Annotated in this window: 198 protein-coding genes and 2 pseudogenes (2 of these 200 running past the window's edge); 87 read left to right on the top strand and 113 right to left on the bottom strand. The window is 70.3% G+C overall.

From position 1 onward, the window contains the following. On the bottom strand, window positions 1–303 hold the 5' end (the start) of the coding sequence (locus J2Z30_RS21865; RefSeq protein ID WP_044566678.1) for a LysR family transcriptional regulator. It extends 633 nt beyond the left edge of the window; 303 of the gene's 936 nt are visible here — the first part of the coding sequence; its start codon is at window positions 301–303; its stop codon lies beyond the left edge, outside the window. Between the two features lie 133 nt (window positions 304–436). On the opposite strand from J2Z30_RS21865, the gene J2Z30_RS21860 reads away from it, so the two are divergent. Next, a complete protein-coding gene (locus tag J2Z30_RS21860) occupies window positions 437–1,789 on the top strand; it encodes an MFS transporter (protein WP_044566680.1) in 1,353 nt (450 codons plus the stop codon). A 30-nt stretch (window positions 1,790–1,819) separates the two neighbouring features. Here the strand turns inward: J2Z30_RS21860 and J2Z30_RS21855 are convergent, their stop codons facing one another. The 3 genes from J2Z30_RS21855 to J2Z30_RS21845 form a co-directional block, all read right to left on the bottom strand. Further along, entirely contained in the window at window positions 1,820–2,596 is a 777-nt protein-coding gene (locus J2Z30_RS21855) for a FadR/GntR family transcriptional regulator (protein ID WP_044566681.1), read from the bottom strand. A gap of 202 nt (window positions 2,597–2,798) precedes the next feature. Beyond that, window positions 2,799–3,701, bottom strand: a complete 903-nt coding sequence (locus J2Z30_RS21850) for a dihydrodipicolinate synthase family protein (protein WP_044566683.1) — start codon at window positions 3,699–3,701, stop codon at window positions 2,799–2,801. A gap of 110 nt (window positions 3,702–3,811) precedes the next feature. Continuing rightward, the gene (locus J2Z30_RS21845) at window positions 3,812–5,290 is read right to left on the bottom strand and encodes an aldehyde dehydrogenase family protein (protein ID WP_044566684.1); all 1,479 of its coding nucleotides are present in this window, start codon (window positions 5,288–5,290) and stop codon (window positions 3,812–3,814) included. 545 nt (window positions 5,291–5,835) lie between these two features. Here J2Z30_RS21845 and J2Z30_RS21840 point away from each other — a divergent pair. From J2Z30_RS21840 to J2Z30_RS51730, 8 genes and pseudogenes are all read left to right on the top strand, one after another. Next, the gene (locus tag J2Z30_RS21840; protein ID WP_044566688.1) at window positions 5,836–7,350 is read left to right on the top strand and encodes a gamma-aminobutyraldehyde dehydrogenase; all 1,515 of its coding nucleotides are present in this window, start codon (window positions 5,836–5,838) and stop codon (window positions 7,348–7,350) included. Further along, window positions 7,347–7,949: a short chain dehydrogenase gene (locus tag J2Z30_RS21835; protein ID WP_044566689.1), complete on the top strand. Its 603-nt coding sequence runs from the start codon at window positions 7,347–7,349 to the stop codon at window positions 7,947–7,949. Before J2Z30_RS21840 ends, J2Z30_RS21835 begins: the two co-directional genes overlap by 4 nt. A 162-nt stretch (window positions 7,950–8,111) precedes the next feature. After that, entirely contained in the window at window positions 8,112–9,758 is a 1,647-nt protein-coding gene (locus tag J2Z30_RS21830) for a GMC family oxidoreductase (RefSeq protein WP_044566691.1), read from the top strand. Then, complete coding sequence (locus J2Z30_RS21825) at window positions 9,755–10,189, top strand: hypothetical protein (protein ID WP_052701104.1); 435 nt, start codon at window positions 9,755–9,757, stop codon at window positions 10,187–10,189. The genes J2Z30_RS21830 and J2Z30_RS21825 overlap by 4 nt, the downstream gene beginning before the upstream one ends. Before the next feature lie 109 nt (window positions 10,190–10,298). Continuing rightward, window positions 10,299–11,060, top strand: coding sequence for an electron transfer flavoprotein subunit beta/FixA family protein (locus J2Z30_RS21820; RefSeq protein WP_044580672.1), 762 nt, complete (start codon window positions 10,299–10,301; stop codon window positions 11,058–11,060). A 33-nt stretch (window positions 11,061–11,093) separates the two neighbouring features. Continuing rightward, window positions 11,094–12,053: an electron transfer flavoprotein subunit alpha/FixB family protein gene (locus J2Z30_RS21815; protein ID WP_044566693.1), complete on the top strand. Its 960-nt coding sequence runs from the start codon at window positions 11,094–11,096 to the stop codon at window positions 12,051–12,053. A gap of 516 nt (window positions 12,054–12,569) precedes the next feature. Then, on the top strand, window positions 12,570–12,878 hold the full coding sequence (locus tag J2Z30_RS49760; RefSeq protein WP_052701105.1) for a TetR family transcriptional regulator C-terminal domain-containing protein: 309 nt from the start codon (window positions 12,570–12,572) through the stop codon (window positions 12,876–12,878). Window positions 12,879–13,022: 144 nt separating this feature from the next. Then, window positions 13,023–13,576 (top strand): annotated as a pseudogene (locus J2Z30_RS51730) (type 1 glutamine amidotransferase domain-containing protein). A 296-nt stretch (window positions 13,577–13,872) separates the two neighbouring features. On the opposite strand, the gene J2Z30_RS21800 reads toward J2Z30_RS51730, so the two are convergent. Further along, entirely contained in the window at window positions 13,873–15,468 is a 1,596-nt protein-coding gene (locus tag J2Z30_RS21800; RefSeq protein WP_044566696.1) for an APC family permease, read from the bottom strand. A gap of 382 nt (window positions 15,469–15,850) precedes the next feature. On the opposite strand from J2Z30_RS21800, the gene J2Z30_RS21795 reads away from it, so the two are divergent. Beyond that, a complete protein-coding gene (locus J2Z30_RS21795; protein ID WP_044566697.1) occupies window positions 15,851–16,615 on the top strand; it encodes a FadR/GntR family transcriptional regulator in 765 nt (254 codons plus the stop codon). Between the two features lie 53 nt (window positions 16,616–16,668). Here J2Z30_RS21795 and J2Z30_RS21790 read toward each other — a convergent pair whose 3' ends face one another. Together J2Z30_RS21790 and J2Z30_RS21785 are read right to left on the bottom strand one after the other, a co-directional pair. Next, window positions 16,669–17,718, bottom strand: coding sequence for a proline racemase family protein (locus J2Z30_RS21790; protein ID WP_044566699.1), 1,050 nt, complete (start codon window positions 17,716–17,718; stop codon window positions 16,669–16,671). A 205-nt stretch (window positions 17,719–17,923) separates the two neighbouring features. Further along, a complete protein-coding gene (locus tag J2Z30_RS21785) occupies window positions 17,924–20,737 on the bottom strand; it encodes a SpoIIE family protein phosphatase (protein WP_245388263.1) in 2,814 nt (937 codons plus the stop codon). A gap of 450 nt (window positions 20,738–21,187) precedes the next feature. Here J2Z30_RS21785 and J2Z30_RS21780 point away from each other — a divergent pair, with 450 nt between their 5' ends. The 3 genes from J2Z30_RS21780 (at window position 21,188) to J2Z30_RS21770 (ending at window position 24,897) form a co-directional block, all read left to right on the top strand. After that, window positions 21,188–22,675, top strand: coding sequence for an APC family permease (locus tag J2Z30_RS21780; protein WP_063790834.1), 1,488 nt, complete (start codon window positions 21,188–21,190; stop codon window positions 22,673–22,675). Between the two features lie 108 nt (window positions 22,676–22,783). Further along, window positions 22,784–24,406, top strand: coding sequence for a GMC family oxidoreductase (locus tag J2Z30_RS21775; protein WP_044566701.1), 1,623 nt, complete (start codon window positions 22,784–22,786; stop codon window positions 24,404–24,406). Then, a complete protein-coding gene (locus J2Z30_RS21770) occupies window positions 24,403–24,897 on the top strand; it encodes a hypothetical protein (protein WP_209468779.1) in 495 nt (164 codons plus the stop codon). The genes J2Z30_RS21775 and J2Z30_RS21770 overlap by 4 nt, the downstream gene beginning before the upstream one ends. A 30-nt stretch (window positions 24,898–24,927) precedes the next feature. Here the strand turns inward: J2Z30_RS21770 and J2Z30_RS21765 are convergent, their stop codons facing one another. Continuing rightward, window positions 24,928–26,538, bottom strand: a complete 1,611-nt coding sequence (locus tag J2Z30_RS21765; RefSeq protein ID WP_044566704.1) for an amidase — start codon at window positions 26,536–26,538, stop codon at window positions 24,928–24,930. A 131-nt stretch (window positions 26,539–26,669) separates the two neighbouring features. Further along, window positions 26,670–27,083 (bottom strand): DUF4345 domain-containing protein, encoded by a 414-nt coding sequence (locus J2Z30_RS21760; RefSeq protein WP_044566705.1) that lies wholly within the window; start codon window positions 27,081–27,083, stop codon window positions 26,670–26,672. A 90-nt stretch (window positions 27,084–27,173) separates the two neighbouring features. Here J2Z30_RS21760 and J2Z30_RS21755 point away from each other — a divergent pair, with 90 nt between their 5' ends. After that, window positions 27,174–27,794 carry a TetR/AcrR family transcriptional regulator gene (locus tag J2Z30_RS21755; protein ID WP_044566707.1) on the top strand — a complete coding sequence of 207 codons (621 nt, stop codon included), beginning with the start codon at window positions 27,174–27,176 and terminating at the stop codon, window positions 27,792–27,794. A gap of 61 nt (window positions 27,795–27,855) precedes the next feature. On the opposite strand, the gene J2Z30_RS21750 is transcribed toward J2Z30_RS21755, so the two are convergent. From J2Z30_RS21750 to J2Z30_RS21710, 9 genes are read right to left on the bottom strand one after another with little or no spacing between them, the layout of a single operon-like run. After that, window positions 27,856–29,325 carry a dihydroorotase gene (locus J2Z30_RS21750; RefSeq protein WP_044566709.1) on the bottom strand — a complete coding sequence of 490 codons (1,470 nt, stop codon included), beginning with the start codon at window positions 29,323–29,325 and terminating at the stop codon, window positions 27,856–27,858. Between the two features lie 31 nt (window positions 29,326–29,356). Further along, window positions 29,357–30,166, bottom strand: coding sequence for an ABC transporter permease (locus J2Z30_RS21745; protein WP_044566711.1), 810 nt, complete (start codon window positions 30,164–30,166; stop codon window positions 29,357–29,359). Further along, window positions 30,163–30,945 (bottom strand): ABC transporter ATP-binding protein, encoded by a 783-nt coding sequence (locus tag J2Z30_RS21740; protein WP_044566713.1) that lies wholly within the window; start codon window positions 30,943–30,945, stop codon window positions 30,163–30,165. Before J2Z30_RS21740 ends, J2Z30_RS21745 begins: the two co-directional genes overlap by 4 nt. A gap of 37 nt (window positions 30,946–30,982) precedes the next feature. Next, complete coding sequence (locus tag J2Z30_RS21735; protein WP_044566714.1) at window positions 30,983–32,089, bottom strand: ABC transporter substrate-binding protein; 1,107 nt, start codon at window positions 32,087–32,089, stop codon at window positions 30,983–30,985. Then, on the bottom strand, window positions 32,086–33,387 hold the full coding sequence (locus tag J2Z30_RS21730; protein ID WP_209468778.1) for a glycosyltransferase: 1,302 nt from the start codon (window positions 33,385–33,387) through the stop codon (window positions 32,086–32,088). The genes J2Z30_RS21735 and J2Z30_RS21730 overlap by 4 nt, the downstream gene beginning before the upstream one ends. Beyond that, entirely contained in the window at window positions 33,384–34,427 is a 1,044-nt protein-coding gene (locus tag J2Z30_RS21725; protein ID WP_044566718.1) for an ABC transporter ATP-binding protein, read from the bottom strand. The genes J2Z30_RS21730 and J2Z30_RS21725 overlap by 4 nt, the downstream gene beginning before the upstream one ends. Beyond that, complete coding sequence (locus J2Z30_RS21720; RefSeq protein WP_044566720.1) at window positions 34,424–35,191, bottom strand: ABC transporter permease; 768 nt, start codon at window positions 35,189–35,191, stop codon at window positions 34,424–34,426. The genes J2Z30_RS21725 and J2Z30_RS21720 overlap by 4 nt, the downstream gene beginning before the upstream one ends. After that, window positions 35,191–36,030 (bottom strand): ABC transporter permease, encoded by an 840-nt coding sequence (locus J2Z30_RS21715; RefSeq protein ID WP_245388262.1) that lies wholly within the window; start codon window positions 36,028–36,030, stop codon window positions 35,191–35,193. Before J2Z30_RS21715 ends, J2Z30_RS21720 begins: the two co-directional genes overlap by 1 nt. 35 nt (window positions 36,031–36,065) lie before the next feature. Next, window positions 36,066–37,154, bottom strand: coding sequence for a polyamine ABC transporter substrate-binding protein (locus tag J2Z30_RS21710; RefSeq protein ID WP_308279999.1), 1,089 nt, complete (start codon window positions 37,152–37,154; stop codon window positions 36,066–36,068). A gap of 674 nt (window positions 37,155–37,828) precedes the next feature. Between J2Z30_RS21710 and J2Z30_RS21705 the strand changes: the two genes are divergently transcribed. Then, the gene (locus J2Z30_RS21705; protein WP_044580677.1) at window positions 37,829–39,910 is read left to right on the top strand and encodes a SpoIIE family protein phosphatase; all 2,082 of its coding nucleotides are present in this window, start codon (window positions 37,829–37,831) and stop codon (window positions 39,908–39,910) included. Between the two features lie 52 nt (window positions 39,911–39,962). Here J2Z30_RS21705 and J2Z30_RS21700 read toward each other — a convergent pair whose 3' ends face one another. Beyond that, window positions 39,963–40,685: a FadR/GntR family transcriptional regulator gene (locus tag J2Z30_RS21700; RefSeq protein WP_052701107.1), complete on the bottom strand. Its 723-nt coding sequence runs from the start codon at window positions 40,683–40,685 to the stop codon at window positions 39,963–39,965. A 211-nt stretch (window positions 40,686–40,896) separates the two neighbouring features. On the opposite strand from J2Z30_RS21700, the gene J2Z30_RS21695 reads away from it, so the two are divergent. The 6 genes from J2Z30_RS21695 to J2Z30_RS21670 all read left to right on the top strand — a co-directional run bounded on the left by J2Z30_RS21695 (window position 40,897) and on the right by J2Z30_RS21670 (window position 46,860). Next, window positions 40,897–41,835 (top strand): ABC transporter substrate-binding protein, encoded by a 939-nt coding sequence (locus tag J2Z30_RS21695; protein ID WP_209468777.1) that lies wholly within the window; start codon window positions 40,897–40,899, stop codon window positions 41,833–41,835. Then, window positions 41,832–42,737 carry an amino acid ABC transporter permease gene (locus J2Z30_RS21690; protein ID WP_078956384.1) on the top strand — a complete coding sequence of 302 codons (906 nt, stop codon included), beginning with the start codon at window positions 41,832–41,834 and terminating at the stop codon, window positions 42,735–42,737. The genes J2Z30_RS21695 and J2Z30_RS21690 overlap by 4 nt, the downstream gene beginning before the upstream one ends. After that, window positions 42,734–43,510 (top strand): amino acid ABC transporter ATP-binding protein, encoded by a 777-nt coding sequence (locus J2Z30_RS21685; RefSeq protein WP_044566726.1) that lies wholly within the window; start codon window positions 42,734–42,736, stop codon window positions 43,508–43,510. Before J2Z30_RS21690 ends, J2Z30_RS21685 begins: the two co-directional genes overlap by 4 nt. Next, entirely contained in the window at window positions 43,507–44,748 is a 1,242-nt protein-coding gene (locus J2Z30_RS21680; RefSeq protein WP_044566727.1) for an amidohydrolase, read from the top strand. Before J2Z30_RS21685 ends, J2Z30_RS21680 begins: the two co-directional genes overlap by 4 nt. Further along, the gene (locus J2Z30_RS21675; RefSeq protein WP_044566729.1) at window positions 44,749–45,879 is read left to right on the top strand and encodes a trans-sulfuration enzyme family protein; all 1,131 of its coding nucleotides are present in this window, start codon (window positions 44,749–44,751) and stop codon (window positions 45,877–45,879) included. 249 nt (window positions 45,880–46,128) lie between these two features. Continuing rightward, window positions 46,129–46,860 carry a dienelactone hydrolase family protein gene (locus J2Z30_RS21670; RefSeq protein ID WP_044566731.1) on the top strand — a complete coding sequence of 244 codons (732 nt, stop codon included), beginning with the start codon at window positions 46,129–46,131 and terminating at the stop codon, window positions 46,858–46,860. Between the two features lie 165 nt (window positions 46,861–47,025). Here J2Z30_RS21670 and J2Z30_RS21665 read toward each other — a convergent pair whose 3' ends face one another. Then, on the bottom strand, window positions 47,026–47,955 hold the full coding sequence (locus J2Z30_RS21665) for a LysR family transcriptional regulator (protein ID WP_078956385.1): 930 nt from the start codon (window positions 47,953–47,955) through the stop codon (window positions 47,026–47,028). A gap of 144 nt (window positions 47,956–48,099) precedes the next feature. Between J2Z30_RS21665 and J2Z30_RS21660 the strand changes: the two genes are divergently transcribed. The 3 genes from J2Z30_RS21660 to J2Z30_RS21650 are packed head-to-tail and all read left to right on the top strand — an operon-like array spanning window position 48,100 to window position 52,306. Continuing rightward, window positions 48,100–49,443: an MFS transporter gene (locus tag J2Z30_RS21660; protein ID WP_044580682.1), complete on the top strand. Its 1,344-nt coding sequence runs from the start codon at window positions 48,100–48,102 to the stop codon at window positions 49,441–49,443. Further along, window positions 49,440–50,996, top strand: coding sequence for an N-acyl-D-amino-acid deacylase family protein (locus tag J2Z30_RS21655; protein ID WP_044566733.1), 1,557 nt, complete (start codon window positions 49,440–49,442; stop codon window positions 50,994–50,996). Before J2Z30_RS21660 ends, J2Z30_RS21655 begins: the two co-directional genes overlap by 4 nt. 59 nt (window positions 50,997–51,055) lie before the next feature. Then, complete coding sequence (locus tag J2Z30_RS21650) at window positions 51,056–52,306, top strand: M20 family metallopeptidase (RefSeq protein WP_044566735.1); 1,251 nt, start codon at window positions 51,056–51,058, stop codon at window positions 52,304–52,306. A gap of 51 nt (window positions 52,307–52,357) precedes the next feature. Here J2Z30_RS21650 and J2Z30_RS21645 read toward each other — a convergent pair whose 3' ends face one another. The 5 genes from J2Z30_RS21645 to J2Z30_RS21625 all read right to left on the bottom strand — a co-directional run bounded on the left by J2Z30_RS21645 (window position 52,358) and on the right by J2Z30_RS21625 (window position 58,141). Then, the gene (locus J2Z30_RS21645; protein ID WP_052701109.1) at window positions 52,358–53,263 is read right to left on the bottom strand and encodes a carbohydrate ABC transporter permease; all 906 of its coding nucleotides are present in this window, start codon (window positions 53,261–53,263) and stop codon (window positions 52,358–52,360) included. Continuing rightward, complete coding sequence (locus J2Z30_RS21640; protein ID WP_209468776.1) at window positions 53,260–54,198, bottom strand: carbohydrate ABC transporter permease; 939 nt, start codon at window positions 54,196–54,198, stop codon at window positions 53,260–53,262. Before J2Z30_RS21640 ends, J2Z30_RS21645 begins: the two co-directional genes overlap by 4 nt. After that, window positions 54,195–55,556 (bottom strand): ABC transporter substrate-binding protein, encoded by a 1,362-nt coding sequence (locus J2Z30_RS21635; protein ID WP_044566737.1) that lies wholly within the window; start codon window positions 55,554–55,556, stop codon window positions 54,195–54,197. The genes J2Z30_RS21640 and J2Z30_RS21635 overlap by 4 nt, the downstream gene beginning before the upstream one ends. Window positions 55,557–55,621: 65 nt before the next feature. Then, complete coding sequence (locus tag J2Z30_RS21630) at window positions 55,622–56,980, bottom strand: ADP-ribosylglycohydrolase family protein (RefSeq protein WP_308279997.1); 1,359 nt, start codon at window positions 56,978–56,980, stop codon at window positions 55,622–55,624. 150 nt (window positions 56,981–57,130) lie between these two features. Continuing rightward, window positions 57,131–58,141: a LacI family DNA-binding transcriptional regulator gene (locus J2Z30_RS21625; protein WP_044566739.1), complete on the bottom strand. Its 1,011-nt coding sequence runs from the start codon at window positions 58,139–58,141 to the stop codon at window positions 57,131–57,133. Window positions 58,142–58,429: 288 nt separating this feature from the next. Here J2Z30_RS21625 and msrA point away from each other — a divergent pair, with 288 nt between their 5' ends. Continuing rightward, window positions 58,430–58,942, top strand: coding sequence for a peptide-methionine (S)-S-oxide reductase MsrA (gene msrA / locus J2Z30_RS21620; protein ID WP_044566741.1), 513 nt, complete (start codon window positions 58,430–58,432; stop codon window positions 58,940–58,942). A gap of 57 nt (window positions 58,943–58,999) precedes the next feature. On the opposite strand, the gene J2Z30_RS21615 is transcribed toward msrA, so the two are convergent. Then, window positions 59,000–59,773, bottom strand: coding sequence for a DUF1963 domain-containing protein (locus tag J2Z30_RS21615; RefSeq protein ID WP_044566743.1), 774 nt, complete (start codon window positions 59,771–59,773; stop codon window positions 59,000–59,002). A gap of 111 nt (window positions 59,774–59,884) precedes the next feature. On the opposite strand from J2Z30_RS21615, the gene J2Z30_RS21610 reads away from it, so the two are divergent. After that, on the top strand, window positions 59,885–60,247 hold the full coding sequence (locus tag J2Z30_RS21610; RefSeq protein ID WP_245388261.1) for a hypothetical protein: 363 nt from the start codon (window positions 59,885–59,887) through the stop codon (window positions 60,245–60,247). A gap of 266 nt (window positions 60,248–60,513) precedes the next feature. After that, window positions 60,514–61,047 (top strand): EF-hand domain-containing protein, encoded by a 534-nt coding sequence (locus tag J2Z30_RS21605; RefSeq protein ID WP_044566745.1) that lies wholly within the window; start codon window positions 60,514–60,516, stop codon window positions 61,045–61,047. A 105-nt stretch (window positions 61,048–61,152) separates the two neighbouring features. On the opposite strand, the gene J2Z30_RS21600 is transcribed toward J2Z30_RS21605, so the two are convergent. Beyond that, complete coding sequence (locus J2Z30_RS21600) at window positions 61,153–61,881, bottom strand: glutamine amidotransferase (RefSeq protein ID WP_044566747.1); 729 nt, start codon at window positions 61,879–61,881, stop codon at window positions 61,153–61,155. Between the two features lie 29 nt (window positions 61,882–61,910). Beyond that, window positions 61,911–62,672, bottom strand: coding sequence for an SDR family NAD(P)-dependent oxidoreductase (locus J2Z30_RS21595; RefSeq protein ID WP_044566749.1), 762 nt, complete (start codon window positions 62,670–62,672; stop codon window positions 61,911–61,913). Between the two features lie 230 nt (window positions 62,673–62,902). Between J2Z30_RS21595 and J2Z30_RS21590 the strand changes: the two genes are divergently transcribed. Next, window positions 62,903–63,574: a GntR family transcriptional regulator gene (locus tag J2Z30_RS21590; protein ID WP_044566751.1), complete on the top strand. Its 672-nt coding sequence runs from the start codon at window positions 62,903–62,905 to the stop codon at window positions 63,572–63,574. A 69-nt stretch (window positions 63,575–63,643) separates the two neighbouring features. Here J2Z30_RS21590 and J2Z30_RS21585 read toward each other — a convergent pair whose 3' ends face one another. After that, window positions 63,644–64,006, bottom strand: a complete 363-nt coding sequence (locus J2Z30_RS21585) for a hypothetical protein (protein ID WP_052701110.1) — start codon at window positions 64,004–64,006, stop codon at window positions 63,644–63,646. A gap of 207 nt (window positions 64,007–64,213) precedes the next feature. Between J2Z30_RS21585 and J2Z30_RS21580 the strand changes: the two genes are divergently transcribed. The 5 genes from J2Z30_RS21580 (at window position 64,214) to J2Z30_RS21560 (ending at window position 71,188) form a co-directional block, all read left to right on the top strand. Then, window positions 64,214–65,284, top strand: a complete 1,071-nt coding sequence (locus J2Z30_RS21580) for a LacI family DNA-binding transcriptional regulator (RefSeq protein ID WP_044566753.1) — start codon at window positions 64,214–64,216, stop codon at window positions 65,282–65,284. A gap of 37 nt (window positions 65,285–65,321) precedes the next feature. Continuing rightward, the gene (locus J2Z30_RS21575) at window positions 65,322–66,326 is read left to right on the top strand and encodes a LacI family DNA-binding transcriptional regulator (RefSeq protein ID WP_044580687.1); all 1,005 of its coding nucleotides are present in this window, start codon (window positions 65,322–65,324) and stop codon (window positions 66,324–66,326) included. Window positions 66,327–66,420: 94 nt separating this feature from the next. Further along, window positions 66,421–67,773 carry an MFS transporter gene (locus tag J2Z30_RS21570; RefSeq protein WP_052701112.1) on the top strand — a complete coding sequence of 451 codons (1,353 nt, stop codon included), beginning with the start codon at window positions 66,421–66,423 and terminating at the stop codon, window positions 67,771–67,773. Beyond that, window positions 67,770–69,308 carry a sulfatase-like hydrolase/transferase gene (locus tag J2Z30_RS21565; protein ID WP_044566755.1) on the top strand — a complete coding sequence of 513 codons (1,539 nt, stop codon included), beginning with the start codon at window positions 67,770–67,772 and terminating at the stop codon, window positions 69,306–69,308. Before J2Z30_RS21570 ends, J2Z30_RS21565 begins: the two co-directional genes overlap by 4 nt. Window positions 69,309–69,436: 128 nt before the next feature. Beyond that, window positions 69,437–71,188 (top strand): 3-keto-alpha-glucoside-1,2-lyase-like domain-containing protein, encoded by a 1,752-nt coding sequence (locus tag J2Z30_RS21560; protein WP_052701113.1) that lies wholly within the window; start codon window positions 69,437–69,439, stop codon window positions 71,186–71,188. A gap of 81 nt (window positions 71,189–71,269) precedes the next feature. Here J2Z30_RS21560 and J2Z30_RS21555 read toward each other — a convergent pair whose 3' ends face one another. Beyond that, window positions 71,270–72,313, bottom strand: coding sequence for a LacI family DNA-binding transcriptional regulator (locus tag J2Z30_RS21555; protein ID WP_044566757.1), 1,044 nt, complete (start codon window positions 72,311–72,313; stop codon window positions 71,270–71,272). Window positions 72,314–72,576: 263 nt separating this feature from the next. Here J2Z30_RS21555 and J2Z30_RS21550 point away from each other — a divergent pair, with 263 nt between their 5' ends. The 10 genes from J2Z30_RS21550 to J2Z30_RS21505 all read left to right on the top strand — a co-directional run bounded on the left by J2Z30_RS21550 (window position 72,577) and on the right by J2Z30_RS21505 (window position 87,246). Beyond that, window positions 72,577–73,725, top strand: a complete 1,149-nt coding sequence (locus tag J2Z30_RS21550) for a Gfo/Idh/MocA family protein (protein WP_044566759.1) — start codon at window positions 72,577–72,579, stop codon at window positions 73,723–73,725. Continuing rightward, window positions 73,722–75,047: an ABC transporter substrate-binding protein gene (locus tag J2Z30_RS21545; protein ID WP_044566761.1), complete on the top strand. Its 1,326-nt coding sequence runs from the start codon at window positions 73,722–73,724 to the stop codon at window positions 75,045–75,047. The genes J2Z30_RS21550 and J2Z30_RS21545 overlap by 4 nt, the downstream gene beginning before the upstream one ends. Further along, the gene (locus J2Z30_RS21540; RefSeq protein ID WP_044566763.1) at window positions 75,044–76,015 is read left to right on the top strand and encodes a carbohydrate ABC transporter permease; all 972 of its coding nucleotides are present in this window, start codon (window positions 75,044–75,046) and stop codon (window positions 76,013–76,015) included. Before J2Z30_RS21545 ends, J2Z30_RS21540 begins: the two co-directional genes overlap by 4 nt. Next, entirely contained in the window at window positions 76,012–76,848 is an 837-nt protein-coding gene (locus tag J2Z30_RS21535) for a carbohydrate ABC transporter permease (protein ID WP_044566765.1), read from the top strand. The genes J2Z30_RS21540 and J2Z30_RS21535 overlap by 4 nt, the downstream gene beginning before the upstream one ends. 8 nt (window positions 76,849–76,856) lie before the next feature. Further along, window positions 76,857–77,471, top strand: a complete 615-nt coding sequence (locus J2Z30_RS21530; RefSeq protein WP_044566767.1) for a hypothetical protein — start codon at window positions 76,857–76,859, stop codon at window positions 77,469–77,471. A gap of 58 nt (window positions 77,472–77,529) precedes the next feature. Beyond that, entirely contained in the window at window positions 77,530–79,326 is a 1,797-nt protein-coding gene (locus J2Z30_RS21525; RefSeq protein WP_044566769.1) for a glycoside hydrolase family 2, read from the top strand. 33 nt (window positions 79,327–79,359) lie between these two features. Then, window positions 79,360–83,013 (top strand): alpha-glucuronidase family glycosyl hydrolase, encoded by a 3,654-nt coding sequence (locus J2Z30_RS21520; RefSeq protein ID WP_052701115.1) that lies wholly within the window; start codon window positions 79,360–79,362, stop codon window positions 83,011–83,013. 115 nt (window positions 83,014–83,128) lie between these two features. Continuing rightward, on the top strand, window positions 83,129–85,405 hold the full coding sequence (locus tag J2Z30_RS21515) for a glycoside hydrolase family 43 protein (RefSeq protein ID WP_044566771.1): 2,277 nt from the start codon (window positions 83,129–83,131) through the stop codon (window positions 85,403–85,405). 114 nt (window positions 85,406–85,519) lie between these two features. Continuing rightward, window positions 85,520–86,092, top strand: coding sequence for a SagB/ThcOx family dehydrogenase (locus J2Z30_RS21510; protein WP_052701116.1), 573 nt, complete (start codon window positions 85,520–85,522; stop codon window positions 86,090–86,092). Between the two features lie 113 nt (window positions 86,093–86,205). Beyond that, complete coding sequence (locus J2Z30_RS21505; protein WP_044566773.1) at window positions 86,206–87,246, top strand: vWA domain-containing protein; 1,041 nt, start codon at window positions 86,206–86,208, stop codon at window positions 87,244–87,246. Window positions 87,247–87,407: 161 nt separating this feature from the next. Here J2Z30_RS21505 and J2Z30_RS21500 read toward each other — a convergent pair whose 3' ends face one another. Next, window positions 87,408–87,881, bottom strand: a complete 474-nt coding sequence (locus tag J2Z30_RS21500; RefSeq protein ID WP_044566775.1) for a nuclear transport factor 2 family protein — start codon at window positions 87,879–87,881, stop codon at window positions 87,408–87,410. Window positions 87,882–88,076: 195 nt separating this feature from the next. Then, window positions 88,077–88,988: an EamA family transporter gene (locus J2Z30_RS21495; protein WP_078956391.1), complete on the bottom strand. Its 912-nt coding sequence runs from the start codon at window positions 88,986–88,988 to the stop codon at window positions 88,077–88,079. A 159-nt stretch (window positions 88,989–89,147) separates the two neighbouring features. Between J2Z30_RS21495 and J2Z30_RS21490 the strand changes: the two genes are divergently transcribed. The 4 genes from J2Z30_RS21490 (at window position 89,148) to J2Z30_RS21475 (ending at window position 93,564) form a co-directional block, all read left to right on the top strand. After that, window positions 89,148–90,047 carry a LysR family transcriptional regulator gene (locus J2Z30_RS21490; protein WP_044566777.1) on the top strand — a complete coding sequence of 300 codons (900 nt, stop codon included), beginning with the start codon at window positions 89,148–89,150 and terminating at the stop codon, window positions 90,045–90,047. 194 nt (window positions 90,048–90,241) lie between these two features. Then, window positions 90,242–90,997, top strand: coding sequence for a (5-formylfuran-3-yl)methyl phosphate synthase (locus tag J2Z30_RS21485; protein ID WP_044580693.1), 756 nt, complete (start codon window positions 90,242–90,244; stop codon window positions 90,995–90,997). Window positions 90,998–91,005: 8 nt separating this feature from the next. After that, a complete protein-coding gene (locus J2Z30_RS21480) occupies window positions 91,006–92,409 on the top strand; it encodes an aldehyde dehydrogenase family protein (protein WP_044566779.1) in 1,404 nt (467 codons plus the stop codon). Window positions 92,410–92,412: 3 nt separating this feature from the next. Next, on the top strand, window positions 92,413–93,564 hold the full coding sequence (locus tag J2Z30_RS21475; RefSeq protein WP_044566781.1) for an NAD(P)-dependent alcohol dehydrogenase: 1,152 nt from the start codon (window positions 92,413–92,415) through the stop codon (window positions 93,562–93,564). 13 nt (window positions 93,565–93,577) lie between these two features. On the opposite strand, the gene J2Z30_RS21470 is transcribed toward J2Z30_RS21475, so the two are convergent. Then, entirely contained in the window at window positions 93,578–94,774 is a 1,197-nt protein-coding gene (locus J2Z30_RS21470) for an RNA-guided endonuclease InsQ/TnpB family protein (RefSeq protein ID WP_044566783.1), read from the bottom strand. A gap of 155 nt (window positions 94,775–94,929) precedes the next feature. Here J2Z30_RS21470 and J2Z30_RS21465 point away from each other — a divergent pair, with 155 nt between their 5' ends. The 4 genes and pseudogenes from J2Z30_RS21465 to J2Z30_RS21450 form a co-directional block, all read left to right on the top strand. Further along, window positions 94,930–95,838, top strand: coding sequence for a class I SAM-dependent methyltransferase (locus J2Z30_RS21465; protein WP_044566784.1), 909 nt, complete (start codon window positions 94,930–94,932; stop codon window positions 95,836–95,838). A gap of 54 nt (window positions 95,839–95,892) precedes the next feature. Then, window positions 95,893–97,008: an AI-2E family transporter gene (locus tag J2Z30_RS21460; RefSeq protein WP_044566786.1), complete on the top strand. Its 1,116-nt coding sequence runs from the start codon at window positions 95,893–95,895 to the stop codon at window positions 97,006–97,008. Window positions 97,009–97,084: 76 nt separating this feature from the next. Beyond that, a complete protein-coding gene (locus J2Z30_RS21455) occupies window positions 97,085–97,324 on the top strand; it encodes a DUF6411 family protein (RefSeq protein WP_020865468.1) in 240 nt (79 codons plus the stop codon). A 36-nt stretch (window positions 97,325–97,360) separates the two neighbouring features. Further along, a pseudogene (locus tag J2Z30_RS21450) lies at window positions 97,361–97,672 on the top strand (transposase); the annotation flags it as partial. A 27-nt stretch (window positions 97,673–97,699) separates the two neighbouring features. Here J2Z30_RS21450 and J2Z30_RS21445 read toward each other — a convergent pair. From J2Z30_RS21445 to J2Z30_RS21425, 5 genes are all read right to left on the bottom strand, one after another. After that, window positions 97,700–98,335, bottom strand: a complete 636-nt coding sequence (locus tag J2Z30_RS21445) for a DUF4352 domain-containing protein (RefSeq protein ID WP_044566805.1) — start codon at window positions 98,333–98,335, stop codon at window positions 97,700–97,702. A gap of 54 nt (window positions 98,336–98,389) precedes the next feature. Continuing rightward, entirely contained in the window at window positions 98,390–98,839 is a 450-nt protein-coding gene (locus J2Z30_RS51725) for a transposase (protein WP_372453290.1), read from the bottom strand. Between the two features lie 36 nt (window positions 98,840–98,875). Next, window positions 98,876–100,126: an MFS transporter gene (locus J2Z30_RS21435; RefSeq protein ID WP_308279994.1), complete on the bottom strand. Its 1,251-nt coding sequence runs from the start codon at window positions 100,124–100,126 to the stop codon at window positions 98,876–98,878. 122 nt (window positions 100,127–100,248) lie between these two features. Further along, window positions 100,249–101,397: a serine hydrolase domain-containing protein gene (locus J2Z30_RS21430; protein ID WP_078956395.1), complete on the bottom strand. Its 1,149-nt coding sequence runs from the start codon at window positions 101,395–101,397 to the stop codon at window positions 100,249–100,251. A gap of 412 nt (window positions 101,398–101,809) precedes the next feature. After that, complete coding sequence (locus J2Z30_RS21425; RefSeq protein ID WP_044566812.1) at window positions 101,810–102,523, bottom strand: GNAT family N-acetyltransferase; 714 nt, start codon at window positions 102,521–102,523, stop codon at window positions 101,810–101,812. Window positions 102,524–102,851: 328 nt separating this feature from the next. Between J2Z30_RS21425 and J2Z30_RS21420 the strand changes: the two genes are divergently transcribed. Further along, window positions 102,852–103,976, top strand: coding sequence for an FAD-dependent oxidoreductase (locus J2Z30_RS21420; RefSeq protein WP_044566815.1), 1,125 nt, complete (start codon window positions 102,852–102,854; stop codon window positions 103,974–103,976). Between the two features lie 332 nt (window positions 103,977–104,308). On the opposite strand, the gene J2Z30_RS21415 is transcribed toward J2Z30_RS21420, so the two are convergent. Then, window positions 104,309–105,160, bottom strand: coding sequence for a class I SAM-dependent methyltransferase (locus J2Z30_RS21415; RefSeq protein WP_107073225.1), 852 nt, complete (start codon window positions 105,158–105,160; stop codon window positions 104,309–104,311). Between the two features lie 236 nt (window positions 105,161–105,396). On the opposite strand from J2Z30_RS21415, the gene J2Z30_RS21410 reads away from it, so the two are divergent. Together J2Z30_RS21410 and J2Z30_RS21405 are read left to right on the top strand one after the other, a co-directional pair. Beyond that, a complete protein-coding gene (locus J2Z30_RS21410) occupies window positions 105,397–105,951 on the top strand; it encodes an ATP-binding protein (RefSeq protein WP_044566819.1) in 555 nt (184 codons plus the stop codon). Window positions 105,952–106,033: 82 nt separating this feature from the next. Next, window positions 106,034–106,927, top strand: a complete 894-nt coding sequence (locus tag J2Z30_RS21405; protein ID WP_245388260.1) for an inositol monophosphatase family protein — start codon at window positions 106,034–106,036, stop codon at window positions 106,925–106,927. Here J2Z30_RS21405 and J2Z30_RS51720 read toward each other — a convergent pair. From J2Z30_RS51720 to J2Z30_RS21385, 4 genes are all read right to left on the bottom strand, one after another. Continuing rightward, window positions 106,888–107,265, bottom strand: coding sequence for a helix-turn-helix transcriptional regulator (locus tag J2Z30_RS51720; protein ID WP_372453289.1), 378 nt, complete (start codon window positions 107,263–107,265; stop codon window positions 106,888–106,890). The genes J2Z30_RS21405 and J2Z30_RS51720 overlap by 40 nt on opposite strands. Window positions 107,266–107,380: 115 nt before the next feature. After that, window positions 107,381–107,818 (bottom strand): glutaredoxin domain-containing protein, encoded by a 438-nt coding sequence (locus J2Z30_RS21395; protein WP_044566820.1) that lies wholly within the window; start codon window positions 107,816–107,818, stop codon window positions 107,381–107,383. A gap of 35 nt (window positions 107,819–107,853) precedes the next feature. Further along, entirely contained in the window at window positions 107,854–109,431 is a 1,578-nt protein-coding gene (locus J2Z30_RS21390) for an amidohydrolase (RefSeq protein WP_044566822.1), read from the bottom strand. Between the two features lie 65 nt (window positions 109,432–109,496). Continuing rightward, window positions 109,497–109,709 (bottom strand): MbtH family protein, encoded by a 213-nt coding sequence (locus J2Z30_RS21385; RefSeq protein ID WP_044566824.1) that lies wholly within the window; start codon window positions 109,707–109,709, stop codon window positions 109,497–109,499. 93 nt (window positions 109,710–109,802) lie between these two features. Here J2Z30_RS21385 and J2Z30_RS21380 point away from each other — a divergent pair, with 93 nt between their 5' ends. Next, window positions 109,803–110,924, top strand: coding sequence for an alpha/beta hydrolase-fold protein (locus tag J2Z30_RS21380; RefSeq protein ID WP_044566826.1), 1,122 nt, complete (start codon window positions 109,803–109,805; stop codon window positions 110,922–110,924). Window positions 110,925–110,933: 9 nt separating this feature from the next. On the opposite strand, the gene J2Z30_RS21375 is transcribed toward J2Z30_RS21380, so the two are convergent. The 8 genes from J2Z30_RS21375 to J2Z30_RS21340 form a co-directional block, all read right to left on the bottom strand. Further along, window positions 110,934–112,634, bottom strand: a complete 1,701-nt coding sequence (locus tag J2Z30_RS21375; RefSeq protein ID WP_044580697.1) for an ABC transporter ATP-binding protein — start codon at window positions 112,632–112,634, stop codon at window positions 110,934–110,936. Further along, window positions 112,621–123,609, bottom strand: a complete 10,989-nt coding sequence (locus J2Z30_RS21370; RefSeq protein WP_044566828.1) for a non-ribosomal peptide synthetase — start codon at window positions 123,607–123,609, stop codon at window positions 112,621–112,623. The genes J2Z30_RS21375 and J2Z30_RS21370 overlap by 14 nt, the downstream gene beginning before the upstream one ends. 54 nt (window positions 123,610–123,663) lie before the next feature. Continuing rightward, window positions 123,664–125,451 carry an ABC transporter ATP-binding protein gene (locus tag J2Z30_RS21365; protein WP_044566830.1) on the bottom strand — a complete coding sequence of 596 codons (1,788 nt, stop codon included), beginning with the start codon at window positions 125,449–125,451 and terminating at the stop codon, window positions 123,664–123,666. Further along, window positions 125,448–126,503 carry an iron-siderophore ABC transporter substrate-binding protein gene (locus J2Z30_RS21360; RefSeq protein WP_044566832.1) on the bottom strand — a complete coding sequence of 352 codons (1,056 nt, stop codon included), beginning with the start codon at window positions 126,501–126,503 and terminating at the stop codon, window positions 125,448–125,450. The genes J2Z30_RS21365 and J2Z30_RS21360 overlap by 4 nt, the downstream gene beginning before the upstream one ends. Window positions 126,504–126,579: 76 nt before the next feature. Beyond that, a complete protein-coding gene (locus tag J2Z30_RS21355; RefSeq protein ID WP_044566834.1) occupies window positions 126,580–127,455 on the bottom strand; it encodes an ABC transporter ATP-binding protein in 876 nt (291 codons plus the stop codon). 41 nt (window positions 127,456–127,496) lie between these two features. After that, window positions 127,497–128,558, bottom strand: coding sequence for a FecCD family ABC transporter permease (locus J2Z30_RS21350; protein WP_044566836.1), 1,062 nt, complete (start codon window positions 128,556–128,558; stop codon window positions 127,497–127,499). Next, entirely contained in the window at window positions 128,555–129,613 is a 1,059-nt protein-coding gene (locus J2Z30_RS21345; RefSeq protein WP_044566838.1) for a FecCD family ABC transporter permease, read from the bottom strand. The genes J2Z30_RS21350 and J2Z30_RS21345 overlap by 4 nt, the downstream gene beginning before the upstream one ends. A 17-nt stretch (window positions 129,614–129,630) precedes the next feature. Beyond that, complete coding sequence (locus J2Z30_RS21340; protein WP_044566840.1) at window positions 129,631–130,986, bottom strand: lysine N(6)-hydroxylase/L-ornithine N(5)-oxygenase family protein; 1,356 nt, start codon at window positions 130,984–130,986, stop codon at window positions 129,631–129,633. Between the two features lie 236 nt (window positions 130,987–131,222). On the opposite strand from J2Z30_RS21340, the gene J2Z30_RS21335 reads away from it, so the two are divergent. Next, a complete protein-coding gene (locus tag J2Z30_RS21335) occupies window positions 131,223–132,170 on the top strand; it encodes a methionyl-tRNA formyltransferase (RefSeq protein WP_044566842.1) in 948 nt (315 codons plus the stop codon). A gap of 319 nt (window positions 132,171–132,489) precedes the next feature. Here the strand turns inward: J2Z30_RS21335 and J2Z30_RS21330 are convergent, their stop codons facing one another. Continuing rightward, window positions 132,490–133,155 carry a GntR family transcriptional regulator gene (locus tag J2Z30_RS21330; RefSeq protein WP_044566844.1) on the bottom strand — a complete coding sequence of 222 codons (666 nt, stop codon included), beginning with the start codon at window positions 133,153–133,155 and terminating at the stop codon, window positions 132,490–132,492. 96 nt (window positions 133,156–133,251) lie between these two features. Between J2Z30_RS21330 and glyA the strand changes: the two genes are divergently transcribed. From glyA to J2Z30_RS21305, 5 genes are all read left to right on the top strand, one after another. Further along, entirely contained in the window at window positions 133,252–134,568 is a 1,317-nt protein-coding gene (glyA, locus tag J2Z30_RS21325; protein ID WP_044566847.1) for a serine hydroxymethyltransferase, read from the top strand. Then, on the top strand, window positions 134,565–135,785 hold the full coding sequence (locus J2Z30_RS21320; protein ID WP_044566849.1) for a sarcosine oxidase subunit beta family protein: 1,221 nt from the start codon (window positions 134,565–134,567) through the stop codon (window positions 135,783–135,785). The genes glyA and J2Z30_RS21320 overlap by 4 nt, the downstream gene beginning before the upstream one ends. A 78-nt stretch (window positions 135,786–135,863) precedes the next feature. Beyond that, window positions 135,864–136,160: a sarcosine oxidase subunit delta gene (locus J2Z30_RS21315; protein ID WP_020865506.1), complete on the top strand. Its 297-nt coding sequence runs from the start codon at window positions 135,864–135,866 to the stop codon at window positions 136,158–136,160. Then, a complete protein-coding gene (locus J2Z30_RS21310; RefSeq protein ID WP_044566852.1) occupies window positions 136,157–139,078 on the top strand; it encodes a sarcosine oxidase subunit alpha family protein in 2,922 nt (973 codons plus the stop codon). The genes J2Z30_RS21315 and J2Z30_RS21310 overlap by 4 nt, the downstream gene beginning before the upstream one ends. Further along, window positions 139,071–139,685 (top strand): sarcosine oxidase subunit gamma, encoded by a 615-nt coding sequence (locus J2Z30_RS21305; protein ID WP_044566854.1) that lies wholly within the window; start codon window positions 139,071–139,073, stop codon window positions 139,683–139,685. Before J2Z30_RS21310 ends, J2Z30_RS21305 begins: the two co-directional genes overlap by 8 nt. Before the next feature lie 257 nt (window positions 139,686–139,942). Here the strand turns inward: J2Z30_RS21305 and J2Z30_RS21300 are convergent, their stop codons facing one another. Further along, on the bottom strand, window positions 139,943–140,746 hold the full coding sequence (locus tag J2Z30_RS21300; RefSeq protein ID WP_044566857.1) for a helix-turn-helix transcriptional regulator: 804 nt from the start codon (window positions 140,744–140,746) through the stop codon (window positions 139,943–139,945). A 219-nt stretch (window positions 140,747–140,965) separates the two neighbouring features. Here J2Z30_RS21300 and folE point away from each other — a divergent pair, with 219 nt between their 5' ends. The 3 genes from folE to J2Z30_RS21285 all read left to right on the top strand — a co-directional run bounded on the left by folE (window position 140,966) and on the right by J2Z30_RS21285 (window position 144,076). Continuing rightward, window positions 140,966–141,622 carry a GTP cyclohydrolase I FolE gene (gene folE, locus J2Z30_RS21295; RefSeq protein ID WP_078956396.1) on the top strand — a complete coding sequence of 219 codons (657 nt, stop codon included), beginning with the start codon at window positions 140,966–140,968 and terminating at the stop codon, window positions 141,620–141,622. Between the two features lie 155 nt (window positions 141,623–141,777). Beyond that, window positions 141,778–142,761 (top strand): pirin family protein, encoded by a 984-nt coding sequence (locus tag J2Z30_RS21290; protein WP_044580699.1) that lies wholly within the window; start codon window positions 141,778–141,780, stop codon window positions 142,759–142,761. A gap of 337 nt (window positions 142,762–143,098) precedes the next feature. Then, a complete protein-coding gene (locus J2Z30_RS21285) occupies window positions 143,099–144,076 on the top strand; it encodes a glycoside hydrolase family 16 protein (protein WP_044566860.1) in 978 nt (325 codons plus the stop codon). A gap of 290 nt (window positions 144,077–144,366) precedes the next feature. Here the strand turns inward: J2Z30_RS21285 and J2Z30_RS21280 are convergent, their stop codons facing one another. From J2Z30_RS21280 to J2Z30_RS21270, 3 genes are all read right to left on the bottom strand, one after another. After that, window positions 144,367–145,284, bottom strand: coding sequence for an AraC family transcriptional regulator (locus J2Z30_RS21280; RefSeq protein WP_044566862.1), 918 nt, complete (start codon window positions 145,282–145,284; stop codon window positions 144,367–144,369). A 23-nt stretch (window positions 145,285–145,307) separates the two neighbouring features. Further along, window positions 145,308–146,225 carry a zinc-binding dehydrogenase gene (locus J2Z30_RS21275; protein ID WP_044566864.1) on the bottom strand — a complete coding sequence of 306 codons (918 nt, stop codon included), beginning with the start codon at window positions 146,223–146,225 and terminating at the stop codon, window positions 145,308–145,310. A 624-nt stretch (window positions 146,226–146,849) separates the two neighbouring features. After that, the gene (locus tag J2Z30_RS21270; RefSeq protein ID WP_052701118.1) at window positions 146,850–147,350 is read right to left on the bottom strand and encodes a nuclear transport factor 2 family protein; all 501 of its coding nucleotides are present in this window, start codon (window positions 147,348–147,350) and stop codon (window positions 146,850–146,852) included. Between the two features lie 406 nt (window positions 147,351–147,756). Between J2Z30_RS21270 and J2Z30_RS21265 the strand changes: the two genes are divergently transcribed. After that, window positions 147,757–149,691, top strand: coding sequence for an NAD-binding protein (locus tag J2Z30_RS21265; protein ID WP_044566866.1), 1,935 nt, complete (start codon window positions 147,757–147,759; stop codon window positions 149,689–149,691). 82 nt (window positions 149,692–149,773) lie between these two features. Here J2Z30_RS21265 and J2Z30_RS21260 read toward each other — a convergent pair whose 3' ends face one another. Continuing rightward, entirely contained in the window at window positions 149,774–150,439 is a 666-nt protein-coding gene (locus J2Z30_RS21260; protein WP_044566868.1) for a DUF4142 domain-containing protein, read from the bottom strand. A gap of 282 nt (window positions 150,440–150,721) precedes the next feature. Here J2Z30_RS21260 and J2Z30_RS21255 point away from each other — a divergent pair, with 282 nt between their 5' ends. Continuing rightward, entirely contained in the window at window positions 150,722–151,237 is a 516-nt protein-coding gene (locus J2Z30_RS21255; protein ID WP_044566870.1) for a nitroreductase family deazaflavin-dependent oxidoreductase, read from the top strand. Window positions 151,238–151,364: 127 nt separating this feature from the next. Here the strand turns inward: J2Z30_RS21255 and J2Z30_RS21250 are convergent, their stop codons facing one another. Further along, window positions 151,365–152,711, bottom strand: coding sequence for a cytochrome P450 (locus J2Z30_RS21250; RefSeq protein WP_107073226.1), 1,347 nt, complete (start codon window positions 152,709–152,711; stop codon window positions 151,365–151,367). A gap of 144 nt (window positions 152,712–152,855) precedes the next feature. On the opposite strand from J2Z30_RS21250, the gene J2Z30_RS21245 reads away from it, so the two are divergent. Beyond that, window positions 152,856–154,142 carry an 8-amino-7-oxononanoate synthase gene (locus tag J2Z30_RS21245; RefSeq protein ID WP_078956397.1) on the top strand — a complete coding sequence of 429 codons (1,287 nt, stop codon included), beginning with the start codon at window positions 152,856–152,858 and terminating at the stop codon, window positions 154,140–154,142. A gap of 224 nt (window positions 154,143–154,366) precedes the next feature. On the opposite strand, the gene J2Z30_RS21240 is transcribed toward J2Z30_RS21245, so the two are convergent. The 11 genes from J2Z30_RS21240 to J2Z30_RS21190 form a co-directional block, all read right to left on the bottom strand. Further along, entirely contained in the window at window positions 154,367–154,858 is a 492-nt protein-coding gene (locus tag J2Z30_RS21240) for a MarR family winged helix-turn-helix transcriptional regulator (protein WP_044566874.1), read from the bottom strand. Window positions 154,859–154,932: 74 nt separating this feature from the next. Then, entirely contained in the window at window positions 154,933–155,445 is a 513-nt protein-coding gene (locus tag J2Z30_RS21235; protein ID WP_044580702.1) for a copper chaperone PCu(A)C, read from the bottom strand. Between the two features lie 83 nt (window positions 155,446–155,528). Next, entirely contained in the window at window positions 155,529–157,814 is a 2,286-nt protein-coding gene (locus J2Z30_RS21230; RefSeq protein WP_044566877.1) for a heavy metal translocating P-type ATPase, read from the bottom strand. Further along, window positions 157,814–158,071, bottom strand: a complete 258-nt coding sequence (locus J2Z30_RS21225; protein WP_044566879.1) for a hypothetical protein — start codon at window positions 158,069–158,071, stop codon at window positions 157,814–157,816. The genes J2Z30_RS21230 and J2Z30_RS21225 overlap by 1 nt, the downstream gene beginning before the upstream one ends. Before the next feature lie 179 nt (window positions 158,072–158,250). Further along, window positions 158,251–159,186, bottom strand: a complete 936-nt coding sequence (locus J2Z30_RS21220) for an L-tyrosine/L-tryptophan isonitrile synthase family protein (RefSeq protein ID WP_044566881.1) — start codon at window positions 159,184–159,186, stop codon at window positions 158,251–158,253. A gap of 188 nt (window positions 159,187–159,374) precedes the next feature. Then, window positions 159,375–160,649 carry a cytochrome P450 family protein gene (locus J2Z30_RS21215; protein ID WP_044566882.1) on the bottom strand — a complete coding sequence of 425 codons (1,275 nt, stop codon included), beginning with the start codon at window positions 160,647–160,649 and terminating at the stop codon, window positions 159,375–159,377. 12 nt (window positions 160,650–160,661) lie between these two features. Beyond that, window positions 160,662–162,488 (bottom strand): asparagine synthase (glutamine-hydrolyzing), encoded by a 1,827-nt coding sequence (gene asnB / locus J2Z30_RS21210; RefSeq protein WP_044566884.1) that lies wholly within the window; start codon window positions 162,486–162,488, stop codon window positions 160,662–160,664. Window positions 162,489–162,527: 39 nt separating this feature from the next. Continuing rightward, the gene (locus tag J2Z30_RS21205; RefSeq protein WP_078956398.1) at window positions 162,528–163,958 is read right to left on the bottom strand and encodes an MFS transporter; all 1,431 of its coding nucleotides are present in this window, start codon (window positions 163,956–163,958) and stop codon (window positions 162,528–162,530) included. Then, window positions 163,955–164,752: an ABC transporter ATP-binding protein gene (locus J2Z30_RS21200; protein WP_044566886.1), complete on the bottom strand. Its 798-nt coding sequence runs from the start codon at window positions 164,750–164,752 to the stop codon at window positions 163,955–163,957. Before J2Z30_RS21200 ends, J2Z30_RS21205 begins: the two co-directional genes overlap by 4 nt. A 74-nt stretch (window positions 164,753–164,826) precedes the next feature. Next, window positions 164,827–165,906, bottom strand: a complete 1,080-nt coding sequence (locus J2Z30_RS21195; RefSeq protein ID WP_044580704.1) for a FecCD family ABC transporter permease — start codon at window positions 165,904–165,906, stop codon at window positions 164,827–164,829. Between the two features lie 17 nt (window positions 165,907–165,923). After that, window positions 165,924–167,000: an ABC transporter substrate-binding protein gene (locus J2Z30_RS21190; RefSeq protein WP_209468774.1), complete on the bottom strand. Its 1,077-nt coding sequence runs from the start codon at window positions 166,998–167,000 to the stop codon at window positions 165,924–165,926. A gap of 243 nt (window positions 167,001–167,243) precedes the next feature. Here J2Z30_RS21190 and J2Z30_RS21185 point away from each other — a divergent pair, with 243 nt between their 5' ends. Further along, a complete protein-coding gene (locus J2Z30_RS21185; RefSeq protein WP_044580706.1) occupies window positions 167,244–167,561 on the top strand; it encodes a GNAT family N-acetyltransferase in 318 nt (105 codons plus the stop codon). A 245-nt stretch (window positions 167,562–167,806) separates the two neighbouring features. Here J2Z30_RS21185 and J2Z30_RS21180 read toward each other — a convergent pair whose 3' ends face one another. Together J2Z30_RS21180 and J2Z30_RS21175 are read right to left on the bottom strand one after the other, a co-directional pair. Next, window positions 167,807–168,643 (bottom strand): DUF8017 domain-containing protein, encoded by an 837-nt coding sequence (locus tag J2Z30_RS21180; protein ID WP_245388258.1) that lies wholly within the window; start codon window positions 168,641–168,643, stop codon window positions 167,807–167,809. Window positions 168,644–168,730: 87 nt separating this feature from the next. Beyond that, on the bottom strand, window positions 168,731–169,423 hold the full coding sequence (locus J2Z30_RS21175; RefSeq protein ID WP_052701119.1) for a TetR/AcrR family transcriptional regulator C-terminal domain-containing protein: 693 nt from the start codon (window positions 169,421–169,423) through the stop codon (window positions 168,731–168,733). Window positions 169,424–169,552: 129 nt separating this feature from the next. Between J2Z30_RS21175 and J2Z30_RS21170 the strand changes: the two genes are divergently transcribed. The 3 genes from J2Z30_RS21170 to J2Z30_RS21160 are packed head-to-tail and all read left to right on the top strand — an operon-like array spanning window position 169,553 to window position 172,001. Then, window positions 169,553–170,656: an MBL fold metallo-hydrolase gene (locus J2Z30_RS21170; RefSeq protein ID WP_052701120.1), complete on the top strand. Its 1,104-nt coding sequence runs from the start codon at window positions 169,553–169,555 to the stop codon at window positions 170,654–170,656. Continuing rightward, window positions 170,653–171,216, top strand: a complete 564-nt coding sequence (locus J2Z30_RS21165) for an ester cyclase (protein ID WP_044566888.1) — start codon at window positions 170,653–170,655, stop codon at window positions 171,214–171,216. Before J2Z30_RS21170 ends, J2Z30_RS21165 begins: the two co-directional genes overlap by 4 nt. Beyond that, window positions 171,213–172,001, top strand: a complete 789-nt coding sequence (locus tag J2Z30_RS21160) for an MBL fold metallo-hydrolase (protein ID WP_044566890.1) — start codon at window positions 171,213–171,215, stop codon at window positions 171,999–172,001. The genes J2Z30_RS21165 and J2Z30_RS21160 overlap by 4 nt, the downstream gene beginning before the upstream one ends. Before the next feature lie 54 nt (window positions 172,002–172,055). On the opposite strand, the gene J2Z30_RS21155 is transcribed toward J2Z30_RS21160, so the two are convergent. Next, window positions 172,056–172,748, bottom strand: coding sequence for an SDR family NAD(P)-dependent oxidoreductase (locus tag J2Z30_RS21155; RefSeq protein ID WP_044566891.1), 693 nt, complete (start codon window positions 172,746–172,748; stop codon window positions 172,056–172,058). Further along, window positions 172,745–173,641 (bottom strand): NAD(P)H-binding protein, encoded by an 897-nt coding sequence (locus tag J2Z30_RS21150; protein WP_044566892.1) that lies wholly within the window; start codon window positions 173,639–173,641, stop codon window positions 172,745–172,747. The genes J2Z30_RS21155 and J2Z30_RS21150 overlap by 4 nt, the downstream gene beginning before the upstream one ends. Window positions 173,642–173,709: 68 nt before the next feature. Between J2Z30_RS21150 and J2Z30_RS21145 the strand changes: the two genes are divergently transcribed. Further along, window positions 173,710–174,522, top strand: a complete 813-nt coding sequence (locus J2Z30_RS21145) for a LysR family transcriptional regulator (RefSeq protein WP_044566893.1) — start codon at window positions 173,710–173,712, stop codon at window positions 174,520–174,522. A gap of 12 nt (window positions 174,523–174,534) precedes the next feature. Here the strand turns inward: J2Z30_RS21145 and larC are convergent, their stop codons facing one another. The 17 genes from larC to J2Z30_RS21060 all read right to left on the bottom strand — a co-directional run bounded on the left by larC (window position 174,535) and on the right by J2Z30_RS21060 (window position 192,784). Next, a complete protein-coding gene (gene larC, locus J2Z30_RS21140) occupies window positions 174,535–175,746 on the bottom strand; it encodes a nickel pincer cofactor biosynthesis protein LarC (RefSeq protein WP_078956399.1) in 1,212 nt (403 codons plus the stop codon). Then, window positions 175,739–176,422 carry a nickel pincer cofactor biosynthesis protein LarB gene (gene larB / locus J2Z30_RS21135; protein ID WP_044566894.1) on the bottom strand — a complete coding sequence of 228 codons (684 nt, stop codon included), beginning with the start codon at window positions 176,420–176,422 and terminating at the stop codon, window positions 175,739–175,741. Before larB ends, larC begins: the two co-directional genes overlap by 8 nt. After that, a complete protein-coding gene (gene larE / locus J2Z30_RS21130) occupies window positions 176,419–177,243 on the bottom strand; it encodes an ATP-dependent sacrificial sulfur transferase LarE (RefSeq protein WP_052701121.1) in 825 nt (274 codons plus the stop codon). Before larE ends, larB begins: the two co-directional genes overlap by 4 nt. Before the next feature lie 2 nt (window positions 177,244–177,245). Then, window positions 177,246–177,527 (bottom strand): hypothetical protein, encoded by a 282-nt coding sequence (locus J2Z30_RS21125; RefSeq protein ID WP_044566895.1) that lies wholly within the window; start codon window positions 177,525–177,527, stop codon window positions 177,246–177,248. After that, window positions 177,524–178,948: a lactate racemase domain-containing protein gene (locus tag J2Z30_RS21120; protein WP_044566896.1), complete on the bottom strand. Its 1,425-nt coding sequence runs from the start codon at window positions 178,946–178,948 to the stop codon at window positions 177,524–177,526. The genes J2Z30_RS21125 and J2Z30_RS21120 overlap by 4 nt, the downstream gene beginning before the upstream one ends. A 125-nt stretch (window positions 178,949–179,073) precedes the next feature. Beyond that, window positions 179,074–180,417: an MFS transporter gene (locus J2Z30_RS21115; RefSeq protein ID WP_044566897.1), complete on the bottom strand. Its 1,344-nt coding sequence runs from the start codon at window positions 180,415–180,417 to the stop codon at window positions 179,074–179,076. A gap of 105 nt (window positions 180,418–180,522) precedes the next feature. Continuing rightward, window positions 180,523–181,785 (bottom strand): 2Fe-2S iron-sulfur cluster-binding protein, encoded by a 1,263-nt coding sequence (locus J2Z30_RS21110; RefSeq protein ID WP_052701122.1) that lies wholly within the window; start codon window positions 181,783–181,785, stop codon window positions 180,523–180,525. Then, window positions 181,782–182,678, bottom strand: coding sequence for an FAD binding domain-containing protein (locus J2Z30_RS21105; protein WP_044566898.1), 897 nt, complete (start codon window positions 182,676–182,678; stop codon window positions 181,782–181,784). The genes J2Z30_RS21110 and J2Z30_RS21105 overlap by 4 nt, the downstream gene beginning before the upstream one ends. A gap of 8 nt (window positions 182,679–182,686) precedes the next feature. Beyond that, window positions 182,687–183,466 carry an enoyl-CoA hydratase/isomerase family protein gene (locus J2Z30_RS21100; protein ID WP_044566899.1) on the bottom strand — a complete coding sequence of 260 codons (780 nt, stop codon included), beginning with the start codon at window positions 183,464–183,466 and terminating at the stop codon, window positions 182,687–182,689. Window position 183,467: 1 nt separating this feature from the next. Further along, window positions 183,468–185,900 (bottom strand): xanthine dehydrogenase family protein molybdopterin-binding subunit, encoded by a 2,433-nt coding sequence (locus J2Z30_RS21095; protein ID WP_044566900.1) that lies wholly within the window; start codon window positions 185,898–185,900, stop codon window positions 183,468–183,470. 5 nt (window positions 185,901–185,905) lie between these two features. Further along, entirely contained in the window at window positions 185,906–187,459 is a 1,554-nt protein-coding gene (locus J2Z30_RS21090) for a class I adenylate-forming enzyme family protein (RefSeq protein WP_044566901.1), read from the bottom strand. A 233-nt stretch (window positions 187,460–187,692) separates the two neighbouring features. After that, window positions 187,693–188,268, bottom strand: coding sequence for a PadR family transcriptional regulator (locus tag J2Z30_RS21085; RefSeq protein WP_044566902.1), 576 nt, complete (start codon window positions 188,266–188,268; stop codon window positions 187,693–187,695). Between the two features lie 95 nt (window positions 188,269–188,363). After that, complete coding sequence (locus J2Z30_RS21080; protein ID WP_044566903.1) at window positions 188,364–189,791, bottom strand: Nramp family divalent metal transporter; 1,428 nt, start codon at window positions 189,789–189,791, stop codon at window positions 188,364–188,366. 98 nt (window positions 189,792–189,889) lie between these two features. Continuing rightward, window positions 189,890–190,843, bottom strand: a complete 954-nt coding sequence (locus J2Z30_RS21075; RefSeq protein WP_044566904.1) for a phosphoglycerate dehydrogenase — start codon at window positions 190,841–190,843, stop codon at window positions 189,890–189,892. Next, window positions 190,843–191,628: an HpcH/HpaI aldolase family protein gene (locus tag J2Z30_RS21070; protein ID WP_044566905.1), complete on the bottom strand. Its 786-nt coding sequence runs from the start codon at window positions 191,626–191,628 to the stop codon at window positions 190,843–190,845. The genes J2Z30_RS21075 and J2Z30_RS21070 overlap by 1 nt, the downstream gene beginning before the upstream one ends. A 41-nt stretch (window positions 191,629–191,669) precedes the next feature. Beyond that, the gene (locus tag J2Z30_RS21065; RefSeq protein WP_209468773.1) at window positions 191,670–192,650 is read right to left on the bottom strand and encodes an aldo/keto reductase; all 981 of its coding nucleotides are present in this window, start codon (window positions 192,648–192,650) and stop codon (window positions 191,670–191,672) included. Next, the gene (locus J2Z30_RS21060; protein WP_209468772.1) at window positions 192,647–192,784 is read right to left on the bottom strand and encodes a hypothetical protein; all 138 of its coding nucleotides are present in this window, start codon (window positions 192,782–192,784) and stop codon (window positions 192,647–192,649) included. Before J2Z30_RS21060 ends, J2Z30_RS21065 begins: the two co-directional genes overlap by 4 nt. Before the next feature lie 377 nt (window positions 192,785–193,161). On the opposite strand from J2Z30_RS21060, the gene pdxA reads away from it, so the two are divergent. After that, entirely contained in the window at window positions 193,162–194,175 is a 1,014-nt protein-coding gene (gene pdxA / locus J2Z30_RS21055; protein WP_044566906.1) for a 4-hydroxythreonine-4-phosphate dehydrogenase PdxA, read from the top strand. A gap of 52 nt (window positions 194,176–194,227) precedes the next feature. Here pdxA and J2Z30_RS21050 read toward each other — a convergent pair whose 3' ends face one another. Then, complete coding sequence (locus J2Z30_RS21050) at window positions 194,228–194,965, bottom strand: SDR family oxidoreductase (RefSeq protein ID WP_044566907.1); 738 nt, start codon at window positions 194,963–194,965, stop codon at window positions 194,228–194,230. A gap of 144 nt (window positions 194,966–195,109) precedes the next feature. On the opposite strand from J2Z30_RS21050, the gene J2Z30_RS21045 reads away from it, so the two are divergent. Beyond that, window positions 195,110–195,682: a TetR/AcrR family transcriptional regulator gene (locus J2Z30_RS21045; RefSeq protein WP_044566909.1), complete on the top strand. Its 573-nt coding sequence runs from the start codon at window positions 195,110–195,112 to the stop codon at window positions 195,680–195,682. Here the strand turns inward: J2Z30_RS21045 and secD are convergent. From secD to J2Z30_RS21030, 3 genes are all read right to left on the bottom strand, one after another. After that, window positions 195,651–197,933: a protein translocase subunit SecD gene (secD, locus tag J2Z30_RS21040; RefSeq protein WP_078956401.1), complete on the bottom strand. Its 2,283-nt coding sequence runs from the start codon at window positions 197,931–197,933 to the stop codon at window positions 195,651–195,653. The genes J2Z30_RS21045 and secD overlap by 32 nt on opposite strands. Window positions 197,934–198,564: 631 nt before the next feature. After that, the gene (locus J2Z30_RS21035) at window positions 198,565–199,272 is read right to left on the bottom strand and encodes a response regulator (protein ID WP_044566913.1); all 708 of its coding nucleotides are present in this window, start codon (window positions 199,270–199,272) and stop codon (window positions 198,565–198,567) included. Between the two features lie 2 nt (window positions 199,273–199,274). Continuing rightward, window positions 199,275–200,231 (bottom strand): HAMP domain-containing sensor histidine kinase, encoded by a 957-nt coding sequence (locus J2Z30_RS21030; RefSeq protein ID WP_044566915.1) that lies wholly within the window; start codon window positions 200,229–200,231, stop codon window positions 199,275–199,277. 376 nt (window positions 200,232–200,607) lie between these two features. Here J2Z30_RS21030 and J2Z30_RS21025 point away from each other — a divergent pair, with 376 nt between their 5' ends. From J2Z30_RS21025 to J2Z30_RS21010, 4 genes are all read left to right on the top strand, one after another. Further along, window positions 200,608–200,937, top strand: coding sequence for a TraR/DksA family transcriptional regulator (locus J2Z30_RS21025; protein ID WP_044580715.1), 330 nt, complete (start codon window positions 200,608–200,610; stop codon window positions 200,935–200,937). Between the two features lie 49 nt (window positions 200,938–200,986). Continuing rightward, window positions 200,987–201,355 (top strand): TraR/DksA family transcriptional regulator, encoded by a 369-nt coding sequence (locus J2Z30_RS21020; protein ID WP_044566916.1) that lies wholly within the window; start codon window positions 200,987–200,989, stop codon window positions 201,353–201,355. Next, on the top strand, window positions 201,352–202,191 hold the full coding sequence (locus J2Z30_RS21015; RefSeq protein WP_044566918.1) for a rod shape-determining protein: 840 nt from the start codon (window positions 201,352–201,354) through the stop codon (window positions 202,189–202,191). The genes J2Z30_RS21020 and J2Z30_RS21015 overlap by 4 nt, the downstream gene beginning before the upstream one ends. A gap of 120 nt (window positions 202,192–202,311) precedes the next feature. After that, window positions 202,312–202,950, top strand: a complete 639-nt coding sequence (locus J2Z30_RS21010; RefSeq protein WP_044566920.1) for an Rv1733c family protein — start codon at window positions 202,312–202,314, stop codon at window positions 202,948–202,950. Between the two features lie 81 nt (window positions 202,951–203,031). Here the strand turns inward: J2Z30_RS21010 and J2Z30_RS21005 are convergent, their stop codons facing one another. After that, entirely contained in the window at window positions 203,032–205,383 is a 2,352-nt protein-coding gene (locus J2Z30_RS21005) for a collagenase (RefSeq protein WP_044566922.1), read from the bottom strand. Window positions 205,384–205,589: 206 nt separating this feature from the next. Between J2Z30_RS21005 and J2Z30_RS21000 the strand changes: the two genes are divergently transcribed. Continuing rightward, window positions 205,590–206,966, top strand: coding sequence for an aminopeptidase P family protein (locus J2Z30_RS21000; protein WP_044566924.1), 1,377 nt, complete (start codon window positions 205,590–205,592; stop codon window positions 206,964–206,966). A 122-nt stretch (window positions 206,967–207,088) separates the two neighbouring features. Then, window positions 207,089–207,775, top strand: a complete 687-nt coding sequence (locus J2Z30_RS20995; protein WP_044566926.1) for a GntR family transcriptional regulator — start codon at window positions 207,089–207,091, stop codon at window positions 207,773–207,775. 66 nt (window positions 207,776–207,841) lie between these two features. On the opposite strand, the gene J2Z30_RS20990 is transcribed toward J2Z30_RS20995, so the two are convergent. Beyond that, complete coding sequence (locus tag J2Z30_RS20990) at window positions 207,842–209,467, bottom strand: DHA2 family efflux MFS transporter permease subunit (protein ID WP_209468771.1); 1,626 nt, start codon at window positions 209,465–209,467, stop codon at window positions 207,842–207,844. 348 nt (window positions 209,468–209,815) lie between these two features. Beyond that, window positions 209,816–210,748 (bottom strand): SDR family oxidoreductase, encoded by a 933-nt coding sequence (locus tag J2Z30_RS20985; RefSeq protein ID WP_044566928.1) that lies wholly within the window; start codon window positions 210,746–210,748, stop codon window positions 209,816–209,818. A gap of 104 nt (window positions 210,749–210,852) precedes the next feature. Between J2Z30_RS20985 and J2Z30_RS20980 the strand changes: the two genes are divergently transcribed. From J2Z30_RS20980 to J2Z30_RS20970, 3 genes are all read left to right on the top strand, one after another. After that, window positions 210,853–211,419: a TetR/AcrR family transcriptional regulator gene (locus J2Z30_RS20980; RefSeq protein ID WP_044566930.1), complete on the top strand. Its 567-nt coding sequence runs from the start codon at window positions 210,853–210,855 to the stop codon at window positions 211,417–211,419. Window positions 211,420–211,585: 166 nt separating this feature from the next. Next, window positions 211,586–212,239: a hypothetical protein gene (locus J2Z30_RS20975; RefSeq protein ID WP_044566931.1), complete on the top strand. Its 654-nt coding sequence runs from the start codon at window positions 211,586–211,588 to the stop codon at window positions 212,237–212,239. A gap of 51 nt (window positions 212,240–212,290) precedes the next feature. After that, window positions 212,291–212,605, top strand: coding sequence for a DUF1330 domain-containing protein (locus J2Z30_RS20970; protein WP_044566933.1), 315 nt, complete (start codon window positions 212,291–212,293; stop codon window positions 212,603–212,605). A gap of 113 nt (window positions 212,606–212,718) precedes the next feature. On the opposite strand, the gene J2Z30_RS20965 is transcribed toward J2Z30_RS20970, so the two are convergent. Further along, window positions 212,719–213,639, bottom strand: a complete 921-nt coding sequence (locus tag J2Z30_RS20965) for a LysR family transcriptional regulator (RefSeq protein ID WP_044566934.1) — start codon at window positions 213,637–213,639, stop codon at window positions 212,719–212,721. A gap of 138 nt (window positions 213,640–213,777) precedes the next feature. Here J2Z30_RS20965 and J2Z30_RS20960 point away from each other — a divergent pair, with 138 nt between their 5' ends. The 3 genes from J2Z30_RS20960 (at window position 213,778) to J2Z30_RS20950 (ending at window position 217,129) form a co-directional block, all read left to right on the top strand. Next, the gene (locus J2Z30_RS20960) at window positions 213,778–215,175 is read left to right on the top strand and encodes a PucR family transcriptional regulator (protein WP_052701124.1); all 1,398 of its coding nucleotides are present in this window, start codon (window positions 213,778–213,780) and stop codon (window positions 215,173–215,175) included. Between the two features lie 205 nt (window positions 215,176–215,380). Next, entirely contained in the window at window positions 215,381–215,875 is a 495-nt protein-coding gene (locus J2Z30_RS20955) for a flavin reductase family protein (RefSeq protein ID WP_044566935.1), read from the top strand. A gap of 39 nt (window positions 215,876–215,914) precedes the next feature. Beyond that, a complete protein-coding gene (locus tag J2Z30_RS20950) occupies window positions 215,915–217,129 on the top strand; it encodes an acyl-CoA dehydrogenase family protein (protein ID WP_078957235.1) in 1,215 nt (404 codons plus the stop codon). Between the two features lie 96 nt (window positions 217,130–217,225). Here J2Z30_RS20950 and J2Z30_RS20945 read toward each other — a convergent pair whose 3' ends face one another. The 5 genes from J2Z30_RS20945 to J2Z30_RS20925 all read right to left on the bottom strand — a co-directional run bounded on the left by J2Z30_RS20945 (window position 217,226) and on the right by J2Z30_RS20925 (window position 221,144). Continuing rightward, window positions 217,226–218,464 carry a DUF3500 domain-containing protein gene (locus J2Z30_RS20945; RefSeq protein ID WP_209468770.1) on the bottom strand — a complete coding sequence of 413 codons (1,239 nt, stop codon included), beginning with the start codon at window positions 218,462–218,464 and terminating at the stop codon, window positions 217,226–217,228. Window positions 218,465–218,472: 8 nt separating this feature from the next. Then, entirely contained in the window at window positions 218,473–218,964 is a 492-nt protein-coding gene (locus J2Z30_RS20940; RefSeq protein ID WP_052701126.1) for a nuclear transport factor 2 family protein, read from the bottom strand. Continuing rightward, entirely contained in the window at window positions 218,961–219,713 is a 753-nt protein-coding gene (locus J2Z30_RS20935) for an HpcH/HpaI aldolase family protein (protein ID WP_052701127.1), read from the bottom strand. Before J2Z30_RS20935 ends, J2Z30_RS20940 begins: the two co-directional genes overlap by 4 nt. Continuing rightward, entirely contained in the window at window positions 219,710–220,558 is an 849-nt protein-coding gene (locus J2Z30_RS20930) for a cupin domain-containing protein (protein ID WP_044566939.1), read from the bottom strand. Before J2Z30_RS20930 ends, J2Z30_RS20935 begins: the two co-directional genes overlap by 4 nt. Before the next feature lie 112 nt (window positions 220,559–220,670). Continuing rightward, a complete protein-coding gene (locus tag J2Z30_RS20925; RefSeq protein WP_044566941.1) occupies window positions 220,671–221,144 on the bottom strand; it encodes a MarR family winged helix-turn-helix transcriptional regulator in 474 nt (157 codons plus the stop codon). A gap of 116 nt (window positions 221,145–221,260) precedes the next feature. Between J2Z30_RS20925 and J2Z30_RS20920 the strand changes: the two genes are divergently transcribed. Beyond that, complete coding sequence (locus tag J2Z30_RS20920; RefSeq protein ID WP_044566943.1) at window positions 221,261–222,196, top strand: NADP-dependent oxidoreductase; 936 nt, start codon at window positions 221,261–221,263, stop codon at window positions 222,194–222,196. Window positions 222,197–222,215: 19 nt separating this feature from the next. Here J2Z30_RS20920 and J2Z30_RS20915 read toward each other — a convergent pair whose 3' ends face one another. The 10 genes from J2Z30_RS20915 to J2Z30_RS20870 form a co-directional block, all read right to left on the bottom strand. Then, complete coding sequence (locus J2Z30_RS20915; RefSeq protein WP_044566945.1) at window positions 222,216–223,169, bottom strand: LysR substrate-binding domain-containing protein; 954 nt, start codon at window positions 223,167–223,169, stop codon at window positions 222,216–222,218. A 196-nt stretch (window positions 223,170–223,365) separates the two neighbouring features. Beyond that, window positions 223,366–224,247, bottom strand: coding sequence for an NAD(P)-dependent oxidoreductase (locus J2Z30_RS20910; protein WP_063790836.1), 882 nt, complete (start codon window positions 224,245–224,247; stop codon window positions 223,366–223,368). Beyond that, on the bottom strand, window positions 224,244–224,921 hold the full coding sequence (locus J2Z30_RS20905) for a 4-carboxy-4-hydroxy-2-oxoadipate aldolase/oxaloacetate decarboxylase (RefSeq protein ID WP_044566949.1): 678 nt from the start codon (window positions 224,919–224,921) through the stop codon (window positions 224,244–224,246). The genes J2Z30_RS20910 and J2Z30_RS20905 overlap by 4 nt, the downstream gene beginning before the upstream one ends. 18 nt (window positions 224,922–224,939) lie before the next feature. Continuing rightward, the gene (locus J2Z30_RS20900; RefSeq protein WP_044566952.1) at window positions 224,940–225,980 is read right to left on the bottom strand and encodes an L-idonate 5-dehydrogenase; all 1,041 of its coding nucleotides are present in this window, start codon (window positions 225,978–225,980) and stop codon (window positions 224,940–224,942) included. A 30-nt stretch (window positions 225,981–226,010) separates the two neighbouring features. Next, window positions 226,011–226,775, bottom strand: coding sequence for an SDR family NAD(P)-dependent oxidoreductase (locus tag J2Z30_RS20895; RefSeq protein WP_044566954.1), 765 nt, complete (start codon window positions 226,773–226,775; stop codon window positions 226,011–226,013). Next, the gene (locus tag J2Z30_RS20890) at window positions 226,772–227,560 is read right to left on the bottom strand and encodes an SDR family NAD(P)-dependent oxidoreductase (RefSeq protein WP_044566955.1); all 789 of its coding nucleotides are present in this window, start codon (window positions 227,558–227,560) and stop codon (window positions 226,772–226,774) included. The genes J2Z30_RS20895 and J2Z30_RS20890 overlap by 4 nt, the downstream gene beginning before the upstream one ends. A gap of 18 nt (window positions 227,561–227,578) precedes the next feature. After that, the gene (locus J2Z30_RS20885) at window positions 227,579–228,586 is read right to left on the bottom strand and encodes a sugar phosphate isomerase/epimerase family protein (protein ID WP_107073227.1); all 1,008 of its coding nucleotides are present in this window, start codon (window positions 228,584–228,586) and stop codon (window positions 227,579–227,581) included. After that, window positions 228,579–229,349, bottom strand: coding sequence for an SDR family NAD(P)-dependent oxidoreductase (locus tag J2Z30_RS20880; protein WP_044566957.1), 771 nt, complete (start codon window positions 229,347–229,349; stop codon window positions 228,579–228,581). Before J2Z30_RS20880 ends, J2Z30_RS20885 begins: the two co-directional genes overlap by 8 nt. Further along, window positions 229,346–230,371, bottom strand: coding sequence for an NAD(P)-dependent oxidoreductase (locus J2Z30_RS20875; protein WP_209468769.1), 1,026 nt, complete (start codon window positions 230,369–230,371; stop codon window positions 229,346–229,348). The genes J2Z30_RS20880 and J2Z30_RS20875 overlap by 4 nt, the downstream gene beginning before the upstream one ends. 130 nt (window positions 230,372–230,501) lie before the next feature. After that, window positions 230,502–230,686, bottom strand: partial view of an aldo/keto reductase gene (locus J2Z30_RS20870; protein WP_044566960.1) — the final stretch only. It continues 625 nt past the right edge of the window; the window shows 185 of its 810 coding nt (coding positions 626–810); its start codon lies beyond the right edge, outside the window — the gene reads right to left on this strand; the stop codon is at window positions 230,502–230,504.

The following is a 230,686-nucleotide window of genomic DNA, read 5'->3' as shown; positions in this document are numbered from 1 at the left end:
CGACTGCGCGCTGCGCGAGGCGATCACGTCGACGCGCAGCGGACGGCGGCCGGTGCGCACGGACGAGACCGCGCGCTCGGCGACGCGCAGCAGCTCGCGCGCGTGGGGCAGGAACGCCTGCCCGTCGATGGTGAGCCCGGCGCCGCGCGGAGTGCGGTTGAAGAGCCGCACTCCGAGGTCGCGCTCCAGCGCGGCGATGCGCTTGGAGACGGCCTGCTGGGTGACCGCGAGCTCGGCGGCGGCCTCCTGGAACTGCCCCGCGTCGGCGGCGGCGACGAAGGTCCGGACGGTGTCGAGGTCCATGCCGAAACCCTAGGGCCACAACCATCGGTTGTGGCAGGCGGCCCCGCGGTTGTTTGATCCCTGGGTATGGCGCTCGCTTTGATGCTTCCGATCGCGGATCGGTTGTGCGAATGAGTGGCGAGGGGCATCGGGTATGAGGAGCGGGCACCGACCGGGACAGCTGTTCGGACATCGGCTGGGGCGGCGGTTCGGGTGGCTCTGGGGCGCGTACGGGACCAGCGCGCTCGGCACCTGGCTCGCCTTCGGCGCGTTCCCGCTGCTCGCCATCCAGGTGCTGCACGCCGGAGCGGCCGAGGTCGCCGCGCTCTCCTCCGTCGGGGCCGCGGTGGGCGCGGCCGTGGCGGTGCCGCTCGGCCCGTGGGTGGAGTTCCGCCGCAAGCGGCCGGTGCTGATCACGATGGACCTGGTGCGGTGCGCGGCACTGCTGACGATCCCCGCCGCGTTCGCGCTCGGCGCGCTCACCTTCCTTCAGCTCCTGCTGGTCTCGGTCGTCGTCGCGGCGGCCGACATCACCTTCCGCGCCGCCTCCGGCGCGTACCTGAAGACGCTGCTGCCGGCCGATGGCCTGCTCGTCGCCAACGCCCGGTTCGAGTCCACGGCCTGGACGACCACGATCATCGGACCGCCGCTGGGCGGCGCGGCGATCGGGCTCCTCGGTCCGGTGGCGACGGTGGTGGCCGACGCGGTCAGCTACCTGCTCTCGGCCCTGGGCATCCGCGCGATGGGCGGACACGAGCCGCGCCCGGAGCGCCGGGAGACTCCGCGCATGCGGACCAGGGACCTGCTCGACGGTTGGCGTTACATCCTCGCCGACGCGACGCTGCGTCCGCTGTTCTTCAACACCGCCTTGTTCAACGGCCTGGTGATGGCCGCCCAGCCGCTGCTGGCCGTCCTGATGCTGGGCCGGCTCGGGTTCACGCCGTGGCAGTACGGACTCGCCTTCGCCGCGCCCTCGATCGGCGGGCTGCTCGGTTCATGGCTGACCCGACCGCTCGTCACCCGGTTCGGGCAGCACCAAGTCCTGGTCGCGGTCGGGGCGCTGCGCGCGATCTGGCCCGTCGGCCTGGCCCTCCTGGGGCCGGGGACCGGCGGGCTGCTGCTGGTGATGGGCGTCGAGCTCGGGCTCATCTTCTGCTGCGGGGTCTTCAACCCCGTGTACGCCACCTACCGCCTCGAGCGCACCGCGCCCGATCGGGTCGCCCGCACGCTGTCCGCCTGGGCGGTGACGACCAAGGCCTCGACCGCGCTCCTGACGGCCGTCTGGGGCGTACTGGGCGGGCTGCTCGGCCCGCGTACGGCCATCGCCCTGGCCGGCGTGCTCCTGCTGGCGACCCCACTGCTGCTCCCCCGCCGCGCGGCAGCGCGTCTCTCGGAGCCGGGGCCGGAACCGGAGCCGGAACCGGAGCCGGAGCGGGAGCCAGAGCCGGAACCGACCACGCGTCCGAGACCGGATCCGTACTCGAGCCAGTCGAGCGGCAGCACATGATGGGGCGCGATGAGCGTGATCCCGTCCACGTCAGCGTGCGGGTCGATTTTCGCCGGCCAACGGCATCAAGAAAGAGGGCAGCCTGCGTCGCGGGGTGCGCTGCAGGGAGTCCTCGACGATCATCTCGAAGTGGGTCAGGTGGCGCACCATCTCCCGTTCGATCTCCTCAGGATCCCCGCGCATCATCGCGGCCAGGGTGGCCTCGTGCAGTTCGACGCCCGCTTCGTAGTCCTCCGGCGTGCGCAGCATCAGCTCGTGGATCGGGGCGATCTCGGTCTCGAGACCCTTCATCATGCGCTCCAGCGACGGGTTGCCCGCCGCGCGCCACATGATGCGGTGGAAAAGCTGCTCCGCCTGCTGGGCGCGCGTTACGTCATCGCGCTGCTTGCGCAGCAGCTGGATGGAACGCGCCATCTCGTCGTAGATCTGATCGGTGGCCCGCAGCGCCGCCAGCTGGGCAACGCGCGGCTCCACAGCCTTCCGTGCTTCGAGAATACGGAAGATTGTCTCGGGCGACAGATCGCCGGCGACCTCATTGGTGTCCTCTTCCAGCCATTCCGGGATCCAGATGGAGATGACTTCGGCGTTGCCATTGCGTCCCTGACCGCTCTTGAGGATTCCCGCCTCGGTGAGCCGACCGATGACGTGGCTGATCGTGGGGCGGGAGACGTCCATCTGTGCTGCCAGAACGCGTTCACCCAGCAGAGCGTCGCCCTCGCGCAGTTCACCCGACTTCAACCGGTCGAGGAACTGCGCCATCACGTCGTGCGTGACCCGTCGTGAACGAACAGGAGCGAACTGACGCATGGATGTCATCCCTTGGAGAGGAATCGGGCATTACCGTCTACGGTAATGCATGTTGCCAATGGGTAACTGTGCAGGCGCGGAAGAACTCGCCCTCGCGCGGGTGCGAGGGCGAGCGCGTCGGGCCCCGAAGCCGCACGGGGTCAGTCGCGGACTTCGGGGCCGGGCACCCGGCAGCGGCCGGGCGTTCATGAGCGTGGATGGATCAGGCCACTGCCACGCCCGCGCTCTTCAGCAGCTGAACCAGCGTGGCGCACTCATCGGTGCCCAGGGCGAGAGTCGGCCTGCGGGCGGGGCCCGCGCTGTGTCCGACGACGTCCAGGCCCGCCTTGATGCCCGCGCAGTAATTGTGCGACTCCAGGAAGTCGCAGATAGGCCAGATCTTGGCCCACAGCTGCCGGCCGGCCTCCAGGTCCTTGCGCTCGGCGACGGCCTCCCACAGCTGCACCGCGAGCTCGGGGATGAAGTTCGCCGCGCCCCAGATCGCGGCCTCGGCGCCGGCGGCCAGGCCGTAGAACGTCAGCGTGTCCCAGCCGTTGAAGGCGGTGATGCGATCGCTGTACCGGGACAGGAGAGCACCCAGCGCGACGGCGTCACCGGAGGTGTCCTTGAGGTAGCGCACACCGTCGAGCTTGCTGAGCTCCGACAGTTCCTCGGGCGACAGCTTCACGCCGGTGGCGCCGGGGATGTTGTAGTAGACGATCGGTACGTCGACGACGTCGGAGATGTCCCGGAGGTAGGTGGACAGCTCCTGGGGCGACATCCCCTCGTAGAAGGGCGGGACCACCATGATGGCATCGGCGCCGGCCTCGGAGGCGTGACGGCTGAGCTCGACGGCGTTCTTGGTGGCGATCGAGCCGGTGCCGGGGATGACCGTGATGCGCCCAGCCGCGGCCTCGACGCACACCTCGGTCACCCGCTTGTGCTCCTCCAGGGTCAGAGCGGTGAACTCGCCGGTGCTGCCGGTCGGGACGATGCCGTGGACGCCGGCCGCGACGAGCCGCTCTATGTGGGCGCGAAGCAGCGGCTCGTCGATGCGCGAGCCATCCTCGGTGAACGGCGTCACCAGGGCCACCTGGATGCCCTTGATCTGCGGGTTCTTCTTCATCGGGGACGAAGCCCTTTCCATGTCGTTGAGTGCGGCCGCCCAAGTCGACGAAGCGGTCGGCCACTGGGCGCAGGTGAGTGCGGCCCGCCGAAGGAGGAGTGGGGACCGGACTAGGCCAGGTCGACCATGACGTGCTTGAGACGCGTGAACTCCAGGAGGCCGTCCTGCGAGTTCTCGGTGCCGACACCCGAGGCGTTGAAGCCGGAGACCGGCAGATCGGGACCGAAGACCAGGTGGGTGTTGACCCATACCGTTCCGTAGCCGAGCTCGGCCTGGACACGCGCGGCTGTGGCGACATCGGAGGTGAAGACGGACGAGGCGAGTCCATAGCGGGTGCCGTTGGCCATCGCCAGGGCCTCGGACTCGGTCTCGAAGCTCTGCACGGTGATGACCGGGCCGAAGATCTCCTCCTGGACCAAGTGCTCGTCCTGGCGTGCGCCGGCCACCAGGGTCGGGGCGAAGAAGTAACCGCCGCCCGGCAGGCTGTCGCCGCCTGTCGTGATCCGCGTGCCGTCGCTCGCGTTCTTGACCTTCGCGGCGACACGCTCGCGCTGCTCGGCGGTGATCAGGGGACCCAGCACTGTCTTGGGGTCAAGGACGTCTCCGACGGCCACCTGTTCCAGACGGGACGTCAGGCCGGCCACTACCCGCTCGTACACGTCGGCGTGCGCGATGACACGGCTCGCCGACATGCACTCCTGGCCACCGTTGTAGAGAGCGGCCGCGGAGATTGCGTCCAAGGCATGCTCCAGCGCCGCGTCCGCGAAGATGAGGACGGGGGAATTGCCGCCCAGCTCCATGACGGCCTTCTTGACGCCGTCCGCCGCGGCGATGCCGACCTTGCGGCCCGTTTCGATGGAGCCCGTGAAGGAGACCAGATCCACATCGGGGTGCTCGGACAGCGCCGCACCCGCTACCGCTCCGCTCCCGTACACCACGTTGAGGACACCCGTGGGCAGGTACTGCGCGGCGAGCTCGGCGAAACGCGCCGTGGAGTAGGGCGTGGCCTCGGCCGGCTTGACGACGACGGTGTTGCCGGTGGCGATCGCCGGGACGACCTTGGCGACCACCTGGAGCAGGGGGTAGTTCCACGGCGTGATCGCCGCGACGACGCCCACAGGTTCGCGCCGCATCGTGGACGAATAGCCGGCCAGGTAGTCGCCTCCCGAGGGAGCCGGTAGGTTCCGTGCGGCGCCCGCGAAGTAGCGAATGGCATCAATGAGGCCGGGCACCTCCTCCTCGACGACCGCGGTGATGGGCTTGCCTGCGTCCACCGACTCGATCACGGCGAACGCTTCGGCCTGCTCCTCGACGGCGGCGGCCAGGCCCAGCAGCGCGGCCGACCGCTCGGACGGAGTCTTGGCCGCCCATGCCTTCTTCGCCCGGTTGGCGGCCTCCACGGCCACCGCCACGTCCTGGGCCGTGCTGTCGCTGGTGTACCCGATCGCCTCACCGGTGGACGGGTCGTGTACGGCTCGGCGTTCGCCACCCGCTGAGATCCAGCTCCCGTCCACGAAGTTGCCGGTGACACGGCCGGCCAGTTCGGCGACTCGTCGGCGTGCCTGCGCCGGGTCGATATCGAAGGTCATGTCCGCTCCTGTTCACTGCCGGGCTCCTCGGATGACCTGCACGCTAGTCACACTGGCCTTGAATGGCAATGATACATGGCCATTATCTGGTCAGCTCTTTGGCGTGTTACGTGGGCGCACCGCAGCAGAGAGGGCGCTGCGGTTTGTCGAGATGACGACCTTGAGCTGCGTAAACGTAAATCTTCCACCGCCTGGGAGGGAGTGCTCCATCGAGGCTTCCGTGATGGAAATCGTGGACCGGCTCTGGCCAAAAACGGTAAACACAAGTAGCCTCATGTCAGATGTCCGGCGCGCTGCCTCATACATGCCTCAAAGCGGTCGACAAGGATCCGCACCGATGGGCCCCAGGCCCCCGCCGGGGCAAGAGGCACCCGGCCCCCGACCAGGTTCGCGCCGCGTACCCCGGGCTCGACCGGTTCCTGGGGGTCCGCCGTCGGCCCGACCCGCACGGTGTGTTCCTCAATGACCACTTCCATCAGCTGTTCGACGTCGCTGACGCCCGACGGGGCGCGCCCCGTCCCGTACCCCAGCACCACGGAGCAACCATGACGCCAACCGTCAGCCGAGAAGGCCAGCAGTTCATCGCCGGACGCCGTCGCCGCGGTGGTTCGACCACCGAGCTGAACGTCATCGATCCCTCCAACGGCACCCTCGTGGCCGAGGACACCCACGCATCGACCGCCGACGTCGACGAGGCTGTCGCGGCGGCGCGGACCGCGTTCCCCGAGTGGTCCCGTGCCACTCCCGCCGAACGCTCGGCGCTGATGCACCGCCTCGCCGCCGAACTCGACGCAGTGGCACCGGAGCTGGCCTCACTGGAGAGTCGGCAGGGCGGCAAGCCCATCAAGCTCGCCGAGGGATTCGACATCCCCGGAACCATCGACAACGCCGCCTTCTTCGCCGGTGCCGCACGTGACCTGAGCGGAAAGTCCGCAGGGGAATACTCCGGGGAACACACCTCCAGCATCCGTCGCGAGCCCATCGGCGTGATCGGCTCCATCAGCCCCTGGAACTACCCGTTCCAGATGGCTGGCTGGAAGATCCTCCCGGCCATCGCGGCCGGCAACACCATCGTGCTCAAGCCTGCCGAACTCACCCCGTGCACTTCGGTCGCCTTCGCCGAAGCCGCCTCCCGCGCCGGAATCCCCGACGGTGTCATCAACATCGTCACCGGCAAGGGATCCACCGTCGGCGCCCATCTGACCGGCCACCCGGACGTCGACATGATCTCGTTCACCGGGTCGACGCCGGTGGGGCGGCGGATCGCCGCCGCGGCGGCCGCCACCACCAAGCGGCTCCACCTGGAGCTGGGAGGCAAGGCGCCCTTCGTGGTCTTCGACGATGCCGACCTGGAGGCGGCCGCACGTGGCGCTGTCGCGGGCGCGCTCATCAACGCGGGCCAGGACTGCACCGCCGCCACCCGTGCCTACGTCCAGCGCCCCCTGTACGACGCCTTCGTGGACCGCGTCGCCGAGCTGATGCGACAGGTGTCCGTCGGCCCCGCCGACGACCCGGCCACCGACCTGGGATCCCTGATCAGCGGCGACCACCGCGACCGTGTCGCGGCCATGGTCGACCGCGCACGCCGGGACGGGGCCGAGGTCGTAACGGGCGGACAGGCCGCCACAGGTGAACTGGCTGCCGGAGCCTACTACTTGCCCACCCTCATCGTGGACGCGGACCAGCGCAGCGAGATCGTCCAGGACGAAGTCTTCGGCCCGGTGCTGACCGCTCTGCCCTTCGACGACGACACCGAGGCCCTCGCCCTCGCCAACGACACCCGCTATGGGCTCGCGGCGTCCGCCTGGACCTCCAGCGTCTTCCGCGCCCAGCACGCCTCGGCCGAGATCGCCGCGGGATGCGTCTGGATCAATGACCACATCCCGATCATCAGCGAGATGCCCCACGGGGGCTACAAGGCCTCCGGATACGGCAAGGACATGAGCACCTACGCCCTCGATGACTACACCCAGATCAAGCATGTGATGTCCGCTTCACGGCCCACGGCCGCGAAGTCCTGGCACGAACTCGTCGCCGCCTCGATGGGAAAGAACGCATGAAGATCCTCCTCGTCGGAGCGTCCGGCGTCCTCGGCTCCGCTGTCTCCACCGCTCTGATCGAGCGCGGCCACCACGTCGTCGAGGCATCCCGCCAGGGCAAGTGCCAGGTGGACCTGCGCGACGCCCGTAGCATCACCGCCCTGTACGACGCCGTCGGCCAGGTCAACGCCGTGGCGTGCACCGCGGGCAAGACACCCTTCGCCGCCTTCGGTGACCTCGCCCTCGAGGACTACAGCAGCGGCCTCGAGGACAAGCTCCTCGGCCAGATCGAGCTCGTCCGCCAGGGCGTCGACCACGTGACATCGGGTGGCAGTTTCACCCTCGTCAGCGGTGTCCTGGCGGCCCGGCCCATCGCGACGGGCACCGTCGCGTCCACCGTGAACGGCGGGGTCGAGGCGTTCGTCACCGCAGGCGCCGCAGTCGTGCCCCACGGCTTGCGTCTCAATGCGGTCAGCCCCACCGCGCTGGAAGAGTCCTGGGGCGGCTACGCCGACTTCTTCCCGGGCTTTCTCCCCGTTCCCGCCGCCACGGCGGCGCTCGCCTATGTACGAGCGATCGAGGGAGTCGGCACCGGGCAGATCCATCCCGTCGGCCACTGAGGACCCACTCCGGGTGCGGGAGAGGGCACGCGGAGCCTCCCCGCTCCCGAGCTCTCTCCCCCTACTCCGACGCGCACCCATATGCCGTCCTACCGGCGTCGCCGTGTCCATCACGCGGCCTCCTCACCGCTCGGCCCAGGTGGCCGTACGAAAGGAACTCTCATGAACACTCCACCCACGGCCCGAAGCGGGACCGCCGAACCCGCGAACGTCCTCATCATCGGGGCCGGGCCCTCCGGTGCCGTCACCGCTCGCCACCTCGCCGAACGCGGGTTCAGCGTGGTCTGTCTCGAACAGGGCGACTGGGTCAACCCGACGGAGTTCCCCGGTGACAAGCCGGAGTGGGAACTGCTGTCGATGCGCCGATGGCATCACGACCCGAACGTCCGGCGTCGCGCCGCGGACTATCCATGCGAAGTCAGCGGGTCGGACATCCACCCGGTGATGTTCTCCGGCGTCGGCGGCAGTAGCCTGCTCTTCGGCGCCCAGTGGATGCGGCTGCTGCCCTCGGACTTTCGCACCCGCACCCTCGACGGCGTGGGTGACGACTGGCCTTTCACCTACGAAGAACTGACCCCCTACTACGACCGGGTGGACGCGGAGGTCGGCCTGAGCGGGCTGGAAGGCGACCCCGCCTACCCGCCGGGCTGGACGCCGCCCATGCCGCCGCACCCCATCGGCAAGATCGGCAAGCGTGCCGCGCGCGGCATGAACAAACTCGGTTGGCACTGGTGGCCCGGCCCCAACGCCATCGCCTCCCAGCGCCACGGCAATCTCGCCCAGTGCGTACGGATCGGCGCCTGCGAGACAGGCTGTCCGCAGGGAGCCAAGGGATCCTTCGACCTCACCCACTGGCCCATCGCCCTGCGCGCCGGTGCCCGCCTCATCACCGGAGCCCGGGTCCGCAGGATCCACACCGACCACAAGGGACTGGCCACCGGAGCCGTCTATCTCGACCGGGACGGCAATGAGCATTTCCAGCCCGCCGAAGTGGTCGTGCTCGCGGCCAACGGCGTGGGAACTCCCCGACTGCTCCTGCTCAGCCAGAGCGATCAGTTCCCCGACGGGCTGGCCAACTCCTCCGGCCTGGTCGGCAAGCGGCTCATGCTCCACCCCAATGGCGAGGTCACCGGCATCTACGACGAGGACATGGACAGCAGGCTCGGCCCGGCCGGGCACTCCATCCACTCCTTGGAGTTCTACGAGACCGACGCCGACCGGGGCTTCGTGCGCGGCGCCAAGTGGCAGGTCATGCCCACCGGAGGCCCCCTGCGGGCGCTTTCCCTCCACGACGACGCCCCCTTCGAGGACCGCTGGGGCGCCAACGTGCACCAGTTGATGCGCACGACCCTCGGCCACACCTTCCAGTGGGGCGTCAACGCCGAGGATCTGCCGGAGGAGACCAACACCGTCACCTTGGACGGCGAACTCACCGACTCCGACGGCATCCCTGCTCCAAAGATCAACTACAGGATCTCGGAGAACACCCGGCGCTTGATGCGCTTCAGCCTCAACCGTCTCCACGAGGCCCACGAGGCCGCCGGCGCCCTGAAGACCGTAGAGACGGAACTGTGGAGCGACCAGCCGGGCCATCTGCTGGGCACCGCACGGATGGGCGAGGACCCGAACACCTCCGTCGTCGACGGATACGGACGCGCGCACGACGTGTCCAACCTGTTCATCGTCGACGGCAGCGTCTTCCCCACGGCGGGTGCCGTGAACCCGACCGCGACCATCGCCGCCATCGCCCTGCGCACCGCCGAACACCTGGCCAAGAACGCCCGTGCCCAGGAGGTACCCCTGTCATGACTCTCAGCCCCGAACAGAACGCCACCCTCCTGGAGCTGGCCGCAGCCCTCATCCCCGCCGGGGAAGGGGAACCCGCGGCGGACGCGGTCCTGGCCGACGGCGTCTGGCTCGGCCGGGCCTTCGCCGCCGAACCGTCCCTCGTGCCGGCCGTAGCCCGCGCCTGCGACCAGGCCATGGGGCTGGAGCCGCACGACGCGCTGCGTCGCCTGGCCGAAGAACACTCGGCCGACACACGGGCGCTGACCACGCTGATCTCCGGGGCCTACTACATGGTTCCCGAGGTGCGCGAGGCCATCGGCTATCCCGGCCAGGTGCCACGTCCCGCGTCGCTCACGGAAGCCGTCGACGACCTCGACGAGAACTTGATCGGGCCCATGCTGGCCAGCGGCCCGCGCTACCGCCCGACCCCCGGCGCCGGCGCCCCTGTGTGAAACGAGCTTGTACGGCCGGCTGTCGGCGGCCGCCGGCCGCACCGTCCCGACTCGCCGCTTTCGCGCGTATCTCAGGAGGAATGGCATGACCTTGAAGATCATCGTGCCGGTGAAGCATGTGCCCGACGCCACCGGTGACCGCTGCTTCGCCGACGACCACACCACCGATCGAGAAGCCGTCGACGGCCTGCTGTCCGAACTCGACGAGTACGCGGTGGAACAGGCTTTGCAGCTCGCCGAGTCCACCGACGACGCCGAGGTCGTCGCCCTCACCGTCGGACCCGACGACGCGGTGGACGCGCTGCGCAGGGCGCTGGCCATGGGCGCGCACCGGGCCGTGCACGTCAGCGACGAGGCGATCCATGGCAGTGATGCCCTGGCCACCTCCGCGATTCTCGCCAAGGCCATCGAACACGTCGGTTACGACCTGATCGTGTGCGGGATGGCCTCCACCGATGGTGCCATGGGCGTCATCCCCGCACTGCTCGCCGAACGGCTGGCCGTCCCCCAGGTCACACTGCTCGCCGAGCTCGCCCTCGACGGCGGCACGCTCACGGGGCGGCGCGAGGCCGATCACGCGACCGAGCGGCTGCGGGCCGGGCTACCCGCTCTCGTCTCTGTGACCGACCAGTCCGGTGAGGCTCGTTACCCGACTTTCAAGGGCATCATGGCGGCCAAGAAGAAGCCCGTCGAGAGCCTCGATCTCGACGATCTGGGGCTGACCGGCGATCAGCTCGGCCTCGCCGGAGCCAGGACCACGGTTCGCACGATCACGGCGCAGCCCCCGCGGCAGGCGGGAACGCTGATCGAAGACGATGGCGAGGGCGCCAAGCAACTCGCCGCATTCCTCGCCGAACGGAAGTTCCTCTAGTGGCCGCCGAGCACACCTCAGGAGACAAGAACAATGGGTGACGTCCTCGTCCTGATCGACCACAACGACGGCCGGATCCGCAAGCCGTCCCTCGAACTGCTGACGCTCGCCGGCAGGTTGGGCACCCCCGCCGCGGTCGTCCTTGGAGGAGACGACCCGGAGGCGCTCGCAGTCCAAGCCCATGAATACGGTGCGGCCACCGTGTACGTGGCCGAAGCCCCGGAGATCGCCGACCACCTCGTCGTCCCCAAGGTCGACGCGCTGGCCCAGATCGCCGGGGAGGCCAACCCCGCGGCTGTACTTCTCACCTCCTCCGGTGAAGGCAAAGAGATCGCTGCTCGCCTTGCCCTTCGCCTCGACGGCGGCCTTATCACCGACGCGGTCGATGTGCTGTCCGGCGACGACGGCCCCGAGGCGGTCCAGTCCGTCTTCGCCGGATCGTATGCGGTCGTCTCGACGGTGGTTCACGGCACGCCCGTCATCGCCGTCAAGGCCAACGCGGTCACCCCGGAACCGGTGCCCACGGCAGGTCGTACGGAGCAGGTCACCGTGGCGTTCTCGGCCCTGGCCACCAGCGTGAAGGTCGTCAGCAGGACCCCGCGGGCCAGTGAGGGGCGGCCGGATCTCGCCGAGGCGGCGATCGTCGTCTCCGGAGGCCGAGGGGTGGGCGGACAGGAGGGATTCGCCGTGGTCGAAGAACTCGCCGACGCGCTCGGAGCTGCCGTCGGCGCCTCGCGCGCCGCCGTGGACGCGGGCTGGTACCCGCACTCCCAGCAAGTGGGCCAGACGGGCCGGCAGGTGTCCCCGCAGCTCTACGTGGCGGCAGGCATCTCAGGGGCGATCCAGCACCGCGCCGGGATGCAGACCTCCAAGACCATTGTCGCGGTCAACAAGGATCCGGAGGCACCAATCTTCGGCCTGGCGGACTACGGAGTGGTCGGCGATCTCTTCGACGTGCTGCCGAAGCTCAGCGAATACGCCCGTGCGGACTGAGAGTCCGACGCTGTCGGGGATCTTGGAAATCCGGGTTGCCGGGCCTGGTCAACATTGCGAAAGCGCGCTCCGTTTCCCCTGCTCAGCGCCTGGTGAACGAGCCCGGTCGCAGGGACGCGGCTCTCTGCGGTGGCGATCAGTCATCGCTGTCACCCAGCCCGGCCCGTCATCGTCATCGGGCGGACCGCGTGGAACATCTCCGAGGCCGCGGGCCGTCCCTCGTGGCCCAGCTGACGCAGCGCTGGGGAACCCGCTACGCGTCGACGGGGAAAGCCATCTGGACCGAGGTGTCCCCCACCTCCACGGAGTTGCCGAGCGCTCGGGTGGCAGAGGCGTCCTCACTCTGACAAAACCGGCCGACGCGGGCGAGCACACCTGAATCCTATAGACGACTGGTCTAATGCGATGTAGGGACGCTTTCGGTGAAGCACTACTGAGGAGCTACTTCGCGGACCATGTCGCGGACATGGACCGCATCCTCGCCCCGTCTCCGGGCGGCCGGCCGCCGAGCGGCTGATGGCTTACTGGCAGCAGTGGCGGGAGACGCAGAGCTTCGACCACTGCCAGGGCAAGTGCCTGGCAGTGAAGCTCAGCGCCGAGGTCGCCGACCTTTCGGAGCCGATGCGCCTGTCCCTGAAGGAGGGCACGGACGCGGTCGTCGACCGCATCGCGCGGGCGATCAACGACGGCCTGAAGGACGGATCCCTCTCCGTCGGCAGCGCCCCCCACGACGTCGCCCGGCTGCTGTACGACCTGTGGCTCGGCGCGAGCGTCATGGCCAAGATCCACCGCAGCCTCGCCCCCTCGATACCGCCACGGCGCTAACCCGCCAACTCCCGCACTTGCAGGAGCCCGGCTCCCACAGGAGTCCCACACCCCAAACCAGCCCCGGGCCGACGGGAAAGCCCCGCGCACAAGACCCCACACACGCCCTGACAAAATAGACCGGTCAACTAGAAGGAGCATGTCATGAAGGTCCTCATCGTCCTCACCTCTCACGACAAACTCGGCGCCACCGGCCGCACCACCGGCTTCTGGCTCGAGGAACTCGCCGCCCCCTACTACCGTTTCCGGGAAGCCGGCTGGGACATCACCCTCGCCTCCCCCAGGGGCGGCCAGCCCCCACTCGACCCCAAGAGCAACGAACCCGCCGCCCAGACCGACCAGACCCGCCGCTTCGAAGCCGACCCCGAAGCCACCAACGCACTCGCCCACACCGTGCGCCTGGACTCCGTTACCGCCGACGACTTCGACACCGTCTTCTACCCCGGCGGGACGGCACGCCCCTCATCCACGGCAAGCAGGTCACCGGCTTCGCCAACTCCGAAGAAGACGCGGTCGGACTCACGGGCATCGTCCCCTTCCTCGTCGAAGACGAACTCAACCGCCTCGGCGGCATCTACACCAAGACCGACGACTGGCAGCCTTACGTCGTCCGCGACGGCCTTCTCATCACTGGCCAGAACCCCGCATCCTCCGGCCCCGCAGCCGACGCCCTCATCCAACTCACCACCCGTCCCTGACCCACACCACCACAACCCACACACCGCAATCAGGCAGCTCAATGCAAAGAGCGGCAACTGCTCAGTCGCCGACTGCCAGTCGCGGCAAAGTCAAACAGGAACATGGCTCATGCCCGCGGCCGCGATCGGCCACCTCCGCGTCACCGTTTCACGGTTCGGGGTGAAGCCGGTCGACTGCGCCGAGGTTCTGTGTCGTCGGCACGGAGACCTTCCCACTCCACAAGACGGGGGGGCGTGGTCTCCGTGCCCTCCTGACAAGACGGCCAGATCCTATTCGTCCAGCTGAACGTCCACTGTCACAGCTGAGTCCCTTCCGGTACCTCTCCTCCGCTGCGACGGCTGCGGGATCCGGTGTCGTCTCCGGACCGACTCGCGGCCGCCGTCGCGCGCATGCGCTCGGCAATCTCGATCGCGTCGCCCTCAGGACCAGTCTTGTTGCGGTCCGGGTTGCGCGTGAACAGGTAGACCAGGCCTGCACCGGCGACTACGGCGAAGCCGATCAACGCGATCCACTGGTCGTAAAAGGGGCCGTCTCCGGTCGGCATCGCGAGCAGTACCATCGCCAGCACGCCGTAGATCAACGCTCCGATCGTGATCGGAGTACCGGCCTTGCCCAGGGCGAACTGCCCCGCGGGACGCCAGCCCTTCAGACGCATTCGCAAGCTGGCAAACACAACCATCTGGAACGCGCAGTACACCCCGAGGACCTGGAACGCCGCGATCCGCAACAGTGAGTCCGGCTGGAAGTACACGAAGGCGATGATGAAGATGGGCAGCACGTTGACCGCGACGAGAGCGTTCAACGGCACGCGCCGCTTCTGCGACATCTTGGCGAAGCGCTGGCTGCCGGGGAACATGTTGTCCCGGGCGAACGAATAGACCAGGCGGCTGGCGGCGGCTTGCTGTCCCATCACACAGGCGATGAACGAGATCAGCGCCACGACGAGGAAGATCTTCGTTCCGATGACACCCAGCGAGGAGAGGAGGATCGCGGGGATGGGGTTGTCGATGTCGCCGCTGACGATGGCCGGCAGATCAGGCGCGGCGAGCAGGTAACCGGAGAAGGAGAAGAAGGCCGAGACCGACCCCACCACCACCGTCAGCTGCATGGCCAAGGGGATGCGGCGACCAGGGTTGGGCACCTCTTCCGCAACCTCGCCGCAGGCCTCGAAGCCGTAGCAGAGGACCAGGCCGACGATGGAGGAGCCGAGGAACGCCCAGACGTAGCCCTCCCCATCGGCGCCGGCTCCGAGGGTGTCGAAGAAGACCGAGAAGGGCTGATGCCGGTTGAACAGCAGAAGGTAGAGCCCGACGAGAATCACACCGCTCAGCTCGGCGACGAGACCGACCTTGGCGATCTGCGACAGGGTCTTGGTACCGCCCACATTCAGCAGCAGACAGACCACGATCATGCCGGTCGCGATCAGCGCCTGAGCCAGGGGGCTGGCCCCACTGTCCAGCGATGTGGCGTCGGAGAACAGTGCGACCACGAAGTTCGGACTGAACAGCGCCGTCGTGGTGATGGCGACGATCACCGCGAATACGTATATCCAGGACAGGATCCATGCATAGCGACCGTTCCAGAGCCTGCGTCCCCACTGGTACAGCCCACCAGCGAGCGGATACTGCGACACCACCTCGCCGAACACCAAGGTAACCAGGAACTGGCCCGCTCCGACGATGAGCATCCAGTAGATCGAGACCGGCCCGCCTGTACTCACTCCTGGCGCGAACAGGGAGAAAACCCCGACGAGCGGGGAGAGGTACAGGAACCCGAGAGCAAAGTTGGACCAGAGGCCCATCTTGCGGTCGAACTGCTGCTCGTAGCCGAGCGCCCTGAGCTGCTCGGCCTCGGGAGTCAGCTCCCTACTGGGCTTATCTATTTCTGACATGGATACCTGCCCTAGATCGTCGATGCGTCACTGCGGCTGAAGCCATTGCGAGAGAACTGACTCAAGGAGAGAGGGCGCTCCTGAGGCGAGCCGGCATCTGCCGACCCCAGGGGGCTCGCCCCCGAGTCCTGCTTGCCGCCTGATGATGACCGATGAAGGTAAGCTTGCATAGCCATTAATGGATAACTTTTGATCCACCGGAGCTTCACCTTGCTGTGAATCACGAAAAAACCGACAACCAGGGGCGCCACGACAGACATCGTTCGAGCCCGTTCAACATCGGCTCTGCAGGCAACCGGCCAGGCCACGACCGCGGAGGACGGCCAGAGCAGGCATTACCATAGGTGGCCATACAAGGTTCCTCGTGATAGGGATGCCACCCATGCGCCAGTTCTTCCCTGTTCGTTCACGACGGGTCACGCACGACGTGATGGCGCAGCTACTCGACCGGCTCAAGTCGGGCGAGCTGCGCGAGGGCGATGTTCTACCAGGTGAGCGGGCCCTGGCAGCGCAGATGGACGTGTCCCGTCCCACGATCAGTCACGTCATCGGTCGGCTCACCGAGGCGGGTGTCCTCAAGAGCGGTCAAGGACGCAATGGCAACGCCGAAGTCATCTCCATCTGGATCCCCGAATCGCTGGAAGAGCACGGCAACGAAGTCGCCGGCGACTTGACGCCCGAGGCAATCTTCCGCATCCTCGAGGCGCGCAAGGCCGTAGAGCCGCGCGTTGCACAGCTGGCCGCATTGCGAGCCACTGATCAGATCTACGACGAGATGGCGCGGTCCATCCGGCTCATGCGCAAACAGCGTAACGACGTGACCCGGTCTCAGCAGGCCGAACAGCTTTTCCACCGAATCATATGGCGCGCGGCGGGCAATCCTTCACTGGAGCGCATGATGAAGGGCCTCGAGGCCGAGATCGCTCCGATTCACGAATTGATGCTGCGCACCACCGAGGACTTCGAAGCCGGCATCGAACTGCATGAGGCGACACTGGCCGCACTCATGCGGGGGGACCCGGACGAGATCGAACGGGAAATGGTGCGTCACCTGGCGCACTTCGAAGCAATTGTCGAAGACGCGCTGCAGCGCACCTCCCGGCGCAAGCTACCTGCTTTTTTGATGCCGCTGGACACCCAGAACTGACGGGAGACAAATCCGCGCAAATTCACGAGGGCGGAGCCGCTGGGATCAATGGATCAACGCTCGGGCTCCCAGGGCCTTCCCACGACGAAGCCGCTCTGGAAGGGGTCAGAGGGATCAAGCACCAGCTGGTTGAGCGAGGTAATCCAAGCGCGCCCGGAAATACTCGGCACGACAGCCTCGTAAGGGCCGACTCTGGCGGTGTCCTCGATCCGGGCGTCGAAAAGGCTACCGATGAGCGATTCATGGCGAAACAGCTGGCCGGGCTTGAGCTGACCATGGGCGTGCAGAACTGCCACACGGGCGGAAGTGCCGGTGCCGCACGGGGAGCGGTCGACCCGCCCCGGGGAAACGATGACGGCATTCCTGGAGTGGACTATCTCATTTCCGTACTCGTCCTGACCGTGGTGGAGTGGGCCGGCAAACAGGGTCTGCGTGATGCCGGGGATGAGCGGGTTCTCCGGGTGGACCACCTCGAGCTGCTCAGCGCCCGCCTTCTTGATGCGCTGCCCGACCTCGCACAATGCCGCTTCTTCACTCACATCAAGCTTGAAGCCGACAGCTTCGGCATCAACAACCACGTAGGTCATGCCGCCGTAAGCCACATCGACGATCAGCATGCCCAGGCCCGGTACGTCCAGGGACGCGGTCTTGTGGTAGACGAAGGCGGGCTGGTTGACGAGCTTGACCCGTTCCACCTTGCCGTTCGCGCAGTGACACTCAACCTTGATCAGGCCCGCCGGTGACTCCAACACCAGGTCAGTCACCGGCTCGGCCATCGGCAGTATGCCGGTCTCCAATAGCACTGTGGCAACGCACATCGTGTTGGAACCTGACATCGCCGGGTATTCCGTGGACTCCAGAATGATGAAACCCATGTCGGCCTGAGGGTTGTTTGACGGCACGACGACATTTGCGTTGTGCCACACCGCACCGCGAGGCTCCTGCAGCAGCAGTTTACGCAACTGGTCGTGGCGCTCCTCGAAGTACAGCCGCTTGTCGAACACGGTTTCGCCGTGTATCGGCGGCAGACCCCCGACGACAACCTTCCCGGACTCGCCTTCGGCGTGCGCGTCAACCACGTGCAGCGAACGACTGAACCTCATGGAGCCACCTTCCCACCAGCGGTTACGCGAACATCAACTAATAGGCTAGTTGGACTCACCATTTTTGGCAAGGTCAAGTGTCCTCCTGGAGGGGATGTGCCGGCGCGCACACGGCATCCCGGCAGGCACCGCCAGCTGTCAGCGCACCCTGTCTGCGTGAAACCCGAGGTTCGGATCGTTGGTCTGGACGTACGGCCGCCGTGCTTTACACGGCATATGCCGGAAGCGGCTGCTCGGCCCAGATGATCTTGCCGTTGTCGGTGTACCGGGTGCCCCACTCCTCGGCAAGCTGGGCGACAAGGAAGAGGCCTCGTCCGCCCTCGTCGGTGCTGGCCGCGTGACGCAGGTGAGGGGAGGTGCTGCTGGTGTCGGAAACCTCACAGATCAACGAGCGATCGCGGAGCAGGCGTACCTGGATGGGTCCGCTTCCGTAGCGGATGGCGTTGGTGACCAGTTCGCTGAGCAGCAATTCGGTGGTGAACGCGACCTCGTCCAGCCTCCAGTCGCTGAGCTTACGGGTGACGGCGGCCCGGATGTCGGAGACGGCGGCGGGGTCGGCGGGCACGTCCCAATGGGCGATCTGGTCCGGGTCCAGGGCACGGGTGCGCGCGAGGAGCAGGGCGATGTCGTCGTGCCGGTGGTCGGGTACTACGGCGTCCAGGACGACCTGGCAGGAGTCCTCCAGCAGGAGGCCGGAGTGTGACAGGTCGCGGCCCAGCCGGTCGAGGACGGTGTCGATGTCGCCATGGCGGTTGTCGATGAGTCCGTTGGTGTAGAGGAGCAGCCGACTGCCTTCTGGGATGTGTATATCGGCGGTTTCGAAGGGAAAGCCGCCCAGGCCGAGGGGCGGTCCGGCGGGTAGGTCGGGGAAGGTGACGGTGCCGTCGGGGTGGGCGAACGCGGGTGGCAGATGGCCGGCGCGGGCGAGGCTGCATCGCTGGGAGGTGGGGTCGTATATGGCATAGAGGCAGGTGGCGCCGATGACTCCACCGCCGGTAGCGCTCTCTTCATCCGTGGCGGTCTCGTCCTGGTCGAGTCGGCCCACGAGTTTGTCGAGGTGGGTGAGGAGTTCGTCGGGGGCGAGATCCAGGGCGGAGTAGTTGTGGATGGCAGTGCGCAGCCGGCCCATGGTGGCGGCGGCGTGCAGACCGTGGCCGACGACGTCACCGACGACGAGGGCGACGCGGGCACCGGACAGCGGGATGACGTCGAACCAGTCCCCGCCGACACCGGCTTCCGCGGGCAGATAGCGGCAAGCGACCTCGACGGCGTTCTGATCCGGTAGGTCGTGAGGCAGGAGGCTGCGTTGCAAGGCCAGGACCATGGTGTGTTCGCGGGTGTAACGGCGAGCGTTGTCGATGGGCAGGGCAGCCCGGACAGCGAGTTCATGGGCCAGGGAGCAGTCATCCTCTGTGAAGGGGCCGTGTTCCTTCAAGCGGTAGAAGCTCGCTACGCCGAGGGCTACGCCGCGAGCGTTCAGAGGAGCGGTGATGAGGGAGTGGATGTTGTGGCCGACGATGGTGTCCTCAGAGTGCTCGGGTTCCTGAGACAGCCATCCAGCGGCGGCCTTGAGGTCAGACTCCAGCTGGGGATGGCCGCTGGCCAGGCAGCGAGCTTGGGGCGTGGCGGGTGCGAAGCTGATCCGGTCGCCGACCGGATGGAATGGGTAGTCGTCGCGGACGCCGTGGCTCACTGTGCGGCGTAGATCGGTTTGAGGCTCCGGGGATTCCTCTCCACGGATCACGGCGTCACTCAGGTCGATGATGACGATGTCGGCGAACCGTGGCACGGCTATCTCGGCGAGCTCTTGGGCGGTGCGGGTCACGTCGAGAGTGGTTCCGATAAGGGCGCTGGCGTCGGACAGCAGTTCCAGACGGCGGCGGGCCGCTAGGGCGATCTTCCCGACCTCCGGCTCGCCGACCAGGAGAAGTCGCTCGCCAGTCGTGCTGGGGGGACGGGGTGTCGTACGCTCCGGCGGCGCACCAGGGGGGCGCGTGACACCCAGGAGAGGTACCGCTGGCGGGGTCGATCGCTGTGGAGTGGAACCCGGCGGTTCCTCGGCAGGAGTGGCCACAGCGAGACGATGTTCAGATCCGCCGCGGGCGAAAACGGCCTCGACGGCGACACCGACCACCCCGGAGTCGCTTGTGACTGGCCGGCTCAGCAGGGTGGCTGCCTGGCCGTGGGAGAGGGGCACCTCGATGGCCGCCTTCTGGCCCGAGGAAATCAGCTCAGCCGCCCTTTCTCTCAGCAACATCTGGTCACGCCAGTGCAACGTGCTCTCGGCCAGCTCGCCCAGCTGGAAATGTTGCCCGTCTGGTTTCATATCCGGCGTGTTCGCACGGTTCCTGGTCTCGAGGTATGCCTGCAGCAGTGCGCGCTCTCGTGCCGACCTCTGCTCCAATAGCCCCCGTTCGATGGCCTCGACTGCCCTGTGCATCAGGGACTCCAGCATTGGAATCGTGTCATGCACCGGGAAATCGAAGTCGATGATGCCTTCGATATGCCCGTCGAGGGGGTCACGCAGCGGGAAGGAAATACAAGCTTCCGACTGACCGGATTCCGAGAAGTGCTCGGCGCCGACTACGAAACTCGGTCGTCTTTCCGCCAGGGCCATGGCGACAGCGTTGGTCCCGGCGAACTGCTCGGCAACGTTGAAGCCTGGTTCGGCTTGGACCGGGCGGAGTCGTTTGATCATGGATGGGCCGCCGAACCGATGCTGGAGCGCGGTGCCCTTCCCGTCGGTGAGGGTCACGAACATCTCTGTCCCCGCTATCTTCGCTGCCAGCCAGTCGAGGACGGGCCCAGCCGCGCGGACAAGGCGACTCGTCGTGTCGTAGTCCTGCCGATAGAGGGGATCATCATCGTTGGGAGAGATTCTCAGGTAACGGCAGCGCTGCCACGAGGAAAGGATCACGTTGCGTACGCCTCTCGCGACCGGCTCGCCCTCCAAGAACCGCTCGCGGGCGCGCGCCAGATCTCTGAGGCCACCCTCCGCAACGATCGCCATCTGGTTCATTTCCCACATTGGAGCGCTCCAACCACCGCGCGATTCGCTTGCCGGGCCCCACACTCAGTTTTGCATGTACCACCCCAGAGGCCGTGGCGTCCGTGAAGAATCCTCCGGGGTCTTCGAGAGAACACCCCCACTCAAGTGGACAGCGCTACCGACCGTGCGCAATTGAGTTGCCGAGAGTCATGGAGCGCTTTATCGTCCACCACACGGACATCGGTCCCGCATGCCTACAGTGGACCCATGACCTAACCCATCGGCCGCCTGGACAGAGAGCACTGCTTGCCGAGTTCTCCGTTGCGGATGCTGATCCACGATCGGGCGCAGATCCTCGTCGACCACTCCCGCCTTGCGCGCAGGCAGGAGTGCATCCACCAAGGACCGATTTTGGACGTAAACCCTAACCATTAACGGTCAGCATGTCTACCATGTGATGGCAGCCATCAGAGGTGCGTTGTGTCCGACCACGCAGAATGGCCCTCTCCCCTCTCCGCCTCCTCCACCGCCGACCGTGAGGATCTGCACCGGCTCGGATACAAGCAGGAGCTCCGGCGAGTGCTCGGGCTGTTCTCCAGCTTCAGCGTCCAGTTCAGCATGATCGCCGTGGGTTCAGCACTGTTTCTGACACTGCCGCTGGGCCTCCACTTGTTCGGACCCGCCATGTTCTGGTCCTGGGTGGTCGGGGGCGGGTTCCAGCTCGTCCTCGGCCTGGCGGTCGCACAGCTGGTGTCCGCGTATCCGCTGGCCGGCGGCGTCTACCAGATCATCGGCCGACTCACCCGACGACACGGACCCGCCTGGCTCTCCGGATGGTTGTTGCTGATCGCCCATATCGTGTCGCTGCCCGCGCTCGCCGTCGGCATGGCCCCCTACATAGCGGGATGGTTCAATGTCACGCTGCACGGGACCAGAGACGTGCTGGTGTGGACGATCGGGCTCATCGCACTGGTGACACTCATCAACCTCACGAGCGTCAAGATCTCCTCGTTCATCAACAACCTCGCTGTGGTCGCCGAAGTAGTGGGCTTCACACTGGTGATCGTCGCCCTGCTCGTCGTGAGACATCCCGCGCAACCGCTGGACTTTCTGACCAACTCCGCAGGCACGGCCCAGGGCGGCTGGGTCGGTCCGTTCCTGCTGGCGGCGCTGGTCCCGGGTTACGTCATCTCCAGCTTCGACTCCTCGGGAAACGCTTCCGAAGAGACGTTGGATGCCGCCCGTACGGCACCCAAGGGGCTGATGCTCGCCAACATGACCGCGTATGTGATCGGAACTCTCGGGCTCGCACTGGTCCTCCTCGCGGTCGAGACCCTTCCCGCGGTCATGCACAGTTCCAAACCGATGAAGCTGATCATCTCCAACAGCGTAGGCACCGGGGTGGCGAACATCTTCGTCGCACTGGTGATGGCAGCGCTGGTAGGCGCGATGGTGATGCTGCAGCTGACCGCCGCACGCATCCTTTTCGCCCAGGCGCGGGACGGGCAGCTGCCGTTCGCCGGATGGTTCCGCAAGCTCAACAAGGAGGCCATACCCGCCAACGCCACCGTCGTCAGCGGAGTACTCGCGATCGGCTTCGCCGCGTGGTCCCCGCTGCTGAACATCCTGACGGCGATGACCGCGCTCGCCTGGACCCTGGGCTATACCGCCGCGGCCGCTACCGGCCTATGGGCCCTGCACACCAAGCTCCTTCCCCACTGCCCCTGGAATTATGGCGCCTGGTCGATTCCCATCTTCTGGATCGCCACGGTCTGGGGAGCCGTACTGTGCGTGATCCTCGTCTGGCCGGATGTACTACACATCGGTGTGGGCATCGCCGGAGTGATCGTGACCGGTCTCATCGTCTACCGGCTCATCCCCGCTGCCAGACGAGGCCGTGTGACCCACGAAGACGCCCCCGAAGAGCGCCACCCGGGCGGAGCCGCAAGTACGGCTGAGTCCTCCTGACTCCCGTCCGCAAGCACTCTGCCTCCCTTGAATCGAACTCTTCTCATGACCACGAACACGACCGGGATACGCCGACGGCCGACACTCGACAAGAGGAAGTAGGTCCTCATGGTTTCAGCACCGAGCAACGTGGCCGATGTCCTCGTCATCGGCTCAGGACCTTCCGGCGGCGTCGTGTCGCACACGTTGGCCGCACGGGGGCTGCGTGTGGTCTGTCTGGAGCAGGGCGACTGGGTCAACCCGACCGACTACCCCGTGAACCACCTTGAGTGGGAGCTGCTCATCCAGAAGCAGTGGGCCCATGACCCGAATGTGCGCAAGCTGCCGGCCGACTACCCGGTGGACGTGTCCGAGTCGGACATGTGGCCCGTGATGTACAACGCAGTCGGGGGGTCCAGCCTGTTCTTCGGCGCAGAATGGCCCCGACTGCTGCCTTCGGACTTCCGGGTCCGCAGCCTCGACGGCGTCGGCGACGACTGGCCGATCACATACGCCGACCTTGCCCCGTGCTACGACGAGATGGACGCGTTCATCGGGGTCTCCGGTCTCGGTGGTGACCCCGCCTACCCCGAGGGGCTCGACTACCCACTGCCGCCACATCCCCTGGGCAAGGTCGGCCGACGTGCCGCCGCAGGCATGAACGCCCTCGGCTGGCACTGGTGGCCCGGTACCAACGCCATTCCCACGCAGCGCTTCAAGGAACTCTCCCAGTGCGCTCGCTGGGGTACCTGTGAATGGGGCTGTCCCGAGAGTTCCAAGGCGTCATCGGACGTCGCCTTCTGGCCTCACGCACTCCGCTCGGGCGCCACGCTCGTCACCGGTGCCCGCGTACGACAGATCCTCACCGGCAAGGATGGGCGTGCCGAAGGCGCCCTGTGGATCGACCGCGAGGGCGTGGAGCACCGGCAGCCGGCGCACTCGGTCGTGATCTGCGCCAACGGCATCGGCACCCCGCGTCTGCTGCTGCTGTCGGCCTCAGCCCAGCACCCCGACGGCCTGGCCAACTCTTCCGGCCTCGTCGGCAAGAACCTGATGCTCCACCCGAACTGCAGCGTGACGGGTTTCTACGACGAGGACCTGGAGAGCTGGCGTGGACCGGCCGGGCAGCTCATCCATTCCATGGAGTTCTACGACACGAACCCCGAGCACGACTTCGTGCGGGGCGCCAAGATGCACGCCCTGCCCACCCCCGGCCCCCTCTCGGCCATCGAGGTCCACCGTCCCCTCCCGTACGACGAGCTGTGGGGCCCGGCCATCCACAAGGTGGTCCGCTCCCACGCGGGTGGCATCCTGTGGGCTGCGAACTCCGAGGATCTCCCTGACGACGCCAACCGGGTCACGCTGTCCCCGGGCCTGACTGACGGCAACGGCATTCCCGCCCCTAAGGTCCAGTACCGGATCAGTGAGAACACACGCAAGATCCTCAAGTTCGCGGTGGACCGCATGGAAGAGATCCACGCTGCGTCCGGGGCCAGGGAGACCTTCCCGGTCGAGCTGTGGGTCGACCAGCCAGGCCATCTGCTGGGCACCGCGCGCATGGGCGACGATCCCGCGACGTCGGTGGTGGACTCCTACGGCCGCGCCCACGACGTGGACAACCTGTTCATCGCGGACGGCAGCATCTTCGTCACCAGCGGGTCGGCCAACCCGACGTGCACGATCACCGCACTGGCCCTGCGCGTCGCCAGGAACATCGCCGACACCGCCTGCAACCAGAAGGTGGCCCTGTGAGCACCACAACGCCCTCCGGCCGGCCCTTGCGGCTGTCCGTCCCGCCCAAGTGCCACGCACCGCGGCCCATCACCGCCCGCGAGCTGGCGACCCTCCGCGCGGTGGCTGACGTCCTGGTTCCGGCCACCGGCCAGGATCCCGCGGCTACGGACGCGCCAGACTTCGACATCTGGCTGCATCGCGCCGTGGACGCACGCAGCGACTCCTTCGACCTGCTCACCAAGGCGCTCGCCGACTTGGACGGTCTGCGTCAGGCCGCGCTCGACGTCGCTCTGCGCCGACTGCACGCCGAGGAGACCGAGACCTTCGTCGTCCTGTCGGCCGTGGTCGCCGGAGCTTGGCTCATGGTGCCCGAGGTGCGGGCCGCCATGGGTTACCCGGGCCAGAAGCGCGACGTACCGCGCCTCGAGGAAGCCGCCGACCAGCTCTCGGACGGCATCCTCGCCCCGGTCCTGGAACGCGGACACATCTACACGCCGGCTCCTGAATAAGCCGACAGGTGCCGCATATCGCGCACCGGGTCAGAAGCCCACGTCGGCGGGGCGGTATGTCGGCGCTCTGCGGACCCGGCCGGCCTGCTCGTATGCGTAGGCCAGGCGGAGCAGGGTCGGCTCGCTCCACGCCGTGCCCATGAACGTCAGGCCGACCGGCAAGCCGGAAGCGAAACCCGCCGGGACGCTGATCGCGGGGTATCCGGCGAGTGCGGCGGGCGTGGACGCGCCGCCGCCGTAGCCGTCCCCGCGGACCAGGTCGATCTTGGCGGGCGGTCCGGTGGTCGGCATCACCAGCGCATCGAGGCGGAAGCGCCGTAGCACCGCGTCGATGCCTTCGGCACGCGACAGCCGGTGGTTGGTGGCCAGCGCCTCGCGGTACTCGCTCTCGGTGAAGTCCAGCCGGTGCACGGCCTCCAGACCGTCCTGCCGCACATAGCGGAGCTCGCGGTCGGCGTGTGCGCGATTGAACGCGATCAGCTCCGCCAGTCCGCGCGGGTGGTCGCCGGGGGCTCCGGCCAGATAGGCGTTCAGCGCCCGCTTGATCTCGTACACCTGAACGATCTTCGAGCTGGGGAGGTCCTCGAGCCGCTCGGCCGTCGGGATGTCGGCCGGGTCGACCACGGTCGCGCCGGCGGCGCGCAGCGTGGCGATTGCCCGCTCCGCGATCTCGTCGGCGTGGTCGCTGTAGCCGAAGTACACGGTTCGCGGTACGCCGATCCGCGCACCACGCAGTCCTTCGGCGTCCAGGAAACGGGTGTAGTCACGATGGAAGTGGCCACGGCTCGCCTCGGTCGCCGGATCGCGGTCGTCGATGCCGACGAGGACGCCCAGCAGGATCGCGGCGTCGCGGACCGTGCGCGCGATCGGGCCGACACTGTCCTGGCTGGGCACGCCGGGGATCACTCCGCCGCGCCCGACCAGTCCAACGGTCGGCTTCACCCCGACGACGCAGTTCGCCGAGGCGGGGTCGATGATCGAACCGTTGGTCTCGGTACCGATCCCGGCAACACACAGATTGGCCGCGGCGGCGACCGCCGTACCGGAGCTGGACTCGTTCGGAGACCGATCCAGCTTGTAGGGGTTCCGGGTCTGCCCACCGCGGGCGCTCCAGCCGGCGTGGTGGGTGAGCGACATCCCACCGGCCCACTCGCTCAGGTTGGTCTTGCCGAGGATGACGGCACCGGCCGCGCGCAACCTGGCCGCGACCGTGGCGTCCCTTGCCGGCCGGAGGCCCTCCAGGGCGAGTGATCCGGCCGTTGTGTGCATGCGGTCCGCGGTTTCCACCAGGTCCTTCAGCAGAACGGGCATGCCGTGGAGGGGCCCACGGGGACGTTGCCCGGCGTCCAGACGCCGGGCCTCTCGCAGCGCGTCGGGATTGACCTCGATCACCGCGTGCAGGAGCGGATCGATACGTTCGATCCGGTCGAGGTAGTGGCGGGTCAGCCGTTCCGCGTCGAGCCGCCCTTCGTCCATCCGCCCGCGAAGCTCGGTCATGCCCAGTTCGTCCAGGCCTCCGGTGGCGGGGCGGGCCTGGGCGGGGGCCGCGCCAAACCAGGGCGTGGCCGCCGCGGCGGTGCCGAGCGCGAGCATGCTCCGGCGCGTGGCGTTGATCCGGTCAATCCGGTACGGCGTGCTCATAGGTCGGCACGCTAGAGGTGCCACCGACGCACCGCGCTCCGGCTGTCCCCCGGCTCTTCACTGGTGATATCCCCCTGCCGCACCGGGGGAACGCCGGAGACCGGGAGCGGTACGGGCGAGCTCAGGCGCTTTCACCGACCGGCGGGCGCGGCCGCCACGTCGCTGCGCAGGATCCGCTCCTCCGCGTCGGCCAGCCAGAAGAAGACCGGCGGCAGGCCGAGCTCGATCACCGCCAGTGCGGTCTGGAACCACTGCGGCCAGCCGTGCATGGCGAGCGAGAGCAGCCGGCCCATGCCGCCCAGCAGGAAGACGCCGGCCAGCCACCGCACCGCCCGCGCCGGGATCGGACGCTGCCGCGCGGCCCAGAGCCAGGCCAGCCCGTAGCCGACGAAGCTGGCCCCCATGAACCGGCCCCAGCTGTCGACCGTCGTACCGGCGGAACCGGCGCCGGGGATCGCCGCGTTGCCAAGTGCCACGTGGTACAGCCCGATCGTCACGCAGGCCCAGCCCATCAACTGTGTGAGTATGCGCAGAGTCCTGGCCATAATCCCTCCAAGCCGTCTTGCCGGAGCTTAGTTGACATGCGTCTACTAGATTGGGCGCGCTGGTTGACACATGTCAACTAAGCTTCGTTCGTGCCTCCTCGCCAGCGACTCGCCCCTGCTGACCGCCGCGCCCAGCTCCTCGCCGTCGGCGCACGGCTCTTCGCCGCACACCCCTACGCCGATGTGCTGATGGAGGAGGTCGCCGAACAGGCCGGTGTCTCCCGGGCCCTGCTCTACCGCCACTTCCCCAGCAAGCACGCCCTTTTCGCAGCCGTCTACCAACAGGCGGCGGACAAACTGCTCGCCGAGACGCGGCTCGACCCTGCCGACTCCCTGGTGGAGCAGCTCATCCAGGGCATGGACGTCCATCTCGACTATTTCGTGGCGAACCGCAACGCCGTCCTCGCCGCGAATCGGGTCCTTGCGGGCGACCCGGTGATCCAGACGATCATGACGAACGAGCTGGACGCGCTTCGCGCGCGGCTGCTGGCCGTACTCCCACTCGCGGACGAGAGCGCCCGTGAGGCCGTCTCCGGCGTCCTGAAGAGCTGGCTGGTCTTCGTCCAAGTCCTCTGCGTCGACTGGCTCACCGAGGAGACCTGTACCCGCACCCAGCTGCGCGACGTCTGCATCGGCGCGGTTCTCGGCGCCCTCCGGCCGCTGCTCGCCGAGGATCCCGCCCCCGGCTGGACCACCACTCCCGGTGCGTGACGCCGACCACCCCGGCCGTCGAACGCTTCCCCCTGTCGCCGCGGCGCCGGCGGGGTCGAGCTCAGACGGTACCGGTCGGACGGTGCAGATAGCCGCCGACGGGTGGGCCGACGACCCTGCCCGCCCGCAGGATGTGGTTGCCCCTCAAGAAGGTGTCGGTGACCTGGGCGGTCAGCTCGAAGCCCTCGAACGGGGTGTACTGCTGCGCCGACTCCGACTCCGCGGCGCGCACGGTCCAGGTGCGGCCCGGGTCGACCAGGGCGATGTCGGCGTCGAAGCCGGGGGCGAGGCTGCCCTTGGTGCGCAGCCCAAAGCGCCGGGCCGGGTTCCAGGAGGTCAGCGCGGCGATCCGGCCCAGCGGCAGACCGCGTTTCGTTCCCTCGGTGAGCAGGCCGGACAGGAGGTACTCGGCGCCGCCGAAGCCGGCCTTGGCGAGGAAGACGTCGTCCTCGGGCTCGCCGAACTTCACCTCCTCGCGGCAGCACGCGTGGTCGCTGACGACCCAGTCGACGGTGCCGTCGAGCACGTGCTCCCAGAGCGCCTCGACGTCGTCGCGGGGCCGCAGCGGCGGGTTGACCTTGCCGCCGAGGCCGTGTGCGGTGGTGATGTCGGCGAGCAAATGCCCGACGGTCACCTCACGGCGGAAGTCGATGTGCGGGAACGCCCGGCTCATCCGCACGGCCGCGTCGACCGCCTTGCGGGACGACAGGTGCAGCAGGTTGATCGTGGGCAGCCCGGTCTCGTGCGCCAGGTAGGAGGCGACGGCGACCGCGAGGCCTTCGGAGTGCTGCGGCCGGGAGGCGCTGTAGGCGGCGAGCCCGGTCAGGTCACCCGCCTCCTCGACCAGCCTGGTGTACGCGGTCATGATCTCGGCGGTCTCGCAGTGCAGGGAGAGGGAGATCTCGTCGGCGAGCTCGGGAAAGCGCTCGCGGGCGGCCTGCACCCCGCGCATGACGAACTCGAAGTGCGCGTAGTCGTACCGCTCGTCCTCGGGGAGCATCAGGAACGCGTTCTGGTCGGCCGATCTGCCGTGGAGGCCGTGGCCGCCGTAGAACATGAAGACCTTGAACGAGGTGACGCCGGACCGCTCGATCAGGTCGGGAATCTCGTCGATGTGAGCGCGTGAGATCGGCGCGAGGTGGAAGCCGTAGTCGACATGGGCGCGGCCGGAAGCGGCGGCCAGCACCTCGGGGAAGAAGTCGGCGTACGCACCCGCCTTGTTGAGGTAGTAGCGGCCGGTCCGGGTGTAGGTCAGGGCGCTGGTGACGCCTCCCTGTGCGCACGCGCGGCTCTCGCCGGCCGCGTCCTCGGGCAGCGGGTGGTAGATCCCCCAGTGCTGGTGGGCGTCGACGACCCCGGGGAACGCCAGCCTGCCTCCGGCGTCGACCACCCGGCGGGCGCCTTCCGTGGCGATGTCAGAGGCCACGGCGGCGATCCGGCCTCCGCTGACAGCGATGTCCGCGGGGCGCGCGTCATCGTGGTCGTGGGTGACGACACGGGCGTCCTTCACCACCAGGTCGTATGCGGTCATGCGGCCTCCTGCCTCTGGCGTCCTCGGTTCGTCATGCGCCGATCACCCGGTTCTCCTCGGCCCAGAAGACGAGCCGCTTCCTCGCGAACCGGATGATGAAATGGGCGATCAGCCCCAGTACGGAGAGCACCACCAGCACGGCGAACATCCCCGCGATGTCGAAGTTGTAGTTGGTCTGCAGCAGGAGGTATCCCAGGCCCTCCTTCGCGCCGATGAACTCGCCGACGACGGCGCCGAGGATCGAGAAGACGATCCCGATGTCCAGCCCGGCGAAGAGGAAGGGGAGCGCGCTCGGCAGCCGCACCATCCGGAACACCTGCAACCTGCTCGCGCCGAACACCGTGAGCACCTGGATCCGGTCGGCGTCGGCCGAGCGCAGCCCCTCGATGACGTTGACCAGCACGGGGAAGAACGAGATCACCGCCGCCATGACGACCTTGCTCGTCATGCCGAAACCGAACCAGACGACGAACAGCGGCGCGAGTGCCACCTTGGGCACCGTCTGGAAGGCGACGACATACGGCATGAAGGTGCGCTCGATGAGCCGCACCTGGGAGATCGCGGTGCCCAGCACCAGCGCCGCCGCCACTCCGAGCAGAAAGCCGTAACCCGACTCCAGGACCGTCACCTTCAGATGTCCCCAGAACAACGGGTCCGCCAGCTGTGCACGGAGGGCGTCGAAGATCTGCGTGGGGCGCGGCAGCACATAGTCGTCTATACCGAAGGCGGGGACCGCGAATTCCCAGGCCAGCACGGTGACGACGAAGACGGCGGGAGAGAGCAGCAGTTCGGGGCGGTCTCGCAGGTCCACGCGGAGCCGCCGCTCGCGGAGCCGCTTCATGAGTCGATCACCCAGGTGGCGTTGAAATGCCTGCGGATCCGCTCGACGAAGACTCCGGCGCGGTCCGAGGCCATCGCGCCGAGTGTGCGCGGGCGTTCGAGCTCGATGTCGACGATCTCGGCTATGCGGCCGGGGCGGGGGCTGAGAACCACGACCCGGTCGGAGAGGAAGACCGCCTCGGGGATGGAGTGGGTGACGAACACGACGGTCTGGCCGCTCTCCCGCCAGATCCTCAGCAACTCGACGTTCATCGATTCGCGGGTCAGGGCGTCGAGTGCGCCGAAGGGCTCGTCCATCAGCAGCACGGCCGGGTCGTGCACCAGGGCCCGGCAGATTCCGGCGCGCTGCTGCATCCCGCCGCTCAGCTCATGCGGGTGGCTGCCCTCGAAGCCGTCGAGGCCGACCATCGCGAGCAGCCGCTCGGCCCGCTCCCGGTACACCGAGGCGTCGAGCTTCCGTATCTCCACGGGCACCATCACGTTCTGCAGTACGGTGCGCCAGGGCAGCAGGGTGGGCGTCTGGAAGACCATGCCCACCTCGGGCAGCGGCCCCGTCACCTCGCGGCCGGCGACGCGGACCGCCCCCTGGCTCCTGGGGACGATCCCGGCGAGGATCTTCAACAGGGTGGTCTTGCCGCACCCCGACGGGCCGACGACCGACAGGAACTCGCCGCGCCGGACCGTGAAGGTGACGTCCGAGAGTGCGTGGGTCGGCTCGGACCTGCGCGGCCGGTAGGTCTTGTGCAGCCCGGTGACTTCGATCCAGCGGTCTTCGCCCACGGTCCCCCCGCTCTCCTGTTCTCGCCGCCTTCCCGCGTCACCCGGCGGCCTTCGCCTTCGCGATCACGTCCGCCGGGTCGAAGTCGTTCGCGCCCCCCAGCAGGCTGCCGTCCCACAGCTCCGGGAGGGAGACGTCCTCGGTGATCTGACCGGCCGTCCTGGTGTAGGCGACCGTCTTGTCCCACTCCGCGTCGCTGATCGCGCCCCAGTCCTCGAAGTTCCCGGGCTCACCGGTGGCGGGGACCGCGGTCCTGATCCACGCCTCGAGGGTCCTGGTGTCGTCGGCGATGCGGTCGTCGGCCTTCTTGCCGGTCAGCAGCTGGGGGAAGGCCTGGTAGCCGTCGCGCATCGCGGCCTCGGGGTTGACGGCGGAGAAGAGCAGTGCCTTGTAGGAGGCGCGCAAGTAGCGCGTCAGCACGTCCTTCTTCTCCTTCAGGGTCTTCTCGGTCACCACGTAGGTCAGGGAGCGGATGCCGTCGAAGGCGTCGGAGTTGTCGAGATAGCGCAGATCGGTGCCCGTGTTCTCGATGGTGGTGTACGCCTGGGTGTACAGGGCGAGCACGTCGACCTTGCCGTTCTCCAGGGCGGCCAGGGCCTGTGCGCCCACGCCGACCGGCAGCAGGTCGACGTCCCCCGCCGCGTCCAGTCCGGCGTCGCTCGCGTACGCGCGGGCGTAGATGGCCGAGCCGGAGGCGAGGCTGATGACCCCGATCTTCTTGCCCTTGAGGTCGGCCGGGCTCCTGACCTCACTGCCGGGCCGGACGGCCATGCGCCAGGGCCAGTTCCGTACCAGGCCCCCGATGGCCTTCACCGGGACGCCCTTCTCCCGTGCGGCGAGGATGGCTCCCGCGTCGGCCGGCGCGATGTCGGCGCTGTTCGAGGCGACGGCCTGGACCGCTGCCACCGACCCGTCGGTGTTGATCACGTCGACTTTCAGCTTCTCCGCGGCCAGATAGCCCTCGGCGTCGCCCACCGCGTAGGTGGCGACCTCTTCCTTGGGGGCGATCACGGCCGAGGGAACGGCGAGTTGGAGCGTGTCCCGGGCGTCCGGGTCACCGCCGGAGGACGACGAGGGCCCGTCCGCGCAGGCGGAGAGCGCCGCGAGGACGGCGACGCCGAGGCCGAGCCGTAAGGACAGTCTCATGTTCCGTACCTTTCGTGGCCGTGCCGCTCGATGAGGTCGGCGGCGGTGCGCAGCCCGTCGCGGGCCCGGATGGTCGTGGAGGCTTCCGTCAACCTGTGCCGCAGGCGGGCGTCGCCGAGCAACTCGGCCAGGGCGCCGTGCAGTTGAGCGTCGGTGAAGCGGTATGTGTCGAGGCGGACGCCGTAGCCGAGTTCGGCGATCCGCTGTGCGTTGTCGTACTGGTCCCAGAACAGCGGGAGCACGATCATGGGCTTGCCGAAGTGGAGGCTCTCGGTGGTCGTGTTGTTGCCGCCGTGGGTGATGACGAGGTCGACGAGCGGGAGGATCCGCGTCTGCGGGAGGAACTCCGCGCCCCACATGGTGGGAGGCAGCTCGATCTCATCGTGCAGCGGCCCCTTGGAGACGATGCAGCGGTGCGGGGTGCGTGCCAGGGAGGCGATGATCCGGCGCATGAGGCCGACGTCGGCGGAGCCGAGGGAGCCCAGGCTGAAGTAGATCAGCGCGCTGCCCTCGGGCCGTGCGGCCAACTCCGGCGGCAGGGTGAACTCCTCGTCGGTCTCGCGGACGGAGGAGTCCAGCCGGTGCCAGGCAGGGCCCAGCGGGCGGGCCGCGGCATAGTCGGCGATCTCCGGGTAGACGTACAGGTTCAGCTCGCCGTCGTGGATGAACTCCAGGTCGGGCAGCGGCCTCGCGCCCTGGTCCACGACCCAGGCGTTGAACCCGGCCCAGACCTCGCGGTGGGTGCGGTCGTACTCGGCACGGAACTCGGCCCAGCCCGCGCGGTCACCGGACGGGTACCCGGAGAAGGGCGGGGGAACGCCTTCGCCCTTCACCTCCAGCGGGTTGCAGGAGACGATCCGCACGAAGGGCACGTCCGCCGTGGTCAGCGCGGGGAAGCAGACGACGTTGTCCTCGACGATCACGTCCGGCCGGACCCGGTCGACGATTTCCTTGAGCCGAGGTTCGCAGTACCGGGCGCCGGCGGCCAGTTCCTCCCAGACCGGCCTGACCCATGTGCCCAGCTGTTCGATCGTGGGCCTTTGGAACTCGGGGGCGGTGTCACGTACGAAGTCCTTCCAGAACTGGCCCGCCTCCTGGGGCCTCTGGGGCGGCGGGGCCAGGTCGACCAGGTCCTCCTCGAAGCCGAGCGGGGCGAGTTTGCCCTTCCAGGACGCCTCCGCCGCGAACACCACGCGGTGGCCCCGTCGGCGCAGTACGTCGCCGATGCCGACGCAGTTGTTGGTCGGGCCGTACGCGCTCTCCGGCGCGAAGAGGATGGTCAGGGGTCTTCCGCTCAAGGGGCGTCTCCCGTCGTCTCGATCAGTACCGCGCTCTCCGGGTCCCACGACAGCGCGACGCGGGCCCCGGATACCACCGTGGCCGGGCCCGGAACGGTCAGCAGGACCGGCCGCTCCAGACCGGGGACGGTGACCGCGATCCTCGAGGAGCCGCCGAAGTAACTGATGTCCAGCACCGTGCCGCGCAGGTAGGCGTCCGTGCCCCCGGCGGCGAGCCGGATGCTCTCCGGACGTACGCCGACCAGCCCCGCCGCCTTCCCGGCCGGGGCGGGCAGGAGACCGACGCCGGGTACGTCGAGTCCGCCGGTGGGCAGCAGCCGTCCGGAGAAGACGTTGTTGGCGCCGACGAAGCCCGCGACGAACCGGCCCCGAGGGTGCCGGTAGAGCTCGACGGGGGTGTCGACCTGCTGGACGCGCCCCCGGTCCAGGACGGCGATCCGGTCGGCGAGCGACATGGCCTCCTCCTGGTCGTGGGTGACGACGAGGAAGGTGGTGCCCACCTCGTGCTGGAGGCGCTTGAGCTCCAGCTGCATCTCGGCGCGGACCTGTTTGTCGAGCGCCGACAGCGGCTCGTCGAGCAGCAGCACACGGGGGCGTTTGACGATGGCACGGGCGAGGGCGACCCGCTGCCGCTGCCCGCCGGACAGCTGGTGCGGCCGTCTGCGGGCCTGCGCGGTCAGCCCGACGGTGGCGAGTACGGCCGCGACCCGTTCGCGGATCTCGCCCCGGGCGAGCCCTTCCCGCGCCAGCCCGTACGCGATGTTCTTCTCCACGGTCATGTGCGGGAACAGCGCGTACGACTGGAACATGAGGTTGACCGGCCGCCGGTGCGCGGGCACGGCCAGCAGGTCCCGGCCGTCCAGGGCGACCGTGCCGCTGTCCGGGGCCTCGAATCCGGCGAGGACGCGCAGCAGGGTGGTCTTCCCGCAGCCGCTCGGGCCGAGCAGGGCGAAGAACTCGCCCTCCTCGATCTCCAGGCTCACCCCGTCCAGGGCGGTGACCTCGCCGAACCGCCGGGTGACGGCATGGATACGGATCACAGCGCCTCCGTCAGCCGACTGACCCGCTGGGCGGCGATCACCACGGTGAAGCTGACCGCGAGCAGCAGGGTGGCGAGCGCGTTGATCTCCGGGGTCACGCCGAACCTGATCATCGAGTAGATGACGATCGGCAGGGTGGGATCCTTCGGCCCCGCGGTGAAGAAGGCGATGACGAACTCGTCGAGCGAGAGGGTGAACGTCAGCAGCGCGCCCGCCACGATGCCGGGGGCGAGGGTCGGCAGGGTGATGCGGAGGAACGTGGTGACCTCGTTCGCGCCGAGGTCGCGTGAGGCCTCCTCCAGGGAGGGGTCGACATGGGCGATCCGGGTGCGCACGACGGCCGTGACGAAGGCGAGGCCGAAGACGGTGTGGGCGAGCAGCACCGAGTGCAGGCCGAGGGTGGCCGAGACGAGCGAGTAGAACGCGAGCAGGCCGATCGCGAGCACGATGTCCGGCAGGACGGCGGGCAGCACCGACAGGGCGGGCAGCAGCCGCGACCCGCTCGCGTGGCGGGCGAGCCCCACGGCGAGCAGTGTGCCGAGGACGGTGGACAGGGCGGTCGCGCCCGCGGCCACGATCAGTGTGTTGGCCAGGCCCCGCAGGATCTCGTCGTCGCCGGCCAGCGTGCCGTACCAGGCGGTGCTGAACCCGGACCACTCGTAGGGGCTGGCCGAGCGGTTGAACGACATCACCACCAGCACCACGACGGGCGTGTAGAGGAACGCGTACGTCAACCACAGCGGGAGGAGCGTCGCCCGGCGCATCAGCGCCCGCCCAGCCGGCGCCCGGCCCAGGCCTGCGCCATGAGCAGCAGGACCAGGAACGCCATGAGGGCGAGGGCGAGCACCGAGCCGAACGGCCAGTCCCGTGCGTTGAGGAACTGGTCTCTGATCAGATTGCCGACCATGACCGTGTGCCCGCCGCCCAGCAGTTCGGGGACGACGAAGTTGCCGAGGCTGGGAACGAAGACGAAGACACAGCCGGTCAGCACGCCGGGCAGGGTGTGCGGGAGGGTCACGCTCAGGTACGTCCGGGCCGGGCGGGCGCCCAGATCGGCCGAGGCTTCGAGCAGCCGCGGGTCCACCCGCTCGATCGCCGAGTACAGCGGCAGCACCATCAGCGGGAGATAGGCGTAGAGCAGCCCGAGGACGACGGCGGGTTCCGTGTAGAGGAGTTTCAGCGGCCGGTCGATCACCCCGATGCCGGTGAGGGCCGAGTTGACCACGCCTCGGCTGGACAGCAGCACGATCCAGGCGTAGGTACGGATCAGGAAGTTGGTCCAGAACGGGAGCACGACCAGGACCAGGGCGACCGTGCGCCATCTGCCGGGCAGCCGGCTGATCGCGTACGCGGTCGGGTAGCCGAGGAGAAGCGCGAGCAGCGTGGTGACGGCGGCGATGCGCAGCGAGTCGGTGAGGACACCGGCGTAGAGGGGGTCGGTGATCCGCGCGAAGTTCTCGCCGGTGCTTCCGTCCTCGTACGCGATCCCGCCGAAGCGGCCCCGCCGGAAGACCGTGTAACCGATCAGCAGGGCCAGCGGCAGCAGGAGCAGGACGGCCAGGTAGGACAGGCCCGGACCGAGCAGGACGAGACGGGCTCGCAACGGTGGTCCTCCGGCCGCCTTCCCCCGGCGGGCCATCAGCCCGCGGTGACTTCCGTGACGATCCGGGTGTACGCCGTCGCGGCGTCCCCGAGGTCGACGACGGACTCACCCTTGAGCAGTTGCTCGGGGGCCATGGCGAGCGCGGGGTAGCTCTTCAGCAGGGCCGGGTCGAGTTCGGCCATGGCGGCGGTGTTGGGGACCTTGTAGAAGATGTTCGAGGCGACCCAGGAGTGCACCTTCGCGTCGAGGACGTAGTCGATGAAGGCGTGCGCCGCCTCTTTGTTCTTCGACGACTTGAGGATGACCATCGTGTCGGTCCAGAGGTCGCTGCCCTCCTTGGGGACGACGAAGCCGATCCTCTTGTCGTCGGTCGGGCACCACCCGTCCCAGGCCTCCGCCAGCACCGCCTCCCCGGACCCCAGCCGGTCGCCGAACGTGGTGTCGTCGTAGGCGAGGAGGTCGTCCTTCGCGGTGAGCAGCAACTCTTTGACCCGGGCGAGCTGTTGCTCGTCGGTGGTGTTCACCGAGTAGCCGAGGGCCTTCTGCGCGGGGAGGAAGAGCCAGCGTTCGGTCTTCAGCATGGTGGCCCTGCCCTTGACCGCGGCGCGCGGCTTCAGCAGGTCGTTCCAGCTGTCGGGGGTGTAGCCGAGGAGGTCCTTGCGGTAGCAGAGCCCGGTGGTGCCCCAGGTGTACGGGACCGAGTAGACGTTGCCCTTGTCATGGGCGAGCCGGGCGGCGAGCGGGTCCAGGTTCCTCAGGTGCGGGACCAGATCGTGGTGGATGGGTTCGAGCAGCCCCTGCGCCGCGAGCGCCTGCGCGTACTGGCCGGATACGAACGCCACGTCGATGCCGCTGTCGGCGGAGGCGGTCAGTTTGGCGACGATCTCCTCGTTGGTGCCGTGCTTGGCGACGGTCATGGGTGCGCCGACGGCCGACTCGAACCGGGCGGGAAGGTCCTTCGGCATATAGCCGTCCCAGTTCGAGACGGTGAGCCGCTGCTTGCGTAAGTCCGCCTCGGGGTCGAGCGACGCGGAGGCGGCGGGGCCGCTTCCGCCCGGTTGGCCGTCGGCGCCGCAGCCGGGGAGAAGGAGCGCGAGGACGGCCGCCGTCGCCGCCACGGACACGTGCCTGAACCTCAGTGCGCCTAACACGCCACTCCCTTGCTGTCGAGATCAGCCGGCCGAGCGTGGGTCGTGCCCGGTTCGCCGAACGGCTCACGGGCAGGCATCGATTTCCGGATTTTCGCATCATTGGCATGCACCGGGCAAGATAGCCGTTTCACCCGGCCTCGTTCTCACTCAGGGCGCGCCGCCGTCACCCCATACGGGCGTAATGTGTGGATATGGGTGATGTTCGGTGCCAATGGTGCGATGCGCTGCTACCGGATCAGGCCGGCCACAATCGGCGGTATTGCAGCCCAGCTCACCGACAGGCGGCCTGGCGGGCTCGGCATCGATGGCCGACGGCGGCCCGGACGCGGCAGACGATGGTGCTCGCGGGCGCGGACCTGCTGGCCCGGGTTCAGGCGGTAGCCCGGCAGACGAATGATCTGTCCCCGGCGCGGGAGGCCGCGGTGGGCTGTCACTGTGCCGCCGTGGCGGAGGTTCCCGGGCTGGCTGACCGGCTGGTGCGGTATGCGGTGCTCGCCGATCGGCAGGCTGGAGCCAGCTGGGCGCGGATCGGCGCCGCCCTGGGGACCAGCGGCGAGGCGGCCAGGCGCCGCTTCGGGCATGTGCACGACCTCCCGGGAGAGGGCCGGGGGCCGCGGGACGACACCACGCCTGCTGTCGGCTCCGGTATGGAGCTGCTGGACGCGCTCCTGTGCGCGGCGGTGCGGGCGACAGACGCGTCAGCGGGTCTGGTGTACCTGCTGCCGCCGGGCGGGCAGGTGCTGCGGCTGGCCATGACGACCGGGGTGCCGCCAAAGATCACCGCGCTCTGGGAACGGTTGCTGCTTCCGGCCTCGGGTCCCGTGGCGGACGCGGTCCGTGAGCGGCGCCTGGTGTGGCTCGCCAGCCAGGCAGAGCTCGCGCGCCGCTACCCGAGGGCAGCGCTGGTATGGCCCTACCCCGTGGCGCTGGCCGCCGCACCGGTCACCTTCGGTACCACCGCTTGGGGCGGACTGGTGCTGCTGTGGCCCGAACCGCGCCCATCGCACCTGAGCGCGCATGAGCGCGCCGTGATCCGCTCCACCTGCGACCGTGCGGGCGCGCTCCTGCGGCATGCCGCCGCGGACGGGCACCCGATATCACCCGAGGAGCCGCATGTGGCGGTCCCACCGCGGGCCCGGACCGCCGCGCGGGCCGCGGTGGGCTTCGCCGACCGCCTTACGGAGGGCTGTTGCGTACTGGATGCGCGGGGCCGGATCGCCTTCATCAGCACCACCGCCGCCGACCTGGTAGGTGGCAGCGTCCCGGAGCTGCTGGGCGCACCGCTGTGGGAGGCACTGCCATGGCTGGACGACCCGGTCTTCGAAGACCGCTACCGGGCCGCGGTCCTCGGCCGCCGGCCCACGTCCTTCACCGCCCTGCGCCCGCCGGACCGGTGGCTGTCCTTCCAGCTCTGCCCGGACGCCTCCGGAGTCAGCGTGCGCGTCTCCCCCGCCGACCACACCGCCCCCATGGACCACCCGGAGCCGGGGCGCAGAGCGAACATCGCCACACCGACCCGGGCCGGCACACTGTACGACCTGATGCACCTGGCCGGCGCGCTCACCAAGGCCGTCAGCGTGCGGGACGTGGTCGAGCTGACCGCCGACCTGGTCCTGCCGGCCTTCGGCGCCCAGGGCTTCGTCCTGTCCGTCGCCGAGGGCGACCGGTTGCGTGTCGTCGGCCACCGCGGCTACCCGCCCAAGGTCATCAGCCGCCTCGACATCCCTCCCTTCCGGGACGAGTCGGCCCCTACCGTGCGCGCCGTGACCACGGGAGTACCCCTCTTTTTCGCCTCCCCCCGCGAAATGGAGCAGCTCGCCCCCGACATCCCGCGGCTGACCAGGAGGGCGGCCTGGGCCTTCCTGCCGCTCCTGGCCTCCAGCCGCCCGGTCGGCTGCTGCGTGGTCTCCTACGACCAGCCCCACGACTTCACCCCCGACGAACGCGCCGTGCTGACCTCTCTCGCCGGACTGATCGCCCAGGCCCTCGACCGCGCCCGCCTCTACGACGCCGAACACCAGCTCGCCCACAGTCTGCAGAGCGGCCTGCTCCCCGCCACCCTCCCCACCGTGCCCGGACTGGAGGTGGCGGCCCGCTATCTGCCCACGGCCCGCGGCATGGACATCGGCGGCGACTTCTACGACCTCATCCGCTGCGACGCCACCACCGTCGCCGCGGCCATCGGCGACGTCCAAGGCCACAACGTGAACGCCGCCGTCCTCATGGGACAGGTCCGCACGGCCGTCCACGCCACCGCCGGCGCACCTCCCGGCGAAGTCCTGGCCCGCACCAACCGCCTGCTCACCGACCTCGACCCCGGCCTGTTCACCAGCTGCCTCTACGCCCATATCGACCTGGCACACCACCTTGCCCACCTGGCCACCGCCGGCCACCCGCCCCCACTCCTGCGCCACCCCGACGGCCACACCGAGATCCTCCACCTGCCACCCGGCCTCCTGCTGGGCATCGATCCCGACACCGACTACCCGGCCACCGAGATACCCCTGCCGCCCGGTGCCGTGCTGGCCCTCTACACCGACGGTCTGGTCGAAAGTCCCGACATCGACCTCGACGACGCGACCGCCAACCTCGCCGACCAGCTCACGCAGGCCCCGGACCAGCCCATGACCACCCTGGCCGACACTCTCATCCACCACGACCCACACACCGACCCCCGGAGCGATGACATCGCCCTCCTCCTGCTCCATCTACAACAGGACGGCGGATGACATACCCTTCGCCCGGTTCGCCAGAGACCCCCAACGGGCCCGCCAGGAAGACCTAACGGAGTCCTGCGAGGACCGACCTGACGTCACGGAACGGTGTCTGGCCGTATTCACGGTAGGGAGGCGACTCCGCGTACCGGAAGTGATCGCGCACCGCTGTCCGCGCGGCCTCGGGGTCCCCGGACTCCAGCGCCTCGACAATCGGGTCGTGCGAGCCGATGCCCCACTGTTCCCCGCTCTCCGGCTCCGGGGGGATGGAGCTGACGATGATCAGCTCCTGAAGCGGTTCGATCAGCAACTCCAGCGCGGGCAGCCGCAGTGCCCTGATGATCGACAGGTGGAACTGCAGGTGCTCCTGATGCGCCGTCGGCCAGTCCTTGGCCCGGACCCCGTCCTCGAACCGCCGCAGATGCCCGCGAAGCGGCCGCAGCGTCTCATCGTCACGCACCCGCGCAGCCTCGGCGGCAAGCGTTGACTCGAGCGTGACCCGGGCGGCGAGAACCTCGCCGATGGTGACGTCCGAACGCTGCATCCGCAGCGTCAGGGCGGTGGTGAGGATGTCGTCGCGCGGGACGGCGACAAAGATGCCGTGCCCCTGCCGCACCTCGACCAACCCCATGGACGACAGCGTCCGCAGAGCGTCGCGCACGACGCTCCGGGAGACCCCGAGCGATTCCGCGAGCGATTCCGCGGTGGGCATCCGGCTGCCCGGTGCGTACTCCTCGTGCACGATCGCCTGTCGCAGTTGTGCCACGACCTGGTCGCTGAGCCTGCCCACTCGTTCTCCTCGGTGTCCTCGTATGACGGCCCTACGCCGGTGCGGAACTCCACGCGTGACGGCGTCAGCGCCGTCGGAGGTGATCGTACTGGCAGGGCCTTGTCAGCGGAAAGCATCATACCTATGCTCCATTTCCATCATAGGTATGATCCTTCCGCCGCTCGCCGGTGGGGACCTCTGCTCGTCAGAGCATCGACACAGGAGTGAGCAGATGAGAGTTCTTCACGGCATCGCCGCGACGGCTGTCGCGATGGCGGTGCTCGGGACAAATGGCTGCACCAACGACGACAGCGCCGGTGCAGGCACCGGCGCGCGACCCGAGAACGCGGGTCTGCCCTCCGCACCGCTCGCGGTGAAGAGCGCGGTCGACTCGACGTTGCGGGCGAGGTTCCCCAAGCACATCCGGACGAGCGGCGTGCTGCGCGTCGCCGCCGATCCCAACTATCCGCCGAGCGCGTTCAAGAGTTCCTCAGGGAAGATCATCGGTGTCGGCGCCGACTTCGCCTCTGCCATCACGGCCAAGACGGGCCTTCGTTTCCAGTGGGTCCAGGTGCCCTTCGACGGGATGCTCGCGGGTCTGAAGGCACACCGTTTCGACGCCAGTTGGTCCGCCTGGACGGTCACCCGCGAGCGCACGGAAGTGCTGAACCTGGTCACCTACCTCGAAGGAGGCACTTCCGCACTGGTCAAGGCCGGGAACCCCAAGGGGATCGAGAAACCGCTCGACCTGTGCGGACGCACGATCGCCGCACAGACCGGCACCACCCAGGCCCAGGGCAACATGGACAGCCTGCAGCACCAGTGCAAGGCGGCGGACAAACCGGCGCTCAAGCCGATGATCGTGCCGCAGCAGACCAACGTCAATCAGGCGGTCGCCACCGGGCGCGCGGATGCGATGCTCGCCGACAACTCGGCGGTCGCCTACCAGGCGAAGCTCCAACCCGATCTCTTCAAGTCCGTGGACACCATTCTGATCAGCCCGGAGCCGGTCGGCGTCGCGGTGCCCAAGAAGGACTCGCAGCTGGCCGACGCGCTCGCGGCGACCTACAACGCTCTGATCGCCGACGGCACTTACCCGAAGATCCTCAAGCGCTGGGACATCACCAACGCCGCGATCACGAAGTCCCAGGTCAACCGGGTGACCTCATGAGCGGATCCACCGACACCCGTTTCCACCACGACCGGGTCGACCTGGCGGATCTCGTCGCCATCGCCGATCACGAACCGGTCCGGCGGCGCGCTGCCGGGCAGAAGGTCGGCGGGGCCGTGATCCTGGTGCTGGCCGGTTTCGTCGTCGCGATCCTGGTCACCAACCCGGGCTTCGACTGGCCGACGGTCGGCCGCTACCTCTTCGACGTCAGTGTCCTCGAGGGCATCGCCGTGACACTGGAACTGACGATCGCCGCCATGTCGGTCGGCATCGTGTGCGGTGTCGTCCTCGCCGTGCTGCGTCAGTCGGGGGGCCCGATCCCCCGCTTCGCGGCGACGCTCTACATCTGGTTCTTCCGCGGTACGCCGGTACTGGTCCAGGTGCTCTTCTGGGGGTTCGCCGCATCGCTGTTCCCGCGGATCGGGCTGGGCATCCCGGGTGGCGGGTTCCTGGTGAGCTGGGATACCAACGAGGTGATCCCGATCTTCGCGGCGGCGGTGCTCGGCCTCGGGTTCAACGAGGCCGCGTACGTCGCGGAGATCGTCAGAGGCGGACTGCTCAGCGTGCCGGCGGGGCAGTCGGAGGCCGCGGACGCACTGGGCCTTGGGCGGCTTGCGACCCTGCGGTTCGTCGTCCTGCCGCAGGCGATGCGAGCGATCATCCCACCGATCGGGAACCAGTTCATCTCGATGCTGAAGATGACCTCTGTCGTACTGGTCATCGGCGTCGGGGACCTGCTCGAATCGGTGACCCAGATCTATTCGCGCAACTACCGGCAGATCCCGCTGCTGATCGTCGCAAGCATCTGGTACCTGGTCATGACCACGCTGCTCACTCTGGTGCAGGCGCGTCTGGAGAAGCGGTTCGGCCGCAGCCTCAGCCGAGTGGGGGGCGCCCGATGACCGATGTCGCGACCGGGCCGGTGATCCGGGCCCACGACGTGCACAAGAGCTTCGGCAGCCTCGAGGTGCTGAAGGGGATCGACCTGACCGTGGAGCGCGGCGAGGTGGTGTGCCTGCTGGGAGCCTCGGGTTCGGGCAAGTCCACCTTCCTGCGCTGCGTCAATCACCTGGAGACCGTCGACCGCGGATTCATCCTCGTCGATGGGCGGTTGATCGGCTCCGATCTCGTCCGCGGGCGCCTGCATGAGGCACGTCCCTCGGTCGTCACCGAGCGCAGGTCCCGGATCGGAATGGTGTTCCAGCAGTTCAATCTGTTCGGACACATGACCGTGCTGGAGAACGTGATTCTGGCGCCCATGCGGGTGAAAAAGGAGGCCCGGGAAGTCGCCGTAGAGCGCGCCGTCCGGCTGCTGGGGCGGGTCGGGCTCGGGAACAAGCAGGACTCCTACCCCGCCCATCTCTCCGGCGGGCAGCAGCAGCGCGTGGCGATCGCGCGGGCGCTGGCGATGGAGCCGACCCTCATGCTCTTCGACGAGCCGACCTCCGCGCTCGACCCCGAACTCGTCGGCGAGGTCCTGGACGTGATGCGGTACCTCGCCGCCTCGGGGATGACGATGATGGTGGTGACGCATGAGATGGGGTTCGCCCGTCAGGTCGCCGACACCGCGGTCTTCATGAGTGAGGGCCGCATCGTCGAGCAAGGGCCACCGGAAAAGGTCATCGGCGCACCGGACCACGAACGCACTCGTGCCTTCCTGGGGAAGGTACTGTGACGGCCCGGGAAACACCGGCACGGCGGGTCACCGAGCGAATCGAGCGGCTCGCTCCCCAGCTGACAGAGCTGAGCCGAATGATCCATGGGCTGGCCGAGCCGGGGTTCGCCGAGCACAGATCCGTCGCCGCCATCGCCGAACTGGTGACGGCGCACGGGCTCGAAGCGCGGGTGGGCGTTCACGGCATGGAGACCTCGCTCGAGGCCTGTGCGGGTGATCCGGCCGGTCCCCGGATCGCGATCCTCGCCGAGTACGACGCGCTGCCCGGCATCGGGCACGGCTGCGGGCACAACGTCATCGCCGCGGCGGCGACCGGAGCGTTTCTCGGACTGCTCGACGTGGTCGGCGAGACGGGCGGCTCGGTCGTCCTGCTCGGCACACCGGCCGAGGAGAACGGCTCCGGCAAGGAAATCATGGCCCGAGCCGGAGCGTTCGCGGGAATCGACGCCGCGATCATGCTCCATCCGGCCAACTGCGACGACACCCACTTCGCCGCGCTCGGGCTGCGTTCGGTCGAGGCGGCCTTCCACGGGATCCCGGCCCATGCCTCGGCCCGGCCCGAGGCCGGCCGCAACGCTCTCGACGCCGTGGTCGCCGCCTATCAGGGTGTAGCCGCCCTGCGTCAGCACATGCCGCGGACCGACCGCGTGCACGGAGTCATCACCGAGGGGGGCGAGGCCGCCAACGTCGTGCCCGCCAGGGCGTCGCTGCGGCTGCTGATCCGCTCCCCCCAGCTGGACTCGCTCCTTGCTCTGAGCGAGCGGGTACAGCGCATCCTCGCGGGTGCCGCGCTGATCACGGAGACCAGGCTCGACGCGGTGTGGGACCGGATCCAGCCATGCCTGCCGGTGCGCGGTAACGACGCGCTCTCCACCCGCTTTGGCGTGCATATGGCCGGGCGCGGGCGGACCCCGGGCGCGCCCCGGAGTCCCCAGGGCTCGACCGACCTGGGCAACATCAGCCTGCGCGTTCCGGCGATCCATCCCACCCTCGCCATCGCGCCGCCGGAGGTCGCGCTCCACACCGTCACCTTCGCCGGGTACGCGGGCTCGGAGCGGGGCGACCGGGCGGTCGTCGACGGGGCGGTGGCCCTGGCCCTGACCGCGCTCGACTTCCTCACCGACGCCGAGCTACGGGAGCGCGGCCGCCTCGAGTTCGAGGCCGCCGGCGGTGTCGTGGACGTACCGGCTCTGCTCACGCCTCCCGGCGGGCAGCCGGGAACATCGGAAGGGTCTTGAATGAACCAGGACGACCGCGGGCTCGCGACCAGGTTGCTGCACGGCCGGGGAGCGAACCCGCTGGGGGCAGTCGCGGCTCCGATCTTCGACACGGCGTCGTTCGCCATGGCGGACATGGCCGCCCACAAGCGGACCGTCGAGGACCCGTCGGTCCACGACTACTACTCGCGGGTCCGCAATCCGACCGTCGCCGCACTCGAGTCGACGCTGGCGTCGATCGAGTCGGCGCCACGCGCGCTGGCCTTCGCCTCGGGGATGGCGGCGATCACGACGGCGCTGCTCGCACTGGGCCGCCGCGGGGGGCACTTCATCGCGTCCGACCAGTTGTTCGTCAACAGCCGGGAGTGGCTGGCGCACGACCTTCCGGACTTCGGATGCGAGGTGACGTTCGTCGACCTGACAGACCCGACGGCGCTGGAGGCCGCGTTCCGGCCCACCACCCGCGCGGTGTTCTTCGAGGAGTTCACCAACCCGCTGCTCGACGTTCTCGACATCGAGGCCATCGTCGCGATCACCCATGATCACGACGCGCTGGCGGTGGTGGACAACACCTTCGCCACGCCGGTGCTGATCCGGCCGCTGGAGCTCGGCGCCGACATCGTGATCCACAGCGCGACGAAGTACTTGGCCGGGCACGGCCGGGTGCTGGCCGGGGCACTGGCCGGTAGCGGACCGGCCATGGACGCGATAGCGGTGATGCGCCGCAGACTGGGGACGATCATCACCCCGCACAACGCGGCCGCCGTCATGGAGGGGATGAGCACGCTTGAACTGCGAGTCGACCGGGCCAGCGCCACCGCGCTGCGACTCGCCGAACTCGCCGACGCCCACGATGCGACGAGCACGGTCAACTACCCGGGGCTCCCGAGCGCACCGGCGCACGAGCTCGCTCGCCGGCTGACGGGTGGCCACCGCTTCGGCGGGATGCTCTCGTTCGCACTGCTCAGGCCGGAGCGCAAGGCCGCGGTCTACGACGCCTTCACACGGTTCATCAGGGCCACCAGCCTCGGTGACGTCGTGAGCCTGGTGGACTCCGTGGACGATCCCAATGTCCTGCGCCTGTCCGTCGGCATCGAGAGTGCCGACGACCTGCTTGTCGACCTGGAGAAGGCACTCGACGCGGCGCTGTGAAGCGACGAGGCCCGCCCGGAGCGGCTCGGCCCCTGACCGCCATGTCGGAAGACGACGATGGCACGGAGGTCCGTGAAAACCCGTTGGCGGACCACGGCGACCACTGGTAGCTTTCCGGAGGCCGTGCGAGACAACGAGGAGGTGGTACCCGTGAACACACTACTGACATGGGTGCTCCCCTCTGGGGTCACGGTCGGGCGATAGGTCGTCCGGGAGCGCCGTTCACGAGCACTCCCGAAAGGCAAGACCATGCGATTCACTTCCGAACAACGCCTCGACGACGGCGTCCTCGAACGCGAATTCACCCTCGGCGAGGTGCCCGGCATCCTGTGGACGCCCGGATCCGCATCCGCACCGGCGCCGCTGATCCTGCTCGGCCACCCCGGCGGACTGCACAAGATGTACCCCCGGCTGGTGGCCCGCGCCCGGCACTCCGCGGCGGAGGGCTTCGCCGCGGCCACCATCGAGCTCCCCGGAAGCGGTGACCGGCCCCGTTCCGCCGCCGCCGAGCAGGCCCGCGCCGACCTGCGCCGGGCGCTGGAGGCCGGCGAGCCGGTCGACGACGCGATCGTGGACCGGCTCGTCCTCCCGCTGGTCGAAAAGGCGGTCCCGGAGTGGCAGGCCGCCCTGGACGCCCTCCTTCCGCTGCCCGGGATCGGCGGCCCGGTCGGGTACTCGGGAGGAGTGATCGCCATCGGGACCCGGCTGGCGGTGGTCGAGCCGCGCATCTCGGCCGCCGTTCTGTTCGCCGGGAGTTTCGTGCCTCGCGCCCTGTTCGAGGAGGCCCGGCGGGTCACCATTCCGCTGCACGTCCTGCTCCAGTGGGACGACGAAGGGAACGACCGGCAGCGGGCCCTGGACCTGTTCGACGCCTTCGGCTCCAAGGAGAAGACTCTGCACGCCAATCTGGGCGGGCACACCGGCGTCCCGCAGTTCGCGGGGGACGCGGCGGCCCAGTTCTTCACCCGGCATCTGAGCTAGCCGCCGCCCACCCCGGCCGTCAGGCCGGCAGCAGACGGTAGGCGGTGTCGGCCGGGCGGCGCCCGGCCGACACCGCCTCCATCAGCCGGGCTCACGCAGTACGGCACTCGGCCCGTACCTTGCGGATCGCCGGGCAGGCGACCGACGCGAAGGAGCGCAGCAGGGTCACGGCACCACCGGATCGCGCGGTGCGCCGCGACGTTCCGGCGCGGCCCGCCACAGCATGTCGCCGATCCGTTTCACGGCGCCCACCGCGGCGCCCCGGCGCCACACGAACAACAGTGGGGAGGTGGCACCGCCACCCGCGAGCGGAACGAACCGCACACCGGCCCGCGGGGAGCGGGCCACCGCCGAGGAGACCAGGGCCACCCCGTCACCGGCCGCCACCAGCCCGAGGAGCAGTTCGGTCGCGGTGGCCTGGTACCGGATGCGCGGGGTGAAACCGGCCCGTGCGCAGCCATCGAGGAGCACGGGAAGCAGACCCTGCCTGACGTCCCGCCGGTACACGACGAAATCCTCGTCGGCGAGGGCGGACCACTCGATGGGCGATCCGCCGTGCGGATGCGCGGACGGCAACGCCATGACCAGCGGGTCGTCGAACAACGGCCGTACCAGGACATCGGCGTCGGCGGCGACCGGGCCCCGCACCACGGCGCAGTCCAGTTCGCGGGCGTACAGCCCCGCCAGCAAGTCGGAGGTGTCCCCCTCCCGCAGCTCCCATTCGTCCTGCGGATGTGTGCGGCGGATCTCGTTGACGACCGAGGGGAGCAGTTCGAGGGCGACCGCCTCGACGGAGCCGAGCACCAGGGCGCGGCGAAGCCCCCGGGCCACCTGGGCCGCCTCCTGGACGGCGCGGCCCCAGGACGTCAGGGTCCGGGCCGCCTCGGCGTGCAGCACCTCGCCCGCGGGGGTGAGCGCGACATGGCGCGAGGTGCGGTCGAACAGGGGGACGCCGACGACCTTCTCCAGCGCCCGCACCTGCCGGCTCACCGGTGGCTGGGTCATGGCCAGCCGCTCGGCGGCACGGCCGAAATGCAGTTCCTCGGCAACTGCGAGGAACACTCTGAGCTGCTGGAACGTCGGATCCATTCCCATTCGGGAATGGATAGCACGCCAAGAGGAATTGGACAACGGTTTCCGTCGACCCGAAAGTGGAGCAACCTTCGGACCGCGACACGACGGGTGTACGGCGAAGGGGATCCCGCCCTCTCCCCGATCTTCGGCAACCGTGGAGCGCCCATGCCATCCTCAGTCCCCTCCACACCGCCCGGTACGCCTCCGAGCGTCCGGCGCCCCCTGCTGGCCGGAGCCGCCGGCAACTTCGTCGAGTGGTTCGACTTCGGTGTCTACGGTTTCCAGGCCACCGTCATCGCCACCGCGTTCTTCCCCGGTCACGATCCGACCGCGGGGTTGCTGGCGACCTTCGGCATCTTCGCGGTGGCCTTCTTCATACGTCCCGTGGGCGCCGTCGTCCTCGGCAGGCTCGGCGACCGGGTCGGCCGGCGTGCCACGCTCTCCCTGGTGGTGCTGATGATGTCGGGCTCCACCGCTCTGGTCGGGGTGCTGCCCACCCACGCGTCCGTCGGGACACTCGCCCCGGTGCTCCTGCTCGTCCTCCGGCTCGTGCAGGGCTTTTCCGCGGGTGGCGAGTACTCGGGGGCCTCCGCCTTCGTGGTGGAGTACGCCCCGCGCGAGCGCCGGGGGCTGTACGCCAGCGTCCTGTCGATCTCCACCAACGCGGCGTCCCTGTGCGGTCTCGGCCTGGCCGCGCTGCTGACGCAAGCGCTGGGCGACACGGCGATGCAGTCGTGGGGATGGCGGATCCCGTTCCTGCTCGCGCTGCCGCTCGGCCTGGTCGGGCTGTATCTGCGGCTCCGGGTCGACGACACTCCCGAGTTCCTGGCCCTGCGGCGTGACGCCGAGGTCGAGTCCGCCCCGCTGAAGGCGACGTGGCACGGTCAGCGGCGGGCCATCGGCGTGGTGTTCGGCGTGGTGACGTTCAACGCGGTCGCCTTCTACGTGCTCGGCAGCTACTGGCCCACCTACCTGACGAGCGTCGTCGGGCTTCCCCGGACCACCGCGCTGTGGTCGTCGGCCGCCACCTATCTGGTGCTCATCGCGCTGGTGCCGGTGTTCGGCCACCTGTCGGACCGGTACGGGCGGCGTCCGCTGATGACGTACGCGGCGGGCGGGCTGACACTCCTGGCCGTGCCCGCCTTCCTGCTCTCCTCGGTCGGCGGATTCTGGCCCGCTTTCGCCGGTCAGCTGCTGTTCGTGTCCGTCGCGGGCGCGACCGGGCCGGTGGTGACGGTGTTGCTGGTGGAGATGTTCCCGACCCACATCCGCTACACGGCCTCGTCCATCGGCTACAACCTGTCGTATCTGGTGTTCGGCGGCACCGCCCCCTACGTGGCGACGTTTCTGATCTCCCATACCGGGTCGAAGCTGTCTCCCGCGGTGTACATCACCGTGATCGCGCTGGTATCGCTGCTGGTCATCCGGTTCTGCCTGCCGGAGACCGCGCCCCGCGCCGTGAAGCCGGCGGCGGAGTCCGCCGACTCCGGGGCGGTGACCGTGTCGTGAACGATCTGCTCGTCTCCGGAGCCGCCGTCGTGGACGGCACCGGCACGCCGCCCTTCGCCGCCGACGTGCTGGTACGTGGCGAGCGGATCGAGGCCGTCGAACCGCCCGGCAGCGTCGAACCGGCCGGGCGGCGGGTGCTGCGGGCCGGCCCGGGGCAGATCCTCACGCCGGGGTTCGTGGACGTCCACTCGCACAGCGACAACGCTCCCCTGCACCCGACCGTCGACCCGTCCAAGCTCGTCCAAGGGGTGACCACGGAGGTGGTCGGCAACTGCGGCTTCTCGCTCGCCCCGGTCGGCGACCCGCATACCTTCACCGGATTCGCCGAGCAGGTGTGGCCACCGCTGTCGCCGTCCTGGCGCGACCACGAGGGGCTGTTCGCGGCCGCCGAGGCGGGCGGCCACGTCACCAACCATGTCCCCCTCGTCGGACACGGCACCCTGTGGACCGCCGCCGACGGCGATCCCGCCGTCATGCGCCGGATGCTGCGCGAGGCACTGGCGGCGGGCTGTTTCGGAATGTCCACCGGACTGGCCTACGCACCGGGCGCCGCCGCGGACACCGGACACCTCCTGGAAGTGTCCGCCGAACTCGGCGGGGACGACGTGTACGCCACGCACCTGCGCAGCGAGGGCGCCGGGCTCGACGCCGCGGTGGAGGAGGCGCTGACGGTCGGCCGCACGGCGGGCTGCCGCGTGCAGATCTCGCACATCAAGGCGTCGGGCCCGCGGCGCTGGGGACGGCTGCCCACCGTCCTGGAGCGGCTGGACACGGCGCGCGAGGGTGGCCTCCGCGTGGGCCAGGACGTGTATCCGTACACCGCGTCCTCCACCATGCTCTCCGCCGCCCTGCCGCCCTGGGCCCATGAGGGAGGCGCCGAAGGGCTCCTCGCCCGGCTGGCGGACCCGGCCGGGCGAGCGGCGATCCGTGCCGCGGTCGAGGGCGGCGAGGACGGCTGGGACAACCATGTGGCCGCCGTGGGGTACGAGGGGATCACGGTCGCCAGCACGGCCTCGGGCACCCACGACGGACTGCCGCTGCCGGAGGTCGCCGACCGCCTGGGCTGCGATCCCTTCGAAGCGCTGGTCCGCGTGGTCGCCGGCGAACGCAACCGCGCCAACATGATCGTGGAGTGCATGGATCCGTCGGACGTGGCCGCGGCGCTGCGCCACCCGCACACCACCATCGGCACGGACGCCGCGCCACCCGGGTTCGGCGGCCATCCGCACCCACGGGCGTACGGCACCTTCCCGCGGGTCCTCGGCCGGTACGTCCGGGAGGAGGGCCTGCTGACGCTCCCCGAGGCGGTGGCCGCCATGACCTCCCGCGCCGCCGACGCGTTCGGGCTCGGCGGGCGCGGCCGCATCGTCCCCGGAGCCTTCGCCGACCTGGTGCTCCTCGACCCGGCCGTGGTCGCCGACCTGGCCACGTACCGCACCCCGGTCGTGTCACCAACCGGTGTGCACACCGTGCTGATCGCGGGCCGCGAGGTGGTCCGGGCCGGCATGCCGACCGGACTCCGGGCAGGCCGCCGACTGGAGCCGCCCCGCTGACGGTCGGCACACCCCCGCGTTCCACCATCCCCCACAACCGAAGGACACCCCGTCACACCATGAGCAGCATCCCCCTCCCCGACCCGCACAGCGCCCTCGACCTGCTGCGGGACATGATCCGAGTCGACAGCCGGACCGAGACACCGGGGGAAGGCGAACTCGCCCGGCGCCTGGTGGCCCGTATGCGCGACGCCGGCCTGGAAACGGAGTTGATCCCGGTCTCCCCCGGCCGCTTCAACGCGGTCGGGCGGCTGCGCGGCACCGGTGGCGGGGAAAGCCTGATGTTCAACGGCCACCTGGACACCAACCCGCTCACGGAGGGCTGGACCGTCGACCCCTGGGGCGGGGTGACCGACGACCGCTTCGTGTACGGGCTGGGCGTGTCGAATATGAAGGCGGGGTGTGCCTCGTACCTCGCCGCGGTGGAGACCCTCCTGGCCCATGGGACACGGCTGCGCGGCGATGTCGTCCTGACCTTCGTCGTCGGCGAGCTCCAAGGCGGCGTCGGAACGCTGAAACTCATCGACGAGGGGCTGCGGGCCGACCACTTCGTCAACTGCGAGCCGACGGACCTCAACGCCCTGACCCTGCACGCCGGTTCGGTGGACTTCAGCGTCGAACTCACCGGTGCCACCCGCCACCTGTCCAAGCGGGAGGAGGCGGTGGACGCCATCATGGCCGCCTGCGAACTGATACCCCGGATCAACGCCATGACGTTCGGCGGTGCGGCGACCCCCGAGCACCGTGTCGTGAACCGGGCCAACGTCGGTGTGATCCGCGGCGCCCTGTCCCGGGAGTTCAACGAGGCCAGGCCCCCTCAAGTCGCCGACGTCGTACGCCTGTCGGGGGCCGCCCGGTTCGCCCCCAGCCAGAACCCGGAGGATGTCCTGGGAGACATCCGGCGCCTGATCGAGACCGAGCTGCTCCCCCGCTTCCCCGGCCTCGGAGCCGAGGTCGGGCGGCACGGCCCGGCATCCGGAAAGCCCGACTTCCCGCCCTTCGCCGCCGACCTGGACTCACCGGTGGTCCGCGCCGTCGCCGCCGCCCACCACGAGGTACGCGGAACCGATCAGGCCAACGGCCCGTTGACGCCCTACTGCTTCTACGGCAGTGACGCGGGACATCTGATGCACTCGGCCGGCATGTCCGGGGTCGTCTGCGGTCCGGGCGGACGCTACAACACGATGCCGGACGAGCGTGTCGACATCGTCGACTACCTGGACGCGGTCCGCATGCACCTCGCCACCATGCTGCGCATCTGCGGAGCCGCTGACACCGCCGATGGCCACAGCGGAGCGGCACGGCCGTGAGGTGAGGAGCCCCGCCCTCGCGCCTGGTCTGTCGCGCCGCCCGATAGCGGGTCATATGCCTCCCATCCCGGAGTTGGCGAGGCCGTTGATGAATCTGCGCTGCAGCAGGAGGAAGAGAATGAGCATCGGCGCGATCATGATGAATCCGGCCGCGCTGATGAGCGTGAAGTTCTGGGTGAAGCCCTGCTGAAAGGTGAAGAAGGTCGTCGACAGCGGCATCTTGGAATCCGACTGGATCATCGTCACCGCGAACAGGAACTCGTTGTAGGCCGACAGTCCGGTGGTCAGTGCCACCGTAAGGATTCCCGGAACAGCGTTCGGCAGGACGACCTGGAGGAAGACCCGCAGTTCACCGGCCCCGTCCACCCGGGCGGCCTCCTCCATCTCGCGCGGGATTCCCAGCAGGAACGAGCGCAGGAGCAGGGTGCCGAACGGGGAGAACAGCCCGCAGTAGATGAGGACCAGCCCGATCCGGGTGTCGTAGAGGCCGGCCCGTGCCCACATGTAGAACAGCGGGACGAGGAACATCTGGGAGGGCAGCGCGCTGGAGACGAGCAGATAGGTCATGAACGCCGAGGCCCCGCGCACCTTGAGCCGCGCCAGGGCATAGGCGGCGAGGCTCGCGACCACGCACGTGATCGCCACGGTGCCGAGGACGATCTGCAGCGAGTTCCACAGGCCCGCACCCATGTTGGCCTGGGACCACGCCGAGGTGAAGTTGCTCCATGTCCAGCTCGTCGGCAGTCCGAGGGAGTCGGCCGCGTACTCGCTGTTCGTCTTGAGCGCGTTGAAGAAGAACAGCACGATCGGGCCGAGGGAGAAGATGGCCAACGCCGTCAGCGCGACGTACACAGCGGTACGGCCGATCGGGAACCCGCGGCGCCGGCCCCTGGCCGGTGCCGTGCCACCACCCCGCGCTCCGCGGGCCGACGTGTCCGGTGATACGGCGACGCTCATGTCTCCCACTCCCTGGTCTTGCGGATCACGAGGTAGACGGTGACCACCACGCCGCTGATGAACGCCATGACGATGCCCGTGGCGGAGGCGTAGCCGCCCTGGAGGTTGGAGAAGGCGTTGCGGTAGGCGACGGTCGACAGCAGGTCGGTCGAGCCGGCCGGCCCTCCCTGGGTGAGGATGTAGACGTAGTCGAAGGCGAGGAACGACCAGATGATCGTCATCAGGCCGAGGAAGGCGAAGGTCGGCCGGATGGCGGGCAGGGTCACCGCGAAGAACTGCCGGGTCGCACCGGCGCCGTCCATGGTGGCCGCCTCGTACAGGCTCGGGTTCACGCCCTGCATCGCGGCCAGGAACACCACGACCAGAAAACCCCACCAGGCCCAGTTGTTGACGAACTCCACCGACCACAGAGCCAGGTGCTGATCACCGAGCGGATTGATGTGCAGCAGGTTTCCCAGGCCGTTCTGCGGGTCGAGGATACTGCGCCAGATGGACGCGTTCACCACGCTCGCGACGATGTACGGGATGAAGTACAGGGTGCGGAACAGCAGCCGGAAGCGGCGGATCCGGGACAGGGCATAGGCCCCGAACAGCCCCATCGCCATCGGCACGATCAGGAAGAAGACCGTCCACAGGACGTTGTGCTCCAGCCCCTGTACGAACTCGGGGTCCCGGAGCAGGTTCCGGTAGTTCTCCAGGCCGATGAAGTTCGCCTTGGAGCTGATGCCGGTCCAGTCGGTGAACGAGTACCAGACGGAGAAGGCACTCGGGACGAGGACGACGAACAGGTTGAAGGCGATCAGCGGCAGCAGGAACAGCCAGCCGGAGACCCTGCGGTCGCGCAGCCGGGCGAGAACGCCCGGACGGTGCGGAGCCGGAATCCGGGACACGTCCGGTCCGGCTCCCGCCGCGGCGGTGGATTCTGAAATCGTCATGACAGTCCTCCACCCGGCTTCGGGGCCACCGGCACCCGGCCTTCGGCTCTCTCCCTCGAGAAGCGGGACTCGATGCCCGCGCAGTACGCCTTCGCGCTCAGCCGGCCGGTGATGACGTTCTCGAAATAGTCGATCATGTAGGTCTCGGTCTGCTGGGGGAAGAACGTCCAAGTGGTGTAGCCGATGGACCTCGCGGCCGACAGCTGCGAGTACAGCCGGACGATCCGCGGGTCCGCCTCGGCGGAGAAGTCAGCCGCCGAGATGTGGATGGGCGGCGGCTCGAAGTTCATCCGCTCGACGCCGGCGATGATCGTCTTCAGGTCGGTGGTGAGGAAGTTGAGGTAGTCGGCAGCGGCCGCGGTGTTCCTGAAGTTCGTGTTGATCCCGACGGACTGGCCGATCGCCAGATCCCAGACGATCCGCGGAACGCCCTTGCCGAGCGACGGCACGGTCGTCCAGTCCCATGTGGCGTCGTTACCCGCCGCCTTCCCGAAGTAGCTGCCCAGGTTCGAGAAGTCCCAGGTACCGGAGAGCATCCCGGCCGCCTTGCCCGAGGCGAGCTGCTGGTAGGTGGTGGGGAAGTTGTTCGTGAAGTAGAGGTCGACGCCACCTCCGAACCACCCTTTCTTGAAGTACGTGGCCAGCCGGTCGATCGCGTCCACGAAGACGGGGTCGGTCCACTTGGTCTCGCCGCGCAGGGCCGAGTGCACCGCTTCGGGGCCCGCGCCATGGTTCAGTCCGAGGCCGACGAACCACTCGTTGGCGCCCTTGTAGTCGGCATTGCCCGCGGACAGCGGGACGTGCCCCTTGCCCTTGGCCTCGGAGCAGAAGCTCTCGAACTCCTCCAGCGTCTTCGGCGGGGCGAGGCCGAGCTTGTCGAGCGTGGCCGGGTTCCAGTAGAAGACCATGGTCTCGTACGAGGCGGGCAGCGTGACGAGCTTGCCGTCGACCTGGGAGGCGCTCAGCGCCCAGGGCGCGAACTTGTCCGTCCAGCCGTAGTGCCGCACGTATGGCCCCAGGTCGGCGAGATAGCCGGCGGACCAGTACGAGGAGACGAAACTCGACGGCCCGGGTGTGACGATGACCGACGGTCCCGAGCCGGCGGCCAGCGCCGTCTGGATCAGGCGGTCGATCGTGCTGTCGGCCTTGGGGCTGAACCGCACGGGGTACTTGCCCCGGTAGCCCTCGGCGAAGTGCTTCCGGAAATAGTCGTTCTGCTGCGCGTCCGCGAGGTTGTTCCAGATCGTGATGGCATCGTCGGAGCCACCCGGATCTGTCGACCCGCACGCGCTCAGCAACGCCATCGCCCCCAGGGTGCCGCCGGCGCCCAGGAGTTGGCGACGTGAGATCGTGGCCATCCTCATCTCCGTTGCTAGAGGGGTTTGCTGGAGCGGCCCGTCCCGGGTGGACGGGCCGCGGCCCGTCAGCCTGTTTGGGCGAAGCGCACGGTGCGCGCGGCCAGATCGGAGATGACGGAGTCGTCGAACCCGAACAGCGCCGAACGGGTCCGGTCGTGCAGGGGCTCGATCAGGTGTTCCGGGAGCCCCGCCGTGCCGGTGAGGATGCCCGCGACCGAGCCGACCGTGGCACCGTTGGAGTCGGTGTCCCAGCCGCTCATGACGACCTTGCCGACGGCGCTCGTGTAGTCGCCCTCGCACCACAGCAGGGCCGCGGTGACGGCGGCCGCGTTGTTGATGGTGTGGATCCATGAGTACTGGCCGTAGGCCGCGTGGATCTCGTCGAGCGCGGCGTCCCAGGTCAGCCCCTCGGAGCGGAGCCGGACGACGTGGCTGAGGGCCTCGTGCAGGCGGGAGCGGGGCGGCACCACGGTGAGCGAGGCGTCCACGGCCTCGGCCGCGTCCGACGCGGTGAAGGCGCTCGCAACCAGGGCGGCGGCCCACATCTCGCCGTAGACGCCGTTGGCCGTGTGGGAGAGCGCGGCGTCCTGGTGGGCCAGCGCGGCGGCGGCCGCGGGGTCGCCCGGGTTGACGTAGCCGAAGACGTCGGCACGGATCTGCGCGCCGATCCACTCGCGGTAGGGGTTGCGGAAGCGGGCGACCTGCGGAACCCGCAGCCCGTTGCTCAGGTTGAGGTATGCCGCGCGCTCGGCGGTGAAGATCTGCCGCAGCGGGAACAATTCGGTCCAGGCCGTGCCCACGTGCTCCGGGCGCAGCCCGCGGCCGTGGGTCTCCAGCAGATGCAGGCCGAGGATCGTGTAGTCGATGTCGTCGTCGCGTGCCGAGCCGTCGATGTTCCCGCGCGTGGTCTCCGGCCAGCAATCGCGGAACGTGAAGCCCTCCGGCTGGGGGTCGAGGGCGACGATGTAGTCGGTGAGCGGATAGGAATCGGTGAACTTCAGGTAGTCGCGGATGCGCTCCACGGTCCAGTGGTCGCCGTCCTCGACGGGCTTGCCGAGGTTGCAGCCGGCGACGCGGCCGAGCCAGGCCGCGTGCACCTGGTCGTGGTAGCGGTCCTTGTCGTGGGCGACGGCCCGCGCGGGCGACACGGAGACCTGGATGTCATCGAGCGACTCGGGCTCCTCGTAGGTCCAGCCGGGCAAGCGGGTGCTGTCGCGCATGCCGTCGACCAGCGCGAGCAGGGCATCGCGGTCCTCCGGATCGGTGGCGTTGGCCGCGCGCACCACGTCGTCGACGTCGTACCAGGTCTCGCGGCGCTGGGCGACCTCGTCGGCGAGGAGATCCTTCGGCCGACACGCGTCGGTGGCGGTGTGCCGGTATGCCTCGTCGAGCTCCACCGAGGAGCCGACCGGAGTCTGTGTCATGGGTTATGCGTCCGTTTCTCTGTGTGCATTTTCTGGGTGCATTTTCTGGTGCATTTTCTGGGCGCAAATCGTTTTGCATCCGTTTTGCATCCGGTGGAGACGGTGCGGTGCGAATCCGGACCGGCTCGCAGGGCGGGGAATGAAAGGAGATCAGGCTGACTGTCTGACGACCAGCCGGGTCGGCAGGACGGTTCGTTTGCGGGGCACGTCCGGGCCGTTCTCCACACGCCACAGGATGGTGCGTGCGCAGGCGTCACCGACGGCCGCCGCGGGGTTGACGACGGTGGTCAGCCGCGGCGAGACGAGAGCGGCGGTCTCGATGTCGTCGAATCCGACGATCGCGACGTCCTCGGGCACCCGCAGGCCGGCCGCGTGAGCCGCCTGCACGGCACCGATCGCGATGAGGTCGTTGGCGCAGAGCACGGCACGCGGCCGGTCGGGGCCGGCCAGCAGGCGGGCCGTCGCCGCGGCTCCGCCCTCGCGGTCGAAGGGGGAGTGCTCGATCCACCGGTCGGGCACCTCGATGCCCGCGGCGGTGACGGCGGCCCGGAACGCCTGCAGCCGGAAGGCGTCGGTGGAGGTGCCCGGTGCCCCGTCGACAAAGCCGAGTTCGCGGATCCCCTGGCGCACCAGGTGGTCGACGGCCTCGCCGAGCCCGCGGGTGTCGTCGGTCAGCACGGAGTCCGCCGGGATGTCGCCGTACTCGTCGGTGGTGATGACGAGCGGCATGGCGGGGCCGACGACCTCGCGCACCTGGGCGGCGGAGAGCGCCATGGGCTGCATGACCACCCCGTCGACCCCGCGGGCCACCATCTCCTCCAGGAGCCTGCGCTCCGTGGCGGCATCGCCGTCGGTGTTGCCGATGAAGGAGACGTACCCCTCCCCCGCCAGGACGTCGTGGATCGCGCGCGCCAAGGCGGGGTAATACGGGTTCGCGATGTCGACGAGCAGCAGCGCCACCGACTGGGTCCGTCGGCTACGCAGCCCCCTCGCGACCATGTTGGGTCGGTAGTTCTGCTGCTCGACGGCCTCCATGACGCGCTTGCGAGTGGCGGCGGAGACGGCGCGCTTCCCGCTGAGAGCATGCGACACCGTGGTGGGGCTGACCCCGGCGGCGGCGGCAACGCTCTCGATGCTGGGGCGGTCGTTCCTGCGCGTCATTGCGTCATCCGTTCGAACCTTGCGGATACAAAACGTTTTGCGTCCGGTTCGGCTTACCGTCGGGCATGGGGTCTGCCCGTGTCAACACCCTTGCGGCACATCCTTGGCATCAGCGTCGACATGGACCTGCGGTCGTCCCGACGTGGCGGTCGGCGACCGCGGGATCGGGCGGGCACGGAATTGTTCAGCGTCTCTGTGCGCTGATGTACTCGGAGGGTATGGGATGCCGACGGTGTGCGAGCCGACCAGCCCGAGTGACCGAGGCGACAGACATTGGAGGGGCCGACAATGGCAACGCAGATGCGGCGGGCCGTGCTGGCGGGCGGATGTTTCTGGGGAATGCAGGACTTGATCCGCCGGCTCCCGGGGGTGGCGGCGACCCGGGTCGGATACACCGGGGGCGATGTGGCCAACGCTACGTACCGTAACCACGGGACCCACGCGGAGGCCATTGAAATCCTTTTCGACCCCGAGAAGACCGACTTCCGCGCGATCTTGGAGTTCTTCTTCCAGATCCACGACCCGAGCACCGAGAACCGCCAGGGCAACGACATCGGCCTCAGCTACCGCTCGGCGATCTACTACGTGGATGACGAGCAGAAGCGGATCGCCGAAGACACCATCGCGGATGTGGATGCCTCCGGACTGTGGCCGGGCAAGGTCGTCACCGAGGTCGAGCCAGTGGGCCCCTTCTGGGAGGCCGAGCCCGAGCACCAGGACTACCTGGAGCGCTACCCCGACGGCTACACCTGCCACTTCCCGCGCCCGGGATGGCGGCTGCCCGCCCGCGCGAAGGGCTGACCGCTCGCCGTCGTCACCTTTCTGCCACTGGCCGTGCTGACGTGCTGAACGTCGGGCTCACCAGATGTCCGGCGTCGGGATCGCCCGGCTGAAGTCGCCACCGCGCAGTGCGTCGGTGGGGATCGACCAGTGCATCCAGCCGCTGTCGCCGCCGATCCACCAGTCGTCCTGCCCGGACAGCTGAAGCAAGTGCTGGTAACGGCTCGAATCCTCGCCGTCCGGCGGCGTCGGCGAGGATCCCGTGGGGAACACCGGCCAGCCGAAGGCCATGTCCTCGGCGTGGAGCGCGTACGGCTGCTCCGACCAGCCGGGGAGCAGATCGGTGATGTCGTAGACGGGCATGTCGTCGACCACGGATCCGAGGTCGACCGTGTCCCAGGCCGGATCGAATGTGTCGGGGAAGGCGAACCCGGGTGAGGCCGTCCACGCGACCGGCTCGAAGACGCTCGACCGGGCCGGTGCGTCCGTCTCCACGGCGTGGGCGGAAGGGGCCGGGATGACCGCCCCCAGCCGCGGGTCGATCAAATCCAACTTGAGCAACAGTTCAAAGGCGGCGGGATCGCATCGCTCCGATTCGGAGTCGAGGGAGAAGAAGTTCAGCAGCCCCGTCCCAGCGGGGAGAAGGTCACCCAGCCAGGGGGCCAGGGCGTCCGTGTCGAGGACAGCGAGCAGGCTCAGCGGTACGCCCTCACAATCCGGCCACGGCGTACCCGGTTCGAGCATCGCCCGGCCGCCGAATCGACAGTGCCCGGCGGCCTCCCCCGGCCCGGCTTCGGCGACCGCCTGCGGTGAGCAGCGCGGCACGGACGTGGCGGCCAGTTCCTCGGCCACATCCCCGAGTCCAAGCTCCAGTTCCCCCGACGCTTCTCCTTACGTGGAGCCCGGGATCGTCGACGGTGCCCCGCACAGGGCGGCAACAATGCCTACCGTCGCTCCGGCGAGATGTCCGCCGCCGGCGCCAAGGACGCTGAAAAGGAAGCCGACCGCATCGAGCCCGTGCTCAAGCGACTATGGGGGCAGAAGAAGTGGGACCCCAAGAGCGTGCGCGCGGCACTACTTGAACTGGGGTACGAGGAGGAGCGGACCGGGCCGAAGGGAGAACGCCTCGGCGGGACGCTCACCGTACGGAAGATGTATCCGCGCTACGAGATCGACCACAACGTCACCCCCGAAGGCGCCCTGATAGGCCTTCGCGTCCATGACGATGCCTGCGTCACGGCGTTCGTGCAGAAGACCAACTTCGAGGTCAGGACCAACGGGCCATTCATGGAGAGCGGCTGTTTCGAGCCGCCCTACGGCCACTGAGAGACGGTGCGGGGCACGTTCGGTGAGGCTCCCCGCTCCGCGGCCTGGGCCGGCCCCGCGCGTCGGTCGGCAGGCTGGGCGATGACAAGTTCGCCGTCGTGCCGCCTCTCCCCCGCGGCCGCCGACCAGTCCGCCTTTCGAGTGAATAAGGAGGCATACCCACCGTATGAGCAAGCCGTCGGCCAAATAGTGAGCAAGGCAGCCGGACACGAATCTCCGGTCGCGCCCGAACACGACAGCCCACGGATCGAAGAAGGGTGACAACAATGCGCACGGAGGCCACCAAGCGGGTCACACACGTCTTCTCCCTCTTCGACGCCAATGGCAACGGCGTCCTCGAAGCCGATGACTTCGACTTCATGGCGAACAACGTCATCGAGGCCGCGCCCGACGCGGACGAGGCGGCGAAGGACGCGATGCGCACGGGGTTCCACCAGTACTGGACGACCCTGGCCAGGGAGTTGGACGCCAACGACGACGGCAAGATCAGTTACGAAGAGTATGTGGCCTGCGTGCTTTCGCCCGAGCGCTTCGACTCGACGATCGGCGTGTTCGCCGAAGCGCTCGCCGCGCTCGGCGACCCGGACGGCGATGGACTCATCGAACGCCCCGCGTTCGTCGCGTTGATGAGGGCGATCGGCTTCAAGCGCGCGAACATCGACGCACTCTTCGACGCCTTCGACCCCTCAGACCTGGACCGGATCCAGGTGGCCATCTGGGTTGCCGGGATCAAGGACTACTACGCCCCGGACAAGGCGGGCATCCCGGGCGACCTCCTGGTCCCGGGCACGGCGGTCTGACCACGGGAACCGACGGCGAAGTCCGTGCGCGCCGCACTGGCGGGCGCAGACGGGCCGGTGCGTCTTCAGCGCAGGAGTAGCGCAGGAGTGCAGACAGGCACTCGATCAGCAGCCCGCCGCGGTGAGCCATTCCGTGATGGTCGCGATGGCCCGCGTATGCAGCTCGGGGGCTGCCTCGGATGCCGACCGGCGGAGTTCCGCTGGGTGGATGTCTGCCGCAGCGAGGGCTTCGGCGTGTCCGACGAGCCATCTCTCGATGTCCTGTGCGGGCGTCTCCAGGTGGAACTGCAGGGCGAGGATCTGTGTGCCGAGCGCGAAGGCCTGGTGCGGGCAGGTCGGAGTGTCGGCCAGGAGCTGTGCGTTCTCGGGGATGCCGAACATGTCGTTGTGCCAGTGCAGTACCGGCACTCCTGCCAGGTGGCGGAGCGGGGAAGCCGCCCCTTCCGGGGTGAGTCTCACCGGGGCATAGCCGATCTCTCGTGCCGCGCCGGGAGTGACCTGCGCGCCCAGCGCACGGGCCAGCAACTGCGCGCCGAGGCAGATTCCCAGCGTCGCCGACCCGTCGGCCAGCCGGGTGCGCAATGCGGCCAGTTCGTCGGCCAGGAACGGATAGCGGTCGGCGTCGTTGGCACCGACCGGGCCTCCGAGCACCACCACCAGCTCGGCCGCCCGGACCGGAGCGGTGTCGACCGGCTGGGTGGCGACGTCCAGGTAGCGCGTCAGGTAGCCGCGCTCGTGCAGCAACGGTTCGAGAAGGCCGAGGTCCTCGAAACCGAGGTGCTGGATGACCAGTGCCGTCCGGCTCGGTGAGGTGTCCGCGATATCTGTGGGCATGGCCGCTTTCCTCTCGGGTGGCCGGCGGGTCATGTGCGCAGGTAGGACGCGCCGTTGAGGTCGACGACGGTTCCCGAGGTCCAGGCCGCCGCGGGAGACGCCAGGAAGTGGACCGTGGCGGCGATCTCAGTCGGGGTGCCGACTCTGCCGAACGGGCTCTCCCCCCGCAGCCGCTCGCCTTCCGGTCCGGACAGCTTTGTGGCCTGCCGCTCGGTGGCCACGAAACCCGGCGCGACCGAGGTGACGGCGATGCCGTGCGGGGCCAGCGCTACGGACAGCGACTGGCCGAGGGCGTGCAGTGCGGCTTTGGTCGCCCCGTAGGCCGGGAAATCCGGTTCTCCTCGGAACGCACCGCGTGAGCCGATGTTCACTATCGCTCCGCCCGCGCCGCGGTCGATGAGGTGGCGGGCGACGGCCCAGCTCAGGTCGGCCGCGCCGAGCAGGTTGACCTGGACCATGCGGCGCCAGATCCGCTGCCAGTCGGCCAACGGCGTGTCCGGGATCGAGTGCCGAGTGTCTGCCGTGGGCGCGACGGCCGCGTTGTTCACCAGCACATCCACAACGCCCAGCGCGGTCACCGCCTCGGCTGCCAGCCGCTCGGCCGCGTCGGGCTCGCCCAGGTCCGCCTGGAGCAATGCGTGTCCTTCGCCCGGCAGCTGCCGCAGGGTCTCTTCGGCGTCCGAGCGGCGGCCGGCGTACTGAATCGCGACGCGGTCGCCGCCTTCGGCGAAGGCCAGCGCGACTGCCCGGCCGATACCACGCGAACCGCCGCTCACGAGTACGCCCCTCATCGGGCGAACACCACGCAGGCTCGACGCCCGGCCGTGGAAGTGGCGGCGGCGGCCGGATCGTCGACTGGGACGGCCAGGTGCATGGCGGGTCGGTGGGACATTGTGGGGCCTCTCCGGTGGGCTCGCTGACCGGAACAGCATGCTCAGGCTGATGTTCTAATGTCAACATTGGGACATCAGCGAAGCGGAACGACTGGCGTCGGAGATGTCTTGATGTCAACATCGAGCTCATGTCATCCGCACTGCCGAAGGCCCCCCGTCGCGGGCTGGCCGACGAAGCCGCCGACCTGGTGCGAGCGGCCATCTTCTCCGGACACTTCCCGCCCGGGGCCGCGCTGCGCGAGGTGGAGCTGGCCGCGCACCTCGACGTGAGCCGGGGCTCGGTCCGCGAGGGTCTGGCGCAACTGGAACGAGAGGGGCTGGTCCGCAGTGGCTGGCACCGGGGCACCACCGTCATCGACGTGACAGCACAGGACGTGGAGGAGGTCTACACGCTGCGCGCCGCGCTGGACCGGCTGGCCGCGACCACCGCGCGGCGTACCGCCACATCTGAGCAGTTGTCCCGGCTGGACCAGCTGATCGCCGACATGGCAGCCGAGATCGCCGGAACCGCCGACACCCGCCGCCTGGTCACGCTGGACATCGCCTTCCACGACCAGATCTACACCGCCGCGGGGAACGGCAGGCTGACGACCGCCTGGCAGGCCATCCGCTCACAGCTGCACCTCTTCCAGCTGCGCCGCGCGGACGCGGGCTACGACCACTACCGCGCCCGCGTGGTCGACGAGCACCGGGAACTGGCCGCGCTGCTGCGCTCCGGGGACCGCCGCACGCTGGCCCGTCTGGCCGAGGAACACGTGGACTCCGCGCGCCGCAGCCTGCTGGCCGGACTGCCGGACTGAACCGGGCCCGCGACTAAGGGGCGTGCCCCGCACTGGCGTGCCGTGGCACGGCGCTGTTCGTCATTACCGTCAGCCGCTGACCAACTTCCGGAACTTGCGCACCAGCTTGACGACGCCCCAGACGACGAGGCATCCCAGGATCAGCAGGAACAGGATCGCCTGCCACAGGGGCATCTTCTTCTTGCCGGTGGACGAACTGCCGTCGTTGCCGCTCGAGGAGTAGCCGCCGCTCCTCGACTTCTTCTTGTAGCCACCGCTCTTGCTCACACCACCGCCGCTCTTGCTCACGCCACCACCGCCGCCGCTGCCACCGCCTCGCGTCGACGACAGCGCGACGTGCGAGACGGAGTCACGCGCCGGCGCCGCCTGGGCCGTGGCGGGCGCCGCTGCGAGCAGGGCGCCGATCAGGAGGAGTGTGGTTGCCAAACGCATGAGTGATCCCCGTGATGGTAGGTCGGAAAGCCAATCGCGCCAGGGCGCAGCGTCGCACCCTAGATCATGGATTGGTGCTGTCGAAACCCGGGTTCTGGTCCACTCCAAGCCGACCGGCGTTGATGCCGTCGGACACCAGTACTGAGGCCAGGCTCCGCGGCGGGCGCGGGCTAGACTTCCGTCGTGGTGGAAGGGGCTTGGTGAGCTGTGCGCGGACGGCTGTCTGAGGCGGGTGCGGACTCCGCGACGCGCGGTTCCGCGACCTTGCGCGACGTGGCCGCGCTCGCCGGTGTCTCGGTGAGCACGGTGTCGAACGTGGCCCGCGGCCGCGGGAACGTCCGGGAGGAGACCCGGCAGCGGGTGCAGGACGCGATCGACGAGCTCGGGTACCGCCCCAACCTGGCCGCGCGGCGGCTGCGTTCGGGGCGCTCCCATGTGCTGGGGCTCGCCCTGCCGAGTGTCACGGTGCCGTACTTCCGCGAATTCGCCGACTCCGTGCTGCGCGAGGCCCAGGAGCACGGAATGTCCGTGCGCATCACGCAGACGCACGGCGACGTGCGGCGCGAGCGCGGTGTCTGTGACGATCCGTACCTGAGGCACGTGGACGGAATCCTGCTCGTTCCCGTCGCGCTCGGCCAGGAGGACATGCGGGCGCTGACGGTGACGAAGCCGCTGATCGTGGCCACGGCGTCGTTCACCGCGGGCCGTGTCGACTCCTTCGACACGGACCGGTTCGAGGCGGCGCGCACGGTCGTGGCCCATCTCGTCACGGGCGGGCGGCGCCGCATCGCCGCCCTGGCCCCGGGTGAGGCGCTGCCGGCGGAGAGCGACGAGCGCTATCTCGGGTACGTCGCAGGTCTGCGCGACGCCGGGCTGCCGGTGAGCCGCCGCCGGGTGGTGAGCACGGAGACCGTCACGTTCGCTGCGGGCGCCGGCGCGGTGCGGACGCTCGTGGAGCGGGCGCCGGAGACGGACGCCGTGTTCGCACTCGGCGACGCGCTGGCCCTGGGCGCGCTCCGCGGTCTGCGGGACGCGGGGCGCACCGTGCCGGGGGACATCGCCGTGGTCGGGTTCGGCAATGTCGCGCAGGCCGCCTACTGCGCTCCCACCCTCACCACCGTCGACCCGGGGCGGGAGGAGATGGCACACCGCGCCGTCTCGCTCCTGGCGGAACGCGCGAAGGCGCGGACGACCGGCGCGGTGCTCCCCGAACCGGGACACCACACGGTCGGGTTCCGCCTTGTCGAACGGGAGTCGAGCGCCGTTGCCAGTGAATGAGCCGGAGTCGTCCGGTGGCCGGCCGACGGTGGTGCGCATGCGCGACGTGGCCGCCGCCGTCGGTGTGTCCGTCAAGACCGTGTCCAACGTCGTCAATGCCACCGGGCAGGTGAACGAGGCGACGGTCCGAGCCGTGCGCGCCGCGGTCGAGGAGCTCGGCTACCGCCCCAACCCCCTGGCCCGCGGCCTCAATTCGAGGGCGACGGACACGGTGACGCTCGCCCTGCCGGGCCTCGGGTACGGCTACTGCGCGCCCCTCGCCGCCGCGGTCTTCGATCTCGCGGAGGCCGAGGGCATCAGCGTCGTGATGGAGCCCACCGGGGGCGACCGCGAGCGGGAGCTGGAGGTGCTGCGCAATCGCGGGGGCCTCTCGGACGGCGTGCTGCTGATGCCGGCCGCGATCACCGCGCGGGACCTGGGGGACCTGCCGTCCCCCGGCCCCGCGGTGCTGATCGGATCGCGCCGGGTGGAGGGCCCCTTCGACAGCGTCACGTCGCGGGACACCGTCGCGGCCGAGGCCGCCGTGCGGCTGCTGCTCGACCGTGGCGCCTCGCGCGTCGTGCTGCTGGGCGGTGAGCGGAAGGCAGGCGGCGACAGCGCGGCCGCCCTGCGCACCGACGGATACCGGCGCGCGCTGACGGCGGCGGGGCGGACGCCCGACCCGTCTCTCGTCGTGGAGACGTCACAGTCCTCCCGGCACGACGGGCATGTGGCGATCGCTCAACTTCTGACCCGGCTTCCGGGCGGGGAAACGCCGTTCGACGCGGTGCTCGCGCTCGAGGAGCCGCTCGCGCACGGGGCGTTGCACGCCCTGCGCGGGGCGGGGCGGGACGTACCGGGGCAGGTCCAGGTCGTCGCGTTCGGCAACGACGAGGACGCGGAGTACTCCTCCCCCGGCCTGACGACCGTCCGGGCGGATGTCCGCACGATGGCCCGGCGCGCGCTCGACCTGCTCACGGCGCGGGTCCGGGAGGGCGCGCGCCCGCGGAGCCAGGTCGAGGTGCCGCTCACCATAACCGAACGCGAGTCAACATTTTCCTAACGTCCGGTCATTGACGGCGAACGTCACGCGGTCCTAACGTCCACCGCAATGCAACGGTTACCGTAACCGTTGGAATCCTCAGTGGAGCCGCTGTATGCCAAGGCCAGACCCACCTCGGATCGCCCCCGCCGCGCGCCGTACCGTACTCGCCGGCTTCCTCGGCTCGACCTTCGAGTGGTTCGACTTCGGGCTCTACGGAACCACCGCGGCACTCGTCTTCGGCCAGGTCTTCTTCCCGGCGCAGAGCAGCGCGATCGGCTCCCTGCTGGCCCTTACGACGACCGCCGTCGGGTTCTTCGCCAGGCCCATCGGCGGCCTCGTCTTCGGGCACTTCGGCGACCGGGTCGGCCGCAAGAAGCTCCTGATTCTCACGATGCTGCTCATGGGCATCCCGACGTTCATGATCGGCCTGCTGCCCGGTTACGCCACGATCGGCGCGGCCGCCCCCGTCATCCTGCTGTTCCTGCGCGTACTGCAGGGCATCGGCCTCGGCGGCGAGTACGCCGGTGCCGCGCTCGCCACGATCGAGTCGGTGCCGAAGGAGCGGCGCGGCTTCTTCGGCTCCATCCCGCAGCTCGGCAACCCCGTGGGCGGCATCTTCAGCAGCGGGCTCGTGCTGCTGTGCACCTGGCTCTCCTCGGACACGCAGTACGAGGACTGGGTGTGGCGGGTCCCGTTCCTGCTCAGCGGAATCCTGCTCGTCTACACCCTCATGGTGCGCACGCGCCTCGCCGAGAGCGGGGACTTCATACGCCTTCAGAAGAAGCGCGGGGTGGAGAAGGCGCCGCTGATCACGCTGCTGCGCGACCACTGGGCGCCGCTGCTCCTCGCGCTGGGCGCGCGCTCGGCCGATGCCATCACCGGCAATGTCGTCGGGCCCGTGGTGACGGCGTACATCGTCACCTACCTGCACCGGAGCGACAGCATCGGGATCGTCGGAACGATGATCCCGAGCATCATCTGCCTGCCGCTGATGCTCTACCTCGGCAGGCTCGGTGACCGGTTCGGGGTGCGCCGCACCTTCGTGTGGAGCGTGCTGTCGATGGCCGTGACCACCTTCCCCCTGTTCGCCCTGCTGCGGACCGGGACGCTCTTCTGGATGGTGCTCGGGATCACGATCTTCCGGCTGTGCAACTCGGCCCAATTCGCCGTCCAGAGCACGTTCTTGGCCGAGCTGTTCCCCACCGAGGTCCGCTATACGGCGGTGTCGTTCGTCTACCAGGTCGGCTCGATCCTCGGCGGTCTCACCCCGCCGGTCGCGTACGCCATGCTCGTGGCGTCCGACGGCTCGCCGTGGTGGCTGGCCCTCGCCGTGGTCGTCTCGGTCCTGTTCAGTACGGCCTGCGCGGCCGTCATCGGCCTGCGGTTCTCCCACGCCGGCCCCCGTATCACCGACGGCCCGTCGACCGACGGCGCCGCCCTCGCCGAAAGGACCACTCGAGCGTGACCGCGCGCCACCGGCCCGACATCGTCCTCGTCCTGACCGACCAGCACCGTGCCGACGTCAGCGCCCGTGAGGGATTCCCGCTGGACACCACGCCGTTCCTCGACGAGCTGGGGCGCTCCGGGGCCTGGTTCGACCGCGCCTACACGACCTCACCGCTGTGCTGCCCCGCGCGCACCAGCCTGATGACCGGACGGTTCCCCAGCGCGCACCGCGTCACCCAGAACCCGGCGCGTCCGCTCGCGGTCCGCGACGCCGATCTCTTCAGTGAGGCCCGCGCCGCCGGTTACGCCACGGCGATGATCGGCAAGAACCACACCTATCTCGACGCCTCGTCCGTGGACCACTGGGTCGAGTTCATGCATGACGGCCAGGTGACCACTCCGTCAAAGGCGTTGAACAAGGAGTTCGACAAGTGGCTGGCGGCGCTGCGGCACCGCACCCACGAGAAGCCGACGCCGTTCCCGGTCGAGGCCCAGAACCCGCACCGCATCGTCGACGAGGCGCTGGCCTGGGCCGCCGGTGTCCCGGAGGGCCGGCCGTTCCTGCTGACGGTGTCCATCCCCGAGCCGCACAATCCGTATCAGGTGCCCGATCCCTACTTCTCGCTGTTCCCCGAGGAGTCGCTGCCGCCGACCCGCACCGGGGCCGAGGTGCTGGAGGGGAAGTCCTTCCCCTGGCGGTATCTGCGCAGCCTGGGCGAGCGCGCGGTGGCCGACTACGAGGGAGCCATCGCCCCGTCGCGTTCCAACTACTTCGGCATGCTGCGGCTCATCGACGACGAACTGCGGCGTCTGCTCACCGGGCTGGAGAGCCGGCACCGGGTACGCGAACGCGTCGTCGTCGCCACCGCGGACCACGGCGACTTCGCGGGCGAGTACGGACTGGTGCGCAAGGGCGCGGAGATCCCGGACATCCTGGCCAGAGTCCCCCTGGTCGTCAACGGGGACGCGGTGCGGCCCTCCACCTCCGGCGCGCCGCGTCCGGAGCACGTCTCGCTCGCGGACCTCATGCCCACACTCTGCGAGGCGATGGGGCGCGAGCTGCCCGACGGGGTGCAGGGGCGCAGCCTGTGGCCGCTGCTGACCGGACGGCCCTGTCCGGCGGAGGAGTTCAGCAGCTCTTACGTGGAGCAGGGCATGGGAGGACTCCCGTACGGCCCCGAGGACGTGGCCGGCCAGATGCCCGGACTCATCTTCGACGGCCCGGACGGCGAGCCCCGCTGGGACGAGCTCAACGCGGCCACGCAGAGCGGACGCCGCCGCAAGGTCCGCAGCGGGGACTGGACCCTGTACGCCGACGTCGTCGGGGACTTCCGCCTGTACAACCTGCGCGAGGACCCGCTGGAACTGGTGGACCGCTGGTCGGATCCGGCGGCCGCCGACGAACGGGTCAGGCTGCTGTCCCTGCTGGCCGTGTGGCAGATGCGGGCCGAGGACCCGCTGCCGACGGTCCCCGACGGCTACCGGCTCAAGCGGGACCCCCGCAACCACCTCGCTCCCTACCGGCATTCCGAGGGAAAGGGACAATCCTCATGAGACAGCGACGACACCCGCGTACCGGAAGAAGCGCAAGAGCCGGAGGAGCCGGAGGAGCCGGAGGAGCCGGAGGAGCCGGAGGAGCCCGGTGGCTTCTGGGGCTCCTCCTCGCCCTGCTGCTGACGGCCATGAGCACCGCCGTCCAGCCGCTCTCCGCGGCGGCGAACGACCCGGGCGCCAGCTTCTACACCAGAGCGTCGGGCAATGAGTTCCTCGCCTACTCCCGCATCATCCGCCTCCAGCACAGCGGTTCCGCCAACGGAACGCTCATCGGCACCTTCGAGCACGCGACCAAGGACGGCACCGCGTCCGACTTCGTCATCCGCACCTCGAAGGACGACGGCAGGACGTGGAAGACGCTCACGACGCTGGACGACCCGCTGGAAGGCGAGAACCACCCGTCGGACCAGTTCTGGCAGCCGTTCCTCTTCGAACTCCCCCGGAAGATGGGCGAGTTCCCGGCCGGCACCCTGCTGCTGGCCGGCAACATCGCGCCCAGCGAGAAGGTCCGTACCGACTTCGTGCTGTGGCGGAGCACGGACCACGGGGCGCACTGGACCTTCCAGTCGATCCTGCAGACCGGTGGCGGCAGCATCGGCGCACCTCATGGCGGATCCGGAGTCTGGGAGCCGTTCCTGACCGTCGATGGCGCCGGCCGTCTGGCCATGTACTTCTCCGACGAACGGCGCGAGCCCGAGTACGCCCAGATCATCGCCCACGTGGTGTCGGGCGACGGCGGTGTCACCTGGAGCGCACACCCCGACGGCTCCACGAACTTCGCGCCCGGACTCGTCGTCGACGTCCGGAGCGACGTGGACACCGACCGTCCGGGGATGCCGACCGTCGCCACGCTCCCGGACGGGCGGATGGTCATGGCGTACGAGATCTGCGGCGAGGGCCGCAACTGCGAGGCCCATACGAAGACGTCCACCGACGGGGGTGCGACCTGGGGCACCGGACCATCGGATCTCGGGACCATGGCCGTCACGTCCGACGGCCGGTACCTCGGGAGCAGCCCGTACATCGTGTGGAGCCCGGCGGGCGGTCCTTCCGGACAGCTGATGCTGACCGGGATGCGGACCCGCTTCACGGGGACGAACGCCTTCAGTCCCGAGGACCGGCAGGCCGTCTTCATCAACGACCCCGACGCCTCCGGGCCCTGGTCCTGGACCCCCGCGCCCTTCGGACCCGTCGCCGACCCCGCCCAGAACTGCAGCACCAGCTACAGCCCGCACCTGCTCCTGGACGCCTCCGGCAGGACGGTCCGCTTCACCACGGCCACCGCCACCGGGCCGACCGGCTGTATGGAGGCCACCGCGGTGGCCAACACCGGAGTCCTGCCCTACTCCGACACCTTCGCGAAGGGGATGTCCGGCTGGGTCGACTACGGGGGCTGCTGGGCGACGTCGGACAGCGTCCTGTCCGAGACGTGTGGTGGCACCGGCGGGAACAAGTCGATCACGGGTTCCACCGGGTGGACCGACTACCGCCTGGCGGGCGATGTACGCATCGACGGCGGAGCCCAGGCCGGATTCGTCGTGCGGGCGTCCGACCCGGGCAAGGGGGCCGACGCGCTCGACGGCTACTACATCGGTGTGTCCTCGCGGCGGATCGTCCTCGGCAGGCAGAACGGTGCCTGGAAGGAGCTGGCACGGACGGCCATCCCCGGCGGCCTGTCCACCGGGACCTGGTACCACCTGACGGTGAAGGCCGTGGGCTGCACCCTCACGGTGACCGGCAGTCCCTCGGGCTCCTCCGCCACTCCGGTCGGCTTCGCCTACAGGGATCCGGACTGTTCCTTCACCCGGGGCGCGGTCGGGGTACGCGACCAGGCCGGGACCGCGAGTTGGCGGCATATGACCGTCACCAGGAGCGGCTGAGCGCCCGTGCGCCGAGGGACCGTCCTTCGTCCGGCGGTCCCTCGGCCCGGATCGGCGAATAGGGCGAATAAGCGGCCCGGCTCAGCGAAAAAGCTGTTGGCGCCCGCCGTTCGTGGACTCCCGGGCGCGCAGCCAGTGCGGAGCCGTGTGCACCTCGAACGGCAGGGGCACCTCCGAGCGGATGCGGGCCGCCAGGCACTTCACAGCGAGCGAGGCGATCGCCGCCTTGTCGGGGACCACGGACGTCAGTGACGGCGTGCTGTAGAGCGCCTCGTCGGAGCCGTCGATACTCGCCACGGCGACGTCGTCCGGGATGTGCGACCCCGCTTCGAACAGGGCCCGCTGGGCCCCGACCGCCAGCAGGTCGCTGAAGCAGAAGACCGCGTCCGGCCGCACGCCGACCGGCAGGGCGGCGAGAGCGCGCATCGCCAGCAGGCCGTTGCGCCGGTCGAACTCCTTGATGGAGGGCGCGAGCCGGGGGTCGTACGTCACCCCGGCTTCGTGCAGGGCGAGCTGGAAACCTTCCAGACGCTGACGGCTGGTCGCCGACGCCTGGCGGTCCACGCCGATGGCGGCGATCCGGGTACGGCCGAGGCCGGCCAGGTGCGCGGTGGCCTCGCGCGCGGCCGCGACGTTGTCGATCAGGACGTGGTCGGCCCCCACCTGGTCGCGCTCGTAGCTGCGCTCGCCGAGCAGGACCAGCGGGAACTCGCTGGCCACGGCGGCGAGTTCGTCGGGCGAGACACCCAGAGGCGACAGGATCACACCGTCCAGCAGTGACGCGCCGACACCGGTCGCCAGGCGCAGTTCCTCCGTCGCGTCGCCCGATGTCTCCTCGATCAGGACGGTCAGGCCCAGCTGCGCGGCCTCGGCCCGTACATGCTGGGCGAGCTCGGCGAAGTACGGCGTGGCCAGATCCGGGACGGCGAGGCCGATCAGGCCGCTGTGCCCGGTGCGCAGGCGGCGGGCCGACGGGTTGGGCCGGTAGCCGAGCTCGTGCACGGCCTTCAGTACGCGCTTCCGCGTGGCCTCGGACACGCGGGGAGCATTGCGTACAACGTTGGACACGGTCTTGATCGAGACCCCTGCCCGCTCCGCCACGTCCTTGAGTGTCACCGCGGTCACTGACCGAACCTCCTCACCTGTGTTTCTCCGCATTATGCATCGGATCCAGCGGGCTGTCAGCGCCGGGGCGGCCCGGAAACCCGTTCCTGACGAGGGGTTGACCGTGGCGAGATTTCGCGGTTACAACGTTGGAACCAATCGATAGCAAGCGGTTGCTGCCAGGGGCCTCACACGGGCGGCCGACGACCGTCCGTCGGACGGTCCGGGCCGCCCGCCCGTGCCCACGGCGCCGCGCTCACCACCCACCTCAGAAAAGGGTCCGCATGTCTTCGCACCGCTCCACCACCCCACTGCGCACAGCCGTGGTCGGCACCGGAGGCATCGCGCGCTCCAGCCACCTGCCCGCGCTGCGGACGCTGGCCGACGCGGGCGAGGTGGAGATCGTCGCCGCCGTCGACGTCGACATGCACGCGGTACGCGCCTTCACCACCGGCGCCGGGATCCCCTACGCCTCGACGGACCTCGACGCGACCCTGGCCGAACTGCGTCCGGACCTCGTGGTGCTGTGCACCCCGCCCGCCGTGCACCGCGGCCAGGCGGTGGCCGCGCTGCGGGCGGGCGCCTGGGTGTGGTGCGAGAAGCCGCCGTGCCCGTCCCTCGCCGACTTCGACGCGATCGAGGCCGCCGAGCAGGCCGGGGACGCGGGACCGTACGCCTCGATCGTCTTCCAGCACCGCTTCGGCTCCGGCGCACGCCAGGTACGGCGACTCCTGCGGGAGGGGGCGTTCGGCCGCCCGCTCGTCGCGCACTGCTCGACGACCTGGTACCGGGACGCCGCCTACTACTCCGTTCCGTGGCGCGGGCGGTGGGCGACCGAGGGCGGCGGACCCGCCATGGGGCACGGCATCCACCAGACGGATCTGCTGCTCGACCTGATGGGTCCCTGGAGCGAGGTGCGGGGGATGGCGGCGCGGCTCGTGCACGACGTGGAGACCGAGGACGTGTCCACGGCACAGGTGCGGTTCGCGAGCGGTGCCGTGGCCACCGTGGTCAACAGCGTGCTCAGCCCGGACGAGGTCAGCCGCATCCGCGTCGACTGCGAGCTCGCCACGATCGAGCTGACCCATCTGTACGGCTACCGCAACGCCGACTGGCGCATCACCGCGGCCCCCGGCGTCCCCGAGGAGACGGTGGCGGCCTGGCGCGACTTCGGTACGGACGAGCCGAGTTCGCACCTGGCCCAACTCCGCGCCCTCGTGGCCGACATCAGGGCCGGACGGCGCCACGCCACCAGCGGCGCGGGCGGGCGTCAGACGCTCGAGTTCATCACCGCCCTGTACAAGTCCGCGTTCACCGACACCCCGGTCCGCGCGGGGGAGATCGGACCCGGCGACCCCTACTACACCGAGCTGCACGGCGGCGCCCAGGGCTGGGCCCCCGCCACCCCAGCCAAGGAAGAGGCCCCCGTATGACGCTCGCACCGACCCGCCCGAGCCGCCGGGCCGTCCTCGCCGCGGCCGCCGTCGGCCTCAGTACGGCCCTGACCTCCACGCTCTCCGGCTGCTCCGCCGCGAGCGGCAGCACCTCAGGCGGCGTCACCCTCACGTTCTCCTGGTGGGGGAACGACGACCGTGCCGCGCGTACCGAGAAGGCGGTACATCTCTTCGAGAAGGAGCACCCGGACGTCACCGTCCGCACATCCAATGGTGAATTCGGCGCCTATCTGCAGAAGCTGGCCACCCAAGCCGCGGGCGGCGGAATTCCCGACGTGGTCCAGCTCGACTACCGGCAGATCTCCCAGTACGCCGGCGGCGAAGCGCTCAGGCCACTGGACCACGTCATCAAGTCCAGGACGATCCGCACATCCGAGATGGACAAGGGCCTGCTGCGCACCGGCACCTACGAGGGCGGGCAGTACGCCCTGCCCATGGGCCGTGGCATCACCGGATACGCCTACGACTCCGCCGTCTACAAGAAGGCCGGAGTCCCCACGCCCCAGCCGAGTTGGACCTGGCAGGACTGGGGGAAGGCCAACAAGAAGATCGCCGCCCTGGGTCTGAAGTCCCCCGACGGACGCCCCTACACGGGCTCCAACGACGGCGGCGACAACGAGGACGTCTTCGAGACCTGGCTGCGCGGCCGGGGCGGGAAGCTCTACGCCAGTCAGACCGAACTCGGCTTCACCGAGGACGACTTGACGGCCTTCTGGTCGTTCCGCGACCGGCTCCGCAGGGAGGGCGCCATCGCCCAGGCCGCGGACACCGTCCAGGCCAAGAGCACCGAGACCAGCCCCATCGGCCGCCACCTCGCGGCCGCCGACTTCACCTGGGACGCGCCGTTCCCCGGGTACACGAGCCTGCTCGGCGAGGACATCCACTTCGCGCCCGTGCCCACGACCGGCGGCCACCAGGGCGCGTACTTCAAGCCGAGCATGCTCCTCGGCGTCGGTGCGAACAGCAAGCACCCCAAGGAGGCGGCCCAGTTGATCGACTTCCTCCTCAATGACCCACGGGCGGGCGACATCCTCGGCTTCTCCCGCTCCACCCCGCCGAACCGCGAGATCGCCGCCCGGGTCGCCAAGACGCTCAAGGGACCGGAGCGGGAGATCTACGACTACGCGCAGACGATGGAGAAGTACGGCCTGGACGACCCGCCGACCGCACCGCCGCCCGGCGACCTCGCGATCCAGAGGGCGTTCAAACGGGGCTACCAACGCGTGATATACGGCATGGCCACCCCGCGGCAGGCGGCGCGCGAACTCATCGACGAGGCGAACCGGGAACTGAGTTCATGAGCACGGTGTCGACGACGAGGGCGCCCGCGCGCGCCGACCGCACGACGGATCCGCGCCCGGACAAGAGGAAGCGGCGCCCGGTCCGTGAACGGCAGTGGCCCGCCTATGTGTTTCTCTCCCCGTGGATGATCGGCGCGGTCGTGCTGACCCTGGTGCCGATGGCCGTGTCGCTGTACCTGTCGTTCACGGACTACAACCTGTTCGACCCGCCGCACTGGGTGGGCCTGCGCAACTACGAGGAGATGCTGTTCGAGGATCCGCGCTACTGGCGGTCGGTCGGCACCACGATGCTGTACGTCGTCGTGGCCGTCCCGCTGAAGCTGGGCCTCGCCCTCGGCGTGGCGATGCTTCTGAAGAACCTCGGCCGGGGCCGGGGCTTCTACCGCTCCGCGTTCTACGCGCCGTCGCTGCTCGGGGCGAGCATGTCCATCGCCCTGGTGTGGAAGGCGCTGTTCAACGACGGCGGCACGGTCCCCGACGTCCTGGGCGCGGTCGGCATCGACACCGGCGGCTGGGTCGGCGACCCCACCCTCGCGGTGTACGCGGTCGTCCTGCTGACGGTCTGGCAGTTCGGCGCACCCATGGTGATCTTCCTGGCGGGCCTCCAGCAGATCTCGCCCGACCTCTACGAGGCCGCGGCGCTCGACGGCGCGGGCCGCTGGCGGCAGTTCGTGTCCATCACCGTGCCGATGCTGTCCCCGGTCGTCTTCTTCAACCTGGTCCTCGAGGTCATCAACTCGTTCCAGGTCTTCACCCCGGCCTTCGCCATCAGCGGCGGCGACGGCGGACCCGCGGACTCCACGATGTTCTACACGCTCTACCTGTACGAGCGCGGTTTCACGGCCTCGCACATGGGCTACGCCGCGGCGATGGCCTGGCTGCTGCTCATCGCCATCGGCGCGATCACCCTGATCCTCTTCCGGACGTCCCGGTCCTGGGTCTTCTACGCGGACGAGGAGGGACGATGAACATCGCCACGAAGCGGTGGCTGCCGCACACCGTCGCGGCCGTGTGCCTGCTGGTCCTGCTGTACCCCCTGGCCTGGCTGCTCGCCACGTCGCTCAAACCGGCCGACGAGGTGGTGACGAGCCTCGACCTGTGGCCCAGCCACCTGGAGTGGTCGAACTACACGACCGCCCTGGACGGGGTCTCCGGCGTCACCGTCACACGCCTGCTCGGCAACACTCTGCTGATCGCGGTGGGTGCCGTCGTCGGCAACGTCCTGTCCTGCTCACTGGCCGCCTACGCCTTCGCCCGGCTGCGCTTCCGCATGAGCAAGGTGATGTTCGCCTTCATGGTGGCGACGCTGATGCTGCCGCACCACGTCGTACTGATCCCGCAGTACATCATCTTCAACCGCCTTGGCCTGGTCGACAGTTACTGGCCGCTGATCCTGCCGAAGTTCCTGGCCACCGAGGCGTTCTTCGTCTTCCTCGTCGTCCAGTTCATGCGCGGGCTGCCGCGCGAGCTGGAGGAGTCCGCCCGGATCGACGGCTGCGGTCCCTTCCGCACATACTGGTCGATCACACTGCCGCTGACCCGTCCCGCGCTGATCACCACGGCCATCTTCACGTTCATCTGGACGTGGAACGACTTCTTCACGCAGATGATCTATCTCTTCGCGCCGGAGAAGTTCACCATCACGCTCGCCCTGCGCAGCTTCGTCGACCAGTCCAGCACCTCCGCGTACGGCCCCATGTTCGCCATGTCGGTGATCTCCGTGCTGCCGATCGTGCTGTTCTTCTTCGTCTTCCAGCGCTATCTCGTGCAGGGCATGGCCACGTCCGGACTGAAGGGGTGAGGCACACCATGGCCCACGCACCGACCGCGCCCCGGCGCGAGCGCCGGGAACCCGGAGAGGTCTTCGGCTCCGGTTTCACCCTCTTCGCCGACATGCTGCTCGTCTCCCTGCTCACCAGCGCCGCCTGCCTGCCGGTCGTCACGGCCCCGGCCGCGTTCGCCGCCGCGTCCGCGACGCTCCGGCAGGCCGCGGGCAACAGCGTCCAGGTCACAGCCGGTACGTACGGGGCTCACCTCCGTGCCCACCTGTCCGCGCGTTCGGCGGCCCTCGGTCTGGTGCCGCCGCTGCTCGCGGTGGTCGTCCTGATCGATGCCGCGCTGATACGCGCCGCGCTGCCCGGAGCGGCCGTCATGGCGCCCGCCCTCGCGCTGCTCGTCCTGGGCGCCACGGTCGTGGCGCTGCGGGCGACCGCGCTCGAGACACCGCACCTGCTGTCCGCACGCGAGGCGCTGCTCCGCTCGGCCGCGGACCCGCGCGGCAGTCTTCTCCTGACCGGTGGGGTGATCCTCGGCGGGCTGCTGGCCTGGTCGATTCCGCTGCTGATTCCGCTGTTGCCGGGACCGCTGGCGTTCGCCGCCACGGTCGTGGACCTCCGCTCCCCAGCGGACGCCCTGGAGAACTGAACGGCAGCGCGGCACCTCTCCATCCCCCACCCACGCACCACATCACCGGAGCTCACGCATGCCCTATCCGCACCTGGACGCCGCAGACCATCCGAGGCCGCAGCTGATCCGCGATCCCGACTGGCGCGACCTCGGCGGTCCCTGGCAGTTCGCCCACGACGACGAGGACCGCGGCCGCGCCGACCGGTGGATGGACCCGGCGACCTCCGCACCGTTCACCGGCACCGTCACCGTGCCCTATCCGCCCGAGTCCGCGGCCTCGGGCGTGGCGGACACCGGCTTCCACCCCGTGCTCTGGTACCGGCGCACGGTCGACGTGCCCCGGCCGGCCGCCGGACGGCGACTCCTGCTGCACTTCGGTGCGGTCGACCACCGGGCCGAGGTCTGGCTGAACGGCCGCCTGGTGGGACGTCACGAGGGCGGGCACACCAGCTTCAGCTGCGATCTGACCGACGCCGTCGACCGGGACGGCGAGCAGACAGTCGTCGTCCGCGCCGAGGACCAGCCGCTCGACGCCGCCCAGCCACGCGGCAAACAGGACTGGCGCCGGGATCCGCATGTCATCTGGTACCACCGCACCTCCGGGATCTGGCAGCCGGTGTGGCTGGAAGAGGTCCCGGCCGAGCACATCACGCTTCTGCACTGGACCCCCGAGGTCGCCCACGCCCGCGTCCGCTGCCGGCTGCGCCTGGGCCACTGGCCGCAGCGCCCGCTCACCGTGACGGTCCGCCTCATACGGGGCGAGCGGGTGCTCGCCGAGCAGCGGACGCTGTTCGAGGGCCAGGAGACGGAGTTCGACGTCGCGGTGCCCGCCCTGCGCCACGGACAGGACCTCGACGACCTGCTCTGGAGTCCGGAGCGGCCTCAACTCGTCGACGCGGTGGTGGAGTTGCGTGACGCGGCCGATGACACACCGGTCGACCGCGTCACGTCCTACCTCGGCCTGCGCGACATCGGCTGGGACGACGGCGTCTTCCTCCTCAACCACAAGCCGTACTTCCTCCGGTTCGCGCTCCAGCAGGGCTACTGGCCCGCTTCGCATCTGTCGGCCTCGGCCGGCGAATTGCGCCGCGACGTCGAACTGGCGAAGGAGATCGGCCTCAACGGGCTGCGCGTCCACCAGAAGATCGAGGACCCGCGCTTCCTGTACTGGGCCGACCGGCTCGGGCTGCTGCTGTGGGAGGAGATGCCGTCGGCGTACGCGTTCGGCGCGCAGACCGTCGAGCGCGTGGTCGCCGAATGGACCGAAGCCGTCTCCCGCGATCTCAGCCACCCCTCGATCGTCGCCTGGGTCCCGATCAACGAGTCCTGGTCCGTGCCGAACCCGGCGCTCGTCCCCGCACAGCGCCACTTCATGGACGCTCTCTACCATCTGACCAAGGCCCTCGACCCCTCCCGCCCCGCCGTCTCGAACGAGGGCTGGGAGATCTCCGCCGCCGACATCTGGGGCGTCCACGACTACACCCAGCACGGGGACGTACTGCGCGAGCGCTACGGCCACGCCTCGCTGCGGCAGGGCGACATCGCCGAGCAGTGGCCCGGCGCCAAACGCCTGACCCTGGACGGCGTCCGCCACCAAGGGCAGCCGGTCGTCCTCAGCGAGTTCGGCGGCGCCACCTTCGAACCGGCGGAGGGCGCCGAGTGGTTCGGCTACGACACCGTCGCCACGAAGGAGGACTTCGCCGAACGCCTCGCCGACCTGGTGGCCGCCGCGGTGGACTCCGGGCTCGCGGGCTTCTGCTACACGCAGTTCACCGACACGGAACAGGAGACCAACGGCCTGCTCACACCGGACCGCCGGCCGAAGATCCCCCCGGCCGAACTGCGCCGAATTCTCACCCGACCCCCTGTATAGCGTGTCTCGTTCTTCCGTAGAGGAGAAACCGCAATGGCACGATCCGAGTACAGCCGTCGCCGAGTGCTCCAGGCATCCGCGCTCGCCCTCGCCTCGGTGCTGAGCCCATGGAGCACGGCAGCCGGCTTCGCCGCGTCGGCGGGCATCCCCGATGAGGACGGCTACGATCTATGGCTGCGCTACCGCCCCACTACGGATCCCCGGCGGCTCGAGGAGTACCGGAAGGCCCTGGCCGGTCTGGCGCGTCAGGGCGAGGGCGGCGTCATGGGGAACGCCGAGCTGGAGCTGCGGCGGGCCGTCGAGGGCTGCACCGGCAGCGCACCGGCCCGGGTTCCCGCCGATCGGGCCTCGGTTGTCATCGGCACGGTGGACGAGTCGCCGGTCGTGCGATCCCAGGTGAGTCCCGATCGGCTGGCCCGGATCGGTGAGCAGGGGTTCGTGATCGAGATGACGGGCACGCCGGGCGGGCGGCGACGGCTGGTCATCGGGGCCCACAGCGATCGGGGCGTGCTGGCCGGGGTCTTCCATCTCATCCGTCTGCTGCAGCTCGAGCGTCCACTGCACGGGCTGTCGGTCCTGCAGAAGCCGCGGACCGCACTGCGCATGATGAATCACTGGGACAACTTCGACGGGTCGATCGAGCGTGGCTACGCAGGCACTTCGATCTTCGAGTGGGACAAGCTGCCGGACATCTCCGACCGGGTCGTCGACTATGCGCGGTCCATGGCGTCGATCGGCATCAACGCTTCGGTGCTCAACAACGTGAACGCCAGTGCCGACTTCATCACCAGCGGGATGCTGACCAGACTCGGCCCCCTGGCGGCACTTCTCCACTCGTGGGGGATCTCGACCTGGCTGTCCGTCAACTACGCCAGCCCGATGATCCTGACCGCGGACGACGCCGATCCGATCACGACGGCCGATCCCGCCGATCGACGGGTCCAGCGGTGGTGGCGGGACAAGAGCGCCGAAGTCTTCAAGAGCCTGCCCGGCTTCGGTGGGTTCCTGGTGAAGGCGAACTCGGAGGGGCAGCCCGGCCCGCTCGACTACGGACGCACCCATGCCGAGGGCGCGAACATGCTGGCCCGCACGGTCGCACCGCACGACGGGCAGATCGTCTGGCGCAGCTTCGTCCACGAGGACTTCGGCGACTGGGCGGAGTACCAGTACCGGGTGTTCGCCCCGCTGGACGGCACGTTCGACGACAACGTCATCCTGCAGACCAAGTACGGGCCGATCGACTTCCAGATCCGCGAGCCCGTACACCCCCTGTTCGGCGCGATGCGCCAGACGAACCAGATGCTGGAACTCCAGCTCACGCAGGAGTACACGGGTCACGAGATCCACACCACCTATCTGGCTCCGCTGTGGCGGGAGGTGCTGACCTTCCCGACGCGGGGGCCCGGCACCGGACCGACCGTCGCCGACATCCTCTCTGACGGCGATGGACGCGCGCCGCGGGCGGGCATCGCCGGGGTCAGCAACTTCGGCAACGCCCGCAATTGGACCGGCTATCTGCTGGGAGCGGCGAACACCTACGCCTTCGGCGGGCTGTGCTGGAACCCGGACGCCGATCCCCGGGAGCTGGCCGCGGAGTGGGCCGCGCGGACCTTCGGCCACGACGGCACGGTCACCGAGACCGTGGCCGACATCCTGATGCACTCGCGCCGCACGTACGAGGACTACACCTCGCCGCTGGGGATGGGCTATCTCACCGACCCCGGTGGCGACCATCTCGACCCGAGCCCGCTGAGCACCCTCTTCCAGTCACACCACTCCACGACCGAGGGCACCGGGTTCGACCGCACCGAGGCGACCGGCAGCGGCTTCACCGGGCTCTACCCGCGGCCGTGGCAGAAGCGCTACGAGTCCACGGCGACCTGCCCCGACGACCTGCTGCTGTTCATGCACTGGGTGCCGTACGACCATCGGCTGCGGTCGGGCAAGACGGTCATCCAGCACATCTACGATACGCACTTCACCGGGGTCGACCGCGTCGGCCGGTTCCTCGCCGAGTGGAGCGAACTGTCCGGGGAGGTCGACCGGCAGCGCCATGCCGCCATCGAGGCGGGCTTCGAGGCCCAGCGGAAGCACGCGACGTTCTGGCGCGACACGGTGGTCGGATTCTTCTTCGACAGGAGCCGCGTCGTCGACGCGAAGCGGGAATGGCTGCAAGCGGCGCTGAACGGCTCGCGGGTGCTGCTCGGCGGTCGGCCGAACCTCTTGCCGGTCACCGTCACCAACGCCTCGGCGCGGGATCGCGACCTCACGGTCGTACTGCGGCCACCGTCGGCGGACTGGCACACCGAGCCCGCCGAACAGTCCGCGGCCGCCGCCGCGACCGCGGAGTTCGAGCTGCCGGTCACACCCCCCTTGCCGGGCACCGTCGCCGCCCTGGACCTGGACGTGGCGCCGAAGCTCACCCGGCTCGACGGCCGGCCGCCGTCCCTGGTCGTCGCCCCCGATGGCGGGCGCTGCCTCATGGCGCTCAACGCCGGTCCACGGAACGGGACTTCGATGCCCGGCTACGACGCGCTGAACCCTGAGTCGGCCTGGTCCGCGCCGGTGGGCCACGGCTGGGTCGGCGCCGCCCCGTCGGCCAGGGACCGCGGTGGCGAGCCCCTGCTGCGCGACCATCTCTGGCACAACTCGTCCCGGGTGCTGCGCGTCGCCCTGCCGGCCGGCAAGCACACCGGGTACGCGCTGGTCGGTGACACCGGCGCCACGGCCTCGCCCACCCGGATCGCGGTGGACGGCGCCACCGCCGCCACCAGTCCGAAGCAGCCCGGCGGAACCTTCACCTGGCTGGAGCTCCCCCTCGACGGAGGTGCCACCGGCCGCACCACTGACATCACGTTCACGGGCGTGGGCGGCCCCTGGCGGCTGTCCGCGTTCGCCATCACGGATCCGGCCGCCCCGGCACCGTCCCTGGTAGTGCTGAGGGCGGCGGCGGATCCGGTGTGGTGGACGGGCCGGGCCAACCCGGTCACGGTGCTGGTACGCAATACCGGACCCAAGGACCGCGACGTCACCGCCCGGCTGGTCACCCCCGACGGCTGGTCCGGCACCGAGCGGACCGTGACCGTCGCCGCCGGAGCCGAGCGAGAGCTGACGGTCACCGCGACCCCGGTGGCCACTCCGGGATTCGCCACCGTCGAGATCCGGCTCAGCAGCGGCGACGAGGAGGTCGAGCGCGGCCGGTCGGTGTCCGTGGTCACCACGCCGCACCCCGATGACGCGGCCACGGCGTTCGACGCCGGCCCGCCGTCCAGCCCGCTGCTGACCGGGTACACCAGACTGTCGCCCGAGGACGACTACACCGACGACCGCGGCTTCGGCTGGGTCGGCGACCGGCCGATCACCCGCGACCGGGGCAACGCCGACGATCTGCGCCGCGACATCGTCATGCAGAAGGGCAAGCCCAGCGTCCTGCGCATCCCGGTGCCGGCCGGCAAGCACACGGTGTGGGTGCTCACCGGCGACTCCCTCACCGATTCGGGTGTCACCACCATCTCCGAGGACGGCACGGTCCTCGGACGCTCCGGCGACGACAGCCTGCCCAGCCGGGCCTTCGTCTGGTTCTCCTTCGGCCTCGACGGCGGCGCGGACGGGCGCACCGCCGACCTGGAAATCACCGGCTCGAAGCTGAACGGCCTCTGGCGCGTCGCGGCCCTGGTCGTCGTCTGAGCCCACCCCCGCGCCGTACGCCCACCGGTTCCTCCGGGCGCGGCCCGCGACCCGGCATCTCCGCTGTCTCAGGCATCTCTGACACCTCCGGCATCCACGAAGGAGAGCTCCCCACATGGCATCGAAGTCAGCACGATTCCCCGCGGTCCGGGGCAGACCCGGCGTCGTCCTCCTCGCCCTGCTCATGGTCCTCGGCCTCGGCAGCGCGCATCCCGGACCGGCCGCGGCCGATCCCGCCGATCCGCCCGGGACGTACCAGAACCCCGTGATGGACGAGGTCGCGGACGCCTTCTCCGACCCATCGATCATCCGGGGCAAGGACGGCTACTGGTACGCCTACGCGACCCAGACCAGCATGCGCCGGGACAACCAGGGAGGCCCGTGGGAGTCGCAGCACTTCATGCCGATCACGCGATCGGCCGACCTCGTCAACTGGACCTACGTCGGTGACGTCTTCGGACCCGACAACCACCCGGAATGGCGCGACTTCAAGAGCACCTACTACTGGGCCCCGGACATCCGGTACCTCAACGGCAAGTACTACCTCTACTATTCGGTCGCCGGAGACGACAAGAACACCATCGCGCTGGCCACCGCGGACCACCCGGCCGGTCCGTGGAAGGACATCGGCCACCCCGTGCTGCCGTACGGGACGACGGTCAATCAGATCGATCCGTCGGTGTTCCTCGACTCCGACGGCCAGAAGTACCTCTACTACGGCTCGTTCCGCGACGGCGGCATCCAGGCGGTGCGCCTCAACGAGGAGGGCACCGCGCCGGTCGGCACTCCGGTACAGGTGGTCGGCGCCCGGCGCGGCGAGGCCGCGTACGCGGTGAAGCGGGACGGCTGGTACTACCTGTTCTACTCCGGCCTGGGCTGCTGTGCCCGTGACAAGGGCGCCTATCCGGTGTTCGTCGGGCGGGCCAAGGACCCGATGGGCCCGTTCACCGACGCCGAGGGGGTCGGCCTCGCCGACCTGCACCCCGGTGGCACGATCGTCAACGCGCCGAACGGCAACAAATGGGTCGCGACGGGCCACTCGGCGAACGTCGTCGACAAGTCCGGCCAGGACTGGATCCTCACCAACGGATTCGACCGCCACGAAAGCGATCCGAACTGGGGCGGACGGCCGGCCATGATGGACCGGCTCGACTGGATCGACGGCTGGCCGACCGTCCGCGCAGGCGCCTGGACCAGCGAGGACCGGCAGTCCGCGCCCATGGGCGGCTGGGGCTCGGGGAGCACCTTCGACGACGGCCTGGACGGCTTCGACATCCTCGGACACGGCTCGTGGACCACGGGTTCGGATCCCGACTCGGGACGCTATGCCCGCGGCCGGTCCCGGGCCGCGGCCCCGCAGCTGCTGCTGCCGCGGCGGGCCCCGGACGGCGATGTGAGGCTCGAGGCCGACGTCCGGCTGCGCGACGACGAAGGCCGGGTCGGCCTGGTCCTGGCATCCGCGGGCCGGTCCGACCACGCCGTGGCCTGGCTGGATTCCACCGGCACGCTCTCCGTCGAGGTCACCCGGGACCGGAAGGTGGTGCGGAAGCGGACCGCGCGGCTGCACGCGGACACCGATCCGCGGACCTGGCACTCGCTCACGGCCGAGATCCGCGACGGGGCGGCGCACGTACAGGTCAGCTCGGCCATGCTCGACATGCCGCTGGCCGAACTGACGGTGGACGTGCCAAAGGACTGGCGCCGCGGCGGTGTCGCCTCGACCCGCGGCGCCGGTGAGGCGGACAACGTCGGCGTGACCCGGCTCTACACGCCGGTGACCGTCAAACAGCCGGACCCCGGGGTCGGAGCCCGGCTGCCGGAGTACGACGAGGACTTCGACGACGACCGGCTGGACGGCTGGAAGTGGTTCGGCCCCGCCGACGGGAAGGTCGCCGACGGCCAGTACGTGTGGCCGACGCAGGATGCCGACTTCTCCGGCAAGGGGACAATGGCATCGGCGCTGCTTCGTGACGCTCCGACCGGCACCTACACGGTCGAGACCAAGCTGCGCTTCCCGATCAGCGACGCCCCCGACGGGCGCAGCCAGGCCGGGATCATCGCCTTCCGGAGCCCGGAGGACTCGATCCATCTGGCTCCGACACGGACCGGTCCATCACGGCAGGCTTTCCTGTGGATCGGCCGGGACCGTGACAGCTGGCCGGAGCTGCAGCTGGGCCCGTCGGCCGACACCATGTGGCTGCGGCTTCGCCATACCGTCGATCCGAAGACGGGCGAGCACAGATTCCAGCCGGCCACGAGTCGGGACGGTGAGCACTACATCTGGGGCGGGGTCTGGCATCTGCCCGCCGGCTCCGACCCGTCCATCGGCCTCGTCTCCCTGGCCGGTGAGGGAGTGACCGCGCGCTTCGACTACGTGCGCTTCTACTCCTGACGCCGTTCCCGCCGCCCCTTCCGGGTGTGCTTGTCTGGACTCATGTCACAGCGGGAAGTGCCTCTGAAGCCTGTCCGGCCCACGCCTCCGATCGCGGGTCTGGGATCCTTGCTGATGCGGCGACGCAGCACACGCGGCTTCGGGGCCCGGCCCCTGAGCATCGCCCAGGTCGCACTCATGGTGTGGGCGGCGCAGGGGCGGACAACCGGTGAGCACCGCACATGCCCGTCGGCACACGCGTTGTATCCACTGACACTCACAGTGGTCGCGGGCAACGTCGACGGCCTCGCCGCCGGGACTTACCGGTACGACGCCGAGCGCGATGTGCTGACTCTGATCACTGCCGGCGACCACCGCGACCGGGTCGCCGGCACTACCCTCGCCGACCACGACTGGCTGCGTCGCGCGGGTGCACTGCTGCTGCTCAGTGGTGATCTGGAGGCGGCTGCGCGCCATTTCGCCGATCAGCCGCCGCTGGGGCGGCGGGGTGCGCGCTATGTGTGGCTGGAGGCCGGGCATGCCAGCCAGAACGTCTATCTCCAGGCCACTGAGGCGGGCCTGGGCGCCGTGCTCGTTGCCGGGTTCGACGACGACCGGCTCCTTGGACTCACCCCCGCGGTCGTCCCGTCCGGTCAGCACCCACTGGGACTGCTCGGTGTCGGTCATCCGGCCGATGGGCGGGGTTGATTCTCCACCTGACGATGTCGTCGCCGCCACCTCCCCACGCATCGGAGTCCAGGATCGATTGTCAGTGGTGGGTGAGAAGGTAGGAGCATCGAAAAGGAAAAGGGGGAGCGTCCATGTCCGGAAACCAGAACTACATCAATCACGTTGCTCTTGTGCTGGATGCCAGTTCGTCCATGTCACACCTGAGCCGCAAGGTCGTCGAAGTCGCCGACCAGCAGATTGCGTATCTGGCCCGCCGTTCGAAGGAACTGGACCAGGAAACCCGCGTCACGGTGTACGTCTTCGCCGACAAGGTGGAGTGCGCCATCTACGACAAGGACGTGCTGCGGATGCCGTCCCTGAAGCAGCTTTACCGGGTCGGTGGAATGACGGCTCTGCTGGCGGCCTCACTGAAGTCGCAGCGGGAGCTGGCGCAGACGGCTCAGCTGTACGGCGACCACAGCTTCCTGACGTTCGTGCTGACGGACGGCCAGGAGAACGCGAGTCATCGCTGCCTGGATGCCCCTACCAAGAATCCACGTGAACTGGTGCAAGCCGTGGCCAAGATGATGGCGACGCAGGAGGACAACTGGACACTGGCCGTCCTTGTGCCGGACCAGATGGGCAAGCGCGAGGCCATGCAGTGCGGTTTCCCGAAGGACAACATCGCCATCTGGGACGCCACGAGCACACAGGGCCTGGAGGAGGCAGGGCAGGTCATCCAGCAGGCCACCGAGAACTTTATGGTGGGCCGGGCACAAGGCATCCGGGGATCGCGGGCGGTGTTCTCCACGGGCGCGGAGGCGGTCAACAAGGACACCATCGAGGCGGCCGGTCTCACCCCGGTGGACCCGTCGGAATACCAGCTGATTCCGGTGGCTCGGGAAGCGGCGATCCGGGAATGGGTCATCGAATGCGGACACACCTTCCGTACCGGCTGTGCGTTCTATCAGCTGAGCAAGTCGGAGAAAATCCAGGCGCGAAAGCAGATCGCGGTGCTGGAGAAGAAGACGGACCGGGTTTACACGGGGCCGGAGGCCCGATCCCTGCTCGGCCTGCCGGACACGGAAGTTCGCGTCAATCCGGACCGCAACGACGACTTCACGATATTCGTGCAGAGCACCAGCGTGAACCGGAAGCTGGTCCCGCACACCCGGCTGCTGCTGATGATCTGAGGCGCCGCGAGCTGGGACCCGAGCCCAGTCCGTCGCGGTGAGCGAGGGGCCGCGACCCCGTGGTCCGGGGTCGCCGGCTCGCTCACAAGCAGGGGCTCAACGGGCTGACCTGACGTCGGCTGTGTGGGGGGGAAACCGAAACGGGCCCGTCCCGGGGGCGACTACCGCCGTGCGGCAGCCCGGCGGGCGTGGCGACTCACATCGCCGATCAGGTTGATGCGGACCCGTCGCTCTGCGAAGCGCCACTGCCCATCACGGCGCTCGAAGCGGTCGTGGTACCGACCGGCGGCGATGGGTTGCAGCGGCAGGTCGGGCAGTGCCTGGAACACGGTGACGTACGAACGCGAGACCGCCGTGCTCGCCTGTTCATCGACCTCGATGGCAACATTGGTGGTGACGTGATGGGTTCGCGGCGTGCCGTCGGCGTAGACGATCAACGTGTCCTTGAACATCTCCTCGATCGCGTCGCGCCCGCTGACAGACTCGCCAGTGCCCGAGAAGGTGGCTTCAGCGAGAAGCGTGCCGAGTCCCGCGAAATCGCCGTCGTCCACGAGTTCGGCGTAACGTGCGATCAAGTTCTCGATGGCTCGGTGGCTCGACGTCGGATCGGCGGGCATGCCGGTGGATGCGGACATGGTCTCCTCCAAGCGAAGCGGGAGATCTTCAGCGTGCTGCCCCCGGCGACGACAAGGCTGCGAATCGGCCGGTGGCGACACGTTAGCTTGGCACGTTCTGACACCTGAATGAACGCTGCCGCCGATCGACCGCATCCCCGCCGGCCGGCCGTACTGCTCGGGCGAGCACACAAGGGCTACCCCGGTGCTGACGGATCACAGCGGCTGGCTGCCCCGGCAGACGGCAGCCCGGTCCTGATCGCGTCGCACGGGCTCCGGGCCGGGCTCGTACCGGAAAGCTGGTGCCCGTTCGGAGGATGCCGCGGGACGGACACCGGCGCGGGTGGCGCCGACGCTGGCCATGACCACGAGAACCAGGCCAACTGTCGCAGCCGTCCCGGGGCGCTGGCCGAGAACGAGCAGACCGACCATGAGGGCGATGGCGGGCTCGAGGCTCATCAGAGTGCCGAACGCGGACGTGGTCAGATGACGCAGGGCGAGAAACTCGAGAGCGAAGGGGATGACGGGGCTGAGCACCGCCAGAGCCAGCATGGTCCACAGCGGTGACCACGTGAGGTGTTCGGCGAGGCCCGGGGCGGCGATACCCAGGCCCACCACCGCGGCGACCGGCATGGAGACAGCCAGCCCTTTCAGGCCGGTGACGCGATCACCGACCCGTTGGGTCAGCAGAATGTACGCGGCCCAGCACCCCGCGGCGAGCAGCGCGCTCCCCACCCCCACAGGGTCGGCGCCACCGTGCCAGGGCTCGGTCAGCAGCACGACGCCCGCCGCCGCCGCGGCCGCCCAGATCAGGCGTCCCTTCCTCGGCCCGAAGAGGGAGACAGTGAGCGGTCCCAAGAATTCCAGTGCGCTTGCGGTCCCCAGCGGGAGACGGGCGATCGCCTGCATGAAGAAGACCATCATTCCGGCGGTCACGAGACCGAGCACTATGCAGGCAAGGAGATCCCGGGAGGTGAAATCACGAGGCCGGGGGCGGATGGCGGCCAGCAGGATCAGCCCCGCCCAGCCCAGGCGCAGGCCCGCGGTTCCCAGCGCGCCGAGCTGTCCGAACAGCGGAACCGTCAGAGCCGATCCGAGCTGCACGGTACACATCGAGGTGGCGGCCATGAGGAAACCGGCCCCGGCGCCGGCATGGCGCGAGCGACGGGGAGGGAGCGCCTCAGGTGGTTCGGGAGCGTTCATGGGCTCCAGTAGAGATCCTTGACACCGTTCACGTCCACGTGTTGATCCCGAATGATTCGTTCGGGATTCATGGACAATGGAGGGATGGAAACACGCCGCCTGCAGATGCTGGCCGAGCTGGCCCGGAGAGGCTCGATGCGCGCGGTGGCCGAGGCCACCGGCACGACCACCTCGACGGTTTCTCAACAGGTCGCCGCTTTGGCTCAGGACATGGGAACGGCACTCATCGAGCCGCATGGGCGCAGGGTCAGGCTCACGCCGGCGGGCCGCCGTCTGGCGGAACACGCCGTGACGATCCTTGCGGCAGTCGAGGCCGCGCGGCGGGACCTGAGTCCCGACGCCCCGCCGACCGGCACGGTGCGCGTGGCAGGCTTCGCCACGGCTATCCGAGCCCAACTGCTGCCCATCATCAGCAACTTGGCGACAAGCCATCCTCAGCTCGGCATCCTGGTCCGTGAGCACGAACCCGCCGAGGCCCTCCATCTGCTGGCGAACGACGAGGCCGACCTCGCGCTCACCTACGACTACAACCTGGCACCGGCCGAACCGGACCCCGCGGTCGTGATCACCCCACTGTGGACCGCCCCCTGGGGTCTGGGCATTCCCGACCACGCCGCCCGTCCCTCGGCACCGGGCGCCCCGGAGGTCTTCCGCTGGTTCCGCACGGCGGATTGGATCGGCAACTCGCGCAACACCGGTGACGAGACCGTCATCCGGACGCTCGCCTCCATGGCCGGCTTCACCCCCCACCTCACTCACCAGGCGGACAACCTCGACCTCGTACAGGGCATGATCGCGGCAGGAATGGGCGTAGGGCTGCTGCCGCTGGGCACCCCCACGTCGCCCGGTGTCCATCTGGTGCCGCTCACCGCGCCGGACGTCGTCCTGCGCGCCTTCGCCGTCGCCCGCCGGGGTCGCGACGGCTGGCCTCCGCTGGCCCTGCTGACCGACCTGATCATCCGGCAATCGGCGCAGAGCGCATAGTCCCGATCGCCGCACCGGCCACCGGCGTGGACGGTGCGCCGGGGGCGCGGAACGTCACGGCAATGACCCGTCCGGACTCCGCGCGCCCTGCCCATGAGCCACCGGACGCGGCAATGATGAGCGGACCGCGCGTGATCCACACGACTCCGCATATCTGCCCCCGGGCAGGTGGCATGCGGTGGAAGGAAGCCACGTTGTTGCTTCTCATCTCCCCGGACAGCGTCGAGGAGGCCCTCGACTGCGCGAAGGCGGCGGAACACCTCGACATCGTCGATGTCAAGAAGCCCGACGAGGGCTCGCTCGGCGCGAACTTCCCCTGGGTCATCCGGCAGATCCGCGACACGGTCCCGGCGGACAAGCCGGTCTCCGCCACCGTGGGAGACGTCCCCTACAAGCCCGGCACAGTGGCCCAGGCGGCACTGGGCGCAACGGTCTCCGGAGCCACCTACATCAAGGTCGGCCTCTACGGATGCACCACGCCCGAACAGGCCATGGACGTCATGCGCGGGGTCGTCCGGGCGGTGAAGGACTATCAGCCGGACGCGTTCGTCGTCGCCTCCGGCTACGCCGACGCCCACCGCATCGGCTGCGTCAACCCGCTGGCGCTGCCCGACATCGCCCGCCGTTCCGGCTGTGCTGCGGCCATGCTCGACACAGCGATCAAGGACGGGACACGGCTGTTCGACCACCTTCCGCCCGAACTCTGCGCGGAGTTTGTCCGGCAGGCCCACGAGGCCGGTCTGCGCGCCGCCCTCGCGGGCAGCGTCAAGGCCGCGGACCTCGGCACGCTCACCCGCATCGGCACCGACATCGTGGGGGTGCGCGGCGCGGTCTGCGAGGGCGGCGACCGCGACGCCGGAAGGATCCAGCCGCAGCTGGTGGCCGCCTTCCGGGCGGAGATGGACCGGCACGCCCGGGAATACGCGGCGTCCGTCGCCACCGCGGGCTGACCGCCGGTATGCCGGCCGGCCCGCCCCCTCGCGCGCCCGGAACCAGCGGCGGGTGCCTCGCCGTCCTCGATCCGGCCACCTGCGAGACCTTCGACGAGGCCCCCGATCAGCGGCCGGACGAGCTGGACGCCATCGTCGGCCGGGCCCACGCCGCCTGGCGCGGCTGGCGAGCCGACCCCGCCGCCCGCACCACCGCGCTGCTCGCGGCAGCCGACGCCGTGGAGGCGGCCGGGGCCGACCTCGCCCCGCTGCTCACCCGTGAGCAGGGCAAACCCCTGGCCGAGTCGTACGCGGAGGTCGCCCGCACGGCGGCACGCCTGCGTTACTTCGCCGAGCTTGGCCCCGAAACCCAGCCGATCACGGACGGCCGGCCGGTGCGCAGCGAGATCCGCTGGCGACCGCTCGGGCCCGTCGCCGCGATCGTCCCGTGGAACTTTCCCCTCCAGCTCGCCTCGGCGAAGTTCGCGCCCGCGCTCGCCGCGGGCAACACGATGGTGCTCAAGCCCTCCCCGTTCACACCGCTCGCCACACGGCTGCTGGCGTCCGTCCTCGTCTCCGCCCTCCCCCCGGACGTCCTGACCATCGTCACCGGCCGCGAACCGCTCGGCGCCCGCCTCGCCTCCCATCCGGGGATCCGCCACGTGACCTTCACCGGCTCGGTTCCCACCGGGCGGGCCGTCGCGCGGGCCGCGACGGCCTCGCTCGCCCCGGTCACCCTGGAACTGGGCGGTAACGACGCCGCCATCCTGCTGGAGGACGTGGAGGTGGAGCGGATCGCGGACCGGCTGTTCTGGGCGGCGTTCCGCAACTGCGGGCAGGTCTGCATGGCGGTCAAGCGCCTCTACGCCCCCGCCCGGCTCTACTCGCAGGTGGTCGAAGCCCTCGCACAGCGTGCGAAGTCCGCCGTCGTCGGCTCCGGGCTCGACCCCGGCTCGCAGCTGGGACCGGTCAGCAACGCCCCTCAGCTGGCCCGCGTCGAGCACTACACGGCCCTGGCCCTGGCGGACGGTGCCCGAGCCGTGGCCGGCGGCCACCGGCTGGACCGGCCGGGCTACTTCTTCGCCCCCACCATCCTGGCCGATGTCCCGCCCGACAGCCCGGTGGTCACGCAGGAGCAGTTCGGTCCGGTCCTGCCGGTGCTGCCGTACGTCAGCCTCGACGGAGCCATCGAAGCGGCCAACGACACGGGATTCGGGCTGGGCGGCTCGGTATGGGGAACCGACCTGGACCGGGCCGAGGCGGTGGCCGGCCAACTGGAATGCGGGACGGCGTGGGTCAACCACCACGCCGAAACCTCCCTCGCCCAGCCCTTCGCGGGCGTCAAGGACAGCGGTGTCGGCGTGGCGGGCGGGCCGTGGGGGCTGTATGGCAACCTCAGCCCGTTCGTCGTGCACCGTCCGGTTGAGGTGTGAGGGATGAGGTTCACCGCGGCGGTACTGCGCTCCTACGAGAGCCGGTTCAGCCTCGAGGAGGTGATGCTCCACGCGGGGCCGGGCGACGGCGAGATCCTGGTGAGGATCGCGGGCTGCGGGATGTGCCGGACCGATCTCGCGGTCCGGCACTCGGCAGGCCGCTCACCACTGCCCGCGGTGCTCGGCCACGAAGGGGCCGGAGTCGTGGTGGAGACAGGCGGTCCGGACACCGGCCTGAGCACCGGCGACCACGTCGTGCTGAGCTTCGACTCCTGCGGACACTGCCGGAACTGCGTGGGCGCGGCTCCCGCCTACTGCGATTCCTTCCCCGCGCTCAACCTCTTCGGAGGCCGCAAGGAGCACGCTGCGCGGTTCACCGACGCGGGCGGAGGCGCGTTGGCACCCCGGTGGTTCGGCCAGTCCTCCTTCGCCGAATACGCGATGGTCCCGGCCCGCAACGCCGTCCGGGTCGATCCCACACTGCCCATCGAACTCCTCGGACCGCTCGGCTGCGGCTTCCTCACCGGCGCGGGAGCGGTCTTCCACTCCTTCGGTGTCGGCCCCGGCGACACCATCGCGGTCTACGGCGCCGGGGCGGTCGGCCTGGCCGCGGTGCTGGCGGCCACCGCCGCCGGAGCGGTGACCGTGGCCGTCGACCGGCACCCCGAGCGGCTGGCCCTCGCCGAGCGGCTCCACGCGATCCCGCTGCACGCCGCATCGGCCGACCCGCCCGACCCGCCTGCCCTGGCCGACCGCATCCAGCAACTGACGGACGGCGGCACACACTACGCACTGGACACCACAGGCTCCCCCCAGCTGATCAACAATGCCCTTCGGGCCCTGCGCCCGACCGGCCACCTCGGCCTGGTGGCACGCCTCCACACCCCATTGCCACTCGAACCGGGGACCTTGGACCGGGGCCGGAAGATCTCCCACATCTGCGAAGGGGACGCGGTGCCGGGACTGCTGATCCCCCGGCTGACCAGGCTCTGGCAGGCCGGGCGGTTCCCCTTCGACCAGCTGATCCGCACCTACCCCCTCACCGACATCAACCAAGCCGAAAGCGACTGCGACGCGGGCCTCGTGGTCAAACCCGTCCTGATTCCCACGGGGCACGGGGCCAAGGGAGGACACTTGACTTCCTCCCCCTCCTGAAGGAGGGGGATTCCTACGGCTCGCGCCGTAGAGGTTTCTGCTTCATCGCCGACTGCCCCATCCGGGAGGTCTCCCGTTGAGGTCTCACACCAGCTCCCCAGACAGACACCGCCAGCCCGGCGGCCAGAAGGTTCTTCGCGGCGTTCACATCACGGTCGTGGACCATTCCGCAGTCGCACGTCCAGGTGCGGACGTTGAGCGGCAGCTTCCCGGCGAGGGTGCGGCAGTGGGAGCACAGTTTGGAGGAGGGGAAGAAGCGGTCAACCGCGATCACTTCCCGCCCGTACCACTGCGCCTTGTACTCCAGCATGCTCCGGAACTTCGTCCACGCGGCGTCGCTGATGGCGCGGGCCAGACCCCGGTTCTTGACCATGTTGCGGACGGTCAGGTCCTCGATCACGAGCGTTTGGTTCTCGCGCACGAGTCGAGTGGTCAGCTTGTGCAGGTGGTCGCACCGGCGGTCGGTGATCCTGGCGTGGATCTTGGCGACCCTGCGGCGGGCCTTGGCCCGGTTCGCGCCGTCGCCCCGGGCCTTCTTCGCCAGGCGCCGCTGCGCGAGCGCGAGACGCCGGCGGTCGCGGCGCTCGTGCCGGGGGTTGGCGATCTTCTCGCCGGTGGACAGGGTGAGCAGGTGGCCGAGGCCGACATCGATACCGACCGCGTTCTCGTTGCCGGGCAGTGGCTGGACGAGCGGGTCCTCGACGAGGAGGGACACAAACCAGCGTCCGGCCGGGTCCTGCGACACCGTCACCGTGGACGGCTTCGCGCTCTCCGGCAGGGGGCGGGACCACACGATGTCCAACGGTTCCGTCATCTTGGCGAGGGTCAGCTTCCCGTCGCGGAAGCGAAACGCACTGGTGGTGTACTCCGCGCTCTTGCGGGAGCTCTTCCGCGACTTGAACCGCGGGTACTTCGCCCGCTTGCCGAAGAAGTTCGTGAACGCGGCTTGCAGGTGCCGGAGCGCCTGCTGGAGGGGAACCGAGGACACCTCGTTGAGGTAGGCCAGCTCTTCGGTCTTCTTCCACTGTGTCAGCAGAGCCGACGTCTGGTTGTAGTTGACCCGCTCCTGTCGCGCCCACGCCTCCGTACGGGCCGCGAGCGCCATGTTGTAGACCTTCCGCACGCACCCGAACGTGCGCGACAGCTCGGCCACCTGCGCATCGGTCGGATAGAAGCGGTACTTGAACGCCCGCTTCACGTTAGTGCTCACAACTCACAAACTAGCAGATCAGCTTGTGACTCCTTGCGGGTTCGTGTGAGCGGGCGCCGGTCCCCCCTGACGGCGAACCGGCAATCCCCGCCCCGCTACGCAGGAGTCCGCTTCCTCCCCGACCTGAAGGCCGGGGTATACACGGAGGAATCACGATGACCGACCCAGCGCATCACAACACCGGTGTGGAAGGCGTGGAAGGGGGTGTCGGCCTGACCGCTCTCATGGTCGCCGCGGCCCGAGCGATCGAGACCCACCGCCACGACAGCCTGGCCCAGGACATCTACGCGGAGCACTTCGTCCACGCCGCACCGGCCTCCGCGGACTGGCCGGTACGCATACACCAGGTCGCGGACGGAGACGCGAACCCGCTGTGGGGACGCTTCGCCCGCTACTTCGGTCTGCGAACGAGGGTCCTCGACGACTTCCTCCTCCAGTCGGTGCGCGCGGCGGGAGCCCGCCAAGTGGTCCTGCTCGGGGCGGGGTTGGATGCGCGGGCGTTCCGACTCGAGTGGCCTCCCGGCTGTGTGATCTTCGAAATCGACAGGGAAGGCGTGCTGGAGTTCAAGCACAAGGTACTCGGCGGACTGCCGACCACCCCGAAAGCAGCCCGCGTACCGATCCCCGTCGACCTGCGCGCCGACTGGGCCGCGGCGCTGACCGACGCGGGCTTCGACCCGGCCGCACCAAGCGCCTGGCTGGCCGAAGGGCTGCTGTTCTACCTGCCCAACGCCTCCGAGACGAACCTCATCCACACGGTGGACCGGCTGAGCGCAGCAGGAAGCACGCTGGCGTTCGAGGTCAAACTCGACAAAGACTTGCTCGAATACCGCGACAGCCCCCTGTACACCGCGACGAAACACCAAATCGGCATCGACCTGCTCAACCTCTTCAACCGGGAACCACGACCCGACTCCGCAGGCGACCTCGCGGGCAGGGGCTGGACCACAACCGTCCGGACGCCCTTCGACTACACCCGCCGGCACGGACGCGGCCCACGCCCCGAACAGAACGACGCACTGGCGGGCAACCGATGGGTATTCGCCCATAAACCCCGCCCCTGACGCCGCTGTCCAGGAGCAGCGATAGCACGGCACGAACGGGGTACCGGTGGGCCCATGCCTGCCACGCCGAATCCGACGAAAACCCGCGCCGCGCTCCGCCTGTCAGCGCGAATCTCCCTCGAGCTGCTTCTGATCCTCGCCATGGCGGCGGTGGTCCTGTGGGCCATGGGCCGGATGTGGCCGGTCCTCTGGCCACTTGTCCTCGGCCTGCTCCTCACGACCCTGACCTGGCCCCCGGCCCGCTTTCTGCGCGGGCGCGGGTGGCCTCCCGCGCTGGCCGCCTCGGTCGTGACCGTGCTGTTCCTCCTGGCCGCCACGGGCATCGTGGCGCTGATCGCCGTACCAGTGGCCGCCCAGTCCGGCGAACTGACCGACGGTGTCACCGAAGGCATCCACCAGGTACGTCAATGGGCCGCCGGACCACCGCTGAACATCGGCGACGCCCAGATCGCAAAGGCCTCCGACACCGCCGCCGCCCGGCTCCAGAGCGGCACCGGCAGCATCGTCACGACGGTCGTCACCGGGATGAGCACCGTGGTCGACGGCCTGATCACCACCGTCCTGGCGCTGTTGCTGATGTTCTTCTTCCTCAAGGACGGCCCACGGTTCCTGCCCTGGCTCGCCCGCCAGCTGCCCGGCCGGCTCGCCACCGACATCCCCGTCGTGGCCGCACGCGGCTGGGACACCCTCGGCGCCTTCGTGCGCTCCCAGGCGCTGGTCGGGCTGCTCGACGCCATCCTCATCGGGCTCGGACTGTGGGCCTTGGGAGTACCACTGGTGCTGCCGCTGGCGGTCCTGACCTTCATCTCCGCGTTCGTCCCCATCGTGGGGGCCCTGTTCGCGGGCGCGGTCGCGGTGCTCATAGCGCTGGTGTCCAACGGCCTCACCGACGCGCTGATCGCGCTGGCCCTCATCGTCGTGGTGCAGCAGCTGGAGGGCAATGTGTTCCAACCCATGATCCAAAGCCGCGGCCTCGGCCTCCACGCCGCGGTCATCCTGCTGGCGGTCACGCTGGGCAGCAGCCTCGCCGGGGTCGTGGGCAGTCTGCTGGCCGTACCGGTCGCCGCACTGATCGCCGTGATCTGGAACTACCTACGCGAACAACTCGGCCATCCGCCGGAAGAACCAGAAGACGACGATCAGCACTCCGATGACACGGTCACGCCGTAACCCCTCAGCCGCCGCGGCATGCGGCCGGGCCCGCGGGGTACCCGGCGGAAACACCTCACACTGGGAGTACTTCGCCATGATCTTCGGCATTGTTGGCATCTGTGTCGTTCTGGCCGTGCTGGCCTTCCTGGTCCCACGCCTGTCCCGGCACCCTGAACGCGGCACCCAACGCACCCTGGGCGCCGGATCACGCGCCGGCGGCAAAGCCCCCGGCCTCCTGGGACGTATCCTCAGCAAACCCTTCCGCAGCAGTTCCAAGGCAGTCGGCCGCAGCGGCTCCGCCGGGCGACGCGCCCGAGGCCACATGCCGTTCTGAACCCCGACTCGGCATCCGGCGGCTAGGTGTATTGATGGCCGACCGCGCACCAGACCGGACGTGGTCCTGGCGGACAGGGCATATTCGTCCCGCGCGATCCGCGAGCACCTGCGCCGGCGCGGCATCCGGGCCGTGATCCCCGTTCCGGCGGACCAACGCGGCCACCGACTGCGGCGCGGCAGCCGAGGCGGCAGACCACCGGCCTTCGATCGCGAGACCTACAAGCAGCGCAATACCGTCGAGCGGTGCATCAACCGCCTCAAGCAGTGGCGAGGCATCGCCACCCGCTACAAGAAGACTGCCACCATCTACCTGGCCGGACTCCACATCGCCGGCATCTTCCTCTGATCCGCCCGATGATCCAAACGAAACCGCCTAGCCGAGGGTCCACTTGCCCGTGCGCTCGGGATCCGGCCCGACCTTTTCCATCAGGTACGTCACGGACGTGATCTTCGCGTCCTTCGGCACCTCGAAGACGATCCAGCCGGTGACCCGCTCGCCCGGCTTGATGATCATGTTGGGGCCCAGGGAGTCACCGACGGTGGGGGTTCCGGCCTTGCCCTGATATCCCTGCCCGTTCACGTCGAAGACGTTCGCCTCCGCATACCCGGAGTCTTGGTAGGTGCCGGTGCCGGTCTCGACGATGGTGAACTTGGCGGCCACGAGGCGGTTCCCGGCGGCAGGCTCGAGTACGCCGATCGCCGACTTGGCGTGGTTCTCGAACTTCTCCAACGTGAAGTCGCCCTCGATCGTACCCGTGCCGTTCAGGCTGCCTTCCATCCCCACCAGCTTCAGGGTGTCGCCGAGCTTGCCGACCCGCGCCTGCGTGCTGCCGGCGGTGGCGCCGGGCGACTGCTCGCCGACCGGCTGGGCGGTGCTGCTGGAGCCGGCGCCCTTCGTGGGCCCCCCCGTGGGCCCGGCCTTGTCGCTGCCCCCGTCCGAACCCCCGCATGCCACAAGGGTGGCGGTGAGCGTGACGACTGCGGCGGCAGCCGCGATGGAACGGCGCATGGATTCCCCCCGTACATTCCCGATGGACCAGATGAGTATGACGACTGATTCAGGTCAGTGTGTCGATGCCTGGAATCCTTGTACAGATCGGTGGTGCGGGGAACGGCCGTTGTGTAACCGAACTGCACCAGGGTCCGTCTTCAAGCGGATCTTGCCGAGAGCAGGAAAGACGCGAGGGTGACCACTGCTTCGTAGGAAGTGGCGGTCTTCTCGTGGCGATGCCGCGGAAGCCTTTGAGGAGGTCCTCATCGGTGTCGGCCTGGGCCCATCAGAGCGGTGAACACCCACTCCCAGGTGCTGTCGACGGCCCACATCCGCAGTGTCGTAGACGCCGCGCCAGTTTCCGTACTTCACCGGCAGGTGCACCCACCGCTTTCCCGTCTGGAACTTGAAGGCGGTCACGTCGATCACCTCCCGGTGATCCCTCCAGCGACCGCCCCGCACCGGCGTCCGGTCCGGGAGCAACGGCTCGATCCGTGCCCACTGCGCATCAGTCAACGACACATCAGACCAACGATCCGATGATCCGAACGACACGCCCTAGCCCTCGACCCGTTTCAGGCCGCGCACGGCCGGGATGGCCAGCAGCAGGGCGCAGGCGACGAGCGCCATCGTCGCGGACACGCACAGCAGCGGCACCGTCCCCGCGACGACCGCGAGCGGCCCCGCCAGCGCCTGCCCGACTGGCTTCATCACCAGGGAGCCCGCCGCGTCGTACGCGTGCACCCTGCCGAGGACGTCCTGCGGGATATGCGTCTGTACGCTCGTATGGAACATGACGATCCAGAACGCCATGCCCACACCGCTCACCCCGTAGCACCCGGCGATGAGCGGCGCGGGAAGGCCGAGGGCGACGCCCAACGGCATGAGCGCCCAAAGGATCATGGAGAGGGCACCGGCCCGGAGCGGATACCGCGGGCGGAACCTGATCGCGACGATCCCGCCCAGCACACTTCCCGCCCCGAGGGACGACATGACCAAGCCGAACGTCGATGTTCCGTAGTCGGTGACGAGCGTGCTGTTGCCGAGGGTCATGGTGGGGCCTGCGCCGGCCAGCTGCCAGAGCATGAAGACGACGATGACGCTCCACAGCCAGGTCCTGGCCCGGAACTCCCGCCATCCCTCGACGAGATCGGCCCGGAACGACGATTCGCCGTCCCGCGCGGCCGGGCCCATCGGGACCGAGTGGAGCAGGACGAGGCAGGCGCCGCTGACCCCATAGGTCAAGGCGTCGAGGGCGACCACCGTCGCCGGTGAGGAGATCGCCAGCAGCAGGCCGGCCAGCGACGGGCCGATCACGGCGGTGACGGACTCCGAGATGCGGAGGGTGGCGTTGGCCTTCTGTACGTCCTGGGCTATGCGCGGGGTGATGCTGGCGACTCCCGGCTGGAAGATCGCGCTGCCCGCCCCGATCAGGGCCAGCAGCACCAGGATCTGCCACAGCTGCGGCGTACCCAGCAGGAACAGCAGCGCGAGTACCGCCTGAGAGCACAGCCGAGCCGTGTCCGAGACGACCATCAGCCGCCGGGCGCCGAGGCGGTCGGACAGCACCCCGCCAAAGATGATCAGTGCTGCGAACGGCGCTACGAGCGCGGCGAGCGCATAGCCCACCCCACTCGCCCCGTACCCCGCCCGGATCACGGCGGCCGTGATCGCGACGGGGAGCATCGCGTCGCCCAGCAGGGAGGTGGTGCGGGCGGTGAAGAACAGCCGGAAGTCCGCTGTCCACAGCGACGGATCAGACGAGGTCTCCTTGACTTGCAGGTCACGGGCCATGTCCGAGCCAGCCACCGCACACCGTCCCACGTATGCCGTTGATCACGACCAGGGCGACAGTGTTGTGCCTCGACCGTCCCTCAGTCAACGGAATATGTTCGACAGGCTCAGCACGTACGCGCGTTTGCAGAGACCGGCTAGGAGCGGGTTCGGCACAGTTGCCGGTCCACGAGTGTGCTCATGGCCTGCTGGGTGTCCTGGCCGCCGTCACTGGTGACGTACACCACGGCGGTCCGGGTCCCGTCCCGGGTGACGCCGCCCCAGGTGTGATAGCCCAGCAGTTCGCCCAGGTGACCGAAGTAGCTGCCACCACAGGAGAGCGGGATCTCGCCCAGACCGAGTCCATACCTCACGCCCAGCTCGGGCGCGGGCTTGGTGGTCGTCATCTCGTCGAGCTGCGCCGGAGCCAGCAGACGGCCGCCGAGCAGCGCGGCGTAGAACCGGTTCAGGTCGTGCGTGGTGCTGATGATCGAGCCGGAGCCGACGGCCATGCTCGGATTGAGCGTCGTGACGTCGATACTGGTGTCGGTGGAGAACGCGGCGTAGCCGTGGGCGTGCGGGCCCCGGATGGACGGGAAGGTGCCGGGCGTACTGGTGTCCCTCAGGCCCAGCGGGCGGATGATTCGGGCGTTCACCTCCTGTGCCCAGCTCCGGCCGGTGACCTCGTGGATGATCATTGCGGCGAGAATGTAGTTGGTGTTGGAGTACGACCAGTCAGTGCCCGGCGGGAAGTTGGGAGGGTGCCGCATCGCCGACCCCACCAACTCTTCGGGGGTGTAGGTGCGGAACCGCTCGGCTCGATAGCCGTCCGCGCCGTTCAACGCGGCTATCTCCGGCTTGACTTCAGGGATGCCGCTGGTGTGCTGCAGCAGCTGCCGCACGGTGATCCGGCCGCCGTCGTTGCCGCTGCCCCGGACCACTCCCGGCAGCCACTGCTCGACGGTGTCCTCCAGGGACATTCGCCCCTCACCGACGAGTTGCAGCACGACCGTCGCGGTGAAGGTCTTGGTGGCACTGCCGATCCGGAGCCTGCCGTTGTGCGGCATCGGCCTCCCGGTGCCCCTCTCGGCCGTCCCGGCGCGCGCGCTGTCACGTGTGTGCGGTGACGTCACCTCGGCGAACGCGCCGACGGCTCCGGTGTCGTGGATCGCGTCCACCTGCTGTTGGAGCGGATCGGCCCGCTGGGGCTTCGCCGACGCCGTCAGCCCGGTCGATGTGGCGAGGAGGACCGCGGCCAGGCCGGTCAGGACAAGTGGGCCTCGCCGACGCGTTCCTGACACATGCATGGTGTCCCCTTTTCCGTTCAGGTCGCCTGCGCGTTCAGAAACCGCCGCCCAGGCCGTGGCGCGCGGCGGCTTCGCCCCCGGAGCCGGTGGTCGACGACCATCCCATCAGCGGAGAGCGGATCGGCCCATCCGGCCAACCCCCTGACATGCCGACGCGCTGCCCTCAGGGCGCTGCCTGGGGCTACCCCCAGGTACCTGTCAGACCCCGCACCGGCCCAGCGGCGTCAGGATCGAGTCCGACGCGAAAGGCGACTGCCGACGAGCGCGCGACGACCGCCGACCGAGGCGCCTCGCGGAGGTGCGGACCGGCGCGTGGCCGTCCCGGGCACCGGGTCAGTGCGGTTGCCGAGCGCTCAGGGCCGTATTGCCCGGCGCCGCCGACACGGTGTACGCGATCCGGGTGGCGGTGGCGTCAGGGAGTGCGGAAACCGCGAAAGGTCACGTGCTTCCGGCTCGCGAAGCCGAGCCGTTCGTAGAGCCGGAGCGCGCCGGTGTTCGCCTCGGCCACATGCAGGAAAGGGCGTTCGTTCCGAGCCAGGATGCGGCCGACGAGGGCACTGATCAGTCGGGCGGCATGGCCTCGCCCGCGTGCCTCGGGGGCGGTGCAGACGGCGCTGATCTCGGTCCATCCCGGGGGCCGGAGCCGTTCGCCCGCCATGGCCACCAGTCTGCCGCCCTCCCGGATGCCGAGGTAGGTGCCGAGTTCGACGGTGCGCGGCCAGAACGGTCCCGGTTGGGTCCGTGCGACCAGGTCGAGCATCTGGGGCACATCGGCCGCGCCCAGTTCGGCCACGTCGGTGCCGTTCGCCGAAGGAGGCTGGTCGGGGCGGCCGCTGCCGGGCCAGATCAGCTGCCGGCCTTCGAGGACGAAAACCTGCTCCCAGTCCAGCGGAGGGGACGCCTGGCAGCTGAACATGTCGGCGAACGCGGCCGGTCCGAGGAGCCGCGCGAGACCGGCCCAGTCCGCCGCGCCCGCGTCGGCCGGTACCGCCGAGAAGGTCGCGACTCCCGGCAGGTAGGTGGCGGCCCGGCCGATCCGGCGCCCAAGGCCCGCGTGGCGGCCGCGCAGCGACTCGCCCACCGGGTCGTCGAGTGCCGCGGTGTCACCGCTGTCACCGCTCGTCATCGTGATGTGCCTTTCCCCCTGCGCGCGGTCGGCCGAGCGGCGCGAGACCGCCCGACGCGTTTCCCCCGACTGGATTCCTGCCGACGCGTCCGGTAGTGGCGCCGGGCTGATGGAACCATAACCGCCCCGGCCCATCGCTTCGCGAGGGGGCCGGACGCCCTCCCGGTCAGTGCCTTGAACTGGGGTGATCGGACGGAAAAGCCGCGGTGTCGGTCACACATCGGTGGCTGTCGGTCCGTTGTCGGTGGTCGGTCGGCGGGGCCTGGAACCTTCAAAAGAGATCCTGCCGGGCGCCCATCCGGCAGGCGTGCGACAGCAAGGGACCACCATGACCACTGACGTCACCATCATCGGTGCCGGACTCGGCGGCCTCACGCTCGCCCGCGTCCTGCACGTCCACGGCATCCCTGCCACCGTCTACGAGGCGGAGGCCTCCCCGACGGCGCGCACGCAGGGCGGGATGCTCGACATCCACGAGGACAGCGGACAGCCGGCTCTCGAGGCGGCCGGCCTGACGGACGAGTTCCGCGGCCTCGTCCTGGAGGGGCGCCAGGCGATACGGGTCCTCGACCGGGACGGGGCCGTCCTGTTCGACAAAGCCGACGACGGTACGGGTGGCAGTCCCGAGGTGCTGCGCGGCGAGTTGCGGCAGATGCTCCTCGGCTCGCTCCCGGCGAACACCATCCGGTGGGGGCACAAGGTCAGTGGGACCCGTGCCCTCGGCGAGGGCCGCCACCAGGTGACCTTCGCCGACGGCAGCACCGTCACCACCGGCCTGCTGGTCGGCGCGGACGGCGCGTGGTCCCGAGTCCGGCCACTGCTGTCCGACGCCACCCCCGAGTACATCGGCATGTCGGCCGTCGAGACCTGCCTGTTCGACGCCGACACCCGCCACCCGGCCAGCGCGAAAGCTGTCGGCGGCGGATCGCTGTTCGCGCTCGCGCCGGGCAAGGGATTCCTGGCCCACCGGGAGAAGGGCGGCACCCTGCACACCTATGTGATGCTCGCCCGGCCGCGGGACTGGTTCGCGGACATCGACTTCACCGATGCCGCCGCGGCCACCGCACGGATCGCGCAGGAGTTCACCGGCTGGGCACCGGAGCTCACCGCGCTGATCGCCGACGGTGACACCGCCCCCGTGCCGCGCCCCCTCTTCGGCCTGCCCGTCGAGCATCGGTGGGATCGGGTGCCGGGGGTGACTCTGCTCGGCGACGCCGCCCATCTCTCGCTCCCGAACGGCGAGGGCGCCAACCTGGCCATGTACGACGCCGCCGAACTCGGCAAGGCCATCGCCGCACACCCCGACGACGTGGAGACCGCGCTCACCGAATGCGAGCAGGCCATGTTCCTCCGCAGCGCTGCGGCCGCCACCGAAGGCACCTACGTCCACGAGTTGTTCTACGGAGACGACACACCCCACAGCTTGATCAACATGTTCACCGGAGGTGAGTAGGCCCCATGAGCCGCCGACTCCCACACTCACCTCGAAACGGCTCCCGCACCGAGGCTCCGGTCCACATCGTGTGGTGGACGGGGGCCCACCGGTTGAGGTTTGCCGCGAAGCGTCCTGCTGACCTAGGCACGGACACTGGCGTAGCCGCGGCGATAACCCTGTTCCCTGATCTCCTCCCACAGTTTCCAGGAGGGCCCGCGGGGCACCGCGGGTGGCACCTTCGGCGAAGAAGGGCGCCGGTCACGGCAGACGATCTCGTCGCCCGAACCCGGCTCCACTCATCAGGCCCCCTTGGAATCGATCATCCAGGGAATAGGGAACCGGGAGCCGCTCTACCGGCGCACCGCCGAGATCAGTCCGCCGGGCCGCTCCTCGCGCTGCGGCGGGGTGCTCATCGGGCGGCCGTAGGCGGCGGCGCGTTCGCGCAGGGTGTGGCTGTCGGCCTCCCAGCCGTGCCCGGCCAGCCAGCCCACCGGGTCGTCGGGCATCTCCGAGACCCACATGGACGCCGCCGAACCCGGCACGGCGTCCGCGCCGAAGCGCTCGAGCACGCCGCGCGAGCCCAATGTCATCCCCATCCGACTGCCTGCCGCCGACTGCGTGCTGATCCGGGCCAGCAGTAGCTCCACCGCGTCCTCGGGCAGATAGATCAGTAGTCCTTCGGCGATCCACGCGGTCGGCACGGCCGGGTCATGTCCTGCGGCGGCCAGCGCGCCTGGCCAGTCCTCACGCAGATCCACCGCGACGGTGATCCGCTCGCAGCCTGCGACGGCCCGCTCCTGGCGCAGCACCGAAGCCTTGAAGTCCAGTGGCGCGGCGGTATCGACCTCGAACAGCCGGGTGCCCTCGGGCCAGTCCATCCGGAAGGCCCGGCTGTCCATGCCGGCGCCGAGCAGCACGACCTGCCGGACACCGGACGACGAGGCCTGCCGCAACAGGTCGTCGAGGAACTTCGTCCTGATGACGATGGAGAACGACACGGCCAGCCGACGGCTTCGCGCGGCCTCGTCATCGGGCAGCGGCGGCGAGGAGGGCCACAGGCCGCCGGCGGTCGCGAAGGCCTGTGCCAGTGGGTCGCGGAACAGCGCGTTCTCCCGCTCGGTCTCCAGCGCCCGCACCCTGGCCACCCCCACCGCCGTGGCCCACACTCCCGACGGCTGCACCCGCTCCTGCTCATCAGTCACCGCGCCAGCCTAGACGATCGGTTCCAACGGGGGCCTGATGAGGGGAGTCGGCTTCATGCGCGGCCGGGCAGTCATGCGCGCACTGACCGCCTACGACCACTAAAGCCACCATTAGGCGAAGATCAACAGTCACCCTGTGTAAGCGACCACACGAAGTGGGCCAGAGCCCGCACCGAGATACACAGCCAACCGATATCGGATCGCCTCGGACGGATGTGTGATGGCAGGCTGCCCCCATGGATCACGCGGAAGTACTGCTCATCGGAGGGCGGGCCGGAGTCGGCAAGACGACGGTGGGGTGGGAGGTATCGGCCGTACTGCGGGCCGCAGCCGTCTCGCACGCGGTCATCGATGGCGACTTCATGGGTCAGGTCCATCCGGCCCCGGTGGGAGATCCCCACCGCTCGGAAATCACCGAAAGCAACCTGACGGCCGTGTGGGCGAACTACGCCCGAGGCGGTTACCGCCGACTGATCTACACCAACACCGTGAGTGTGCTGCCTGAGTCCACGGGAATGTTCGAGCGCGCTATGGGAACGGGGACACGGATCATACGGGTTCTGCTCACCGCCTCCGATGCCACCGCCCGAGAGCGGCTCGTGCGCCGGGAACTCGGCTCGGAGCTGGAGCAGGAGCTGGAAGGCAGTGCTCGCAAGGCATGGCTGCTGGACCAGCGGGCCACCGCGGAGACCGTACGGGTGGTGACGGATGGGCGTGCCGTCGTGGATATCGCGCGCGAGGTGGTGACCGCCACCGGCTGGGCCAAGCACCACTTCGCGAGCAGCCCCTGACACCTCCTCGCCGCGAGCCTCCCCAGTGCTCTGACCGGGAAGGTCCGCCGGGGGGTGGCTTCGCCTCGGTAGCCTGCACGGCATGACCAACTCATACGCGGACTCCGACGACGCCGCAGTCGCGATAGCCGGGGCGCGGGCGGGCGCGGACGTGGTCCGCGACATGTACGGCCGGCGGCTCAGCCGCATCGACAAGGGCGCCGGGGACTTTGCCACCACCGCCGATGTGGAGGCCGAGAAGGCGATCCTCGGCGTCATCCGTGCCGCGCGGCCCGATGACGCGGTACTCGGCGAGGAAGGCGGGCAGCAGGGCGCCGCCGACGCTGTGCGCCAGTGGCTGGTGGATCCCCTGTGCGGCACGCTGAACTACGCCGTCGGGAACATGCTGGTGGCCGTCAACGTGGCGCTGCGCGATGGGGCGGCGGCGGTGGCCGACCCGTTCGGCGGCGAGGTCTTCTTCACCGACGGGGAGACCGCCTGGGTGCGGCATGACGGGGCCGGAGACGCGCTGCTGACGCCCACGTCCGCTTCCCGGTTGGTGGACGTCAACCTGGATCCGCCGTTCCCGAGTGCGCCCGGGTTTCGGACCGTGGATCTGCTGGCCCACTCTGAGTTCATCGAACGTTTCCGGCCGCGCGTCGTGTCCACGACGCTGGCGCTGGCCTGGGTTGCCGCCGGTAAGCGTGCCGCGTATGTCACCGATGGCGGCGCCTTCTCCAGGAGCGTGCATTTCGCGGCCGGCATCGCCCTGTGCCGGGCTGCCGGCTGCGTTGTCACCGGGATCGACGGTGCCCCGATAGGCGAGGCGGGTCGTGGGCTTGTAGTCGCCGCCGACGACGAGACCCACGGGCTGCTGATGTCGATGACGCGCAGCCGAGGCCGGCGGTCGCGGACCCGGGCGCGCGGTGGTTCGGCTCCCCCGGCCGGCGCGGGAGTTCAGGAGCCGCCGGTCGCCGTGACGAGCCCTGATTCGTAGGCGCTGATGACCAGTTGCGCACGATCGCGCGCTTCCAGCTTGCTCAGCAGCCGGCCGATGTGTGTCTTGACGGTGCCGTGGCTGAGGTGGAGGTATTCGGCGATGTCGGCGTTGGAGAGGCCGCGGGCCACCAGCACGAGCCTCCCCACGACCGTGGCCGCCCGCGGAGTCGGCCCTGTGCGCCATGCGGCCTGCCAGGGATGTGTACCCGCGAAGGATCCGAGCCCGCCTGCGGCGGACACCGCGGCGGCGAGTGTCCCGCCGCTGTGCAAGCCCATGGGGGCCGCCATCACCGGGTATGTGATACCGAACATTTCGGTGAATCTCGTGCGCAACACGGGTCGACGTTAGCGAACACGGCGAGCCCGAGCCCACCAGCAACGCGGTGGACGGTCAGTCTTTCGGCCTCGGTCCGGGCCCGCGCAAGCCTCTGCGAAAGACCACTGCTCCCTGTCACGCGGAGCGGGAGAGCTGTTCGCGCACCCATGCGGGGTCGGGGTTGGTGTGTGGCCGGCCTGCCACGACGACGGTCGGTACGGTCTCGTTGCCGTCGTTGGCCGCCCGCACCGCTGCCGCACCAGCCGGGTCACGCCAGATGTTGACCCAGTGCACCTGGCGGGCGTCGCGGCCCAGGCGGATACGCAGGCGGAGGCAGAACGCGCAGCCCGGTCGCCAGAAGACGACTGGACGGCCGTCTGCCGCGCTGCGCCGTTGTGCCTCCGGTGCGCTGATCGACCTCGGGAAGATCAGGGGCGAGTTCACGCCTGCGAGCAGTACGAACACCAGCAGGGGCGCTACGGCTGCGCCGGGGTTTCCGCTGGAGGTCAGGCCAGTGGCGAGGGCTGCGCCGCAGAGTACGAGGACTATCGGCAGGATCCAAGCGCGCGTCATAGCGGCCAAGGCTATCGGTGAGCCGGGCGCCGGCTTCATGACGTCGGCTTCCCGGTCTCCCGACCGCCGACGTACGTCGCCACCACCTCGATGTCCCCGATACGCGATGTATCGACCCGCCGGGGGTCGTCGCCGAGCACGACCAGGTCGGCGAGCTTGCCCGGGGTGAGACTTCCCAGGCTGTCCTCCCAGCGGCAGGCGAACGCGCCTGCGACCGTGTAGGCCCGCAGGGCCTCGTCGAGGGTGATCCCCTCGTCCGGGCCGATCACCTGACCGGACTCGGAGGTTCGCTCGACCATGAACTGGATGGCCCTCAGCGGAGATCCGTCCGTGACGGGACGGTCGGAGCTGCCGACGAGGGGGATGCCGTGATCCAGAAATGCCCTGCCGCGGTAGAGCCACGGGGCCCGTTCCTCGCCCATGATCGCCGCGTAGTCGTCGCCGAAGTAGCGCAGGAAGTTGGGCTGGACGACCGCGCTGATGCCGAGTTGCGCGAAGCGCGGGAGCTGGTCGGGGCGGATCAGGCCGGCGTGCTCGATGCGGTGCCGGGCGCCGGGGCGTGGCCGGAGGTGCTGGGCCCGTTCCAGGGCGTCCAGGGCCACGTCGGCGGCGCGGTCGCCGATCGCGTGGACCGCGAGCTGCCACCCGGCCAGATGGCCGTCCACGATCGTGTCCGCGAGCACCTCCGGGTCGTCCTGTAGCTCACCCATGTGGTCCAGCCCCTGGTACGGGCTGCTGAGCGCGGCGGTCCGGGCCATCATGCCGCCGTCCGTGTAGATCTTCAGCGCGCCCACGGAGAGCCGGTCGTCCCCGAACCCGGTGCGCAGTCCGAGGTCGAGGGCTCGCGGAATCCCGTCGGCTTCGTGTGCGGCGACCGGGTGCAACCGGTCGGCGGACACCATGACCTGTACGCGCAGCGGCAACAGGCCCGATTCATGGGCGAGTTGGTAGGCGCCCAGCTCGACCGGGCTGTGGCCGAAGAGGGTGTCGCCGATGCCCGCCTCGGCACAGGCGGTGACGCCCTCGGCCAGGCAGGTGCGGGCGGCGCGGGCGATCGCCTCGGCCAATTCCCGCTGGGAGTACGGGAGGCGCAGAGCGCGGGCGGCGCCCATGGCACCCTCGGCGAGGAACCCGCTCTCGTGCGGGATGTCGGCGGGGAGCAGGTCGAGGGCGGCGGAGTTGACGAGGCAGCCGTGCCCGGAATCGTGCATCACCAACAGCTTGCGCCCGTGGCTGACCTTGTCCAGTTCGGCGGCGGTCAGGTGGCGGCCCAGGGCTCGCTGGTCGTAGCCGACGATGCTCACCCAGGCTCCGGGCGAGCTGTTCCGGGTGACGGCCTCCTCCACGGTGGCGAGCACGTCGTCGATCCGCGTGCGCCCCGCGATGCTCGGGGTCTTCTGCTTGAACCCGGTCCAGGCCAGGTGCACATGGGGGTCGATGAACCCGGGCAGTACGGTGGCGCCCCGCAGGTCGATCACCTCGCGGGCGGGCAGGGAGGTCACGGCCTCGTCCAGGCCCACGATCCGGCCCCGCCAGATGCCCAGGTCGTGGGCGACGGGGTGGTCCGGGTCCATGGTGCGGAAGCGGGCGTTCGTCAGTCTGGTGCAGAGCATCTGCCAGGGCTCTCCTCGGTGCCTGGGCGGCTTGCGACGACAAAGGGGCCGGGGGTCGGCCCGAGTCAGTCCTCCATGGTCTCCGCCAGGGACCGGGGGCGCAGGTCGGTCCAGTGGGCCTCGATGAACTCCAGGCACGCCTCGCGGGTGTTCTCGTCGAAGACGATCGTCCATCCCCCGGGCACCTCGGCGAAGGCCGGCCAGAGCGAGTGCTGGCCCTCGTCGTTCACCAGGACCAGGAAACGGCCTTCGGTGTCATCGAAAGGGTTTGTGCTCATGCCCATCGCCTCCTACGAAGACCACACTTAGGTTAGGCTCGCCTAATTGACGGGAGTTTAGCTCTGTCCCTTCCCTCTCACAAGGAGACGTTCATGCGCCTGGGCGCGGCCGATGGGGAGAACGCCTTCGCCGGGTTCGGGCTGCCCGGCGCACCCGGCACCGACGAGTTCTGGGCGGCGGCGAGGACACCCGCGTCGGTGCCCGCCGACGGCGGTGGTTGGGTGACCTTGTTCCTGTGGCGCGGCTCTCCTGCGAGCATCGGCTTCGAGAGCTGGTCGGAGCCGGTCGCCCTGCGCCGGTGGGGTGACACGGACTGCTGGTACGCCGAGGTGCGCATGCCCGAGCGGCTGCGGGTGACCTATCAACTCCTCGTGGGCGACGCGGCGCACGCCGATCCGTTCAACCCGGCCGGTGCGGGCGGTGACCGGTCCATCGCCGCGACCCCGGACGCCCCGGCCCAGCCGCACTGGCCCGTCATCGGCACCGGCGCCGACGCCGTACTGCCACTCCCGCGCACCCGGATCCGCTGGAGCAGCGAACGGCTCGGCGGGCGGCGCACCGTGCGGGTCCACCCGGCGGGTGGTGGCGGACCCGTGGTCCTGCTGCTCGACGGGGACGACTGGCTGTACCTGCACCCGGCCATGACCGCGTTCGACTCGGCCGTCGCCAGTGGCGAGATGCCCGCCGTCACGCTCGTCTTCCTGCCGAGCAAGGACAGGGAGACCGAGTTCGGGTGCGGACCCGCCCTGTGGGAGGCGATCCGGGACGAACTGCTGCCACTGGTGGCGGAATCCGGCGTACCCGCCGATGTGGACCAGCTGGTGGTCGCCGGGCAGAGCATGGGCGGGCTGAGCGCGATGTACGCGGCACTGGAGTTCCCGGACCTGGTGTCCCGCGTCGCCTGTCAGTCGGGGTCATTCTGGTGGACACCCGACGCCATGGACCTGCCGGACCCCTTGGGCGGCCCGGTCGGCGGCACCGTCGCCGCGTGGCTGCGGGAGCGTCCCGACCTGTCCGGTCTGCGTATCGCGTTCGACGTGGGGGAACACGAGACCCGGATGCTCCCCCACTGCGAGCTGACCGAGACCCTGGCGACACGAACCGGCGCGACCGTACGGGTCTCGCGGTCGGCGTCGGGCCACGACCGGGCGGGCTGGCGGCACGCCCTGCTCAGGGATGTCGCCTGGGCATTCGATGAGCAGGCGGCTCGTTAGCCGATCGGTTCACCGGGCCACCACCGCGCAGTAGTCCTCGTTCGTGGCGAGGAGGTTGCGATGGGTGTCCTCGGCGGTGATGACGCCGTCGTCCAGTGCGAGGACACGGTCGGCGGCATCCAGGAGGGCCGGGCTGCTGGTGATCACGATGGTGGTCCGGCCCCGGCGCAGCTTCGCGACGTTGCGCGCGATGAGCTGCTCGGTGACCGCGTCGACGGCCGTCGTCGGGTCGTGCAGGACGAGGACATCGGTGTCGGCGGCGAGGGCGCGGGCCAGGGACAGCCGCTGGCGCTGGCCCCCGGAGAGGTTCGCACCGCGGTCGCGGACACCGTAGTCGAGCCCTTCGCGGTGGAGGGCGACCACGTCGGTCAGCATGGACGCTTCGATGGCCTCGGGGACCATCCGGCTACTGCCCAGTGGGTCGATGTTCGTACGGAGGGTGCCCGCGAAGATCTCCCCGTCGTACGGGTTCACCAGCATGTACGCGCGGACCGCCTCGACCGACAGGTCCCTGAGCTCCCGCCCGCTCACCCGCACCGCTCCCTCGTACGCGTCGGGCGGGACGGTCACGGCCAGGATCGACGCCAGGTCGGCCGCCGCGCGCGGCTGGTAGGCGGCGATCGCCACGAACTCGCCGGCGCCCACCTGGAACTTCAGCTTGCGCAGGGAGCCGTAGCGGAGGCAGTCGATCTCGAGGTCTCCGCCCGCGGCCGGGTGCTCCGCCCCCGAAGCCGTCACCGGCGGCGCGGCCAGCACCAGCGCCATCCGCTCGGCCGACGCGCGCGCCATCATCACGTACTTCGGCATCTCCGAGAACAGCTTGAGCGGTTCCATGATGAACTGCGCCAGCCCCACCGCCATGACGAGTTCGCCGATGTTGATTTCGCCGCTCCACGCCAGCGAGCCCGCCGTCAGGGTCACGGCGGCGGCGAGGACCGCGTTGAGGGCCAGCGCGGTGCCCGCGTACACGCCGTTGACCTTGGCGACCGTGATGGCCTGGTGGGTCGCCTCCGTGCTGACCTCACGGTAGGACCGGAACGCCGCGTGGTTGCCGCCGAAGCCGTGCAGCGGGCGCAGCCCGGTGATCAGGTCGGCGACCTTCGCGCCCGCCCGCGCCACCCGGGCCTGCTGTTCGCGGGTGCTGGAGCCGATCCGCTTGGACAGCACGCTCAGGGCCGACAGGATCGCGACGGTGCCCACGATCACCAGCAGGCCGAGCCGCACGTCGGCCAGGCCGAGGGCGACCGCCGCGACCAGCACCGCGACCAGCGAGCTGATCAGCAGCGGGACCACCTCGATGATATCGGCGGTCTGGTCGGCGTCCTCGGTGGCGATGGTCAGCACCTCGCCGGACTTGAGGTCCACGTCCCTGGCCACCGGCTGAAGGCCACAGGCCGCGACCTTCACCCGCCAGCGGTGTGCCTCGGTCGTATTGGCCTTCTGGAGGATGCGCATCCCGAACCGCCACGACAGCGACACCGTCGTGATGATCACCGCCAATGCGGCGATCGACAGGCCCAGCGCGCCGAGGCTCCGGTGGCGCATCGTGTGCTCGACGATCAGGCCGAGCGCGATGGGGAAGGCCGTCTCACCCGCCTGGTACAGGCCCATGAGGACGGTGCCTCGGGCCATGGCACCGATGTTGCGGCGCAGTGCGGTCCGGAGGATGTCGGACCCCGGTCGGGGCCGCCGGGTGTCAGGAGTTGTCATCGAGGTCTCGGGCATCGTTGTGGCGGGCATCGAGGTGGCGGGCATCGAGGTGGCGGGCCATCGCTTCCGGGGTGCGCAGGGTGAACAGGTCTCGGATCGTGATCACCGGACCGTACTCGCGGCGGAGCAGCCCGATCAGCCGCACCGCCAGCATGGAGTGCCCTCCCAGGGACACGAAGTCGCTCACCGCGCTCACCTCGTCGTCGTCCAGGTCCAGCGCCTCGGCGAAGAACTCGCACACCACGGTCTCGGTCTCGGTCGCGGGCCCCCGCTCCCCCGCCGTGGTCAGCGCGCCCAGCGGCTTGGCCGCCGGCAGCGCCTTGGTGTCCGCCTTCCCGTTCACCGTCAGCGGGATGCCGTCGACCTGGGCGTAGTGCGTCGGGCGCAGGAAGTCCGGCAGCCCGGCGCCCGCTTCGGTGGCCACCGTCGCCAGCTCCGCGCCCTCCAGCACCAGATAGGCGGCCAGCCGGTACGCGCCGTCGACCTGCGGATCGGGCTGGGCGACCGCGGCGACGAATCGGACCGCGGGATGTGCCGCGAACGCCGCCTCGACCTCGCCCAGTTCGACCCGGTGTCCCCGGATCTTGACCTGCTGGTCGGTGCGGCCCAGGTACATCAGGTTGCCGTCGGGCCGACGGGCCACCAGATCCCCGGTGCGGTACATGCGCTCGCCGGGTGCGCCGTACGGGCACGCCACGAAGCGGTGCGCGGTCTGGGCGGGCTGCCCGAGATAGCCACGCGCGATGCCGATGCCCGACACATACAGCTCACCGGGCACTCCGTCCGGCAGCGGCCGCAGCCATGGATCCAGTACGTGGACATCGGTGTTGTCGATCGCCACACCCACCACCGGGTCCTGACATTCGAAGGTGCCGACGCCGAGGGTGTTGATGGTGTACTCGGTGGGTCCGTAGAGGTTGTAGCCGACCGTCCCCTCGGTCTCGGCGAGCCGCTGCCACAGCGCCGGGGTGACGGCCTCGCCGCCCAGCAGCACCAGCGCCGGACGCCGTTCGGGGTTGTCGAGCAGGCCCTCTGCCACCAGCTGCTGCGCATAGGTCGGGGTCACGTTGATGACGTCGATGCCGTGCTCGAGGCAGTACTCGACCAGCCGGGGCGCGTCACGGCGCAGCTCCTCGTCACAGATGTGCACCTCGTGGCCGTCGGCGAGCCACAGCAGCTCCTCCCACGACATGTCGAAGGCGAACGACACGGTGTGCGCGATCCGGAAGACCCGGTGGCCGTGGACCGCCAGCACCGGCTCGAAGATCCGGCGCTGATGGTTGATCAGCATATTGGTGAGCCCCGCGTACTCGGTCACCACACCCTTGGGCTTCCCGGTCGACCCGGAGGTGTAGATGGTGTACGCGGGGTGCCGCAGCCGGTCCGGGTGGTCCGGCGCGAACGTCACAAACGGCTCGGCCTCGGGGAGGGGCCGGTCCAGCTCGATCAGGTCGCCGGTCAGCCGGGGCGACACGGCGCTCACGGTGAGAGTCACATCAGGGCGGGCGTCCGCGACGATCGCGGCGATCCGCTCGTCCGGGTGGTCCAGCTCCAGCGGAACGTACGCGGCGCCGACGCGCAGCACGGCGAACAGCGCCACGATCGAGTCGCGGGAGCGCGGGATCGCGAGGCCCACGGTCGTCTCGGGGCCGATGCCGCGCCCGGCGAGCACACCGGCCACGGCGCGGCTGCGGTCCCGCAGCTCGGCGAAGGTCATGGCCGAGCCATGGGCGACGAGCGCCACCCGCTGCGGGTCGCGGTCCGCCGCCTGGTCGAACCGGTCGACCACGGTGTCCGTGCCGATGTCCGTACGCGTCTCGGGCGAGGGCTCCGGTCCCAGGCCGGGCAGGGCGCCGACCGGGCCGGCCGACCGGGCCAGGTCTTCGAGCACACGCAGGTAGTCGTCGAGGAGACGGCGGGCGTTGCCGGTGTCCTCGTCGCGGTACTCCAGCTTGACCGTGAGCCGGTCGCCCGGCGTGACGACCCAGGTGAACGGGTAGTGGGTGGAGTCATCGGCTGCCACCGAGGTGATGCCGTGCCTGGCGTTCATCTCGGCGAACGCGTCCATGTCCAGGAAGTTCTGGAGCACGAACAGGTTGTCGAACAGGGTGTCGTGCCCACTGGCCCGCTGGATCTCGCCGAGCCCCAGGTGCTCGTGGACCATCGCCTCGACCCTGGCCTCCTGGACGGCCGAGAGATACCCGCCGACCGTGTCGTCCGGCCGGGCCCGCGTCCACATGGGCACGGTGTTGAGCAGTACGCCGACGATGCCGTCCAGGCCCTCGCCCTCCCGGCCGGAGACGGTCACGCCGAACACGGCATCGCTACGGCCCGTACGGGCGCCCAGCAGGAGGCCGAACGCGCCGGTCAGCACCGAGTTCAGCGTGACGCCGTGCGCCTTGGCCGCTTCCCGCAGCAGATCCGACAGCTCGGCGGACAGCGTGTGCACGAGGGCGGCCGGCAGATCGTCCGACAGGGCGGGCGCCGGTCCGGCGAGCAGCGTCGGCCCGGGGAGACCGGCCAGGTGCTCCGCCCAGAAGCGCTCCGATACGGCGGAGTCCCTGGCGTCGAGCGCCCGTGCGTGGTCCTCGAAGCTGGGCGTGGCCGGGACCGGGGCGGGCAACTCGCCCGCGAGGACGGCCTGGTAGGCGTCGAACAGGTCCCGCAGCACGATCTCGCGGGACCAGCCGTCCCACAGCAGCAGGTGGTAGCTGAGCAGCAGCCCGTCGCGGTCGTCGGGCAGACGCACCACCGTCATCCGGATCAGCGGCGGCTCACCCGGGTCGAATCCGGTGTCGCGGTCCCGGGTACGCAGGGCCTCGACCTCCGCGTCCGTGGAGAGCGCGACCGTGCGGACATCGGCCCGGCGGCCCGCCCCCAGGACCTGGACCGGGTTTCCGTCGTCGTCGGTGGTGAAGCCGGCGCCCACGACCGGGTACCGCTCGATCACATACGCCATCGCCTCGGCCAGCGCGTCGGTGTCCAGGCGCCGGTCGAAGGTGAACCAGCTCTGGGCGACATAGTGTCCGGCCGGGCCCGCCATCTGGGCCTGGAAGAACAGGCCCCGCTGGAGTGGGGTGACCGGTGCCGTGCGCTCGGCCGTCGCGGAGGCGTCCGCGATGTGTTCCAGTGCGCGCCGCCAGTGTTCGGTGATCTCGTCCGGGATGCCCTCGGCGAGGGTGAAGTCCGTGTGCAGGCTTCCGGTGGCCGCGTCGGTCCAGGCGTTGACCTCGACGGCGTACGGGCTGCCCTGATCGCCGCCGGTGAGGCGCAGCGCCTGGGACTCGCCGCCTCGGCCGAGATAGTTGAACAGCACCTGGGGGCGTGCGGTGAACAGCGGGGCCGTCTGCGGGGTGAGGTACCTGAGTTGGCCGTAGGCGACGTGCCCCCGCTCGTCCGGCTGACACTCGGCCACCTCGTACGCCGCCGCGACGGGGTCGGTGTGCGCCGTGAGCCGTACGGGCGCGATGGAGGTGAACCAGCCGACCGTGCGGGTGTAGTCGTGGTGCTCCAGCGCCGGGACCCGGCCGTGCCGCTCCAGCTCGATCGCGAGATCGGTGGGCGATGGCTGGATGTGGGTCAGCGCGGTGCGCAGCGCGCCGCACAGCAGCTCGGTGAGGCCGACGCCGAGTGCCGCGGGCGCGGTACGCGTCACGCGGTCGCTCACGTCGGGGGCGAGTACGACGGCGGTCTCACGCAACTCGCCTATGGCAGGCAGCAGTTCGGGCGCCTGGAGGGTGGTGACCCAGTGTCCGAGGTCGTCGATGGCATGGGTGGCTTGGAGGGTCAGCGCTTCGGCGTACTCGGCGTACGACGTGGTCGGCGGGGGCAGGGTCTCCCCGCGCAGGGCAGCGGCCAGGTCGTCCAGCAGGACCAGCCAGGACACCGAGTCGACGGCGAGGTGGTGCACGGTGACCACCAGGGTCCGGCTCGCCGCCAGCCACGAGAACGCGACCACGTTCCCGGACTCGGGATCGAGCCGTCCGGCGGCCTGGTTCGCCACGGCCGTCGCGTCGGCCGTGTTCGCCCGTACGACCGTCATCTCGACGGAGGGCTCGGTGCGCAGGGCCCACACTCCATGCTCGACGCGCAGCCGCAGCCGGAGGGCCGGGTGCGCGGCCACGACGGCGTTCGCGGCGCGCTCGACCTCGGCGAATTCGGTACCCTCCGGGGCCACCAGCGTTCTGGCCTGGGCGAACCGGGCGAGCGAGCCGCCCAGTTCCCGCTGGCGCAGGATGATCGGCGTCGGGGTCAGCGGGCCGTCCTCGCGGCGGGCGGGCGCGGGTGCCGGGGCGGCCTGCGGGGTGCGCGTTCCCAGGTGCTCGGCGAGCGCACGCGGTGTCCTGAACAGGAACACGTCCCGTGGCGCGATCGTCAGGCCGAGCGCCCTGGCCCGGTTGATCACGGTGATGGCGACGATGCTGTCGCCTCCGGCGCGGAAGAAGTCGGTGTCGGCGCCAGCAGCGGCGCCTGGCAGCGTCTCGGTGAAGATACGGACCAGCGCGTCGAGCGCGGCGTCTTCGGCTGCGGGTGCGCCCCGCAGGGGCGCGGGGAACTGCGCGCCCAGCCATGACGTACGGTCAGACGAAGAAGGCCCCGTCGCGGCGCTCTCTGTCAACGCTCTCCGGTCGAGCTTGCCGTTGACGGTCAACGGCAATGCCTCGACCGGCAGAACCCGCCCCGGCATCATGTGCCCAGGCAGTTTCGTGGACAGCAGATCGCCAAGGTCGTCCGGCACCTGGCCCACGACATGAGCGACCAAGTGGTCCCCGCTCTCAGCCACCGTGACGGCCACGTCGACCACACCGTCGAGCTCCCTGACCACGCCTTCCACCTCCGCCAACTCAATGCGGAATCCCCTGAGTTGGACCTGGTCGTCGGTGCGTCCGGTGAACTCCAGCTCACCGTCGAGGGTGCGGATGGCCAGGTCGCCCGTGTGGTACATGCGGGAGCCGTCGCCCATGAACGGGTTCGCCACGAAACGGCCCGCGGTGAGCCCCGGCCTGCCCAGGTAGCCGAGGGACACCTGGTCGCCGGCGACGTAGATGGCGCCCACTCGGCCCGGCGGCACCGGCCGGAGCCGGTCGTCGAGCAGATGGATGGCCAGGCCGGGGATCGGGCCGCCGATCGGGCTCACGTCGTCATCGGCGCCGAAGTCCTCGTCGGTCAGCACCCGGTGGGTGACATGGACGGTGGTCTCGGTGATGCCGTACATATTGACCAGTTCGGGCGATCCGGTGCCGTGCCGCTCGATCCAGCCGCGCAGCCGCCCGAGGTCCAGCGCCTCGCCGCCGAAGATGATCCGGCGCAGCGCGGGCAACGGCTCGCCCGTATGCCGGTCGGCCTCGATGAACTGGTAGAACGCCGACGGCGTCTGGTTGAGCACGGTCACGCCGCGCTCGCGGACCAGCCGGTGGAAGTCGACCGGCGAGCGGGTCAGCCCGTACTCCGGCACCAGCAGCTCACCGCCGTGCGCCAGCGCGCCCCACAGTTCCCAGACCGCGAAGTCGAAGGAGAAGGAGTGGAACTGGACCCATACGTCGTGCGGTCCGAAGTCCATGTCCGGCCGGGTGTTCGCGAGCAGCGTCACCACGCTGGAGTGCGGGACGACGACACCCTTGGGTCTGCCGGTCGAGCCGGACGTGTAGATGACGTACGCGGGGTCGTGCCACCTCACCTCCGGCCCGGCCTCCGTATCGGCCTGCGGCGGCTCGTCTCCCTGAACCAGCACACGGGCCGGCACACCCGCGCGGGCCAGCAGCCGCGTGAAGCGGTCCCGCTGCTCACGGTCCACGAGAACGACCTGCGGAGCGGCGTCGGCGAGGAGGTACTCCAGCCGGTCGTCCGGGTAAGCCAGGTCCAGCGGTACATACGCGCCGCCCGCGGTGACGATCGCGACCAGGGCGACCACCTGCTCGACGGAGCGTGGGACGGCGACGGCGACCCGTTTGCCGGGCCGGATACCGGCGGCACGCAGGGTCCAGGCCAACTCGTCCTTCGCGTCGGCCAGTTCGCCGTAGGTCAGGGACCGGGTGCCGCCGTCGAGGGCGCACTGGGTCACGGCGGTGGCGGCCGGGTCGCGGTGCGCGGTGGCGTCGAACAGTGCTCCCAGGGTCGTCGGGGTGATCCGCTCGGGACGCCGGTCGCTCTCGGGCGTCAGGTCGCCGACAGGGACGTCCGGCCGGGTGAGCAGGCGGGTGAACGTGTGGGCGAACGCGCGCAGGATCGCCTGGGCGCCCGGCTCCCGCAGCAGTTCGCCGTCGTAGATCAGGTTGAAGCGCGGACGGCCGTCCAGTGCGCGCTCCACCACCAGCGTCAACGGGTAGTGCGGGGCGCCCTCGTTGACGATGCCGGTGATGACCAGCGTGTCGTCGGGCCGCCGCAGGGCGTCCACATCGGTCGCCACGTCGAACACCACCAGGGTGTCGAACAGGGTGCCCACGCCGGCCTGGCGGCCGATCCCGGCCAGCGAGACATGCTGGTGCGGCAGGACCGCGCTCTGGTGTTCCCGCACCGAGGCGAGCAGATCACGCGCCGTGGTGGTACGGGTCCAACGGGCCCGCACGGGGATCGTATTGATGAACAGACCCACCATGTCCTCGATGCCGGGCAACTCGGCGTCACGCCCGGACACCGTGGAACCGAACACCACGTCCGTGCCGTGCAGGACGGAGCCCAGGGTCACCGCCCAAGCGCTGTGCACGGCCACGCTCAGCGGCACACCGGCCGCCCGGACGGCCGCGTCGATGTCGTCCTCCGGCTCCACGGCGGTGTCGGCGAACCGGTCGGACGGGGTGTGGCCCTCGGCGACCAGCGAGGGGCCGGGCAGCCCGGCGAGCTGTTCGCGCCATACGCGGTCGCTCTCGTCGTCGTCACGTCCGGCGAGCCGGCGCACGTATTCGGAGAAGCCGACGGCCGGGTACCCGGTCCCCGGCGCATGGTATTCGGCGAGCAGCGCCCGGAGCATGGGCGGCACCGACCAGCCGTCGGCGATGATGTGGTGCACAGTCTGCACCAGGACGTTCCGGCCGGGACCCCCGCGGATGAGCGTGTACCGCATCAGCGGGCCGTTGGCCAGGTCGAACCCGGCCCGTCGGTCCCGCTCGGCCAGGTCGCGGACCTCATCGTCGGTGACGCCGGGGCGGTCCACCGTGCTGAAGGGCGCTTCCACACCGCTCTCCAGGATGGAGACCACACGGCCGTCGGCGAGGGCCACGAACCGTGCGGCCAGGTTCGGGTACAGCGTGAGCACCCGGGTGGCCGCCGCCGCGAGCCGGTCGGCGTCCACCGCGCCGTCCAGTGTCAGCAGCTGCTGTTCGACGTAGGCGCCGGCCGAGTCGTCGTCGAAGACGGAGTGGAAGTACAGGCCCTCCTGCAACGGGGTCAGCGGCAGGATGTCGCGCAGCGCCGGGCCGTCCAGGGCCTCGACGTCGGCCTGCGTAAGGGGCACGAGCGCGAAGTCGCTGGGAGTGTGGCCGCCCCGGTCGAGCGAGGCCAGCCCGGCCAGGGCCGTCCGGAAATACCCGCCGAGGGTCGCGATGTCCTCGTCGGTGAACATGCCGTCGGGCCAGGAGATGGTGGTGACCAGTTCGTACTCGCCGGTGGCGGCGGGTTCGGCGATCGCGTTGAACTCCAGGGAGCGCGGCAGCCGCATCCCCGGATCGCGCTTCTCGCCCAACTGGTCAGTCGTGCCCGCGAGTTGCCAGTTGCCGGTGGCTCCCGCGTCGAAGCGGCCCAGGTAGTTGAAGAGCACCTGTGGTGCGGGCGTGTCGAACTCGACGCGGGTCAGGTACCGCAGCGCGCCGTACGAGACGCCGTTGTCCGGCACGCGGGCGAGGTCTTCCTTGACCGCCTTGAGCGCGGCGGTCAGGTACTCGGGGGCGGTGAAGTCGGCCGCCGCGCCGGGATCCACGGTCACCGGGAACAGGGTGGTGAACCAGCCCACGGTCCGCGACAGCGCGGGCTCGAAGCCGGCGGAGCCCGCCACGAACTGTCCTTCGCGGCCGTGGCCCTCCAGTTCGATGTGGGCGAAGGTCTGCTCCTGCCCCAGGTCGCGGCGCCACCGGGCGAGGGCGACGGCGAGTCCGGTCAGCAGTACGTCGTTGACACCCGCGTGGAACTTCGCGGGTATCTCGCCCAGCAGCGCGGCCGTGACCCCGGGGCCGACCGAGATGGCCTGGAGCCGCTCCGCCGCCACCGTGTCGGCCGTGGAGAGCGCGCGCCTGCCCAGCAGTCGGTCCTCTCCCGGCAGGGGACGCCAGTAGGAGGAGCTGTCCGCGTCGAACGCCGCGCGCTCCAGCAACTGCGTCCAGCGCCTGAACGACGTGCCCACCGGGGGCAGCTCGATCGGCGCACCCGAGGTGAGCTGCCGCCATGCGGTGGCCAGGTCGTCCATCAGGATCCGCCAGGACACTCCGTCGATCACCACGTGATGGGCGATCAGGACCAGCTGCCGCGCCCGGCGGCGCCAGACCGCACGCAGCATCACGCCGCCCGCCGGGTCCAGCCCTTCGGTGGCGAGCGCCACACACTCGTCGAGCGGCCGGTCGCTCTCCTGCCATCCCGGAGCGGCCTGGTCCGCCTCCGGGATGTCGAAGCTCCAGCGTTCGCCGCGCACCAGCTTGGCGCGCAGCATGTCGTGCCGCTGGATCAGGGCGGTGAGGATCTCGTCGAGCGCGTCGGCGGTCAGGTCCGCCGGGGTATTCAGCACGACCGACTGCACGAAGCCACGAATCGCGTCCGTGGTGTCCCCGAGCCACTGCACGATGGGCGATCCCACGACGGAACCGGTCGCGACATCGCGGTGGTCCACGGTGGAGACGTCTTCGCGGCTCGCCACCGCTGCCAGTGCCCCCACGCTGCTGTGGGTGAAGATCTGCCGTGCCGTGACGTAGAGCCCCGCGTCGCGCAGTGCGCTCAGCAGGGAGATCGCCAGGATGCTGTCTCCGCCGAGTTGGAAGAAGTCCTGGTCGACACCGACCTCGTCGAGCCGCAGCACCGCCGCGACGGCCGCGCACACCGCGTGCTCGTTCTCGGTGGTGGGGTGTACGAGCGAGCCCGCCGGGACCGCGGGCTCCGGCAACGCGCCCCGGTCGAGCTTGCCGTTCGCGGTGAGCGGGAACTCCGTCATCACGACGACATGGGTGGGCACCATGTACTCCACCATGTGTTCGGTGGCCCACGCCTTGACCTCGGCCGCCCTCAGCTCCTCGCTGCCGGTGGCCGGGATCACATACCCCACCAGGTAGGTGCCGCCTGTCGCGTTCTTCTTCGCGACGACGCAGGTGTGCCGTACTCCGGGGTGCTCCGCGAGACCGACCTCGACGTCCTCGATCTCCAGCCGCATACCGCGGATCTTGATCTGGTTGTCGGCCCGGCCGAGGAAGTCGAGCGATCCGTCCGGGGTGTACCGCGCGAGGTCACCGGTCCGGTACAGCCGGGACCCGTCCGCGGCGAAGGGGTTCGCCACGAACCGGGACGCCGTCAGGCCGGGCGCGCCCACGTATCCGCGTCCCAGAAGGAACCCGCCCACGTAGAGTTCGCCGCCGGCCCCGACCGGGACCGGGCGCAGTTCGTCGTCCAGCACATACAGCTGGGTGTTGGGGTTGGCCTTGCCGATCGACGTCGACAGCCGTTCCGCCGCCCCCCGGTAGATGACGTGCGAGACGCCGATCGTCGTCTCGGCCGGGCCGTAGCCGTGGTACATGGGGATGTCGAGCTTGGTGCGGAACCTCTCGTACAGCTCCGGGGTCAGCACCTCCCCGCCGCACCACACGTGCCGCAGGCTGTCCAGCCTCCCGGAGTCGCCCGCGATCTCCAGCAGCACGTCCAGCATGGACGACACCAGATACGTGAAGGTGACGCGCTGTTCGGCGATCACGCTCAGCAGGTGGTGCGGATCGCGTTCGCCGTCGGGCCGCAGGATCACCAGCCTGGCGCCGGACACCAGCGGCAGGAAGATCTCGTTGATGGAGATGTCGAAGGACAACGGCGCCTTGAACAGCGATGCGTCGTCGTGGCCGAAGCCCAGGATCTCGTTGATCTGCCACAGCAGGCGTTCACTGATCGCCGCGTGCCGGATCATCGCGCCCTTGGGCCGCCCCGTCGAACCGGACGTGAAGATCACGTATGCCAGGGCGTCGCCGGGGACGGCGACCGCGGTGCCCTCCGTGGGGTGGGAACCGAAGCGCCAGTCGCCGAGGTCGACGGCCACGGCCTCCGGTTCGGCCGGATCGCGTTCCCCCGAGTCGTTGAGCTGCACCACGACCTTGGCGTCCTCGATGACGACGGCCCGGCGCGCGGCCGGCCACTTCGGATCGAGCGGCACGAACGCGCACCCCGCCTGGAGTACGGCGAGCAGCCCGATCACCATGTCGGCGGAGCGGCGCAGCGAGATGCCGACGACCTGTTCGGGGCCAAGTCCGCGTGCGATGAGGTGGTGGGCCAGCTGGCCGGCCAGCCCGGCCGCCTCACGGTAGGTCAGCGACCGGCGCTCGTCGACGATGGCGACGGCGTCCGGCCTGGTCCGCGCCTGCTCGCGGAACATCTCCACGATGGTCGGGCGGACCCGGTCGGTCTCGGTGTCGTTCCACCCGGCCAGGGCCTCGAGCCTCGCCGCCACGCCGGCCGGGCCGATGGTGCCGATGGGCCGGTCCGGGAATTCGGCCAGGTCGTCCAGTGCGAGCTGCGCATCGGCCGGCCCAACGCCGCCCGGGAGGACGATGCTCCGCTCGTCCGCGCCGACCTCCCAACCGTCAGGCGCCGTACCGCCGTTGTCGACCCATCCGAGGATGTCGGCGAACAGCGTGCCGGGGGTGAGGTCGATGTCGTGGGGGCTCCGGCCCGTTGCCCAGTACGACAGCGCGATGGCGCACGCCTCGGCGATGGTCCGGTCCGAGAAGTCACCGATCCGCCGGCGTACGTCGGCGACATGTGTGGGAGAAAGCAGTACGCGACGAGCGCTCGGTTCCACCATCGATGACTCAGCATCCCTTCCGCGTCATGAAAAGCTCTTCTGAATCAGGGGTGGCTAACTGCCTTCTCGCCAGGCCCGCCACAGGCGCGCATACCGGCCGCCCAGGGCCACCAGCTCCTCGTGGGTTCCCTGCTCCACCACGCGTCCCGTGTCCAGCACGGCGATCCGGTCCGCCGCCATCGCCTGGGTCAGCCGGTGCGCCACGAACAACGTGGTCCGGCCCGAGCACGCGGCCAGCACGGCCCGCTCCAGCTCGGCGGCGCCCTCGCTGCCCGCCTCCGCGGTCGACTCGTCGAGCACCACCACCGGCGACCGGGCCAGCACCAGCCGGGCCAAGGCGATCTGGGCGACCTTGGTGACGTCCAGCCGCTCTCCGCCCTCGCCGACCAGGGTGTTCAGCCCGTCGGGCAGCGCGTCGGCCCATCCATCGGCGCCGACCGTGCGCAACGCGTCCATCAGCTCGGCGTCGGTCGCCTCCGGCGCGGCCAGCCGCAGGTCGTCGGCGAGCGGACCGGAGAACACATGCGTGTCCTGCGTCAGGATGCTCACCATGGCCCGCGCCCCGGCCTCGTCCAGACCGGCGAGGTCGGTCGGCCCGATGTGCACCGACCCGGCCTGCGGGGTTCCGATGCCCGCGATCAGCGCGGCGAGGGTCGTCTTGCCCGCGCCCGTCGCCCCCACCAGCGCGAGCGAGCCGCCCGCCGGGATCGTCAGGCTGACGTCCCGGAGGACCGGATCCTCGGCGTCGGGATAGCGGAACGTCAGCCCCTTCACCGTCACCGGGTACGGCACGGCGTCCACCGGTGCGACGGCCGCGTCGCCCACCAGCCGGTCCTCCGCGGCCTCCCCGACCACGCCGACCAGCCGGGTCAGGCTCGCCCCCGACTTCTGTGCCTCGTCGAAGGTGAACATGATGGAGCCCAGCGGGGTGAACAGCCGATGGAACATCAGCGGGGCCGACGACACCTCGCCCAGGCTTGCGGCATCGGTCTCCAGCAGGGCGTACCCCACCACGATGATCAGGACAAGACCGATGAACTCGGCGCGGTTCTCCCTGCCGACGAACCGGCCGAAGAACCGGAACACCTCGATACCGAAATTGCGCACTCGCCACGACTCGCTGGTGACCTGCTCGCGGAAGGCGCCCTCGAGGCGGTACGCCCGGACCGTGTCGATCCCGTTCAGGCCACTGATCAACGCCTGTGCGCGGTCTGCCTGGGCCGCCCGCTGCTTCTGGTAGAGCGGGGCGGACCGGGGCAGGTACCAGCGCAGGGCCAGCGCGTACGCGGGCAGCGCGCCGGCGCCCGCGAGGCCGAGCCGCCAGTCCAGTCCGAACATGCCGACCGTTGCGATGAGGACCAGCACCCCCGCCGAGAACACGGTGGGGACGGCGGTGCGGATGCCCTTGGACAGCACGGCCACGTCGTCACCGACCCTGGACAGCACGTCTCCCCGGCCGACCTGCTCGATCCGGGCGCTCGGCATCCCCAGCACCGCACGGACGGCGCCTTCCCGCAGTCCCGCGAGCAGATCCGCGCCGAGCCGCCCGATGAGATAGGTCGACGCCGCGGCGGCCGCCGCGCCGAGCAGCGCGGCGGCCCCCATCAGCACCCCGATCGTGACCAGGGCCGAGCGCGGTTCACCCTCGACCACCCCGTCGACCACCCGGCCGAGCAGCAGCACCGGGAGCACCTGGAGCGCCGCCCCGGCCACCGTGGTGAGCACGGTGGCGGCCGTCAGCCAGGGCATCTCGCGGCAGTGCGCCGTGACCCATCGGGTGGCCACGCGTCCGGTCGCCGTACGCAGGGTCGCCGGGGTGACACGCACGTCAGTGGTGCTCACCCCCGGCCGGCCGACTTGACGAGTTCGTCGATCGCGTACGGCAGGGACAGCAGGGTGCCCTGGGAGATGGCCGCGCCGACGGCCGGGCCCTCGCTGTCCAGCAGATACGACACCTTGCCCTTCTTCACGGCGTCCAGGTTGGTGAACAACTGGAATTTCTTCAGCGCCCGCTGGTCCGTCTTGTCGTTGATGACGAAGACGCGGTCGACGTCGACCAGGTCGACGCGCTCGGGGGAAAGGACGGTGAAGAACTTCCCGTCCGCGGCCTTGTCGATCTTGGTCTGGTAGGTGAAGCCAATGCCCGTCAGCAGCCGTCCGCGCACATCGGTGGAGGTGAACGGCGCCACCGAGTTCTTGTACCAGGACAACGCGACGGCGGTCTGGTCCGCGAACTCCGGATGCGCCTTCTTGGCCGTGTCGAGCTTGTCCTGGATCCCCTTCACCAGCCTGCTGCCCTCGTCCTCCTTGCCCAGCGCCTTGGCGATCTGCCCGGCGTTGTCCTGCCAGGGGGCGCTGAACGGCTCCTTCTCGCCCTTGGTACGGCCGACGGTCGGGGCGATCTGGGAGAGCTTGTCGTAGGCGGCCTTGTCGATCTCGGAGTAGACCGCGACGATCAGGTCCGGCCGCAGGGCCGCGATCTTCTCGTAGTTGGGGCCGGAGTCGCCGTTCTTCATGACGACCTCGGGCCGGGTGTCGCCCCACTTGTCCTTCACCCAGGGCCACTGGGTGTTGATGTCCGGCTTCTTGCCCGCCGGGTTCGGGTACTGGTCGACCATGCCGACCGGTCTGACACCGAGCGCCAGCATGGCCTGGTCGTCCGTGTAACCGACGGAGACGACCCGCTGGGGAGCCTTGGTGATCTTCGTGGATCCGAACGCGTGCTCCACGGTGACCGGGAATGTGCCGGAGGCGGCGGCGGGGGCGTCGTCACTCGCTTCGTCCGCCGAGTCGGAACCACATCCCGCGAGGAGGCCGACGCCGAGGGCCGCCGCGGACAGCGCCGCCGCCAACCGCCGCCATGGCGCCATACGCGTCGTTCGATGGAGAAGCATCCGGAATCCCTTGCTATCGCGCCGTCCGTTACACCCCTGACCAAGGGCAGGCAAACCTTATCCCGTGGAAGTGAGGCTAGCCTAGCCTTACTTGTGAAGTCCTTACCGGAACCTGGCCGGGCCGGACATGGGTACGGCCGATCGGCACGATGAGCGGCCGATCACCCACCGGGTCGTCAATGACCGTGGCACGCAGCCCGAATGCCTCGTCCAGCAACTCGGCGGTGATCACGTCGCGCGGGTGCCCCTGCGCCAGGATCGAACCCGCCCGCATCACGATGAGGTTGTCGCTGTACCGCGTGGCCAGATTGAGGTCGTGCAGCACCATGACCACCGTGCGGCCCGACTCGTGCAGGTCGTCCACCAGGTCGAGCACGTCGATCGCGTGCGCCAGGTCCAGGTAGGTGGTCGGCTCGTCGAGGAGCAGCAGATCGGTGCCCTGGGCCAGGGTCATCGAGATCCAGACCCGCTGGCGCTGCCCGCCGGACAGCGAGTCGACCGGGCGGTCGGCCAGATCCGACACTCCGGTCATGGCCAGCGCGCGCTCCACGACACCGGCGTCGTCCGACGACCACTGCCGCAGCCAGCTCTGATGCGGATGACGCCCCTTCGCGACCAGGTCGGCCACCGTCAGCCCCTCCGGCGCGACCGGCGCCTGCGGCAGCAGGCCCAACTTCTTCGCCACGTCCCTGGTCCTGAGCCCCGCGATGTCCTCCCCGTCCAGTACGACGGCCCCCTCGGCCGGTTTGAGCAGCCGTGTCAGGGTGCGCAACAGGGTGGACTTGCCACAGCCATTGGGACCGATGATCGTGGTGATCACGCCGGGCGGGATCGTCACGTCCAGGTTTTCGATGACGGTCCGGCCGCCGTACCCGACCGTGACGCCTCTGGCCGCGAGCCGCGTATCGCCCTGGGCCGCGGACTCGATGTCGGTGATGTGCTCGGCGCTCACAAGCCCCCCTGTATCAAGGTGTTGCCTGACGTCATTGCCATCTATCTGAGGTTCGCCCGCACCAGCAGACAGACGAGGAAGGGGCCGCCGATCGCGGCGGTGACCACGCCGACCGGGAGGGTGATCGGCAGCGCCGTGCGCGCGACCAGGTCCGAACCGATCAGCAGCGACGCTCCCACCATGCCGGAGGCCACCAACGGCGGCGTCGGGCACCTCGCCAGACGCATCGCCACCTGCGGCGCCACCAGCGCGACGAACGGGACCGGGCCCGCGGCGCTCACCGCCACAGCGGCCAGCAGGACCGCGCACAACAACAGGACCGCCCGCACCATCGAGTACCGGACGCCCAGGCCGGCGGCGACCTCGTCGCCCAAGTGCATCGGCTTGAACTGGAACGCGACACAGGACACGACGACCAGGAGGACGAGCGTGCACCACAGCGCCACCCGGACCTCGCCCCACGAGCGGCCCTCCAGCGAGCCGACCAGCCACGCCTGGGCTCGGGCCACGTCCTTGATGTCGGCCGTGGCCAGCAGCCATGTGGTGATCGCCTCCATCACGGCGCTCACCGAGATGCCGATGAGGATGAGCCGGAAGCCGTCGATACCGCGCCGCCACGCCAGGAAGTACACCAGCAGTCCGGTTCCTAGACCGCCCGCGAGCGCCGCCGCGGACAGGCCCACGGCGCTGACGACCGCCGCGGCGGTCCCGCCCGACACCGTCACCAGGAACACCGCGACCGCGCCGGCGCCCCCGGTGACTCCCAGAATGTCCGGGCTGGCCAGCGGATTGCGGGCGATGGACTGAGTCAGTGCCCCGGACACCCCCAGCGCGACCCCCACGATGAGCCCGGCCAGGGCACGCGGCATCCGCAAGTCCATGATCACGAACTCGTCGACCCGCTCGCCCCCGCCGAGGATCGTGGCGATCACCCGGGACAGGCCGATGGGGAAGTCCCCGACGCCGATGGACAGGCAGAACACCAGGAAGGTGGCCGCGGCCAACAGCAGCGTGACGCTCACCAGCCAGGGCCGCCACACGAACGACACCTGGCCGAGCCGTACGCCCGGTGCCACCGATCGCTTCACATCCGTCCCGCTCATGTGTTCTTGAACTTTCCGAGCCACACCAGGGCCGCGAAGAACGGGGCGCCCAGGAGAGCTACGACAACACCCGCGTCCAACTCACCCGGCCGCACCACCAAGCGCCCCACGATGTCGCAGACCAGGAGGACGACGGCCCCGAGCAGACCCGCGTACGGCACCAGCCAGCGGTAGTCCGGCCCGGTCAGATACCGGGCCACATGGGCCACCATCAGTCCGAGAAACGCGATGGGGCCGCACGCCGCCGTCGCCGCGCCCGCCAGCAGGGTGATGGCGACGATGCCGACGGTCCGGCTCAGCGCGATGTTCACGCCCAGCCCCCGCGCCACGTCGTCACCCAGATTGAGCAGGTTGAGGGCGGGCAGCGTGGTCAGCGCCAGCACCAGCCCGACGGCGATGAACAGGGTCACCGGCCGGATGACATCGAATCCGGCACCGGCCACGGAGCCCGCGTTCCAGAACCGCAGCGCGTTCAGCGACGCCTGGTCCGACAGCGCGACCGCCGTGGTCATCGCCGTCAGGAACACCGTGATCCCCTGTCCGGCCAGTACGAGCGTCAACGGGTTGCCGGCCCCCCGGCCGATGCTCGCCAGCCCGAACACCACCACACCGGCGACCGCCGCCCCCAGGAAGGCGAACCAGACGTACTGGAACGGGTCGGTGAACCCGAACAGGGCGATCACCGACACCACGGCGAACGAGGCACCGGCGTTCACCCCCAGCAGGCCCGTGTCGGCGATCGGGTTCCGCGTGTACCCCTGGATCAACGCCCCGCCGACGCCCAGGGCGATGCCCGCCACGATCGCGAGCACCGTCCGGGGCACCCGCACGGTGCGCACGATGAGCCTGATCTCGGTGAGGCGCTGGTCGGAGTCCGGCGCCGCGAACAACCCGTGCCACACCTCGCCGGGACTCAACGCGCGCGCACCGACGGCCAGCGACACCGCCCCCGCGATCACGAGGAGCGCCACCAGCGTGCCCATGCCCACAACCCGCCGCCGTCGGGCCTCTGTCGTGCCCCTGGCCAAGGGGCGCTCAATCGCAGTCGTGCCCATGTCTCAGTACGTCATCCCTACCGGGCGGTGCTGCCGACGCCGTCGGCAGCCGGCCGGGCCTGCCCGAATGCGGATGTGACGCCCCTGTCGAGGAGCGAGTCCAGGATCTCGCCGACCCTGATCGCGGTGTTGGACAGCAGAGAGGATGTGATGCCGTGCGTGTGCTCCGTGCCGCCTTGCAGATAGATGCCGCAGCGCAGCCCGGGGTCCGTCACGATGCGGTAGTCACGCTCGACGCGGAAGCGGCCCTCGTCGTCCCTGAGGCAGCGGTCGGCGACTTCGCCGAGGAGGCCCAGGGGGTCGGCCGGACTGTAGCCGGTGGCGAAGACCACGACGTCCGCGTCCAGAAGCGTCTCCTCGCCGGTGACGAGGGACTTCACGGTGGCACGGACCTGCATCGGCGTCTCCTTGACGTCGGCGAGCCGGGACACGTTGAGAAAGCGCAGCCGCTCGACGCCGAGAACCTTCTCCTGGTACATCTGCCGGTAAAGGTCGTCGATCAGGTCGATGTCCACCACGGAGTAGTTGGTGTTGCCGTGGTAGTCCATCAGCCGGCGCTTCACGTTCTCGGGCGCGGCGAAGTAGTCGTCGACCGCCCCGGGGTCGAAGATCCGGTTGGCGAAACCGCTGTCGTCGGCGGGGCTGTAGCCGTAGCGGGAGAAGACCGCGCACACCTCGGCCCCGGGGAAACGGCGGTGCAAGTAGGCGACGTTCTCGGCGGCACTCTGCCCGGCGCCCACGACGATGAACCGAGAGGGCGAGGTGCCCTCCAGCTCGTCGGCCTTCGCCAGCAGTTCAGAGGTGTGCCAGACGCGGTCGCCGCGTTCCACGCCCTCGGGCATGAGGGGACGCAGCCCGGTACCGATGACGAGGTTGCGCGCGCGGTGGACGGCGAGCCCCTCCCCCGACCGGACCGTCACGTCCAAGTACTCCACGGCTCCATCGCGGACGACGGGCACGATGCCGACGACCTCGTGGCCGTAGGAGACCATGTCCTCGACCTTGGCCGCGGCCCATTCGAAGTAGTCGTGGAACTCGACCCGCAGCGGGAAGAGGTTCTTGTGGTTGATGAAGTCGATCAGCCGCCCCTTGCTCTTCAGATAGCAGAGGAAGCTGAACTCACTGGCCGGGTTCCGCAGCGTCACCAGGTCCTTGAGGAAGGACACCTGCATGGTGGCGTCGTCGATCAGCATTCCTCGGTGCCAGCCGAAGCGTGGCTGCTGCTCGAAGAATTGGGCGTTGATCGTCTCTCGCCCACCGACGCGTGCGTTGTGCTCGCTGAGTGCGATCGCCATGGCCACATTGGACGGCCCGAAGCCGATACCAATGAGGTCGTGGACCGGTAGAGCGTCACCAGGAAGAACCTGTGACATGTCACTCCCATCGTGCGGGGCAATCGCCTGTCAGGCATGGGGAAGTCGCGGTGGCCACGCCGACGGAGCGACATGGCGACAACTTAGGTGAGCCTAAGCTAAACCCATGAGACTGTCGATAGCGCCGCCCGACCATCCGTACTCGCCAACTGAAAGATCAGATGGGCCCGTTGCAGGCTAAGGTAAGCCTTGCTTTACTTGCTGCTCGGCCATCCCCTGCTTCGAGGAGGAACCCCATGCGGGTCGTCATGTTCGGCTACCAGACCTGGGGGCACCGCACCCTGCAAGCCCTCCTGGACTCCGAACACGACGTGGTACTGGTCGTGACGCACCCCAAGAGCGAGCACGCGTACGAGAAGATCTGGAGTGACTCCGTCGCCGAACTCGCCGAAGAGCACGGCGTCCCGGTGCTGCTCCGCAACCGCCCTGACGACGACGAGCTGTTCGAGCGCCTCAAGGAGGTCGACCCGGACATCATCGTGGCGAACAACTGGCGGACGTGGATCCCTCCGCGCATCTTCCGCCTGCCGCGCCACGGCACGTTGAACGTCCACGACGCCCTGCTGCCGAAGTACGCCGGCTTCTCCCCGCTGATCTGGGCCCTGATCAACGGCGAGCCCGAAGTGGGCGTCACCGCGCACATGATGAACGACGAACTCGACGCCGGCGACATCGTCCGGCAGGAGGCGGTTCCGGTCGGACCGACGGACACCGCCACCGACCTCTTCCACAAGACCGTCGACCTCATCTCCCCGGTCACCATCGGCGCGCTCGGCCTCATCGCCGCCGGGCAGACGGAGTTCACCAAGCAGGACCGGTCCCAGGCGAGCTTCTTCCACAAGCGGTCCATCGAGGACAGCCGCATCGACTGGACCTGGCCGGCGGAGGACCTCGAACGCCTGGTCCGGGCCCAGTCCGAGCCGTACCCCAGCACCTACACCTTCCACAAGGGCAAGCGCCTCGAAATCCTGGCCGCGGTCGTCTCCCAGGGCCGGTACGGCGGCACTCCCGGCCGCGTCTTCTACCGCGAGGGCGACGGCGTGGCGATCGTCGCCGGAGCCGACGCCCGCACCGGCCGCAACCACGGTCTGGCCATCACGCGCGTACGGACCGAGGACGGCCGCGAGATGGGCGCCACGGAGTACTTCACCTCCATGGGCGGCTATCTGACCAGCCACCCCTGACGTCTCGGCCCGGACAGGATCAGCGCCCGTAGTGGTGCATCAGTGCTTGGTGGGCCGAGCGGGACGTCGTTGGCCCGCCGTACCGCTTCCTCCGCGCGGGGCTGCGGGCGCTTGCCGAGGAGGGCATACTCGACCCGCTCCCGGGCGGCGCGCCCCCGTCCCCGCCGTCACGGCCAAGGACGTCCTCGGCCTCTACGCGCTGCGCGCCAGGCTCGGAGCGCCGCTCATCCGCCGGGTCGCCATGCTTGACGGACGCCGCGGACGCCGCGGACGCCGCGAACGCTCGGCCCCCGGCTCAAGCCGACGCTCGCCCCCCGACTCAGATGGCGGCGCGAATCGCCCGTTCGAAGCCCTCGACATGGCTGTGGGCGAGCTGTGCCGCCTTGTCGGGGTCACCGGCGACGACCGCCTCGATCAACGGCCCGTGCTCTCCGATGTGACCGGCCATGTCGGACAGACGGTCGATGAACAGGCACCAGATGCGGGTCGCCAGGTTGTCGTGGCGGACGAGCGTGTCCTCCAGGTACGGGTTGTGCGTGGCGGCGTAGATCGCGCGGTGGACCTGGAGGTCCAGGCGCATCAGCTCGGCGGCGTCGCGCTGAGGTGAATCCGCGCCCTCCAGCTCCCGCAGGGCGGCCGTCAGGGTCGCACGGTCCGCGGCCGTGGCGCGCCGCGCGGCCAGGGCGGCGGCCAGGGGCTCCAACTCCTGGCGCACCTCGGAGATATGGGCCAGGTCGGTGATGTTGACCTCGGTGGCGAAGGTGCCGCGCCGGGGGTAGGTCGTGATCAGGCGCTCGTACTGGAGCCGCTTGAGTGCCTCGCGCACCGGCGTGCGGCCGACACCGAGGGACTGCGCCAGCTGGTCCTCGTTGATCGGCGCGCCGGGGCGGATCTCGAGCATGACGAGCCGGTCGCGGATGGCGCGATAGGCGCGCTCGGCGAGGGACAGCTCCTCGCCCGCGGGTTCGGTCGCCACCTGCTGCATGAAATGCCCCCTTGACCTGTCTCGCGAGCTCTCATACCTTACCGCAGAGGCTGATATATCAGTTGCCCATTAGTTGGCTCTCAGGATGGTGGACAGATGGCAATCAACCAGTCGACCAGCGCAGTCGCCTCCCCGCTCGCCCTCCCGCTCAGCGAACTCGACCCGGACGTCGCCGCCGCGGTGGAGGCCGAGCTGCGCCGCCAGCAGTCCACCCTCGAAATGATCGCCTCGGAGAACTTCGCTCCGTCGGCGGTCATGGAGGCCCAGGGCTCGGTCCTGACCAACAAATACGCCGAGGGCTACCCCGGCCGCCGCTACTACGGCGGCTGTGAACACGTCGACGTGGTCGAGCAGATCGCCATCGACCGGGTGAAGGAGCTCTTCGGCGCCGAGGCGGCGAACGTCCAGCCGCACTCGGGCGCCCAGGCCAACGCCGCCGCGATGTTCGCCCTGCTCTCCCCCGGCGACACCATCCTCGGCCTCGACCTCGCGCACGGCGGCCATCTGACCCACGGCATGAAGATCAACTTCTCCGGCAAGCTGTACGACGTCGTGCCGTACCACGTGCGCGAGTCCGATCTGCGCATCGACATGGACGAGGTCGAGCGGCTCGCGCTCGCACACCGGCCCAAGATGATCGTCGCGGGCTGGTCGGCCTACCCCCGCCGGCTGGACTTCGCCGCGTTCCGCCGGATCGCCGACGCGGTGGGCGCGTATCTGATGGTGGACATGGCGCACTTCGCCGGGCTGGTGGCCGCGGGCCTCCACCCCAACCCGGTGCCGTACGCCGACGTCGTGACGACCACCACGCACAAGACCCTCGGCGGCCCGCGCGGCGGGGTGATCCTCAGCCGTGCCGACCTGGCCAAGAAGATCAACTCGGCGGTCTTCCCCGGCCAGCAGGGCGGCCCGCTGGAGCATGTCATCGCGGCGAAGGCAGTGGCCTTCAAGGTGGCGGCGGGCAAGGAGTTCAAGGAGCGCCAGCGGCGCACCCTGGACGGCGCCCGCATCCTCGCCGGGCGGCTGCTGGCCGACGATGTGGCCGAGGCCGGGATCACGGTGCTGACCGGCGGCACCGAGGTCCATCTGGTCCTGGTCGACCTGCGCAATTCCACGCTCGACGGGCAACAGGCGGAGGACCGGCTGCACCGCGTCGGCATCACGGTCAACCGCAACGCGGTGCCGTTCGACCCCCGCCCGCCGATGGTCTCCTCGGGACTGCGGATCGGCACTCCGGCCCTGGCCACCCGCGGCTTCGGCGAGGCCGAGTTCCGCGAGGTCGCCGACATCATCGCCCAGGCCCTGAAGGACGAGCGGCTCGACGACGAGCGCGCGGGCCTGCTGCGCGACCGGGTCGGGAAGCTCGCCTCCGCCTTCCCCCTCTACCCCCGCCTGAACGGAGACGCGGCATGACCTCCCAGCCGCTGCCGGAGCACCCGGACTTCCTCTGGCGCAACCCCGAGCCGCGCCCCTCGTACGACGTCGTCATCGTCGGCGCGGGCGGCCACGGCCTGGCCACCGCCTACTACCTGGCCCGGAACCACGGCATCACCAACGTCGCCGTCCTGGAGAAGGGCTGGCTGGCCGGCGGCAACATGGCGCGCAACACCACGATCATCCGCTCCAACTACCTGTGGGACGAGAGCGCGGCGATCTACGAGCACGCGCTCAAGCTCTGGGAGGGGCTGCCGGATGAGCTGGACTACGACTTCCTGTTCAGCCAGCGCGGCGTCCTCAACCTCGCGCACACCCTTCAGGACGTCCGCGAGGGCGTGCGCCGGGTGGGCGCCAACCGCCTCAACGGCGTGGACGCCCAGTGGCTGACGCCGGACGAGGTCGCCGAGGTCTGCCCCATCCTCAACGTCTCGCCCCGCACCCGGTATCCGGTCCTCGGCGCCACCTTCCAGCCGCGGGCCGGTATCGCCAAGCACGACCATGTCGCGTGGGCGCTGGCGCGCCGGGCCGACGCCATGGGTGTGGACCTGATCCAGGGGTGCGAGGTCACCGGCTTCGTCAAGGACGGCGACCGGGTGGTGGGCGTCGAGACCAGCCGTGGCCGCATCCGCGCCGGCCGGGTCGGACTCGCGGCCGCCGGGCACAGCAGTGTGCTGGCCGAGCTGGCCGGTTTCCGGCTGCCGGTGCAGTCCCACCCGCTCCAGGCGCTGGTCTCCGAACTGCACGAGCCGGTCCACCCGACCGTGGTCATGTCGAACCATGTACACGTCTACGTCTCCCAGGCACACAAGGGCGAACTCGTGCTGGGCGCGGGCGTCGACTCGTACAACGGCTACGGGCAGCGCGGCTCCTTCCACGTCATCGAGCAGCAGATGGCCGCGGCCGTCGAGCTGTTCCCGGTCTTCGCCCGCGCGCATGTGCTGCGGACCTGGGGCGGCATCGTCGACGTCACCCCGGACGCCTCCCCCGTCATCGGCACCACCCCCGTCGAGAACCTCTACGTCAACTGCGGCTGGGGCACCGGCGGGTTCAAGGCCACCCCGGCCGCCGGCTGGACCTTCGCGCACACCATCGCCACGGGCGAGCCGCATCCGCTGAACGCCCCCTTCGCCCTCGAACGCTTCGCGACGGGCGCGTTGATCGACGAACACGGCGCCGCGGCCGTGGCCCACTGAGAACCGGCTGAGCACCGCCTGAGCGCCCACTGAGAGGCCGCCGAGAGCCCGCTGAGAGCCCGCTGAGAGAAGGACACCGTGCTGCTGATCACCTGCCCATGGTGCGGTCCTCGCGACGAGGCCGAGTACCACTACGGGGGACAGGCCCATGTCCCCTACCCCGAGCGCCCCGCCGACCTCGACGACGAGCAGTGGGCCGCGTACGTCTTCTACCGGGACAACCCCAAGGGCCCCTTCGCCGAGCGGTGGACGCACAGCACCGGCTGCCGCCGCTGGTTCAACGTCCTGCGCGACACCGTCAGCTACGAGGTGCTGGCCTCCTACCGGCTCGACGCGCCCCGCCCCGAACTGCCCCAGGCCGGAGGAAACCGATGACCGACCAGCCTCGCCGGCCCGACCAGCCCGACCAGCACTGTCGGCTCCGGCAAGGGGGCCGTATCGAGCGCGGCACCGTACTGCGGTTCACCGTCGACGGGCGTGAACTGACCGGCCACCCCGGGGACACCGTGGCCTCCGCGATGCTGGCGAACGGGGTCGTCGAGGTCGCCCCGTCGATCTACCGCGGCCGCCCGCGCGGCATCGTCGCCGCAGGCGTCGAGGAGCCCAACGCCCTGGTGCAGCTCGGCGGTTCATGCTCGGAGGGCATGCTTCCGGCGACGACGGCCGAGCTGTACGACGGGCTGTCCGCCAGGACGCTTTCGGGGATGGGGCGGCTCGACCCCACTCCCGACCCCGCCGTCTACGACAAGAAGTACGTCCACACCGACGTCCTGGTCATCGGCGCCGGACCGGCCGGGCTCGCGGCCGCCGCCGCTGCCACGGGCTCCGGCGCCCGTGTGATCCTCCTCGACGACCAGCCGGAGCCCGGTGGTTCGCTGCTCTCCGGGCGCGCCGAGAGGGTCGGCGCGCAGACCGCCCTCGACTGGGTCGCCGAGGTCCGCGCGGCGCTCGACGCCGCCCCGGAGGCCGTCGTGCTGCACCGCACCTCTGCGTTCGGCTCCTACGACGACAACTATGTACTGGCCGTGCAACGGCGCACCGATCACCTCGGAGCCGACGCGCCCGATCCCTCCGAGGGCGTCTCGCGCCAGCGGCTGTGGCACATCCGGGCCCGCCAGGTGGTCCTGGCGACCGGCGCCCACGAGCGTCCGCTGGTCTTCGCGGGGAACGACCGGCCCGGGGTGATGCTCGCCGCGGCCGTGGGCTCGTACGTGAATCGATACGCCGTGGCCCCCGGCTCGCGGGCCGTGGTGAGCACGACCAACGACAGCGCCTATGACACGGTCGCCGATCTCCACGCCGCCGGGATCGACATCGCCGCCGTCGTGGACGCCCGTCCCGAGCTGTCCCGCCGGGCCGCCGAGGTCGCCACGGCGACCGGGGTACGGGTGCTGACGGGCGGTGCGGTGGTCGACACCGCGGGCGGCGGCCGGCTCACCGGCGTCACCGTCCAGGCCCTCGACGAGGAGGGTCGACTCACCGGCGGCCCGGAGTCGTTCGACTGCGACCTGCTCGCCGTCTCGGGCGGGTGGAGCCCGGTGGTGCACCTGCACAGCCAGCGCCAGGGCAGGCTGCGCTGGGACGAGGACCTGGTCGCGTTCGTGCCCGACGGCACCGTACGGGACCAGCGGGTCGTCGGTGCGGCCCGGGGGACGTACGACCTCGACGGCTGTCTGGCCGAGGGGGCGCGGGCCGGTGCCCGGGCCGCGACGGACGCCGGGTTCCCGGTCCCCCTGCCGTCGCCGGACGAGGCCCGGCCCGGAGGCGGCCCGATCCGCGCACTGTGGCTGGTGCCCGCCCCCGAGGGCGATCCCGGCGGCTGGCACACCCACTTCGTCGACCTGCAGCGCGATGCCACCGTCGCCGACGTCCGGCGGTCCACCGGCTCGGGCATGCGCGGTGTCGAGCACGTCAAGCGCTACACCTCGCTCGGCACGGCGAACGACCAGGGCAAGACCTCCGGCGTCAACGCGATCGGTGTCATCGCCGAAGTCCTCGGCGCGGGCGCGTCCCCCGGAGAGATCGGCACCACGGCCTACCGGGCGCCGTACACGCCGGTGGCCTTCGCGGCCCTCGCCGGGCGGGAGCGCGGTGAGCTGTTCGACCCGGAGCGCATGACCTCCATTCACGGCTGGCATGTCGCACAGGGGGCGGTGTTCGAGGACGTCGGGCAGTGGAAACGCCCCTGGTACTACCCCCGGCCCGGCGAGGACATGGATTCGGCCGTGGCCCGCGAGTGCCGCGCGGCCCGTGAGGGGGTGGCCTTCATGGACGCCTCCACCCTCGGCAAGATCGAGATCTGGGGCAGAGACGCCGGGGAGTTCCTGGGCCGCGTCTACACCAACGGCTTCAAGAAGCTGAGGCCCGGCATGGCCCGCTACGGCGTGATGTGCAAGCCCGACGGCATGATCTTCGACGACGGCGTCACGCTGCGCCTCGAGGAGAACCGCTACTTCATGACCACCACGACCGGCGGCGCCGCCGGAGTCCTGGACTGGCTGGAGGAGTGGCTGCAGACCGAGTGGCCCGAGCTCGACGTCCACTGCACCTCGGTGACCGAGCAGTGGGCGACGATCGCCGTCGTCGGCCCGCAGTCGCGCGAGGTGGTCGCCCATCTCGCCCCCGACGTCGACCTGTCGAACGAGGCCTTCCCCTTCATGGCCCTCCGCGAGACCACCCTGGCCTCCGGTATCCCGGCGCGTATCTGCCGGATCTCCTTCTCCGGCGAACTGGCCTACGAGATCAATGTCTCGGCGTGGTACGGCCTGGCGGTCTGGGAGGAGGTGTACGCGGTAGGCCGACCGTACGACATCACCCCGTACGGCACCGAGACCATGCACGTCCTGCGGGCCGAGAAGGGCTACATCATCGTCGGCCAGGACACCGACGGCACCGTCACCCCCAGGGACGCGGGCATGTCCTGGGTGGTCTCCAAGCAGAAGGACTTCATCGGCAAGCGCTCCTACTCCCGCCCCGACACCTCCCGCTCCGACCGCAAGCACCTGGTCGGCCTGCTGCCGAGCGATCGCAGCACCCGGCTGCCCGAGGGCACCCAGCTCATCGCGCCGAACGTGCCCGTCACCCCCGAGGCCGGGCCGGTGCCGATGCTCGGCCATGTCACCTCCAGCTACCACAGCCAGGCGCTGGGCCGTCCGTTCGCCCTCGCCCTGGTCGCGGCCGGCCGGGACCGCGTCGGGGACACGCTCCTCGCCCCCGTCGGCGACGACCTCGTCCCCGTCCAGGTCACCGAACCCGTGCTCTACGACCCCGAAGGGACCAAGCGAGATGGCTGAGCCGACCGACGCGAGCCCGGTGGCGCTGCGCACCAGCCCCCTGGCACATCTGGCGGACCGGATGCGCGCGGCCGCCGTCACCGGCGCCCGCGGTGTCACGCTGGCCGAGCGGCCGTTCATCTCCATGGTGAACCTGCGCCTCGATCCCGCTTCCGAAACGGCCGACCGCGTGGAGAAGACCCTGGGGGCACCACTCCCGCGAGCGTGCGGCCACACCACCGCGTCCGGCCCCCACACGGTCGCCTGGCTCGGCCCCGACGAGTGGCTCGTACTGTCCGAAGAGCCCATCGACACCGCCGAGTTGCGGCAGGCGCTCGCGGGAGACCCGGGCTCGGTGGTGGACGTCTCGGCGAACCGCACCACGCTGGAGCTGAGCGGCCCGGCCGCCCGCCAGGTGCTGGAAAAGGGCTGCCGGCCGGACCTGCACCCCCGGGCCTTCGGCCCCGGCCGGGCGGTGTCGACCGCGGTGGGGCCCGTCCCGGTGCTGCTCTGGCAGCTCGACGACGCACCGACGTACCGGCTCCTCCCGCGATCCTCGTTCGCCGACCATCTGGCGCGCTGGCTCATCGACGCGATGAGCGAGTACCGCGCGCCGGAGGTGCCCTGACGAGGGCCCGGCGCGGCCGTGTCCACCGGACGTCCAGCCCTCGTCCAGGAGCCGCCTCTGATTCGGCCATACCTGGCCACGTCGGCCGGCACCGCGTCGTCCTCGGCCAACGCCTCGCCGGAGCTGGGCGTGCGTTCCCAGCCCGACGGAGACGGCCAGTGCGACGGGCCGACGAATCCGCCAACCGCCTGTTCCAGGCACGCAGGCCCCAGGCCCCAGGCACTCAGGCACCCAGGCACCCAGGTCTCTCCGAGGGATCACCCTGCCGGTGAAGCCGGCCGCCGCCCGCCGGCCCCGCCGATCATTGACCGGGCCAGTGGGCCGCCCTCGTCATCGCGATCGGTGTCGCTCGGGCCCAGCCGCACACAGCATTCCCCGGGCTCGGGAGCCAGCACGGCCTGGACCCCGTTGACCTCAAGGCCGTTGACGTAACCGGCGAGGAAGGCATGGTTCATGCCGCACACCAAGTCGGGGGCCTTCGCGGTCAGCGGGTGGAACGGGCAGTTGCGCAGCCGGAGCTCGGTGGGGGCTTCCCGGACGGGTTCGTAGCCGTACTCGTCCAGCAGGCGCTCACAGACGGTCAGCCCGCGCTCGGGGCCCAGGCGGCCGGGGCGGGTCTCGTCCCGCGCGGCCTCGCCCATCCGCCGGCCGCGCCGCTCGGCCGCCCGCACCGCCGCCTGCGCGGCGTTTTCGTCGGCCTCCTCGGTGAGGACGGCATCCAGGAGAAGGTCCGCCAGGAGTTCATGGCGCCGCTCGGGGATGCTGACCGTGATCTGAGCGTCGGTGGGTTCGTACACCTTCGGCCGTCTGCCGACCTTGCGGATCCCGCCGGGCGTTTCATAGCGGGCGCGCAGCAGGCCGGCGTCGACGAGCTTGTCGAGGTGGAAGGCGGCCAGCTTGCGGGAGATGCCGACGCTCGCGGCGGCCTCGTCACGGGTCACCGCACGGCCGGCACGCCGGATGAAGACGAACATGCGCCGCCGCGAGTCCTCGCTCAGGACGCTGACGGAGTCGATGGCGGTATTGACCGCGTCGGCCGGCGGAGTCGAGTCAGAAGCCACCAGAGCACGATAACTCCCACTCACATAGGCACAAGCGCCCTTTCGGCTCTCTGCACTGCGTGGCTTGACGCGCCACCTCAATAAGACCAAGATTCATTGGCGAAACTCATTTGGGAGGAGCCAGGAGTGTCCGGCTGCCTTCGACATGCTCATCTCGGGAGTTCTCCATGGACAACGTCCTCGTCCCGCCCACGGCTCCGGGCATCGGTGGCAGCTGACATGACCGAGCTCGCGCCCCGCGCCACCGCCCGAATACACCCGGACGCCCCGGAGGAGCCGGCACCCGCGGGCCCCACTCTGCGGGTGGTCCATGAGTCCGGCGACATCGACCTGGCCGCCGCGGAAGCCGCGGCCGGCCAGTTCCTCAACGCCCTGGGTATCTCCACCTCGTCGGAGAGCCTGCGCGGCACACCGGGCCGGATGGCCCGCGCGTATGCCGAACTGTTCAGCCCGCGCCCCTTCGACCTGACCACCTTCCCGAATGACGAGGGTTACGACGAGCTCGTCCTGGCCCGCCGCATCCCCGTCCGGTCGGTGTGCGAACACCATCTGCTGCCGTTCGTCGGCACCGCGCACGTCGGCTATCTGCCCGGCGGCCGCATCCTGGGCCTGTCGAAGCTGGCCCGTGTCGTCGAGCACTTCGCCTGCCGCCCACAGGTCCAGGAACGCCTGACCAAGCAGGTAGCCGACTGGCTCCAGACCCATCTGGAGCCCAAGGGCGTCGGTGTGGTGATCGAGGCCGAGCACTCCTGTATGACCCTGCGCGGGGTCCAGGCCACCGGATCGAGCACCATGACCTCCACCCTGCTCGGCCTGCTGCGTTCCGACGCCCGCTCGCGCAGCGAATTCCTCGCCCTGACCGGCGCGGCCTCGTGACCGGCAGCTCGTGACCAGCGCCTCGTGACCAGCAGCTCGGCCACCGCCTCGGCCAGCGCGAGGACCGCACTCACGATGTACTCGTGATGGGCTTCGTCCTGTACCCATGGCATGATAGTTGAATCCGTAACTAGATTGCGTGGGAGGTGGCCTCGGTGAGCAACGTGGAAGCCGACGAGCCTGCGGAAGTGAGCTGCGGGGCACAGGTCCGCGGCGGGCGGCCGGACGAGGCACCTCGGGTCGAGGTGTTCCCCGCCCGGGAGGTGCCCCTGGGCGGACCGCGGGCGATGTCCGTGCGGCGGACGCTGCCGCAGCGGGCTCGGACGCTGATCGGAGCCTGGTGCTTCGCCGATCACTACGGTCCGGACGACGTCGCGGCGACCGGCGGCATGGACGTCGCCCCGCATCCGCACACCGGTCTGCAGACGGTGAGCTGGCTGTTCAGCGGGGAGATCGAACACCGCGACAGCCTAGGCAGCCACGCCTTCGTCCGGCCCGGTGAGCTGAACCTCATGACAGGCGGATACGGCATCAGTCACTCGGAGGTTTCCACCGCGGGCACCACCGTCCTCCACGGCGTCCAGCTATGGGTGGCACTGCCCGAGGCGCATCGGAACACCGGGCGGGACTTCCAGCACTACGTACCCGAACCCGTGCGGGTCGACGGGGCCGAGATCAGGGTCTTCCTGGGCTCGCTCGCCGGAGACCTCTCCCCGGTGCGGACGTTCACTCCGCTGCTCGGCGCCCAGATCACCCTTGAACCGCGGGCGGCGATCACCCTCGCCGTGGACGCCGGCTTCGAGCACGGCCTGCTCGTGGACAGCGGGGAGGTCCGCCTGGCCGACACCCTGCTGCACCCGGCCGACCTGGGCCATGTCCACCCCGGCGTCAACGCTCTGACGCTGGTGAACGAGTCGGACGCTCCGGCGCGGACAATCCTGCTCGGCGGCACTCCGTTCGAGGAGGAGATCGTCATGTGGTGGAACTTCATCGGGCGGTCCCAGGACGACATCGCACAGGCTCGCGAAGACTGGGCGTCGGGCTCCCGCTTCGGCACGGTGCACGGCTACGACGGCAGCCCGCTCCCCGCCCCCGAACTCCCCTCGGTACCCCTTAAACCCCGCGGACGCACACGCTGAACTGAGCCGCGGCGCGCCGTCAAGACTTGGCGAGCGCGGGTGCCGGCACCCAAGCCATGCCTCCAACTCTGAAGTGGGGCGATCGATACTTCCGCGGCGATGCGGTCAAGCCGAGGGCTTTGGTTCAACTAGTGAATCCAGCACGACTCTTGACCGACAAGGGCAGGGTCCAAGACAGTCATTCCGTGTGAGCGCTCTCTCGACTCCGTCGGCGCTCGCTCTGCCCACTGTGCCCGAGTTCCCGTAGCCCGATCTCCCATCACCCCACGCCAGGAGCGGGCTACGGGGGCTCGCACATCCCGTCACCGCTATTCCTTCAACGAAAGCAGCCCCCCACATGTTCAGGATCACTTCCTCAGATACGACGGCGGAGGCCAAACCCCGCCGCCGCCGACGACGCGTTCTGGCCTTCGTGGCCGCCTTGTCGCTTCCATTGACCGGACTGCTGGCTCTCACGGTGTCCTCGAACACCGCCGCCGCGGGCGAGTCCGCGCCCAAGGCCGAATGGACCACCGTCTTCCAGGACGACTTCGACGGCGCGGCGGGCACCGGTCTGAACAAGGACGACTGGCTGTATGACATCGGCACCGGCTATCCGGGCGGCGCCGCGAACTGGGGCACCGGCGAGATCGAGTCGGTCACGGACTCGACCGACAACGTCTACCACGACGGTGACGGTCATATGGTGATCAAGCCGATCCGTGACGGTTCCGGGAAGTGGACCTCCGGCCGCGTGGAGACCCAGCGCACCGACTTCGAGGCGCCCGCCGGTGGGCAACTGGAGATCAGCGCTTCCCTCAAGCAGCCCAACCCGGAGAAGGCCCTCGGCATTTGGCCCGCCTTCTGGGCCATGGGCGCCGACGCCCGCCCGGTCGGAGCCACCAACTGGCCGAGCATCGGCGAGCTGGACATCATGGAGGACGTCAACGGGCTGAGCAAGCACTCGAACACCTTCCACTGCGGTGAGTGGGCCGGCGAGTGCCACGACCCGGACGGGATCAGCAGCGATCTGCTGCCGTGCGACGGCTGTCAGACCGACTACCACACGTACTCCGTGATCGTGGATCGCACCGACACCTCCGCCGAACAGCTGCACTTCTACCGCGACGGCAAGGAAACCTTCACGGTGAAGCAGAACCAGGTGTCCGCCGAGACCTGGAAGAAGGCGGTGGACCACGGGTTCTTCGCCATCTTCAACGTCGCGGTCGGCGGCTCTTACCCGAACAAGGTCTGCGGCTGCACCTCACCGGCGGCGGACACCACCTCCGGTGCGGGGATGAGCGTGGACTGGTTCTCCGTCAAGGTGAGCAATTGACTTCCGCTCCCCGGCCTGATGGCCGGGGATTCCCGCCACGGTCGGCTGACCGTCTCGGTGGGTCCCGCTCCACCGCGCTGGGCCGGTAGGAGTACCGGCCTTATCTGCGCTCGACAGGCTGACACCGCCAGTCCGGCGGCCTTGGGGACGTTGACCGCCGCGCGTTGATGTCCCGGTCGAGGACGGCCCCGCAGGCCCCGCACTCCCGCACTCGGAGGTGCGGGGGCCTGGGGCCGTCCTCGACGCAACCTGCTGCGGTGCCGTTTCCGCCGGTGATCGCCTGCCTGCGATCACTCGCGAAGTCGAGAACGGTACTCGCCCGGGGGCATGCCTCGGGCACGTCGGAAGGCACGGCTGAAAGCGTGCGGAGAGGCGTAGCCGACCGCGCCGGAGATCGACTCGACCGGCTCGTCGGTGTCGCGGAGCCGGATGGACGCCAGGTCCATGCGCCACTGCGTCACGTACGCGCCCGGCGTCTGTCCGAGGGCGGACCGGAAGTGCCTGGACAGCGTCGCCCGGGAGACCGCCGTCGCGGCCGCCAGGGACCCGGTGGTCCAGGGGTGTTCCGGTCGGGCGTGGACACATTCCAGGGCGTCGCGCACGACCGGATCACGCATCGCGCCCAGCCATGAGCCGGACTGCTTCTCCGGGTGGCGGGCCAGCCAGACGCGTACGAACTGGATGAGCAGAAGGTCGACGATGCTGTTGACGGCGGCGGTAGTGCCGATCTGCGGCTGCGCGAGCTCCGCCGTGAGAAGCTCGACGGTCCTTCTGAACTGTGCGTTCTCCCGGCTTGTGACGTGCATCGGCCGGACGAGGGAGGTGAGCACCGGCGTACTCACCTCCGGGTCCTGCTCATAGTGCAGGACGAGCACTTCCGTCTGCGTCGGCGTCGAGCCCAGGTGCAGGGCGCTGCCGTCGGTGAGGGCCTGGGCCGTCGCCTTCCGGTCACAGGAACCCATCGTCGTGCTGGACCCGCCGGCTATCCCGTGGGCGGTGCCCGGCGACAACAGGACGGCGTCTCCTGCCCGCACCTCCAGGGGTTTCCCGCCCGGGACGTGGAGCCACATCGTGCCACGGGACACCACGTGCAGTGCCGCTCCCGGATAGGAGTCCAGCCACAGGCCCCAGGTCCCTCCGGCCTTCAGCACAACCCCGAGCGCCCCTCGCGCACCCGATACACGCAAGGTCTCCGCGAGTACGTCCATCGTTCCATTCTCGTCGACGGGCGTCAGCCGACGTCAAGAACGATCTTTCCGTGCACCTTCCGCGCGAACAGTGCCTGGACGGCGTCGTCCACGTCCTGCCAGTCGCCTCGCAGTCCGACCGGTGCCGAGAGCCTCCCGGTGGCCATGAGGCCCAGCAGGTCCGTCAACTCCCCGCTGGTCGGCGTCATGTCGCCGTAGGTGGCGATGGCGCGGGGTTCGCCGAAGCCGAACAAGGCCCCCGACGGGAACGTGGTGTCCTGCCCCGAGGAGTAACCGACCAGGTGGATGGTGCCGCCCTCGGCGAGGGAATTCCACGCCTGGGCCACCAGTGGCCCACCGACCGTGTCCAGGACGAGGTCGAACCGGTACTCGGTCTCGGCCAGGTCGGTCAGGTCGGTCAGGACCTTGTCGGCCCCGAGTTCACGGAGTCCGGCGGCCCGCTCCGGCGAACCCACGAGTGCCGTCACCCGGGCGCCCGCCAGCGCCGCCAACTGGACGGCGAAGTGCCCCACGCCCCCGCTGGCGCCGGTGACCAGGACGTTGCGCGCCAGCAGGGAACGCTTGCGCAGCACCCGCAGTGCGGTGACTCCGGCGATCCCCAGCGCGGCACCGTCGGCCAGCTCCACGCCCTCGGGGACGGTGCCGAGCGAGGCGGGGCTGACTGCCACTCGCTCCGCCCACGCGTGGGAAGACATCCCCAGCGCGACGCGCGTACCTTCGGGTGGCCCCGAGCCGTCGGATGCGGCGCGCACCACGACGCCGGCCGCGTCGTGACCGTGCACAGCGCCCGCCGGCCACTGGTGCACGTAATTCAGCTCGCCGAAGTTGAGACCGATGTGCCGTATCTCGACCAACGCCTCGTCGCTGGACGGCACGGGCTCATCGACATCGGCGAACCGGACGGGTCCGGCCTCGCCGTGATCGACCACAAGGGCACGCATGGGTGTGTTTCCTTCTCTCGTGGATGCGCCTGAACACTCGGCGCGGCAGCGGACGGAGTGCGCGAACGCCGCACTGCCGCCTCCTTGAAACCCTACGCGGGACCAGCACAGCGACCAGTCCCGTGAGAGTCGATCAGTTGACGATCTGTATCAGTGCGGCTCGCGCGCGGCGTCGAGCTCTGCACGCATCCGGTGGATGACGTCCCGACAGAGCGCGCTCGCGAGAAGGGCTCCTGCGGCGGACCGTAGGAGCCCTACGAGGATCCGCTCAGAACGGACAGGTGTCCTGCCAGCGCGTGACCGCTGGGTGCCTTGATAGCCCGGCATCAGCACGACGCCCGGGTACGAGCCACTCGTCGGATCCGGGATCGCCGCGAGGACGGAAGCGTTCTCGGTGGGCGAGCCGGCCACGACGCGGGGCCGGGACCGTAACGGGGGAGTCGCTCTGGACGGGCGACGGGTTGGACGCATCGATGTACCTCCCGGATGCGGCGCCGGTGCGGGTGCGCGCTGTGGAAGCGCAGCGCGACCGCACCGTAATTCGCGCCGGAGACAGCGGAAGTCGGCTTTCTGCCCAGCGGAAGGAAAAGCGGCGTGCGGGGTTCTTCGACGGCCCTTGTGTGGTCAGGGCGTGGCCCCATCTCGCAGAAATCGGGCGACCTCGGCGGAGTCGGCCACGGGCAGATCTCCGGCGGCGAGCAGACCGACCTGGGTCAACACCGCGGCTTGGTCCCAGTAGATCCGTTCGCTCTCCATCAGGCCGTCGCGGAATCTCACCATCACCACCAGGGCCACTTCGACGGGCCGTCCGGTCGGAGCGAGCCCAGGCAGCAAAAACGGGATCTCCTGGTCGTGAGGCATCCGCATGATGATCTCCTCGACGAGGAAGTCGCTGCCCACCGACCGAGCCGTCGTCTCCATGACGGTGTTCCGCGGAATGCCCGGGATGAACACATCGCGGTAGTAACCCCGTAGGTATTCCTTGCCGAAACCACCGCTCATCGTCGGCAGATGCATCACACTGGCGTCCTCCACCATGGTGCTCACCGCCAGGTCGGCATCCTTGATCACAAACTCGTACGCCGTGTGCTGCTCCCACAACGCGACCATTTCCTCTTGGTTCACGATGTCTCATCCTCCAAAGGTCCGTCCCAACGGCGGGTTCCTCGCCGATCAACCCCAGCCGACCAACGAACACCGCCACGGAGGGGATACGGCCGGGCATCACCAGGCCCCTCTTCGGGCGAGCAGAGGTGAGCCGCCGCGCCGCCGCGCGGCTCCGTCACGCGAGGACAGTGCCGGTGCTCGCCGCGCGGGCCCATACGATGAAGGCTGTCGACGCGGTAGCTGAAGTGCTGGACTTCGCCCGAGCGCGTACCGGGCTCTCCAACGTGACGGTGTCACTGTGCCTCGGATGCCTGTGGCCGCGGCACTTCGCCCTGAGGTGACCGCCGACACCCATTGACCGAACGGGGGCTTCGACGTCGTGTTCTCCTCATCCGCCGCACCACCCCGACCGACCGCGCCGCACATGGTCGTCTGCGGTGACGACGCGCTCGCACACCGCCTGGCCGCAGAACTCCACGACGTCTACCGGGCACGGGTGACGCTCATCATCCCGGGCGGTGTCTCCCTGGCGGAACCCACGGGGCGGGGGATGGCGGGAGGCCGTGCCGCCGCACTCTTCGGCCGGTTGAGCACGGCCGTCGGACGGGTCCCGCCGCCGAGGTCCCCGGACGACGCCGCCCCGGACCGGGGGGTGGAGGTCATGGAAGCCCCGGCGCTGGACGACGAGGTGCTGGCCGAGGCGGGTATCGAGCATGCGACTGCGCTCGCCCTGGTCCATGACGACGACGAGGCCAACATCCACGCCGCGCTCCGCGCTCGCCGCCTCAACCCACGGCTGCGCCTGGTCATCCGGCTCTACAACCGCAAACTCGGCCAGCACCTGGAGGATCTCCTCGACCAGGCGGCGCGGGTCGCCGCCCCCGGAATGGACCAGGCCGAGCTGGACGCATCCACCACCGTGCTGTCGGACGCCGACACCGTGGCCCCCGCACTCGCGGCCACCGCCGTCGCGGGCACCAGCAAGGTGGTACAGGCCGACGGGCTGCTGCTGCGCGCGGCCGAGCGCATTCCGCCCGGCTCCGACGAGGTCGCCGATCCGGGGCTGTGCACCCTCGCCCTGCTCTCGTCCACCACCAGCGATCCGGGCGGCAGCGAGGGCTCCGAGGGCAGCGGGGACGAAGGGCCCAGACTGCTGCCGGGAGACGAGGAGGTCGCCGCCGCCACCGGGCGCGGCACGGTGGTGCTGGAAGCCGTCTCCGCCACCGGCGCACCGCCGCCGCCGCGGCGGCTCGGCAGCCGCAGACTGCCGCTCGCCTCACTCTTCTCACGCCGGCTGCGCTGGTCCGTAGCCGGCATGGCAATCGCCGTGCTCGCGCTCGCCGTCGCCTCCTGGTACTTCACCGGGGCCGGTCTCCTTCACGGGGCCTACCTCACGGTGCTGGACGTCCTGGCGATCGACGAACCCGCGCTCGACGAGCCGACCGGACGCAAGATCCTCCAGCTCCTCTCCGGGCTGACCGGACTGCTTCTGCTGCCCGTCCTGGTGGCCGCCGCGCTCGAAGCGCTGGGCACCTTCCGCACCGCGTCCGCGCTGCGCCGCCCTCCGCGCGGCCTCTCCGGCCACGTCGTGCTGCTCGGACTCGGCAAGGTCGGCACCCGGGTCCTGGCCAGACTCCGGGAGATGGACATCCCCCTGGTGTGCGTGGAAGAGGATCCCGGGGCACGCGGCATCCCACTGGCCCGCAGGCTGGGGGTGCCGACCGTGATCGGCGATGTCACCCAGGAGGGCGTCCTGGAGGCCGCCAAAATCCAGCGCGCGCACGCCCTGCTCGCCCTGACCAGCGTCGACACCACCAATCTGGAGGCGACGCTGTACGCCCGCTCGGTCAAGCCCCGGCTGCGGGTGGCCCTGCGCCTCTACGACGACCACTTCGCCACCGCCGTCTACCGCACCCTGCGCGCCGCCCACCCACAGGCGCTGACCCGCAGCCGCAGCGTCTCGAGCCTTGCGGCGCCCGCCTTCGCCGGGGCGATGATGGGCCGCCAGATCCTGGGCGCCATACCGGTCGAGCGCCGGGTACTGATCTTCGCCGCGCTGCATGTCGCCGGACATCCGCGGCTGGAGGGGCGTACCGTCGCCGAGGCGTTCGCACCGGGCGCCTGGCGGGTGATCGCACTGGACACGGCCGAGCCCGAGGACCGGCAGCGCGACCTCGCGGCGGCACCCCGCTACGGCGAGGCCACCCGGCAACCCGCCCTGGTGTGGGAGCCGCGCCCCGATTACGTCCTGCGGTCACAGGACCGCGTGGTGCTGGCCGTCACCCGCCAGGGCCTGGGTGAACTTCTCGCCGGTCACCCACCCGCCGGTATCCACGGATCGCGGGGAGCGGACCGATGAGACAGTGCCGGATACCCGCGGGCGCGGCGCCCGGCGGTACGCCAAGAGGAGGCGGCCATCCGCCCTGCCGTGGGTACGGGTGTCAGAAGGTGGACGCGATGTCGTCGTAGGTGGCCTCGTCGATCAGGCCGGAGTCGTCGAGGACGTTCTGGTGGTCCAGGACGGTGAGATTGACCTCGGAGGCGAACCGGCGCACCACAGAGTTCTTGGTGCTGGCGCGGACCTGGGCGATGGTGACGAAGATCTTGCCGTGGGTGCCGCGGAGGATGTTGGCGAACTTCTTGTCGAAGTCGGCCCCCTGGGCGTTCTCCAGGGTGCGGACGAAGCCCTGTTGCTCGGTGCTGGCCTCGTCCGGGATGGCGACGTTCAGTGCCTCGGCGGTGTTGCGAACGAACTCATCCAGCTTGGAGTGCCCGTCCATGACATGCATCCCGGCACGTTTGACGGCCTCGCTGGTGGCATGGGTCTGGGCGAGCCGACCGGCGGGGGCTTCCCACAGATTGGCCTGCCGCACCTTCACCAGGAACTCCATGTCCAACTTGCTCACCGGGCCGGCCGTGGTGACGACGTCTCCGGGGGCGGCAGGCTTGGCGCTGGGGAAGCTCGCCGAGGAGTTCTCCGTGGCGTTCGCATCGCCTCGGGTGGCCCAGACGATGGCTCCGGCGATGACGGCCAGAGCGACGAGCAGGACGCCCGCGATGGTCAGATTGCGTGAGCGGCCGGGTACTGACCGGGCGTGAGCGGTCATGGTGCCTCCTGGATCGGGAGTGCGTCCGCCTGGGGGAGACGGACGCCTGCGTCGTAGGCACGCAGCACGCTAGGCTTTTAGACACTGCAAAATATGCCCTTTGATCAAGGGTGCGGAACCGATGGCAGGGCCCCCTCCGATCCGCTACAGTCTCCCGCTCCCCCAGCACCATGGCTGGGTCACCCGCTTGTGCGCGATGAGTATCTTGAGGCTGTGCAACATTTGCATGATCGAAGTAGTTGGCGAAGGCCACCCGCTCCGGCACGGGGAGGAAATCGAGCGATGAAGGCCCGACGCATGCGGATGCGCTCGACCTCCGGGCTGCGCAGGGCGGTGCTTCGAGCGCCGATTCTGCTCTACCGATGGCACCTGGGGTGGTTGCTGGGCAGTCGGATGCTGCTGCTCACCCATACCGGCCGCACGAGTGGTCTGCCGCGGCAGGTCGTCCTGGAGGTGACCGGGCGGGACCCGCGGACCGGCGCGTATCACCTCGCCTCGGGTTTCGGTCCGGGCGCGCAGTGGTACCGCAACGTCCAGCGCACTCCGCAGGTCACCATTCAGGTCGGCCGCCACAGGATGGCGGCGGTGGCCCAGCCGCTGGACCCCGAGGGGTCCGGGCGCCTGATGGCCGCTTACGCCCTGCTGCATCCGCGCCTGGCCCGCGGGCTGATGCGGATGTGCGGCCTGAAGACCGACGGCAGCGTGGAGGACTACCACCGCATCGGACGGGACCACATCCCCTTCGTTCGCGTCCTCCCCGATGAGCCGTCAGGGAGCCCGGCCCCGCCCGGCCGATGACGCTCGCGCTGACCCTGGAGAGGACCACGGCACCGAAGGACTCCATGGCGTAGGTGCCCAGGAGAGTTCCGGCCGGCATGCCGATCCCCCGCCTCCCCAGCAGGCCATCTCATGCGACGTCAGGCCGTCACAGTCGGCGAGATCCGTCGGCCACGACCACGCGCAGCGGCGCCCGGAATGACAGCAGCCCGAGCATCGGTGCTCCCTCCGCGCCCTCCACAAGACGTACCTTCGGCAGGGCACGAGCCGCCGCCCGCAGGGCCACCGCCGCCTCGGTTCGCGCCAACGACGCACCCGGGCAACGGTGGCGACCGGCGCCGAAGGCCAGGTGGTGGCGGACGTTGGTCCGGTGTGGACACATCCGTTCCGGATCGGCGAAGACCTCCGGGTCCGAGCCGCTGCCCATGAGCATCAACAGCAGCTGTGCTCCCGCGGGCAGCTCGGCTCCGCCCAGTTCCACCGGTTGTGTCGCGGCCCTGCGCCAGGTGGTCACCGGCGGCTCGCGCCGCAGCACCTCCTCCACCCAGGCCCATGCCGCTTCCGTATCCTGTGCCGCCTTCGGCCACAGTTCGGGCTCGATGAGCGCCCGGCGCAGTACGGTGGCGATGAGCTGGCCGGTGGTCGACTGGCCGGCGACGAAGACAAAGAAGCAGGCGCCGACCGCCGTCTGGGGGTCCAGGGGCGCTCCATCGGGCAGCCGGTGCCGGGCGAGTGCTCCGATGAAGGAGTCGGCGGTGGCCTTGGTGGTGCGCACGGTCGTGGTCAGCCATTGGTGGAACTCACCGGCCTGCTCCGCCAGTTCCAGCTGTCGCTCCGGTGCGGGTGTGCCCCAGAACAGCTCCAGCGAGGCGTCGCTCCAGCGGATCAGCGTGGCCGGGTCGACGTCTCGGATGCCCAACAGCTCCATCAGCACCCGGCAGGGAAGGACCTGCGCGAAGGAGGCGAACAGGTCACATTCACCGTCGGCGTCGATCCGTGCCCGCGCCGTGTCCAGTAGCTCCCCGGCCAGGCGCTCGATCACCGGTACGGCGGCCGCGACGCGCCGGGCGTTGAAGAATCGGGTGACCACCCGGCGCAGACCGGGGTGGCTGTCGGTGCCGTTGTTGGCGAGCGCGGGCGGGAGCTGGAAACCTGCCCTGGCGAGCACCCGCAGTACGGCCACGGGCAGCGGGGTGACCGCGTGCTGGGCATTGTCCGGGCGGAAGGTGCCGGGGTCGAGCAGCACCCGACGGATGTCCCGATGGCGGCTGACCAGCCACAGACCGGTACCCGCGTCGTGATGCACAGGCGCCTGGGACCGCAGCAGGTCCAGCCAGGGGTAGGGGTCGCGAACGAAACCGTCCCCGAACAGGTCCAAACCGTCCAGCGGACCCCCCGCGCCGCCGGGCGGCAGGGGCCCCGCCACCCCGCTGCCGGGTCCACCGTCGCGGACCTCCGTACCAGGTGGGGAGGTGTCCAGAGCCGGGATGTGCACGGACGGACGCTAACACGTGGCCGTCCCGCCACCGCCGCCCTGTGCGCGGCATCACTCGGACACACGGCGCCCACCCCGTTCGATCACACCGGACCCCTCCCCCACCCGCCGACCGGCCACCAGGCGCGTGCCACAGTACCGACCATGGCCCAGCACCCCGTCCAGCCGACCACACCCACCCCGGCCCCGGGCGATCGGTCCATCCCCGCACCGGATGCCGCCGCGCCCTCCACGAGCCGGACCGATCCGTACCGCGCCCGCCCAGGGCATGTCGCCCCCGCCCCGACGGCGGTCTTCGACTGGATCGACCGGCGCACCCAATTGCGCCGCCGCGCCGGGCTGACCCGTCAGCTGCGCCCACGGCCGGCCGACGAGCCCGTACTGGATCTGGCGGGCAACGACTACCTGGGCCTGGTCCGCCACCCGCGAGTGGTGCGGGCGGCCACGGAGGCGGTGGCGCGCTGGGGCGGCGGCGCCACCGGCTCACGCCTGGTCACCGGCACCACGCAGCTGCACCTGGAACTCGAGGAGGAACTGGCGGACTTCTGCGGCTTCGAGGCCGCATTGGTCTTCTCCTCCGGATATACGGCCAATCTGGCCGCCCTCACAGCCCTGACGGGACCGGGCACACTCATCGTCTTCGACGCCTACAACCACGCCTCCCTGGTCGACGGCTGCCGACTTTCCCGGGCGAAGGTCACGCAGGTACCCCACCGCGAGCCGGCCGCGGTGCGCACCGCGCTCACCGAGCACGGCGGGGGTCGCGCCCTGGTGGTGACCGACTCGGTCTTCTCGGTGGACGGCGACGCCGCGCCGCTGACGGAGCTGGTACGGGCGTGCCGTGCGCATGGCGCCGCGCTGCTGGTGGATGACGCGCACGGCCTCGGAGTGGTCGGCGACGGAGGCAGCGGCGCGCTGTCGGCCGCCGATCTGGCCGGCTCCCCCGATGTGGTGGCCACCGTGACGCTGTCGAAGTCGCTGGCGTCTCAGGGCGGGGCCGTGCTGGGCCCCCGCAGGGTCATCCGGCACCTCACGGAGACGGCCCGCACCTTCGTCTTCGACACCGGCCTCGCCCCGGCAAGCGTGGGCGCGGCCCTGGGCGCGCTGCGACTGTTGCGCGAGGAGCCCGAGCGCGCCGCACGAGCCCGTGAGGTGGCCCGGCGCCTGTCGACAGGCCTGGCGGCCGCCGGGCTGGAAGCGAGCGTGCCGGACGCCGCCGTGGTGTCCGTCCGCGCGCCCTCGCCGCAAGCCGCCGTGACATGGGCGCAAGCCTGCCGGGAGGCAGGCGTGGCGGTGGGCTGCTTCCGGCCGCCATCCACGCCCGACCGCCACTCCCGGCTTCGACTCACCGCCCGCGGTGACCTCACCGACCACCAGATCGAGCAAGCCGTGACGGTGGTCGCCCGCGGGGCCCAGTGCGGGGGTACGTAGAGGACTGTCTTCGCCGTGCCGCCGAAGGGGATCCAGAGCGGATCGCCGCCGTCTACACAGAGAAGGTCGACTGGATGGTGGCCGAGAATCCGCGGGTGCGGCGAGGCAGTGGTGATGGGCCATCTCTCCGGAACGGTGCCGGCTACCGGAAAACCCCGATGGCAAGCGTCGAGCCACGCGGGGAGCCGCTCGCCCTGGCGCCCGGTGAGAGCCACCGCCTGACATCACCAGTTGGTGTGTGCCTGGGAGCCGTTCGGCACCGCGGGCTCGCCGCCCGCTTCCGTGAACGCCTGCAACGCGTCGATCAGATAGCGACGCCGGCCCGGCGGCATGGCCTCGACGATGCGTGCGATCTCCTGCCGACGCCGATCGGTGGCCTCAGCCACGATCCGCCGCCCGCCCTTGGTGAGCGAGATCACGCTGGTGCGCCGGTCCTCCGCCGAGACGCCGCGCGCGACCATCCCCGCCGCGACCAGACGGTCGATCATGCGCATCGCGGTCGACGGCTGTACCCCCAACTCGCCCGCCAGCCCGGACAGGCTCAGCGGCCCCCGGCCGTCGAGCACCACCAGCATCCGGAACTGCGGCAGCGTCAGGGACTCCTCCACCGCGGCCAGCGACCGGGCTGAGACGGCGACCAGCAGCCGGGACGCGGTCAGCAAGGCGGAGACCATCGCCTCGGCATCGGACTCGGGGGCTGGAGAACGGCGCGGCATACGCCCTTTCTACCGTCTCGACCCGCCGTACGGGGCACCGGCCGCCTCCCATGCCCGCGCTCGAACACGCTCACTCAGCCCTCGCCGGGCCGCACGACGACGGCGTTGGCCTCGACACGTCCGCCGTGTTCGAAACGGAGGGTGAAGGGCACCAGGTCTCCGGCCCGCCAGCGGGCCGTGGCCGGGACGGTCACATCACTGGTGAACGGTGACATGTCGAGCGTGCCGCCTGCCGGAACCGGCAGGGACTCCGCGGCCTGCGGGTAGGCCGATCCCCGCCCGGTCATCCGGTGACGGCTGAGCGAGATCCCCCCGGTGACCGCGGAGGACGTCACCTCGACCAACCGGTCCCGCACCCCGCCGGTGTTGGTGATCCGGAAGAACGCGGCGGTCCGGGGCACTCCCGGGGCGGGCAGGAAGAGCCGCGCGTCGGTGACGTCGACGCGCGGGGGCCTGCCCGCGTTGCCCGAGGCGGTCCACACGGCGAGACCACCCAGCGCCAGGACACAGGCGCAGGCCGGGGCGACCGCGGCCAGTAGGGAGTCCGTGAGGCGACGGTGGCTGGGTGTCCAGGAGGGGTTCGTCATCGGGCGGGTCTCCACCTCGGTATCGGGCCCGGGGCCGCGGTCGCGGTCGCGGGCAGGCGGTCCACAAGCGGCGAACAGGAGCATCACAGGGGTGTCCGGGCGGCGGGCCGGGTGGGTCGTCCGCCGGTCGGTGACGGCCGCCAGACACGCAGTCGCAGGCTGTTGCCGACCACGAGCAGTGAGCTTGCCGACATCGCGACCGCGGCCAGCATGGGGTTGAGCAGGCCGACCATGGCCAGCGGCACGGTCACGACGTTGTAGCCGAAAGCCCAGAGCAGATTGGCCCGGATCGTGCCCAGCGCACTGCGGGCGAGGCTGACCGCGTCCGCCAGGGTCTCGATGTCACCGCGCACCAGGGTCACGTCGGCCGCCCCGATCGCCACGTCCGTGCCCGTGCCCATGGCGATGCCGAGGTCGGCGCCGGCCAGGGCGGCCGCGTCGTTGACACCGTCGCCGACGACGGCGACCCGGTAGCCCTGCTCCCGCAGCTCGCGGACGAGGGCCGCCTTGCCCTCCGGGGTACAACGGGCGTGCACCTCCTCGATGCGGAGGTCGGCGGCGACGGCACGGGCGGGCGCCTCCCGGTCGCCGGTGGCGAGCACCGGTCGCACCCCCAGGCGGCGGAGCCGGTCCACGGCCCGGTAACTTCCCGGTCGCAGGACGTCCCCGATCTCCATCAGTGCCTCGGTCTCGCCGTCGACGCGGACCACGACCGGTGTGCGGGCGGCGGTCCCGCCGACCGGCAGCGCCCGAGCCAGGGCGGGCGGCAACGCGTCGTCCGGGGCCAGGACCTCGATCAGCCGGCCAGCCACCCGCCCGCGGACGCCCCTCCCCGGCAGCGCGAGGAAGCCGGTCACGGCCGGAAGCGGCTCCCCGGGAACGGTTCGCCGGGCATGGGCGGTGATGGCGCGCCCCAGCGGATGTTCCGATCCCTGTTCGACCGCGCCCGCCAGCCGGACCACCCGCTCCTCGCCGAGTCCGCCCGGCACGGCCGTGACCCGGGCGACGCTCATGTGCCCGGAGGTGAGCGTGCCGGTCTTGTCGAGCACCACGGCATCGAGGTGCCGCAGTCCCTCCAGCGCCCGCGCCCCGCTGACCAGGACACCGAGTTGGGCGCCCCGGCCGGTCGCCGCCATCAGCGCGGTGGGGGTCGCCAGGCCCAGCGCACAGGGGCACGCCACGACCAGGACGGCCACGCACGCGGTGATCGCCGCCTGCGGCTCGGCGCCGGCCCCGAGCCAGAATCCGAGCACCGTGACGGCCAGGGCGAGCACGACGGGGACGAACACCCCCGCGACCTTGTCGGCGAGCCGCTGCGCCCGTGCCTTGCCCGCCTGGGCCTCGGTCACCAGCCGGGTGATCCGGGACAGTTGGGTGTCGGCCCCCACCGCGGTGGCCCGTACGAGAATCAGCCCTCCGGCGTTGACAGCACCGCCGATCACCGGCGCGCCGGGGCCGACCTCCACCGGCTCGCTCTCCCCGGTCACCAGGGAGAGATCGACGGCCGAGCCGCCCTCCACGACCGTGCCGTCGGTGGCCAGGCGCTCCCCGGGCCGGACGGCGAAGACCTGGCCGACCCGCAGTTGTGCGATCGGGATCAGGCGCTCGCCGTCGCCGTCGCGTACCGAGACCTCCTTGGCGGCCAGCCGGGCCAGGGAGCGCAGTGCCGCGCCGGTTCCCCGGCGGGCCCGTGCTTCCAGGTGGCGGCCCGCCAGGACGAACAGCGGTACGCCGACGGCGGCCTCCAGATAGATGTGGGCGACGCCGTCCGAGGCGGTGGGCACCAGGCTGAACGGCATCCGCATGCCGGGATCGCCGGCGCCGCCGAAGAACAGCGCGTAGCAGGACCAGGCGAAGGAGGCCACGACTCCCAGCGACACCAGGGTGTCCATGGTCGCCGCCGAGTGTCGCAGTCCGCGCGCCGCCCGCAGGTGGAAGGGCCAGGCTCCCCAGACGACGACGGGCGCGGCGAGTACGAAGCACAGCCACTGCCAGTCGCGGAACTGCAGACCGGGAACCATCGACAGGACCAGCACCGGCAGCGCGAGCAGTGTCGTGATCACCAGCCGGTCGCGCTCCTGCCGGGCGTCCTCCGCTTCGTCCTCGTCCTCGTTCTCGCGCCGTCGCTTCCCGGGCGGCTCGGGGAGCGCCGCGGAATAGCCGGCCTGCTCGACGGCCGCGATCAGCTGGTCCGGGCCGACCCCGGGCGGGTGGTTCACCCGGGCCCGGCCGGTGGCGAGGTTCACATTCGCCGTGACCCCGTCCAGCCTGGCCAGCTTCTTCTCGACGCGCCGCACACAGGCCGCACAGGTCATTCCGCCGACGGCGAGGTCGGTCACGACCGTCAGGGAAGTCGAGTCGGCGGCCATCAGCGCCCGCTTCCGTGGTCCGTGCCCATGCCGTCCATGTCCATGCCGCCACCGCCGTGGCCGCCTCCTGAGCCGTCCTGTGTCGTGCCGGTGCGGTGCATGCCGGGGGCGACGGGCCCGGCGCTCGTGCCGACGGCGTAGGAAGCGGCGAACACCACCACGAGCAGCAGGAGGAAGCCGCACAGCGCCGGCGGGGGCCATGCTCCGGACAGCGACGCGGCCGCCCGGCGGCGGGCAGGTTGGCGGTTCTGCTCCATGTGACGAAACTCCGATCGCTTCGTACGGCCTCAGCCAATCCGGCCGTACCGGTAGAGGAGTCGGAACGACCGGCATCCGAGTTCCGATGCCTCGCTGTGACGCGGGTCACAACGGGGGCGCGGGCCATCGCCTGGCCCTGGCCGGTGTGTTCGGCCTGCCCGGCGAGCGTGTGACGGGCTCAGTCCTGTTCGTAATGGCTCGGTCCGCCGTGACGGTGGACGAGGCGGCCGAGCTGTTCCGCGCGGGTGCGGGGCATGAGGGTCCAGGTGCCGTCGGTGCGGTGCAGGGCGGCGGAGTGCCAGGGGGTGGTCCAGACGTCGGGGGCGTCGAGGAGCCGGATGCCGAACTTCGCGGCGCCGATGGGCTGGGGGTGAATGGACAACCGGACGGCGCGAGGGTGGTGCTCGGCGATCAGATCGCCCCAGGCGCGACTGCGCTGAATGACGCCGTACGCGCGTCTGCGGCATTCGCGTTGGAGGGCGGAGCGGGTGCCGGTGAAGTCCGCGGTGTCGTCGAGGAGGAATCGGGTGATGCCCCGGTACAGGGCCAGGGTGTGGCCCTCGGAGCGGACCTCCGACCGCAGCGCCTCCAGGGTCGGGGCGTACCGCTGGTGCACCCGGGCGCGCTTGGCGCCGTGGGGCAGGTCGCCCAGCACATCGCGCAGGTCGAAGACGGAGAGGCGGTGCAGGTCCGCCTCCCGTATGAGGTGTCCGAGCGCGTCCGCGTAGGCGTCTATGTGGTCGTCCGGGACGCGGATGAGGTCGCCGAAGACATGGCCGTCGGAGCAGATGATCACGCGGGCGCCCGGCGCGTGGATCCGCTCGATCTCCCCGCACAGGGTGTTGAGGAAGCCGAGGGACAGGCGTTCGCCCTGGTCGGGGAGGTGGCCGAGGACCTTGGCGGGGTTGGGGGACTTGCAGGGGAAGCCGGGCAGGGTGAAGACCACGGGTTCTCCGGCGCGTACGAAGCCGGCGATCTGGCGCAGTTGGTGCGGGAACGCCACCGCTCCCCCGGGCGCAGCGGCGGTCGTGCGGTGGTGTGGCAGGAGCAGGTTGAGGATGGCGGCGCTGATGCCGCTCGTGGAGCGGGTGTCCGGCGTGGTCGTCAGCGGCATGGATGGGGTCCTCCCGGAAGGTGTGCGAGGCGTGCGGGCATGGCCGTACGGCGCCTCGGCGTGGTGCGCCGGGCGCCTACGGGTGGGAGCGGGCGGGAGCGGGCGGATCGGCCGGGCCGGCCCGCGCACGGATGACGGGCGGCACCGGTCCCGTGGGCCGGGTGGGGCCCGCGGTCACCGGCGCTGGGTCAGGTGCGCCGGCCGTAGCCGACGGGCAGGTGGTTGGTGCCCCGTCCGAGGACCGCCGGGATCCACTCGATGTCCTCGTCGTCGATGGCCAGGTGCAGTCCGGGGAGGCGGGCCAGGAGGGTGTCCAGGGCGATCTGGAGCTCGGCTCGGGCGAGGGCGGCGCCGGGACAGAAGTGGATGCCGTGGCCGAAGGCCAGGTGGGGGTTGGGCGAGCGGTCGAGGTCGAGTGCGTCGGGGTCGGGGAAGCGGCGCGGGTCGCGGTTGGCGGCGCACAGAGAGATGATCACCGAGTCACCGGCCGGGATCCTCGTACCGTGCAGGTCGCCGTCCTGGTCGAGGAAGCGCCACGTGGTCAGCTCGAAGGCGCTGTCGTGGCGGAGGAGCTCGTCGACCGCGCGGGGCGTCAGGCCGGGGTTGTCGCGCAGCCGGGCGAGCTCGGCGGGGTGGCGGAAGAGGGCGATCAGGGCGGTGGTGATCTGGTTGGTGACCGGCTCCTGGCCGGCCACCAGGAGCTGGAAGATCATCGAGTCCAGCTCCTCCGGCGACAGCTCTCGGCGGTCGCGGGCCACGACGAGGCTGCTGAGCAGGTCGTCCTCCCGGTGTTCGCGCTTGTGGGCGACGACGCCGGCGATGTAGGCCTGCAGTCCGTGCAGGCGGGCCTCGTACAGCGGACGCCCGGGGTCGGCGGGGCCCACCGGCTGGACGACCTTGCCCCAGTCGCGGTCGAACCGGGCGGCCAACTCGGGTGGCAGGCCGATCACTTCGGCGAGGACCCGGAAGGGGAAGTGGGCGGCGAAGCCGGTGACGAGGTCCGTGGGACCGGTTTCCGGGAGGGCGTCGACGAGGGCGTCGGCCAGCTCTTGGAAACGAGGCCTCAGCCGCTCGATACGGCGCGGGGTGAAGGCGTCGGTGACGAAGCGCCGCATGCGGGTGTGGTCGGGCGGGTCCTGGTGCAGGAGGTGGACCTGGAGCTGGGAGTGTTGTGGCTCGGGCATGATCGAGGCACGGGCGCGCCAGTGGTCGTTGCCGCGGTCGTGGCTCTTGCCCAGGCGGTCGTCGTTCAGCGCGGCGTGGGCGGCCTCGTAACCGGTGACGAGCCAGGCGTGCACACCGCTGGGGAACAGGACGCGATGGACGGGACCGCTCTCGCGCATCCGCTCGTACAGCGGATAGGGATCGGCCTTGTACGGGCAGCCCATGAGCGGGACCGGGTCGGTCAGGGGTTCGCGTGGGCGGTCCGCGTCCATGGTGGGCAGAGGCTCCTGGGGGGTCATGCAGGGCGCTCCTCAGAGGGCGAGGTCGGGCTGGTGGTGGTCGAGCCAGAGGGCGAGGTCGACGACGCGTTCGAGGCGGAGCCGGTGGCCCCACCGGAGTTGATCGGGCGCGGTGTCGAGGCAGGGTTTGATGCGGGTCTCGTCGGCGAGGGAGCGGACCCGGTCATCGGCGAGTGCGTCGCGGGCCATGTCCTGCAGGCCACGGTTGTAGTCGGGGTGGTGGGTGGCCGGGTAGTGGTTCTTGGGCCGGTGCAGCACCGACTCGGGCGCCAGCCCCGTGCCCGCCGCGCGCAGCAGGCTCTTCTCCCGGCCGTCGAAGCTCTTCAGCGCCCATGGGGAGGTGAAGGCGTACTCGACGAGCCGGTGGTCGCAGTAGGGGACGCGCACTTCGAGGCCCTGTGCCATGCTCAGCCGGTCCTTGCGGTGCAGGAGCTGGCGCAGCCAGCGGGTGAGCGACAGGTGCTGCATCTCGCGTTGCCGGTGCTCGGTCTCCGACTCGCCTTCGATATGCGGTACGGCGGCCAGGGCGCCACGGTATGTGTCGTCGCGGAACTCGCCGATTCGCAGGTCGAGTTCGGGGTTGAGCGGCATGGCGGCCTCGTCGCCGGTCACCAGCAGCCAGGGGAAGGTGGGCGCGGCGAGCGCCTTGGGGTCGTGGAACCAGGGGTAGCCGCCGAAGACCTCGTCGGCGGCCTCACCGGACACGGCGACGGTGGAGTGTTTCCGGATCTCCCCGAAGAGGAGGTAGAGGGAGGTGTCCATGTCGCCGACACCGATCGGCGGGTCGCGGGCCACGACCACGGCCCTGCGGTGCTCCGGGTCGAGCAGAGCGCGCGGGTCCAGCACGACCGTGCTGTGATCGGTGCCGATGAACGCGCCCGCCTCGGTGGCGTACGGGGTGTCGTGGCCGGTGCGCAGGACGTCGCCGGTGAAGCTCTCGGCCTGGTCGCTGTAGTCCACGGCGTAGGAGCGGATGCGGGCGTCCGGGCCCTCGCGCAGGCGCAGTTCGTCGGCGAGCAGGGCGGTCAGGACGGTGGAGTCGATGCCGCCGGACATCAGGGAGCACAGGGGGACGTCGGCCTCCAGCTGGGCGCGGGCGGCGGTGCTCACCAGGTCGTGCACGCGGGCGACGGTCGCCTCCCGGTCGTCCGGGTGGACTCCGGCCTCCAGCTGCCAGTAGCGGCGTTCGCGGATGCCGTGCCGGTTCAGCAGGAGCAGGCCGCCGGGCTCGACCTCCCGTACGCCTGACCAGACCGTCGGACCGGTGTTGAACAGCAGGCTGTACGCCTCGCGCAGGCCGTCCGCGTCCACCCGCGGCCGGATCTCCGGGTGGGCGAAGAGTGCCTTGGGTTCGGAAGCGAAGGCCAGACCGCCGTCGACGGCTGCCCAGAACAGGGGTTTGACACCCAGCCGGTCGCGGACCAGGAGCAGCCGCCGCTTCCGCTCGTCCCACACCGCGAACGCGAACATGCCGTCCAGGTGGTCGGCCACCGCCTCGCCCCACTCGGCGTAGGCGCGCAATACCACCTCGGTGTCACCGCGGGTCCGGAACTCATGGCCCAGGTTTCTCAGTTGGGCGCGGAGCTCATGGTGGTTGTAGATCTCACCGCTGTAGGTGAGGACGCTCGTCGGGACATCCGGCCGGTCGGTCATCGGCTGTACGCCGCCTTCGATGTCGATGACGGCCAGGCGACGGTGACCGATCGCGGCGTGCTCGCCGAGCCAGACTCCGCCCGCGTCGGGCCCGCGCGGGGTGAGAGTGGCGGTCATGGCCTCGATGACCGGGGCCTGGGTGCGGGCGTCCTGGTGGTAGGACACCCAGCCGGTGATTCCGCACATGGGTTACGACTCCTCGGTGAGGGCTTGAGGACCGATGGCTCAGCGGGGTGCGGCGGGTGCCGTGTCGGTGACGTTCTCGGGGAGGTTCGCCGGACCTCGGGCCGACAGGGCGAGCAGGGGCACGGCGAGGCAGGCGGCGGTGGCGGCGAGCGCCAGGGCCGTCCGCGCGCCGCCGTCCGGGCCCGTCAGCCTCCAGGCCGCCGTGGCGAGAGCCGGGCCGAGCGTGAAGCCGAGGCTGCGGGCGAGCTGAACCGTGGAGCCGACCGTGGCGGTGCGGCCCGGCGGAGCGGCGCCCATCACCAGGGCCTGGGTGGGTCCGCCGGTCAGCCCCATGCCGAGTCCGGCCAGGACCAGCCGCCAGGCCACGTCGGGCGGGGACCAGCCGTCGCCCGGCAGGACGAGCAGCAGCAGTCCGGTGGCGGTGAGGGCGGCACCGGCGACCGCGACGGGTCTGGCACCGTAGCGGTCGGCGAGCCGTCCGCCGAGGGGGCCCGCCAGCCCCATGCCGAGGGGGAAGGCGAGCACGGTCAGGCCCGTGGTGGTCGCGCTGACGTCCTCGTCGTGCTGGAGGTGCAGGGCGACCACGTAATGCATGGCGGCGAAGCCCACCGCCAGCGCCAGCACCGCGCCGTGCACCCGCAGCAGCCCCGCGGCCCGCAGCACATCGGTCACCGGTCGGCCACCCGGGCCCCGCAGCCACCACCACAGCGGCGGTACGGCGACAAGGGCGAGGGGGAGCCAGGCGGGCGCGTCGGAGACCAGGGTCAGGGACAGAAGCAGGATCGTCACTCCTGTGGCCGCCAGGGCCGCATCGACAAGAGAGCGCCGGTCCGGGCGGCGCGGGCGCCCCGACCGGGGCATCGCCCGCCACACCACCACCAGCGCCACCAGGCAGAGCGGGATCTTGACCAGGAAGATCCAGCGCCAGCCCAGATGGTCCAGGACCAGCCCTCCGACCGCCGGTCCGATGACGGCACCCAGGGGACCGAGGGTCGCCGGCACGCTCATCGCGCGCCCGCGCAGTTCCGGCCGCACGGAGCGGACCGCCAGCACCGGCATCAGCACGAACAGCACGGCGCCGCACGCGCCCTGTCCGATCCGGGCGGCGATCAGCCAGCACGCCCAGGGGGACGCGGCGGCAAGCGCGCTGCACAGCCCGAAGCCGGCGGTCGCGGCCAGCAGCGCGGGGCGGACACCCATGTCGTCGAGCCAGCGACCGACCGGCAACAGCAGGGCGACGACCGGGAGTTGATAGCCCAGGACCACCCACTGCGCCGCCGCGGCCGACACCCCCAGGCCCTCGGAGATGTCCGCGAGCGCCACGTTCACGATGTTCATGTCGAGCATCGCCACGAACGACAGGACGCCCGCCACCGACACCAGGAGCCAGCGGTCATGGACTCCGGATGCGTCCCCGGGCCGCTCCGGCACGTCCCCGCGCCGCTCCGCACCGGAAGCGTCGTCCGTCATGCACCCTCCCTCTGACCATCCACCGCGTTTTCGCGATGGTCGAGGGCGATCAGCGGGTCCCCGGTCAGCGGGTGCTCGATCACGGCCGCGCGCACGCCGAACACCTCGGCCAGCAGGGGCGGTCGCAGCACGTCACGGGGTGCGCCGGAGGCGACCACGCGGCCGTCGTGCAGGACGTGGAGCCGGTCGCACACGGAAGCGGCGGCATTGAGGTCATGCAGCGAGACCAGGGTCGTACGGCGGTGGCCGCGCAACAGGGCGAGCAGCTCGACCTGATGGCGGAGGTCGAGGTGGTTCGTCGGCTCGTCCAGGACCAGGACGTCCGTCGCCTGGGCGAACGCGCGGGCCAGCAGTACGCGTTGGCGTTCGCCGCCGGACAGCTCGTCGAAGCGGCGGGCGGAGTGGTCCGCCATGCCGACATCGGCGAGGGCACGGGCGACCATGTCCCGGTCGGCGGCGTCTTCCCCGGCGAACGCCCGCTTGTAGGGGGTGCGCCCCATGGCGACGACCTCACGCACGGTCAGCTCGAAGTCCGCACCGCGCTCCTGCGGTAGGGCCGCGATGTGCCGGGCCGACCGGGCGGGGCTCAGCTCGCGGATGTCGGTGCCCTGGAGCAGAACGCGCCCGGCGGTGGGCTTCAGATGCCGGTACACGGTCCGCAGAAGCGTGGACTTGCCACTGCCGTTGGGCCCGACCAGGCCGGTGATCTCGCCCGCGGCCGCGATGAGGTGGGCACCGGCCACGACCGTGCGCCCGGCATACGCGACATTCAGGCCCTCGATGTCGATCCTCAACCGACGCTCCCCCGGTCCGTCCTCGGCTCCCACTTCCCCGGGCAGGACCGCCTCCCCTGTCCTCCGTCCGGTCCTCAACTCCCGCTCCCCAACCGCCGGTCCAGCAGATACAGCAGCGCCGGAGCGCCGATCAGCGAGGTCACGACCCCGACCGGCAGTTCCTGCGTGTCCATGGCCGTGCGGCACACGAGGTCGACCACCACCAGCAGCAGCGCGCCGAAGAGCGCCGACACGGGCAGCAGCCGACGGTGGTCACCGCCGACGACCAGGCGGCAGACGTGGGGGACCATGAGCGCGACGAAGGCGATGGCCCCGGAGACCGCGACGAGGACGCCGGTGAGCAGGCTGGTGACCGCGAACAGCTCACGGCGCAGCCGCACGACGTCGATGCCGAGCCCGGCGGCCGTCTCATCACCCATCAGCAGCGCGTTGAGCCCCCGGGCCCTGGCCTGGAGCAGCAGCAGGACCGCCGGAACCGCCACCGCCGGGGCGGCCAGCAGGGGCCAGCTCGCGCCGCTCAGGCTGCCCATGAGCCAGAACAGCACACTGTGCGTCTGCTGCTCGTCCCCGGCCTGGAGGACGAGGTAGCTGGTGAAGCCGGACAGGAACTGCCCGATGGCCACCCCGGCGAGCACCAGTCTCAGCGGCGCGAATCCCCCGCCGCGCCGGGCCACCGCCCAGACGAGAGCGAAGGTGGCCAGGGCTCCCGCGAATGCGGCGCCGGACAGGCCGAGACCAAGAGCGCCCCCGGTGCCGAGGCCGAGGACGATGGCGGCGACGGCTCCGAGGGAGGCGCCGTTGGAGACGCCAAGGAAGTACGGGTCGGCCAGTGGGTTGCGGACGAGGGCCTGCATCGCCGTACCGACCAGACCGAGCCCGGCACCCACCAGCGCAGCCAGCAGAGCGCGCGGAAGGCGCAGTTGCCAGACGATCAAGTCGTTCGTACCGGGCCTGGGGGCATGGCCGGTCAGTCTGCGCCAGACCACGCTCCACACCTCATCCGGCGGGATCGACGTGGAGCCCCAGGCGACCGCCGCCGTGACGGCCACGAGCAGCGCGACCGCGAGGAGCAGCGCCAGCGGCCCGGCGGGTACGGAACGCCGGGCGCGCGCGGGGGTGTCGGTGGCGCCATCGGTGGCGCCCTTCCTGCTCACCGTGGTGTCGAGCACGGTCAGCCGACCTTGCCCGGGTAGAGGGCCTTGGCGATCTTCTGAACGGTGTCGGCGTTCTCGACACCGGCGATGGTGGTCTGCTCGGAGCCGATGCGCAGGAAGTGGCCTTCCTTGACGGCCTTCAGGCCCTTGGTGGCGGAGTTCGACTCGAGCCACTTCCGCGCCTCGTCGAACGCCTTCTCGTTCGCCGCCCGGCTGCCCCGGTTACGGACGCCCAGCTGGATCCAGTCCGGGTTCCTGGAAATGACATCCTCCCAGCCGACCTGTTTGTAGTCGCCGTCGCAGTCGGCGAAGACATTGCGGGCACCGGCCAGAGTGATCACCGCGTTGGCGACCTGCCTCTTGCAGACTGCGGTGGGCTGCTTGGTACCGGCGTCGTAGTCGAAGAAGAAGTACGTCGGCCGCTCGTCCTCCGCAGTCCTGCCGACCGCTTTCTGGACGGCGCCCACCTTCTCCTTCATGCCGTCGACGAGTTCCTTCGCCTTCGCGCTCGTGCCGGTGACCGCGCCGAGGGAGGTGATGTCGGCCTCCACCGCGGACAACTCGGTCAGCGCGCGCTTGTTCCGCGCCGCACAGGCGGTGGACTTGAGGTAGATGTGCTTGATCCCGGCCGCCTTGTACTCCTCCTCCGTCGGAGCGTCGCCCATGCCGCCGCCCATGTTCATCGAGGCGAAGGTGTCGATGTACACATCCGCGCCGGAGCCGAGGAGCTTCTCCTTCGGGATCACGGATCGGGCGAGCACCTTCACCTTCCGCGCCCGCGCGTCGAGTTCACCGGGCAGCGTGCCCTTGCCGGGCGGGAAGCCGGTGCCGAGCACCTTCTCACCGGCGCCCAGGCGGAGCAGCAGCTCCAGACTGGAGGCGTTACTGGTGACGATCTTCTCGGGGGCCTTGGAGAACGTGGTCTCGGCGCCCGTGCAGTCGGTGACGGTGACCGGGTAGTCGCCGGTGGCGGGCTTCTCGGCGCCGGCACTCGCCTTGTCGCCGTCGCCACTGCCGCCCCCGTCGCCACAGCCCGCCACGAGGAGGCCGCTCAGCACGACAGCCGCCGTACCCCACCACACACGAGAACGCATCGAAACTCTCCTGGATCCACTTGGTACACGGCGAGGGAACGTCGCCCCGGTCCAGTAGTCGTGGCGGAGATGGCGTCGGTTCCCGCCCGTTGGCAGGCATGCGAATGCCGTCCCGCGGCAGCCTCCCGCGTTTCAGCCCTCCGAGGGTGTGCCCCAGCCCGGTACCGGGTCACCGACATCGTGCGCGGCGAAGAAATCCGCGACTTCGGCGGCTTCTTCCGCGTCCGGCTGATCGTTGTCGGAATGACTTCCGGCTCGGACCATGCCCGGCATCGATACGGGATCCTGGTCGACGGTGAGCGCGCCGGCCTGACCGCGTACCGCGACCGCGGTGAGCAACGCGTCTTCCATCACACGGAGGTCGGCGACGCGTTCGCCGGGCAGGGCCTGGCCGCGCTGTTGGTCGAGCGGGCACTCACCGACGTACGCGACTCCGGGAAGCGGATGGTGCCCGTCTGCTCGTACGTGGCCAAGTTCGTCGAGAAGCACGGTGAGTTCGCCGACATCACCGACCCCGTGACCCCCGATGTCCTGCGGTGGCTGGAAGCGGAGCTGGACTGACGCACCTGGACGAGCCGCTGCCCCCGACGATGGGCCAGTACCAGGGACTACGCGGAGTGGAACAACAAGGCGGTCGGTTTACTTCAGCGTCTTCAAGCCCGGCGACTACAACGTGGACTCGCTCAAAAGCGTGAACCGCCCCGGGTGCGGCCGGACCCGTTTCCGGGTCCGGCACCCGAACATCCGGCGACCCCCGTACGGCTCCGTGGCCTGGCAGCTCGCCCTGCCCGGCAGCCGGCCGGTGGTCAGCTGCCGGTGGACCGGACGGTGCTCATGATCTTCTTGAGCTGGGCGTCCGTCAGCGCCTTCGGGACTCCTTGGTCCGCGTAGATCACCCAGCCGTGCATCGTCCCGTCGGGGAGCTTCTGCGCGACGCTGTGCACGACGGCCTTCGGCGGAACGCATGAGCTCGGGCGGTTGGTGACGGTGACCTGGGCGGTCGCGGTGTAGCCCTCAATACCCCCCTGCTTCCACGGCTTGGCCTGGCTGACCTTGATCTTGGGCTTGTGGTCCGCACCGCCGTACGCGGCGAAGCCCCAGTTGCCCGCCCAGTTGCGGGCGTTCTCCTGGAGCGTGCCGTCCTTGCCGCCGCCCGTGGTGCCGACGGTGGCGAGCTGCCCCTTCCCCGCCTCACCAAAGGCCTTGGGATTGGGGCTCGACGAGCAGCCGCCCTCACGGTAGTTGCCGGCCGCGGTCATGACGACGATCGGCTGGCCGTTCTTGTCCGTGTAGGAGAGGGCCGTGTCCTCGTCGAGGACCTTCCACTTGTCGGCCTTGGTGGGCACGTCGTATTGGAAGTGGTGCTTCTGCGAGGTCTGCGTCTGCCACCCCGTGAACAACGGCCGATCACCCGAGGGGCTCGCCGGGGCGGAGGACTGGGACGACCCCTCGGAAGGCGCCTTCGACTCCGCGGCACCGGTGTCCTTGTCCGTGCCGCTGCCGGTGTCCTCGTTGCATCCGCTCAACGCGACGGCCATGCCGATGCCGACGGCCGCGATCAGGGTCTTCTTCATCCGCCGGGACGGCATCGAGGTGGACTGTGGGTGCTGTGCATGGTTCTTGAAGATCTTTGGCTGAGACATGACCGGCACTCTAGGCGAGCCGCGTCGCCACACATCACCAGGTGAGCGCCCCACCGCAAGACGGATACCCACTCGTGACACATCACATCAAGCTGATACGCGCGGTGGGGCCTCGTAGGCAACGCCGACCTTGGCGGCCAGGCCGGAGATCATCAGCTCCAGGCCGTACTGGAACTCCGCGTCGTGATCGCTGTCGGCCAGATAGGGCGCCGTCGCGGTCAGAATCGGGTCTCCGGAGGCCGCGATGGCCTCGGTGCGCTGCTGGACCTGGTCGCTGTCCATGGCGCCCAGATAGATGGCGTAACCCAGTTCGCGCATGATCGAGCCGACCATGAATGCGGTGTAGCCGCGCAGGACGTGGACCGTCTCCTCGGGGGCGAGGCGGAGTTCGTCGAGGCAGGCCAGCGTCGAGCGCATGGCCTCCAGGGCGGCGGGCGACTGCGTGGGCCGGGTCAGCACCAGGGGGAACGCCTTCGGGTGCCGCTTGGCGGCGGCGCGGAAGGCGGCGGCGTGCGCCCGGATCCGCTGCTGCCAGCTTCCGCCCTCCTCCTCGGGAAAGGCGATACCGGCCAGCAGCGCTTCGGCGACGCCGTCGAGAAGGGCCTCCTTGTTCGGTACGTGGTTGTAGAGCGACATGTTCTCGATGTCGAGCTCCGTGGCCAGTCTGCGCAGCGAGAAGGCGTCGGGGCCATCGCGGTCGATCATCGTCACCGCTGCCGCGATCACCTTTTCGCGGGTCAGGCCGACCCGCCTGCCACGGCCGGTTCCTCGCGCCGTCATGCGTCACCTTCCCTTGACATCACTTACGTCGCAAGTCTAGCGTTCCGGCCCACAAGACTTGCGGTGCAAGTGTCGCGGTGGGCGATCGCACTGGCTTCACGATCTGACCAGGGAAGAAGGACTCGATCGATGGAACTCGCCTGGCAGGACACCGACGTCCTCGACATGCCCACGCCCGGCACCCCGATCACCACCCTCGGCGGCCTCGCGGACCTACCCGGCGGCTACGGCGCACAGCTCGGGTGGGCCCGTACGCGGGCGGAGGCGCTGCGTACCGAGTTCGCGGCGACCGGTACCCCGGACACCGTCACCACCTGCGACCTGGTGACCCTGCCCTATCCGACGAGGTTCGGCCTCTTCCGTGCCTCCCGGGCCATCGCCCCGTTCCTCGCCATCACCAACCGCATGCTCGTCATCCGCTGGACCGAGAGCGACGGGCGGCGGCGGGTGCTCCTGTTCGAGCCGAGCGATGTCCAACTCGGCCGCAACACCCCGTACTTCGCCGCGCTGGCCCGCCGCACACCCGGCCCGGTGCGATCCCTGATGGTCACCGAACACGGCACCGTCCTCGGGCATCTGGCCCGGCTCGGCATCGCGCCCGAGGACGTCGACTACCTCCTCTTCGACCATCTGCACACCCAGGACCTGCGCCGGTGGATCGGCACCAGCACACCCCAGCCGGATTTCGGCGACGGTCCGGTCGAGCCCGCGTTCCCCCGCGCCAAGGTGATCGTGCAACGGCATGAACTGCTGGCCATGTCCGAGCTCCACCCACTCCAGCGGCCCTGGTACCAGCCCGAGGCCTATCGGGATGTGCGGCCCGAGGCCTTCCTCGCCGCCAACGGCTCGCTGCTCCTCGGCCCCGGCGTCGCGGTCATCTCCACCCCCGGCCATGTGCTGGGCAACCAGACCCTCCTGCTGAACACCTCCAGCGGCATCTGGGCGTCCAGCGAGAACGCCATCGCCGCCGAGTGTCTGACCCCCGAGCACTCCCGCATGCCCGGCATCGCCCGCTGGGCCCGCGCCTGGCAGCAGGAGGTCGTCCTGAACGCCAACACCATCGAGACGACGGCCGAGCAGTACAACTCGCTCGTCATCGAGAAGACGCTCGTCGACCGCGCCCAGGCCGACCCCCGCTTCCTCCAGTTCTTCCCCTCCAGCGAGCTGACCGCCGCCTGGACCAACCCCGGCACCGGCCCCACCTTCACCCACAAGGCAGTGACTCACCGATGACCACCGTGATCAGCGACGAAATCCTCGCGTCCCGCCAGAAGCTGGTCCTGGACCACTTCCACGACGAGGTCCGCCAGGAGTGGGACGACGTCCTGGCCACCTTCCCGCATCCGCGCTACGAGCTGATCCCCACCATGACGGTCCACGACGGCGACACGGCCGTACGCGGCTACTACCGCGACAGCCGCCGCGCCTTTCCCGACCAGGACCACGAGATCATCGCCCTGCGCCACAGCGGCGACGCCGTGATCGTCGAATTCTGGCTGCTGGGCACCCACCTCGGCCCGCTGGGCGCGATCCCGCCCACCGGAAACCGCTTCCGTGTCCGCATGACCGCGTACTTCATCTTCGGCGACGACGGAGACGGGGCTGAGAACCTCGTCTGCGAGCGGATCTACTTCGACAGCCTCACGCTGCTGAAACAGCTGATCGGCGGCCTGAACCTGCGCAACCCGCGCAACTGGCCGCTGGCCGTCCGCTGCCTGCGCGGACTCCTCAAGGAAGCCGGCGGCACCCCGCACCCCGCCCTCGTCAACACTCCGAAGGCGGACCTGTCGTGAAGGTCCACCACCTCAACTGCGGCACCATGCACCTGCGCGGCGGGCCGCGGCTGGTCTGCCACGTCCTCCTTGTCGAGACGGACGCACAGGGGCTCGTGCTCGTCGACTCCGGCTTCGGCCTCATGGACATCGCCACCCATGGCCGCCGCGTGGGCCCGGCCCGCCACTACATCAAACCGGCCCTGGACCTCGAAGAAACCGCCGCCCGCCAGGTCGAACGGCTCGGCTTCCACCGCGGCGACGTCCGCCACATCGTCCTCACCCACTTCGACGCCGACCACATCGGCGGCCTCGCCGACTTTCCGCACGCCACCGTCCATGTCACCGCGGCCGAGGCACACGGCGCGATCCACGCCCCCTCCTGGCGGGAACGCCTCCGCTTCCGCCCCGCCCAGTGGGCCCACGGCCCGAGCGTCGTCGAACACAGCCCGGACGGCGAGGCGTGGCGCGGGTTCGCCGCCGCCAAGGAGCTCGACTCCGTCGCGCCCGGCATCGTCCTGGTCTCCCTCCCCGGCCACACCCGCGGCCACGCCTGCGTCGCGGTCGACACCGGCACCCGCTGGATCCTGCACGCCGGGGACGCCTTCTACCACCCCGGCACCCTCGACGGCCGCGCCCCCGTGCCCGCGGCCCTCCGCGCCATGGAGGCGGCCGTCGCGTACGACCTGGAACAGGTCCGCGCCAACCACGCCCGCCTCGGTGAGCTGCACCGGCGCGCGGAACCCGACCTGACGATCATCTGCGCCCACGACCCGGCCCTGTACGAGAGGATGCGGGCCGGTTGAGGGAAGAGCCCGGGTGGCAGCCGCCGCACCCGGGTGCGGCGGCTGCCACCCGGGCTACCAGGGCACGAGCTGGTCCTGGTGGTTGAGGAATTTCAGGCCCGGTTCGCCGCTGTGGCGGTCGATCGTGTCCACCACGCCCACGATGGACTGGTCGATGGTCAGCGGTGCGTGTGGTCCGCCGAGTTCGGTGCGGACGTGGCCGGGGCACATGAGCAGCAGCGTGTGCGCGGCTTCGGCGTACCGGGCGGCGTAGCTGCGCATCAGCTGGTTCAGGGCGGACTTGCTGGCGCGGTAGACGTCCTGGCCGCCCTTGGTGTTCAGGCCGAGGCTGCCCTGGCGCGAGGACATGACGCCGATGGTCCCGGCCGGGGCGACCAGCGAGCGGAGGGACTCGACCACGCGCATGGGGCTGAGCGCGTTCGTGACCATGACCTCGGTGAACATCTCCGTCGGTACGTCGCCGATCGGAATGTTGCCCCTCGTGATGGCGGCGTTGACGAACAGCAGGTCGAGCGTGCGATCAGCAAGGCGCTCGCGCAGCGCGGCGATCTCGTCCGGCTCCGTCATGTCCACCGACTCGACCGTGACCCGGCCCCCGGATGCCTCGGCCAGGTCATGGAGGCCGGTGCGCCGCTCGCCCCGGACGGTGCCGATGACGTTCCAGCCGCGGTGCGCGTACTCGGTGGCGAGGCCGAGTCCGAGGGTGCGGGACGCGCCGACGATGAGAGCGGTCCTGGGGTCGTTCACGCCTGGACCGCCGGCTTGAGGACCTCTTCGCACCACTGGCGGAAGGTCGTCGGACTGGCGGTCTCGGGGGTGCGCCGCACGCCCTCGTCGATGCCGTCGTCCTTGGAGCGCATCATGTCGACGTAGCCCTGCACGATGGCGTCGCCGACGCCGCGCCCGGTGAATGCGGCGCGGAGGTCCTCCAGCGACTGCCGCTGGTAGCGGATCGGACGGCCGAGCACCTCGGACATGACGCGCGCCATGTCGTTCGCCGAAAGGTCCTCGGGGCCCAGCACCGGGACCTCGCCCGTCCCCGCCCACGAGCGGTCGAGCAGCAGACCGGCGGCGGCCGCGGCGATGTCTCCGGTGGTGGCCGTCGGTGCCGCGCGGTCGGCGGCGACGGTGTCGGTGAACACGCCGTCGTCGCGGATCGAGGCCACCTGCCGCAGCAGGTTGTCCATGAAGCTGGGGCAGGCGAGCGCCCGGTAGGCCACGCCCGTGCCCGCGATGAGGTCGTCCATGGCCAGCGAGGCCGTCACATGCCCGGCGCGGCCCGCGGCGGGTGTGCCGCGGCCGAGAGCCGAGACGCCGACGACGTGTCCGACCCCGTGGACCGTGAACGCCTTCGCCGCGGCGCGTGCGAACCCGGAGTAGGCGGCGTCCAGACTCGGCGCCTGCGGGTGTGGCGGGGCCAGCCAGAAGACGGCGTCCGCGCCGGCGAAGGCCCGGTCGACGACCTCGTCGTCACCGTGCGAGCCGGTGACGACGTCGACTCGGGCGCGGACGGCATCGGGGAGCTTCCCCGGGTCGCGCACGATGACACGCAGCTCTTCGCCCCGCTTGGGGGCTTCGTTGAGCAGGATTCCCATGACCCGGCCGCCGATCTGGCCGGTGGGAGCGGTAATAACGATCATGTTGTGAGTCTCGGGGCGGACAACCCGTGGCGTCCAATACCTTCCCCGGCAATTGATACCTTGAGGGCATGGATCTCGATCTGCGCAAGCTCCGCTATTTCGCCGCGGTGGCCGAGCACCGGCACTTCGGCCGGGCCGCGGAGCAGCTCTTCATCGCCCAGCCGGTCCTCAGCCGCCAAATCAAGGCGTTCGAGCAGGAGTTGGAGTGCGCCCTGCTCGTACGGACCACCCGCAGCGTGGAGCTGACCCCCGCCGGGAAACAGCTCCACGAGGAGGCGCAGCGGATCCTCGGGGCGGTCGACGCGGCGGTGCGGCGCGTACACGACGCCGAACGGGGCGCCCAGCGCCTCGTCGTCGCCTTCTCCCCCGGGCTGCGTGTGTCGGCCGCGATCCGGGCCTTCACATCGCGCCACCCGGACGTCGAGACCGACGTCGTCCCGGCTCAGTGGTGGCAACCGGACGCGCCGCTCCGGGACGGCCGGGCCCAGGTCGCATACCTGCGCCAGCCCTTCGACGCCTCGGGGTTGCGCACCATCCCCATCGGGCACGAGCCCAGGGTCGCCTGTATGCCCGCGACGCACCCGCTGGCGCGCCGCGAGAAGCTCACCACCGCCGACCTCGACGGCGAGAAGATGATCACCGCGACGACACGGCCGATGTCCTCGATCGAGGAGAAGTTCGAGCTCATCGCCACCGGGCACGGTATCGCGCTCATCTCCATGAGCGCCGCGCGCTCCTACTCCCGCCCCGACCTCGTCCACCTCCCCGTCACGGACGCCCCAGGGGCCGAGACCTGCCTGGCCGTCGCCACGGACCGGCCCGAGAGGCAGCTGCTGCGCGACTTCCTGGAGATCGCCACCGCGACGCTGCGGCGCGCCTGAGCGGACTTCGTCTCACCCGCCCCGGCGCTGGAACTCGGTCATCAGCTGATCCACCACCACACGCAGTGGCAGGTCCAGGGCCCGAGCGGCGGATTCCACATCGGAGAGCTCCGGTTTGACCGTACGGCTCCCGTCCCCGACCTCGGACACCTTGACGCCGATGTGCTGCCGCCGCCCCTCGGGTCCGATGGCCACGGTCACCGACCGGCGGGGCAGGGTGGCCCGTTGCCAGGACGACCAGCGCACGCCCACCGTGGTGGTGTGGCGGAACACCGTGTCGACGACCGCTTCCCGCAGGCTTTCGTCGCACAGGGCGGTGAGGACCTGTCCCTGCCGGCCGTGCCGGGCGGTGATGGAGCTCGTCCAGCAGTCCCAGGCGCCGGCGGCCCGGACGGCGGTGAGCACCGACGGCCACAGCTGCGGGTCCATGTCGTCGATCGTGGCCTCGACCACGAGCACATCGCCGGACGGCCTGCGCACGGTCTCCTGGAGGGTGCCCACGACGACCCGGGTGATGTTGGGGCGGTCGGCGGGGTCCCGGGAACCGCCACCGATGCCGACGCCGCGCACCGTCATGGCGGGGAACGCCCCGGGCCGGGCGAGCGCGGCGACCAGGGCCGCCCCGGTGGGGGTCGTGCGCTCCCCCTCCAGGTCTCCCTCGGTCAGCGGCAGGCCCGCTCCCGCGGCGATGCCCAGCACCGCCGGGGTGGGCACCGGCAACCGGCCGTGCTCGGCGCGTACGGTGCCGCTTCCGGACGCCAGTGGCGAGGTCGTCACCACGGGATTTCCGATGAGCAGCCCGAGGTCGTCCAGCGCCGCCGCGCAGCCCACGACGTCGGCCAGCGCGTCGAGCGCCCCCACCTCGTGGAAATGCACCGCTGTGGGGTCGATTCCGTGTACGCCGCCCTCGGCGTGGGCGAGCACCTCGAACACCCGCCTGGCATAGCTCCTGGCGTCCGCGCCCAGCTCCGCCGACCCGACCAGCGCGAGGACGTCGTCCAGGTGTCGGTGCGCCGGAGCTCCCGCGGGGACGCTGACCTGGGCGCGCAGGCAGCGGAATCCGCCGCGGCGGCCGGGTTCGAGGCGTACGGCGACGCCGAGGCCGAGCGACGCCACCGCGGCGGCGACCCGCCCCCGGTCCGCGCCCGCGTCGACGAGAGCGGCCATCAGCATGTCGCCGGCCAGCCCGGACGTGGCGTCGATCCAGCAGGCCCGCTCAGCCATGGCACGCCACTTTGAGGATCTTCGCGACATGCACGGCGGCACCGAAGCCATTGTCGATGTTGACCACGGCCAGCCCGGGACTGCAGGACGACAGCATGGTCAAAGCGGCGGCGACGCCCCCGGTGGCCACGCCGTAACCGACGCTGGTCGGCACGCCGACGACCGGGGCCGCGACAAGGCCGGCGACCACGCTGGGCAGGGCTCCGTCCATTCCGGCCACGACGACGAGACAGTCCGCCGCGCGCACCTCGTCCAGCTTCGCCAGCAGCCTGTGCAGTCCGGCCACTCCGACATCCGCCATCACCTCGGCGCCCACGCCCAGTGCCGTCAGCGTGGCCAGGCATTCACGGGCCACCGGCAGGTCGGTCGTGCCCGCGGTCAGGACCAGGGCATGCCCCGCCGGTGGTGGCGGCTCTCCTACGGTGACCGTCGCGGCCGTCCGGTCGACGCTCACCACCTCGCCCGGAAACGCCTCGGCCGCGGCGTCGAGGACCGCTTCGGGGCAGCGGGTCGCCAGAGCCGGGCCGGTGCGGTCGTGCGCCCGCAGCTCGGCCAGGAGCCGCAGCGTCTGCTCGGGCGGCTTGCCCGTGCCGAAGACCACCTCGGGGACGCCCGTTCGCGTCCTGCGGTCCACATCGAGCCGGGCGTAACCACCGACTCCGACCGGCCCGCTCACCGGCTCCGCTCCACCGGAGTGACCGACAGGTTCAACGAGCCGGAGCGGAAGGGCCGTTCATCGATCTCCACCTGGTCGTAGCCGGCGGCCCGCACGGCCGCCACCACCGCGGCGCGCTCCCCGGGATCGCCCGCCCGGACGAGTTCTTCGGCGGCCAGCTGCACTCTGCCGAGCCGCCCGTAGTGCCGCACCCGCAGCACCCGGTAGCCGAGCCGCTTCAGCGCCAGCTCCGCCCGGTCGACCTGCTCGAGCACGGGAGCGCTGACGGCCGTGCCGTACGGGAGGCGGGAGGCCAGACACGGGGAGGCCGGCTTCTCGGCGGAGGGCACGGCCAGGGCGTGGGCCAGCGCCCGGACGGCTTCCTTGCCGAGACCGGCCTCCAGCAGGGGATGGCGTACACCGTGCTCGGCCGCGGCGCGCAGTCCCGGGCGCCAGTCGCCGATGTCGTCGGCGTTCGCGCCGGACAGCACCGCCGCGTAGCCGCGCCGCGCCGCGAGTTCGTCCAGCCGGTCGTAGAGCTCGGACTTGCAGTGGTAGCAGCGGAAGCGGTCGTTGCGGCGGTAGCCCTCCCGGGCCAGCTCGGCGGTGTCGACGACTTCATGGGCGATACCGACCGAGGCGGCCACGGCGCGCGCTCCCTCGAGCTCACCGGTGGCGAGCGCGGACGACACGGCCGTCACGGCCAGCGCCCGTGCCCCGAGCGCTCGCGCCGCCACCGCCGCCACCAGCGACGAGTCGACGCCGCCCGAGAAGGCGACGACGGCGCTGCCGACGGCGCCGATGCGCGCGGTCAGGGCCTCCAGCGGAGTGGTGGTGTGCACGGTCAGCCCTCCTTGGGTTTCTTCGCCTTCGCGGCGGCGATCAACTCGTCCGACGGCCACCCGTCGTCGAGTGCCTGGCACACCCGCAGAAACGCCCCCGGATCACGGCCATGACGGCGGGCGGCCAGGGTGATCGGCTCCCGCGGGGCTCCACCGCAGTAGACACAGCCCACGCCTATCGCGGACAGCAACCGCATCGCGGAGCCGTCGGGATGCCGCCCGATCAGTTCCGTGATGGTGGTCGAGCCCCGGACCGGTGACCGGGGCGGGCCGCCCTGATTCACCGCGGCGCCTCTTGCGGGAAGCGCAGGGGCTGGGCGTCCAGCCGGACCAGCTCGCGGGGCAACTGGTACCGGGCGAAGGGCAGGATCGCCACCTTGGCGTCGGGGCCGTGGCGCTCCATCGCCGCCGCGAATGCCGCGTCCAGCGAGGTGGTGGCGTCGATGCCGATGTCCTCCGCCATGGCGAGGTTCTCTTCGAGGGTGACCAGGGTCAGGTGCTTGCGCACCATGACCTCGTAGATCGGGGCCCAGATGCAGCCCGCCCACATCTGGATCTCACGGGCGTGGATGTCCCCCAGCAGCCGGTGGTAACCGGCCTCGGAGGGTGGCATGTAGGGCTTCATCAGGTCCATCAGGGCCAGGCCGGGGAAGAAGCCCGTCTCGGTTCGCACACCGGGCGAGGGACTGGTGTAGATGATGGTGCCGCCGTCGCGCACCACGTAGTCGGCTGACATGCAGCCCCAGCCGGTGTGGAAGAACAGATGGTCGGTGGGCGCGAACACCCCGCAGACGACGATGTCGGCCGGACCGCTTTCGGCCACCGGGCTGTCGAAGGCGTAGATCTCGTTGAACCGCTCGATGGTCCTGCGGTGCGACACCGGATGTGCCCCGAAGTTCATCTCGATCACCTTGCCGCGGGTGTCGAGCAGGACGTCCAGGGTCGCGGTGAGCCCGGCCATCGTGGCGATCTCGTCGATGTCCGAGCGCATCGGTCCGGCCAGTGCCCCGTAGTGCGTCTGGGGCGACATCACGAAGTTGCCGTGGTTGGCCTCGATGGTGATGTCGGCGCACACCCCCGGCATGACCAGCTTGCCGCCTCCGCCGTAACCCCAGTGGTTGGCTTGTGCCTGTCCGATCGCGATCACCACGTCGTGGCTGGTCACGGACTCATGCACCCATGCGGGCGTGCCCCGCGAGGTGACGCCGAGGTGGGTGTAGACGTCGTAGTTGAGGGGGTCGTTCTGGATCAGCGGGATACCCAGCCGGGCCATGCGCGCGAGGTTGTCCCGGCCGACCTTCTGCTCGATGTCGCGCTGCGACATCGATATGACCTTGCCGTTGCCGGTGATGACGGTGGCCTTGGTGGTACCGGCTCGTTCGATCTCGTCGAGCACCGCCGGGAGGATCTTCGAGGCCGGGGTGGGCCGGAACTGGTTGTCGATGATGACCGTGATGCTCCGGCCGCCCTCGAGCAGCTGCGCGAGACTCGGCCCGGCCACCGGGTTGGCCAGTGCGCGCCGCGCCTCGTCGGTGGTGTTCTTCACCGCGGGGGGTTCGTCGGGGTAGATCGCCGCGAGCAGGTTCCGCTCGGGGAAGTCGAGGCCGAGTTCCTCGCGGCGGACGTTGCTCTCGTCGTCCATGACGCCGATGGTCAGCGGGTCCAGCGATTCGTAGGGAATTCGTGCGTGGAATGTTCCGGTCATCGTCGACCTCTTCGCAAGCGGCGTAACCATGCTCAATGGACCGTATGTTTAAGATGGTTGATCAATATATCGGAAGCTAGGCGAGATTTCAGATGCTGTCAACGCTCGCGCATGCGCCGACCCCGTCACAGACCGCTTCCGACCTGCTCGGCCCGTTCCGGCCGCCGGCCGAAGGACACCGAGCCCCGGGTTTCCGGAACGGCGATGAGCGTGACGACGAACACCAGGCTCGCCCCGGCCAGGAAGAACACCAGCCGCGAGGGCACATCGGTGAGATCGGGACTGAGCAGGCTGACGAAGGTCGGCATGAGCCCGCCGAGCATGAAGCCCAGGTTCCAGCTGACCGCCGTCCCCCTGGCCCGCAGCTCCGTCGGATACCGCTCGTTCAGGAAAATCATCAGTGGCGCGTAGGCCGCGTTGGACAGCATCACCATGAGCACGCACAGCACCGCGACCACGGTGCCGCGCTCTCCCCCGGCCGCCGCGATGGCCCACACCACGGCCGGCAGGGCGAGGAGGTTGCACAGCCCGAATCCCAGCATGGTCCTGCGACGGCCGACCCGTTCGCTCAGCTCCCCAGCCCCGATCGCCGCGACCACCACCGCCACGCTGCACACCAGGAGGATGAGCCCGCGCTGGCGTTCGGTGACGGGCACGATCTCGCTGAGCAGGGTGGGCAGGAAGCCCGACGTCAGGTAGTACTGCGCCCCGCCACCGGCCGCGACGGCGACGTTCAGTGCGAGGATCTTCTTGCCCCTGCCGCGGAGGAGTGCACGGAACGGCACCGGCTCGGGGGCCCGGTCGGTGTCGTTTCCCTCCCAGGCCGGTGATTCCTCGACCCTCCTGGCGACGAACAGGCTCAACAGCGCACCGGCGAGCCCGCAGAAGAACAGCACCCGCCAGCCCCAGGCATCGAAGGCCGGACCGGGAAACGCCGCGGAGACACCGATGTACGCCACGCTGGCCAGCGCCCCGCCCAGGCCCGCCCCGCCGGCACCGATCAGTCCGCTCATCAGACCCCGCCACCGCGGGCCGATGCTCTCCGTGCCCAAGGTGTGCGTGGTCGCGGTGACACCGCCGACGAACAGGCCCTGGGCCACCCGGAGGGTCAGGAAGAGGACCGGAGCGAGCACACCGACGGCGGCGTAATTCGGCACCAGTCCCATGGCCGCCGTGGTCACGCCCACGCCGCTCATCACCACGACCATGGCCTTCTTGCGGCCCCTGCGGTCGGCCACTTCGCCGAAGAGCGCGGCACCCGCGGGACGCATGACCACCGTGACGGCGAACGAGCCGAACACCGCGGCCATCCCGAGAGTCGGATTGGATGTCGGGAAGATGCTCTTGCTGACCGGCCCTGCGACGTAGAGCAGCAGGAACAGATCGAACAGGTCGAACGACCACCCCGCGACCGAGGCGAAAACCGCGGCACCTGGTGACTTCGCGGGCTGGTGGGTGGCGGGACTCATGGTGTGCTCCTCGTCTCGGAGTGGGCATACGGGAGGGCCCCGTGGTTTCGGGATGAGTCCACGGGCGTCGCGGTCGGCGGGGAGGGATGCCACTAACACCTGCGTCTAACGCTCCTTCTCCCGGCCGCTCCGCCGACGCGTTCCGGCACCGCGCAGCAGCCGCTTGACGCGGTCGAGCAAGGGCGCGAACACCAGGCTCAGGGCGCTGGGGGCCTTCACCGGCCCGGACGGCGCCTGCCCGGATGTCGCCGCTTCGGTGACGGCGTCGGCGAACTGCTCGAACATCCGGCGGCTGACGTCACCGGCGAGAGCGCGACCGAACTGGGCGATGCGGCCGGTGAGATAGACCTTGGCGTCGGCGTGCATCGCGGTGCCGGTCTCCGTGGCCTCGGTGGTCAGTGTGATGTCCGCCTGTGTCTGCGCTCCGCCGGTGTCCTGGCCTTGTGCGATCGCCCGCAGCCGACCGGTCTCGCGGTCGTGTTCGAGGATCTGCGCCACTCCGTTGAAGGCCAGTTTGATCGGTCCCACGGAGACCCGGGCTCTGCCCGCGTAGTGTCCGTCGCCGTAGTCGTCGGTGAGCTCCGCACCCGGCAGGCAGCGCGCGAGCAAGTAGATGTCGTCGAGAACGCCCCAGACCCTGTCCTCGGGCAGGTCGATCTCCGTGGTGATCCGCACCGCGATGGTGGGATCACCGCTGGGCAGCACGATGTCCTGAACGTTCGACGACACCGTGTCCCCGGCCTCATCCGGGCCGTCGGACGCGTCCGCGCCCTGCCCGGCCCGGCCGACCAGCGCCGTACGCACGCAGTTGCCCGGCTCGGGGATGCCCTCGGGGTGGGTGCGCCGGGTCTCGTCCACCGCCGTGAGGATGTTCCGGTACCCGGTGCAGCGGCAGATGACGCCCGACAGCTCCTCCGGCAACTCCTCCTCGGTGACCTCCGGCTTGTTGACCAGCAGGTCGTAGGAGCTCATCAGGAAGCCCGGGGTGCAGAAGCCGCACTGCAGGGCGTGGTGACGCCCGAACGACTCCTGCAGCGGGTGCAGGGAGTCGGGCCGCCCCAGGCCCTCGACGGTGACGATGTCCGTCCCGTCCAGCTGCACGGCGAACAGCAGACAGGCGCGGGCCGCCTCGCCGTCGACCAGCACGGTGCACATACCGCAGACCCCGTGCTCGCAGCCGACATGCGTACCGGTGAGGCCGAGGTGGTCACGCAACGCGTCTGCCAGGGTGACCCGCGCCGGGAGGCTCAGCACCGTGGGCGTCCCGTTGACGGTCATCCGGACCTCGACCGGATCGTCCGCGCCGGCCTTCACCGGGCGCGGCGTGCGGGGCCCCGCCTCGCGGGACCCGGCTTCACCGACGGTCATGTGGTCACCTCCTCGGCGCCATCGCGGGCGCGCTCATAAGCCTTGGACAGTTCCCGGCCGGCCAGGGCGAGCAGCAGCCGGCGCCGGTAGTCCCTGGACGCGTGGATGTCGCCGTCGGTGTCGACGATCTCCTCGACGACGGCGGCGAGTTGCTCCTTGAGCCGGCCCGCGAGCCCGTCGCCGCCGTCGGTGACCGCGGCGGCGAGTTGCTCGGAGAGATCACGGGTGACCGGCCGGTCGGATACGCCGAACGCGGTCATCGTCGCCTCCGGGCGGCCCGCGCGCAGACGTACCCGCACGGCGACGCCCGCGAGCGCGAAATCGCCGTGGCGACGGGCGATTTCGGCGAACCCGAACCCCTCCCCCCCGGTGGCCACGGGCAGCCGTACGGAGGTGAGGATCTCGTCGGGGGTCAGCGCCGTGGTCATCGCGCCGTGGAAGAACTCCCGGGCGGACACGCGCCGGTGGCCATTCGGTCCGGTCAGCGTCAGCTCCGCGTCGAGGCAGCAGGCCACGGCGGGAAGCTCGGCGGCGGGGTCGGCGTGGGCGAGGCTGCCGCACACCGTGCCCCGGCTGCGCAGCTCGCGGTGGCCCACCCAGGGCAGCGCCAGGCGCAGCAGGGGAACACCCGCGCCGAGCGGGTCCCGCTCCACACGGCGCTGCCGTACGGTCGCGCCGATGTGCAGAGCCGGCCCGGAGCGGGTCAGCGCGCCGAGTTCTTCGATGGAGTTGATGTCGATCAGCGTGTCGGGGCGGGCGAGCCGCATGGCGAGCACCGGTGTCAGCGACTGCCCGCCCGCGATGACCTTGCCGCCCCCGCGGGTCTCCGCCAGTTCGGCGATCGCGTCGGAGAGGCGCGAGGGACGAACGTAGGCGAACGGTGCGGCTTTCATGAATCAGATCACCGGCCCTGGAACTTCGGGGCCCGCTTCTCGCCGAACGCGGCGACGCCCTCGGCGAAGTCGTGGCTCGACCGCAGCATCGCGTACGCCTTGCGCTCCAGCTCGATCCCCGAGTAGAGCGGTGCGTCGATCCCCTTGTCGAGCACCTCCTTGGCGGTGCGCAGGGCCAGTGGCGAGTAGCCCAGCATGGTCTTCACCACCCGTTCGACCTCCGCGTCCAGCGCCGCGCGATCGGGCAGCACGGCCGATACCAGGCCCCAGTCCCCGGCCTGCCGCGCCGTGATGCGGGTCGCGGTCATGACGTGGTACTTGGCGCGGGAGAGACCGATGAGCCGGGCGAGGCGCTGGGTGCCGCCGGAGCCGGGGATCATGCCCAGACGCATCTCCGGAAGGGCGAACTCGCTGCGCTCGGTGGCGATACGGATGTCCGTGGACAGCGCGAGCTCGAAGCCGACGCCGAAGCAGTAGCCGTCGACCGCGGTGATGACCGGCTTCGGGCTGCGGGACGGTGCCGTGATGTTCTGGCCCAGATCGGTGAAGTCGACGGGCTCCATCTCCATGAAGCCGGGGATGTCGCCGCCCGAGGTGAAGTGCTCGCCCTCGCCCCGGACGACCACGACCTGGACGCTCTCGTCCGCGTCGACCTCGGCGAACCGGTCGGCCATCGCCTGGCGGGTCTCCATGGTGACGATGTTGTATTTGCCGTGATCGAGGGTCAGGTAGGCGACACGTCCGTCGTGGCCGTGGTCCAGCCTGATCCGGCCTCCGGTCAGTGCCATGTCACAGGTCCCTTTCATTGTCAGTGTCATTGAGCAGCTCGTTGAGCACATTGCCGTGCAGAGGAAGGGTGGTGATGTCCACGCCCGCCGGAGCGAGCGCGTCGGCGACCGCGTTGGCGATCGCGACGGGAAGGCTCATGCTGCTGCCCTCACCGCAGCCCTTCGCGCCGAGGCGGGTGAGGGGTGAGGGGGTCTCGAGGTGGTCGCTGTTGAGCGCGTACCGTGTCTCGGCCGTCGTGGGACACAGATAGTCCATGAACGTGGCCGTCGGTTGTCCGGCGTCGGTGTAACGCATCTCCTCGAACATCGCACCGCCTATGGCGTGTGCGAGCGCGCCGTGGATCTGGCCTTCGAGAAGCGTGGGGTTGAGGATGGTTCCCGGGTCGTGCACGGTCACCACCTTCTCGAGCCGGAGCTGCCGGGTCTCGGCGTCGATCGTCACGGTGGCGAGCTCGGCGACGAATCCGTAGCACAGGCTCGAGTTGATCTGGTCGTTCCGGCCGGCGGCCTTCGACTGAGGGGGTGTGAAGGCGGCCTCCTCGTACAGCCGCGCGGTGGTGCCCTCGGGCAGCGCTCCGGGGTCCCAGTGGACCAGCCCGGCCGCGTGCCGGAACAGCACCGACCGTTCGGGCTCGTCCCGGAGCCGGACTTGGCCGTCGGCGAGTTCCACCTCGTCCGGCGGGACGTCCAGCAAGGTGGCACCGGCGACCTTGACGGTCTCGGCCAGCTTCTCGCCGGCCTCGACCAGCGCGCTGGTCAGCAGGGGGGCGAACCGCGACGAGTAGCTGCCGGAGGTCACCGTCCAGGGGGTGGTGGCGGTGTCCATCTCGACCACCGGACGGACCTGGTCCAGCGGCAGCCCGAGCTGTTCGGCGACCACGGCCTGGGCGACCGTGGCGTGGCCCTGCCCCTGTGGCACGGTGCCCAGCAGGACGGACACGATGCCGTTGAGGTCGACGCTGACGCGTACGTGCTCGGTGGAGCCGGACTTGCCGCGCCCCGCCGTGCGCTGTTCGGCCGGGGTGGCCAGGCTGACATAGCCGATGTTGGTCGCCGACGGGTCGACGATGGTGGCGACGCCGATGCCGTAGTACTCACCGCGCTCCCGCGCCGCGCGCTGCTCCTCGCGGAGTGCCTGGTAGTCGGCGTTTTTCAGCAGCATCTCCAGCGCGCGCTGGTAGTCGCCCGAGTCGTAGACGCCGCCGGTCGGAGTGGCGTACGGGAAGTCCTCACTGCCCACCAGGTTGCGCTGCCGCAGCTCGACCGGGTCCAGGTCGCAGACCTCGGCGATCTTGTCCATCAGCCGCTCCAGGCCGAAGTACAGCTGCTGGCCGCCGAATCCACGGTTGAGTCCGGTGGGTGTCTTGTTGGTCACGACCGCGCGGGAGCGGATCCGCACGGCGTCGATCGTGTACGCGCCGGTGATGTTGCCGAAGCAGCGGTACAGCGTGCTGGGCTCCGGCGGGCGGAGATACGCGCCGACGTTGTCCACCAGATCCGCGCGGAGTGCCCGCACCTCGCCGTCGGCGGAGACCGCCGCTTCGAACCACATCACGCGGTCGGATCCGGCGGAGCTCGCGAGCATGTGCTCGATGCGGTCCTCGGTCCAGCGCACCGGGCGGCCGGCGTACTTGCTGGCCAGCGCCATCAGGGCCACATAGGGGTAGATGCCGGCCTTGATGCCGAAGCTGCCGCCGTTGTCGGACGGGATCATCAGCCGGACGCGTGAGGCGGGTACGCCCAGCGCCCCGGCCAGCACCGGGACCATGGAGAACGGGCCGTGGAAGTTCGCCCACGCCTGAACGGCCGGTCCATCGGCCTCGTCCTGCCAGTGGGCGACGACCGCGTAGCACTCCATCGGGGTGGACGAGTACCGCGGGAAGGTGTACTTGCCCTTCACCACGTGGTCGGCGGTGGCGAAGTGGCCGTCCACATCGCCGAATTCAAAGTCCCGATCGGTCGCCACATTGCCATCGGCGCCCTCGTGCAGCCGCGGGGCGTCGGGCAGGAGGGCCTTCTCGACGTCGACCACCGGGGGCAGCGGCTCGTAGTCGATCTCGACGAGTTCGGCGGCGTCCTCCGCGAGGTAGCGGTCCGCCGCCACCACCACGGCGACCGGTTCACCGACGAACCGGACCTTGTCGGTGCCCGTCGGGTAGTACGGCATGGGCGTCTTGAGGGAGAGCGGGAACGGCCGCAGTGTCTCGGCGACCTCATCGGGACCGATCACGGCGGCGACACCGGGGTGCCGCCGCGCCCGTTCGAGACGTACGCCGCGGATGCGGGCGTGCGGGTGCGGGCTCCGGACGACCGCGGCGGTCAGGGTGCCCGGCAGCGGGTCGAGGTCGTCGAGGAAGCGGCCCCGGCCGGTGAGCAGTGCGGGGTCCTCGATCCGTGCGGTCGGCCGCCCCGGCCGTTCCGTGGTCGCGGTCACGTGGTTCACCTGTCTGTCGCGGTGTCGCTGTCGGCCAGCGAGCGGTAGTCGCCGGAGCTCAGCCGACGGCGGAGGATCTTGCCGGCCCCCGACTTCGGGATTTCCTCGACGGCGATGAGCCGCTTGGGGCGTTTGAGGGACGGCAGCCCGGAGCCTTCGCGCACATAGGAGCGGAGCTCGGTCAGCGCGTGGTCGGGGGTCGTCCCGCTCTCGGGGACGAAGAAGGCGGTGGCGGCCTGCCCCCAGCGGTCGTCGGGGAGCCCGACGACGACGACCTCGCTGATCACCGGACAGCCGATCAGCTTGTCCTCGATCTCGTCCGGATAGATGTTCTCGCCCCCGGAGTTGATCATGTCGTCGACGCGTCCGGTGACCCACAGGTCGCCGTCCTCGTCGGCGACGGCGAGGTCACCGGGGAAGTACCAGCCGCCGCGGATCGACTTGGTGTTCGCGTCGGGCCGGTGCCAGTATCCGGCGAAGGCATCCGGGTTGCCCATGGAGACGGCGATCTGTCCCTGCTCGCCCGGCGCCACCTCGGCATCGGGCGGGGCGTCCGGGAACGGCTCCACCAGGCGGACCCGGGAGAAGACCCCCGCCCGGCCCGCGCATCCCGGCTTCGCGATGACGTCGGTCCCGACGGTGAAGGTGTAGATCTCGGTGGATCCGAAGTGGTTGACGAAGGACTCCGGCCGCAGCGTGTCCACCAACCGCTTCACCAGCGTCGGAGTCATCGAAGCGCCCGCGTAGGCCAGCTTGCGCACGGATGTGGCCTCCCCCAGACGGCCGGTGCGCAGCAGCGACCAGTAGACGGTGGGCACCAGGTAGAGCGAACTGATCTCCTCCTGGGCGATGAGGTCGAGCATCTCCTCGGCGTCGAACTTCGTCTGGGGAACCCAGGTGCCCGCGGCGACGACGGTGGCGATGAGCGTGCGCAGTCCCATGGTGTGGAACAGCGGCATCACGCCGAGCGTCGTGTCGAAAAGTGACTGTCCGCTCTGCAGCAGGTGGGCGACCGAGGCGTGGAACTCGGCGCTGTGCGTGCGCGGCACACCCTTGGGCCGGCCCGTGGTCCCCGAGGTGTACAGCATGACGCTGATGTCCCGCTCGGACACCCGGACGTCGAGCGGTCCGTCCGGCTGGTCACGCGCCAGGCGCTCGATGGTCGCCTCGGCCGGGTCTCCCGAGCGGATCCACGGAACCGCCTCGACGGAGGCGAGCGCCTCCTGCGCGAGAGCCGAGGTGGAGTCGTCGGCGATCACCAGCGCCGGCTCCGCGTCGGATATGCAGTAGGCGAGTTCCGAGGGGCCGAGGCGGAAGGACAGGGGTACGGAGACGGCTCCCAGCTTCTGCGCCGCGAGATGGAGGCTGGCCAGCGGTTCGCCTCCGGTACTCAGGAGCACCACCCGTTCCCGCGGACGGACACCGAGCTCGGCCATCGCCCGTGCCAGCTGATTGGTGTGGCCGTCCCACTGTCCGTACGTCATCGGGGTCCTGCCACCGACAGCCCGGCGACGCGGATGGCGCTCGGCTGTCCAGCGCAGAACCGTGCTCAGATCCATCGCGGTCCTCTCCATTCCACATGCGCCTGCCGGCGCTCGGCGGAAGCTTCCCCATCGCACAGTGCGAGTCGCACCGTATGATTCGGACTATCGTTGGGGTTGGAAGCTACGCCGACCTGAGGAAGGTGTCAACGGTCTGGAGTCTGGAGACGACGACCACGCTTCTGGGCATGCCTGTAAGACGAAAGCCGCCATGCCCTGCGGGCATGGCGGCGTGTTATTGTGCGCCGGTCCTACCGGGCCGTCGGCCGCCTCTTCATGGACGAGAACTCACCGCGCTCGACGCGTTCCTGGACACCGCGCCAGAACTCGCGCGCGGCGTATTCCATGCCCAGGCCGAGCTCGAGGGTGACCATACGGCTGGAGACCCCTTCGATCCCGCCGTAACGGCGCTGCATCTCCTCGTACTCCGCGATGCGCCGCTCGTGCTGCTCGATCTGGTCCCGGGCGAGGCGCGCCACGTCGTCCGGCTCCGCCAACTCGTTGAAGAAGAGCTTGATCTCCGCGATGTCGCGTAGTTCGAAGTGCTCCTTGACCGGCTCGGCCAGCCAGTCCCGCAGCGCGGCGTCGCCCGCCTCGGTGATCGTGTAGATCTTGCGCCGCCGCCCGGTGTCCTCCTCGTGCACGTCCAGAAACCCGGCCCCCTGAAGCCTTTTGGGCTCCGCGTACAGCTGAGCGTGCGGGAAGTTCCAGAAGTAGCCCACAGACCGGCCGATCGCGCGCTTGAGGTCGTAGGGGGTGGACGGGCCACGCATGGCGACCATCCCGAGAACCACGTACGACGTCGTCGAGAGCCGGAATGCTGACATGGTCCGAAGCGTACCGTGGCGCCGATGGCCCTTTCGCCTCGGCGTGGGAAAGCGGCAGTTCACCACCAACGCCCCGAGCACATCTCGCCGCCGGTTCAGCTCCCGGGCGTGAGCTCGAGCGTGTCGAGCACTCCGTACACCCCGAGGAAGGCGATCGCCACACTGCTCAGGACGAGGGCGGCGGTCAGCCACGGGTTGGCGCGGAAGCGGGGCGGAACCCCGGTGTAGCGCAGGCGCCAGACCGCGACGACGACCGCGAGCAGGAAGATGCCACCGCCGATGCCGCCGATCTGCACCATCAGGACCGGGGACTGGACCCACAGGAAGATGCACATCCACACCGGGGGCAGACAGCAGGTGAGGATGCGGATGGTGCGCGTGCGGACGCGCATGTCGTGCCAGTCGACCACTCCGAGCAGCCCGAGGGTGTTGGTCCACAGGCGGGGAACGCTGGCCGACGAGGCCACGGTGACCGAGAAGAGGACGGCGATCGCGCCGCCCAGGAACAGGTACTCCGCCCATGGGCCGAGCGTGTCGGTGTAGATGTGCGACAGCGTGGTGATCATGTCGTTGCCCTCGGGCACCAGGCCCTGCGGATGGAGCACCGAGGCGCCGATCACGTAGAAGGACAGGGTGCAGATGGTGCACACGACCCAGGAGACGCCCACGTCGAGCCGCATGACCTTGAGCCAGCCCTCGGCCCGCCGGGCGCGCTGCTCGCTGCCGTCGTCGGGGCCGGTCCAGCGGGCGTAGCCCTTCTCCAGGCACCAGTAGGTGTACGTCGTCATCTCGTCGGCGCCGACACCGGTGATCCCGAACATGGCGAGCGCGATGCCGACCGTGCCCGCGGGGATCTGGAAGCTCAGCCCGTCGGCGAACTGCTCGGGGCCGTATCCGAAGGCGGTGAACGGCAGGGCGAGGGCCAGACCGAAGGTGATGATCGTCTTGAGGGTGATGCCGACGATCTCGACCCGCTCGACGACGGGGTACTTGCCCGTCTGCAGGATGAGGATGGCGGCGCCGGTCACGATGAGGGCCCAGATCGTCAGCGACGATGTGCTCAGCGAGCCCCCGTGGATCGGCAGCAGGATCGAGCAGGCGGCGGCGGTGCCTCCGATGATGCCGCCGCGCTGGAACATCTTGGCGAAGTCCATGCCGATCCAGAGCCAGTTGATCCAGCTCAGCCGGCCGATCCGGGGGCCGACGTCGCGGAACCCGTCGAGCGCGGGCCGCCCGTTGAGGATGGTCCAGCGGGCCAGCTCCATCTGCACCCACACCTTGACCGCGGTCGAGACGATCACCAGCCACAGCAGGGCGAACCCGGCCTTCGCACCGAGCGAGGTGGTGGTGATCAGCTCACCGGAGCCGACGACGGCGGCGGACAGCACGAGCCCGGGGCCGAGGTGGCGCAGTCGGCCGCGGAAGGTCTCGGGGGCCGGGCGGGCGTCTTCGGCGCGCAGCGCGTACGGGTCGGCCTGCGCGGGTGGCGGCGCCGCCGTGGCGCCGTCGGTCGTGGTGGACATAGCGGGTCCTTAGGGGATCTTCCGGCGCCGTCGCCGGTGTCCGGAATGGGGACAGGGGTCGTGTGGGGGCGTGTCGTGGCGCCGTGTGCCACCGCGTCTCAGCGCGCCGGGTGGTGCGGCTCCTCACCCGCCAGTACGCGGACGACGTCCTCGGCCACCATCGCGCCCATGGCCTGGTTGGCCTCGGGCGTGCAGGCGGCCATGTGCGAGGTGAGGACGGTGCGCGGGGCCTCGCGCAGCGGATGGCCGGCGGGCAGCGGCTCGGTGCTGAACGCGTCGAGGGCCGCGGCTCCGAGGTGCCCGGAGCCGAGCAGGTCGGCGAGCGCGTCTTCGTCGATGAGGCCGCCGCGCGCGGCGTTGACCAGGATCGCGCCCGGCTTCATCGCCGCCAGGCGGGAGCGGTCGAGCAGCGGGGTGCCGGACGGGTCGGGCGGAGTGTGCAGGCTGACGGCGTCGGCGCGCGCCAGCAGGGCGTCGAGCGCGGCCGGTTCGGCGCCGTGCGCGCGGATGTCGGCCTCGGGGACGTACGGGTCGTGGGCGAGCAGGTCCATCCCGAAGGCGCGGGCGTAGCCGGCCAGCAGGCGGCCGATGCGGCCGAAGCCGACGATGCCCAGCGTCCTGCCGTGCAGTTCGGGGCCGAACAGCTTCGGCCAGCCGCCCGCCGCCACCGCGGTGTGCGAGGCGGTCAGGGAGCGGGTCGCGGACAGCAGCAGACCGAAGGTGTACTCCGCCACCGCTCGGGAGTTGCTGCCCGGCGCGCACACCACCGGGATCGCGCGCGCGTGGGCGGCGGCCATGTCGATGGTGTCGACGCCGACCCCGTGCTTGGCGATCACCCTGAGGCGGGGTGCGGCGTCCATCACCTCGGCGGTGATCGGGTCCATGCCGACGATCAGCGCATCCGCCTGGGCCGCGTACGACAGGAGTTCGGCGGTGGGCAGAGCCGCGTCCTCGCGGGGGCGCAGGGGGCCCGCTCCGGCCTCCTCCAGGATCTGCCAGGGGCGCGCCGAATGCCGGGCGAAGGTGGGCGTCGTGATGAGCGTGGTCGGCATCAGCGGGCCTCGCCGCGTGCCGCCCGGAGGTGGGACGTCGCGATCTGCTGGAGATGCACGACATCGGCCGCCACCGTCGCGAACGTGAAGCCTTCGGCGAGGCGACGGGCGGCGCTCTCGCCGTCGGCGTTGTGGATGCCGGCCGCGATGCCCACCGCCTCGGCCGCCTCGCGGACGCGGGCGAGGGCCTGCTCGAACTCATCCTGTACGGCAGGGTCGGTGGACGTCGCGCCGCCGATGGCCAGGCGCAGATCGGACGGGCCGACGTAGACGCCGTCCAGGCCGGGGGTCGCGCAGATCTCCTCGAGGTTGGCCAGGCCGTCGGCCGTCTCGATCATCGCGAGGACGGCGGTCTGATCGTGCGTGTCGGCCGGGTCCGGGCCGATGCGGAGCTGGGCGCGCATCGGGCCGTACGAGCGGCGGCCCAGCGGCGGGTAGCGGACTGCGGCCACGGCCTCGGCGGCGTCCTGGGCGTTGTCGATCATCGGGACGATCACGGCGCTCGCCCCCGCGTCGAGCGCCTTGCCGATGTAGGTGAGGTCATTGGCCTCGACGCGCACCATGCCGACGGCGGTGCTGCCCTTGGTGTCGGTGGCGAGGAGGTTGTTCAGCATGCCCTGGTAGCCGAAGAGACCGTGCTGGGCGTCGAAGGCCAGGTAGTCGTAGCCGACGCGGGCGAGGCGCTCGGCGGCGACCGGCGAATCGAGCAGGGACCAGTAGCCGATGAGCTGCTCACGATCGCGGAGTGCGGTGATGAACTGGGCGGAGGTGCGGCCGGTGGCCATGTGTGTCTCCCTTGCGACGTGGCGAGAGGTGGGCGGCGGGGTCAGCGGTTGTAGGCGGGCATCGGACCGCGCAGCCGGGCGCCGACCTCGTCGCAGGCGGTCAGGACGTCCGCGGGCAGCGGGCCCGCGGACGCGGCGGCGATGTTGGCCCTCAGGTGCTCGACCTTGGAGCCGCCGAGCAGCAGCGCGTCGGTGGAGGGCCGGGACAGCAGCCAGCGCAGGGCCAGGTCGGTCAGCGGCAGGCCCGCGTCGGAGGCGATGCGGGTGAGGTCGGTGACGGCCTGGAACACCTCTTCGTTCCAGTACCGCTCGCGGTACATCGTGGCCACCTTGGAGTCGCCGAAGCGTCCGCTGTCCGGGACCTGATCGAAGCGGTGGCGGCCGGTGAGCAGGCCGCCACCGAGCGGGTTGTAGACCACCGTGCGCAGTCCGGTACTGGCGGCGAATTCGACGTACTCCTCCTCGATGCGGCGCGCGAGGAGGTTGTGGAGCTGCTGGGCGACGACGGGCCGGGGGGCGCCGACCTCGTCGGCCACGCGGTTGAGCTCGGCGATCTGCCAGGCGGCGAAGTTGGAGACGCCGAGGGCGAGGACCTTGCCCGCCCGTACGAACTCGGCGACGGTCGCCAGGGTCGCGCCGAGCGGTGTCCCCCGGTCCGGCTGGTGCAGGTAGAAGAGATCGACGTGGTCGGTGCCCAGGCGCTTGAGGCTCCCGTCGAGCGCGGCGCGCAGGCCCTCGGGGGAGAGCGGCGCGTGCTCGCCCTGGTCGGGGTGCGGGATACCGGCCTTGGTGGCGAGGACCACCCGGTCGCGGCGGCCCGGCAGCAGTTCGGCGAGGATGCGCTCGCTCTCACCGCCCGCGTAGCCGTTGGCGGTGTCCACGCCGGTGATGCCCGCGTCGAGCGCGGCGTCCACCATCGCGGCGGCCGTCGCGCGATCGGCGGTGTCGCCGAAGGTCATCGTCCCGAGGACGAGAGGAGACAACGGGACGGGCACATGCGGGAGTGCGAGGCCGACGGTCACGGGCGGGTTCCTTCCGAGGCGGGTGGTGCGGGTGGTGCGTGGCGCTGGTGGTGCGTGGCGCTGGTGGTGCAGGTGAGACGGGTGGTGCGGTCGTACTCGTAGGCGGTCATATGCGTGATGTGCGCATCGCACATGGCGCCGATGGCTCCGCGGCCCCGACCGGTCGCCGCGCTGGCTCCCGGCGACGCACCGCGCGGCGGCCGACTGCTGTGCGATGCGATCCGCTGGGTAAGCCGGTACGCGCCGCGCCCACAACGGCGACGCGGTCCATGGGTGACGGCCGTCGGCGCCATGGGAACGCTCGCACGGTTGCGTAAATCACGCAAGACGTATCGCGCAGATCACGCAGCTTATGCCATGATCCTCACTGGGCCCGACCGTGTTGTCCATCGACGGTGCCGGGTACTCGCCGCCGCGCACCGCAGCCGCCCGAACCTTCACCGCCCGCCCCCGCCTCCCGCCGCCCGCCTCCCGCCGCCCGCCGCCCGCCGCCCGCCTAGGAGCTGTTCTCATGCCCACCCCCCTCCCCCTCATCGCCGTCACCATGGGCGACGGTGCCGGTATCGGCCCCGAGGTCGTCGTCGCGGCCCTGCTCGACGACGCCGTCCTGACCCGCTGCCGCCCCGTCGTCATCGGTGACGCGCGGCGGCTGCGCGAGGCCGCCCGCGTCCTCGGCCTGGATTGCGAGATCGCCGCCGTCGACCATCCGCGCGACGCGGAGTTCACACCCGGCCGCGTCAACGTGGTCGACCTCGGGTTGCTCCCCGCCGATCTGCCCTGGGGCAAGCTGTCGCGGTTCGCGGGGGACGCCGCGTACGCGTACGTCAGGCGCGCCGCCGAACTCGCCGTGGCGGGCGAGGTGCACGCCATCTGCACCGCACCGCTCAACAAGGAGGCCCTGCACACCGCGGGCCACCTCTACCCCGGCCACACCGAACTCCTCGCCCATCTGACCGGGACCGAGGAGGTCTCGATGATGCTCTCCACCGAGACGGTGAAGGTCATCCACGTCACCACGCATATCGGCCTGATCGACGCCGTCCACCGCGTCGAGCCGGGCCTCGTCGAGCGCACCGTGCGCCGCGGCCACGAGGCGATGGTCCGCGCCGGCACCCCGAACCCCGTCATCGGTGTCTGCGGCATCAACCCGCACGCGGGTGAGAACGGTCTGTTCGGCTACGGCGAGGAGGACGAGAAGATCGTTCCGGCCCTGGAGAAGCTGCGCGCCGACGGCGTCGACGCCCGGGGTCCGCTCCCCGCCGACACCGCCTTCTTCCTCGCGTCACGCGGCGACTACGACCTGATCGTGGCGATGTACCACGACCAGGGCCACGGCCCGGTCAAGGTGCTGGGCATCGAGGCGGGTGTCAACCTCACCGTGGGCCTGCCCGTCATCCGTACCTCCGTCGACCACGGCACCGCCTTCGACATCGCCGGAACGGGCACGGCGGAAGCGGGCAGCATGGTCGAGGCCCTGCGCCAGGCGGCCGGGATGGCCACGGTGCCGGCCACCCCGGCGGCCTGAACCGCCGCCTCCGGCAGGGGGACGGGGCAGACGTGGTCGCCTCCCCCGGTTGTCAGGCTTGCACGGTGGGCCGGACGACGATCTCGCTGATGTCGGTGCCGACGGGCTGCTCGATCGCGTAACCGATCGCGGACGCGATGGCGGAGGGTGGGATGGCGATCTCGTCGCGCTGCCGGGCCGCCGCCTCCGCTGCCTCGGGACTCGCCCCCTTGCCCACGCCCTCGGTGTTGGTGAACCCGGGTGAGATCAGGGTGACGCGCAGATGGGGTCCCGACTCCTGCCGCAGTCCCTCGGTCAGCACCTTCACCGCCGTCTTGGTGGCCGCGTAGACGGCCTGCGGGGATTTCACGACGTAGGCCGCGGTGGAGGCGATGTTGACGAACTGGCCGGAGCGCTGCCGCCGGAAGACGGGAAGTGCCGCCCCGATACCGTTCAGCAGGCCGGTGATGTGCGTCGCGACCATCGCGTCCCAGTCGTCCTGGCGGAGTTCGTCGAACGGAGACACCGCCATCGTGCCGGCGTTGGAGACCAGGACATCGAGCCGGCCGAACCGGTCGAGCGCCACGTCCGTCAGCCGCTTGAGGTCCTCGCGGCGCGTCACGTCGATGACGGCCCCGACGGCCGAGCCGCCCCGCGCCGTGATCTGGTCCACCACCGCGTGCAACCGGTCTTCCCGCCGGGCCCCGAGCACGAGCCGGGCGCCTCTCTCGGCGAGGTAGGTCGCCGTCGCCGCTCCGATGCCGCTGCTGGCACCTGTGATCGCCACGACCTTGCCTTCGACACCTGACATGACCAATGTCCTTCCAAGGGGATATACGCAGGCCAGACCATGACCTACAGTGGAAGTGGGGGCGCCACCACTTACGTCAGACTAAGTGGGCGCGTCTCCGTTTAGCAAGGTGAAGGGGATCCGGAGAGGGAATGGCGACCGCTGATGGCCGACAGTGCACAACGCCCGCTGCGAGCTGACGCACGGCGCAACAGAGACAAGATCCTCGCGGCCGCGGTGCGCGTGTTCGCCGAGGAGGGGCTGGACGCGCACCTGGAGCGCATCGCCAAGGAGGCGGGCGTCGGCAGCGCGACGCTGTACCGCAACTTCGCCACCCGTGAGGCGCTGATCGAGGCGGTCTATCGCAACGAGGTGGCTCAGCTGTGCGACGCCGTCCCCGATCTGCTCGACGAGAAGCCGCCCTACGAGGCCCTGCGCGCCTGGACACGTCTCTTCCTGGACTACGTCACCGCGAAATTCGGCATGGCCGAAGCCCTGCGTGCCATCGCCGCCGCGGGAAACAACCCCTACGGCCACAGTCGGGACATGATCCAGGCCGCCATCACCGTCCTGATGGACGCGTGCGCGGCCGCCGGGACGATTCGCACCGACATCAGCCCCACCGATATGGGTGCCGCCCTCGAAGGCATCGCCCTCACTTCACCCGGGCCCGAACACCGGGAACGGGCCGAGCGCCTGCTCGACCTCACCCTGGACGGTCTGACGGCCCGTTCGTGACGCCGTGAGCGGGCCGGCCGAACCGCGACGGCCGCGCCCCCTTCCGGTGCGGGTGCAGTTCGATGGTGAGTGAGGCGGCGGTGAAGACGGAGGAGTAGGTGCCGACCGCCAGGCCGATCAGCAGGGCGAGGGCGAAGTCGGCGAGGGTGTCGTCGGCGAGGACGGCGAGGGCGGTGAGGATGAACGCCGCGCCCATGCCGGTGTTGACGGTACGGGGCAGAGTCTGCAGGATCGCCCGGTTGGTCAGGCGGGGAAGCGGTGTGGTGCGGTCGCGGCCGAGCAGTTCGCGGACGCGGTCGAAGAGGACGACGGAGTCGTTGACCGAGTAGCCGATGACGGTCAGCAGGGCGGCCAGGAAGACTCCGTCGATGGGCTTGCCCAGCCAGGCGAAGGCGCCGATGAGGATCGCCACGTCGTGGGCGAGCGCGACGACGGCCGCCGTCCCGAAGAACCAGCGGAAGCGGACCGCGAGATACAGCAGTTGGGCGCCCAGCGCGAGAGAGAGGGCGATGAGGGCGTTGCGGCGCAGTTCGTCGCCCATGCTGGGGCCGATCAGCTCGTCGCGGATCTTCCTCGTCTCGCCGCCGAGGGCGCCGACGGTATCGGTGACGGTGGCCTCGTCGGCGTTGGTCAGGTTCTCGGCGCGCACCGTGAGCCCGGTGTCGCCGGAGGACTGCACGACCGCGCGGGGGAATCCGGCGTCGGTGAGGGCGGTGCGGGCCCGGTCGGGGTCGACGGGGGTGCTGGTGGCGTACTCGATCAGCCGGCCACCGGTGAACTCGATGCCGAGGTCCAGGCCGCGCACGAGAATGCCCGACGCGGCCATGCCGGCGAGTGCGGCGGAGGCGGCCAGCCAGCGGCGGGGCCGGCGCATCAGGAACGGGTCGCGGCGCAGCAGCCGGTCGCGGACCCATCCGGTGCTCGCGATGCCGGTGACGCGGGGCCGGCGGAAGACCGCGGGGCGGTTTGCCGCGTACTCGGCGAGCACCCGGCTGATCACCAGGGCGCTGACCATGGAGGCGAGGACGCCGATGGCGAGGGTGATGCCGAAGCCGCGCACCGGGCCGGAGGCGAAGGCGAACATGAGGCCCGCGGCGATCAGCGTCGTGATGTTGGAGTCGGCGATCGCGCTGAGGGCACCGCGGAACCCGGCCGCCAGTGCCGAGCGGGGGCTGGGGCGGCTGCGGGCCGCGTACTCTTCGCGGGCCCGTTCGAAGACCAGGACGTTGGCGTCCACGGCCATGCCGATCGCCAGGACGAACCCGGCGAGGCCCGGCAGGGTCAATGTGGCGCCGAGCGCGGCCAGGGCGGCGTAGGAGATGAGGCCGTAGCAGGCCAGGGCCGCGGTCGCGAGCAGGCCCAGGAGCCGGTAGACGGCGATGATGAACAGTGCGGTCAGTGCGGTGCCGATGGCGGCGGCCCAGACCGCGGCCTCGATCGCCGCATCGCCGAGCGTGGCGCCGATGGTGCGCTGTTCGACGGTCTCGACCGGTACGGGCAGGGCGCCGCCGGAGATGAGCAGGCCCAGTTCGCGGGCTTCGGTGTCGTCGAAGGAGCCGGTGATCTGGGTGGTGCCGCCCGGGATGCCGGTCCCGCACGGTACGGAGGGGTCGACCTGCGGCGCGGAGATGATCTTGTTGTCGAGGACGATGGCGACCCGGCGCTGCGGGTCACCGGCCGGGTGGCAGGCGGCCCGCGCGGTGACCTGCCGCCATCGGTCCTGGCCGGTCTTGGAGAAGTCGACCGTGACATGCCAGCCGGCACCGCCCTGCTGGTCGAAGCGGGCGTCGGCGCCCTCGACGTCCCGGCCGGTCAGATCGGCGGCCCGCAGTCGCAGGGGCTGTCCGGAGTCGTCCGGCAGCACGCGCTCCTTGGCCGGATCGGCCGGCGGGGAGGTGGCGCCGTCGGCGGTCCCGGCCGGGCCGAGGACCGCGTGGACGGTGAGCTGCGCGGTGCGGCCCAGCACATCGGCGGCCTTCTTCGGGTCATGAACACCGGGCAGCTCGACGAGGATGCGGTGATCGCCGGAGCGGACGAGGGTCGGTTCGGCGACGCCGAGCGCGTCGATGCGGCCGCGCAGCACCTCCACGGTGCGGGCGGTGGCCGCGGCGTCGGCGTCGGCGGTGGAGGTGGAGCGGGTTTCCAGCAAGATCTGGGTGCCGCCGCGCAGGTCGAGGCCGAGACGGACCGGCGTGGTGAGGGCTATGGCCAGCGATCCGGCGATCACGGCGAGGGCGAGTAGCGCACGCACACGCAGGGATTTCTGATGTTTGTTCCGGTGATTCCGTTTGTTTCGGTTGTTCGACTTATTGCGGCGTTTCAACACGAGCCTCCGGCAGGCACGTCGCGGCAGCGGCACGCGCGGCCGCGACGGGAGAAAGGGTGATGGGTGGCGTCAGGTACCTGCGGGCGCCGGAGGGGCCCGGCCGCGGTCGTGGGCCGATCGGCCGGGAGAGACGGGTACGCACGCGGAAGGCGCTGAACCACGGGTACCGGCAGCCGGATCGGCGTCCGTATCGCGGAGGTCGGTGGCGTGGTGATCCGGTGGGCACGGGCACTCACCGAGGTGGTCGTGTCGGACCCTGGCCTGGGCCGCGCAGCCGGCGGCACACGGGTCATCCGCGCGGGGCCCGGTGTCCGGACGCTCGGCGCCCGTGGCCGCCGGGGCCGGATGGGACACCGAGGCCGGATGGGACACCGGGCCGGAAGCGGCGCGCGCGGTATCGGCGGGAACCAGCGCCAGCAGGACGGCGAGGAGCGCGATGAGCGTTCCCGCGAGCCGGTGACCGGCGGTCGGGATGGTGCGGGGTGCTGGGCGCATGCACCGTCCCTTTCCTACTGGGTGCTCGTTTTCCCGCTGGGCGCTCGACGCGGGCCGGACGTCACGGTTCGATGAGACCGGCGCGGATGGCGTAGCGGGTCAGCTCCAGCCGGTCGTGCAGACCGAGTTTGTGCAGGAGGTTGGCCCGGTGGCGGTGCACGGTCTTGACGCTGATGAACAGCATCTCGGCGATCTCCTTGGAGGAGTGCCCTTCGGCGACGAGTTTGAGGACCTCCTCCTCGCGGGGGGTGAGGAGCTGGTCGGGGTCTTCCTCACCGTGGCGGACGCGGTCCAGGTAGTTGCGGATGAGGGCGGTGACCGCGCCGGGGTAGAGGAACGGCTCGTTGCGCACCGCGGCCCGGCAGGCGGCGACCAGATCGCGGTCGGCGACCGACTTCAGCACATAGCCACAGGCCCCGGCCTTGAGCGCCTGGAACAGGTATTGCTCGTTGTCGTGCATCGTCAGCATCAGGATGCGCAGGCCCGGTTTGAGCGCCACCAGCTCACGGGTGGCCTGGAGACCGGTCAGGCGCGGCATGGCGATGTCGAGCACGGCCAGGTCGATCTCCTGGCTCCGGGCCGCCTCGATGGCCTCGGCGCCGTCCCCGGCCTCGGCGACGACCTCCAGGTCGGGTTCCCTGTCGAGGATCAGGCGTACGCCACGGCGTACGAGGGCGTGGTCGTCGGCGAGCAGGATGCGGATCGGCGTCACGGTCGTGGGAGACGGTGCCGAGGCCGTGCTGGGTCCGGGCGGGGTCGGATCGGGCATGGTCAGAGCTGCTTCCTGGGGGCGGGTGTGATGAGGCGGATCCGGGTGCCGGTGCCGGGCGTCGAGGTGATGTCCAGGGTGGCTCCGGCGAGCAGGGCCCGTTCGCGCATGCCGCGGATCCCGGCGCCTTCGCAGGCGGCCTCGATACCGCGGCCGTCGTCGGCGATCTCCAGCACCACCGCCTCGCCGACGCGGTGCAGGCTCACCTCGACCTGCCGCGCGTCCGCATGGCGGGCCGCGTTGGTCAGGCTCTCCTGAGCCACCCGGTACAGCACGAGCTCGCTCTCCTGGCCGAGGGTGGGCAGGTCGGCGTCGAGGCGGCGCACGACACGCAGCCCGGTGTGGGTGGCGAAGTCCTGTGTGAGCGAGGTCAGTGCGCTGACCAGGCCCAGGTCGTCCAGGACGCCGGGCCGCAGACGGCGCACCAGACGGCGGACCTCGTCCAGGCTCTCCCGGGTGATCTCCTGGGCCTGCTGGAGGTCTTCGCGCAGCGGCTCGGGGGCGTCGTCCGCGGCGCGCTTGAGCACCAGCAGGATCGCGGTCATGCTCTGCCCGACCTCGTCATGCAGTTCCTGTGCGATGCGGCGCCGCTCCGCCTCCTGGGCCAGCAGCGCCCGAGCGCTGGACGTGGCCCGTTCGTGCTCCAGCCGGTCGAGCATGGCGTTGAAGGTGCGGATCAGCTCGGACACCTCGCTGCCGCCGCCGGGCACGGGCAGCCGCTGCCCCGGGCGCAGCAGGTCGACGGTGGTCATCAGCCTGGTCAGCCGGTCCAGCGGGGCCAGGCCCCAGCGCAGCAGGGTGCCGTTGGCGACCAGCATGACGGCGAGACCGCCGACCAGGATGATCGCCTCGGTCAGCAGCACCGGCACGGAGACGGTCACCGGCGCCCACAGCAGCAGCGCCGTGGCGGTGCCCAGCACCAGGGCGTTGAGCCCGAAGATCCGCCAGAACAGCGACACCGGGGAAACTCCTCCTTCCGCGCTCCGCGTGTGATCAGCTCTACTGTCGCTCATCGCCCCCGGGCGGAGCCGCAACGGCTGATCACGACCGAGCCTGACACAGCCTGCCTCCCGCACCGCGCGCGGTCGATGGGGTCCGTTCCCCATATCCGAGGTCATCGGATACCCATGCGCCGTTCCCCGCCATCGCCGTGTGGTCACCGCTGTCCCGGGCAAATGGGGTCCGCGCCCGATGGGCTTCCGACGCCGAGTCGAGCAGAGTCGAAGAAGATCGAGCCGTCCGGTACGGCCAGTGCTCGCGGTCGTGGAGACCGCGGCCGGCGCGACCGGGCGGCCGCTGCTGCGCGTAGCGCGCTTTTCGAGAAAGGACCTCACCGTGCCGCTCGACACCGCCCAGACCGGTCCCCGCCCCGGGCGACCGACCTCTCATGAGGCCCGCCAGCGCCTGGAACACGCCCGCAACAGCCGTCTGGCTCAGCTGCGCGCCCTCGACGAGGGCGTGCAGAGCACGGACGCCCATCTGGTGTCCGCGCAGACGGAGGCGATCCAGCGGGTGCTCACCGAGATCGACGAGGCGTTCGCCCGTGTCGACGACGGCGTCTACGGCACCTGCCAGGGCTGCGCCAAGCCCGTCCCCGCCGAACGCCTGGAGATCCTCCCCTACACCCGGTACTGCGTCGCCTGCCAGGGCCGCGCCACCGCCTGACCCGACCCATCCGACCCGTCTTCGTCTCCGCCCTGCTCAAAGGGGTGAAGTGGTGAACCACCAGACCATCGGCAACCCTGCCACGCACCTGTCGCCAGAGGACCTTGCCGCGCTGCGGGAGAGCCTGCACGAACAGCGCCTGTTCCGCCAGGAACAGCTGCGGCAGATCGCCGCGCCGCCCCGCGCCGAGGACCTGCTCCGGCGCCGCTCCGCGGCACAGGCCGAAGTGCACGTCAAAGTCGCCGCCTCCGCGCGCATGGTCCTCGCCGACGTGGAGGCGGCGCTGCGACGCATCGCAGAGGGCCGCTACGGCACGTGCCACCTGTGCCGTCGCCCCGTCGAACGCGACCGACTGATGATCGTTCCGCAGGCCCGCTACTGCGCACGGTGCCAGCAGGTGCGGGAGGCCGGACGATGACCGTCCTCCGCCGCTTCCGGTCCGGCTCCCCCGCCGGACACCGGCACCGGCCCTGGCCGGCGTGCCGACACTGCTGCGGGCTCGCCCTCGACCTGGGCAGCGCCCGCACCCGCGCCTGGATCGCCGGCCGCGGTCTGATCCTCGACGTACCCACCATCACCTTCCCCGGTGCCGGGGCGGTGTACCCGATCCAGCGCGGCGCCATCGTCGACGTCCCGGGAACGGCCCGGATGCTCGACCGGCTGCTCAGCCATCGCCTGCCCCGCCTCACCCGCCCGCTGGTGATGGTCACCGCGCCCGTGCTGGACGGCCCCGCCTACCGGGAACGGGCCCGCACCGCGGTGGAGGTGCTGCGCCCGCGCGCGGTCCTGACCGTCCCCACCGCACGCGCCATCGCCCTGGCCGCGGACGCCGACCTCTCCCTGCCGCTGCTCGTGGTGGACATCGGCGCCCACCTCACCGAAGTGGTCCTCCTCCTCGACGGCCTCGTCCACGACGCCCGCCGCACCGCCCTGGGCACCGCCGACCTCGCCGGTGCCGGCGCGACGGCGGAGATCAGCGAAGCCATCACCACCATGATCACCTCAATGCTCCGGCAGGACCGCACGTCCCTCACCGCCGAGGCCCTGACCCGGGGAGCCCTCCTGGCGGGAGGCGGCGCCCTGCGCCCCGACCTGACTCGCCGGCTCATCGGCGGCAGGCACGCGCCTCTGCGGGCGGTTCCCGCGCCGCACACCGCGGCGCTCCGCGGCGCCGCCAAGATCCTCCAGGCCGCGCACGGACATCCGTCGGCCGGTGGCACGTCCCCACCCGGGTCTGGCCCGCCCTTCCGCTGACCCCACCGCCGCACCGGCCGGGGTCTGCTGTACGCCATCCCCGTACGCCAGTTGGCGTCCCGCGACCGGACCGACCGCATCCGGCCGCGGTCAGCCCCCCGCCCCGGAAGGAGAACCACCGTGTCCGGCGTGATACCCCCCGCGCAGCCACCTCCCGACCCCCCGCACCACGGGCTCGTGCATCCCCTGTCGCTGTGGCGCTGGCGGCACAATCCGCTGTACCGGTGCACCGACCGCCTTCAGGGCCGGATCGCACTGGCGTTGTTGCTGCTCGTGCCGATCCTGGGGCTCGGTGCCGCCTTCGCCATCGGTGACGCCGCCCACCGCCACTACCGCGCGGCCGCCGAGCACCAGCGACAGACCCTGCACCGCGCCACCGCCGTCCTCACCCACGACGCCCCGGATCACCCGGAGCCCGGATCGGCGGAGGCGAGGGAGAACCGCTACCCGGCCACGGTCCGCTTCACCGACCCGCACGGACGGACCCGCACCGCCGAGACCGGCGTCCTGCCCGGTCTGAGCGCGGGCAGCTCCGTCCACGTATGGGTCGACGCGGACGGGGCGATCGCCGAGCCGCCCATGACCACCGAACAGATCCGCAGCCGCACCATGGGCTGGGGACTTGTGGCCTTCCTGACCGTGACCCTCGCCGGTGCCGCCGCCTACCGCTGCGCCACCGTGGTCCTGCGCCGGCGCAATCTCGCCGAGTGGGACACCGAGTGGGCCGAGACCGCGCCACGCTGGACCACGTCCCCCTGAGCCACGGCCGGCGGCAGCCGCGCCCCGGCTCAAGAAGCCTTGACCATGGGCCGGGAGCGCGGCCTCGACGCCGGTGACACGTCAGCCGCGGAGGGGACCCTCGCAGGTGTAGTCCGACGTGCCCGCGCGCTGGTCGGACCAGATGTCCACCTCGCCGAACCAGCAGTTCATGTCGGTCAAGTTGTTGTCGCCGCCCGCGGCCCGGTCGAGGATGAAGTAGTCGACCGTCTCGGACATGTCCTCGAAGACCGCGTCCGTGTTCCCGGCGTCGGTCAGGTTCGCGGTGATCCGGCCGGTGCAGACGAACCGGGGACGCTCCACCGCGCCGGTGGCACGGCAGTCCGGGTCGGACGCGGTCATCGCGGTGAAGGAGGAGCGAATCTGGTCGGCCGAGGTGTCACGGAGCTCGCCCGGGGGCGTGTAGGTGGTGTGGGGCACGTACAAGTCGCCGACGTGGGCGATCTGTTCGTCGAGGAAGCGGTCGTACGCGCTCTGCAGCCCCGCGTCCCCGCCGAGCCGGCCGCGCCAGGCGTCGAAGGCCGCCGGGTCGTCGGAGCGCAGGTCGCGGTACATCTCCCGCAGGAGGGAGGGGTGTTCGATCCACAGGAACTCGAAGAACGTGCCCGCGTAGTCGTAGAAGCGGAAGCCGTCGCCGTCGTAGGTCGCGTGCAGGAGCTGGTTCACGGTCATGCGCGGCCCGCCGCCGGCCGTGTCGTCGATGATCCCCTGAACCAGGGACTTGCGGACCCGGATGCCGTCGTCGCGGGTGGCGCCGTCGAAGAACTCGGCGGTGCCCTCGTCCATCGCGGTGGTCCGGTCGCCCTCGTACCAGGGTCCCTCGCCGAAGAGGCCGGGCACCGCCCAGCGACCGTTGAGGTAATGGGTGTACTCGTGGCGGAACAACTCCTCCAGGGTCAGTGAGGAGTCCTGCGGGACGCGACGCTGGTACGTGTAGAAGGTCGCCCCCCTCTCGATGTAGACGCCGCCGTTGTTGGTGTCCATTCCGGTGAGGAGCGGGTGGAAGTTCTCGTAGTCGGCGCGGGAGCCGTACAGGACGACGTGCAGCGTGGTGTTGGTGTCGTCCGCGAGGGGCGTCTCCGTGCCGAGCACGCGGTGGAACTGCGCCTTGACCCGCTTGCTCGCGTAGTACAGCTGGTCGACGGTGTTCCGGTCGAGGGCGGTACGGACCTGGATGCCGTCGGTGCCGCCTGTGCCGTAGTCGTACGTGTACGGGAAGAGACGCTTCTCGATGTCGTCCTTGCACACGTGGTACGGGGCGCAGGCCTCGAACACCCCCAGCCAGGTGGCGACCTTCGCCCAGGGGGCGCTGCTGTCCCCGAAGTTGCGGGCGGTGGTGTCCAGGAGGTTGCCGAGGCCGGAGACGATCTCGTCGCGGAGCCCTTCGATCTGGCCGAAGCGGCCGTACTCGCCGAGTGCGTCGCGTATCACCCAGGCGTTGGGCCCGTCCTTGAGGTGGGTGTGGCCGGCGAAGGAGCTGAAGGCCGCCCGGTACGAGGGGTCGGCCGTCACCGCGGCGTGGAAGTCGGCGTCCTTGTTGCCGGGATACACGCCGAGGTAGTTCACGGTGAGCGCCGCGAGGGCGGCACCGGCCCAGGAGGTGTCCTGGGCGGTATCGGGGTGCTGGGCGTCCATGGTGGCCAGCACCCGCTTGATCAGGGGCAGTTGGTACTGGCGCAGGCCGGGGGCGGAGGCCGCGTCGAGGGCTTCGCGCAGGGTCTCGGCGTTGGGTCGGGTGACGTCGAAGGTATGGGCGGCCGAGCCGAAGGCGTCGACAGCCGCGCGCATGGCGTTGACGGTCGGCGCGTCGGTGATGTCGATCTCGTCGTGCGAGAAGTCCTGGTACGCCACCGCGTGCAGGTAGGTGAACATCTCCAGCAGATGGCTGCCGTCCTTGCCGTCGTGGGAGGCGGCGAGTTGGGTGATGCGGCGTGAGACGGCCTGGACATGCTCGTCCGACATGACGGGGACGAGTCGCTGGTCCCAGGTCCACAGGACCGAGCACAGACAGCCGTCGGCGGTGACGGCGGGGTCGGCCAGGAAGTCGGCGAACCGCTCCGGGGGCAGGCCCGTGACGCCGTCGAGCGTGCAGGGCACGGATGCCTTGCCGAGTGTGGCGTGCGGAGTGACGGCGCTGCCCTGGCCCTTCGGCTCGGGCGTTCGGGTTCCGGGGACACCGCCACCGGTGAGTCCGCCAGGGGCCGGGACCTCACGTACCCGACGAGGGGCCTTGGCCAGGCGGTCGACCCTGTCGAAGGGGTCGGGCGAGGCGGCCGGCCGTAACGCCGAAGGCCGCGCGGGAGCGGGGACGGCCGCGTGACCGGACGGGGTCGCCGTCACGCAGAGCGTCACCGCCGCCACGGCGATGAGCAGGCTGCTGCGCGTGGATCCGCGCAGGTTTCTCGACTGGAACACCGTTGGCTCCTGTGGGGGAGGTGGCAAGGGCTATGGGTGCAGCGGTGCTTCAGGGCCTGAATTGCCCTGTGCGGGGCCGCATATGAGAGCGCAGAGCGTGGTGCCATGTGATGCGTAACGTAATAATGTGAAATTGCACAGGGTGCAAGGCCCTCGACGCGACGGATCGCGGAGAGCTTGTCAACCGTACGGATCAAGGAGGACCAATGCACGATGATCCCCTGACCGGCGCACCTCGGACGGCCGGCCATGACCTGCCCGTCTCACCGGAGTTCAAGGTCTTCATGGCGGGTGACTGGGCGCCGATGCCGCTGCCCGCGGACATCCGGCCCGCCGCCGCCGACTTCACCGCCGCTCGCCGCGCCCGGCTGTCCGCCCGCTTCCCGGGCGAGCGGCTGGTCATCCCCGCGGGAGAGCTGAAGGTCCGCTCGAACGACTGCGACCACCGCTTCCGGCCGTACAGCGCGTACGCCTGGCTCACCGGTCTGACCGGCGAAGAGCAGGCCGGGCATGTTCTGGTCCTGGAGCCGGACGGGCCGCACCGGCATGAGGCGGTCCTGTACGTCCGGCCCCGCTCGCCGCGCACCGACGACGGCTTCTACCGGGACCGGCGCTACGGCGAGTTCTGGGTCGGCCGGCGCCCCGACCTCGACGAGACCGCGCGCATGACCGGCATCCGCTGTGCCGTCATCGGCGACCGGGCGGGGCTGCCGCCGGGCCGCGACGCCACGGCCGACGCGGAACTGTCCGCGGCCCTGAGCGAGTTGAGGCTGATCAAGGACGCCTGGGAAGTGGGGCAGCTGCAGCTCGCCGTGGACCACACGGTCACCGGTTTCGAAGACGTGGTACGCGCCCTGCCCCGCGCCCTCGCCCAGCCACGCGGCGAGCGCTGGATCGAGGGCGTCTTCGGCCTGCGCGCCCGCGCGGAGGGCAACGGCACCGGCTACGAGACCATCGTGGCGTCCGGTGCCCACGCCTGCGTCCTGCACTGGATACGGAACGACGGGCCCCTGGACGCACGGCGGTTGCTGCTTCTGGACGCGGGCGTGGAGACGGACAGCCTCTACACCGCCGACATCACGCGCACCCTCCCGCTCTCCGGGCGGTTCTCCCCCGTGCAACGGCAGGTGTACGACCTCGTGCTCGCCGCCCAGGACGCGGGCATCGCGGCGCTCAGGCCGGGCGCGAGCTTCCGTGCTTTCCACCGGGCCGCGATGCGCGTGATCGCGGAGGGGCTCACGGAATGGGGTGTGCTCAAAAGCCCCGAGGGCGACTTCCACCGTCGCTACACCCTGTGCAGCAGCGGACACATGCTCGGGCTCGACGTACACGACTGCGCGCGGGCACGGGCGGAAACCTATCTGGACGGGGTGCTGGCGGAGGGTCAGGTGCTGACGGTCGAGCCCGGCCTCTATCTCCAGGCGGACGACGAGACGCTCCCGGACGAACTGCGGGGCATCGGGGTGCGCGTCGAGGACGACCTGGTCATCACGGCCGAAGGAGCACGGCTGATGTCAGGTGCCCTGCCGCGCACCCCGGACGCGATCGAGACGTGGATGGGAGAGCTGATCGAGAGTCGCTGAATCGGTAGCGGCAGCCGCACACGGGCACCCGCAGGAACAACGCCCGCGAGAACAACATGACATTGTACTCTGGTGATCCTCTCGGCCGGGAAGGCACGGGGCACGAAGGGAACACCACCGTCATGGGCCGCCTCAGGCAGCGCAACCTCATCACCACCAGGGAGCGGCTGCGCGACCAGGTGGCCCACGCCCTGCGCGCCGCGCTGATCTCCGGCGAACTGCGCCCCGGCGAGGTCTACTCGGCGCCCGGCCTGGCCGAGGACTTCGGCATCTCCGCGACGCCGGTGCGCGAGGCGATGCTCGACCTGGCCCGCGAGGGCCTCGTCGAACCGGTACGCAACAAGGGCTTCCGCGTCACCGAGGTCAACGAACGCGACCTCGACCAGTACACCGAGATCCGCGCCCTGATCGAAGTCCCCATGATCGGCCGGATCACCCGCGGCGCCGCCCGCGAGGACCTGGAAGCGCTGCGCCCGGTGGCGGAGGACATCGTGCGCGCCGCGCGTGAGCACGACCTCATCGGCTATCTGGAGGCCGACCGTCAGTTCCATCTCTCCCTGCTCGCGCTCGCCGGAAACGACCGGCTCGTCGAAACCGTCGGCGACCTGCGCAAACGCTCACGTCTGTACGGACTGACCACACTGGACGAGCGCGACCAGCTGATCCCGTCCGCCGAAGAGCACATCGAACTCCTCGACCTGATGGTCGCGGGTGACGTGAGGGGCGCCGAGAAGTGCATGGCCCGCCACCTCGGCCATGTGCGCTCACTATGGGCCAAGCCAAGTCGTCCCCGGCGGCAGGGCGGATGACCGGGTCGGTGGCGGTCTGCCGACAGCGGTCGCGGCCACCGGGCCGCGACCGCTGTCATCGCCGGGTCAGTCGTGCGGTGTGGTTTCGGCTCGCTGCCCGGGAGCGGGCATGGCCGTCGGCTTCTTGTGCGGGCTGAAGAGGAAACAGCACAGGGCGGCGGCCACCAGGACCACGGCGCATGCCACGAGGGCGGTCTGCATGGCGTTGACGAAGCCGGTGGCGAACGTGTCGGCGGTGACGCGTTCGTACAGGCCGGTCGTGGCGGGGTTCAGGCCGTCGGGTGGCGTGGGCGGACGGTAGTCATGTGCGGCGGCGGTGCTGCGGTCGATGAACTGGGCGCGCAGCTCCTCCGGTAGCCGACCGGCCCGCTTCTCGGCCTCGCCGCGCAGGGTCGAGGAGAGGCGGGCGGACAGCAGGGCGCCCAGCACGGCGGTGCCGAGGACACCGCCGATCTGCCGGGTGGTGCTGGAGACTCCGGAGGCCGCCCCGGCCAGCCGGGGATCGACACCGTCCATGGTGGCCTGCTGCAGTGGTGCGAACGTGGCGCCGCTGGCGATCCCGATGATGGTCAAACCGGGTAGCAGACGCCATGCGCCGCTGCTGGGGCCGACCATGGCGACCAGCACCAGCAGGCCGACGGCCAGCAGCGTCATCCCCGTCAGCAGGATGTACTTACCGCCGAAGGTGTCCGACAGCCGCCCGGCGTACATCGAGCCGACGGCGGTGAGCACGGCGTTCGGCAGCACCACCAGACCGGTCTCCAGCGCCGAGTACCCGCATGCCATCTGCAGGTACAGCACCAGCACGAACATGATGCCGATCATGCCCAGTTGGAAGATGAACCCGACCCAGTTGCCGACCGCGAAGTTGCGCGCACCGAACAGGGCCAGTGGCATCAGGGGCTCGTCCCGCTGCCGGTGCTGCCGGAGGACGAACGCCGCCAGCAGCGCGACGCCGGCGACGATGACCGAGGCGATGCTGATCGGCCCGGTGATGGTGCCCCAGTCGTAGCGTTCTCCCTCGATCAGGCCGAACACGATGCCGCTCAGCCCGGCGGTGGCCAGCGCGACGCCGACCAGGTCGAGTCGGTGTCGGCGCTCCGAGCGCATGGGCGGGGCGTACGTCAGCGCCAGCACGGCGGTGGCGATCCCGATCGGAACGTTGATGAAGAAGATCCAGCGCCAGCTGAGGTGGGCGAGCAGGAAGCCGCCGAGGACCGGGCCGACGATCGGGGCGAAGCCGACGATCGCACCGAACAGGCCGAACGCCCTGCCCCGCAGATGCGGCGGGAAGATCGTCAGGATCGACGAGATGACCTGCGGAAACAGCAGCGCGCCGCCCACTCCCTGCAGCAGCCGGGCGGCCAGCAGCTGGGGCGGTGAACCGGCCAGCCCGCACAGCGCCGAGGCGATGGTGAAGACGATGATGCCGATCACGTACAGCCGCCGGTATCCGAAGATGTCGCCCAGCCGTCCGGTGGTGATCAGCAGCACCGAGAAGAGGAGCAGATAGCCGTCGATGACCCACAGCACCTGGTCGTAGGAGGCGTCCATGCTGTGGATCAGCGTGGGGATGGCTACGTTGACGATGGATCCGTCGAGCAACGACATGAAGAAGCCGATGCACATGATCGCGAGAACCAGCCACGGACGCTGTGTGGCGGGTTGCTCGGGGGATTTGACTTCCGGCACTCCGGAGACCTCCCTGAGGGGAACCGTCTGCGGGGCGGTGACACGGACCAGGCCGCCGATGCCGGAATGGCGATATGGCTGGAACACGGTCCCGGGCAGATCCCCCGGGGCCCGGAAAGAACCAGAAGGGCCGACACGCGTCGCCACCATCACAGAACACCCGTTTCCAGGATGTGATGAGTGACTTCCACCTTCCCCGTGTCATCGGGACCCGGGTGAAGCTGGTTGGCGAGGCGAAATGCCCAACGGTGAGAAGCCGGTTCGGAGCCTAACACACCGTATTCGGCCCGCACGCACAGGAGATGACCCGGGCGGCGACGTGCTCGAGCCCGTCGTGGCGGATGTGGGTCAGGCGGGGGTGGCGGGGGTGGCGGGGACTCGGAAGTAGTGACCCTTGTCGAGGTCTTCGAGGAGGCCGGGGCGGGTCGGCCGCCAATCCAGCAGTTCGCGGGTCAGGGCGTTCGACGCCGCGACGTCCTGGCCGAGGAAGCCGCCGAGCCAGGTGAAGTGCTCGGCCGCGGCCTCGGGGGCCACAGGGGTCACCGGTACCTCGAGGTGACGGCCGATCACCTCGGCGATGTCCCGGATCGGGACACCCTCCTCCGCGACGCCGTGCAGCACCGATCCCGCCGGGGCCTTCTCGACCGCCAGGCGGAACAGCTGCGCGGCGTCGAGGCGGTGGACGGCCGGCCAGCGGTTGGCGCCGTCGCCGATGTGGCCGGAGACACCCTTGGCTCGGGCGATGGCGACCAGGGCCGCCATGAAGCCGTTGTCCCCCTCACCGTGGCAGGTCGGAGACAGTCGCACCACGGACGAGCGCACGCCGCGCGAGGCGAGTGCGAGCGCCGCCTGGGCGGTGGCCGACCGGACCGAGGCCGGCGAACCGTCGATCGTGGGTGAGTCCCGCTCGGTCGCCACGCGCCCGGACGCGAGGCCGACCACACCGGAGGCGAGGACGAAGGGGCGGCCGGTGCCGGAGAGCGCGTCGCCGAAGGTGTCAACGGCGCGGCGGTCGGCCTCGGCGGCACCCTGGAAGTCGCCGGTGAAGGCGATGTCGTGCTTGAAAGCGAGATGGATCACACCGTCCGACGCGGCCGCGGTGCTCCCCAGGACGTCGAGGTCGTCAACGGTGCCGCGGACCACTTCCACCCCCGCGGCGGTGAGGGCGGCGGCGGAGGTGTCGGAGCGGGCGAGCCCGACAACCTGGTGCCCCGAGCCGATGAGCTCGGGAACGACGGCGGAGCCGATCCAACCGGACGCACCGGTCACGAAGACGCGCATGAGAGATACCCCGAATCATCGATGTCAGTCACTGTCATCAGACTCTAGCATCTGATGTCAGTCACTGTCGTCGCGCGGGATCCGAGCATGGGTAGGATCTGAGCATGGGTAGGTGGGAGCCGAACGCGCGCGGACGCCTGGCGCAGGCGGCGTTGGAGCTCTATGGCGAGCTCGGCTACGAACAGACCACAGTGGCGGAGATCGCCAAACGGGCCGGCCTCACCGAGCGGACCTTCTTCCGGCACTACGCCGACAAGCGCGAGGTGTTGTTCGACGGATCGAGTGCGTTGCAGGAGCTGTTTGTGACCGCGGTCGCCGAGGCACCGCGGTCCGTGGCGCCGATCGGTGCGATAGCGGCGGGGCTCGAGGCGGTCTCCACGGTGTTCGAGGGTCGACGCGAGCACGCCCGGCAGCGGCAGGCCGTCATCGTGGCGAACGCGGAACTCCAGGAGCGCGAGCTGATCAAGCTCGCCTCGATGTCAACCGCGCTCGCCGACGCCCTGCGCCGACGCGGTGTCACGGGACCGGCCGCGAGCCTGACCGCTGAGGCGGGGGTCGCCGTCTTCAAGGTCGGCTTCGAGCTCTGGCTCACGGCACCGGAGGAACGTGAGATGTCGCAATTGATGCGGGAATCGCTGGACGAACTCAAGGCCGTGACCACGCGCGGCTAGGCAGTTTCGGCTGGAGCGGCTGGAGCGGCTGGTCGTCGGTCCGGGGCCACAACCGGCCACGGACGTGGGCTGTCGAGCCTGGGGGACATGGGCCGCGGCGAGTGGGGCGGACGCCTCCACCGACCACGATCCGCCGCGGATCCCGCATCGCCTAAGCTCACGCACCATGTCGTCACCGCACACCTCCTCCCCCGCGCCGGACGCCACGGTCATACGTGTCGGCCGCCGCAGCGCCCTGACGGGGCTCCCCTGCTCCATCGTCCTCATGGTCATCGGTGCCGTCGGCATCTTCGGCGTCGTCCTGGTCGCCACCGGGAAGCAGAAGGGAGAGTCCACCGTGACCGGGTACGTGGGACTCGCGTTCGCGGTGGCCCTCGGCGTTCTGGGCATCGTCCTCTTCATCCCCTTCTGGGCGAACCGCCGCAGCAGGATTCTCATCGACCACACGGGCTTCTGGCTCGAAAAGGGAGGGCTCCAGAGGGTCATCCCCTGGAACAGCGTCGCCGGAGTCGCCCTCTACTGGAGCGAGTTCGGCCGCAACGGCAAGATCTACTCCCTGGAGCTGTACCCCACCGCCACCATCGACCGCGACGACCCGCTCCTGTGGAGCCTGGTCCGCGACGAGGAGCCACTCCACCCCGGTCTCCCCCGCCTGCGCCACCGCGTCACCCTCACCGCCCCCAACCAGCGGCCGGTGGCCGAGGCGGTCCGGAGCCGCGTACCGCACATCTGGCTCGGCGAGTCCCAGCGCGCCGCGGGCCACATCGGCCGCCCCGACATCAGGGGACACCGGCAACGTACACGGGGCCGTACCTCCTGAACCCACCACAACGGCGTCGGACACGCCGTGTCCAAAGGAAATGGGGACCCCATGCCCGCTTACGTCATCGTCAACGTCGATGTGCTCGACGAAGAGGCCGGCCTGGCCTACGCACACGTGGCCCAGACATCCATCCTCAGCCACGGCGGCCGTTACCTGGTCGCCGGCCCCACTCCCGAGCCGGTCGAAGGCACCTGGGACTCCTCCCGGCTCATGGTCGTCGAGTTTCCCGATATGGACCGGATCCGGGAGTGGTACGACTCCCCCGAGTACCGGCGGGCCCGGGAGATACGAGAGGGCAAAGTCACGGTCGGGATGCTGTTCGTCGAGGGTGCGCCGCCCGAGGGCTTCTCCCTCCCGGCCTAGGAATTGTTGGGCGGTCATGTGCGGAGCCGGATGGTCAGGGCTGCCGCGGTGGCGGTACCGAGGAAAACGCAGCCGCGTCTGTCGTATCGAGTAGCGGCATGGCCCGTTGCTGGTCAAGTGAGCTTGGCGTCGACGTCGAGGGAGCCGACGATCGACCGCAAGCTCGCGACGAGCGCCGCGATGGAACCGGTACGGGCCTCGGCGCGGCTGATCGCGCAGATCCGGACACCGTCGGAGGCGTCGGCGATCCGCCGGAACACGACAGCGGGCAGGGAGTTGGTCAACGCGATCGGTCCGGGGTGGACACCCACGTGTCCACGCGTGGCCACGTGCACGGCCAGCTCGTCATAGCGCCCCACCTCCTCGATATGCGTACGGGGGATACCGGCCCGGATGATGTCCGCCTGCAGCTGGCTCTCGAGGTAGGGATTGTCGGCACGCGGGGTGATCAGGATCTGACGGGTGCGGAGGTCGGTGAGCGCCACCTCGTGGCGGCTCGCCAGCGGGTCCGCCGCCTGCAACACGGCGACCAGCGGGAACGAGCCGAGTACGGTACTGGCGATCCCGGGTTGCTCGGGGACCGACCAGCACAGGCCCACGTCCACCTCGCCGTCCGCCACGGCGGCGAGTTGTTCGGGGGTGTGCATGGGGACCGGACGCCAGCGGCCCCGGGCCTCGTCGTCAGCGGCGGCGCCGGGCCAGGCGTCGACCAGTCCTGGCAGGATCAGCTGCCCCAGCTCCGGGGTGTGGGCGACGACGAGGTCACGATGGCGCGCCGAGCGCAGACGGGCGGCCCGGTGGGCCTGGTGCAGCGCCTCGATGGGCGGCCGGATCGCGGCGGCGAACTCGGCGCCGAAGGGCGTCAGTCGCACCCGTCGGCTCGTACGCTCGACGAGTCGGCTGCCGAGGCTGCGTTCCAGACCGGCGACGGCCTCGCTGACACTGGGCGGAGCCAGGTGCAGACGGTCGGCCGCCCGCCGGAAATGCAGTTCGTCCGCGACGGCGAGGAAGCACTCCATCTGGCGCAGGTTCACTGCCGTTCTCCCGTCACTCCATAGGGTAAGAACCACGACGAGCAGCCAGACTCTTGTACCACATCGTTCGGATTCGCCGAACGATGGCTTCGGCAATCCCCAGTTGATCAGCCCTCGGGTTGGACTGAGTATGGCGATGTGAGCGAGACCGGTGGGCGACCGCGACGGGCCTGGATCGCGCGGCTGAGCCCGCGGGGTGAGGTCGGCCTCGACCGGGCGGCAAGCCCGCGCGCGATCGTCGAGGACGCCGTCGCGCGCGTCGGCGCGGACCCCGTGCGCTGGGCGATCGAGCTGAATTCCGTGGTCCTGCGGCGGATCGTCGACGAGGTGCCGGTGCTCGGCGGCAGTCCGGCCGCGGTCGAGATGCTCCGCCGGGGCAACGAAGCGACCACCCTGCGGGCGCTGTTCACTCTGGCGGAAGGCCCGGCAGCCGCCCCGCCGACCGGTGAGGCGATCCTGGCGGGCATCCGCGAGTTCGTTCACCGGGCCATACCGCTCGAGCGGGTGTTGCACGGCGTCCGGGTCGGGCACGCGGCGACGACCGAGGCGTTCCTGCGGGCCTGTGCCGGGCTGGTCGGCCCGGAGGAGGCGGTCGCCGAGGTCACGGCGATCTCCCGCGAGCTGTTCTCCTACGTCGATGAGCTTTCCGACACCATGATCCGCGCCTACCTCGTGGAGCACGAGGTGTGGAGCACCAGCGCGGCCGCGGCACGGGCCGACCTCGTGCGTTCCCTGCTGAGTGATGCCGCGGCGGCGGACGTCGACGAGGCGTCGCGCGTCCTCGGCTACAACCTGCGGCGGACCCACGAGGCGGTGGTGGTGTGGTCGGACTCGCCGAAGGGCGGCGCCACGCTGCAGGCGGCGGCGATCGAGCTGCTCCGGGCCCGTGGCGCCACCACGACGCTGGTCGTCCCCGTGGCCTCGGGCCGGTTGTGGGCGTGGGGCACCGTACCTCCCGACGGGACGGACGGGATGGACGGGACGGGCTGGACGGACCGGACGGACCAGACGGACCGGACCCACCCGACCGGTTCATGGGAGACCGTCACGGAGGCACTGTCCCGGCAGCGGATGCAGGCGGCCTTCGGGGCCCCGGGTTCCGGCGTCGCGGGCTTCCGCCGCTCGCACCGCGAGGCCCAGCGCGGGGAGAGGGTCGAGCGACTGCGGCGCGAGGCCGGACGGGCTCCGAGGTACGCGACCGCCTACGCCGACGTCGCCGCCATCGCGCTGTTGGCCACCGATCTCGACGCGGCCGGTGACTTCGTACGACGTGAACTCGGCGGGCTCGCCGCCCGCGGCGCGCCCATGGAGGCACTGCGGACCACGCTCTACCACTACCTCGACGCCGAGCGCAGCCTCGTGGATGTCGCCCGACGCCTGCACGTGGCCAGGGGGACCGTGACCTACCGCGTGAAGCGGGCCCAGGAGGTGCTGGGACACGACCTCGACGACCGCCGCTTCGCCCTCCACACCGCCCTGGCACTCGCCGAGGAACTGGGGGACGCGGTGCTCCTGCCGCGCGACGTCGAGCGGTGAGCCCGATGTGCGGTGAGCCCGATGTGCGGTGAGCCCGATGTACCGGTCGCGGCTCGGCCCGGCAGACCAACGGGAGACCGGAATCCTGAGCCGGCGGACCAAGCGGCCGCCCCGGGAGCCGGAGTCTACTTCCTGATGTCGGACGCGGTGACGTACGAGACCGCGCATCCCGACAGACGGATTCCAGCCCAACGGGAGGCCCACGATGATCGACCGAGAGACCTTTACCGAGCTGATGAGCGGGGTGTGTGCCCCGGTCACCGTGGTCACGGCGACGACCGCCGACGGGCGACCGCACGGCAGCACCGTGTCGAGCTTCGCCTCGCTCTCGCTCGACCCTCCGCTGGTGAGCTTCGCCCTTGACCGCGCCTCGGGGCTGCTGGCCCACCTCCAGCCGGGTGACCGGGTGGGGGTGAACATCCTCGGCGCCCACCAGCAGGAGCTGGCGTCGGCGTTCGCCCGCCGACGCCAGGGACCGGGCTCGAAGTTCGACGGCGTCAGCTGGACCGTCCGCGCCGGACTCCCCTACCTGCCCGAGTCCGCCGGCTGGACGGCGGGACGCGTCGAACGCCACGTGGACGGCGGTGACCACGTCCTGCTCCTCGTGTGCCTCGAGGAGGCCGAGTCGACCTCCGCGGCCCCGCTGATCTACGCGCGCCGGATCTTCGGCACCCACGCCCCTCTCGCGGTCGCGAGCTGACCCGTACCCCGGATGATCCCCGCCACCGAAGTGACGACGATGAACATCACCATGGACGTTCCCCGCACCACCGACGCCGCGCGCAAGCTGCGGGCCGACCTCGTCGAGCGCGCCGCCGCACTGCGGCCGCTGCTCTCCGGCAACGCCGATCCGACCGACCGCGAGCGCGGAGTGCCCGCCGAGAACATCGACGCCCTGGCCGAGGCCGGTCTGCTCGCGCTGATGCGGCCCGCCCGGTACGGCGGTCTGCAGACCGACCACCGCACCCTGCTGGAGGTCGGCCGCGAGGTCGGGCGCGCCTGCGGCTCCACCGCCTGGGTGACCTCACTGCTCAACGCCAACGCGTGGTTCGTCGGGCTCTTCCCCGCCCAGGCCCAGGACGACGTCTGGGCCCACACCCCGCACGCCCGGGTCGCCGGGGTCGTGACCCCCTCGGGTACCGCGCGCGTGGTGGAGGGCGGCTACCGGGTCAGCGGGCGCTGGGCCCCCGCATCCGGGTGCGCCCACGCCGACTGGGCGGTCCTCGGGGTCAACCGGCCGGACGCCGAGGGCACGCCGGACGCCGTCGGCATCGTACTCGCGCCGATGTCGGAGCTGACCATCGAGGACACCTGGTTCGTGACGGGCATGCGCGGGACCGCGTCGAACACGCTCGTCGGCGAGGACCTCTTCGTACCCGCACACCGCTTCCACTCCGTCCCCGACGCCATCGAGGGCCGCTACGCCACGCCCTTCACCGACGAGGCGCTCTACCGGGCACCGTTCGTGCCGACCGCCGCGCTCGTGTTGACCGGGCCCCAGCTCGGGCTGGCCGCGGCGGCTGTCGATCTCTTGGTGGAGAGGGCTCCGCAGCGAGCGTTGACCCTGACGAGCTACACCTCTCAGGCCGAGGCACCCACCGTCCAGCTCGCCGCCGCGCACGCGGCGTCGCTCGCCGACTCCGCCCGACTGCACGCCTACCGTGCGGCCGCCGACATCGACGAGGCCGCACGGGCCGGGGTGTTCCCCGATTACGACGCCCGAGCACGGATGCGGATGGACGCGGGGATGGCGGCGGTCCACGCGCGTGAGGCGGTCCGCATCGTGTGCTCGGCCCAGGGGGCTTCGAGCTTCGGCGAGTCCAACCCGCTGCAGCGCATCTGGCGCGACATCGAGACCGGGAGCCGGCACGCCGTCCTCAACCCCGAAGTGGCCGCCGAGATCTACGGGAAGTCGCTGTTCGGCATCCGGGGCACGGTGTCCGCGATGGTGTAGGACGAGGTTCGCCGACGGCAGCCGACGGCGCGTCCGCGACGAAGGCGGTGCCCCGGGAGCGACCCCGCTACCGGGGCACCGCCTCGTCGTGCGATGTCAGCCGGCTCCATGACCTCCGTGGTGAAGCCGGTAGTGCTGGGCGAGGAGATCACGTCCGTAGTCGTTGCCGTTGGGCGCCCGCACGATGGTGTGGACGTGGAAGCGGGCGGGCTCGGGATTGGCGAGGAAGACACCGGGATGGTTGTCGTACTCGACCAGGAACACGGGTGAGTGGATCCGGTAGTAGAAGGCGCACTCGTCGTCATGGCCGCCGCGCCAGGCGAACCGCGTCTCGTCGAAGTGCTCACGGACGAGTGCCAGGGTGCGCTCGGCCTGTGGCGTCGGGAGGCGGTCGAGGTAGACCCGGATCAGCTCCACCAGACCGTCACGCTGGTCGGCCGGCAGGCTTGCCGCGACGATCCCCTCGGGAGGCAGGACGAGGTTGTCACTGCCCGCACCGGCGAGATGCCGTCCGTTCCACGGTCCGGCGAGCTCGGGCGGAAGGTCCTCCGCGCGCAGCGAGGACCCCATCAGGAACTCGCCCTCCCGGTCGGGGTCCAGGGTGCGGCGGAAGGTCAGGGCGACCTCGGTCTCGTCGCCGAAGGCCGTGATGCCCTCGAACCGTCCCGTCCCGGTCGTCGGCTCGGCACCGAGGAACACGGGGGCGAGAACCACCTGCCCTCCGACAAAGACGCAATGCAGGTCCACGTGATGGCCCATCAGCTGCCATCCCCACGGGGAGTCGCCCGAGGGAGTCCCGAAGACGGTGAACCAGTAGGCGAACTCCGTGAGGGTGTCCCGGTAGTCGTCGATGAGCTCGCCCAAGTGCTCGTTGAGTGCCATCGCCGCTCTCACCTGGGCGTATCCGGCAGGGCTGAGGCTCGCCTCGACGACGGCGAGTGCGCGGTCGCGGTCACGCTCGGTGAGACGCTCCAGGCGCATGCCCTTCGGGTGCCATGTCGGGATCGCGTTCGTCCACAACCGCCACTCCGGAGCGTCCATCGGCAACGCGGCGACCACCCTCTGGTGGGGCGCCAGCCCGTCGAGATAGGACCGGGCCGTTACGACGGCGGCGTTGGGGGAGGTTCCCGCACCGTCAAGGCGGTAGAGGCCCTGGCGCGGCGTGCCGTTGTCGGTGATGCCGACGTAGGGCTCGCGATGACGGCGCAGACCGGCGGTCAGCTCGTGGGCCGCCTCCGGCGGGATCAAGTCGTCGAACAGATGGGAGTCGACGATCGGCAGATCGCCCCGAGTGGTCGGCAGGGGGAAGTCTCCCGGGTGCCGCTGGTGGGACATCGGTCTCCTTACTCGGTGGGAACAGCGAGGACGTCACCCGGCAACAGGAAGCGGTTCTCGATCCGCCGGGAGGCGATGAGCCACCGGCGAGCCTCACCGTCCGGCCCGCCGGCCCGGACGAAGCGGTCGAACACGTCGGCGACCAGCACCGGAACGGCCGTCGGGACGGGAGGCTCGCCGTCCTGCGCGTAGAGCACCAGGGCGGACACGGCCTCGACGAGGCCGGTCTCGTGACGCAGGACGTGGAAGTTGGACATCAGGTGACGCGAGACCCGCGGGCCCCGTGCGGCGCGGTCGCCGTACACGCCGTTGATCTCGTCGGTCCCGCGGAAGGTCCGGCGCGAGAACGTCAGCTCGGCGTCGGTGGTGAAGAAGCCGGAGGCCGCCGAGCCATCGCCGTGGTCGATCTCGAACCACAGCGCCGTCACCAGCATCGACAGTTCGGTGTACACGAGGGCGAGGGCCGGACCGCCGACGGCCCCGGTGTCGTCGGCGGTCATCGGCAGACCGCCTTCGCGGCGGTGCGTACACCGCTCACCAACGCGTGTGCGCCCTGGCGCAGCATCGTGGTGTCGGCTCCCAGGACGAGGAAGTCGTACCCACGGCGGTCCAGCAGTTCCGGCGCGTTGCCCGCCGCGGTGGTGCCCAGGGTGATGTGGTGGTCGGCACAGCGCCGCTCGGCCGCCGCGACGAGGTCCGCCAGTCTGCCGTCATCCTCGCGGAACCGGCTGGAGACCGCGAGATCGGTCGGGCCGATGAAGACCGCGTCGACGCCGGTGACTTCACCGATCTCGACGATCGCCGAGAGAGCTCCGGCGCTCTCGGCCTGGACAACGAGGCGAACCTCGTCATTGCCGGAGCGCAGATAGTCGCCGAGGGCCTCGAGCCCCCACCGGCCGGCTCGTCCGGAGGTGCTGGCCCCGCGTCGTCCGAGCGGCGGGAACCGTGTCGCTCGCACGGCGTCCCGCGCCCGGGAGGCGTCATCGACCTGTGGGACGAACAACCCGGCCGCACCCGCGTCGAGCGGGACCTGGACGTCGCGTGGTGCGGTGCCGGCGACCCGGACGAAGGGCGCGAGCCCGCAGCCAAGGGCCAGCCCGATCATGGTCGACGCCGTGCGGCTGTCGATCGCGCCGTGCTCGGCGTCGATCACGACGAAGTCGAACCCGGCGAGTGCGAGCAGTTCGACGCTCTCCGGTGCCGGGAGTTTGACCCAGGCTCCGAGCCGGGGGAACGCAGCGCCCGTCACGGCTGGGTTCCCTGGTATTCGGCGGCGTTGAGCACCCAGCCCTTCACGAGGAAGTCCTCGCGCGGCGGGGCGAAGACGTCGATGAGCGTATGCGGGCCCGCGCCCACGGCCCGGGTGGTGTGCACGACGGTCGGCGGGATCAGTGTCATCGAGGGACTGCCGACCCGGATGTGCTCATCGTCGCGCCACTCACTCATCCGGCCGGTCCACGGAACCCGGAGGTGATGGGCGTAGCTCCCGACGAGGGTCACCGACATCTGCTCGAAGTCCTCGTGGGAATGCGGCGAGAGCCGTTCGGTGTCGCGGGGCCCCTCGTACACCGGAAACCAGTTCACCATCAGCGACGCCGTCCGGAAGATCCGGCCGAGGCGTCCCTCCTCCTCGGGTATGTCACGCAGGCGATGTATCCGGATCCCGTCACCGGCGGCCTCGGTGGGCTCCGGTAGCGGTGCGGCCCGCGGGTCGGGTGCGGCGGCATGGTTGACGGCCCGTCCCATCTGCTCGTCGCAGCGGGCGGTGAACACCCGCGCCACCGTCGTCGACGACGCCGCATGGACAGTGCTCGTACCGGCCGGTACGACGACGAGGGCGGGCTCGGACACGGACACACATGCCCGACCGCCGTGCTCCACGCCCACCACCGCGTCGTCCTGGACGAGCAGCACATACTCGTCGGGCAGGTCGTGTTCGGTGAGGCGGTCCTCCGCTTCGAGCTCGGTGATCGCCACCACGAAGTTCCGGCCGCACACCGACCACGTCCGGCTGCCACCGGCGGAGACCAGGTCCGGATCTCGCTCCGCGATCTCGTCGACGACGGAGGTTCCTGCGATTGCGGCGATGGTCATCGGCCCTCTCCTCTGTGGCACTGCGGGGACGACATGAGCTTCACGCCGGCCCGGCCCGGGAACAATCGCGAGTTTCCGAGCGCACCGATCGACTGAGCCGAACCATCGACACTCACCCTCCTTCGAGTTCCCGGCGCACGGTGGCGGCGACGCGGGTGAGCGCGGCGCCGAGGTGGCGGCGTTGAGCGGCGCTGAGGGGGTCGAACACGAGCCGCTTCACCTGCGCGACGTGTTCCGGTGCGCTCTCGACGAGCTTCCGCCGACCGGCGTCGGTCAGGGTGGCGAGGGTGTATCGGCCGTCGGTGGGATCGGGTCGGCGGACGACCCAGTCGCGGGCCTCGAAGCGGTCCATCACCTTCGACAGGCGAGGCTGGGTGCTGTCGCATTCCCGGGCCAGGTCGCTGAGTCGCATCGTGGCCTCGTCGGTCATGGACAGCCGGGCCAGAACGCCGTACTCGAAGTTGGAGATGCCCGCATCTCGTTGCAGCTGACGGTCGAGGGCCGCCGGGAGTGCGATGACGACGGTGAGCAGAGCCTGCCACACGTCCTGCTGATCGTCGTCGAGCCAGGGTGAAGGAGTGTCCATGAGACCCATCGTACTTGCCTGGGCAACTCGAATGACTTGCCTGGGCAAGTCTTGAGGGTTACTTTCTGAGTTGCCCAGGAAAGTGAAAATGGGCATACACACTGGAGGAAAGTGCCATGAAGGCAGTGCGTTACCACGGCTTCGGCGGCAGCGAGGTCCTGCGCTACGAGGACATCGAGCGTCCGGTCCCCGGCACCGGGCAGGTGCTGGTGCGGGTGGCCGCCACATCGTTCAACCCGGTCGACGACCACATCCGCGCCGGTGTGCTGACCGAGATGATCCCGGTCGCCCTCCCGCATGTGCCCGGGATCGATCTGGCGGGCACCGTCGCCGAACTCGGCGCGGAGGTGGCGGACCTGGAGGTCGGTGACCGGGTCGTGGCGATGCTGCCCCTCGACGCCACCGGTGCGGCCGCCGAGTACGTGCTCGCCCCGGCCGAGGCCCTGGTCGCGGCGCCCCGGACGATCGAGCTGGTCGACGCCGCGGCGCTGCCCCTGACCGGCCTGGCGGCCTGGCAGACGTTGTTCGAGCTCGCCGAGCTGAAGCCTGGGCAGACCGTCCTGGTCAACGGGGCAGGGGGTGCGGTGGGTGGCCTCGCGGTGCAGCTCGCCGTCGACGCGGGAGCGCATGTGACCGCGGCGGCCGGTCAGCGGCACGCCGAGCGCCTGCGGAGCTACGGCGCGGACCGGGTCGTCGGCCACCTCGATCGCGCCGAGGGCCCGGACGTCGTGGGTGGTCCGTTCGATGTCCTGCTGAACCTGGTGCGCGTCACACCGGATGAGGCCGCGCGGCTGTCGCGCTACGTCGCCGACGGCGGGGTGGCCGCGAGCGCGGCCGGCCCGATTCCCGAGGAACCCGCGCGGTCGGTGCGTACCGCGAGCCTGTTCGTCCGCGGCGACGCCGCCCAGCTGACCGAGCTGGTCGCCAGGGTCGACGACGGCCGGCTCCGGATCCACGTCGCCGCCCGCCGCCCGGTGGCCGAGTCACGCGCGGTGCACGAGGACGCCGCCGCCGGGCGGCTGCCCGGTAAGACCGTCCTGACCGCTCCCTGATCGCCCGGCCGGGACGCGCTCATGGATGAGCGGCGTTCGCCGCGACGCTCGGCTCGCGCCGTCCGGCGGGGCCGGGCTGGTCCCGGATGAGCGTGCGCAGCAGGTCCGCCACCAACGCGGCGGCCTCCGAGAGGGGCTGCACCTCGGGGGTGCACAGGGACATCGCGGTGTGGAGCTGGGAATCGGCGAAACGGTAGGCACGTACCTCATCGGGGGCGAAGTGGGCTCGGGTCGCCGTGAGCGGCAGGACCGTCACCCCGAGCCCGCTCACCACCGCGTCCCGTAGCACCATGCCCGGCTCGATCTCGGCGACGACCGAACAGTGCAGTCCCGCGGCGTGGAAAGCGGCGTCGGTGATCCGCCGCACGGTGTGCACCTCGCTCGGCAGGATGAAGCCCAGCCGGCTTGCCTCCTTGAGCGTGATGGAGTCGCCACGGTGGGTGACGGGCGGGAGCCTCGCGCTGGAGATCAGACAGAAGTCCTCTTCGAGGACGTGCTCGAACACGACCCCCTTCACATACCCGGGATCGTAGATGAGCGCCATGTCCACCTGTCCGAGCAGCACGGCCTGGCTCATCACCACCGTCAGGTTCTGGATCAGCTGCAGCTGGATGTTCGGATACCGTTCCCGCACCACCCGCAGCAGTGGTACGGCCAGGCCCGGCGCCATGCTGTACGAGGCGAGGCCGACGGTCACCAGGCCCGCCGGAGTGTCACCGCCCGCACGCAGGTCGATGCGGGCGGCCTTCTCCAGACGGAGAATGCCCTGTGCGTAGCGGTAGAGGGAGCGCCCGGACGCCGTGGCCACCACACCGCGGCCGGTGCGTGTCAGCAAACGCGTCTTGACGTCGTGCTCCAGTGCGGAGATGTGCTGGCTGAGCGCCGATTGCGTGATGTGCAGCGAGTCCGCGGCCCTGGTGATGTTGCCGACGTCGACCACTCTGACGAAGTAACCGAGCCTTCGGGTGTCCATCGCGCTCCTCCTCGGAGTTGTCGTCCCGGCGGCCCGGCGCCGCTGCGCGCGGTGGCGTGGTCCTGACCGAGGCGGCACCGGCCGACGGGACACGAGGCACGCAGGTGAACGTACCCCTCGTGGCCCGTCGGCGGAATAGGGGCACGGGCGGGCGGGCCACCGGCCGGGGTCCCGGTCGCGGCGGCCCGCGCCCCGTTCACCGGGGCGGTGGCTCACCGCCTCCTCCCGGCGAGAGAACCTCGTAGACGGCCGAATGGTCCTCGCCGCCGAGCCCGCGGCCGAGCAGTTCCGCGAACACCTCTCCGGTGCGGCGCGATTGCGGCAGGCGGGCGCCCAGTTCATCGGCGAGTTCGGCCGCGTACCGGAGGTCCTTGACCTGGTTGGCCGCACTGCCGCCGAGACCGTACTCCCGCTGGAGGATCTTGGCGGCTTTGGCCTCCAGTACGGCACTGGCGGCCAGGCCACCCCGGAACACTCGGACCAGCTGTTCCCCGCGGAGCCCGGCTCTACGGGCCAGATCGAGGGCTTCGGCCACGGACAGCAGGGTCGCGGCCACGATCACCTGGTTGCACAGCTTCGCCACCGTTCCCGTGCCGGGCGGGCCCATGTGTTCGACGGTCGCGGCGAAGGACCGCAGCACCGGCTCCACGTGGCGGTATGCCTTCGGGGTCGCGCCGGCCATCAGGCTCAGGGTGCCCGCGCGAGCCCCGGCATCGCCACCGCTCATCGGCGCGTCGACCACGGCGATACCGAAACCACCGAGCCGTTCCGCGAGCCGGCCGGCCTTCTCCCGGGACGTGGTGCTGAGCACGACCACGTGTGTGGTGCCATGGCCCGCCCATTCGCGGATGACGGGGTCCGGGGCGATCTCGTCGAACTGATCGACGTCCGGCAGCGCGGACAGCACGATCTCCGCGCGGAGGTCCCCGGGATGCGCGACGGCCCGGTCGCCGAACGCCTCCGCCCTCTCACGGGTCCGGTTCCACACCTGGAGCGGGAAGCCCGCGCGTGCGAGGTGCCCGGCGACCGGCGCGCCCATCGGGCCGAGGCCGACCATTGCGACCGTGGGTCCCCTCACTCCTCCACGACCAGACCCTTGGCCTTCAGCTTCTCGGCGAGTCCGTGCACCTCGATCAGGGACCTGTCGCCTCGGCGGTGCTGCTCCCGGATCTCCGCCTCATGGTCCTCTCGCTCCTGGCAGAGCCGGACGACCTCCTCGGCCTCCTCCGGGTCGACCACCACGATGCCGTCCGCGTCACCGCGCAGGATGTCGCCGGGCCGGACGATCTGCCCGCCGATGGAGATCGGCCGGTTCACGGTGCCGAGGGTTTCCTTGACCGTCCCCTCGATGCAGACCGAGCCGGAGAAGACGGGGAATCCCAGCTCTCGCAGGTCCGCGCTGTCGCGCACTCCGGAGTCGGTGACGAACGCGGCGAGCCCCTTGCTCCGGCACGCGGTGGCGAGTACGTCGCCGAAGGAGCCGGCCTGCTCGAATTCCGAGGCCGCGACGATCACGACGTCACCGGGCCGGGCATACGAGATCGCGACCTGGACCATGATGTTGTCGCCCGCCTGGGCCTCGGCGGTGAAGGCCGGACCACAGAAGGACATACCGGAGTCGACGGGCTTCAGCCGGTGCGCCAGCGCGCCCTTGCGCCCCTGCGCCTCATGGATGGTCGCGGCGGAGAACCGGCCGAGCGCGGCCACCACGTCCACGGACGGGCGGTCGAAACTGGTGCGCACATGGATCATGAAAGGTTTCCTTTCGTTTCAGGACTCGGGGTCCGCGGATATGCGCAGCACCGTCTTCGACGACCGCGAGGAGTCCGCGGCGCGGGCGAAGGCCTCGGTGGCGGCGCCGATGGGGAAGGTGTGGCTGAGCACCGCGTCGAGGGAAGGGTCCCTCGTGAGTGTGGCGATCGCGGTGTCGAGTTCGATGTCGAAGCGCTGTGAGCCGTACAGCGCCAGTTCCTTGGCGATGACCGCCGACATGGCGACCGGGACCGGTTCGCGCGGCAGCATGCCGAGTTGGAGCACGGCGCCGCCGGGGCGCGCCGCGTGCAGCACGGTGGCGAGTGAGGACACGGCGCCCGCCGCCTCGACCACCACGTCGAACGAGGATTCCGGAACGCCGTCGCCCCGAGAGGGTTTCACGGTCAAGGCGGCGCCGACGGCGGCGGCGACCCGGAGCGGGAAGTCATGGAGGTCGGCGGCGACGATCTCGCCGGCGCCCGCGTGCCGGAGTGCGGCGATCGCGAGGGCGCCGATCGGGCCCGCTCCGCTGACCAGCACGCGCGCACCTCGTACGCGCTCGCCCAGATGCGCCACCCCGTGCAGGGCGACGGCCAGCGGTTCGGCCAGTACGGCTCGGCGCAACGGCAGTTCGGCGGGGAGCGGGCGCAGTTGGCCGGGCAGCACCTCCAGCAGTTCGGCGAAGCCGCCCTGGGTGTGCGGGCGGGTCGAGGCGCTGCCGAGGTACGTACCACCGGGACGCAGGTGCAGACCGGTGGCGGTGGTGGCACCGGGCGGCGCGCAGGGCGTCGCGGGGTGGATCGCGACGCGGGTGCCGACGGCGGGTGCGTTGGAGACGTCGGGGCCGGCCTCTGCGACGACGCCGACCACCTCGTGGCCGAGCACCAGCGGTTCGGTGACGGTGTACGGCCCGTTGCGGCCGTCCGCGGCGTAGTGCAGGTCCGATCCGCAGATGCCTCCGTACACGATGCGGACCGCGATCCGGTCCGGTGCCGTGCGCGGGCCGGGCAGTTCGTCCACCCGCAGGTCTCCCGGTCCATGGACGACGACGGCTTTCACGGTGGCGGGCTCCTTTCGTTCGGTTCGGGTTCAGCGCCCGAGGTAGCCGCCGTCGACGGGCAGCACGGTCCCGTGGATGAACCGGGCGGCGTCGGAGGTGAGGAAGAGCGCGGCCCCGGCGATGTCCTGTGCGGTGCCCCACCTTCCGGCGGGGATGCGTTCGAGGATCTGGCGGTTGCGGGTCTCGTCGGCGACGAGCGCGGTGTTCATCTCGGTGGCGATGAACCCGGGTGCGATGGCGTTGACGCGTACGCCCTTCGGCGCCCATTCGTTGGCCACCGACTTGGTGAACTGCCCGACGGCGCCCTTGGACGCGGCGTAAGCGGAGGCCGTGAACCCGCCGGTGAAGGAGAGCATCGACGCGAGGTTGATGATCACCCCTGCCCCGCGTTCGAGCATGGGACGGCCGAACCGCTGCGTCAGCTCCATGACGGTCCGGACGTTGAGGTGCTGCACCCGGTCCCAGTCCTCGACCGGGAAGTCCTCCACGGGGTGGCGGATGTTGAGCCCCGCGTTGTTGACCAGGATGTCGACCCGGTGGTCCCGCAGCACCTCGGCCGCGACGGCGGACACCCGCGCGGGGTCGCCGAGGTCGGCCACCACCGGTATGTACTTTCCCGCGTGTCCGGTGACCTCGCGGCGGTGGATGCCCACGACGGTCGCGCCGTTGCTCAGAAAGAGGTCGGCGATGGCGTGCCCGATTCCGGAGCTGGCTCCGGTGACCACGGCGGTCTTGCCGGTCAGGTCGGCGGTGAACGGAACGTCGTCCACGGTGGTCTCCTCCTCGTGTGTCATGCGATGTGCGACCCGCCGTTGACGTCGTAGGTGACGCCCGTGAGATATCCGGCGCGCTCGCTCAGCAGGAAGGCGATGACCGCGGCCACGTCGTCCACGGTGCCGATCCGCCCCACAGGCAGCTCCCGGAGCAGTACCGCCTTGCGCTCGTCGGACAGCGGGCCGCCCATGATGTCGGTGTCGATGGAGCCGGGCGCCACGGAGTTGGCGGTGATGCCGTACGGTCCCAGCTCCCGGGCGAGGGTGCGGGCGAAGCCGAGCAGTGCCGCCTTCGAGGCGGAGTACGCGGCGCGCCCGTACACGCCGCCGCCGCGCTCGGCGGAGGCGGACGAGATGTTCACGATGCGGCCGAGCCGCCGCTCGGCCATGATCTTCGCCGCGGCCTGGGTGATATGGAAGGTGCCGTGCACATTGACGTCGATCACCCGGCGCCACTCGGCCTCCGGGACCTCCAGGAACGGCACGGGCGAACTCACCCCGGCGTTGTTGACCAGCCCGACGAGCTGCGGCAGCGAGGTCCGCACCCGGTCCACGGCCGTCTGGACCGCGTCCCGGTCGCGGATGTCCACGCCGATGCCCAGGCAGGCCACCCCGTGCTCGGCCCGAAGACGCGCGGCCACGTCCCGGCAGGCCTCGTCGTCCAGGTCCAGCACGGCGACCGACCAGCCCTCGGCCGCGAGCCAGGAGGCGGTCGCCCGGCCGATCCCGCGTGGCGAGGCGGCTCCGGTGACGATGGCGGTGCGTTCCGGTGGGAATTCGGTGGCGGGCGGAGGCGGAAGTGTCACGGTTCTCCTGTCGTGGGGTCAGCCGGTGCGGGGGAGGACGCGGCGGAGGTAGGCGGCGTTGGTGGCGCCCACGCTCAGGCCGTCGCCGCCGTAGTGCTCGACCACGAACGCGCCGGCGAATCCGTGGGCGATCGCGTAGCGGACGGCGGCGCGATAGTTCACGATGCCGAGTTCGAGGGAGGTGGGGTGGGTGAGGACGGTGCCGGTGGCGGGGTCCTCCAGGCGCGCGTAGTTCTTGATGTGCCAGTAGTTGGTGCGCGGCGCGGTGACCGAGACCAGGTGCTCCCAGGTGTCGGCCGGACGCTGCTGCCGGATGAGGTTGCCGATATCGGGATTGAGCCCCACCGTCTCGTGGCCGATGTCGTCGAGGAAGCGGATCGCCTCGTCGGCGCTGCCCAGGTACGTGTCCTCGTACAGCTCCAGGGAGAGTTCCACGCCGACGTCGGCGGCGTGGTCGCCGAGTTCGCGGAAGCGGCGTACGGCGAGGTCGCGCACCGCGGGGTCGGCCGGTGCCCGGTCCCCCGGCACCGTCCAGAACCACAGCGCGCGCCGCTGCTCCGGGGTCAGGGTGTCGTGGAGTCCGAGGCACACGATGTCCGCGCCGAGGGCGGCGGCCGCGTCGATGGTCCGGTGTGAGAAGGCGAGGTTGCGCTCGCCCCGCTCGGGATGGATGACGCTCTGCCGGACCACGCCCACGCCGGGCACCGTGAGTCCGGCGTCGTCCAGGACGTCGCCCAGCGCCGTCAGCCGGGCCCGGTCCAGGTCGCCCAGGGGCAGCCAGGCGGTGGACAGTTCCAGATGGGTGAACCCCTCGTCGACGACGGGCTGGAGGAGGCGGCGCCACTCCTCGGGATCCAGCTTCGACACCGGGGTGCCGTCCGCCGCGTGCGGCGGGAACTGCAGCATGGCCGCGGCGATCGGCCAGTCCTCGGGCGTGTGGGGCACGGGGAGCGGGCAGGACGGCACGGCCAGGGAGGGCCGCTCGGTGTGCGCGGGGGACCCGGAGGCCCCGGGGGGCCTATCCAATGCGAAGACCTCCGTTGATGTTGTACGTCGCGCCGGTGATGTACCCGGCCTCTTCACCGATGAGGAATTCGATCAGCGCGGCGACATCACGTGTGGTGCCGAGCCGCCCGACCGGCAGCTGCGCCAGGAACGCGGGCTTGCGGTCGTCGGTGATGCGGCCGCCCATGATGTCGGTGTCGATCGTGGCCGGTGCGACCACGTTGACCGTCACCCCGTACGAGGCCACTTCCAGCGCGAGCGCGCGGCTGAACGCCTCCATCGCGCCCTTGGACGCGGCGTACGTGGACTTGCTGTACGTACCGCCGCCGTTCTGCATCGCCGTCGACCCGAGGGTCACCACCCGGCCGTAGCCGCGCTCGGCCATGCCGGGCACGACGCGCTTGCTGACGACGAAGGTGCCGGTGGCGTTGATCCGCAGGACGCGTTCCCAGGTGGCCAGGTCCACGTCGAGGAAGGACACCGGTGAGCTGATGCCCGCGATGTTGGCCAGGGCGGTGATGGGCGGCAGTTCCGCCTCGAAGGTGGCGACGGCGGCGTCCACGGAGGCGGGGTCGGCGATGTCCGCGACCACGCCGGCCGCCGCGACGCCGTGTTCGGCGCCCAGCGCGGCGGCCACCTTCTCGACCTCCGCGTCGACGTCGAGCAGGGCGAGGCCCCAGCCCGCCGCGGCCAGCCGCTCCGCCAGCGAGCGGCCGATGCCGCGCTCCGAGGCCGCCCCGGTGATGACCGCCGTGCCGCGGCGTCCAGGGTCGTCGTCCGTCATGTCCTGTCCCTCTCGTCGTCGTGTTCGTTGCCGTGGCCCCAAATGCCTTGCGGGAAAGGGCCGTTCACCGTCTCGGCGGGCCGCTCACCACGGCTCACCGCGATCAGTGACGCCATCACGCTCACCGAGACGGCGGCGGTGTACTGATCCGTCCAGCACAGGGAGTGCGGGGCGAGGATGACGTTGTCCAGCGCGATCAGCGGGCTGTCCGCCTCCAGCGGCTCCTCGGTGAACACGTCCAGGCCCGCTCCGGCCAGCCGTCCGTCCGACAGCCGCGCGGCCAGCGCCTCCTCGTCGATCACCGCGCCGCGCGCTACGTTGATCAGCCGGGCGGTCGGCCGCATCAGCGAGAGTTCGCGCTCACCGATGAGACGCCGCGTACCGGAGTTCGCGGCGACGGTGACCACCACGTAGTCACTCTCCGCCAACACCCCTTCCAGGGAGCGGAGTTCGATGCCGAACTCGGCCGCCTCCCGGCCGCGGTCGCTGCGGTTGTACCCCAGCACCCGCAGCCCTTGCGCACGCGCCCTGCGCGCGCTCTCCAGGCCGATGCCGCCCAGCCCGACGATGCCCACCGTCGCACCGGTCAGTCCTGAGCCCCGCCACTCCCGTCGCTCCGTCCACCGCCCCTCGCGCACCAGCCGGTCCTTGATGACCAGGTTGTGCGACAGGGCGTACAGCAGCGCGATCACGGAGTCGGCCACCGGCCGCCGCACCGCCTCGGGGGTGTTGGTCACCAGCACACCGCGCCGGGCGCAGGCATCGATGTCCACGGCGTCGAAGCCGGCGCCGAACCGCGCCACGTGCCGCAGCCGTCCCGACGCCGGTATCGACGCGGCCGAGACTCGCTCGGGTCCCAGCACGAGGACCGCGTCGGCCCCTTCGAGCTGGTCGGCCCGGAGCTCCTCGACCTCGTCGTCCAGCACTCGCCACGCAAGCCCGGCGTCGGTCAGCCGGGAGAGCTCGATATCACCGAAAACGGTACTTCCATCCGGCTCGGCATAACCGCGTGTGACCAGCACCTGATAAACCACAATGGCCTCTCTCCGCATTCGACAACCGCTGTCGGAGCGTATGTTCCGCCGGGCCGCCCGGAGCGGTCGAAGCGGAAAGCCGCATAGCGGCATCGCGATTTCCGATGATTCCCCGGCGTTATGCCGGGGCGACGCCCGAAAGGCCGTTGATCGCGCCGATATCCTCCGGTGTCAGCGTGATATCGACGGCCGACAGGTTCCGCTCCATCCGGTCGCGATGCGCGGACTTCACGGTCACCGCCACCTTGTGGTGCAGATTCCACGCCAGGACGACATCACGTGCCGAACGGCCGTGCCGCCGCG

It is taken from the genome of Streptomyces iranensis (genome assembly GCF_017874715.1).
GTDB classification, from domain to species: Bacteria; Actinomycetota; Actinomycetes; order Streptomycetales; family Streptomycetaceae; genus Streptomyces; species Streptomyces iranensis.
This window is presented reverse-complemented; position numbering and strand designations above follow the sequence as displayed.

Excerpts from the sequence above, each read along its gene's own strand:
- J2Z30_RS21860 (WP_044566680.1), top strand. The coding sequence starts at position 437 with ATGAGGAGCGGGCACCGACCGGGACAGCTGTTCGGACATCGGCTGGGG.
- J2Z30_RS21855 (WP_044566681.1), bottom strand. The coding sequence starts at position 2,596 with ATGCGTCAGTTCGCTCCTGTTCGTTCACGACGGGTCACGCACGACGTG.
- J2Z30_RS21850 (WP_044566683.1), bottom strand. The coding sequence starts at position 3,701 with ATGAAGAAGAACCCGCAGATCAAGGGCATCCAGGTGGCCCTGGTGACG.
- J2Z30_RS21845 (WP_044566684.1), bottom strand. The coding sequence starts at position 5,290 with ATGACCTTCGATATCGACCCGGCGCAGGCACGCCGACGAGTCGCCGAA.
- J2Z30_RS21840 (WP_044566688.1), top strand. The coding sequence starts at position 5,836 with ATGACGCCAACCGTCAGCCGAGAAGGCCAGCAGTTCATCGCCGGACGC.
- J2Z30_RS21835 (WP_044566689.1), top strand. The coding sequence starts at position 7,347 with ATGAAGATCCTCCTCGTCGGAGCGTCCGGCGTCCTCGGCTCCGCTGTC.
- J2Z30_RS21830 (WP_044566691.1), top strand. The coding sequence starts at position 8,112 with ATGAACACTCCACCCACGGCCCGAAGCGGGACCGCCGAACCCGCGAAC.
- J2Z30_RS21825 (WP_052701104.1), top strand. The coding sequence starts at position 9,755 with ATGACTCTCAGCCCCGAACAGAACGCCACCCTCCTGGAGCTGGCCGCA.
- J2Z30_RS21815 (WP_044566693.1), top strand. The coding sequence starts at position 11,094 with ATGGGTGACGTCCTCGTCCTGATCGACCACAACGACGGCCGGATCCGC.
- J2Z30_RS49760 (WP_052701105.1), top strand. The coding sequence starts at position 12,570 with ATGGCTTACTGGCAGCAGTGGCGGGAGACGCAGAGCTTCGACCACTGC.
- J2Z30_RS21800 (WP_044566696.1), bottom strand. The coding sequence starts at position 15,468 with ATGTCAGAAATAGATAAGCCCAGTAGGGAGCTGACTCCCGAGGCCGAG.
- J2Z30_RS21795 (WP_044566697.1), top strand. The coding sequence starts at position 15,851 with ATGCGCCAGTTCTTCCCTGTTCGTTCACGACGGGTCACGCACGACGTG.
- J2Z30_RS21790 (WP_044566699.1), bottom strand. The coding sequence starts at position 17,718 with ATGAGGTTCAGTCGTTCGCTGCACGTGGTTGACGCGCACGCCGAAGGC.
- J2Z30_RS21785 (WP_245388263.1), bottom strand. The coding sequence starts at position 20,737 with ATGAACCAGATGGCGATCGTTGCGGAGGGTGGCCTCAGAGATCTGGCG.
- J2Z30_RS21775 (WP_044566701.1), top strand. The coding sequence starts at position 22,784 with ATGGTTTCAGCACCGAGCAACGTGGCCGATGTCCTCGTCATCGGCTCA.
- J2Z30_RS21765 (WP_044566704.1), bottom strand. The coding sequence starts at position 26,538 with ATGAGCACGCCGTACCGGATTGACCGGATCAACGCCACGCGCCGGAGC.
- J2Z30_RS21760 (WP_044566705.1), bottom strand. The coding sequence starts at position 27,083 with ATGGCCAGGACTCTGCGCATACTCACACAGTTGATGGGCTGGGCCTGC.
- J2Z30_RS21750 (WP_044566709.1), bottom strand. The coding sequence starts at position 29,325 with ATGACCGCATACGACCTGGTGGTGAAGGACGCCCGTGTCGTCACCCAC.
- J2Z30_RS21745 (WP_044566711.1), bottom strand. The coding sequence starts at position 30,166 with ATGAAGCGGCTCCGCGAGCGGCGGCTCCGCGTGGACCTGCGAGACCGC.
- J2Z30_RS21735 (WP_044566714.1), bottom strand. The coding sequence starts at position 32,089 with ATGAGACTGTCCTTACGGCTCGGCCTCGGCGTCGCCGTCCTCGCGGCG.
- J2Z30_RS21720 (WP_044566720.1), bottom strand. The coding sequence starts at position 35,191 with ATGCGCCGGGCGACGCTCCTCCCGCTGTGGTTGACGTACGCGTTCCTC.
- J2Z30_RS21705 (WP_044580677.1), top strand. The coding sequence starts at position 37,829 with ATGGAGCTGCTGGACGCGCTCCTGTGCGCGGCGGTGCGGGCGACAGAC.
- J2Z30_RS21695 (WP_209468777.1), top strand. The coding sequence starts at position 40,897 with ATGAGAGTTCTTCACGGCATCGCCGCGACGGCTGTCGCGATGGCGGTG.
- J2Z30_RS21690 (WP_078956384.1), top strand. The coding sequence starts at position 41,832 with ATGAGCGGATCCACCGACACCCGTTTCCACCACGACCGGGTCGACCTG.
- J2Z30_RS21685 (WP_044566726.1), top strand. The coding sequence starts at position 42,734 with ATGACCGATGTCGCGACCGGGCCGGTGATCCGGGCCCACGACGTGCAC.
- J2Z30_RS21675 (WP_044566729.1), top strand. The coding sequence starts at position 44,749 with ATGAACCAGGACGACCGCGGGCTCGCGACCAGGTTGCTGCACGGCCGG.
- J2Z30_RS21670 (WP_044566731.1), top strand. The coding sequence starts at position 46,129 with ATGCGATTCACTTCCGAACAACGCCTCGACGACGGCGTCCTCGAACGC.
- J2Z30_RS21665 (WP_078956385.1), bottom strand. The coding sequence starts at position 47,955 with ATGGGAATGGATCCGACGTTCCAGCAGCTCAGAGTGTTCCTCGCAGTT.
- J2Z30_RS21660 (WP_044580682.1), top strand. The coding sequence starts at position 48,100 with ATGCCATCCTCAGTCCCCTCCACACCGCCCGGTACGCCTCCGAGCGTC.
- J2Z30_RS21650 (WP_044566735.1), top strand. The coding sequence starts at position 51,056 with ATGAGCAGCATCCCCCTCCCCGACCCGCACAGCGCCCTCGACCTGCTG.
- J2Z30_RS21645 (WP_052701109.1), bottom strand. The coding sequence starts at position 53,263 with ATGAGCGTCGCCGTATCACCGGACACGTCGGCCCGCGGAGCGCGGGGT.
- J2Z30_RS21640 (WP_209468776.1), bottom strand. The coding sequence starts at position 54,198 with ATGACGATTTCAGAATCCACCGCCGCGGCGGGAGCCGGACCGGACGTG.
- J2Z30_RS21635 (WP_044566737.1), bottom strand. The coding sequence starts at position 55,556 with ATGGCCACGATCTCACGTCGCCAACTCCTGGGCGCCGGCGGCACCCTG.
- J2Z30_RS21630 (WP_308279997.1), bottom strand. The coding sequence starts at position 56,980 with ATGACACAGACTCCGGTCGGCTCCTCGGTGGAGCTCGACGAGGCATAC.
- J2Z30_RS21625 (WP_044566739.1), bottom strand. The coding sequence starts at position 58,141 with ATGACGCGCAGGAACGACCGCCCCAGCATCGAGAGCGTTGCCGCCGCC.
- msrA (WP_044566741.1), top strand. The coding sequence starts at position 58,430 with ATGGCAACGCAGATGCGGCGGGCCGTGCTGGCGGGCGGATGTTTCTGG.
- J2Z30_RS21610 (WP_245388261.1), top strand. The coding sequence starts at position 59,885 with ATGTCCGCCGCCGGCGCCAAGGACGCTGAAAAGGAAGCCGACCGCATC.
- J2Z30_RS21605 (WP_044566745.1), top strand. The coding sequence starts at position 60,514 with ATGCGCACGGAGGCCACCAAGCGGGTCACACACGTCTTCTCCCTCTTC.
- J2Z30_RS21600 (WP_044566747.1), bottom strand. The coding sequence starts at position 61,881 with ATGCCCACAGATATCGCGGACACCTCACCGAGCCGGACGGCACTGGTC.
- J2Z30_RS21595 (WP_044566749.1), bottom strand. The coding sequence starts at position 62,672 with ATGAGGGGCGTACTCGTGAGCGGCGGTTCGCGTGGTATCGGCCGGGCA.
- J2Z30_RS21590 (WP_044566751.1), top strand. The coding sequence starts at position 62,903 with ATGTCATCCGCACTGCCGAAGGCCCCCCGTCGCGGGCTGGCCGACGAA.
- J2Z30_RS21585 (WP_052701110.1), bottom strand. The coding sequence starts at position 64,006 with ATGCGTTTGGCAACCACACTCCTCCTGATCGGCGCCCTGCTCGCAGCG.
- J2Z30_RS21575 (WP_044580687.1), top strand. The coding sequence starts at position 65,322 with ATGCGCGACGTGGCCGCCGCCGTCGGTGTGTCCGTCAAGACCGTGTCC.
- J2Z30_RS21570 (WP_052701112.1), top strand. The coding sequence starts at position 66,421 with ATGCCAAGGCCAGACCCACCTCGGATCGCCCCCGCCGCGCGCCGTACC.
- J2Z30_RS21560 (WP_052701113.1), top strand. The coding sequence starts at position 69,437 with ATGAGCACCGCCGTCCAGCCGCTCTCCGCGGCGGCGAACGACCCGGGC.
- J2Z30_RS21550 (WP_044566759.1), top strand. The coding sequence starts at position 72,577 with ATGTCTTCGCACCGCTCCACCACCCCACTGCGCACAGCCGTGGTCGGC.
- J2Z30_RS21545 (WP_044566761.1), top strand. The coding sequence starts at position 73,722 with ATGACGCTCGCACCGACCCGCCCGAGCCGCCGGGCCGTCCTCGCCGCG.
- J2Z30_RS21540 (WP_044566763.1), top strand. The coding sequence starts at position 75,044 with ATGAGCACGGTGTCGACGACGAGGGCGCCCGCGCGCGCCGACCGCACG.
- J2Z30_RS21535 (WP_044566765.1), top strand. The coding sequence starts at position 76,012 with ATGAACATCGCCACGAAGCGGTGGCTGCCGCACACCGTCGCGGCCGTG.
- J2Z30_RS21530 (WP_044566767.1), top strand. The coding sequence starts at position 76,857 with ATGGCCCACGCACCGACCGCGCCCCGGCGCGAGCGCCGGGAACCCGGA.
- J2Z30_RS21525 (WP_044566769.1), top strand. The coding sequence starts at position 77,530 with ATGCCCTATCCGCACCTGGACGCCGCAGACCATCCGAGGCCGCAGCTG.
- J2Z30_RS21520 (WP_052701115.1), top strand. The coding sequence starts at position 79,360 with ATGGCACGATCCGAGTACAGCCGTCGCCGAGTGCTCCAGGCATCCGCG.
- J2Z30_RS21515 (WP_044566771.1), top strand. The coding sequence starts at position 83,129 with ATGGCATCGAAGTCAGCACGATTCCCCGCGGTCCGGGGCAGACCCGGC.
- J2Z30_RS21510 (WP_052701116.1), top strand. The coding sequence starts at position 85,520 with ATGCGGCGACGCAGCACACGCGGCTTCGGGGCCCGGCCCCTGAGCATC.
- J2Z30_RS21505 (WP_044566773.1), top strand. The coding sequence starts at position 86,206 with ATGTCCGGAAACCAGAACTACATCAATCACGTTGCTCTTGTGCTGGAT.
- J2Z30_RS21500 (WP_044566775.1), bottom strand. The coding sequence starts at position 87,881 with ATGTCCGCATCCACCGGCATGCCCGCCGATCCGACGTCGAGCCACCGA.
- J2Z30_RS21495 (WP_078956391.1), bottom strand. The coding sequence starts at position 88,988 with ATGGCCGCCACCTCGATGTGTACCGTGCAGCTCGGATCGGCTCTGACG.
- J2Z30_RS21490 (WP_044566777.1), top strand. The coding sequence starts at position 89,148 with ATGGAAACACGCCGCCTGCAGATGCTGGCCGAGCTGGCCCGGAGAGGC.
- J2Z30_RS21480 (WP_044566779.1), top strand. The coding sequence starts at position 91,006 with ATGCCGGCCGGCCCGCCCCCTCGCGCGCCCGGAACCAGCGGCGGGTGC.
- J2Z30_RS21475 (WP_044566781.1), top strand. The coding sequence starts at position 92,413 with ATGAGGTTCACCGCGGCGGTACTGCGCTCCTACGAGAGCCGGTTCAGC.
- J2Z30_RS21465 (WP_044566784.1), top strand. The coding sequence starts at position 94,930 with ATGACCGACCCAGCGCATCACAACACCGGTGTGGAAGGCGTGGAAGGG.
- J2Z30_RS21460 (WP_044566786.1), top strand. The coding sequence starts at position 95,893 with ATGCCTGCCACGCCGAATCCGACGAAAACCCGCGCCGCGCTCCGCCTG.
- J2Z30_RS21455 (WP_020865468.1), top strand. The coding sequence starts at position 97,085 with ATGATCTTCGGCATTGTTGGCATCTGTGTCGTTCTGGCCGTGCTGGCC.
- J2Z30_RS21445 (WP_044566805.1), bottom strand. The coding sequence starts at position 98,335 with ATGCGCCGTTCCATCGCGGCTGCCGCCGCAGTCGTCACGCTCACCGCC.
- J2Z30_RS21430 (WP_078956395.1), bottom strand. The coding sequence starts at position 101,397 with ATGCATGTGTCAGGAACGCGTCGGCGAGGCCCACTTGTCCTGACCGGC.
- J2Z30_RS21425 (WP_044566812.1), bottom strand. The coding sequence starts at position 102,523 with ATGACGAGCGGTGACAGCGGTGACACCGCGGCACTCGACGACCCGGTG.
- J2Z30_RS21420 (WP_044566815.1), top strand. The coding sequence starts at position 102,852 with ATGACCACTGACGTCACCATCATCGGTGCCGGACTCGGCGGCCTCACG.
- J2Z30_RS21410 (WP_044566819.1), top strand. The coding sequence starts at position 105,397 with ATGGATCACGCGGAAGTACTGCTCATCGGAGGGCGGGCCGGAGTCGGC.
- J2Z30_RS21405 (WP_245388260.1), top strand. The coding sequence starts at position 106,034 with ATGACCAACTCATACGCGGACTCCGACGACGCCGCAGTCGCGATAGCC.
- J2Z30_RS21395 (WP_044566820.1), bottom strand. The coding sequence starts at position 107,818 with ATGACGCGCGCTTGGATCCTGCCGATAGTCCTCGTACTCTGCGGCGCA.
- J2Z30_RS21390 (WP_044566822.1), bottom strand. The coding sequence starts at position 109,431 with ATGCTCTGCACCAGACTGACGAACGCCCGCTTCCGCACCATGGACCCG.
- J2Z30_RS21385 (WP_044566824.1), bottom strand. The coding sequence starts at position 109,709 with ATGAGCACAAACCCTTTCGATGACACCGAAGGCCGTTTCCTGGTCCTG.
- J2Z30_RS21380 (WP_044566826.1), top strand. The coding sequence starts at position 109,803 with ATGCGCCTGGGCGCGGCCGATGGGGAGAACGCCTTCGCCGGGTTCGGG.
- J2Z30_RS21375 (WP_044580697.1), bottom strand. The coding sequence starts at position 112,634 with ATGACAACTCCTGACACCCGGCGGCCCCGACCGGGGTCCGACATCCTC.
- J2Z30_RS21370 (WP_044566828.1), bottom strand. The coding sequence starts at position 123,609 with ATGGTGGAACCGAGCGCTCGTCGCGTACTGCTTTCTCCCACACATGTC.
- J2Z30_RS21360 (WP_044566832.1), bottom strand. The coding sequence starts at position 126,503 with ATGCTTCTCCATCGAACGACGCGTATGGCGCCATGGCGGCGGTTGGCG.
- J2Z30_RS21350 (WP_044566836.1), bottom strand. The coding sequence starts at position 128,558 with ATGAGCGGGACGGATGTGAAGCGATCGGTGGCACCGGGCGTACGGCTC.
- J2Z30_RS21345 (WP_044566838.1), bottom strand. The coding sequence starts at position 129,613 with ATGGGCACGACTGCGATTGAGCGCCCCTTGGCCAGGGGCACGACAGAG.
- J2Z30_RS21340 (WP_044566840.1), bottom strand. The coding sequence starts at position 130,986 with ATGTCACAGGTTCTTCCTGGTGACGCTCTACCGGTCCACGACCTCATT.
- J2Z30_RS21335 (WP_044566842.1), top strand. The coding sequence starts at position 131,223 with ATGCGGGTCGTCATGTTCGGCTACCAGACCTGGGGGCACCGCACCCTG.
- J2Z30_RS21330 (WP_044566844.1), bottom strand. The coding sequence starts at position 133,155 with ATGCAGCAGGTGGCGACCGAACCCGCGGGCGAGGAGCTGTCCCTCGCC.
- glyA (WP_044566847.1), top strand. The coding sequence starts at position 133,252 with ATGGCAATCAACCAGTCGACCAGCGCAGTCGCCTCCCCGCTCGCCCTC.
- J2Z30_RS21320 (WP_044566849.1), top strand. The coding sequence starts at position 134,565 with ATGACCTCCCAGCCGCTGCCGGAGCACCCGGACTTCCTCTGGCGCAAC.
- J2Z30_RS21310 (WP_044566852.1), top strand. The coding sequence starts at position 136,157 with ATGACCGACCAGCCTCGCCGGCCCGACCAGCCCGACCAGCACTGTCGG.
- J2Z30_RS21305 (WP_044566854.1), top strand. The coding sequence starts at position 139,071 with ATGGCTGAGCCGACCGACGCGAGCCCGGTGGCGCTGCGCACCAGCCCC.
- folE (WP_078956396.1), top strand. The coding sequence starts at position 140,966 with ATGACCGAGCTCGCGCCCCGCGCCACCGCCCGAATACACCCGGACGCC.
- J2Z30_RS21285 (WP_044566860.1), top strand. The coding sequence starts at position 143,099 with ATGTTCAGGATCACTTCCTCAGATACGACGGCGGAGGCCAAACCCCGC.
- J2Z30_RS21280 (WP_044566862.1), bottom strand. The coding sequence starts at position 145,284 with ATGGACGTACTCGCGGAGACCTTGCGTGTATCGGGTGCGCGAGGGGCG.
- J2Z30_RS21275 (WP_044566864.1), bottom strand. The coding sequence starts at position 146,225 with ATGCGTGCCCTTGTGGTCGATCACGGCGAGGCCGGACCCGTCCGGTTC.
- J2Z30_RS21265 (WP_044566866.1), top strand. The coding sequence starts at position 147,757 with ATGGTCGTCTGCGGTGACGACGCGCTCGCACACCGCCTGGCCGCAGAA.
- J2Z30_RS21260 (WP_044566868.1), bottom strand. The coding sequence starts at position 150,439 with ATGACCGCTCACGCCCGGTCAGTACCCGGCCGCTCACGCAATCTGACC.
- J2Z30_RS21255 (WP_044566870.1), top strand. The coding sequence starts at position 150,722 with ATGAAGGCCCGACGCATGCGGATGCGCTCGACCTCCGGGCTGCGCAGG.
- J2Z30_RS21245 (WP_078956397.1), top strand. The coding sequence starts at position 152,856 with ATGGCCCAGCACCCCGTCCAGCCGACCACACCCACCCCGGCCCCGGGC.
- J2Z30_RS21240 (WP_044566874.1), bottom strand. The coding sequence starts at position 154,858 with ATGCCGCGCCGTTCTCCAGCCCCCGAGTCCGATGCCGAGGCGATGGTC.
- J2Z30_RS21235 (WP_044580702.1), bottom strand. The coding sequence starts at position 155,445 with ATGACGAACCCCTCCTGGACACCCAGCCACCGTCGCCTCACGGACTCC.
- J2Z30_RS21230 (WP_044566877.1), bottom strand. The coding sequence starts at position 157,814 with ATGGCCGCCGACTCGACTTCCCTGACGGTCGTGACCGACCTCGCCGTC.
- J2Z30_RS21225 (WP_044566879.1), bottom strand. The coding sequence starts at position 158,071 with ATGGAGCAGAACCGCCAACCTGCCCGCCGCCGGGCGGCCGCGTCGCTG.
- J2Z30_RS21220 (WP_044566881.1), bottom strand. The coding sequence starts at position 159,186 with ATGCCGCTGACGACCACGCCGGACACCCGCTCCACGAGCGGCATCAGC.
- J2Z30_RS21215 (WP_044566882.1), bottom strand. The coding sequence starts at position 160,649 with ATGACCCCCCAGGAGCCTCTGCCCACCATGGACGCGGACCGCCCACGC.
- asnB (WP_044566884.1), bottom strand. The coding sequence starts at position 162,488 with ATGTGCGGAATCACCGGCTGGGTGTCCTACCACCAGGACGCCCGCACC.
- J2Z30_RS21205 (WP_078956398.1), bottom strand. The coding sequence starts at position 163,958 with ATGACGGACGACGCTTCCGGTGCGGAGCGGCGCGGGGACGTGCCGGAG.
- J2Z30_RS21190 (WP_209468774.1), bottom strand. The coding sequence starts at position 167,000 with ATGCGTTCTCGTGTGTGGTGGGGTACGGCGGCTGTCGTGCTGAGCGGC.
- J2Z30_RS21185 (WP_044580706.1), top strand. The coding sequence starts at position 167,244 with ATGACTTCCGGCTCGGACCATGCCCGGCATCGATACGGGATCCTGGTC.
- J2Z30_RS21180 (WP_245388258.1), bottom strand. The coding sequence starts at position 168,643 with ATGTCTCAGCCAAAGATCTTCAAGAACCATGCACAGCACCCACAGTCC.
- J2Z30_RS21175 (WP_052701119.1), bottom strand. The coding sequence starts at position 169,423 with ATGACGGCGCGAGGAACCGGCCGTGGCAGGCGGGTCGGCCTGACCCGC.
- J2Z30_RS21170 (WP_052701120.1), top strand. The coding sequence starts at position 169,553 with ATGGAACTCGCCTGGCAGGACACCGACGTCCTCGACATGCCCACGCCC.
- J2Z30_RS21165 (WP_044566888.1), top strand. The coding sequence starts at position 170,653 with ATGACCACCGTGATCAGCGACGAAATCCTCGCGTCCCGCCAGAAGCTG.
- J2Z30_RS21150 (WP_044566892.1), bottom strand. The coding sequence starts at position 173,641 with ATGATCGTTATTACCGCTCCCACCGGCCAGATCGGCGGCCGGGTCATG.
- J2Z30_RS21145 (WP_044566893.1), top strand. The coding sequence starts at position 173,710 with ATGGATCTCGATCTGCGCAAGCTCCGCTATTTCGCCGCGGTGGCCGAG.
- larC (WP_078956399.1), bottom strand. The coding sequence starts at position 175,746 with ATGGCTGAGCGGGCCTGCTGGATCGACGCCACGTCCGGGCTGGCCGGC.
- J2Z30_RS21120 (WP_044566896.1), bottom strand. The coding sequence starts at position 178,948 with ATGACCGGAACATTCCACGCACGAATTCCCTACGAATCGCTGGACCCG.
- J2Z30_RS21115 (WP_044566897.1), bottom strand. The coding sequence starts at position 180,417 with ATGAGTCCCGCCACCCACCAGCCCGCGAAGTCACCAGGTGCCGCGGTT.
- J2Z30_RS21110 (WP_052701122.1), bottom strand. The coding sequence starts at position 181,785 with ATGACCGTCGGTGAAGCCGGGTCCCGCGAGGCGGGGCCCCGCACGCCG.
- J2Z30_RS21105 (WP_044566898.1), bottom strand. The coding sequence starts at position 182,678 with ATGAAAGCCGCACCGTTCGCCTACGTTCGTCCCTCGCGCCTCTCCGAC.
- J2Z30_RS21100 (WP_044566899.1), bottom strand. The coding sequence starts at position 183,466 with ATGGCACTGACCGGAGGCCGGATCAGGCTGGACCACGGCCACGACGGA.
- J2Z30_RS21090 (WP_044566901.1), bottom strand. The coding sequence starts at position 187,459 with ATGGATCTGAGCACGGTTCTGCGCTGGACAGCCGAGCGCCATCCGCGT.
- J2Z30_RS21085 (WP_044566902.1), bottom strand. The coding sequence starts at position 188,268 with ATGTCAGCATTCCGGCTCTCGACGACGTCGTACGTGGTTCTCGGGATG.
- J2Z30_RS21080 (WP_044566903.1), bottom strand. The coding sequence starts at position 189,791 with ATGTCCACCACGACCGACGGCGCCACGGCGGCGCCGCCACCCGCGCAG.
- J2Z30_RS21075 (WP_044566904.1), bottom strand. The coding sequence starts at position 190,843 with ATGCCGACCACGCTCATCACGACGCCCACCTTCGCCCGGCATTCGGCG.
- J2Z30_RS21070 (WP_044566905.1), bottom strand. The coding sequence starts at position 191,628 with ATGGCCACCGGCCGCACCTCCGCCCAGTTCATCACCGCACTCCGCGAT.
- J2Z30_RS21060 (WP_209468772.1), bottom strand. The coding sequence starts at position 192,784 with ATGTGCGATGCGCACATCACGCATATGACCGCCTACGAGTACGACCGC.
- pdxA (WP_044566906.1), top strand. The coding sequence starts at position 193,162 with ATGCCCACCCCCCTCCCCCTCATCGCCGTCACCATGGGCGACGGTGCC.
- J2Z30_RS21050 (WP_044566907.1), bottom strand. The coding sequence starts at position 194,965 with ATGTCAGGTGTCGAAGGCAAGGTCGTGGCGATCACAGGTGCCAGCAGC.
- J2Z30_RS21045 (WP_044566909.1), top strand. The coding sequence starts at position 195,110 with ATGGCCGACAGTGCACAACGCCCGCTGCGAGCTGACGCACGGCGCAAC.
- J2Z30_RS21035 (WP_044566913.1), bottom strand. The coding sequence starts at position 199,272 with ATGCCCGATCCGACCCCGCCCGGACCCAGCACGGCCTCGGCACCGTCT.
- J2Z30_RS21015 (WP_044566918.1), top strand. The coding sequence starts at position 201,352 with ATGACCGTCCTCCGCCGCTTCCGGTCCGGCTCCCCCGCCGGACACCGG.
- J2Z30_RS21000 (WP_044566924.1), top strand. The coding sequence starts at position 205,590 with ATGCACGATGATCCCCTGACCGGCGCACCTCGGACGGCCGGCCATGAC.
- J2Z30_RS20995 (WP_044566926.1), top strand. The coding sequence starts at position 207,089 with ATGGGCCGCCTCAGGCAGCGCAACCTCATCACCACCAGGGAGCGGCTG.
- J2Z30_RS20985 (WP_044566928.1), bottom strand. The coding sequence starts at position 210,748 with ATGCGCGTCTTCGTGACCGGTGCGTCCGGTTGGATCGGCTCCGCCGTC.
- J2Z30_RS20980 (WP_044566930.1), top strand. The coding sequence starts at position 210,853 with ATGGGTAGGTGGGAGCCGAACGCGCGCGGACGCCTGGCGCAGGCGGCG.
- J2Z30_RS20975 (WP_044566931.1), top strand. The coding sequence starts at position 211,586 with ATGTCGTCACCGCACACCTCCTCCCCCGCGCCGGACGCCACGGTCATA.
- J2Z30_RS20970 (WP_044566933.1), top strand. The coding sequence starts at position 212,291 with ATGCCCGCTTACGTCATCGTCAACGTCGATGTGCTCGACGAAGAGGCC.
- J2Z30_RS20955 (WP_044566935.1), top strand. The coding sequence starts at position 215,381 with ATGATCGACCGAGAGACCTTTACCGAGCTGATGAGCGGGGTGTGTGCC.
- J2Z30_RS20950 (WP_078957235.1), top strand. The coding sequence starts at position 215,915 with ATGAACATCACCATGGACGTTCCCCGCACCACCGACGCCGCGCGCAAG.
- J2Z30_RS20945 (WP_209468770.1), bottom strand. The coding sequence starts at position 218,464 with ATGTCCCACCAGCGGCACCCGGGAGACTTCCCCCTGCCGACCACTCGG.
- J2Z30_RS20940 (WP_052701126.1), bottom strand. The coding sequence starts at position 218,964 with ATGACCGCCGACGACACCGGGGCCGTCGGCGGTCCGGCCCTCGCCCTC.
- J2Z30_RS20930 (WP_044566939.1), bottom strand. The coding sequence starts at position 220,558 with ATGACCATCGCCGCAATCGCAGGAACCTCCGTCGTCGACGAGATCGCG.
- J2Z30_RS20925 (WP_044566941.1), bottom strand. The coding sequence starts at position 221,144 with ATGGACACTCCTTCACCCTGGCTCGACGACGATCAGCAGGACGTGTGG.
- J2Z30_RS20920 (WP_044566943.1), top strand. The coding sequence starts at position 221,261 with ATGAAGGCAGTGCGTTACCACGGCTTCGGCGGCAGCGAGGTCCTGCGC.
- J2Z30_RS20915 (WP_044566945.1), bottom strand. The coding sequence starts at position 223,169 with ATGGACACCCGAAGGCTCGGTTACTTCGTCAGAGTGGTCGACGTCGGC.
- J2Z30_RS20905 (WP_044566949.1), bottom strand. The coding sequence starts at position 224,921 with ATGATCCATGTGCGCACCAGTTTCGACCGCCCGTCCGTGGACGTGGTG.
- J2Z30_RS20895 (WP_044566954.1), bottom strand. The coding sequence starts at position 226,775 with ATGACACACGAGGAGGAGACCACCGTGGACGACGTTCCGTTCACCGCC.
- J2Z30_RS20880 (WP_044566957.1), bottom strand. The coding sequence starts at position 229,349 with ATGACGGACGACGACCCTGGACGCCGCGGCACGGCGGTCATCACCGGG.